At 43.0% G+C, this 230,686-nt stretch carries 192 protein-coding genes, 1 tRNA gene, 1 pseudogene and 1 riboswitch (1 of these 195 cut by a window edge); of the genes and pseudogenes, 106 read left to right on the top strand and 88 right to left on the bottom strand.

Going from position 1 to position 230,686, the window contains the following annotated elements:
* The 3 genes from ccmI to hemH all read left to right on the top strand — a co-directional run.
* Positions 1-934: the 3' portion of a c-type cytochrome biogenesis protein CcmI gene (gene ccmI, locus J7384_RS03995; protein ID WP_209111582.1), read on the top strand. It extends 335 nt beyond the left edge of the window; 934 of the gene's 1,269 nt are visible here — the last part of the coding sequence; the start codon falls outside the window, past its left edge; the stop codon is at positions 932-934.
* Positions 935-1,004: 70 nt separating this feature from the next.
* Positions 1,005-1,595 (top strand): glutathione peroxidase, encoded by a 591-nt coding sequence (locus tag J7384_RS03990; RefSeq protein ID WP_247741612.1) that lies wholly within the window; start codon positions 1,005-1,007, stop codon positions 1,593-1,595.
* A gap of 85 nt (positions 1,596-1,680) precedes the next feature.
* Positions 1,681-2,706, top strand: coding sequence for a ferrochelatase (hemH, locus tag J7384_RS03985; RefSeq protein WP_209111581.1), 1,026 nt, complete (start codon positions 1,681-1,683; stop codon positions 2,704-2,706).
* Positions 2,707-2,746: 40 nt separating this feature from the next.
* On the opposite strand, the gene J7384_RS03980 is transcribed toward hemH, so the two are convergent.
* Positions 2,747-3,919, bottom strand: coding sequence for a hypothetical protein (locus tag J7384_RS03980; RefSeq protein ID WP_209111580.1), 1,173 nt, complete (start codon positions 3,917-3,919; stop codon positions 2,747-2,749).
* Between the two features lie 195 nt (positions 3,920-4,114).
* On the opposite strand from J7384_RS03980, the gene J7384_RS03975 reads away from it, so the two are divergent.
* From J7384_RS03975 to J7384_RS03965, 3 genes are read left to right on the top strand one after another with little or no spacing between them, the layout of a single operon-like run.
* Positions 4,115-4,945, top strand: a complete 831-nt coding sequence (locus J7384_RS03975; RefSeq protein ID WP_209111579.1) for a hypothetical protein — start codon at positions 4,115-4,117, stop codon at positions 4,943-4,945.
* Positions 4,942-5,421, top strand: coding sequence for a pilin (locus J7384_RS03970; protein WP_209111578.1), 480 nt, complete (start codon positions 4,942-4,944; stop codon positions 5,419-5,421). The genes J7384_RS03975 and J7384_RS03970 overlap by 4 nt, the downstream gene beginning before the upstream one ends.
* A 59-nt stretch (positions 5,422-5,480) precedes the next feature.
* Positions 5,481-5,897, top strand: coding sequence for an acyl-CoA thioesterase (locus tag J7384_RS03965; protein ID WP_209111577.1), 417 nt, complete (start codon positions 5,481-5,483; stop codon positions 5,895-5,897).
* A gap of 3 nt (positions 5,898-5,900) precedes the next feature.
* Here J7384_RS03965 and J7384_RS03960 read toward each other — a convergent pair whose 3' ends face one another.
* The 8 genes from J7384_RS03960 to pepA form a co-directional block, all read right to left on the bottom strand.
* Positions 5,901-9,035, bottom strand: a complete 3,135-nt coding sequence (locus J7384_RS03960) for a CusA/CzcA family heavy metal efflux RND transporter (RefSeq protein ID WP_209111576.1) — start codon at positions 9,033-9,035, stop codon at positions 5,901-5,903.
* A complete protein-coding gene (locus J7384_RS03955) occupies positions 9,035-10,558 on the bottom strand; it encodes an efflux RND transporter periplasmic adaptor subunit (protein ID WP_209111575.1) in 1,524 nt (507 codons plus the stop codon). Before J7384_RS03955 ends, J7384_RS03960 begins: the two co-directional genes overlap by 1 nt.
* A gap of 80 nt (positions 10,559-10,638) precedes the next feature.
* Positions 10,639-11,073 carry a hypothetical protein gene (locus J7384_RS03950; RefSeq protein ID WP_209111574.1) on the bottom strand — a complete coding sequence of 145 codons (435 nt, stop codon included), beginning with the start codon at positions 11,071-11,073 and terminating at the stop codon, positions 10,639-10,641.
* 192 nt (positions 11,074-11,265) lie between these two features.
* On the bottom strand, positions 11,266-11,475 hold the full coding sequence (locus J7384_RS03945; RefSeq protein ID WP_209111573.1) for a cold-shock protein: 210 nt from the start codon (positions 11,473-11,475) through the stop codon (positions 11,266-11,268).
* Between the two features lie 444 nt (positions 11,476-11,919).
* Positions 11,920-12,363 (bottom strand): hypothetical protein, encoded by a 444-nt coding sequence (locus J7384_RS03940; RefSeq protein ID WP_209111572.1) that lies wholly within the window; start codon positions 12,361-12,363, stop codon positions 11,920-11,922.
* Positions 12,364-12,671: 308 nt separating this feature from the next.
* A complete protein-coding gene (locus tag J7384_RS03935) occupies positions 12,672-15,530 on the bottom strand; it encodes a valine--tRNA ligase (RefSeq protein ID WP_209111571.1) in 2,859 nt (952 codons plus the stop codon).
* Between the two features lie 16 nt (positions 15,531-15,546).
* On the bottom strand, positions 15,547-16,056 hold the full coding sequence (locus tag J7384_RS03930; protein ID WP_209111570.1) for a DNA polymerase III subunit chi: 510 nt from the start codon (positions 16,054-16,056) through the stop codon (positions 15,547-15,549).
* Positions 16,057-16,115: 59 nt separating this feature from the next.
* The gene (gene pepA / locus J7384_RS03925; protein ID WP_209111569.1) at positions 16,116-17,624 is read right to left on the bottom strand and encodes a leucyl aminopeptidase; all 1,509 of its coding nucleotides are present in this window, start codon (positions 17,622-17,624) and stop codon (positions 16,116-16,118) included.
* Between the two features lie 384 nt (positions 17,625-18,008).
* On the opposite strand from pepA, the gene lptF reads away from it, so the two are divergent.
* Both lptF and lptG read left to right on the top strand, forming a co-directional pair.
* Positions 18,009-19,142, top strand: a complete 1,134-nt coding sequence (lptF, locus tag J7384_RS03920; protein ID WP_209111568.1) for an LPS export ABC transporter permease LptF — start codon at positions 18,009-18,011, stop codon at positions 19,140-19,142.
* Positions 19,142-20,206 (top strand): LPS export ABC transporter permease LptG, encoded by a 1,065-nt coding sequence (gene lptG / locus J7384_RS03915; RefSeq protein WP_209111567.1) that lies wholly within the window; start codon positions 19,142-19,144, stop codon positions 20,204-20,206. The genes lptF and lptG overlap by 1 nt, the downstream gene beginning before the upstream one ends.
* A gap of 35 nt (positions 20,207-20,241) precedes the next feature.
* On the opposite strand, the gene J7384_RS03910 is transcribed toward lptG, so the two are convergent.
* On the bottom strand, positions 20,242-20,763 hold the full coding sequence (locus tag J7384_RS03910; RefSeq protein WP_209111566.1) for an RDD family protein: 522 nt from the start codon (positions 20,761-20,763) through the stop codon (positions 20,242-20,244).
* 195 nt (positions 20,764-20,958) lie between these two features.
* Here J7384_RS03910 and J7384_RS03905 point away from each other — a divergent pair.
* Positions 20,959-21,045: transfer RNA gene (locus J7384_RS03905), tRNA-Leu, on the top strand.
* Between the two features lie 313 nt (positions 21,046-21,358).
* Positions 21,359-21,946, top strand: a complete 588-nt coding sequence (locus tag J7384_RS03900; protein ID WP_209111565.1) for a hypothetical protein — start codon at positions 21,359-21,361, stop codon at positions 21,944-21,946.
* Between the two features lie 132 nt (positions 21,947-22,078).
* Here the strand turns inward: J7384_RS03900 and J7384_RS03895 are convergent, their stop codons facing one another.
* A complete protein-coding gene (locus J7384_RS03895; protein WP_209111564.1) occupies positions 22,079-22,999 on the bottom strand; it encodes an MBL fold metallo-hydrolase in 921 nt (306 codons plus the stop codon).
* Positions 23,000-23,074: 75 nt separating this feature from the next.
* On the bottom strand, positions 23,075-24,040 hold the full coding sequence (locus J7384_RS03890; protein ID WP_209111563.1) for a sensor domain-containing diguanylate cyclase: 966 nt from the start codon (positions 24,038-24,040) through the stop codon (positions 23,075-23,077).
* A 276-nt stretch (positions 24,041-24,316) separates the two neighbouring features.
* Between J7384_RS03890 and J7384_RS03885 the strand changes: the two genes are divergently transcribed.
* On the top strand, positions 24,317-26,617 hold the full coding sequence (locus J7384_RS03885; RefSeq protein ID WP_209111562.1) for an EAL domain-containing protein: 2,301 nt from the start codon (positions 24,317-24,319) through the stop codon (positions 26,615-26,617).
* Between the two features lie 27 nt (positions 26,618-26,644).
* On the opposite strand, the gene J7384_RS03880 is transcribed toward J7384_RS03885, so the two are convergent.
* Both J7384_RS03880 and pgi read right to left on the bottom strand, forming a co-directional pair.
* Complete coding sequence (locus J7384_RS03880; RefSeq protein WP_209111561.1) at positions 26,645-28,297, bottom strand: methyl-accepting chemotaxis protein; 1,653 nt, start codon at positions 28,295-28,297, stop codon at positions 26,645-26,647.
* Positions 28,298-28,544: 247 nt separating this feature from the next.
* Complete coding sequence (gene pgi, locus J7384_RS03875) at positions 28,545-30,176, bottom strand: glucose-6-phosphate isomerase (RefSeq protein WP_209111560.1); 1,632 nt, start codon at positions 30,174-30,176, stop codon at positions 28,545-28,547.
* A gap of 198 nt (positions 30,177-30,374) precedes the next feature.
* Between pgi and J7384_RS03870 the strand changes: the two genes are divergently transcribed.
* Complete coding sequence (locus tag J7384_RS03870) at positions 30,375-30,986, top strand: fumarylacetoacetate hydrolase family protein (RefSeq protein ID WP_209111559.1); 612 nt, start codon at positions 30,375-30,377, stop codon at positions 30,984-30,986.
* Between the two features lie 341 nt (positions 30,987-31,327).
* Here the strand turns inward: J7384_RS03870 and J7384_RS03860 are convergent, their stop codons facing one another.
* The gene (locus tag J7384_RS03860; protein WP_209111557.1) at positions 31,328-31,597 is read right to left on the bottom strand and encodes a DUF3718 domain-containing protein; all 270 of its coding nucleotides are present in this window, start codon (positions 31,595-31,597) and stop codon (positions 31,328-31,330) included.
* 413 nt (positions 31,598-32,010) lie between these two features.
* On the opposite strand from J7384_RS03860, the gene J7384_RS03855 reads away from it, so the two are divergent.
* The 10 genes from J7384_RS03855 (at position 32,011) to J7384_RS03810 (ending at position 42,650) form a co-directional block, all read left to right on the top strand.
* Positions 32,011-32,325: a YebG family protein gene (locus J7384_RS03855; protein WP_280636302.1), complete on the top strand. Its 315-nt coding sequence runs from the start codon at positions 32,011-32,013 to the stop codon at positions 32,323-32,325.
* Positions 32,326-32,328: 3 nt separating this feature from the next.
* A complete protein-coding gene (locus tag J7384_RS03850; RefSeq protein WP_209111555.1) occupies positions 32,329-33,030 on the top strand; it encodes a SprT family zinc-dependent metalloprotease in 702 nt (233 codons plus the stop codon).
* A gap of 555 nt (positions 33,031-33,585) precedes the next feature.
* Positions 33,586-36,042, top strand: coding sequence for a bifunctional aspartate kinase/homoserine dehydrogenase I (thrA, locus tag J7384_RS03845; RefSeq protein ID WP_209111554.1), 2,457 nt, complete (start codon positions 33,586-33,588; stop codon positions 36,040-36,042).
* The gene (thrB, locus tag J7384_RS03840) at positions 36,042-36,983 is read left to right on the top strand and encodes a homoserine kinase (RefSeq protein ID WP_209111553.1); all 942 of its coding nucleotides are present in this window, start codon (positions 36,042-36,044) and stop codon (positions 36,981-36,983) included. Before thrA ends, thrB begins: the two co-directional genes overlap by 1 nt.
* Positions 36,984-37,034: 51 nt before the next feature.
* Entirely contained in the window at positions 37,035-38,333 is a 1,299-nt protein-coding gene (gene thrC / locus J7384_RS03835) for a threonine synthase (protein ID WP_209111552.1), read from the top strand.
* Between the two features lie 90 nt (positions 38,334-38,423).
* Positions 38,424-39,092: a uracil-DNA glycosylase gene (gene ung / locus J7384_RS03830; protein ID WP_209111551.1), complete on the top strand. Its 669-nt coding sequence runs from the start codon at positions 38,424-38,426 to the stop codon at positions 39,090-39,092.
* Positions 39,093-39,211: 119 nt separating this feature from the next.
* Positions 39,212-40,159, top strand: coding sequence for a MipA/OmpV family protein (locus J7384_RS03825; RefSeq protein WP_209111550.1), 948 nt, complete (start codon positions 39,212-39,214; stop codon positions 40,157-40,159).
* Positions 40,160-40,231: 72 nt separating this feature from the next.
* Positions 40,232-40,636 (top strand): DUF3019 domain-containing protein, encoded by a 405-nt coding sequence (locus J7384_RS03820; RefSeq protein ID WP_209111549.1) that lies wholly within the window; start codon positions 40,232-40,234, stop codon positions 40,634-40,636.
* Entirely contained in the window at positions 40,636-41,349 is a 714-nt protein-coding gene (locus tag J7384_RS03815) for a winged helix-turn-helix domain-containing protein (RefSeq protein ID WP_209111548.1), read from the top strand. The genes J7384_RS03820 and J7384_RS03815 overlap by 1 nt, the downstream gene beginning before the upstream one ends.
* Before the next feature lie 17 nt (positions 41,350-41,366).
* Positions 41,367-42,650 carry an ATP-binding protein gene (locus J7384_RS03810; RefSeq protein WP_209111547.1) on the top strand — a complete coding sequence of 428 codons (1,284 nt, stop codon included), beginning with the start codon at positions 41,367-41,369 and terminating at the stop codon, positions 42,648-42,650.
* 31 nt (positions 42,651-42,681) lie between these two features.
* Here the strand turns inward: J7384_RS03810 and J7384_RS03805 are convergent, their stop codons facing one another.
* On the bottom strand, positions 42,682-43,266 hold the full coding sequence (locus J7384_RS03805) for a GNAT family N-acetyltransferase (RefSeq protein WP_209111546.1): 585 nt from the start codon (positions 43,264-43,266) through the stop codon (positions 42,682-42,684).
* A 157-nt stretch (positions 43,267-43,423) separates the two neighbouring features.
* On the opposite strand from J7384_RS03805, the gene J7384_RS03800 reads away from it, so the two are divergent.
* On the top strand, positions 43,424-44,107 hold the full coding sequence (locus J7384_RS03800) for an enoyl-CoA hydratase/isomerase family protein (protein ID WP_209111545.1): 684 nt from the start codon (positions 43,424-43,426) through the stop codon (positions 44,105-44,107).
* A gap of 59 nt (positions 44,108-44,166) precedes the next feature.
* Here the strand turns inward: J7384_RS03800 and J7384_RS03795 are convergent, their stop codons facing one another.
* Entirely contained in the window at positions 44,167-45,120 is a 954-nt protein-coding gene (locus J7384_RS03795) for a D-2-hydroxyacid dehydrogenase (RefSeq protein WP_209111544.1), read from the bottom strand.
* Positions 45,121-45,554: 434 nt separating this feature from the next.
* On the opposite strand from J7384_RS03795, the gene J7384_RS03790 reads away from it, so the two are divergent.
* The 16 genes from J7384_RS03790 (at position 45,555) to J7384_RS03715 (ending at position 69,522) form a co-directional block, all read left to right on the top strand.
* The gene (locus tag J7384_RS03790) at positions 45,555-47,798 is read left to right on the top strand and encodes a M3 family metallopeptidase (protein WP_209111543.1); all 2,244 of its coding nucleotides are present in this window, start codon (positions 45,555-45,557) and stop codon (positions 47,796-47,798) included.
* 283 nt (positions 47,799-48,081) lie between these two features.
* Positions 48,082-48,282 carry a Fe-S cluster assembly protein IscX gene (iscX, locus tag J7384_RS03785; RefSeq protein ID WP_209111542.1) on the top strand — a complete coding sequence of 67 codons (201 nt, stop codon included), beginning with the start codon at positions 48,082-48,084 and terminating at the stop codon, positions 48,280-48,282.
* A 128-nt stretch (positions 48,283-48,410) separates the two neighbouring features.
* Positions 48,411-50,099, top strand: a complete 1,689-nt coding sequence (locus tag J7384_RS03780) for an NAD-dependent malic enzyme (protein ID WP_209111541.1) — start codon at positions 48,411-48,413, stop codon at positions 50,097-50,099.
* Between the two features lie 586 nt (positions 50,100-50,685).
* Positions 50,686-51,117 carry a nucleoside-diphosphate kinase gene (gene ndk / locus J7384_RS03775; protein WP_209111540.1) on the top strand — a complete coding sequence of 144 codons (432 nt, stop codon included), beginning with the start codon at positions 50,686-50,688 and terminating at the stop codon, positions 51,115-51,117.
* 254 nt (positions 51,118-51,371) lie between these two features.
* Positions 51,372-52,520, top strand: coding sequence for a bifunctional tRNA (adenosine(37)-C2)-methyltransferase TrmG/ribosomal RNA large subunit methyltransferase RlmN (locus tag J7384_RS03770; protein ID WP_209111539.1), 1,149 nt, complete (start codon positions 51,372-51,374; stop codon positions 52,518-52,520).
* Positions 52,521-52,549: 29 nt separating this feature from the next.
* On the top strand, positions 52,550-53,935 hold the full coding sequence (pilW, locus tag J7384_RS03765) for a type IV pilus biogenesis/stability protein PilW (protein WP_209111538.1): 1,386 nt from the start codon (positions 52,550-52,552) through the stop codon (positions 53,933-53,935).
* On the top strand, positions 53,935-55,020 hold the full coding sequence (locus J7384_RS03760) for a RodZ domain-containing protein (protein WP_209111537.1): 1,086 nt from the start codon (positions 53,935-53,937) through the stop codon (positions 55,018-55,020). Before pilW ends, J7384_RS03760 begins: the two co-directional genes overlap by 1 nt.
* Before the next feature lie 37 nt (positions 55,021-55,057).
* Positions 55,058-56,176 carry a flavodoxin-dependent (E)-4-hydroxy-3-methylbut-2-enyl-diphosphate synthase gene (ispG, locus tag J7384_RS03755; RefSeq protein ID WP_209111536.1) on the top strand — a complete coding sequence of 373 codons (1,119 nt, stop codon included), beginning with the start codon at positions 55,058-55,060 and terminating at the stop codon, positions 56,174-56,176.
* 108 nt (positions 56,177-56,284) lie between these two features.
* Complete coding sequence (gene hisS / locus J7384_RS03750; protein WP_209111535.1) at positions 56,285-57,562, top strand: histidine--tRNA ligase; 1,278 nt, start codon at positions 56,285-56,287, stop codon at positions 57,560-57,562.
* Between the two features lie 76 nt (positions 57,563-57,638).
* Positions 57,639-58,277, top strand: a complete 639-nt coding sequence (locus J7384_RS03745; RefSeq protein ID WP_209111534.1) for a tetratricopeptide repeat protein — start codon at positions 57,639-57,641, stop codon at positions 58,275-58,277.
* Between the two features lie 72 nt (positions 58,278-58,349).
* A complete protein-coding gene (bamB, locus tag J7384_RS03740; RefSeq protein ID WP_209111533.1) occupies positions 58,350-59,573 on the top strand; it encodes an outer membrane protein assembly factor BamB in 1,224 nt (407 codons plus the stop codon).
* A 91-nt stretch (positions 59,574-59,664) separates the two neighbouring features.
* Positions 59,665-61,164, top strand: a complete 1,500-nt coding sequence (gene der, locus J7384_RS03735) for a ribosome biogenesis GTPase Der (protein ID WP_209111532.1) — start codon at positions 59,665-59,667, stop codon at positions 61,162-61,164.
* 103 nt (positions 61,165-61,267) lie between these two features.
* A complete protein-coding gene (locus J7384_RS03730; RefSeq protein ID WP_209111531.1) occupies positions 61,268-61,948 on the top strand; it encodes a PilZ domain-containing protein in 681 nt (226 codons plus the stop codon).
* A gap of 173 nt (positions 61,949-62,121) precedes the next feature.
* Positions 62,122-67,008, top strand: coding sequence for an RHS repeat-associated core domain-containing protein (locus tag J7384_RS03725; RefSeq protein ID WP_209111530.1), 4,887 nt, complete (start codon positions 62,122-62,124; stop codon positions 67,006-67,008).
* Positions 67,009-67,424: 416 nt separating this feature from the next.
* The gene (locus J7384_RS03720) at positions 67,425-68,399 is read left to right on the top strand and encodes a transposase (protein WP_209111529.1); all 975 of its coding nucleotides are present in this window, start codon (positions 67,425-67,427) and stop codon (positions 68,397-68,399) included.
* A gap of 199 nt (positions 68,400-68,598) precedes the next feature.
* Complete coding sequence (locus tag J7384_RS03715) at positions 68,599-69,522, top strand: DUF2167 domain-containing protein (protein ID WP_209111528.1); 924 nt, start codon at positions 68,599-68,601, stop codon at positions 69,520-69,522.
* Positions 69,523-69,573: 51 nt separating this feature from the next.
* Here the strand turns inward: J7384_RS03715 and J7384_RS03710 are convergent, their stop codons facing one another.
* A complete protein-coding gene (locus J7384_RS03710; protein ID WP_209111527.1) occupies positions 69,574-69,894 on the bottom strand; it encodes a DUF6482 family protein in 321 nt (106 codons plus the stop codon).
* A gap of 248 nt (positions 69,895-70,142) precedes the next feature.
* On the opposite strand from J7384_RS03710, the gene J7384_RS03705 reads away from it, so the two are divergent.
* From J7384_RS03705 to J7384_RS03680, 6 genes are read left to right on the top strand one after another with little or no spacing between them, the layout of a single operon-like run.
* The gene (locus J7384_RS03705) at positions 70,143-70,853 is read left to right on the top strand and encodes an RDD family protein (protein ID WP_209111526.1); all 711 of its coding nucleotides are present in this window, start codon (positions 70,143-70,145) and stop codon (positions 70,851-70,853) included.
* Entirely contained in the window at positions 70,850-71,794 is a 945-nt protein-coding gene (locus tag J7384_RS03700) for a stage II sporulation protein M (RefSeq protein WP_209111525.1), read from the top strand. Before J7384_RS03705 ends, J7384_RS03700 begins: the two co-directional genes overlap by 4 nt.
* Positions 71,784-73,301 (top strand): hypothetical protein, encoded by a 1,518-nt coding sequence (locus tag J7384_RS03695; RefSeq protein ID WP_209111524.1) that lies wholly within the window; start codon positions 71,784-71,786, stop codon positions 73,299-73,301. Before J7384_RS03700 ends, J7384_RS03695 begins: the two co-directional genes overlap by 11 nt.
* Positions 73,294-74,472, top strand: a complete 1,179-nt coding sequence (locus tag J7384_RS03690; protein ID WP_209111523.1) for a DUF4350 domain-containing protein — start codon at positions 73,294-73,296, stop codon at positions 74,470-74,472. Before J7384_RS03695 ends, J7384_RS03690 begins: the two co-directional genes overlap by 8 nt.
* Complete coding sequence (locus J7384_RS03685; protein WP_209111522.1) at positions 74,469-75,446, top strand: MoxR family ATPase; 978 nt, start codon at positions 74,469-74,471, stop codon at positions 75,444-75,446. The genes J7384_RS03690 and J7384_RS03685 overlap by 4 nt, the downstream gene beginning before the upstream one ends.
* Positions 75,443-76,774, top strand: a complete 1,332-nt coding sequence (locus J7384_RS03680) for a DUF58 domain-containing protein (RefSeq protein ID WP_209111521.1) — start codon at positions 75,443-75,445, stop codon at positions 76,772-76,774. The genes J7384_RS03685 and J7384_RS03680 overlap by 4 nt, the downstream gene beginning before the upstream one ends.
* Before the next feature lie 62 nt (positions 76,775-76,836).
* Here J7384_RS03680 and J7384_RS03675 read toward each other — a convergent pair whose 3' ends face one another.
* Together J7384_RS03675 and xseA are read right to left on the bottom strand one after the other, a co-directional pair.
* The gene (locus J7384_RS03675) at positions 76,837-77,367 is read right to left on the bottom strand and encodes a DUF4234 domain-containing protein (protein ID WP_209111520.1); all 531 of its coding nucleotides are present in this window, start codon (positions 77,365-77,367) and stop codon (positions 76,837-76,839) included.
* Positions 77,368-77,461: 94 nt separating this feature from the next.
* Entirely contained in the window at positions 77,462-78,787 is a 1,326-nt protein-coding gene (gene xseA / locus J7384_RS03670; protein ID WP_209111519.1) for an exodeoxyribonuclease VII large subunit, read from the bottom strand.
* Between the two features lie 154 nt (positions 78,788-78,941).
* Between xseA and guaB the strand changes: the two genes are divergently transcribed.
* The 4 genes from guaB to J7384_RS03650 all read left to right on the top strand — a co-directional run bounded on the left by guaB (position 78,942) and on the right by J7384_RS03650 (position 84,663).
* A complete protein-coding gene (gene guaB, locus J7384_RS03665; RefSeq protein WP_209111518.1) occupies positions 78,942-80,414 on the top strand; it encodes an IMP dehydrogenase in 1,473 nt (490 codons plus the stop codon).
* 206 nt (positions 80,415-80,620) lie between these two features.
* Positions 80,621-82,198 (top strand): glutamine-hydrolyzing GMP synthase, encoded by a 1,578-nt coding sequence (guaA, locus tag J7384_RS03660; protein WP_209111517.1) that lies wholly within the window; start codon positions 80,621-80,623, stop codon positions 82,196-82,198.
* A 340-nt stretch (positions 82,199-82,538) separates the two neighbouring features.
* Positions 82,539-83,246: a PEP-CTERM sorting domain-containing protein gene (locus J7384_RS03655; protein ID WP_209111516.1), complete on the top strand. Its 708-nt coding sequence runs from the start codon at positions 82,539-82,541 to the stop codon at positions 83,244-83,246.
* 520 nt (positions 83,247-83,766) lie between these two features.
* Positions 83,767-84,663: a LysR family transcriptional regulator gene (locus tag J7384_RS03650; RefSeq protein WP_209111515.1), complete on the top strand. Its 897-nt coding sequence runs from the start codon at positions 83,767-83,769 to the stop codon at positions 84,661-84,663.
* A 100-nt stretch (positions 84,664-84,763) separates the two neighbouring features.
* Here J7384_RS03650 and J7384_RS03645 read toward each other — a convergent pair whose 3' ends face one another.
* On the bottom strand, positions 84,764-85,993 hold the full coding sequence (locus tag J7384_RS03645) for an NADH:flavin oxidoreductase/NADH oxidase family protein (RefSeq protein ID WP_209111514.1): 1,230 nt from the start codon (positions 85,991-85,993) through the stop codon (positions 84,764-84,766).
* A 241-nt stretch (positions 85,994-86,234) separates the two neighbouring features.
* Here J7384_RS03645 and J7384_RS03640 point away from each other — a divergent pair, with 241 nt between their 5' ends.
* Both J7384_RS03640 and J7384_RS03635 read left to right on the top strand, forming a co-directional pair.
* Positions 86,235-86,696: a hypothetical protein gene (locus tag J7384_RS03640; protein WP_209111513.1), complete on the top strand. Its 462-nt coding sequence runs from the start codon at positions 86,235-86,237 to the stop codon at positions 86,694-86,696.
* Positions 86,697-86,722: 26 nt separating this feature from the next.
* Complete coding sequence (locus J7384_RS03635) at positions 86,723-87,112, top strand: tautomerase family protein (RefSeq protein ID WP_209111512.1); 390 nt, start codon at positions 86,723-86,725, stop codon at positions 87,110-87,112.
* A gap of 63 nt (positions 87,113-87,175) precedes the next feature.
* On the opposite strand, the gene J7384_RS03630 is transcribed toward J7384_RS03635, so the two are convergent.
* Positions 87,176-88,801: a GMC oxidoreductase gene (locus J7384_RS03630; RefSeq protein ID WP_209111511.1), complete on the bottom strand. Its 1,626-nt coding sequence runs from the start codon at positions 88,799-88,801 to the stop codon at positions 87,176-87,178.
* A 12-nt stretch (positions 88,802-88,813) separates the two neighbouring features.
* A complete protein-coding gene (locus J7384_RS03625) occupies positions 88,814-90,283 on the bottom strand; it encodes a coniferyl aldehyde dehydrogenase (RefSeq protein WP_247741609.1) in 1,470 nt (489 codons plus the stop codon).
* A 290-nt stretch (positions 90,284-90,573) separates the two neighbouring features.
* On the opposite strand from J7384_RS03625, the gene J7384_RS03620 reads away from it, so the two are divergent.
* Together J7384_RS03620 and J7384_RS03615 are read left to right on the top strand one after the other, a co-directional pair.
* On the top strand, positions 90,574-91,362 hold the full coding sequence (locus J7384_RS03620; protein ID WP_209111510.1) for an enoyl-CoA hydratase-related protein: 789 nt from the start codon (positions 90,574-90,576) through the stop codon (positions 91,360-91,362).
* A 138-nt stretch (positions 91,363-91,500) separates the two neighbouring features.
* Positions 91,501-94,107, top strand: a complete 2,607-nt coding sequence (locus J7384_RS03615) for a DUF748 domain-containing protein (RefSeq protein ID WP_209111509.1) — start codon at positions 91,501-91,503, stop codon at positions 94,105-94,107.
* Here the strand turns inward: J7384_RS03615 and J7384_RS03610 are convergent.
* Positions 94,104-94,280, bottom strand: a complete 177-nt coding sequence (locus J7384_RS03610) for a hypothetical protein (protein ID WP_209111508.1) — start codon at positions 94,278-94,280, stop codon at positions 94,104-94,106. The two genes, J7384_RS03615 and J7384_RS03610, sit on opposite strands and share 4 nt — an antisense overlap.
* 462 nt (positions 94,281-94,742) lie before the next feature.
* On the opposite strand from J7384_RS03610, the gene J7384_RS03605 reads away from it, so the two are divergent.
* Positions 94,743-95,300 (top strand): hypothetical protein, encoded by a 558-nt coding sequence (locus tag J7384_RS03605; RefSeq protein ID WP_209111507.1) that lies wholly within the window; start codon positions 94,743-94,745, stop codon positions 95,298-95,300.
* Here J7384_RS03605 and J7384_RS03600 read toward each other — a convergent pair.
* Entirely contained in the window at positions 95,297-96,973 is a 1,677-nt protein-coding gene (locus J7384_RS03600) for an MFS transporter permease (RefSeq protein ID WP_209111506.1), read from the bottom strand. The two genes, J7384_RS03605 and J7384_RS03600, sit on opposite strands and share 4 nt — an antisense overlap.
* 156 nt (positions 96,974-97,129) lie before the next feature.
* On the opposite strand from J7384_RS03600, the gene J7384_RS03595 reads away from it, so the two are divergent.
* Positions 97,130-97,555 (top strand): hypothetical protein, encoded by a 426-nt coding sequence (locus J7384_RS03595; protein ID WP_209111505.1) that lies wholly within the window; start codon positions 97,130-97,132, stop codon positions 97,553-97,555.
* A gap of 7 nt (positions 97,556-97,562) precedes the next feature.
* On the opposite strand, the gene J7384_RS03590 is transcribed toward J7384_RS03595, so the two are convergent.
* From J7384_RS03590 to J7384_RS03575, 4 genes are all read right to left on the bottom strand, one after another.
* Positions 97,563-97,892: a hypothetical protein gene (locus tag J7384_RS03590; protein WP_209111504.1), complete on the bottom strand. Its 330-nt coding sequence runs from the start codon at positions 97,890-97,892 to the stop codon at positions 97,563-97,565.
* A 361-nt stretch (positions 97,893-98,253) separates the two neighbouring features.
* Positions 98,254-98,850, bottom strand: coding sequence for a peptidylprolyl isomerase (locus J7384_RS03585; RefSeq protein ID WP_247741608.1), 597 nt, complete (start codon positions 98,848-98,850; stop codon positions 98,254-98,256).
* A gap of 25 nt (positions 98,851-98,875) precedes the next feature.
* Entirely contained in the window at positions 98,876-99,472 is a 597-nt protein-coding gene (locus J7384_RS03580) for a YajG family lipoprotein (RefSeq protein ID WP_209111503.1), read from the bottom strand.
* An 86-nt stretch (positions 99,473-99,558) separates the two neighbouring features.
* A complete protein-coding gene (locus tag J7384_RS03575; protein ID WP_209111502.1) occupies positions 99,559-100,788 on the bottom strand; it encodes a methyltransferase in 1,230 nt (409 codons plus the stop codon).
* 174 nt (positions 100,789-100,962) lie between these two features.
* Between J7384_RS03575 and J7384_RS03570 the strand changes: the two genes are divergently transcribed.
* Together J7384_RS03570 and J7384_RS03565 are read left to right on the top strand one after the other, a co-directional pair.
* Positions 100,963-101,565, top strand: coding sequence for an alpha-ketoglutarate-dependent dioxygenase AlkB (locus J7384_RS03570; protein ID WP_209111501.1), 603 nt, complete (start codon positions 100,963-100,965; stop codon positions 101,563-101,565).
* A 73-nt stretch (positions 101,566-101,638) separates the two neighbouring features.
* Entirely contained in the window at positions 101,639-102,958 is a 1,320-nt protein-coding gene (locus tag J7384_RS03565; RefSeq protein WP_209111500.1) for a hypothetical protein, read from the top strand.
* Here J7384_RS03565 and J7384_RS03560 read toward each other — a convergent pair.
* On the bottom strand, positions 102,952-103,914 hold the full coding sequence (locus J7384_RS03560) for a LysR family transcriptional regulator (RefSeq protein ID WP_209111499.1): 963 nt from the start codon (positions 103,912-103,914) through the stop codon (positions 102,952-102,954). The genes J7384_RS03565 and J7384_RS03560 overlap by 7 nt on opposite strands.
* Before the next feature lie 122 nt (positions 103,915-104,036).
* On the opposite strand from J7384_RS03560, the gene J7384_RS03555 reads away from it, so the two are divergent.
* The 3 genes from J7384_RS03555 (at position 104,037) to J7384_RS03545 (ending at position 106,467) form a co-directional block, all read left to right on the top strand.
* Positions 104,037-104,729, top strand: coding sequence for a type 1 glutamine amidotransferase domain-containing protein (locus tag J7384_RS03555; protein WP_209111498.1), 693 nt, complete (start codon positions 104,037-104,039; stop codon positions 104,727-104,729).
* Positions 104,730-104,815: 86 nt separating this feature from the next.
* A complete protein-coding gene (locus tag J7384_RS03550) occupies positions 104,816-105,973 on the top strand; it encodes an iron-containing alcohol dehydrogenase (RefSeq protein ID WP_209111497.1) in 1,158 nt (385 codons plus the stop codon).
* A gap of 161 nt (positions 105,974-106,134) precedes the next feature.
* Positions 106,135-106,467, top strand: a complete 333-nt coding sequence (locus J7384_RS03545) for a BolA/IbaG family iron-sulfur metabolism protein (protein ID WP_247741607.1) — start codon at positions 106,135-106,137, stop codon at positions 106,465-106,467.
* A 15-nt stretch (positions 106,468-106,482) separates the two neighbouring features.
* On the opposite strand, the gene J7384_RS03540 is transcribed toward J7384_RS03545, so the two are convergent.
* A complete protein-coding gene (locus tag J7384_RS03540; RefSeq protein ID WP_209111496.1) occupies positions 106,483-107,283 on the bottom strand; it encodes a sulfite exporter TauE/SafE family protein in 801 nt (266 codons plus the stop codon).
* 68 nt (positions 107,284-107,351) lie between these two features.
* Between J7384_RS03540 and J7384_RS03535 the strand changes: the two genes are divergently transcribed.
* The 5 genes from J7384_RS03535 to fabV all read left to right on the top strand — a co-directional run bounded on the left by J7384_RS03535 (position 107,352) and on the right by fabV (position 112,732).
* Positions 107,352-108,158, top strand: coding sequence for a helix-turn-helix transcriptional regulator (locus J7384_RS03535; protein ID WP_209111495.1), 807 nt, complete (start codon positions 107,352-107,354; stop codon positions 108,156-108,158).
* Between the two features lie 130 nt (positions 108,159-108,288).
* On the top strand, positions 108,289-108,867 hold the full coding sequence (locus J7384_RS03530) for a TRAP transporter small permease subunit (RefSeq protein ID WP_348523838.1): 579 nt from the start codon (positions 108,289-108,291) through the stop codon (positions 108,865-108,867).
* Positions 108,867-110,243, top strand: coding sequence for a TRAP transporter large permease subunit (locus J7384_RS03525; protein ID WP_209111494.1), 1,377 nt, complete (start codon positions 108,867-108,869; stop codon positions 110,241-110,243). The genes J7384_RS03530 and J7384_RS03525 overlap by 1 nt, the downstream gene beginning before the upstream one ends.
* A 47-nt stretch (positions 110,244-110,290) precedes the next feature.
* The gene (locus tag J7384_RS03520; protein ID WP_348523837.1) at positions 110,291-111,391 is read left to right on the top strand and encodes a TRAP transporter substrate-binding protein; all 1,101 of its coding nucleotides are present in this window, start codon (positions 110,291-110,293) and stop codon (positions 111,389-111,391) included.
* Positions 111,392-111,541: 150 nt separating this feature from the next.
* A complete protein-coding gene (fabV, locus tag J7384_RS03515; RefSeq protein ID WP_209111493.1) occupies positions 111,542-112,732 on the top strand; it encodes an enoyl-ACP reductase FabV in 1,191 nt (396 codons plus the stop codon).
* 81 nt (positions 112,733-112,813) lie between these two features.
* On the opposite strand, the gene J7384_RS03510 is transcribed toward fabV, so the two are convergent.
* From J7384_RS03510 to J7384_RS03500, 3 genes are all read right to left on the bottom strand, one after another.
* Positions 112,814-114,310 (bottom strand): CoA-acylating methylmalonate-semialdehyde dehydrogenase, encoded by a 1,497-nt coding sequence (locus J7384_RS03510; RefSeq protein ID WP_209111492.1) that lies wholly within the window; start codon positions 114,308-114,310, stop codon positions 112,814-112,816.
* 66 nt (positions 114,311-114,376) lie between these two features.
* Positions 114,377-115,537 carry an iron-containing alcohol dehydrogenase gene (locus J7384_RS03505; protein ID WP_209111491.1) on the bottom strand — a complete coding sequence of 387 codons (1,161 nt, stop codon included), beginning with the start codon at positions 115,535-115,537 and terminating at the stop codon, positions 114,377-114,379.
* Positions 115,538-115,629: 92 nt separating this feature from the next.
* Positions 115,630-117,270, bottom strand: coding sequence for a BCCT family transporter (locus J7384_RS03500; protein ID WP_209111490.1), 1,641 nt, complete (start codon positions 117,268-117,270; stop codon positions 115,630-115,632).
* Positions 117,271-117,605: 335 nt separating this feature from the next.
* Between J7384_RS03500 and gcvA the strand changes: the two genes are divergently transcribed.
* From gcvA to J7384_RS03485, 3 genes are all read left to right on the top strand, one after another.
* Positions 117,606-118,511 carry a transcriptional regulator GcvA gene (gene gcvA, locus J7384_RS03495; protein WP_209111489.1) on the top strand — a complete coding sequence of 302 codons (906 nt, stop codon included), beginning with the start codon at positions 117,606-117,608 and terminating at the stop codon, positions 118,509-118,511.
* Positions 118,512-118,866: 355 nt separating this feature from the next.
* On the top strand, positions 118,867-121,374 hold the full coding sequence (locus J7384_RS03490; protein ID WP_247741606.1) for a CoA transferase: 2,508 nt from the start codon (positions 118,867-118,869) through the stop codon (positions 121,372-121,374).
* A gap of 113 nt (positions 121,375-121,487) precedes the next feature.
* Complete coding sequence (locus J7384_RS03485; protein WP_209111487.1) at positions 121,488-122,792, top strand: hypothetical protein; 1,305 nt, start codon at positions 121,488-121,490, stop codon at positions 122,790-122,792.
* 207 nt (positions 122,793-122,999) lie between these two features.
* On the opposite strand, the gene J7384_RS03480 is transcribed toward J7384_RS03485, so the two are convergent.
* The 6 genes from J7384_RS03480 to J7384_RS03455 all read right to left on the bottom strand — a co-directional run bounded on the left by J7384_RS03480 (position 123,000) and on the right by J7384_RS03455 (position 127,623).
* Positions 123,000-123,791, bottom strand: coding sequence for an MBL fold metallo-hydrolase (locus J7384_RS03480; protein ID WP_209111486.1), 792 nt, complete (start codon positions 123,789-123,791; stop codon positions 123,000-123,002).
* Positions 123,792-123,979: 188 nt separating this feature from the next.
* Positions 123,980-124,762 carry a CsgG/HfaB family protein gene (locus J7384_RS03475; protein WP_209111485.1) on the bottom strand — a complete coding sequence of 261 codons (783 nt, stop codon included), beginning with the start codon at positions 124,760-124,762 and terminating at the stop codon, positions 123,980-123,982.
* A 3-nt stretch (positions 124,763-124,765) separates the two neighbouring features.
* Positions 124,766-125,218, bottom strand: coding sequence for a curli assembly protein CsgF (locus J7384_RS03470; RefSeq protein ID WP_209111484.1), 453 nt, complete (start codon positions 125,216-125,218; stop codon positions 124,766-124,768).
* A gap of 1 nt (position 125,219) precedes the next feature.
* Complete coding sequence (locus tag J7384_RS03465; RefSeq protein ID WP_209111483.1) at positions 125,220-125,600, bottom strand: CsgE family curli-type amyloid fiber assembly protein; 381 nt, start codon at positions 125,598-125,600, stop codon at positions 125,220-125,222.
* Positions 125,601-125,673: 73 nt separating this feature from the next.
* Positions 125,674-127,122 (bottom strand): hypothetical protein, encoded by a 1,449-nt coding sequence (locus J7384_RS03460; RefSeq protein ID WP_209111482.1) that lies wholly within the window; start codon positions 127,120-127,122, stop codon positions 125,674-125,676.
* A 21-nt stretch (positions 127,123-127,143) separates the two neighbouring features.
* Positions 127,144-127,623 carry a hypothetical protein gene (locus tag J7384_RS03455; protein ID WP_209111481.1) on the bottom strand — a complete coding sequence of 160 codons (480 nt, stop codon included), beginning with the start codon at positions 127,621-127,623 and terminating at the stop codon, positions 127,144-127,146.
* Positions 127,624-128,049: 426 nt separating this feature from the next.
* Here J7384_RS03455 and J7384_RS03450 point away from each other — a divergent pair, with 426 nt between their 5' ends.
* Positions 128,050-130,545 carry a S8 family serine peptidase gene (locus J7384_RS03450; protein WP_209111480.1) on the top strand — a complete coding sequence of 832 codons (2,496 nt, stop codon included), beginning with the start codon at positions 128,050-128,052 and terminating at the stop codon, positions 130,543-130,545.
* Positions 130,546-130,643: 98 nt separating this feature from the next.
* Here the strand turns inward: J7384_RS03450 and J7384_RS03445 are convergent, their stop codons facing one another.
* Positions 130,644-131,333, bottom strand: a complete 690-nt coding sequence (locus J7384_RS03445) for a response regulator transcription factor (protein WP_209111479.1) — start codon at positions 131,331-131,333, stop codon at positions 130,644-130,646.
* 707 nt (positions 131,334-132,040) lie between these two features.
* On the opposite strand from J7384_RS03445, the gene J7384_RS03440 reads away from it, so the two are divergent.
* The 10 genes from J7384_RS03440 (at position 132,041) to J7384_RS03395 (ending at position 141,584) form a co-directional block, all read left to right on the top strand.
* Positions 132,041-133,378 carry a Na(+)-translocating NADH-quinone reductase subunit A gene (locus J7384_RS03440; RefSeq protein ID WP_209111478.1) on the top strand — a complete coding sequence of 446 codons (1,338 nt, stop codon included), beginning with the start codon at positions 132,041-132,043 and terminating at the stop codon, positions 133,376-133,378.
* 2 nt (positions 133,379-133,380) lie between these two features.
* The gene (locus J7384_RS03435) at positions 133,381-134,592 is read left to right on the top strand and encodes an NADH:ubiquinone reductase (Na(+)-transporting) subunit B (protein ID WP_209111477.1); all 1,212 of its coding nucleotides are present in this window, start codon (positions 133,381-133,383) and stop codon (positions 134,590-134,592) included.
* Positions 134,582-135,361, top strand: coding sequence for a Na(+)-translocating NADH-quinone reductase subunit C (locus J7384_RS03430; protein WP_209111476.1), 780 nt, complete (start codon positions 134,582-134,584; stop codon positions 135,359-135,361). Before J7384_RS03435 ends, J7384_RS03430 begins: the two co-directional genes overlap by 11 nt.
* On the top strand, positions 135,361-135,984 hold the full coding sequence (locus tag J7384_RS03425) for an NADH:ubiquinone reductase (Na(+)-transporting) subunit D (protein WP_209111475.1): 624 nt from the start codon (positions 135,361-135,363) through the stop codon (positions 135,982-135,984). The genes J7384_RS03430 and J7384_RS03425 overlap by 1 nt, the downstream gene beginning before the upstream one ends.
* Entirely contained in the window at positions 135,984-136,607 is a 624-nt protein-coding gene (gene nqrE, locus J7384_RS03420) for an NADH:ubiquinone reductase (Na(+)-transporting) subunit E (RefSeq protein WP_209111474.1), read from the top strand. Before J7384_RS03425 ends, nqrE begins: the two co-directional genes overlap by 1 nt.
* Positions 136,608-136,678: 71 nt before the next feature.
* A complete protein-coding gene (nqrF, locus tag J7384_RS03415; protein ID WP_209111473.1) occupies positions 136,679-137,902 on the top strand; it encodes an NADH:ubiquinone reductase (Na(+)-transporting) subunit F in 1,224 nt (407 codons plus the stop codon).
* 244 nt (positions 137,903-138,146) lie between these two features.
* Positions 138,147-139,181 (top strand): FAD:protein FMN transferase, encoded by a 1,035-nt coding sequence (locus J7384_RS03410; RefSeq protein WP_209111472.1) that lies wholly within the window; start codon positions 138,147-138,149, stop codon positions 139,179-139,181.
* A gap of 36 nt (positions 139,182-139,217) precedes the next feature.
* On the top strand, positions 139,218-139,442 hold the full coding sequence (gene nqrM, locus J7384_RS03405; protein WP_209111471.1) for a (Na+)-NQR maturation NqrM: 225 nt from the start codon (positions 139,218-139,220) through the stop codon (positions 139,440-139,442).
* 180 nt (positions 139,443-139,622) lie between these two features.
* On the top strand, positions 139,623-140,687 hold the full coding sequence (dinB, locus tag J7384_RS03400; RefSeq protein WP_348523836.1) for a DNA polymerase IV: 1,065 nt from the start codon (positions 139,623-139,625) through the stop codon (positions 140,685-140,687).
* A gap of 36 nt (positions 140,688-140,723) precedes the next feature.
* The gene (locus tag J7384_RS03395; protein WP_209111470.1) at positions 140,724-141,584 is read left to right on the top strand and encodes an MBL fold metallo-hydrolase; all 861 of its coding nucleotides are present in this window, start codon (positions 140,724-140,726) and stop codon (positions 141,582-141,584) included.
* Between the two features lie 63 nt (positions 141,585-141,647).
* On the opposite strand, the gene msrA is transcribed toward J7384_RS03395, so the two are convergent.
* Entirely contained in the window at positions 141,648-142,187 is a 540-nt protein-coding gene (gene msrA, locus J7384_RS03390) for a peptide-methionine (S)-S-oxide reductase MsrA (protein WP_247741605.1), read from the bottom strand.
* 82 nt (positions 142,188-142,269) lie between these two features.
* A complete protein-coding gene (locus J7384_RS03385) occupies positions 142,270-143,394 on the bottom strand; it encodes a DUF3083 family protein (protein WP_209111469.1) in 1,125 nt (374 codons plus the stop codon).
* A 167-nt stretch (positions 143,395-143,561) separates the two neighbouring features.
* On the opposite strand from J7384_RS03385, the gene J7384_RS03380 reads away from it, so the two are divergent.
* On the top strand, positions 143,562-143,780 hold the full coding sequence (locus J7384_RS03380; RefSeq protein WP_209111468.1) for a DUF3820 family protein: 219 nt from the start codon (positions 143,562-143,564) through the stop codon (positions 143,778-143,780).
* Positions 143,781-143,792: 12 nt separating this feature from the next.
* On the opposite strand, the gene J7384_RS03375 is transcribed toward J7384_RS03380, so the two are convergent.
* Positions 143,793-144,167, bottom strand: a complete 375-nt coding sequence (locus J7384_RS03375) for a DUF413 domain-containing protein (RefSeq protein ID WP_209111467.1) — start codon at positions 144,165-144,167, stop codon at positions 143,793-143,795.
* A gap of 388 nt (positions 144,168-144,555) precedes the next feature.
* Between J7384_RS03375 and rmf the strand changes: the two genes are divergently transcribed.
* Positions 144,556-144,732: a ribosome modulation factor gene (gene rmf, locus J7384_RS03370; protein ID WP_209111466.1), complete on the top strand. Its 177-nt coding sequence runs from the start codon at positions 144,556-144,558 to the stop codon at positions 144,730-144,732.
* Between the two features lie 275 nt (positions 144,733-145,007).
* Here rmf and J7384_RS03365 read toward each other — a convergent pair whose 3' ends face one another.
* The 7 genes from J7384_RS03365 to moaA all read right to left on the bottom strand — a co-directional run bounded on the left by J7384_RS03365 (position 145,008) and on the right by moaA (position 149,425).
* Positions 145,008-145,769, bottom strand: a complete 762-nt coding sequence (locus J7384_RS03365) for a HesA/MoeB/ThiF family protein (RefSeq protein ID WP_209111465.1) — start codon at positions 145,767-145,769, stop codon at positions 145,008-145,010.
* A 40-nt stretch (positions 145,770-145,809) separates the two neighbouring features.
* Positions 145,810-146,259 (bottom strand): molybdopterin synthase catalytic subunit MoaE, encoded by a 450-nt coding sequence (gene moaE, locus J7384_RS03360; protein WP_209111464.1) that lies wholly within the window; start codon positions 146,257-146,259, stop codon positions 145,810-145,812.
* A 2-nt stretch (positions 146,260-146,261) separates the two neighbouring features.
* Positions 146,262-146,519 carry a molybdopterin converting factor subunit 1 gene (gene moaD, locus J7384_RS03355; protein ID WP_209111463.1) on the bottom strand — a complete coding sequence of 86 codons (258 nt, stop codon included), beginning with the start codon at positions 146,517-146,519 and terminating at the stop codon, positions 146,262-146,264.
* A 65-nt stretch (positions 146,520-146,584) separates the two neighbouring features.
* Complete coding sequence (gene moaC, locus J7384_RS03350) at positions 146,585-147,094, bottom strand: cyclic pyranopterin monophosphate synthase MoaC (RefSeq protein ID WP_209111462.1); 510 nt, start codon at positions 147,092-147,094, stop codon at positions 146,585-146,587.
* 34 nt (positions 147,095-147,128) lie between these two features.
* The gene (gene moaB, locus J7384_RS03345; RefSeq protein WP_209111461.1) at positions 147,129-147,677 is read right to left on the bottom strand and encodes a molybdenum cofactor biosynthesis protein B; all 549 of its coding nucleotides are present in this window, start codon (positions 147,675-147,677) and stop codon (positions 147,129-147,131) included.
* Between the two features lie 40 nt (positions 147,678-147,717).
* Positions 147,718-148,413 carry an NTP transferase domain-containing protein gene (locus tag J7384_RS03340; RefSeq protein ID WP_209111460.1) on the bottom strand — a complete coding sequence of 232 codons (696 nt, stop codon included), beginning with the start codon at positions 148,411-148,413 and terminating at the stop codon, positions 147,718-147,720.
* 40 nt (positions 148,414-148,453) lie between these two features.
* Positions 148,454-149,425 carry a GTP 3',8-cyclase MoaA gene (gene moaA / locus J7384_RS03335; protein WP_209111459.1) on the bottom strand — a complete coding sequence of 324 codons (972 nt, stop codon included), beginning with the start codon at positions 149,423-149,425 and terminating at the stop codon, positions 148,454-148,456.
* Positions 149,412-149,597: riboswitch (molybdenum cofactor riboswitch) on the bottom strand. It overlaps the preceding gene by 14 nt.
* A 154-nt stretch (positions 149,598-149,751) precedes the next feature.
* Here moaA and J7384_RS03330 point away from each other — a divergent pair.
* The 6 genes from J7384_RS03330 (at position 149,752) to J7384_RS03305 (ending at position 157,396) form a co-directional block, all read left to right on the top strand.
* Positions 149,752-151,653: a diguanylate cyclase gene (locus tag J7384_RS03330; protein WP_209111458.1), complete on the top strand. Its 1,902-nt coding sequence runs from the start codon at positions 149,752-149,754 to the stop codon at positions 151,651-151,653.
* A 69-nt stretch (positions 151,654-151,722) separates the two neighbouring features.
* Positions 151,723-152,850 (top strand): hypothetical protein, encoded by a 1,128-nt coding sequence (locus J7384_RS03325; RefSeq protein WP_209111457.1) that lies wholly within the window; start codon positions 151,723-151,725, stop codon positions 152,848-152,850.
* A 48-nt stretch (positions 152,851-152,898) separates the two neighbouring features.
* Positions 152,899-155,070 carry a 5-histidylcysteine sulfoxide synthase gene (gene ovoA / locus J7384_RS03320; RefSeq protein WP_209111456.1) on the top strand — a complete coding sequence of 724 codons (2,172 nt, stop codon included), beginning with the start codon at positions 152,899-152,901 and terminating at the stop codon, positions 155,068-155,070.
* Between the two features lie 34 nt (positions 155,071-155,104).
* Positions 155,105-156,367: a pyridoxal phosphate-dependent aminotransferase gene (locus tag J7384_RS03315; protein ID WP_209111455.1), complete on the top strand. Its 1,263-nt coding sequence runs from the start codon at positions 155,105-155,107 to the stop codon at positions 156,365-156,367.
* Positions 156,368-156,488: 121 nt separating this feature from the next.
* On the top strand, positions 156,489-156,911 hold the full coding sequence (locus tag J7384_RS03310; RefSeq protein WP_209111454.1) for an HIT domain-containing protein: 423 nt from the start codon (positions 156,489-156,491) through the stop codon (positions 156,909-156,911).
* Positions 156,911-157,396: a GNAT family N-acetyltransferase gene (locus J7384_RS03305; RefSeq protein WP_209111453.1), complete on the top strand. Its 486-nt coding sequence runs from the start codon at positions 156,911-156,913 to the stop codon at positions 157,394-157,396. Before J7384_RS03310 ends, J7384_RS03305 begins: the two co-directional genes overlap by 1 nt.
* A gap of 3 nt (positions 157,397-157,399) precedes the next feature.
* On the opposite strand, the gene J7384_RS03300 is transcribed toward J7384_RS03305, so the two are convergent.
* Genes J7384_RS03300 through J7384_RS03290 form a run of 3 tightly spaced genes read right to left on the bottom strand, consistent with a single transcriptional unit; the run spans position 157,400 to position 158,572 of the window.
* Positions 157,400-157,891 carry an HAD family hydrolase gene (locus tag J7384_RS03300; RefSeq protein WP_209111451.1) on the bottom strand — a complete coding sequence of 164 codons (492 nt, stop codon included), beginning with the start codon at positions 157,889-157,891 and terminating at the stop codon, positions 157,400-157,402.
* 5 nt (positions 157,892-157,896) lie between these two features.
* Positions 157,897-158,307: a hypothetical protein gene (locus J7384_RS03295; protein ID WP_209111449.1), complete on the bottom strand. Its 411-nt coding sequence runs from the start codon at positions 158,305-158,307 to the stop codon at positions 157,897-157,899.
* Positions 158,308-158,335: 28 nt separating this feature from the next.
* Entirely contained in the window at positions 158,336-158,572 is a 237-nt protein-coding gene (locus J7384_RS03290; RefSeq protein ID WP_209111448.1) for a hypothetical protein, read from the bottom strand.
* 260 nt (positions 158,573-158,832) lie between these two features.
* On the opposite strand from J7384_RS03290, the gene J7384_RS03285 reads away from it, so the two are divergent.
* From J7384_RS03285 to J7384_RS03275, 3 genes are all read left to right on the top strand, one after another.
* Positions 158,833-159,438 carry an ANTAR domain-containing protein gene (locus J7384_RS03285; RefSeq protein ID WP_209111446.1) on the top strand — a complete coding sequence of 202 codons (606 nt, stop codon included), beginning with the start codon at positions 158,833-158,835 and terminating at the stop codon, positions 159,436-159,438.
* Complete coding sequence (locus J7384_RS03280; protein ID WP_209111444.1) at positions 159,438-160,544, top strand: CmpA/NrtA family ABC transporter substrate-binding protein; 1,107 nt, start codon at positions 159,438-159,440, stop codon at positions 160,542-160,544. Before J7384_RS03285 ends, J7384_RS03280 begins: the two co-directional genes overlap by 1 nt.
* Positions 160,545-160,749: 205 nt before the next feature.
* Positions 160,750-163,446 (top strand): nitrate reductase, encoded by a 2,697-nt coding sequence (locus J7384_RS03275; protein ID WP_209111442.1) that lies wholly within the window; start codon positions 160,750-160,752, stop codon positions 163,444-163,446.
* 13 nt (positions 163,447-163,459) lie between these two features.
* Here J7384_RS03275 and J7384_RS03270 read toward each other — a convergent pair whose 3' ends face one another.
* The 5 genes from J7384_RS03270 to J7384_RS03250 form a co-directional block, all read right to left on the bottom strand.
* A complete protein-coding gene (locus tag J7384_RS03270) occupies positions 163,460-164,329 on the bottom strand; it encodes a hypothetical protein (RefSeq protein WP_209111440.1) in 870 nt (289 codons plus the stop codon).
* Between the two features lie 40 nt (positions 164,330-164,369).
* Positions 164,370-164,837 carry a CreA family protein gene (locus J7384_RS03265; RefSeq protein ID WP_209111438.1) on the bottom strand — a complete coding sequence of 156 codons (468 nt, stop codon included), beginning with the start codon at positions 164,835-164,837 and terminating at the stop codon, positions 164,370-164,372.
* Positions 164,838-164,867: 30 nt separating this feature from the next.
* Complete coding sequence (locus J7384_RS03260; RefSeq protein WP_209111436.1) at positions 164,868-165,914, bottom strand: prolyl oligopeptidase family serine peptidase; 1,047 nt, start codon at positions 165,912-165,914, stop codon at positions 164,868-164,870.
* Positions 165,915-165,957: 43 nt separating this feature from the next.
* Positions 165,958-166,356 (bottom strand): cupin domain-containing protein, encoded by a 399-nt coding sequence (locus tag J7384_RS03255; RefSeq protein ID WP_209111435.1) that lies wholly within the window; start codon positions 166,354-166,356, stop codon positions 165,958-165,960.
* A gap of 92 nt (positions 166,357-166,448) precedes the next feature.
* Complete coding sequence (locus tag J7384_RS03250) at positions 166,449-167,678, bottom strand: NADH:flavin oxidoreductase/NADH oxidase family protein (RefSeq protein ID WP_209111433.1); 1,230 nt, start codon at positions 167,676-167,678, stop codon at positions 166,449-166,451.
* Positions 167,679-167,834: 156 nt separating this feature from the next.
* Between J7384_RS03250 and J7384_RS03245 the strand changes: the two genes are divergently transcribed.
* On the top strand, positions 167,835-168,257 hold the full coding sequence (locus J7384_RS03245; RefSeq protein ID WP_209111431.1) for a MerR family transcriptional regulator: 423 nt from the start codon (positions 167,835-167,837) through the stop codon (positions 168,255-168,257).
* 114 nt (positions 168,258-168,371) lie between these two features.
* Here the strand turns inward: J7384_RS03245 and J7384_RS03240 are convergent, their stop codons facing one another.
* From J7384_RS03240 to J7384_RS03200, 9 genes are all read right to left on the bottom strand, one after another.
* Positions 168,372-169,568, bottom strand: coding sequence for an alginate export family protein (locus tag J7384_RS03240; RefSeq protein WP_209111429.1), 1,197 nt, complete (start codon positions 169,566-169,568; stop codon positions 168,372-168,374).
* A gap of 86 nt (positions 169,569-169,654) precedes the next feature.
* Positions 169,655-170,509: an ABC transporter ATP-binding protein gene (locus J7384_RS03235; RefSeq protein WP_209111422.1), complete on the bottom strand. Its 855-nt coding sequence runs from the start codon at positions 170,507-170,509 to the stop codon at positions 169,655-169,657.
* A 74-nt stretch (positions 170,510-170,583) separates the two neighbouring features.
* Positions 170,584-171,534, bottom strand: a complete 951-nt coding sequence (locus J7384_RS03230; protein ID WP_247741631.1) for an ABC transporter permease — start codon at positions 171,532-171,534, stop codon at positions 170,584-170,586.
* A gap of 129 nt (positions 171,535-171,663) precedes the next feature.
* The gene (locus J7384_RS03225) at positions 171,664-173,070 is read right to left on the bottom strand and encodes a CmpA/NrtA family ABC transporter substrate-binding protein (protein WP_209111419.1); all 1,407 of its coding nucleotides are present in this window, start codon (positions 173,068-173,070) and stop codon (positions 171,664-171,666) included.
* Between the two features lie 455 nt (positions 173,071-173,525).
* Positions 173,526-173,858 carry a nitrite reductase small subunit NirD gene (gene nirD, locus J7384_RS03220; protein WP_209111411.1) on the bottom strand — a complete coding sequence of 111 codons (333 nt, stop codon included), beginning with the start codon at positions 173,856-173,858 and terminating at the stop codon, positions 173,526-173,528.
* Between the two features lie 25 nt (positions 173,859-173,883).
* Positions 173,884-176,448 (bottom strand): nitrite reductase large subunit NirB, encoded by a 2,565-nt coding sequence (gene nirB, locus J7384_RS03215; RefSeq protein WP_209111409.1) that lies wholly within the window; start codon positions 176,446-176,448, stop codon positions 173,884-173,886.
* A gap of 431 nt (positions 176,449-176,879) precedes the next feature.
* Positions 176,880-177,329 (bottom strand): YaiI/YqxD family protein, encoded by a 450-nt coding sequence (locus tag J7384_RS03210; protein WP_209111407.1) that lies wholly within the window; start codon positions 177,327-177,329, stop codon positions 176,880-176,882.
* A 32-nt stretch (positions 177,330-177,361) separates the two neighbouring features.
* Positions 177,362-178,093 (bottom strand): GGDEF domain-containing protein, encoded by a 732-nt coding sequence (locus J7384_RS03205; RefSeq protein WP_209111400.1) that lies wholly within the window; start codon positions 178,091-178,093, stop codon positions 177,362-177,364.
* A gap of 5 nt (positions 178,094-178,098) precedes the next feature.
* Entirely contained in the window at positions 178,099-178,968 is an 870-nt protein-coding gene (locus J7384_RS03200; protein WP_247741604.1) for a DMT family transporter, read from the bottom strand.
* A gap of 480 nt (positions 178,969-179,448) precedes the next feature.
* Between J7384_RS03200 and J7384_RS03195 the strand changes: the two genes are divergently transcribed.
* Positions 179,449-181,995, top strand: a complete 2,547-nt coding sequence (locus J7384_RS03195; RefSeq protein ID WP_209111398.1) for a TonB-dependent receptor — start codon at positions 179,449-179,451, stop codon at positions 181,993-181,995.
* A 94-nt stretch (positions 181,996-182,089) separates the two neighbouring features.
* Here the strand turns inward: J7384_RS03195 and J7384_RS03190 are convergent, their stop codons facing one another.
* Positions 182,090-183,355 (bottom strand): multifunctional CCA addition/repair protein, encoded by a 1,266-nt coding sequence (locus J7384_RS03190; RefSeq protein WP_209111391.1) that lies wholly within the window; start codon positions 183,353-183,355, stop codon positions 182,090-182,092.
* 132 nt (positions 183,356-183,487) lie between these two features.
* Here J7384_RS03190 and J7384_RS03185 point away from each other — a divergent pair, with 132 nt between their 5' ends.
* Both J7384_RS03185 and J7384_RS03180 read left to right on the top strand, forming a co-directional pair.
* Positions 183,488-185,182 carry an AAA family ATPase gene (locus J7384_RS03185; protein ID WP_209111389.1) on the top strand — a complete coding sequence of 565 codons (1,695 nt, stop codon included), beginning with the start codon at positions 183,488-183,490 and terminating at the stop codon, positions 185,180-185,182.
* 99 nt (positions 185,183-185,281) lie between these two features.
* Positions 185,282-186,208, top strand: coding sequence for a general secretion pathway protein GspB (locus J7384_RS03180; protein WP_209111387.1), 927 nt, complete (start codon positions 185,282-185,284; stop codon positions 186,206-186,208).
* Here the strand turns inward: J7384_RS03180 and J7384_RS03175 are convergent.
* The 7 genes from J7384_RS03175 to J7384_RS03145 form a co-directional block, all read right to left on the bottom strand.
* Positions 186,205-187,416, bottom strand: a complete 1,212-nt coding sequence (locus J7384_RS03175) for an HD-GYP domain-containing protein (RefSeq protein ID WP_209111385.1) — start codon at positions 187,414-187,416, stop codon at positions 186,205-186,207. The genes J7384_RS03180 and J7384_RS03175 overlap by 4 nt on opposite strands.
* A 142-nt stretch (positions 187,417-187,558) precedes the next feature.
* Complete coding sequence (gene leuD / locus J7384_RS03170; protein ID WP_209111383.1) at positions 187,559-188,155, bottom strand: 3-isopropylmalate dehydratase small subunit; 597 nt, start codon at positions 188,153-188,155, stop codon at positions 187,559-187,561.
* Between the two features lie 14 nt (positions 188,156-188,169).
* The gene (gene leuC, locus J7384_RS03165; RefSeq protein WP_209111382.1) at positions 188,170-189,594 is read right to left on the bottom strand and encodes a 3-isopropylmalate dehydratase large subunit; all 1,425 of its coding nucleotides are present in this window, start codon (positions 189,592-189,594) and stop codon (positions 188,170-188,172) included.
* A 2-nt stretch (positions 189,595-189,596) separates the two neighbouring features.
* A complete protein-coding gene (leuB, locus tag J7384_RS03160; protein ID WP_209111380.1) occupies positions 189,597-190,688 on the bottom strand; it encodes a 3-isopropylmalate dehydrogenase in 1,092 nt (363 codons plus the stop codon).
* Positions 190,689-190,787: 99 nt separating this feature from the next.
* Complete coding sequence (leuA, locus tag J7384_RS03155) at positions 190,788-192,344, bottom strand: 2-isopropylmalate synthase (protein WP_209111378.1); 1,557 nt, start codon at positions 192,342-192,344, stop codon at positions 190,788-190,790.
* A 576-nt stretch (positions 192,345-192,920) separates the two neighbouring features.
* Positions 192,921-194,453 (bottom strand): capsule assembly Wzi family protein, encoded by a 1,533-nt coding sequence (locus J7384_RS03150; RefSeq protein WP_209111371.1) that lies wholly within the window; start codon positions 194,451-194,453, stop codon positions 192,921-192,923.
* Between the two features lie 116 nt (positions 194,454-194,569).
* Positions 194,570-195,190, bottom strand: coding sequence for a TIGR04211 family SH3 domain-containing protein (locus J7384_RS03145; protein WP_209111369.1), 621 nt, complete (start codon positions 195,188-195,190; stop codon positions 194,570-194,572).
* A 194-nt stretch (positions 195,191-195,384) separates the two neighbouring features.
* On the opposite strand from J7384_RS03145, the gene J7384_RS03140 reads away from it, so the two are divergent.
* Positions 195,385-196,908: a CYTH and CHAD domain-containing protein gene (locus J7384_RS03140; protein WP_209111367.1), complete on the top strand. Its 1,524-nt coding sequence runs from the start codon at positions 195,385-195,387 to the stop codon at positions 196,906-196,908.
* A gap of 57 nt (positions 196,909-196,965) precedes the next feature.
* On the top strand, positions 196,966-197,700 hold the full coding sequence (locus J7384_RS03135) for a DUF1461 domain-containing protein (RefSeq protein ID WP_209111365.1): 735 nt from the start codon (positions 196,966-196,968) through the stop codon (positions 197,698-197,700).
* A gap of 50 nt (positions 197,701-197,750) precedes the next feature.
* Here the strand turns inward: J7384_RS03135 and J7384_RS03130 are convergent, their stop codons facing one another.
* The 8 genes from J7384_RS03130 to J7384_RS03095 form a co-directional block, all read right to left on the bottom strand.
* Entirely contained in the window at positions 197,751-199,076 is a 1,326-nt protein-coding gene (locus J7384_RS03130) for an amidohydrolase (protein ID WP_209111363.1), read from the bottom strand.
* Positions 199,077-199,100: 24 nt separating this feature from the next.
* Positions 199,101-199,424 carry a hypothetical protein gene (locus J7384_RS03125; protein ID WP_209111361.1) on the bottom strand — a complete coding sequence of 108 codons (324 nt, stop codon included), beginning with the start codon at positions 199,422-199,424 and terminating at the stop codon, positions 199,101-199,103.
* A gap of 12 nt (positions 199,425-199,436) precedes the next feature.
* Positions 199,437-200,075 (bottom strand): hypothetical protein, encoded by a 639-nt coding sequence (locus tag J7384_RS03120; protein WP_209111354.1) that lies wholly within the window; start codon positions 200,073-200,075, stop codon positions 199,437-199,439.
* 128 nt (positions 200,076-200,203) lie between these two features.
* Positions 200,204-200,893 (bottom strand): PspA/IM30 family protein, encoded by a 690-nt coding sequence (locus J7384_RS03115; RefSeq protein ID WP_209111352.1) that lies wholly within the window; start codon positions 200,891-200,893, stop codon positions 200,204-200,206.
* Between the two features lie 26 nt (positions 200,894-200,919).
* Complete coding sequence (locus J7384_RS03110; protein ID WP_209111350.1) at positions 200,920-201,333, bottom strand: DUF2170 family protein; 414 nt, start codon at positions 201,331-201,333, stop codon at positions 200,920-200,922.
* A gap of 115 nt (positions 201,334-201,448) precedes the next feature.
* Positions 201,449-203,185 carry a polyamine aminopropyltransferase gene (locus J7384_RS03105; protein WP_209111348.1) on the bottom strand — a complete coding sequence of 579 codons (1,737 nt, stop codon included), beginning with the start codon at positions 203,183-203,185 and terminating at the stop codon, positions 201,449-201,451.
* A 91-nt stretch (positions 203,186-203,276) separates the two neighbouring features.
* Positions 203,277-204,179, bottom strand: a complete 903-nt coding sequence (locus J7384_RS03100; RefSeq protein ID WP_209111346.1) for a DUF350 domain-containing protein — start codon at positions 204,177-204,179, stop codon at positions 203,277-203,279.
* A 33-nt stretch (positions 204,180-204,212) separates the two neighbouring features.
* Positions 204,213-205,304 carry a hypothetical protein gene (locus tag J7384_RS03095; protein WP_209111344.1) on the bottom strand — a complete coding sequence of 364 codons (1,092 nt, stop codon included), beginning with the start codon at positions 205,302-205,304 and terminating at the stop codon, positions 204,213-204,215.
* A 237-nt stretch (positions 205,305-205,541) separates the two neighbouring features.
* Between J7384_RS03095 and glnE the strand changes: the two genes are divergently transcribed.
* Positions 205,542-208,391 (top strand): bifunctional [glutamate--ammonia ligase]-adenylyl-L-tyrosine phosphorylase/[glutamate--ammonia-ligase] adenylyltransferase, encoded by a 2,850-nt coding sequence (glnE, locus tag J7384_RS03090; protein ID WP_209111342.1) that lies wholly within the window; start codon positions 205,542-205,544, stop codon positions 208,389-208,391.
* A 40-nt stretch (positions 208,392-208,431) separates the two neighbouring features.
* Here the strand turns inward: glnE and J7384_RS03085 are convergent, their stop codons facing one another.
* A complete protein-coding gene (locus J7384_RS03085) occupies positions 208,432-209,082 on the bottom strand; it encodes a TcpQ domain-containing protein (RefSeq protein ID WP_209111340.1) in 651 nt (216 codons plus the stop codon).
* A gap of 197 nt (positions 209,083-209,279) precedes the next feature.
* Positions 209,280-210,221 carry an LpxL/LpxP family Kdo(2)-lipid IV(A) lauroyl/palmitoleoyl acyltransferase gene (lpxL, locus tag J7384_RS03080; protein WP_209111338.1) on the bottom strand — a complete coding sequence of 314 codons (942 nt, stop codon included), beginning with the start codon at positions 210,219-210,221 and terminating at the stop codon, positions 209,280-209,282.
* A gap of 66 nt (positions 210,222-210,287) precedes the next feature.
* Here lpxL and hldE point away from each other — a divergent pair, with 66 nt between their 5' ends.
* Both hldE and J7384_RS03070 read left to right on the top strand, forming a co-directional pair.
* Positions 210,288-211,715, top strand: a complete 1,428-nt coding sequence (hldE, locus tag J7384_RS03075; protein WP_209111336.1) for a bifunctional D-glycero-beta-D-manno-heptose-7-phosphate kinase/D-glycero-beta-D-manno-heptose 1-phosphate adenylyltransferase HldE — start codon at positions 210,288-210,290, stop codon at positions 211,713-211,715.
* A 150-nt stretch (positions 211,716-211,865) separates the two neighbouring features.
* A complete protein-coding gene (locus tag J7384_RS03070; protein WP_209111329.1) occupies positions 211,866-212,882 on the top strand; it encodes a LacI family DNA-binding transcriptional regulator in 1,017 nt (338 codons plus the stop codon).
* 26 nt (positions 212,883-212,908) lie between these two features.
* On the opposite strand, the gene J7384_RS03065 is transcribed toward J7384_RS03070, so the two are convergent.
* The gene (locus J7384_RS03065; protein WP_209111327.1) at positions 212,909-214,393 is read right to left on the bottom strand and encodes an MFS transporter; all 1,485 of its coding nucleotides are present in this window, start codon (positions 214,391-214,393) and stop codon (positions 212,909-212,911) included.
* A 130-nt stretch (positions 214,394-214,523) separates the two neighbouring features.
* The gene (locus tag J7384_RS03060) at positions 214,524-217,064 is read right to left on the bottom strand and encodes a TIM-barrel domain-containing protein (protein WP_209111325.1); all 2,541 of its coding nucleotides are present in this window, start codon (positions 217,062-217,064) and stop codon (positions 214,524-214,526) included.
* A gap of 223 nt (positions 217,065-217,287) precedes the next feature.
* On the opposite strand from J7384_RS03060, the gene J7384_RS03055 reads away from it, so the two are divergent.
* From J7384_RS03055 to J7384_RS03025, 7 genes and pseudogenes are all read left to right on the top strand, one after another.
* Positions 217,288-218,925, top strand: coding sequence for an alpha-glucosidase family protein (locus J7384_RS03055; RefSeq protein ID WP_209111323.1), 1,638 nt, complete (start codon positions 217,288-217,290; stop codon positions 218,923-218,925).
* A gap of 85 nt (positions 218,926-219,010) precedes the next feature.
* Positions 219,011-220,816 carry an alpha-amylase family glycosyl hydrolase gene (locus J7384_RS03050; RefSeq protein WP_209111321.1) on the top strand — a complete coding sequence of 602 codons (1,806 nt, stop codon included), beginning with the start codon at positions 219,011-219,013 and terminating at the stop codon, positions 220,814-220,816.
* A gap of 188 nt (positions 220,817-221,004) precedes the next feature.
* The gene (gene pulA, locus J7384_RS03045; protein ID WP_209111320.1) at positions 221,005-224,013 is read left to right on the top strand and encodes a pullulanase-type alpha-1,6-glucosidase; all 3,009 of its coding nucleotides are present in this window, start codon (positions 221,005-221,007) and stop codon (positions 224,011-224,013) included.
* A gap of 328 nt (positions 224,014-224,341) precedes the next feature.
* On the top strand, positions 224,342-227,158 hold the full coding sequence (locus J7384_RS03040) for a TonB-dependent receptor (RefSeq protein ID WP_209111313.1): 2,817 nt from the start codon (positions 224,342-224,344) through the stop codon (positions 227,156-227,158).
* A 117-nt stretch (positions 227,159-227,275) separates the two neighbouring features.
* The gene (locus J7384_RS03035) at positions 227,276-228,778 is read left to right on the top strand and encodes a tryptophan halogenase family protein (protein ID WP_209111311.1); all 1,503 of its coding nucleotides are present in this window, start codon (positions 227,276-227,278) and stop codon (positions 228,776-228,778) included.
* A gap of 4 nt (positions 228,779-228,782) precedes the next feature.
* The gene (locus J7384_RS03030; protein WP_209111309.1) at positions 228,783-230,288 is read left to right on the top strand and encodes a tryptophan halogenase family protein; all 1,506 of its coding nucleotides are present in this window, start codon (positions 228,783-228,785) and stop codon (positions 230,286-230,288) included.
* Positions 230,289-230,399: 111 nt separating this feature from the next.
* Positions 230,400-230,686, top strand: a pseudogene (locus J7384_RS03025) (IS3 family transposase); the annotation flags it as partial.

The following is a 230,686-nucleotide window of genomic DNA, read 5'->3' as shown; positions in this document are numbered from 1 at the left end:
GTTTAGCTTTGGTTTTTATTTGCAAACGGGTGCTTATGAAGTGTTATCTGAGCCGCAGGCGGCGCAGCCAAATGCAGAGCAAGTTGTCGCAGAACAAAAGGCGGTTCAAGAAGCGATGGCACAGATTCGCAAGCTTGAACAAATCTCAAGTCAAGCACCTGATAATGCTGACAATTGGTATCAGTTAGGTCAAGCCTATGTCGCCGTTGGTAACTTCTCTGGTGCCAATGCTGCTTTTGATCAAGTAATGCGCATTGAAGGGCCGCAAGCCGATTTATTCGGCGCTAAAGCACAAGCGACTTATTACCAAAGCAACCAACAAATTACCCCGCAAGTACAAGGCTTTATTGATCAAGCATTGGCGATTGACGCATTAGATCCTTCAACCAATATCTTGTTGGGTATGGATAGTTTTGCACAACAAGATTACCAAGCAGCGATTAATTATTGGCAACGTGTGATCAATGATGGTCGACCTAACGTCAACATTGCTGCGCTTAATGGCGCCGTTGAAGAAGCAAAAAGTAGATTATCACTAACCGGGCAAGTACCAAGCGATACCGTTAGCGCTGAAGGGGCAAGTCCGCAATTAACGCTTGAAGTAAGTGTTAGTGAAAGTTTACAAAAAAGCGTGATCCAAGGTAAGCCGAGAACCGTATTTGTTTACGCAATTCCGGCTGAAGGCCCGAGAATGCCTGTCGCTGCGGTCAAATTATCAACGTCAGATTTACCGGCTACTATCGTGTTAAACGATGCTCGAGCAATGAGTCCGCAAATGAAATTAAGTTTGGTTAAGTCGGTCAATATCTTCGCGGTGGTTTCTAAAGATGGCAGCGTAGGTATCAAGCCGGGTGACCTTAGAGGTCAGCTCAATAATATAGACGTGAACATTAAAGCGCCGCAAGCACTTGTTATAACCGATGAGATTAAGTAACTAAGCACATAGGCAACAACAATATTGATTATTTTTGTCGTTGTTTCAGTTAGCTAGTTTGGGGAATAAAATGAAAAAAATAGCGCTACTCGCCAGTATTTGTATGCCGCTTCTTGGCGCATCAGCTGTTAGCGTTGCCGACAGTCAGCAACACGCAGCCGGTATGGCAACAAAACAGGCAGAATGTCCTGCATTTTTGCAGCAAAACTACCGTAAATTGCACTCAGAGCAAACCATTGATTTATGCCAAGCGACTGCAGGTAAAACAGTACTTATTGTAAATACCGCGTCAAACTGTGGTTTTACACCGCAGTTTAAAAGCTTAGAAGCTGTACACAAAAAGTATCAAGATCAAGGTTTAGTGGTTATTGGCTTTCCGGCAGATAACTTCTTTCAAGAAGAAGACGAAGAAAAAGACACGGCAGAAGTTTGTTTTGTTAACTATGGTGTCACCTTTACCATGTTGCAAACAACCAGTGTTCGCGGTGATGACGCCAACCCAGTATTTAAGCACTTGGCTGACAAAACCACTGCACCTAAGTGGAACTTTTACAAATACTTAGTGAGTGATAACGGCAAAAAAATTCAGCATTTTAATAGCCGTGTAAAACCCGACGATAAAAAGTTTGTTGACGCGTTAGAGTCTGCACTAAAATCGTAAGCCATAGCTGCTGATACTTTATAAGCCCGAGTACAGTTGTGCTTGGGCTTAATTTTGTTAGTCATTTAAAACTTAAGGAAATTTAATGTCTCGTTTTCGTGGTCAAGACGACAGTATTCATCAAAAAACGCGCAACCAGGAGTCAGTGACCGGTGTTTTACTGACCAATTTGGGTACGCCTGATGCGCCAGATACACCGTCATTGCGTCGTTATTTACGCGAATTTTTATCTGACCCTCGTGTTGTCGAGATTCCTCGTTTAATTTGGCTAATGATTTTACACGGCATTATCTTGCGCGTGCGTCCGGCAAAGTCTGCCAAGCTCTACAAAAGTATTTGGACTGAGCAAGGTTCACCGTTATTAGTGATAACAGAGGAACAAAAAGAAAAAGTTGAGCGAGAGCTAAAAGCGCGTTATGGCGATCGCGTTGTCGTCGATATTGGTATGCGCTACGGCAATCCGAGTATTGGCGCAGCGTTAGAGCGCTTTCATCAGCAGGGGATCAAGAAAATTGTTGTTATGCCTTTGTATCCTCAGTACGCGGGGCCAACTACGGGCTCGAGCTTTGATGCCGTGGTAAAAACAGTGCAGAAGTGGCGTTGGATCCCAAGTATCGATTTTATTAGCAGCTACCACGACAACCAAGACTATATTCAAGCCCTAGCAAACTCAGTACAAGAGCACTTCGATGCACACGGTAAACCAGATAAATTGGTGTTGTCGTATCACGGCATGCCTAAGTTGTTTCTAGATAACGGTGATCCATATTACTGTTTTTGCCACAAAACTACTCGATTATTGGCTGAAAAATTAGGCCTTGCTGAAGACCAGTTTGTTATGACTTTTCAGTCTCGTTTTGGCAAAGCTGAATGGTTGAAGCCATACACAGATGCAACGCTAGAGCAGCTGGCTAAAGACGGCGTTAAAAATATTGCGATTATTAGCCCGGCTTTTAGCGCTGACTGTTTGGAAACTATTGAAGAGTTAGAAGAGGAAAACCGAGAAGTTTTTCTCGAAGCCGGTGGTGAAACCTATACCTATATTCCTTGTTTAAACGATCGCGACGATCACATTGCGATGATCGTCAACGAACTTGACCAACACTTGTAGCAGACAAGTTCGTTGCTGAGTTTGTTAGCAATCAATATCGTTAGTTAATTTGCCAGTTTTCAAATTCAGGGGACTGGCTAAACTCTAGATAAAACGCTTCGTTGCGGAAGTTCTCCTTGGTAAATTGATAGCCAAATAGATCTTTGAGACTACTTAGCGTTTCGATGACACTAGTGTAATCTTTCTGCATGTTCTGTACTGAAACCAACGTCCAGTATGCCGCTTCAAAGTCAGGCTCCAGTGTAATCGCGTGTAAGGTGGCTTGCTTCGCTTTTTGGTGCTGTCCTTGAGCAAAGTATACGCTGGCGTTGAGGTTAGTAAGGGCGGCATCTTCACCGTATTTGTCTGAAACAGTTTTGATTGAAACTAATGCCTTGTCGAACTCTTCATTGAAAAAGTGATGATCGATAAGCATGAACTGCGTCGAATCATTTGAGCCATAATATTTATCTAGCAAAGATAACTGTTTTCTGTACTCTTGGTCGCTGAATTGCTGTGTCAGTTGCAAACCTAGATCAATCATAGCTCTAGCGTGCTTTATTTCAGCTGGTAGCTCTTGTAGCTGCTGATAGGCTTTATCGAGCTTTCCTTGGTTCCTATTGGCAACAATTGCTTTGATTTTTGCTAACAGTGTTTTGTCAACCTCCTTAACATTCAATAAAGTTTTTAGTAGAGATTGCTCAGGCTTAATGATCAATTCAGTCATTGAGCTAACCTTTACACTGAGTTTACTGCCAGAAGAGAGCAGAAACATATCAACAATTTCGGGTTTTTTTTGTCTATTTTTACCCGTGATGAGCAGCATATATTCATGTCCGCCATCAGGAAAGTCGACTCTGACTAGTGGCTGAGTATTATCAAATGTTCTCAAGTATTTTGCTTGACCATTTCTGGGGTAAACCGTTGACATAATTTGGTTGACGAAATGAAGTTTACCGCTTTGGGTAAAACCTTTAACAAAATCTCTAATATCCTTAGGCTTATCAAAAATTTGCTTCGCAACTATCTCTGCAAACTTATTTAGAGCTAAGTGCTCTGCAATCGCCTCTGAATTTTGTTGATTAATTGCATTTGCTACTGTTTCACCGAGCTGCTGGTATTGATTCTGAGATTTGGCTGCTAGGCCAATTGAACTATAACTAGCCGTAATTAATAGAATGACAAGACTGATAACATAGTTAAGAGTTTGTTTCTTCCTTGCAATATGTTGCATGCTTATTACCCGAGGTTGGATTAATTAATGTTATAAAATGACGTTAACACTTTTAAATTAGTGAAACAAACATAACGACTAATATGGAATCGAGAGGTTTGCAAATAGCTTGTTATGTTTCGTTTTTTGCTAAGTTGCTTGTTAACGAGTTACTTTCTATATTGAAGTTTACATAATGATGAAATAGGAATTTCAATGAGTTGGGATGATTTCCACTTTAACTGCCGTGTACTTAGCTGCAAACTCTCCGATGGGATGCTGCTTTCGGAAGCTCAACAGTATTTAATCGATAATTATCAAGAATATCGACAGGTCAATCTTGTCGGTGAGCAACAAAAGTTACTAGAAAAGATATTGGCGGAAAATGACTCGGTTAAGGTACATCAACTTCTCGTTACTTACGGCAGTCTTAATTTTAGCCTACAGCATAGATTAAGTAGTAAGTTGATGAAAATAAAGAGGTACTTGTTATTTCTGTTTGCCGTTTTTATTTTGACAAGTACTATTTTTAAGGTTTACGTCTTACCTGTATTTGTTGATTTTTTTGCCAAGTTTGACTCTGATGTAGTCTACAACTTACAGGCGTTTGAACAAAGCTGGTTAATATCAACTGTGCTGTTAGTAACAGTAACTGTGTTACTTCTCTATTTTATTTTTTTGGCAAAAAGATTGGGTCAGCAGCTGACCTCGAATGCCTTGAGTAAAGTTGCTAAGTTAGCACTTTCAAAAAAAGTTATTAAAGAGCTCTGCACTATTCAAGATCTGATGAATGCACCAATACAGGCAAGCTTAGGTACGGAACACGCTAAAAGTGCCAAGTTTATTCAACAGTTGAGTAAAGATAAAATTGATGTTGGTTTTGAGCTACAAGCGTTGCTGGATAAACATAAAGAACGTTTATCAATGTTAATTAATAAGCGCATGGGGAGAATATTAGTGTTTCTGTCTTTAGTTGTTTTTTATGCTATTTACTTGTTTGTGAGTAGCTTGTATGCACCAATTTTTGCTATGGGAGCGGTAGTATGAAAAAAAGCAATGGATTTACCTTAATTGAACTGATGATTGTCGTCAGTATTATTGGCATCTTGGCGGCGGTCGCGTTGCCTGCCTATCAGCCTTATATTTTTAGGGCTCATATTGCTGAGCCACTGAGCTACGCTGGCAATATCAAGCAATCAATAACACAGTTTTATGCAGATAGTTTTTCATTTCCTCATGACAATAAACAGGCGCGGTTGCCCGAACCTGATAAGTTAATTTCAAATAAAATAGCCAGTGTTGAGGTGAAAAATGGCGCGTTTCATATTTTATTGGGCAATAAAGTGCCAGAGCCGCTTAAGGGGAAATATATAACGTTTAGGCCCGCTGTCGTTAAAGGTAGTCCTAGAAGCCCTATTACCTGGTTATGTGGCTATGCCAAACCTGTTGAAGGAATGAGTGCTGTTGGCGAAAATAAAACTGATGTTGACGAAGAATTTTTACCTGGTGAGTGTGTCTTTTAGAGGCTCGATCCATTATGGTTAACCTGTTCGAATAACAAATACAGTATTAGGTAACAATAATGACAGATCCATGTAAACCAGTAGGTAGTTTAACTACTCGTGTTTTAGCAATGAACAGTGATACCAACCCCGCTGGCGATATTTTTGGTGGTTGGGTGTTATCACAAATGGATATCGCCGCCGGTATTTGTGCCGGTAAACGAGCACAAAGCCGTGTTGTTACCGTAGCTCTTGATAGTATGAGCTTTATCCGTCCGGTGAAAGTTGGCGATATTTTAGGGGTTTATACTGAGGTGGTTGAGACCGGACGCACGTCAATGGTCATTAATGTTGAAGCCTGGGTGCGCAGAGACAGAATTGGCAATCGCGAGAAAGTGACGAAAGGAAAGTTTAAATTCGTCGCACTTGATGAAAACGGTAAGTCTAAGCCATTGCCTGATGAGTCAGAGTTACCGTCTTACGTTTTTGATGTTTAGTCGTTAGCTTTGACCATTGTTTTTAATTGAGAGATAAAACAAGCAGGGCAGAAGCAGTAGCGTTAATATTAACGCGCTGACCATGCCGCCAACCATCGGGGCGGCAATTCTGCTCATCACTTCTGAGCCGGTTCCATTGCTGTATAAAATCGGCAGTAAGCCAAGAATAATTGTTGCTACCGTCATCATAATTGGCCTTATTCGCTTAACTGCCCCAGCAATAATGGCGTGTTTGATTTGCGTTTGACTCGGTTGCTCACCTGCCTTGTTATATTGCTCGAACAAGGTTTTTTGGGCTTGTTTTAAATACACTAGCATGATCACGCCTAGCTCCACCGCAACACCGGCTAGTGCGATAAAGCCAACCGCAACGGCAATTGAAAATTGATAGTTATTAACAAACATTAACCAAATACCACCAGCTAAAGAGAGTGGGATAGTGGTTAAAATCAGTAATACATCCGTCAGCTCTCTAAAGCTTAAATAGAGTAATAGAACAATAATCATCAATGTTAGCGGGATAACATAAGTGAGTTTTTCCTCAACCCTTTGCTGATATTGATATTGGCCTGCCCAAGTTAAACTGTAACCTGTAGGCAGTTCAATTGTCTGTGCTATGAGCTGATTGGCCTGTGCAATGTATTGGCTGAGCTGAGTGCTGTCGACATCAATCAGTAAAGTTGTAGTTAAACGGGCATTTTCACTTTTGATCACTGCCGGACCATCGCTAATCTCGATACTGGCGATATCGCCTAATCGCACTATTTGTCCACGACTCGATGTGAAGAATAGCTCTGCAAGCGCCTCCGGAGATTGTCGATAGTCTTGATAAAAGCGCATATTAATTGGGTAGCGAGCGAGTCCTTCAGTGGTCTCGCTGATATTGGCGCCACCGACAGCAATACTGAGTAGATTTTGTACTTCACCGCTGTTAATGCCATAGCGAGCGAGTGCTTGATCGTTAAACGCTATATTGAGGTAACGGCCACCCACTGAACGCTCTGCATACACTGAACGGCTTAATTCAATATCCATCAGCAGACTTTCGAGTTGTTTAGCTAGGCGGTCGAGAGTCGTGAGGTCATCACCAGAAACCACTAAGCCTAGCGGTGTTTTGATACCTGTAGCGAGCATATCGATGCGGGTTTTTATTGGCATGACCCAAGCGTTAGTTAAACCCGGAAACTGCACCAGTTGCTCAAACTCTTTCATTAGGGCTGCTTTGGTGAGCCCTGATCGCCACTGAGACTTTGGTTTTAAGTGAATAAAACTTTCTATCATGGTCAAAGGAGCAGGGTCAGTCGCGGTATCTGCACGTCCTATTTTACCCAGAACCGTCTCGACCTCAGGGATAGTTTTAATTAGCTTATTGGTTTGTTGCAGTAGCTCCCTCGCCTTACCAATTGATACCCCGGCATAAGTACTAGGCATATACATGATATCGCCTTCATCGAGTGGTGGCATAAACTCGCTACTTATTTGCTTGGCCGGCCAAATACTGGTGGTAGCAATTAACAATATTGTCGCTACGGTAAGTTTAGGAAATGCCAATGCTGCTTTTAACAATGGCTGGTAGAGTGAGATGAGTAAGCGATTGAGTGGATTCTTGCTTTCATCACTAATTTCTCCTTTAATCAATAGCCCCATTAATACTGGAATGAGTGTGACCGCTAAGCCCGCACTTACCGCCATGGCGAAGGTTTTAGTATAGGCTAATGGGCTAAATAGCCGTCCCTCTTGTCCTTCAAGCATAAATACCGGGAGAAAACTGACGGTGATAATGAGCAAACTAAAAAACAGTGCTGGGCCTACTTCCACTGCTGCGCGCTCAACGAGTTGCCAATGGGGAAGACGCTCAGCCATCGGCTTTTTTTGATTTTCAGCTAAGTGTTTGTGGAGGTTTTCAATCATCACAATTGCGCCGTCAGTCATGGCGCCAATAGCGATGGCAATACCAGCAAGCGACATGATATTGGCGTTAATGTGATAAAAACGCATAATGGCAAATGCTAACAGTATTCCCAATGGTAAGCTGATAACTGCCACTACTGATGAGCGTAAATGCCAGAGAAATAGCGCGCAGACCAGGCTAACAACAATGAGCTCTTCAACCAGCTTGTCGGTTAAGTGGTTAATAGCGTTGTCGATAAGTTCGGCGCGATTGTATACGGTGACTAATTCAACCCCCTCGGGTAAACCCTGTTTGAGTTGGTCGAGTTTAGTTTCAACGGCTTTTATCACTCGCTTTGCATTTTCGCCATAACGCATGACAACAATGCCTGTGACGGTCTCACCTTGGCCGTTAAATTCTGTAATGCCCCGGCGCATTTGGTTACCCATAGTGACGGCAGCAATATCTTTAAGTTGGATTGGCGTTTGCTCAGCAGACCAGCCGACGGTGATATTCTCGATTTGCTCAATAGACTGCAAGTAATGATCGCTAGTAATAATGTACTCAGCTTCCGCCATTTCAACGACTGCCGCACCCATCGCTTGGTTACTTTGCTCGACTGCCATTTTGATTTGCTGAGGCGTCAGTTTGTGAGCTCTGAGTTCAAATGGATCTAACTCAATCTGATATTGTTTGATCATGCCGCCAGCACTGGCAATTTCGGCAACACCAGAGACTGCTTGTAGTTCGGGAGTTAAATACCAATCTTGTAGGCTAGTGAGTTCGGCTAGGTTATAGTTGCCAGAGTTATCTATTAAGCTATACAAATAAACCCAGCCAACGCCAGTAGCATCTGGCCCTAAACTCGGTCGCGCTTGGCTTGGCAGCTGTTCACTGACTTGATTTAAATACTCTAATACTCGGCTCCGTGCCCAGTACAAATCTGTGTCATCATCAAAGATGATGTAGATATACGAGTCGCCAAAATATGAAAAACCACGCACAGATTTTGCTTTTGGCACGGCTAACATAGCGTTGGCTAGTGGGTAAGTGACTTGCTGTTCAACAACATCGGCAGCTTGACCTGGATACGAGGTTTTAATAATCACCTGAACATCAGATAAATCGGGGATAGCATCAACCGGCGTTTGCTTGACCGCAAATATGCCAGCGCCTGCAAGCATCAGGCTAACCAGTATCACCAACACTCGATTGGCGATCGACCATTTTATTAGCGCATTAATCATCAGTGCTTGACCTCGTGTCTAACTTCAATGGCCAACTCTAGCGCTGAAATAACAAAGTTTCCGTCAATCTCACTGAATTGAAAGCGAATTGCTGTAGCTTGATCGAGTTTATCATTTTGAGAGAAAATTTTAGTGAGCTTTGTTTGATCAAGGTGCTTAGCGAGTTGAAAATCCATTGTCATTGCCGGTTGCTGCCACTGAGGTATTGCATCGTGCTGGACGACTAAGTGGTTCATCGCTGGCATCCAGTTAAGTACTTCTCCCGTGACCCAAACGATGGCGGCGTTTTTGTCGTCAATGCGCACGAGATCTTCGCCGATCTGGGATTGGCTATCAATTAAGAATTGTGCTGAGGTGACAACTTCTTCATCGCCGACTAGGCCTTGTAAAATCAATGCCTCATGGTCGCTATAACCACCAACCGTGACAATGCGAGAGCGATACTGACCATCGCCAACTTTGACCACCACTCTGTCCATAGTACCAGTTCTAATTACCGCCGATTTATCAATAACGAGTCGATCACTGTCAGTTGCTTGTGCAAAAGTAACCTTGGCGCGCATGTTAGGTTGGTAACTGTGATTTGGATTATCTATGCGGATGCGAACACGAGCGAATTTGCTGACAGCATCGAGTTTAGGGTAAATAAAATCAACTTGAGCATTAAACCTTGATTCACTAAGAGCATCATTTGGCGCGCTTTCAAGTTTAACAGTCACTGAATCGCCGATGCTGACTTTGTGCAATTGACTTTCAAATACTTCCGCGATTAACCAAATAGTATCTAACGAGGCGATAGACATCATTCTAGTTTCTGGCTTGATGAAAAAGCCGGGACGAATATTTAAGTTTTCAATATAGCCCGATAGTGGCGCGTAAAAGGTGATATCGGACAAAACTGCTTGTTGTTCACTGATTTGCTCAATTGCACTTTCTGGTACAGCTAACGCTCTTAACTTGGCTTTGGCAGCGAGGATTAAACGCGGATCGCGATCTTTTAACGCTAATACGAGCTCTTCTTGGGCATGAGCTATTTCTGGAGAATATAAGCGATAAAGTTTTTGTCCTTTGCGGATCGCTTCACCTTGTGCCTTGACGTAGAGGTGCTCAATCCAACCTGATACGCGATTGTGAATATGGGCGGTGCGCTCTTCATCGAGTGTAAAATAGGCGTAGCTAGTAAAGCTATTGTGCCAAGGCTTTACCATTACAGGCTTGGTTTTAACACTGATGTTATTAGTGACTTCGGGTGTTAGTAATACTGTGCCGGGTTGTTGGTTTTCGAGGTTAGCACTATCTTGATAAACGGGAACCAACTCCATCCCCATTGGCGATAAACCGGGTTGATCACGGCGAAAGTTTGAGTCCATCGGCGCAACCCAGTAAAGCGGCTTTTGCTCCGCTGAGTCTTCATTTAATTGAACTGCTTGTTCTTCAACGTGCGGCTGATTTATCGCATAACCAATAAAAAATGCTGATACCACTGCGATGGCAGTGATCAAAAATGATTGTTTTGAATACATAAAATACAACTTTATTTAAACGTCAGTAAGCTCTCGCCATGGGCAGAGCGTGTTAATTGCTTAATGTGAAAAAGGCGACGTTAGCTTATCGGTGGTCGATAATGAGGAGTAAGTATTTGGTTAGGTTGAATAAATGTAGTGTGAAATAGGACTTGTTGTTGGCTTTTAGTAAAACTAAAGCTTGTTGAAGCGATGGCACTGGTCGAACAAACCGCAGGGCAACACTGACAACTATCTAAGCAGTCTGCCATCAAGGCATTACTATTTTCTGTTTGTTGTCCGTTGGACATCATTTGATGGCAAGGTGGGAGTTCTGCGTCAGCCATTGAACCAGCAGTGATAGAACCAACAGCTATTGAATCAGTATTTAAGCCTGCCATTTCTGAAAGCGCATTCATTGGCTGCAGAGTGCTTTCTGTCATCATATTGCACGGCAATGCACTAGCGATTGCTTGCAGGGAGAAGCAAATCACAAAAGCTGCTAGGTATAACTGTTTGACAAAGGATGACATCATTAAAAATAACGCTTCGGTTATAAATAAAAAATACTGGTTTAATAGAACTAGTTTAGCGGGTTTTTATTGCATGTGACAATTTTGTCAATATACGCTCTTTCACATCCATGTGACCGTGAAATACCATACATCCTGTATATAAAAAAGCAGCCCGTAGGCTGCTTCTTAAAAACTTGTATCTTGCTTTAAAAATTAAAGCGCAGTTACGTTTTCAGCTTCTGGACCTTTTTGGCCTTGTTTTACGCTGAAAGATACTGCTTGGCCGTCACTTAATGTGCGGAAACCAGAACCTGTGATAGCGCTGAAGTGAACGAAAACGTCTGGGCCGTTTTCTTGCTCGATGAAACCAAAGCCTTTCGACTCATTAAAAAATTTAACTTTACCAGTTACTGTATCAGACATACTTGCATTTCCCGTAGTCAATAATTTTAAAATAGCGATCAAATTATTTCGATCATTTTCACGGAGTAAATGCCCTCTACCCAAAAGTACAGACAGAGGAAGGTATTCCAATAACACTAGCGCGTCAGGGTGAATCATAAATACAAACAGTAATCCGTATTGCTGATTTTAACCTTCATCCGAACGCAAAAACTCAACGCGATGACAGCGTATCACAATGTTTTGTAATAAGCTGCAAAAACTTGAATAAATTTTGTCTAATCAAGTTAATGGCAACTCTACCTGTGTTATGTGACTTTCTTGTGACAATTTGACTAAATAAATCAAATAATAAGAACAATTTACTGAACGATAAAAAAAGGAGCACTATTCAGTGCTCCTCTGTACTATTTACCAGCTATTGCCGGTGCAATTTAGTGCGAACTGTCACTCAATTACAACGCTTCAATTTCCGCTTTTTGTGCGATCATTTTTGCTAGTTGAAGCAATCTGTTGAAATATGAAAAAAGTAAAGAGCAAACCAAACATAATAGTGATTGTGGTAAGAATTTTACTGACTGTATAAGGTGTTAACTCAGTTAACTCTGACAATATTATATTTTGATAAAAAACTATTACAGCGATAGGCGCTTGGATAATAATCAAGTCGCTCCAAGCAAGTAGCTCGGGTTTCAGCTTTTGGCCAAACGCTATTAGTGCGGTATATAAAACTAATATAATAAGAGTATCGTGAGCGGTTAGTAATAGACTACTTTTCCAAGTTTTCAGACCGTCTAGTGAAACTAAATAGTTAATAATTGGTGATAAACTTGCGCTTACTGAAAAAATTGTATTTATCAGAAGCACTATAAGCAGACCCATAGTAATTTTGAAAATTACATTTTTCATGTTCAAATCCTTTCTTCTTATGCCAAGTCTATTTGTTGTAGCCACTTTGCTCAAGGTGGCGGTGGCAAGCGCTCAAATGAAAAATAAGTTGTTGCACGACTAGTTTTGTCATAAGAGCATAGCCTTATTGATACGAGCTGAGGTTTTACCTAGGCAGCAGAATTGTCTATTACAATTACTCCCACTAGATATTATTATTAGTATAGTTTTATCAGTAGGTCCTTTATTAAATTCTTACTTTTTCCCGTTCCCTAACCGTGTATTAACTATTTAGTTAGAGGAACGGGGTTATTACTACTTGTATTAGTTTATAACGCTTCAATTTCCGCTTTTTGTGCGATCATTTTCGCCAGCGTTGATTCAGCATCGGCAAGTTTTTCTTTTTCCTTGTTGATTACTGCTTCAGGCGCTTTGCTAACAAAGTTTTCATTACTGAGTTTGCCTTTGGTGCGAGCAACGTCTTTCTCAAGCTTTTCAATCGCTTTTGACAAGCGGGCAATCTCGGCGTCTTTGTCGATTAATCCGGCCATTGGAATTAGCACTGACATATCGCCAATAACGGCACTGGCAGAGGCTGGTACCGCATCACCTTCGCTTAATACACTAATGCTTTCAAGCTTGGCAAGGGCACTTAAGAATTGCTCGTTGTCTTGCAGACGACGTTGGTCATCGGCGTTAACTTGCTTGAGCAACACAGGTAATGGCTTGCTTGGCGCAATGTCCATTTCACCACGAATATTGCGAATAGCGACAACAAATTGTTTCACCCATTCTAAATCGTCAATAGCTTGTTGGTCGATTAAGCTTTCATCTACTTGCGGGAAGCTTTGCACCATAATGCTGTCACCATTTGCCTCAAAGCGAGTTAATGGCGCTACGCGTTGCCAAATCGTTTCAGTAATAAATGGCATAATTGGGTGCATTAAACGCAACAAGCCCTCTAGTACAGTCACTAGGGTGTAACGGGTACCGCGCTGCTCAGCTTCGCTGCCTTTGAATAATACTGGCTTGGTTAACTCTAAGTACCAGTCACAGAATTGGTTCCAGGTGAACTCGTACAGTGCTTGTGACGCTAAATCAAAGCGATAGCTAGCGAATGCTTGATGCACTGTTTGTACCGTTTGTTGGAATTTCGCTTGAATCCAACGATCGGCGAGCGATAGTTGTATCTCACTTGCTGCATCTTTCCCGCAATCGTGCTCTTCGGTATTCATCAAGACATAACGGCTGGCGTTCCATAGCTTGTTACAGAAGTTGCGGTAGCCGTCTAAGCGCTTCATATCCCAGTTAATATCACGGCCAGTTGAGGCCAGTGCTGATAGGGTAAAACGCAAGGCATCGGTGCCGTGAGCTTCAATACCTTCTGGAAATTCTTTTTTGGTGGCTTTGGCAATTTTTTCGGCAAGCTTAGGTTGCATCATGTTGCCGGTGCGCTTGGCGAGTAAGTCGTCTAAGCTAATGCCGTCAATCATATCTAGCGGATCGATAACATTACCTTTTGATTTCGACATTTTATCGCCGTTTTCGTCGCGAATCAGGCCAGTGACATAAACTTGTTTAAATGGTACTTGTGGTTTGCCGTTTTCGTCTTTGACAAAGTGCATGGTCATCATGATCATGCGGGCAACCCAGAAGAAGATAATGTCAAAGCCAGTCACTAAAACATCAGTCGAGTGGAACTGCTTCATTAGTTCTTCTTCGTTTGGCCAACCTAAGGTTGAGAATGTCCATAGGGCAGACGAGAACCAAGTATCTAGTACATCGTTGTCTTGGTTTAGCACAACATCATCAGCGAGCTGGTTTTGCTGGCGAACTTCTGCTTCGTTGCGGCCAACGTAAACTTTGCCGTTTTCGTCGTACCAAGCTGGAATGCGGTGACCCCACCAAAGCTGGCGAGAAATACACCAGTCTTGAACGTCGCGCATCCAAGCAAAGTACATGTTTTCGTATTGTTTCGGCACGAATTCAATATCGCCGTTTTCAACTGCTTCAATTGCTGGCTTGGCTAGTGGTGCTACTCGAACGTACCATTGGTCGGTCAATAATGGCTCGATAATCACGCCTGAACGATCGCCGTAAGGCGCTACTAAGTCGTGATCTTTAACTGCTTCAAGTAAACCTAGCTCATCAAATTTGGCAACAATAGCTTTGCGGGCAACAAAGCGGTCTTGGCCGGCAAACTCGGCGGGTAGGGCGGTGTCAAAGGCGTCGGAAGGTTCGCCGTTAACATCGTAAACTTCTGCTTGTGCCAATACTGCAGCATCTTGGTCAAAGATGTTGATCATGGCTAAGCCGCAGCGCTTGCCAACTTCGTTATCGTTAAAGTCGTGGGCAGGAGTAATTTTCACACAGCCTGTGCCTTTTTCCATGTCGGCGTGTTCATCGCCAACAATTGGAATTAAACGGTTAACTAGTGGCAATAGCACGTGTTGACCAATGAGATCTTTGTAACGCGGATCTTCTGGGTTTACCGCAACGCCGGTATCGCCCAGCATGGTTTCTGGGCGCGTAGTAGCAACCACTAAGTAATCTTTGCCTTCAGCAGTTTTGGCGCCATTGGCAAGCGGGTAGCGCAAGTGCCACATATGACCTTTTTTGTCTTTATTTTCGACTTCTAGGTCAGAGATCGCCGTGTGTAATTTTGGATCCCAGTTAACTAAGCGCTTACCTCGGTAAATTAAGTCGTCTTGGTACAAGCGAACAAACACTTCTTGAACTGCTTCACTTAAACCGTCGTCCATGGTAAAGCGCTCGCGAGTCCAATCAATCGAGTTACCCAAACGGCGCATTTGTTGACTGATATTACCGCCAGACTCTGCTTTCCACTGCCAGATTTTATCGATAAAGCCATCGCGGCCGTAATCGTGACGGGTTTTGTCTTCTTCCGCAGCAATTTTGCGCTCAACGACCATTTGTGTCGCAATACCCGCATGGTCAGTACCCGACTGCCAAAGCGTTTTTTTGCCCTGCATGCGTTGGTAGCGGATTAATGTATCCATAATAGTTTGCTGGAACGCGTGTCCCATGTGCAAGCTACCAGTGACATTCGGTGGTGGAATAGCAATACAGTAGCCATCGCCGTCACCAGTTGGGCTGAAATAACCTTGCTCTTCCCAACTTTGGTATAGAGCCTGTTCAATATTTTGCGGGTTAAAGGTTTTTTCCATTGGAATCTAACTTTTCTTAAACGGGTTGAGCGTGAGCTTTGATTTCGCTTGCCTGCTGAGTTTTGACGATAAAACCCAATTGTTTGTAGTGGCGAAAGCGGTCTCGCGCGAGTTGTTTCAAGGCTTCATCACTGGGGACGAAGTCGATGATCTTTTGATAATTGCCAGCAAAGTTAGGCACTTGGCTAGCTAAATTAATCAATACAGGGCGGCGACTGCGACTTGGACTATGACCAATTTCAACCGGCGCGCCGCCTTTTGGTCCCTCGCCAATAAGGTTGTGAGGAACAAAACTCTCGGGGTCGAATGACCACAAGAGTTCGTCAATAATGTGGCTGCTGTCTTGGTTATCGGTAAAAACAAATACTCGTTGCTTTTGTCGATAATAAAACGCAGCCTGTAAGCAAGCTTGTAAGTGGTAGTCTTGGCAGTTGAGCACTACATCGGGCTTAGTCAAAGGCTCAGACTGTTCAGGCATGATGTAAAACATTACCTGAGGCGTTGGTCTGGTTTGAGCTTGATACATCGCAATAACTACCGCACTTGCTGTTAAGAACTAATGCTTAGACAGTGGTTGAAGCAAGACTATTCGCCTTGCTCAACACCGCTTTTGTTCAGTAAAAACTGAGTCAGCATACTTACCGGGCGACCGGTTGAGCCTTTGTCTTTGCCGCCACTGCGCCATGCGGTGCCAGCAATATCAAGGTGAGCCCAATGATATTTTTTAGTAAAGCGCGACAAAAACGCCGCTGCGGTAATAGTACCAGCAGCACGGCCACCAAGGTTGGTGAAATCGGCAAATGGGCTCTCTAATTGCTCTTGGTATTCATCCCACAGTGGTAAGCGCCAAGCGCGATCGCCACTTTGATCTGATGCGTTCAATAGCTCGTGTGCTAACGGGTTGTGAGTACTTAAAAGGCCCGTGGCGTGTTTACCTAAGGCAACAACACAAGCACCTGTTAAGGTTGCAACATCAACCACAGCTTCTGGTTCAAAACGCTCAACATAAGTCAAGGCATCACAAAGTACTAAACGACCTTCAGCGTCAGTGTTTAACACTTCAACCGTTTGACCTGACATAGTGGTTAAAATGTCACCCGGACGATAAGCGTTACCACCAGGCATGTTTTCACAACCAGCCAGTACACCAATAACGTTGATTGGCAAATCGAGCTCGGCGAGTGAATGCATAGCACCTAAAACGCCAGCGGCACCGCCCATGTCGTATTTCATTTCATCCATGGCTTCGCCTGGCTTGATTGAAATACCGCCGCTGTCAAAAGTCAGACCTTTACCAACGAGCACGATAGGTGCGCTGTCGTCATCGCCACCTTGGTATTTGATGATACTCATCATAGATTCATTTTGAGAACCGCGGCCAACAGCTAAGTAAGAACCCATACCAAGCTCTTGCATTTGCGCTTCACCGATAATTTCAGTGCTTACTTTTTCGTAGTCGTTCTCAAGAATTTTTGCTTGCTCGGCTAAATAGGCTGGATTACAGATATTTGGCGGCATATTGGCAACATTTTTACAGGTGTTAATACCTTCTGATACTGCTAAACCGTGGGCGATAGCGCGCTCACCAATAGGTAACTCTTTGCGCGTTGGCACGTTGAAAACGATTTTGCGCAATGGGCGACGTGGCTCTTGCTTACGGGTTTTTAAGCTATCGAAGCTGTATAAGCAATCTTGGGTTGCTTCAACTGCTTGACGCACTTTCCAGTATGTATCGCGACCTTTGACGTGTAACTCTGATAAGAAACAAACGGCTTCCATCGAACCTGTTTCATTTAAGGTATTGATGGTTTTGCTAATAATTTGACGATATTGACGCTCGTCGAGCTCGCGCTCTTTGCCACAGCCTACTAACAAAACGCGTTCGCTTAAAATGTTAGGTACGTGGTGAAGTAGTAACATTTGGCCTGATTTGCCTTCTAAGTCGCCACGGCGCAATAAATTACTGATATAACCTTCGCTGATTTCATCTAATTGTTCAGCAATTGCTGATAAACGACGCGGCTCGAATACGCCGACAACAATACATGCGCTTCTTTGTTTTTCTGGGCTGCCACTCTTAACACTAAATTCCATGGGCTCTCCTATTGTTGAACTCTTGCTCGATTGATCTTCGGCAAGGTTTTCGCCTGTTGTTTTTAATCAGGTGTAACTGTTTACGCGTTTTTGTTTGCTCAATGTGTTAACCTATTTAACTAACTTTTTATTATCGTTAACTTTTTTGATATCAAGTTATTCGGCAATGAGTTAACAATAACGGTTTAAAAAGGCTTTATTGAGTCGTTACATCGATTAAAAGTGAGTAAAATCGCTTAAATTAACTGTTTTAAAAGTTAAGCTAAAGGCTATAATTATAGCCTTTCGTCTGCTGGATAAAAGTTTATTTACTTATAAAAATGACAAGTTTACTTAAAAATTGTCTATATGTCAGAAAAAAACTAAGTTTTTAGGGGCTTGTTAGTGATTATTTTTCGTTATTTATTGAAAGAAGTTGTTAAGACTCAATTAGCAGTTTTTTTCGTCTTGATGACTATTTTCATTAGCCAAAAGTTTGTTCGCGTGCTGGGTGATGCCTCAGAAGGCGGTATCCCTGGACAGTTGGTTATGGTGTTTATTGGGCTTAAAATCCCTGAACTTGCTGGCATGATGCTGCCATTGAGTTTGTTTCTTGGTATTTTATTGGCCTATGGTCGAATATACGCCGATAGTGAAATGACGGTGCTACACGCTTGTGGTGTTAGTGAGTGGTATGTGGTTCGAGTAACCTTGATTTTGAGCTTAGTCACGGCAATTGTTACCGGTGCCTTTTCACTCTATTTAGCGCCAATGGCGGCTGAATATGAATATCAAGTCAAAGAAAAGTTGGCGGCAGATTCAGGTTTGACAACCTTAGTTGCAGGGCGATTCCAGCGTACAGGCAATGATAAAGCGGTGGTTTTTGTTCACGACAAAAATCGTGAAGACAATACACTAGACAAAGTTTTTGTTGCTCAAATTCCCGGCGAGCAAGACAGTGAGCAAAGTATTATTAATGCCAGCTTGGTTTACGCCAGTAACGGTCAAATTCTCGAAGAAGACAGTGGCTCACAAAAGTTGGTTTTGCAAGACGGGACTCGTTACCAAAGCGATGCGAAAAACGAAGAGTTTAGAGCAGTCGCGTTTGATAAATACTATATCCAAATTCAAGATCAAAAAGTTGAACACGCGCGCCGCAAGTTAAGCGCCTTGCCTACGTCTCAACTGATGACTGAACAATCACCTGAAGCCAACGCTACTATTCACTGGCGAGTGGCATTCCCGTTAGCGTGTTTGATTCTTACCTTAGTAGCGGTGCCACTTTCTGTGGTGAACCCAAGACAGGGCAAGTTTGCTAAAATGTTACCGGCATTGTTACTATTTTTAGCTTATTTCTTATTGTTAACCGCGTTACGTTCAGGGCTTGAAGGTGGTTCTTTACCTCCGTTTATTGGTTTGTGGCCTGTACACCTAGTGGCCTTGTTACTCGGTATTAGTTTACTGATGCAAGAGCGCAAAAGCGGTCGTGCCATTAAGGCTAAATTACCGACTCTTAGCCGCAAGGGGAAAGCAGCCTAATGCGTATATTAGACCTTTATATTGGCCGAATTCTCGCCTCAACAACTTTTATTACCTTAGCGGTTTTTGTCAGCGTTAGCGGTATCATCAAATTTGTTGAACAAATGAAAGCGGTTGGTCGCGGCAATTACGATTTATCGCACGCAGCTTTGTTCGTTCTTTATTCAATTCCGCGTGATATTGAGATCTTTTTCCCGATGGCAGCACTAATTGGCGGCTTAATCGGCATGGGAATGATGGCGAGTAACAGTGAATTGGTGGTGATGCAAGCTGCCGGCTTATCACGCCTTAACATTATTAAATCGGTAATGAAAAGTGCGGCTTTACTGATTTTAGTGAGTATGGCTGTTGGTGAATGGCTTGCACCCGCAGGTGAAGCTGAGGCGCGTGAAATTCGCGCTCAGGCGATTTCTGGTGGTAGTTTAATTTCATCGAAAACGGGCATTTGGGCAAAAGATGGTGACTTCTTTGTTAATATTGGCGAAGTTGAAGATGTAGGTAGCCTGCAACGGGTACAAATTTATCGCTTTGACAGCCGTTTGAAACTATCGAGTTGGACATCCGCGGACAGCGCGAAATACATTGATGATGCTTGGCAGCTAAGCAATGTGGTAAATACTAAAATAACTGATAAGCAAATAACGAGAGAGCAGCTGAGTACTCAGCTTTGGCAATCGAGCCTAACACCAGATAAGCTTGGTGTAGTAACCGTGAAACCTGAGTCGTTATCGGTGCGAGGCTTGTTAGAATATCTAGATTACTTAGAGGCAAATCAGCAAGATCCAAGTCGCTACTTGCTAGCCTTTTGGCGCAAAGTAGTACAACCGGTAACGGTTGCTGTGATGCTGTTGGTGGCACTGTCGTTTATTTTTGGCCCGTTGCGCTCGGTGTCAATGGGCGCTCGTATCATGATGGGCGTAGTGACGGGTATCTTGTTTCACATTACCAATCAGGCGATGGGCTCGATGAGTTTAGTCTATCAAATGCCGCCAGTGTTGGGGGCAACCATGCCGAGTATAATCTTTGTTGCCGTGGCAATCTTTTATATCAGGCGCAAGGTTTAACTCAAGCTTCTTGTCTTATCAGCTCAAAGCGAGGGCTATAAACGCCCTCGATTTGCTTCCATAGAAAGTACCACTACCTCAGTATCAGTTAATCTATCTTGTAAACTGAGCTTGTGTTTACGATCAAAAATAACTGTTAAATTACCCAAGCCTAATAATGTTGGTAACAATCTCTTAGTTGCCGTTTTTTTAGTGATTAAGCTGCCATCTTGATTTTGTACTTTTAACCGCCATGCTCTCATTCCTAGCGTTTGCCCGCTGCGCGACCAAAAGTAAACAAAGAAAAAGCAAACCCAGACAATGTTCCACGTATAAATTAACAAGCTGTACAAAAATGACGCTTGCTGTAACTCAATTGCGTGTTGGTAGCCTTGATTGTCAATTAACCCTTGGTTGAAAAAAACACCAAAAATACCAAAACCAACGGCACCCATAACCATATAAACCGCAGCTGCTAACAGAAAGTCGTAGACCCAGGCGCCAAATCTGCGTCTGAAGCCCGCACGTGGAAACTGCTCTGAGGTTGGTTGATCTTGGTCTTGTGTCGCTTGATTCATCGTGGCTATTAACAAATAAATTTGTCATAGTTTATCAAATTGTCGCGTTTGTTTAAAAATAAAGTCTTGTCAAAAGCAATAATGATTAAATAACCGACAAACAGTCAATTAAGTGAAATAAACTGGTTGCTATGCGTTCGCGATTTCGTATAATGCCAACACTTCTTGTTAGAGACAACAAGTTGTCACTGTGTCGCCGGAGTGGTGGAATTGGTAGACACGACGGATTCAAAATCCGTTGCCTTTGCGGGCGTGACGGTTCAAGTCCGTCCTCCGGTACCATTCTATTTATCTTTGTTATGACGAAATAAATAGAAAATGAAAACCAGCTTTAACGCTGGTTTTTTTATATCTGAAATATACTCTCTATTGCTTATCTCTAAGTATTAATTCACGCTCTGTATGGTTGCCAACAACCATTAACTATTTGGTATCCCGCTGTAATGTGCTTTCTGCTGAACTGAGTTCTCTAACAACTACTGTAAGACAATGATTACACAGTAGCCTAAAAAAAGTACTGATTGATTTGACAGCATTATTTTTTTTTAGTAATGATTTAGTTCCAAATGCTAGAAAATAAGTTAAAGGAATTTTTATGAATACTAAGGTAACAATCAGCTTGGTTAGCTTTTTAGGGTTGTTGTTTTCAAATATTGCTCTTGGGCTGCAATCAAATGACAGTGATAAAGCAAAAAAAGAAAGTGTTGAGAGAATTACTGTATATGGTCAAAAAAGTCTATATCAATTAAAGAAAGATATTAATGCTAGAAGTAAGGACTTTTTTAAAGACTACAACAAATATAATGATAACAATCAGTTTGCGATGGTTTGTAAAAAAGAAAAACGCTCTGGCAGTAGCTTTAAAGCGACTACTTGTGAGCCTCGTTTTGTAAGAAATGGTCGCGCTAAGTTAACTACCGCTGGTATTTTTGGCAATGATCCTAATACTTTAAATGGTGTTGACTTAAATTCTGATGGTGGTGGTAGTAGAGGCAGCACCCCTCCGCTGGCAATGGCTCGAATTGCAATGATGAGTCGTAGTTCAGTGATAACCGCTTCTCAAAACAAGCGCTTTGAAAAGCATGTTGAAAAACTGCTTAAGGAAAACCCTGAACTTTTGGGGCAATATCGAGATATTCTGGAGTTACAAGCAGCTTATGCTCAGAAAAAGGCTAACAAATAAGATATAACTTCCACTTGTCGAAGAGTTTTGTATTGCAACGCTTACCTATTGATAAATTCAACAGTACCGATAGGCGATACATTACCTTCGACTTATTTTTCCCCCGACCAGTATTCAAAAATATTTCTTAAGCTAAAGACTGTTTAGCAAGTACTTTGACAAGTCATCAGCAAAGCTGACTTTACCTTGATAATGTTGGCGAATCTTTTCTAAGGTTTCTTGCTCTTTTCCTATCGTTCTATTCATTCGATGACTAATAACTAGGTGTTTGACCTTGGCTTGTTCGGCAATATCACCAATTTCTGATGGCAACATATGCAAATTAGCGGCAATGCCTTTAGCACTCTCTGGTACGGCATTATGAGCAACTAATATATCGGTATTGCGAGCGAGTTTACTCAGTGTTTTTCGATTGTTACTCATATCTCCTGAAAAGGTCACAGAGCAATTGTCAATATTAACACGCCATGCCATTGCCGGCAGAGGACCGTGGTGCACAGATACACCTGTGAGTTTTATGTCTGGTTTTATGGTGAAATACTGAAAATCTTTATGGCTAGTTTCTGCTTCAATCACTTCAACGTGATAACCGCGATTGGTCGCTTTAAAATAATTTGCTAGATAAGGATAAGCGCCTTGTTGACCAAAAAGGCTATTAACAAACTGACCGAGTGATGGCATAAATTTGTTGCCGGTTGAACCGAACAGTTTTAAGTTTTTCGATCTAGGGGTAAAAAAAGAGCCTTTAATATAGGCCGACAAGTCACTACTGTGATCAACGTGTAAATGACTGAGTAAAATAGCGTCGAGATCGGCAAAACTTGCTTTTGCCGCACCAAAGTTAACGCTACTACCAGCACCTGTATCGACGATCACACTGGCTTTGCCACGATACCAAATAAGATAACTAGCAGAACTTCGGTTGTCATTGAGTTCTGGACCACCGGAGCCTAACACTTGTAGTGATATTTCATCATGACATTGGCTTGCCATTGCGCTGATTGAGGCTGATAAACCAGCGATAATAGGTAGAGTTTTTAGTAGCGTTTTCATTGTTCTGTAATTGCATATAGAAAAAATAGAAGAGTTAAATAAGAGCGTTAACCCGCAGAGTTGCTTTCATTAACTTTATGAAAGTTTTTTTAATGCTTTTTGTTTGTACATGGCTTGATCAGCTCGTGAAATTAACTCAGGCAAAGCTTGTTCAGCTTTTGCTAATGCGCAGCCGATGCTAACCGTATTTGGTGGTAAGCCATTACCTAGGTTAGACTTTGCGTGTTGTTGGGCTATTTTGTCCGAAATTGTTTGTAAATCTGATGCTTGCTTCACTTGGACAATAGCAACAAACTCATCGCCACCGATACGGCCGACGATATCACTGTCTCTGAGGTTAGCCTTGATGCTATCTGCTATTGATTGCAGTACTTTGTCGCCAACATCATGACCAAATTCATCATTGAGCTGTTTGAAGTTATCAGCATCAATAAACAACAAACCAAGCGTTAAGTCGAGCCTCTTCGCCAGTGAAATACGCTGTTCAGCTAGCATCATAAAGGCGCGACGATTATGGATGTCAGTCAGTGGATCTAGCATGGCGATTTGTTGCATTTTGCTAAAGTTGTCGAGTATGGCTAAATCGTCTTCAACTAGACTTCTAAATTGTTCTACCAGTTCGACATAATTGTCATCGTAATTTGTTTTTTCAAAATCCATGACGCAGATCGTGCCAAAAGGCTCACCACTGGGCCAATAAATGGGCATCCCTAGATAGGAGTTAAAGCCATCTTTGGCGACTTCTGGGTTAGTTTGCCATTCGGCGAGTTCGGTTGCGCGTTTGACATATAGCGGTTGGCTCTCTTCAACCACCTTTTTACAAAAGATGTTAGTTGCGCTAGGAATAATAGTACCGGCAGGGTAAGGATTTTCTTGCTGTTGGTTAGCAATAATCACTTGGTAGCCTTGAGACGTATATTGAACGATGAAACTGGCTGGTGCGCTAAATAATTTCGCCATTAAATTAATGGTTTTCTGCCATTTACTTAATGGCACATTATCTTTTGGATGTTCAAGGATAAATTGGTCAGTTGCGAGCATATAGGTTTGGGCAAATGAACTTAACTAAACTAAGGATATGGCTTTGGCTTCACGAGTCAAGTTGTAACGGCAATTTTAGTAATAAGCTCTCGATATATAGTCAAAAACTGTAAAAATTGAGTGTTATATATTAATCAAAGGTAATAAAAGTTGCTTTGCACAAGTTTTATAGTAGAAGATAGCAATTGAATATAAAAAGCCTTTAACCATGTTTTAATAGAGCAATTAAAACTGATATCACTTTTTAGTTAACCCAAGTACAAGCAGTTTCACGGCATGATGAAATCTCCTAATAAAAGACAATTAAAACAAGTTATTCTTCAAGCTATTATCATTTTGAGCGCTTTAGTTGTATTACCTTTTATTATGGTGCGAATAGCAGCAGACGATTGGTTGATGGCGGGAATAGACTTTATTTTTGTCTCGGCGATGGTTTCGTTGTTTTTTTATGTCAGGAAAACCAACAAAATTGTTTTGCCTAGCTTTGTTATTGCTGGTTTTGCTATTTTCACTGTCGTCTCAAGTGTCATCATTAATGGTCTAGTACATATTTTTTGGGCTTATCCCGTTGTTATTGGTGTTTTTTATCTGTTCCGACACGGTATTGCTATTTTTATCAATCTCGCTTTTATGTCGGCGATCGCCGTTATAATCTCTAGTTACTTTGAATTGATCGACTATTTAGATGTTATAGCCTCGTTGATGGCGACAACCTTTATTGGTTTTATTTTTTCGAAAAATACCCAAGATGATCAAGAGCAGCTGATTAAAGGTGAGCGAATGCTGACTATCAGAAACTCTATTTTAGAGTCGATTACCAAAGCTGAAAGCTTAGAGCCTGTGCTCACTAAAATTGTTACCGCGATTGAGAAAGAATACACAGAAATGCTGGTCAGCATATTGTTGCTTGATGAGTCGGGAAAACACTTATTGGTTGGCGCTGGACACTCTTTACCTGATTTTTACAATCAAGCTATAAACGGCGTCGCTATTGGTGATGGTGTCGGCTCATGTGGTACGGCTGCGTATAGAGCTGAGCGCATAATCGTTGATGATATTAGTAGTCATCCTTATTGGCAAGACTATAAAGATTTAGCCGAGCAAGCTGAGCTGAGATCTTGTTGGTCAGAGCCAATTGTTAATGCTAAAGGGAATGTTTTGGGTACTTTTGCTATTTATCATCGAGAAGCTAAAGAGCCAAGCAATCAAGATTTTTTGCTGATTGAGCAGTTTGCCCATATCACCAGTATTGCAATAGAGCGAGATCGCAGTCGCCAGCTAATTTGGCAGCAGGCTAACTTCGATCCGCTAACTAAGTTGCCAAATCGAAATATGATGCAAATCCAGCTGAAAAAAGCATTACTCGTTGCTAAAAGAGAAGGCAGCAAGTTGGCGATTGTTTTCATTGATTTGGATAACTTTAAAGATATTAATGACTCTATTGGCCACGATGCCGGCGACGAGTTGTTAATTGAAGCTGGTGAGCGCATCAAGTCTTCTGTACGAGTAACCGATACAGTCGCTCGACTTGGCGGTGATGAGTTCATTTTACTACTGGAAAACATCAAAACTGACGCTTGTATCGAAAAAGTGACTGAGAAAGTTCGCGCTAATTTAGCAATGCCATACTCACTGAAAGGGCAAGCTGCTTATAGCTCTGCCAGCATCGGTGTGACTGTGTTTCCCGATGATGGGGAAGAACTTGAGCTATTGTTAAAAAATGCCGATCAAGCAATGTATGGTGCAAAACAGCAGGGGCGAAATACGGTTTATTACTTTACGGAGTCGATGCGAACTGAAGTGCTCAATAGAACTTCTATGGTGAAAGATCTCCGCAATGCATTGACCAATAATGAATTGTTTTATGTTTTTCAGCCGATAGTCGATTTAACCAATGGGCAAGTAACTAAGGCCGAAGTATTACTACGCTGGCGTCATCCAACACTTGGTTTAGTAAGCCCGATGCAGTTTATTCCTCTCGCGGAGGAGACTGGGCTGATTGTTGAGTTTAGCGACTGGTTATTTTTAGAAGTCGTGCCTCTGGTAAAACGTTGGCGAAAACAGTATCAGCCAGATTTTCAGCTAAGTATTAATACCTCACCGGTACAGTATAAGTCTAACTTTACCAATATCACTAAATGGCTAGATCAACTGAATATTTATCAGCTTGATCAACGGGCTCTCGCGTTTGAAATTACTGAAAATTTATTGATGGAATCTGACGATACGGTTTATCAAATGATTGCTGATATTCAGCAAGCTGGTGTTGATATTTCAATTGATGACTTTGGTACCGGGTATTCTTCATTTGGTTATTTGAAAAAATATCCCACTAAGTTTTTAAAGATAGACAAAAGTTTTGTTCAACGGATATCTGAAAGTGGCAAAGATTTGGCTTTGTGTGAAGCGATTGTTGTAATGGCTAAAAAGATGTCAATGTCGGTAATTGCAGAAGGGGTTGAAACACAGGCACAACAACAAATATTAACAGATATAGGTTGTGACTACGGCCAAGGCTACCACTTTGCTAAACCGATGCCACAGGATGAATTTGAGCAACTATTTAAGCAGAACTAGCTTTTAATACTAGCTCTGCTTAATTCACTATTTCAGTTTAAAGTGATTAACGTTGTCCTTTAATTGCTCAGATAGCTGATACAGAGCTGATGTTGCGGAGTTATTAGTATCAAGTGAACTAATGGAATTATCAGACATTTGAGCAATTTGTTCCATCGCATGGGCGATATCACCAATACTCTCTACTTGATCACTCGCCGCCCTTGCCACTTCTTGAATCTTAACCAGTGAATCGGTTGCTTGTTGTTCGATATTTTCAAGGAGTTCAGTGGTTTCGATGGTTAGAGCTCGACCGTTTTCAACTTGTGGCTGAGTTGTTTCCATGGCCGCCACCGAAGCTGCTGTTTCTGTTTGTACTTGGCTGATCATTTGCTCAATTTCGGCGGTTGCTTCGCCAGTGCGTTTGGCTAGCTGTCTCACTTCATCTGCGACAACAGCAAAGCCTCTGCCTGACTCCCCCGCTCGAGCAGCTTCTATCGCTGCGTTAAGCGCAAGTAAGTTAGTTTGCTCAGAGATACCACTAATCACGTTAGCAATACCGCCGATCTGCTTGGTTCGTTCTTCTAAACGACGAATTTGGTCAACGGTGCTGTTTACCGTTTGCGAAATTAACTCCATTTCTTTAGCACTGGCGTTTATTGCTTCGCGACCTTGTTTGGCAAAGGTTGCTGTCGAGCTAGAGTTTTCTTCCGTTAAACTAGCGGTTTGCGAGACTTGATCGATGTTGTCGCGCATTATTTCAAGTCTATTTGCGGTTTCACTGGTGAGTGACGCTTGGTTTTGAGCTGCTTGGTAAACCTGCTCTGAACCACCAGAAACATTGGCTGTTTGTTGGCTTAATTGTTCTGCCGCGTTAACAATGTTGGCGACAGTGACACCCAATGACGATTGCATCGAGTCAAGTGACGCCAACATACTATTTGGGCAATGAGTTTCTATGGTTGTTGTTAGATCGCCATTGCTGATTTTAGCCAGAACATTGGCGGCTTCATAGGGCTCGCCACCGAGCGATTGGCGCAAGCTTTTTGCAATTAGTATAACTATTAACACACTAATGACTATTGATACTGCGCTTAGCACCAGCATTAACTCCTGGAAGCCACCAGCTGCGCGACGAGCTTCAGGAGTCGCTTTTTGATTGGCGGCTTCTTGATAATCAATAAACTCGTTAATTGCTTTTAACCATTCAATAAAGTCAGGGCGGGCTTGGTTAAGCACTAAGTCATTAATAGTGTTCGTTTGCTGGCTTTGTTTAAGCTCAATGATTTGTTCAACCGTTGGCAGGGTTTTCGATTGGATGCGATCGATGTTATTGAGTATTTGGCGTTCCTGGCTGGTAAATTGTTCAGGTGCCTTATTCATCATCGCTTGCATCATATCTTCTGAATCGCGATAAAAGCGCTCAAGTTCCCTGATTTCAGTAATGAACTTGTTTACTTCAGTTGTGCTACGCGCGTTGGCAACGTCTCTAATTGCAATCGCTCTATCGTGAACACTGCCCCGGTAGTTAATCGCATAACGCTGTTTGACCGAATTGACATCGGTGATGTCAGCTAGGGTTTTATCAATAAAGTTAACTTTTTGAATACCCAGAATAGTTAGAATCACCATTAATAAAAGGATGACACCAAAACCTAAAGTGAGCCTACTTTTTATCGGTAAGTTAGTTAAAAAATTCAACGTCGACACCTCTTTTATTTTATTTGTGGTAGAGACACTCGTATCGGGTGATTACTTTCACCGAGTATTGTCTAATGCTCCTAGTGATAAGTGTGCAACTTGAATGTTGAAATGGCAACGATAATTGCGTTGCACAGAGAATATTTCTCGATAATGAGGAGATTGAGTGAGTAAAAATAGACTGCGTTGGCGGAATAATAGAGCGCTCATTTAGAAAAAAGCGCTCATTAACTTTGAGCTCTTGAGGCTATCGATTAGCTAAGTAGTAACTCATTAAACCCGTTGTTGAACTATCGTGATCGTCAGACAATTGGTTTTGATCAAGTTCTTGCTCTATACCTTTTGCCAGCACTTTGCCCAGCTCGACACCCCATTGGTCAAAAGAATTGATATTGAGGATAACCCCTTGCACAAAGATTTTGTGTTCGTATAACGCAATAAGTGCCCCTAGTGATTCGGGAGTTATTTGATTGAGGAGAATTGAGTTGGTCGGGCGGTTGCCGTCGTGAACTTTGTGTTGAGCTAGTTGCTCAATACGCTGATCTGACAATCCTTGACTTGCCAGTTGCTCTTCAACTTGTGACAAGCTAACGCCTTTCATTAATGCTTCTGTTTGAGCAAAGAAGTTCGACATTAAGGTGTTGTGGTGACCATCGACTTCGACAACTGGTTTAACTGAGCCGATAAAGTCTGCAGGTACAATAGTATTGCCCTGGTGTAGGTATTGGTAAAAGGCATGCTGGCCATTGATACCTACTTCGCCCCAAAGACCTGCGACGGTATTGTAGGTTAATTTTTTTCCATCTCGATCAACAGACTTGCCATTACTTTCCATTTCCGCTTGTTGCAAGTATGCGGGTAAGCGATGTAAACATTGATCATAAGGTAAAATAGCTTGCGAGGTTAGCTTTAAGAAGCTGCAATTCCAAACCGCAACTAGCGCCATTATAACTGGAGCATTTACCGCTAAAGGCGCTTGCAAAAAGTGCTCATCCATTGCTTTGGCGCCCGCCAATAATTGCTTAAACGCATCAAAGCCTAAGTAAAGCGAAATTGGTAAACCAATCGCAGACCAGAGTGAAAAGCGTCCGCCAACCCAGTCCCACATAGTGAACATATTGTCAGGGTCAATACCAAAGGCAGTTACCTTTTCGGTATTGGTAGATACTGCGACAAAATGCTTAGCAATAGCCTCTTTATCGTTCGCTGCATCAATCAACCAGTTGACAGCAGTTGTAGCGTTAGTCATGGTTTCTGATGTCGTAAACGTTTTACTCGCGATAATAAACAATGTCGTTTCTGGGTTTACTGAGGCGAGAACATCGGCGATTTGGACACCATCAACATTCGACACGTAGTGCATTTGTAGTTGCTGGTCGGCATAACTGTTCAACGCTTCGGTAACCATCAATGGCCCTAAGTTTGAACCACCAATGCCAATGCTAACAACATCGGTAATTTTTTCATTGGAATAACCTAACCACTGACCCGAACGAACCTGTTGAGTGAAACGCTCAATTTTGTCTAGGCTCTGCTGAACTTGGCTATTGATTTCGTCACTATTAGCATTAATCGGCGCAGATGCCCGCAGTGCAGTATGGAGAACTGCTCGATCTTCGGTGTTGTTAATATGATCGCCTGTGAACATTTTATCGCGCCACTCTTCAACCCGACATTCACTAGCTAATCCTGTTAATGCATTAAATATATCGCTGTTAATCAGGTTTTTTGAGTAATCAAATAATAGGTGAGGGGCTTGTACTGAATATTTATCGAAGCGAACTGGGTCTTCGGCAAACATAGTAGCCAAGTGTGGCAAGTTGCTTTTTGCGTATGTAATGAGTTTTTGCCAATTGTCGAGCGATGTTCTGTCGTCCATATTTCTACCTAAAATTATCTTTCTTTCCATATTCTATCGGGTTAATCATTTATATTGAAGATGTAAAAAATTTTCTTGTAAGAAAGTTACTTACATTTTGGGATTTTACAAATAATAAAAACGGTGAAATAGACACTATTCGTCTAGTTACTCAATATCTGTTAACCTAAATAGTTTGTAATCATGTGTGGACTAATAATGCACAATACGATTAATTTTCTCGGTCGACTTTACTATCCCAGTAAAGTGGTTTGTGTCGGCCGAAATTATGTAGAACATATTAAAGAATTAAACAATCAGGTGCCAGAGCAACCGGTTATTTTTATCAAGCCCAACTCATCAATAAGCGATGTTCTAAATAGTTTTCACCAAGAACCATTGCATTATGAAGGTGAGTTAGCTTTTTTGTATTTAGAAGGGAGGTTTGCCGCTGTTGCTTTTGGTCTAGACCTGACCAAGCGAGCGCTGCAAAGTGAGCTAAAATCAAAAGGACTGCCTTGGGAACGCGCGAAATCATTTAATGAGTCGGCACTTTTTAGTGATTTCGTGAGTTTTGACGATATATCTGCGCTGTCTCTATCACTCGATGTAAACGGTGAAACGCGTCAGCAAGGTGGCGTTGACTTGATGTTGTGCTGCCCGGAAGCATTGTTAACTGATATTTCTAGTTTTATTGATTTAGTTGATGGCGACATTGTCATGACAGGAACACCAGCTGGCGTTGGCGTCGTTGATGCGAGAACATATTATGTTGGTAAAGTACTAGAAAATGACAAAGTGTTGATCGAAAAGACATGGCTTTCTAATTGATTTCTTGTTTTTTTACTACATTTTTTTTCTATCTCGAAAAAGGTTACTTATAAATGAAGCGAGTAGTTTTATATACAATGTCGGCGTGCCCGCATTGTGATACTGCCAAGCGTTATTTGGATCAACGCAGAATCAAATATCGGTTAGTTAACGTTAAGACGCCCGCAGGCCAAAAAGAGTTTTACAAAACTGGCTTTCGTGCCGTTCCAATCGTTAAAGTTGGCGATCAATTTATAAATGGCTTTGATGTTAAAAAATTCAAACAGTTGTACAAATAATTAGTTTGAAAATGTGCAATCATACCTAGTGTTGTAAATTACACATTTTCTATATATTGACATTTACCCATCAAAATTAACGCTGTATTTGGGTGCTTTCGCGATATCTGTGATACTGGTAGCGCCGAGTTTGGAAGACAATTTCCCCGCTGTTTTATATGCACCGTGACTTTCTGCAAACTCTATTACGCTTTGGTTGTTACAAACCAAATTCAAGGCAATATTTTTGTGATTACTATTTATTCTACTTATTGAGTAGTTCAACCTTACTAATTTGTCGCTCTTGGCTGCTTTACAAATAGAGATTAAAGAACGCTCCATTTGCTCAGACATATTGGCACTGCTTGAAAAGCTTGTAGTTAACAATAATAGGCTAGTCGAAATAGATAACGCTGTTGTTGTTAGTTTTTTCATGATAACTCTCCCGAGTAAGTGTTTTTAGGTGACGACTCTATAGTGGCGCATTTTTTTCAAAAAGTTGTTTCTACAAGACCTCTGAATGTAAATGTTTCTCTGACAATTACATGTGTTTAATTGCTAAGTTAATGATTTTATTGGTAGTCTAGGTGGTTGGTAGGCTGGGTGCGACAAACTTTTTTACATTCCGTCGGAGTTTGTTTACATCGCGGTTAACTTTTTCTTTCGTTAGCACGCGCTGATACTCGTATATGAACACTTTATTCTTACATTTTTTTGTGATACTGTTTTTTTATACAGTTTTATTTAATGATTAGTTGAAGGTATTTATGGCCGTTGAAACTAGGTTCGTCGTAATGAGAAATGGGCAAGAGGTATCGACCTTTATGGACAAAAAATCTGCTGATGAATACGATAAAATGCTCGATATGGCAGATAACTTAACGGTATTGTTAAGCAATTCTCCGCTAGAGTTATCTGAAGCAGATATCGAAGAACTTTCGATTTTTCTAGCACAAGGGCGTGAAGATGTGTTGGTAGCTCTACAGGCAAAAAAACCGAAAGTAGACAAGTCATCAGCAACTAAGGTTGATGATGTTAAAGCGGCCTCTGGGCAAGTGAATAAAAAAGGAAAAGCCGCTTAATTGATGAGTATTGTTGAGTATAACCTTGCTTTTAGTAGGCGCAAAACTATTGCCTTGCAGGTAAAAGCTGGTCAAGTGTTTGTTCGAGCACCGTATGGTATCTCGCAAGCCTATATTGAAAAGTTGTTGCGAACTAAGCAAAGCTGGATTGAGGCAAAGCTTGAACAGAGCAAGCTCAAGCAATTGATAAATCCAGCCTTAGCTGAGCGCAAAAATATACTTATCTTCGGCCAATATTACCCGCTGAACATTCAATCTCAACGAGTCTCTGAACAAGTAAGGTTTGCTGATGGAAAATTGTCGGTTTATTTAACAAGTAACAAAAACCAACAAGACAAAACTGTTTTCAATGAGGAAGTCGAAGCACTAGTTAAAACCTGGTTACACGCTCAAACTAGTGAGTTGATAAAGCAAAAGCTCGCTCATTGGTGCCAAATAACGGAGTTGTTGCCCGCGAGTTACAAGGTCAGGTATTACAAATCGAAGTGGGGCAGTTGTAATAGCCGTAAAGCCCTAACCTTCAATAGCTTATTGGCAATGACGCCTGATTATGTTGTCGACTACATAGTTGTTCATGAACTCTGTCACTTAGTTCACCTCAATCACTCGAGTCAATTTTGGCAGCTAGTCGAGTGTTATATTCCGAATGTTAAATCAGCCAAAACTTGGCTTAAAGAGCACCAACAAGACCTTACTTTTCACTGACATTTTCTAAAAAGATACACTGGCATGAAACTTGTTTTATTTTTGACCATCTAACTTTATACACCTTAGGTGTCAATTTTATGTTCTTTGTTGTTACCCAATGAGTTTTAAGGGTATAAAGAAAGGAGGCAAACAATGAAACTAAGTGGTTACAGCGTTAAAATAGCACTTTTCTATCTGTTATCAGCGAGTTTATCTGGTATGTTACTCTACTGGTTGGTTATGCTAGGTAAGTGAATTTTTATTAATTGTGTTTTTTGCGGCAGTTGTGAATAACTGCTTGTATATACTACTATCTATGAGTTTATAACCTATAACTATAGTTGTAGGTCTAGTGCATAATATATAACAATAAACATCTCAATTTGTCTTGACACTCTCTCTGCCATCAGGCATTTTACTGCCATGCGTATATTTAATAGCCTCAACACCATTATTATTACAACTACCACCATTATTCGGTGGTGGTCATAGGCTAGCGCAACTAAATTTTTGCCAAAGCCCGTGACCTGAATAAGGTTACGGGCTTTTTTGTATCATCAAGAGGAAGAGAAAATGCGAGTACTTAAGTTTGGCGGTTCTTCATTAGCTAGCGCAGAACGTTTTATTGAAGTCGCTAATATTATTGAAACTAAAGTCTCAGCGTCGGCCGTTGCCGTAGTCGTTTCAGCACCACAAGGCGTTACCAATCACTTAGTGGCACTTGCTGAAAACATTACCGATACCGAAACCATGGAGCAAGGCTTAACTCACTTTAAGCAAGCAATTGATACCATTATTGATGATCTAGCCGCAGGCATTAGCGGATTTGAACGCTTACACGCTGATCAAGCGTTGGCAAATTGGGAACACGAATTAAGACGTTACCTCGAAGGTGCTATTTTACTAACCTATTGCCCCGATCATATTCGCGCCCGCATTATCAGTATTGGCGAACGTCTAAGTGTTGTTCTGTTAAGTTCGGTATTGGCGTCAAAATCTCACACGGTTAACGCTATTGAACCCGAAAAGTTTTTACGCACTAACGATGTCGCCTTAAATGCAGTTGCTGATTTAGTGCTTTGTAAGCAGCAATTTCAATCGGTTTACCCTGAACTCACTAAAATCTCGCTAATGCCAGGTTTTATCGGTGTCGACAGCCACGGCAAAGTGACTACGCTTGGTCGCAATGGTTCTGATTATTCTGCGGCGGTACTTGCTGTTTGTGCACAGGCTGAGTGTTGCGAAATTTGGACCGATGTTGACGGTGTCTTTAACGCCGATCCGCGTCTAATAAAAGACGCTAAACTGTTGGATTATTTGTCTTATCAAGAAGCGATGGAATTATCTTATTTTGGTGCCAAGGTATTGCATCCGAAAACCATTGGCCCAATCGCTCAGTATCACATTCCATGTTTAATCAAAAACACCGGTAACCCATCGGCACCGGGGACATTAATCGCTAACGAAAATGACGATAAGAAAGCGGTTAAGGCGATTTCTAATCTCGACGACTTAACGATGGTCAATGTCTCTGGCCCGGGGATGAAGGGCATGGTTGGTATGGCGAGTCGAGTTTTTGAAGCGATGAGCCGTTCCAGTATTTCACTGGTGATGATTAGCCAATCATCGAGTGAATACTGCATTAGTTTCTGTATTCATTCACAAGATGCAGAGCAGGCTGAACAAAGTTTAAAAACCGAGTTTGAACTTGAATTATTGAACGGTTTGCTAGAACCAATCGCCTTGCAGAGCGAGCTATCAATTGTCTCGCTTGTTGGTGATGGCATGCACCATCAACGCGGCGTTGCTGCTAAGCTGTTTAGCTCGTTAACTCAAGCGCGCGTTAACGTTGTAGCCATTGCTCAAGACTCTTCAGAGCGAAGTATCTCTGTAGTGATTGAAAAGCGCAAATGCACCGACGCACTTAAAGTGTGTCACCAAAACTTTTTCTCTCACAAGCCAACCATTGACGTATTTATGGTGGGTTGTGGTGTTGTCGGCAGTGAGCTTATTGCGCAAATTGGCCGCCAGCAACCGAGCTTAAAGCAGCAAAATATCGATTTGAAAGTATACGGCATTGCCAATAGTAAAGGGATGTCGCTTAATGCCGAAGGCATTGATTTAGACAACTATCAAGCTGTGCTTGGACAAAATGCGGTTGAGTTAACGGTTGAAAATGTTAAAGCGTTTGTGCGCGATAATCACTTGATCAACCCGGTACTAGTGGACTGTACCTCTAACGAAGCATTGGCGATGAGCTATGTTGACTACTTAGCGGCGGGCTTTCACGTGGTAACGCCAAATAAGAAAGCCAATACTGACTCGTGGCAATACTACCAAGCGCTGCGTGATACTGCACAAGAAACTCGCCGCCGCTTTTTATACGAGACCACAGTTGGTGCTGGCTTACCGGTTATCGACACCTTGCAGAGCTTAATCAAGGCCGGTGACCAATTACAGCGTTTTGAGGGGATTTTGTCGGGCTCATTATCGTACATTTTCGGCAAGTTAGATGAAGGTATGTCGTTGTCACAAGCTACTGCAATTGCCAAAGAAAATGGTTTTACCGAACCAGATCCACGCGATGATTTAAGCGGTATGGACGTTGCCCGTAAATTGCTAATCATGGCTCGTGAAGCGGGTATGCAATTAGAACTTAGTGATATTGAAGTTGAATCAGTATTGCCAAGTGACTTTGACGCTAGCGGTGATATCGAAAGTTTTATGGGTAATCTACCTAAGCTTGATCAAGTTTATCAATACAAAATTGCCCAAGCGCAAGAACAAGGCAAAGTGCTTCGTTATATTGGTAACATTGCTGACGGTAAGTGCAAAGTCAGCATTGAAGCGGTTTCACCACAGCACCCGCTATACAGTATTAAAGACGGCGAAAACGCCTTAGCGATTCACAGTCGTTACTATCAACCATTGCCTTTCGTATTAAGAGGCTATGGTGCGGGTGCCGCCGTAACCGCCGCTGGCGTTTTTGGTGACTTATTGAGAACTCTTGCCTGGGAGCAACAACACTAATGAGCGTTTCAGTTTTTGCCCCGGCGTCAATTGGCAATGTTAGTATTGGCTTTGACGTACTCGGAATGGCGGTTAAACCGGTTGATGGCACCTTGTTGGGTGATGTCGTTAGCGTAGCTGTAGCCGAGCAAGACGATTTAGCGGTAGTTGGCAATTTTGCTGACAAGTTACCAGCAAATCGCGAAGACAACATCGTATGGCATTGCTTAGCGCTGTTTAATCGTGAGCTAGCCAAAAAATCGCTACCTGTTCAAAGCGTTAAATTAACACTGGATAAAAAAATGCCAGTTGGCAGTGGTTTGGGGTCAAGCGCGTGCTCGGTGGTTGCCGCACTCGATGGTTTGAATAAGTTTTATCAGCAGCCTTTTTCGCAACCTGAATTGTTAAAAATGATGGGTGAGATGGAAGCGCAAATCAGCGGCAGCTTGCATTACGACAATGTCGCGCCGTGTTACTTGGGCGGCTTGCAGTTGATGTTGCCCGACCAAAATATGATTAGCCAAACTGTGCCGGGTTTTGCCGACTGCTACTATATTATGGCGTATCCCGGTATTAACGTATCAACCAAAGCTGCTCGCGAAGTCTTGCCTAACAGTTATAGCCGTGCAGAGCTTATTCAGTACGGTCAACGACTGGCGAGTTTTATCGATGCTTGTCATCGCGGTGATAAAGCGCAAGCGTTTTCCGCCTTCGATGATGTCGTGGCTGAACCTTACCGCAAAGATCTACTGCCGGGCTTTGAACAAGCGCGAGATTATTTGCTAGCGCAGGGCAGTTTAGCCGTTGGCATTTCGGGTTCAGGTCCAACCTTGTTTTGCGTATGCCAAGAACTTGCCAGAGCACAAGAGTTAGCCGAATGGTTACAAGAAAATTATTTACAAACCGAATTGGGTTTTGTGCATGTTTGTCAGCTTGATCAGCAAGGCTCTACTCTGGTATAGACTAGATGTTGAGCAGCTCAGTATCGACAAGCAGTATTTGAGGATTATCAGGTGAAATTTTACAATTTAAAAGAGAACAGCGAACAAGTGAGTTTCGCACAAGCAGTAAAACAAGGGCTTGGTCGCAACCAAGGGTTGTTTTTTCCAGAACAGTTACCCGTGTTTGACGACATTCCTGCTATGCTGGCGCTGCCACTGGTTGAACGCAGTGTCAAAGTGTTAAAAGCATTTGTTAGTGATGACTTAGATGAGCAACAACTAACCGAAATTGTTACCAATGCCTTTAATTTCCCGGCACAAACCCAACCCATCAATGAAAAAAATGCGGTTTTAGAATTGTTCCATGGGCCAACATTAGCCTTTAAAGATTTTGGCGCTCGTTTTATGGCGCAGTGTTTACAGGCGTTTAGTGGTGGTGAAAAAATCACTATTTTAACGGCAACCTCTGGTGATACCGGCGCAGCAGTTGCTCACGCGTTCCACGGGTTAGATAACATTGAAGTTGTCATTCTCTATCCAAAAGGCAAAATTGCACTCTTACAAGAGAAAATGTTTACAACCCTTGGTGGCAACATTAAAACCTTAGCGATAGACGGTAGCTTTGACGACTGTCAGGCCCTGGTTAAACAAGCATTTGACGATAAAGAACTGGCCAAAGCGATTGGTTTAAACTCAGCTAACTCAATTAATATCAGTCGTTTATTAGCACAAATTTGTTACTACTTTGAGGCACTTGCTCAGCTTTCTCGTCAAAAAGGCGCGGAGAATTTAGACAATGTGGTGTTCTCTGTACCAAGTGGTAATTTTGGTAACTTAACCGCTGGTTTATTAGCTAAAGCCATGGGCTTACCAATTAAGCGCTTTGTTGCTGCGACTAATGCCAACGATACCGTACCGCGCTATTTAGCTATGGGCGAGTGGTCACCAAATGAAACGGTAGCGACTATTTCTAATGCAATGGATGTTAGTAATCCAAACAACTGGCCGCGTGTTGAGCACTTGTTAAAGTCAGGTTTAGTTGAGCAAGGCTGTGTCTCATCAGCGTCTATCGACGAAGAGCAAACGCAATCAACGGTTATTCAGTTGAGCAAGTTAGGTTACATCAGTGAACCACATGCTGCAGTTGCTTTTAAAGCGCTTGAATACAGCTTAGCTGATGATGAATTTGGCGTATTTTTAGGTACTGCGCATCCGGCGAAATTTAAAGATGTGGTGGAAAGCATTTTAGGGCAACCCATTGGTTTGCCAAAAGAGCTAGCTGATTGTGCAGGTGAAACTATTTTATCGAGTGATATGTCGGCGGAGTTTGCCGAATTACGCGAGTTCTTGTTGACTAATACTGACCAGTAATGGTTAACATCTGAAAGTTAGGAACACTGTAAAAGCGGTGAAAAAACGGTTAGTATGCGCGCCATAGGCCACACTACTAACCGTTTTTTTATGTCCCTTCCACAACATTGGCAACGCTTTCTTAGCGAGCAGCAACAGCAAGCATATTACTCGTCACTTCAGGCTAAACTTGCTGAACGCGCACAGCTCGGCGCAATCATTTATCCACCATCAGAGCAGTTATTCAACGCCTTTCAGTATGTTGATATTGAACAAACCAAAGTGGTTATCCTCGGCCAAGATCCATATCACGGTGCTAACCAAGCCCATGGCCTTGCTTTTTCGGTTAATAAAGGGGTTAAAGTCCCACCGTCTTTAGTGAATATTTACAAAGAATTAGCACAGGATGTCGATGACTTTGTTGTGCCAGAACACGGTGATTTATCGGCTTGGGCACAGCAAGGGGTACTATTGCTTAATACAACGCTAACGGTAGAGCAAGCCAATGCCAATGCCCACGCAAAACTGGGTTGGCAACAATTTACCGACAATGCAATTAAAGCGGTTAGTGAGCGAAACTCGGGGTGTGTCTTTATCTTGTGGGGTAGCCATGCGCAAAAAAAGACAAAACTTATCGACGGCGACAAGCACTGTATTTTAGCAGGGCCTCATCCATCGCCTTTGTCAGCCTATCGCGGCTTTTTTGGCTGTCAGCATTTTTCTCGTGCAAATCAGTGGCTAGCTAATCAAGGTAAATCAGTGATTGATTGGCAAGTCTAGCAAATGTTCCAATTTGTTACTTCGACTAAACAATTATCGGCGGTAAGTTATCGCTTTGCTATACTGCTAACCCTAGTCATTCGCACATAAAAATAAGCAAAGTTTCCATTGAGGCATCATTGAACACCAACTCACCGTTAGCTCAAGTTTATCGATTATTTAGTAGTGCCTTGGCGGCATTGCTGTTGACTCTGTCCGCTAATTTATTCGCTAAGCCATCACCGAGCGATAATTCAAATATTGCCAACAACCAAGAAAAACTTGAAGTGGTTAGTGATGGCACTGGCAATGATTGTTTATCTGATGATTGTATTGAAAGTCATCGCTGGCACTTAGGTCTTGCTTTGGGTGTTGGTCACCGCACTAATCCACTCGTGTCGGCGCGCAACGTTCCCTTGTATGTGATTCCGTCGATAGCCTATTATGGCGAGCGCTTTTATTTTGATAACGGCGATCTTGGTTATACTTTGCAAGATAACGATCGCTTTGCAGTAAATTTTACCACCTTTTACAACAATGACCGCGGCTTTTTTTCTCGCTCTGATCCGAGCAATATTTTCGCCGTGAGTGCCGATAGCACATTTGCCACCAACCGAGATTTATCACCGGTTCCGGAGATTGAATACGAAAGCCGGCGCCTGAGTATTTTTGCTGGTGCTGAAGCTCTTTGGTTCAGCGATTACGGTACCTTTAGTTTTACTGCCGGTCACGATTTACTCGCCATTCACCACGGTAGCGAAGTACGCGCACAATGGTCACGCGCTTGGCAATATGGCAATTGGTCGGCAAACCTCGCGGCGGGCTTTGTATGGAAAAGTGCTGAGGTGATTAGTTACTACTACGGTTTGAGAGCGAGTGAAGCGATGCATTTTGACAACAGCAATTTTAACGCTAAAAGCGGTACCAATAAAAATGTCCGGCTGTCGCTGAGTTATCGAATTAATCAGCATTGGCGTTTACTGGCGATTGGTGGCTATAGCGATTTAGCTAATGAAATAGTTGCTAGCCCAATCGTTATTGAAAATCATAGTAAAACAGTGTTTGTTGGTGGCGCCTATCAGTTTTAGTTAATGTTTGTTTTGCTCTCTTATCTCGCCAACACTTTAAAATGCAGATTGTGTATCAGCATGGTTTTACTGATGCCTATTTTTAGCTGGCCGGCATTGGGGCAAAACCAACAGAGCGGTGCCAATAGCGAACTTATTGAGCCTGAGTTGACGGTGGCAGAATTTGCCGTAATGCCAAAGCTTTGCTTACAAAATGGCGAGCAAAAACTGTGTCAGTTATCGATCACCCTACACTGGAAAATAGCTAAATCAGCCGCCATTTGTATTCGCACTGATCACGACGACATTGCTCAGTGGTGTGGTCAAAGTAAAGAGCTTGGTCAACGTACTTTGACGGTTTCAACGGCTAAATCTATTGTTTTCAGTTTGTACCAACAAGCATCAGATGTTGCCTTGGCGCGAACTGAATTGACGCTTGCTCGGGTCAAGCAAATTAACAAACGACGACGTTTTCGTCATCCATGGAGCTTATTTTAATGCAAGAGCAAACCTTGAACTATCGAGTACTGTTGGTTGAAGACGATCTGCGTTTAGCCAAATTAATTGCCGACTACCTGAAGATATGCGGGATGCACGTTGAGGTTGAGCGCCGAGGTGACACCGTCGTTAAGCGCTTGTTGAGTTATCAGCCGGATATTATTTTGCTCGATATTATGCTACCGGGAATTGACGGTTTGTCATTGTGTAAAGTATTGCCAAACCATTTTAATGGCCCGATTTTGCTGATGAGCGCTTTGGGATCGAGCGAAGATCAAATTAAAGGCCTAGAGCTTGGTGCAGACGATTATATGGTGAAACCGGTTGATCCGGCTTTAGTGGTCGCGCGAATTAAAAACCTCCTGCGTCGAGCAAATAAGAAAGAGATTGTTCAAGCCAATACCTTAACCTTTGGTCAGCTCAGTATCGAGCCGAAGACCCAAACCATAAAACTGGCAGAGCAGGAAGTCGCGCTGACTAATCGCGAGTTTGAGCTACTGTGGTTATTGGCATCACAAGCGGGGCAGGTGTTGTCTCGTCAGTATATTTATCAATGCTTGATGAATATGGATTATGACGGCGTCGATCGCAAAGTTGATGTTCGCATTTTCCGCTTGCGCAAAAAGCTAGGTGACAATGTTAAAGCACCGTTTCGCCTAAAAACGGTTTGGGGGCAAGGCTATTTATTTGCTCCAGACGCTTGGTTTGGCTAACAAGTTGTCATAGTTAGATGAACACGCGTGTTAATGGCAGTAGCCGCTTATTTGTCAGCCTGTACGTACTCGTTAGTGCGAGTATTATCTTTGTCGGTTGGTTACTCGATAGCCTTTGGCAACACGGTGAAGAAGATGTTCGCGATCAGGAGCGCTTAATTAATAACGCCTTCGTTGGCGTTGTCGGCCAATTAGATAAACCAACACGACAGAAATATTTTGCTCAGCTAAGTACTGAGTTGGGTGTAGACTATCAGTTAGTTGCCCTTAACAGTATTGCCGTTGACCCGTCTTTGTTGTCGGCCGATAACTTAATTACTGCTGAAGTTAATCAGCAGCAATATAGTTTTTTGCGCATTGACGATCAAGTCTTACAAATCGGCCCTTATCCTAGCCCGGCGCAGCAGTGGTCCCGTTCTTGGTTCACGTTGGGCTTTTATCTCGCACTCGCGTTAGTCATTTTTGCTTGGGTGTGGCCACTGGCAAGAGATTTGCGCAAATTGAAAAACGCGACTCAAGCTTTGGGCGAGCAAAAATGGCAAACTAAAATTGAACTGTCTAAGCGCTCTGGCGTTGCCGATTTAGCCGCGACTTTTAATACTATGGCCAGCCATATTGGCGCATTGCTCGATAATCAAAAGCATTTGACCAATGCTGTTTCCCACGAGATCAGAACACCGCTTGCTCGGCTTAAATTTGCCCTTGCCATCCTCGAAGCTCAGTCGGTGCAGTTATTGCCATCAGTCGCAGAAAAAGTTACTGAACTCAGTGGTGAAATGGCTGGAGATATTGATGAAATTGAAGGTTTGATCAGCGAGATGCTGACTTATGCCAACGTTGAAGTCAAATCGGAGCAACACAGGTTTGAACCTTGCCATTTAAATAGCATTGCACAAGCAGTATTGAACAAGCTACCAAACAATAATAGCCTTAACATAGAGCTCAGAGTTGACACCAATACTGCTGTCTTTGCCGATATCAGATTAACCGAACGGGCAATTCAAAACATTGTTAGCAATGCTAGTCGTTATGCACAGAAACAAATAATCTTGGTTATTTCACAAAACGAGCAATCGGTGAACTTGAGTGTCACTGATGACGGTCGCGGTGTTGCGAGTGATGAGCGAGAGAAAATTTTCCAACCTTTTTATCGCGCAAATCAAGATAGTGGGGATGGTAAAGGCTATGGTTTAGGGCTGGCAATTGTCGCTCGCATTATGAAACTTCACCAAGGCAATATAGCGTTAGACAGCCAAGCGGGCAGCACCACTTTTACGCTGTCGTGGCCACTTACCAAGTAGTGAGTGGCCTTTGCCATCGGTAAACTAGCACTCACTCGGTGTCGAAGGTAATCATCATTTCTGCCGCAACGCAGTAACATTCAAAGCCGCAAATAATGCATTCATAGCCATTGTCACAATCTTGCTGCCATTTTCTTGGGTGATCTTTGATTAGCTTGCCACCGCATTTACTGAAGTATTTGATCGCGCTATTACCCGGACTTTGTCGCCACAAATGGCTTACACCTGCGGTTGCACCTTGTTGTTTCAATGCGGCTACCGAGAGTTTGAGCAGTTGGCTACCAACACCTAAACCGCGGTAGTTTTCATCAACGGTATTACACTTGAAATAAGCAACTTGTTCTGTCGCATGCGACCACAACTCTGGACTGCACCACTGATCGATGCGCCATTGCTCGGTGGCAAAGCAAAGTCGAAAACCCGCTAGGGTTGTCGACTCCAGACCTTGATCGTAAGCGACAAAGTGGCTGTTAATTCCTTTGGCAAATCCTTGTTGATACCAAGCTTGTAAACGCGCTTGATTGAGATAGCCTTGCCCGTGAACGCGATTAGCAAGCTCAATAACTGCGTCGAAGTCTTGTTGTTGAAGTGGGCGATAGCTGATGTTTTTTGTCATGGTGGTTTAATTCAATGGGTATACTAAAGTGATATGTTGAACGTTTTTAGTCGTCTCTTAAAGAGCTCTAATTAAAACGGTTGTTTAAATTAGTGGTTTAATTTCTTGATGATTATTGTTATTAATAGCTTTTTAATAATTAACAGTAGGCAATGGGATGAACAGTTTAACACTTGAACGTCAGGGCGATATTCATATTTTAAAACTTATTGAAAGTGAGCATGATAACACTTTTACTAGCGACGTGATGCGCGAGTTTTTGTCAGCCTTTGATCAAGTAGAGGCCTATGATGGCAATACTGCATTGGTGATTACCAGTGACCACGAGAAAACCTTTACGACAGGTATTCGCTTGCCGTGGTTGTTGTCTTTGTCTGCTGAGCAGCGCGCAGAGTTTTTAAATTTATTTGAACGTGTCTTGTACCGATTGTATTTGCTCAATGTCCCGACATTAGCAGCTATTAATGGTAACACATACGCCGGTGGCGCAATTCTAGCGTCGGCTTGTGATTTTAGGGTGATGCGCGCTGATCGCGGCCGTTTTTGCTTTCCAGAAATCAATGTCAAAGTGCCATTTACCCCAATGATGCATACTATTATCGAACAACTTACCGATAGCCAAACCCTGCGACAAATGGCGTTTTTAGGGAGCGCTTATACTGGCGAACAGTGCTTGGCTAAGGGGATTGTTGATGCGCTCCACAGCAAAGATGCATTGGCTGAGCAAGCATTAGCTTTCGCCGGTGAGCTTGCCCAAAAAGATCGCGCGACCTATCAGCAGATAAAACATGGTTTGCGTTCAGCCATGCTCAGTCACAAAGCCAGTATCTTTGCTGAGTAGCGGCGCTAAGACCTTCAAGCCAAGACCTTCGAGCTAGGACCTTCGAGCCAGTCCGCTGATTAATTGACCACATTAATCGGCTCTTTAGCTGCGAAAGCACTGATGTTTTCGGCGATTTTGTCAATCAACCGCTGTTGCGCCTGTTTGCTCGCCCAAGCAATATGAGCCGTGATTATTAGGTTGTCGAACTTATTGGCAATTAGCGGATGATCTGCTGGCGGTGGCTCGACATCTAGCACGTCAAGGATCGCCGCAGCAATGCGTTTTTCCCGTAAAGCGGCTAATAAGGCGTCGTTGTTAATCAAGCCCCCTCGCGCAGTATTGACTATGACTGCGCTTGGTTTAACTAGCGCCAGACTTTTTTCATTGATCAGACTTGTAGTGTCTGCTGTTTGTGGACAGTGCAAACTGATAATGTCGGCTTGGCTTAATGCCTGTTCAAAACTGACTCGACCGTTTCTTATTTTTGAAGCTCCACAGTGCTCACTGACCATTACGTTTAAGTCAAATGCTTTTGCGCGCTCTGCGACCGCTTGGCCCAAACTGCCATAGCCAATAATGGCGATGGTTTTGCCGGCAAGCTCTTCCATACCTTTGCCGTGTAAACAAAAACTGTGGTGTTGTTGCCATAAGTTATTGCGCACGTTCTGATTGTGGTCACTAATATGAGAAAAATGGTTGAGCAGTTGCGCAAAAACATATTGGCTCACCGATTGATTGGCGTAATTGGTGATGTTGGTAACACAAATGCCAAGCTCGGTTGCTGAAGCAAGGTCAACATTGTTGGTGCCGGTGGCGGCGATACAAATTAACTTTAACTCAGGCAATTGAGTCAGTAGTACTCGGTTTAAAACAACTTTATTGGTGATAATAATATTGGCATCACGGGAGTGCTCAATAATTTGCTCTGGGTTAGTCAGCGGGTAGCAGGTTAGCTTGCTCACCTGCTGTTCAATCATAGTAATATCAATCTCTGAACTAAAGGTTGCTTGGTCTAGAAAAACAGCTCGCATAGTCAAGGGTAGGGTTAGTAAATGATGGCCTATTTAATCAGGAGCAAGGCTTTAGGTCAAAGCGATGGAGAGAACGTCCAGATAAACTCAATAAAATTGCTGAACACCGCAGCTGGTTTACTGTTAACCGCAAATTTACAATTTGTTTGTGGTTTTATTACCTTTCTCTGTGTATCGTTAATGGGTTTCATAAAGACAGAATTTTTAATAATAATACTTAACCTCAGCTTCGGATAACTAATGTGCTTCTAGCGGCTATTTTTACTGCTCTCTGCGTTGAATTCACTTGCAATAGGCAAGCTATTGACTCGTAAATTCGCCTTGATATCAGTAAAAATTTCTCGTTAGAAGTAATAAGAATAGCTAACTTTTTGAATTTTATAGTTATACACTATTTTTTATCCAAACCTGAGGTTATTTAGTAGGGGTAATTTATGTTTAAACTCAATAAAGTGATTTCAGCGCTGTTGGTCTCAGGGCTTATTACTTGTGGCTTAACCGCTTGTTCAGATGAGCAACAGGCAGATGACTCAGACCAAGCGCAAACACAAACGGCAAAAGCAACACAAATGAATAGCAAAGCCAAAATCTTGGTCGATATTAACGACTTTATTCCTGCTGACGCCACTGACGCAACTAAATTGTTATTGGCGCAGTGGACAGGACCATATCAAGGTGTTCCGGCCTTTGATAAAGTCGAGTTATCCGGCCTAAAACCTGCACTTGAAGTCGCTATGGCAGTAAATCTTGCTGAAATCGACGCTATTGCTAACAACCCAGAGCCAGCAACATTTGACAATACGATTGTTGCCATGGAGCGCACCGGACAAGCACTCGATCGCATTTTTAGTTATTGGGGCATTTGGAGTAGTAACGCATCTTCGCCTGAGTTTAGAGCTATTCAAGGTGAAATGGCGCCAAAACTTTCAGCTTTCTTTTCTAAAATTAACCAAAACGAAGCCTTGTTTAAGCGTGTACAAAAAGTTTATCAGAATAAAGACAATGCTAATTTGAATGACGAGCAAAAACGCTTAGTTGATTTAACTTATAACGGCTTTGCGCGCAACGGCGCAACCCTGACCGGCGACGCTAAAAAGCGCTATGCTGATATCAATCAGCGCTTAGCTGAGCTGCACACCAAGTTTGGCAACAACGTTTTAGCCGATGAAGAAAACTACATTCACACTTTAACTAAAGATCAATTGTCGGGTTTACCTGAATCTGTGGTTAATGCTGCTGCTTCTGCCGCTGCAGAGCGCGATATGGAAGGTAAGTACGTCTTTACTAATACGCGTTCATCAATGGATCCGTTTTTAACTTATTCAACCAAGCGCGAGTTGCGCAAAAAAGTGTGGCAAACCTATTACAGTCGCGGTGACAATGGTGATGAGTTCGACAACAATAAAATTATCGCGGAAATCTTACAACTTCGTCATGAGCGCATCGGCCTATTGGGTTACAAAAACTATGCTTCTTGGCGCTTAGAAGATCGCATGGCGAAAAAGCCAGAGAATGCGATTAATCTTATGGAGTCGGTATGGCCGGCGGCCATCGCGCGAGTCGATGAAGAAGTTGCCGATATGTTAGCGCTGGCAAAAGAGCTCGACGGTATCGATAGTATTGAACCATGGGACTACCGCTACTACGCGGAAAAAGTGCGCAAGCAAAAGTACGACTTAGACTCAGATGAAGTGAAGCAATACTTACAGCTAGATAAACTTCGTGAAGCTATGTTTTACGTTGCAGGGCGTTTGTTTAATTTCAACTTCACGCCAATTGAAGATGGCTCAGTGGCGGTGTTCCACCCGGATGTTAACGTTTGGGAAGTGACCGACAAAACCTCAGGCCAGCATATTGGCTTGTGGTATTTAGACCCATTTGCCCGCAAAGGTAAGCGTTCTGGAGCATGGGCAACAAGCTATCGCAGTCATACTACGTTTGACGGTAAAACCAATGTGCTCTCGTCTAATAATTCTAACTTCATCAAAGGCCAAGAAGATCAGCCTACGCTTATTTCTTGGGATGATGCCGAGACTTACTTCCACGAGTTTGGACATGCCTTACACTCGTTGTCGTCTAATGTTACCTATCCAACCCTTAACGGCGGCGTTCGAGATTACACTGAATTTCAATCGCAGTTGTTAGAGCGCTGGTTAACGACTGACGAAGTCATCGACAACTATTTAGTTCACTACAAAACAGGCAAACCAATGCCAGCCGAGTTGGTGAAAAAGATCAAACAAGCAGCGACCTTTAACGAAGGCTTTAAAACGACTGAGTATTTAGCGTCCGCACTTATCGATATGAAGTTACACACTATCGATCCAGCAGGCATTGATGTTGATAAGTTTGAGCGTGAAGAATTGGCTAAGCTCAATATGCCAAGTCAAATTGTCATGCGCCACAGAACGCCGCATTTTGGCCATGTGTTTAGCGGCGAAGGTTATTCTGCAGCATACTATGGTTATATGTGGGCGGAGGTGCTTACCTCTGATGCTGCCGAAGCATTTGCTGAAGCACCAGGTGGTTTTTACGATAAAGACGTTGCGGCAAAACTTGTTGAGCACTTATTTAGCGTACGCAACGCCGTTGACCCAGCAGATGCTTATCGCGCTTTTAGAGGTCGAGATGCCAATGTTGACGCTTTGATGCGCGACCGAGGCTTTCCAGTAAAATAAAAAGTTAGTTTCAACTATTGTGATAGTGGAAACATAAAAAAATAAACGGGCACTTAGGTGCCCGTTTTTGATCCAATGATATAGGTTGATGGTATTATCATAGCCATAATTAACAAATGCTGGGCTATTTTATGTTTGAGCAATTTCGGCAATGGTGGCATACCGAGTGTCAGTTTTGTCGCCGGACACGGGCGTTGTTATTTTGGCTTATACTAATGTTACTCGCTGATTACCTTTGGTTTCAGCTGATTTTCTAATCCTTGATAGTATTTGGAGCGTTAATATGGGACTTAAGTGGATTGATTCGCAAGAAATTGCCTTGGATTTATTAGAACAGTATCCTGAAGTTGATCCAAAAGCGTTGCACTTTCCCGAGCTGATGCAGTGGGTATTGGCACTTGAACGTTTTGACGATGATCCTAAACACTGTGGTGAGCGAGTACTCGAAGCCATTCAGTTGGCATGGATGGATGAGTACGATTAATCAGCAAGCCATTAGCAAAAAATCGCTTCTTAACCTAAAGGTATAGCTTTATATCGTTTTACTAAGTACTTTTGTTGTCTAATTTTGTAGAATAAACTCGGTTTAATCTACATACTAAAATAATACCTATGACTAACAACAGACGTCCTCTTTATATTTCATACGCAGGCCCAACGCTTTTAGAAACTCCTTTGTTGAACAAAGGTAGTGCATTTAGTGCGCAAGAACGCGAAAGTTTTAATTTAACCGGATTAATTCCACCGCGTTTTGAAACTATTGAAGAGCAGGTTGAGCGTTGTTACAAGCAATTCAGTAGTTTTGACAGCGCGATAAATAAGCACATTTATTTGCGTGCGATTCAAGATAAAAACGAGACCTTGTTCCACAAGTTAGTACAAGAAAATCTCGATGAAATGCTGCCAATTATTTACACGCCAACGGTCGGTGATGCTTGTGAGCAATTTTCAGATATTTATCGCAGCAACCGCGGTTTATTCATTTCTTATGAAGAACGTCATCAAATAGATGATATCTTGCGAAATGCCACCAAGGGTAAGGTAAAAGTTATTGTTGTTACCGATGGTGAGCGCATTCTTGGTTTAGGTGACCAAGGTATTGGCGGCATGGGGATTCCGATTGGTAAGTTATCACTTTACACCGCTTGTGGTGGTATTAGCCCTGCTTACTGTTTGCCTGTGATGTTAGATGTTGGCACTAACAACGAAAAATTACTTAACGACCCAATGTATATGGGCGCTCGCCACAAGCGCATTGGCCAAGCTGAATACGACGAGTTTGTTGAGCTATTTATCAATGCCGTCAAACGCCGTTGGCCTCATGTTATGTTGCAGTTTGAAGATTTCGCGCAACCGAACGCAATGCCATTACTCGAGCGTTACCGCGATCGCATTTGCTGTTTCAACGATGATATTCAGGGTACTGCATCAGTTACTGTTGGTTCACTGTTAGCGGCTTGTCGCGCTAAAGGTGTTAAATTGGCGAGCCAAAAAGTCGTCTTTGTTGGCGCTGGTTCAGCAGGTTGTGGTATTGCCGAGCAAATCATTAGCCAAATGGTTCGTGAGGGAGCCGATGCTGAGCAAGCAAGATCGCAAGTGTTTATGGTTGATCGTTACGGCTTGTTAACCCAAGGCATGACTGGCTTACGTGATTTCCAAGCGAAACTTGTACAACGCACAGACGCTATTGCCGATTGGCAAGTGACTGGTGAATACGCGTCGTTGTTAGAAGTAGTAGAAAATGCTCAGCCTGATATTTTAATCGGTGTTTCAGGGCAACCTGGCTTGTTTACAGAAGCTGTGATTAAAGCAATGAAAGCAGGCAGTGAGTTACCAATTATCTTCCCATTGAGTAATCCTTCACGTCAGGTAGAAGCAAGACCTGAACAAGTGATTGAATGGACCAAAGGCAAGGCCATTGTTGCATCTGGTAGTCCGTTTGAGCCAGTTGAGTACGATGGCAACACTTATCCTATCGCTCAGTGTAACAACAGCTATATTTTCCCTGGTATTGGTTTGGGTGTGGTATCGGCAAATATTAATCGTGTTACCGACGATATGTTAATGGTTGCCAGTGAAACCCTCGCTGCTGCTTCGCCGTTAGCCAATGAGACCGGCAATGAATTGCTACCGCCGATTACCAGTATTGCTGACTTGAGCAAAGCGATTGCGTTTAATATTGCGAAAGTGGCGTTTCAACAAAACTTAGCACTTGAGATATCTGATGACCAGCTGCGCGATAAAATTGAGCGCAATTTCTGGCAAGCAGAGTATCGTCAGTACAAACGCGTGAGTAACTAACTCAAGTAGAGAATTACATGAAAACGGCTTATCTATTGGATAAGCCGTTTTTTTATGTTCAGGATGAACGGTATAACGCGGTGCCATGGATGGCAAAGAGCGTATATGTTCAGGATTATATGGATATATGAGGTAGAGCGAAGCAGGATGCCAGAGCCGAGGATGAACGGTCAGTTTTTCTGTTCCAGACAAAAACTAAGTACTGACATCCATGTCAGCAATAACGCGGTGCCATGGTCTCTATCGCCATCCATGGTTATCGAGATATTAGTGCATCCATGTACGTCAGATGGCAAAGAGCGTATATGTTCAGGAGTATACGAACTTACGAGCAGAGTTTTCCTGCCATATCTTCATATTTAGATGTCTTAGAACAGGTTAATATGAGGGATTTAGCAGTAACAGCAAGCAGATTTAACCACTGTATTCAGTGCCTTTCTCGACGTAACTGTGATAGTTTTATTGACCAGTTGGATAATGGTAGGTTTTTGTCTTGGTTTAGTCTATAATCGCGCCAAATTTTTCAGCGATCGTTTTGTACGCCAAAATGATCTCGACAATTATTTCAATTTATAAGGGCTTTATCATGGCTATCGAACGTACTTTTTCTATCGTAAAACCTGATGCAGTAGCAAAAAATGTTATTGGTCAAATCTACAACCGTTTTGAAACTGCTGGTTTAAAAATCATTGCTTCAAAAATGGTTCACTTATCAAAAGAGCAAGCAGAAGGTTTTTACGCTGAGCACAGCGAGCGTCCTTTCTTTGGTGCTTTAGTTGAGTTCATGACTTCTGGTCCTGTAATGGTTCAAGTGTTAGAAGGCGAAAACGCTGTTCTTAAAAACCGTGAAATCATGGGTGCTACTAACCCAGCTGAAGCGCTAGCGGGTACATTACGTGCTGATTACGCTAACTCAATTGACGAAAATGCTGTTCACGGTTCTGACGCTTTAGAATCAGCTGCTCGTGAAATTGCTTACTTCTTCTCAGACGAAGAGATTTGCCCACGCACTCGCTAATTCTACTTAAATCTTCGTGATTTAAATTCTGAGTTAGTTGGCGAGATTTTTTATCTCGCGGCAAGGCAAACAAAGGATTTTACTGCTAAGCGGTAAAATCCTTTTGTTTTATTGGTGGTTAGGCGATTAGTTATTTAAAGCTACGTATTACAGAGTAACTAATCGCCTAACGATTGTGACTTGTGCACAAAAAGTGTACAATTCGCGCCCTTTACTATTTTTCCGTTATCTTTGAGTTGTTGAGATCAAACTACATGACTGATGTAACCCCAAAAGTAAACCTACTGAATTTTGATCATAAAATGCTGCGTGAGTATTTTGCTGAAATTGGTGAAAAGCCGTTTCGCGCTGACCAATTAATGAAGTGGATGTATCACTTTGGTTATGACGACTTTGAAAAAATGACTAACTTCAACAAAGGTTTGCGAGAAAAATTAGCACGCCTTTGTGAAATTAAAGCGCCGGAAATTTCGCAAAAACAAGTGTCGAACGACGGTACTATTAAGTATGCGTTAAAGCTTGAGGGCGGCCAAGAAGTAGAGACCGTTTGGATCCCTGAAAACAATCGCGCAACCTTATGTGTGTCTTCGCAAGTTGGCTGTGCGCTAGAGTGTAGCTTCTGTTCTACAGCTCAGCAGGGTTTTAACCGCAACTTATCAATGGCTGAAATTATTGGCCAAGTGTGGCGCGTTGCTAACGATATTGGCGCGACTCGTATTGCCGGTACTCGACCTATCACCAATATCGTGATGATGGGCATGGGCGAGCCGTTGTTGAATATGAAAAACCTTATTCCGGCACTTGATACCATGCTTAATGACTTGGGCTATGGTTTGTCAAAACGCCGCGTTACTGTCAGTACTTCTGGTGTAGTACCGGCGCTTGATATGCTCAAAGAAAAAATTGATTGTGCCTTGGCAATTTCAGTTCATGCGCCAAACAACGCGCTGCGTGATGAATTAGTGCCAATCAATAAAAAGTATCCATTAGAAGAGTTCTTGGCGGCGGCAGGACGCTACGTTGACGGTTCAAAAGCCAATAAACAGGCAACCATCGAATACGTTATGCTTGATCACGTGAACGACAGTACCGAACAGGCGCATGAACTTGCTCATGCCTTAAAAGATCTGCCGAGCAAGATTAATTTGATCCCGTTTAACCCATACCCGGGTTCACCGTATAAGCGCTCGAGTAACTCGCGTATCGACCGTTTTGACAAAGTACTGCAAAGCTATGGCTTGACTGTGATTACTCGTCGTACTCGCGGCGACGATATTGACGCAGCCTGTGGCCAACTTGCTGGCGATGTTTTAGACCGCACTAAACGCACCGCTTTTATCGCTAAGCAAGCGGCAGAAAAAAAACAGATGCAAGATGACGAAATTTCGGTAAAAATGGTCTGATATCCAGATAGTTACCCTTGGCTGTTATCATGAAAAGTCGATTGAAGATTGGCGTTGCTGTAGCATTGACTACCACTGTGGTAAGTTTGAGCGGTTGTGTTACTCAAACTTACCAAAACAATAAAGAACCTGTTGTTGTTAACGACGCCACCCAAAATGAAATAGCCATGACTCGAATCTCGCTTGGTTTGGGCTATTTAAAGGTTGGTAACACCAAACAAGCTAAGATCAACTTAGAAAAAGCCAAACGTTTTGCCCCTAATTTAGTCGCTGTTTATACCTCATTTGCTCATTACTATGAAACGGTGGGTGAGCCAGAACAAGCAACTCAAGCATATAAAAAAGCACTATCGTTAGACTCTGACGATGCCGACACCCTCAATAACTACGGTGTCTTTTTGTGTCGCCAAGAAAAATACGACGAAGCAGAAAAGCAATTTCTCAAAGCGATTAGCATTCCAAGTTACATTTTGGTTGCTGACAGTTATGAAAATTTAGCCTTGTGTCAGGTTAAAGCGCGCAAGTTTGACAAAGCTGAACACTACTTAGATAAAGCCATTCAGCACAATCCGTCGAGTGCATCAGCCTTGTTGCAAATGACACAATTGCAATATGCCAAATCAGATTATGTTAAAGCACAAGGCTACTTTACCCGTTACGAGAAAGCGACGCGCCGTTTTACTCCCGATGCACTAGCCTTAGCCTACAAAATTTATCAAAAACAGTTTAAGCGACAAGTGGCAAAAAATTACGGTGCCATGTTGGTCAATATGTTTGCCAATAGTTATCCGGCCAAGCAATATTTGCTTAATGGCCTGCGAGAAATCGAAGCTGATAAATTGGCGCAAGATTATCAGGCGAGCCAGCAAGGCGAAGACAAGGTTAGCAAAAAACGCGTTGTCGTACTTTCACCTAAAATACAGGCACCGAAAAAACAAGCGCCAAAAACAAAGACAGTCAAGAATCAGAAGCTAACTAAGGTAACAACTAAGTCCGCTAACCCTATGGCTGACAAATCAGCTAGTGTTGCCAAGCCTGATACCAAATCAGAAAAAAGTAATGTAGCTATGCAGGTAGGCTCTAAGTTAAGTAAACCTGAAACAGCTAATTCGGCTGAGAAGGGCAATCAACAATCCTTGTTGAAACCTGCTGAAGTCGTTGCAAAAAATGACACTGATCAAGCTAACTCACCTGAAAATAAAAAAAATCGAACTGAAAGCCAAAATCAAGGTCAAAGCATGATGACCTTACCCGTTCACGTGGTAAGCAAGGGCGAAAGCTTATTTTCTATCTCAAAGAAATATAATATTCACATGAGTAGTCTTAAGCGCTGGAACAGTATTAGACGGTCAAATGTTATCAAAATAGGGCAAGTGATTTATTTGGCTGATCCGAAAAAAGCGGTAGTAAATTAATGGCTAAACAAAGCAGTTCTTTATCGGATGACAGCAAAGCTGACAAGGAGTTAGCCAAATCAAATAAAGGTTCGGAGCCGCCGCTAGAATTAACCGATGAAACTGAGATTATCGGGCCCGGTCAATTACTTAGCGATGCACGTGAAAAAATGGGTCTAACTGTTGAGCAAGTCGCTAAACAGCTCAACTTTCGCATCGCATTAGTGAAAGAAATCGAGCAAGATCATTACGACCGCGCTCTGCCTTCGACTTTTAACCGCGGTTACCTGCGCAACTACGCCAAACTGGTTGGCGTTAGTGAAAAAGATATTTTGTCGAGTTATGACATGCTTGGTGTTGCTGAAAAGCAGGGTGCAGAAATGCAGAGCTTTTCGAAAATTACCCGCAAACAAGCAGAGCATAGCCGCTTGAAGTGGTTCACTTACCTGATTTTTATTTTGTTGATTGCCTCAACTGTACTTTGGTTTTTTCAAGAAAATGGCGCCGCTAAGTTAAGTCAACTGTCTAGTTTTACTACCGATGAAGCTAATTTAGCTGACAATACGAGCATAGTTGAACAACAAGCTTCAGCTGCTCAAGCACCCACTCAAGTATCTGCTCAAGAGTCGATAGCGCCAATCGACGTAAGCCAAACTCAAGAGACTGTTGAACTGAGTAGTGCAACATCTGCTAATCTCACTGCTGATCAAGAAAGCCTCGAAGTTCAGCAGATAGCCTATGAGAATTCGCCGTTAAATCAATTATCGATACAGTCCCCGATTGGCTCAAATAAACCGTCTAAACAATTATCAGAGTCTCTGTCACAAACATTGAGTGATGGTAATCAGCAAGTCGGTCAAGTCGTTGATCTTGAATTTACTTTTGCCGGTGATTGTTGGGTCAATATTTATGACGCAAGCGGCGAGCGTTTAGCTTGGGGCATTAAAAAAGCGGATTATGTTATGACTGTTTCAGGTTTAGCACCGTTTAATGTTACCTTGGGTAAGCCTGAGCTGGTTGAAATTAAGTTTGCTGGTCAGGCGCAAGATATGTCACAATTTGGCCCCGGTAATATAGCTAAATTTACCTTACCTTTTAGCTCATAGAATTCATTAGTGTTAATCGAAAAAATTATTCAACATCATGTTTAAAGAATCTCCTATTGTTCGTCGCAAATCCCGTCAGATCATGGTCGGCAACGTACCTGTTGGCGGCGATGCCCCCATTAGCGTTCAGTCTATGACTAACACATTGACTACTGATGTTGATGCCACCGTTGCTCAAATTAAAGCTCTCGAAGCCGTTGGAGCCGACATTGTTCGCGTCAGTGTACCGACTATGGACGCTGCTGAAGCGTTTAAGCAAATTAAACAGCAAGTCGATGTACCACTAGTGACTGACATTCACTTTGATTATCGAATTGCACTGAAAGTTGCGGAATACGGTGCCGATTGTTTGCGTATTAACCCGGGAAACATCGGTAAAGAAGAGCGTATTCAAGCGGTGGTTGCATCTGCGCGCGATAACGGTATTCCTATTCGCATTGGTGTAAACGGTGGCTCGTTAGAAAAAGACTTACAAGAAAAGTATGGTGAGCCAACGCCTGAGGCCTTGTTAGAGTCGGCCATGCGCCATGTTGATATTCTCGATAGATTAAATTTTCACGACTTTAAAGTGAGTGTAAAAGCGTCTGATGTATTCTTGGCGGTTGGCGCCTATCGCTTGCTGGCGAAACAAATCGATAACCCACTTCACTTGGGCATTACTGAAGCTGGCGGTTTGCGCTCTGGCTCGGTTAAGTCGGCGATTGGTTTAGGCATGTTACTTTCCGAAGGTATTGGTGACACTTTGCGGGTGTCATTAGCTGCCAACCCAGTTGAAGAGATTAAAGTTGGCTTTGATATTTTAAAGTCACTTAAAATTCGCAGTAGAGGCATTAATTTTATTGCTTGCCCAAGTTGTTCAAGACAAGAGTTCGATGTTATTAATACCGTCAATGCACTTGAAGAGCGCTTAGAAGATATTATTACGCCAATGGACGTATCGATTATTGGCTGTATTGTTAATGGCCCAGGTGAAGCAGAAGTCTCTGATTTAGGTCTTACCGGTAGTAGTAAGAAAAGTGGCTTTTACCTCGACGGTGTTCGCCAACGCGAGCGCTTTGACAATAACGACTTAGTTAATCAATTAGAAGCAAAAATTAGAGCTAAGGCCAAAATAATGGACGAAGCTAACAAAATTGATGTTAAAGAAGTCGAATAAAGCCAATTAACATCTTAGTTGATTAAAAATCGATTAATTTTGCGTTTATTAATTCACGCCCTATAATGCGCGTTTGCAATTTTAAAAGTATTAGAGAGAGCTGTTTACGTGAGTAAAGCAATTCAAGCGGTTCGCGGCATGAATGATTGTTTGCCAAGCGAGACCAATATTTGGCAAATGGTTGAAGCGACGTTACGTCGTGTTGCCAGTAATTATGGTTTTTCTGAAATTAGAATGCCAATTGTTGAATCAACGGCTCTTTTTAAACGCTCTATCGGTGAAGTTACCGATATTGTTGAAAAAGAAATGTACACTTTTGACGATCGCAATGGCGACAGTTTAACCTTGCGACCAGAGGGGACCGCCAGTTGTGTTCGCGCCGGTAATCAACACGGTTTGCTATACAACCAAGAACAGCGCTTGTGGTACATGGGGCCGATGTTCCGCCACGAAAGACCGCAAAAAGGTCGTTATCGTCAGTTCCATCAATTTGGTATTGAAGCTTTTGGTATAGCGACACCAGATATTGATGCAGAAGTTATTATGCTCTCGGCAAGACTTTGGCGGGAACTTGGCATCAACGACGTGGTCACACTAGAGCTGAACACGCTAGGTTCTAATGAAGAACGCGCTGAGTACCGCGACGCGTTAGTCGCCTATCTCACCGAGCACGAAGAAAAACTCGACGAAGACAGTAAACGCAGAATGCACACTAACCCATTGCGCGTGTTAGATAGCAAGAATCCAGAGGTGCAAGCAGCTTTGGTTAATGCGCCAAAATTGTCTGAGTACCTAGGTGAAGAATCACGCGAGCATTTTGCTAGTTTATGTCAGCGTTTGGAAGCTGCAGGCATTGACTATGTCATTAATGAGCGTTTGGTACGCGGCTTAGATTACTATAATCGCACCGTATTCGAGTGGGTAACAACCAGTTTAGGTGCTCAAGGTACCGTATGTGCTGGTGGCCGTTACGATGGCCTTGTTGAACAGTTAGGTGGTAAAGGTACGTCAGGCTTCGGTTTTGCCTTGGGTATTGAGCGCTTAGTGTTGTTGCTAACCAGTTTGGAAAAAGTCAATAATGTTCGCCCACAAGTCGATGTTTATGTTGCCATGTTGGGTGACGGCGTTGATATCAAAGCCAATCAACTTGCCGAAATGTGGCGAGATGAGGTGCCTGAAGCGCGTATTCAGTGTCACTGTGGTGGCGGTAACTTCAAAAAACAAATGAAGCGGGCAGATAAATCTGCCGCGAGTATTGCGATTATTTTGGGCGAAGATGAAATTGCTCAGCAAGTCGCTACGGTTAAGTACTTACGCGAGCGCAAAGAGCAAATTAGCGTACCTTTTGACCAGGTACCGAGCTTACTCGAAGAATTGATTAATTAGCACTATTGATTAATAGCAGCGTAGTTAATAACACAAAATAAAAATTAATTAAGTATTGAAAAGTAAAGGGTTTATTGTGCCAGAGTTTCAAACGGAAGAACAACAAGTCGAAGCGATTAAGTCGTTTTGGCAAGAAAACGGCAATTCTATTATTGCCGGTTTAATTGTTGGTTTAGGTGGCTTTATTGGTTTTAACTATTATCAAGATAGTAAATTGGCCGATGAAACTAAAGTGACTGATGCCTATCAAACTATGGTAGATGCAGGTGCTAAAAATGCTGCCGATTTACCAGCTGCTGCTGACAAGTTTGTTGCCAATAATGCTGAAACAAGCCTCGCGGCTTTTGCTGAGTTTGCCTTGGCTAAAACTGCGGTTGAATCACAAGACTACGCTAAAGCTGAAAAACACTTGGCGGCAGCTGTTACTAAAGCGGCTGACCAAGGTATCAAAGGTATTGCAACAGTTCGTTTGGCGCGTGTTCAAATGCAACAAGAGAACTATCAAGAAGCATTAACCACGTTATCAGCTGAACTGCCAGCGTCGTTTAAAGCGACTGTTGAAGAAGCAAAAGGTGATGTTTACCTTAAACAGGGTAAAGCAGACTTAGCACGCAGTGCTTACCAAGCAGCAATTGACGCTGATGGTCTAGCATCAAGTCCAGCATTGCAAATGAAGTTAGATGATTTAGCGCAGGCAATTAATTTACCCAACTAGTGTTAAACCTTGTCGTCTAACATCTGAATTCGACGTTGCCGATACTATCGTTTTGTTACTACAGGAATAAATGTGAGTTTTTCTTATAAAAAGTTTGCCCTACTAGCCGTCGTTTGCTCAAGTTTGATTGCTTGTTCATCGACTGATGATGAAGATGAAAGCACACGCGTTGCTGAGCTCACTGATATTACTGAGCAGTTTGATCCCAAAGTTGTTTGGAGCGACAGTGTTGACGGTGTTGATAAATATTTTTCGCGCTTAAAGCCAGCAGTTGCCTATGGCAAAGTGTTTACCGCAAGCCGAGTTGGCGATGCGGTAGCCTTTGACCAAAACACAGGTAAAGAGCTGTGGAAAACCGACTTAAGTGATTTAAGCGATGAACGCAGTTTTTGGCAAGATCGTCAATCAGCGCTGCTTAATGGCGGACCAGTAACTGGTATCAACAAAGTTTTTTACGGCAGCGAAAACGGCGATGTTTATGCGCTTGACGCTGAAACTGGTTCAGTGAGCTGGACAGCTAAAATCAAAGGCGAAATTATTGCTGCGCCGGGCATCGGTGAAGGTGTGTTAGTGGTCAATAGTGCTTCAGGTGCAATGAAAGCGTTTGATGCAGCGGATGGCAAAGAATTATGGCAAACAGAGTTAGATGTACCACCGTTATCTCTGCGTGGCATTAGTGCACCGGTTGTAGCTTCTGGCGGTGTGTTAGTTGGCACAGCAAGTGGTGATTTAACTGTCTTTGTGCTTGATCGCGGCCAACAAGCGTGGACAGCTCCTGTTGGTGAAGCCTCTGGTTCAACTGAACTAGAACGCGTTATTGATGTTGATAGTAAACCATTGGTTTTTGGCGATAAAATTTACTCAATTTCTTCTCGCGGTAACTTAGTAGCTGTAGATTTGAGATCGGGGCGAGTGTTGTGGAGTCGTCAATACTCTTCATACCGTAGTTTGGCAATTAGCGGTAATGCGTTATTTTTAACTGATGTTAAAGGCCACATTTATGCAGTAGACCGCAACAATGGTTTAGAACGTTGGAGCCAATTGTTATTGACTAATCGCCAAGTAACGGGTCCTGCTGTGATTGGTGATTACCTTGCCGTTGGTGATTTTGAAGGTTATCTTCACTTTATTGACCAAGAAACTGGCGAATTTGTCGCTCGACATCGCGTTGGTGCATTTAATGCGCTTATAACTACAGTTGGTGAAAGTGCTATTTACACCAGTCCTGTGGTGGCAGGCAATGTTTTGTACGTACAATCACGCGATGGTGATATTGAAGCGATTACTATCCCGTAAGTCGCAGAATATACTAGAATTAAAACGGCTCTGATGCATAAGTGTCAGAGCCGTTGTTTGTTTTTTAAAGAATTGAATTTTTGAGGGTCTCATGCTTCCTGTTGTTGCTTTAGTGGGTCGTCCCAATGTTGGTAAATCAACATTATTTAACCGTTTAACACGTTCACGTGATGCGTTAGTAGCTGATTACCCGGGATTGACCCGAGATCGTCAATATGGCCAAGCGCAAGTTGAAGAGCATCCATTTATTGTTATTGATACTGGTGGTATTCATGGCGATGAAGAAGGCATTGATGCGTTAATGGCTGAACAATCACTGATGGCGATTGAAGAAGCGGATGCCGTTTTGTTCTTAGTTGACGCCAGAGCTGGTTTAACTTCTGCTGATCAAAGTATTGCTGACTACCTGCGCAAGCAAAACAAGCGTGTCTTTTTAGCGGCCAACAAAGTTGATGGTATTGATGCTGACTCAGCGGTAGGTGAATTTTATGCTTTATCGCTCGGTGAAACGGTTCATCAAATTGCTGCTGCTCACGGACGCGGCGTTACTCAGCTGCTGACACTGGCGCTACAACCTCATATTGCTGAATTGGAAGAGAAAAAATCAACACAGCAAGAGCAGTTCACTGAAGACTTTGACCCAGAGTCAGACGCTAATTTTGAAGAAGCTAATTATGAGCATGGAAGGGAACCTGAAATTGATGCGCCAGAGCACGATGATAAAATTAAATTAGCAATTATTGGTAAGCCCAATGTAGGTAAATCAACACTGACCAATCGCATTCTTGGTGAGGAACGCGTAGTTGTTTACGACATGCCAGGCACGACTCGCGACAGTGTTTACATTCCGATGGAGCGCAATGGCCGCGAGTATACCTTAATTGATACTGCTGGTATTCGACGTCGTAAAAACGTTTCTGACGTCGTTGAAAAATACTCTGTGATTAAAACCTTACGAGCGATTGAAGACGCTAACGTTTGTTTGTTAATTATCGATGCTCGTGAAGGAATTACTGATCAAGACTTGAGCTTGTTGGGTTTTATTTTGGAAGCAGGGCGCTCATTAGTGTTGGCTGTGAATAAGTGGGACGGTCTTGATGAAGATGTTAAAGATCGTATCAAGTCAGAACTTGACCGCCGTTTGGGCTTTATTGACTTTGCCCGTATTCACTTTATTTCGGCCTTACACGGTACGGGTGTTGGTCACTTATACGAGTCTGTTGAAGAAGCCTTTGTTTCGGCAACTAAGCGCATTTCAACCTCTATGGTCACTAAGATTTTAGATATGGCGGTGTTTGATCATCAGCCACCAATGCACAATGGCCGCCGCATCAAATTGAAGTATGCTCACGCTGGTGGTTATAACCCACCTATCGTGGTTATTCACGGCAACCAGGTGAAACAGCTACCTCCTTCTTACAAGCGCTACTTGATGAACTACTATCGCAAGTCACTGAAAATAATGGGTACGCCGATCAAGATTGAGTTTAGAGAAACTTCAAATCCATTTGCCGGTAAGAAAAAGCTTACTTATACCGAGCAAAAGAAACGCGCTCGCGCGACTCAGGGTTATAAAAAAACTGAAGATTAATAACAGGATATCGAATGGCAGCGGTAACTTGGCTTTTGTGCTTTATTTTGCGCGATAGCTAAGTTACATTGTTTTTCTAAACGTTAAAGGATGCCTTGCAGTTATGCCTAATCAGTTACAAATGCCGACCGCTGAACGCCTAAGTCGAAATTTAGGTTTGTTACAAGCTGGCGCAACAGTAACCTTAGATTTGGTCACTCCTGCCGGTAAAAAAGGTAAGTTCCGTACCTGTTTTATTGGTTATCTACCTAAAGACTACGTTTTAATTCAATCGCCCGAAGCAAGTAAACTTGGCAGCTTTGGCCAGTACATGCAGCCGGGAGCCAATGTTACCGTGCGCGGCTTAATTGAAGGCCACGAGGGTGCTATTGTCGCTTTCGTTAGCCAAATTAGGCAAACGCTACAAATCCCTTCTCGAATTCTGACCTTAGAATTCCCTAAAAACGTTACCCTACAAAGCTTGCGCTCTGCTGTACGCATAGACACTGATATCGCTATTAAAGTTGGCGCAGATAAAGAATATTGGAAAGCCAATATTGTTAATATCTCTAATTCGGGCTGTCAGGTCATCATTTATAATGGTGACCCACTATTGATGACCAATGGTCAAAAAATCAAGCTTGTTGTCGAAGACTTCCGCGGTCTGAGTAACCTCAACATGGAAGCAACAGTGTGTAACGCTAAAAAAGCGGGTAATAACGTCTCGCTTGGCCTCAAGTTTGAGGAAGGTAGCCAAGAGCAAGCGCAAAAACTGTTACAACAAACAATGTTTGAACAAAGTTAATTTAACTTCGCTATATACACCTATTTACCTTCAATCTTTTACATTTTTAATTGTACCTTTATCTCTTTGTCGTCTTAGTTATTTGTTTTGGTTATAAAGGGTTTGTTTTATCCTGATATTCTTGTTATTGAAATGTAACAAAAATGTATTCAAGGAAAGTTAAAGGATAAAAAATGAATATAAAAATGTTAAGTAAAGCAAAATCTTATTTGCTTGCTTCATTTCTAGCAACATATTCCATTAGTACGTTAGCAAATGAAGAAATAGAACCTATAGTTGATTGGGAACGGAAACAAAACGCGGAACAACGTTTGGAAGTGTTTGGCGATGATTTTTTGGGGGATGCAATTGACCCTCATACGGGGTCATTAGTTTTCAATCACACCGATATCAATTTACCAGGCAACTCTAGCTTGGCAGTGGCCTTATCTCGCAAGCGAACAACAGGATTTAGTTATAGAGACGGTGTTGACGCAGAGTTTGGCGATTGGACACTTTCTGTTCCGAGATTGTCGGTACTGTCTCTTGACAAAAAGCCTTGGAAGGGGGCTCGATGTAGCCAATCTACCGATAGTTTACTTGGGATTGTAAATGAAGGAAATGGCCTTGATAGAGCAGCAGTTATTCTTACTCCTAATGATTATACGAATGGTATCCAACTAGAAGCACCAGGGTATGGCAGTCAGCGTGTACTGGATAAAAGAAGTATTTCTATTTGGCCAACGGCCGCTAAAAAAATTACCCTGAGTAATTGGTACTTTACGTGTTCGTCTGCGTCGGATGGCGGAGAGGGCTTTATCGGTCATGCGCCCAATGGGCACGTTTATCGTTTTGACAAAGCTTATAGTTTAGATGCCCCCAAAATGGGGTTGATGGGCGCTAGTCCACGTAATCGAAAATACTATATCTTAGCGGCAACTCAAGTCAGTGATGTCAATGGCAATTGGGTAAAATATCACTACGATGGTCTGAATCGTTTAACAAGTATATCGGCAAATGATGGTCGAAATATAAGCATCAACTATTCGGGAACTTCTAAATTAATACGGTCGGCGAGCACTGCGCAAAAGACTTGGCGTTATTCATATCAAAACAACAGTTTCAGACCAACTGACTGGATGCCCGAGTACTTTCAACCATTAAGAGGCAGTGTATTATCTGCTGTCGAGCAGCCAGATGGCTATAAATGGTTGTTTGATCTTAGTTTAATGACAGGTACATCTGCTCCGTCTGGAAGAAGCTACTGCCCCAAAGCAAGACGAACAGTATCGCTTACTCATCCCTATGGCGCTACTGGTACATTTGTTTTAAAAGATACAGAGCATCGGCACGTATTCGAGCAACGGACTAGGCGAACTGAGTATTGTACAAATGCTGAACCCGAACCCGGCTCAGGTTTACCGCCGTTCGACAATGACGTTACAACGTCAACGATGGCCGTAATAGAGAAACGCGTTTCTGGCCCTGCCATGAAGACTGCTACTTGGACTTATCAATATGAAAGCGATCAAGGGCCGTCTAGAACGTCTGGTGCTGATAGAACCAATTGGACCAAGGTTAGTGCACCTGATGCCCATTTCACTTATTACCACAGTTGGGTTGGAGAGCCACTAGGAGGTAAGTTATTACGTAAAGAAACACGTGCCTCAGCGTCTAGCGCTGTAGTAAAGCTTGAGGAATATACCTACCTTAAAGAAGAGCGTGTTGGCGATATTAGTAGAATAGGAAATAACGCAGAAGCAACGCCGATTCATACAACAAAAGTTGTGACCAAACAAGACGGTGATACTTATACTCAGGAGTATGGCTTTAATACTAGCCATATATCGTCTGCATATTCGTATGCAAGTCCGATAATGACATCAATTAAATCCAACGTGTCGACGACAGCAAGAAAAACCGTGACTGTGTATGAGCACAATAAGTCAAAGTGGGTGTTGTCACTACCTAGAAAACTGACGGTTAACAGCAGAACTGTTCAAGAAAATGTTTATGATAGTTTAGGGCGTAAGACATCTGAAAAGCGCAATGGCGCACTATTTGCGACTTACGGTTATCATAGTGATGGTAGCTTCCATTGGGCAAAAGATGCCAATAATAGAGCATTTTATGCCTCCAACTATAAACGAGGAGTCCCTCAAAAAGTCACACGTGCTAATGGCACGAGTGTTTACCAATACGTTGATGACTTTGGACGTATTAGCAGCATTATCGATGCTAATGGCAATAAAGTAGACTATCACCGAGATAGCATGGGGCGCCTGCGCACGGTGGATTTACCTGACAGCTGGGCAAGTGTTACGCATAGCTACAACTTTGGTGGCACACCAACGCACACCATCACAAAAGCCAATGCACAAACAACGATTACTTATGACGCTATGTTTCGACCGGTATTGGTTGCGACAAAAGACTTGTTAACCAACAAAACAACGTATGTTAACTCCGACTACGATAGTGCTGGGCGTGAAACGTTTATGTCGTTTCCATCCACCAATGCATCGTCACAATCTGGTATTGCTAAAGAATACGACAGCTTAAGTCGCTTGAAGAAAAGTCGTGAAACGGTTTACCCATATGCCCAAAAGTTGACCAGTTATCACAGTCAGCATCGCCGCACTGAAACGGATGCGTTAGGCCATCAAACACACTATTATCACTATGGCTATGATGGTGCAGCCTATCAAGATGTAAAGGCTATTCACTCGCCACTAGGCCTAAAAACCCTTATCAACAAAAATGTTTGGGGTGAAATCATTTCGATTAACCAATCAGGAAACCAAGGCGGGTTTGTTTCAAATACCGGTGGTTCTGGCGGTGGCTCTTCTGGCGGTGGCTCTTCTGGCGGTGGCTCTTCTGGTGGTGGCTCTTCTGGTGGTGGCTCTTCTGGCGGTGGCTTGATTCCTAAAAATCCAGGGGATAAAATTATCAAGCCGCCTGGCATTGACCTTCCCGGCTTTGAAACCTTTGCCAGTGTAAGTCCTAGCAACTCGTCTAGTGATTCAACTTCTGGTGTAAGTTTTACACGTTATTATTACTACAATGGCCAACGCCGATTGTGTCGAATTAGTCAAGCTGATGTAGGAGATACACTTTATCAATACGATGCTTCGGGCTGGCTAACAGCTTATCAAAAAGGCGCTAACCAAGGTACAAATTGTTTAACGCCTAGTGGTAACGGCAAAGTAACGCTAATTCGCGATGACGTAGGGCGTATTACCAAGCGCGATTTTGCCCATAGCGCAACCCCTGATATCACCAAGACGTATGATCCAAATGGCAATGTGAAAACAGTCAATCGTGGCGGTGTAGATTGGACCTACAGTTACAATTCAATCAATTTACCTACATCAGAGACACTAGCGATTGATGGTCGCCAATACTCGTTAGGATATGGATATAATAGTGCCGGTCAAATGGCTTCTATGACCTACCCAACAGGTAAAACAATAACGTATAACCCTGATGGCCTTGGTCGACCTCGTCAAGCTAACTGGGGGGGGAATTACTATGCGAACAATATTCAATACCATGCCAATGGGCAGATTAGCCAGTTGTTATATGGTAATGGTCACACATTTCAGCAGTCATTAAATGCAAGGCAATTACCAGAACGGCTACTCACCACTAAAGGCGGTATTAAGGCGCTTGATTTAACTTATCGCTATGATAAACGCCAGTTAATTACTTCAGTAACTGATGGTGCTGTTAGCGGTAATAATCGCACTATGGGGTATGATGCGCTAGAGCGTTTAACAAGTGCCAGCGGCCCATGGGGCAGTGGACAATTTAGCTATGATAGTCTTGGGAATATACTGACTAAAAACATTGGCAGTAGACGAGTTTCTTTAAGTTATAGTAGCGATAATAGACTCATTCGTGCCAATGACACAGGTGGCTTAGGCGGAAATACCGGGGATAGAAGTTTTAGTTATGATAGCCGAGGTAATACTATTACCGCGGGTAACTTAAATTTTACCTACGATTATGCTGACCAACCTGTTTCTATGCATGGAGATGAATCAGGTAGTTATCGTTACGATGGCAATTTGAAGCGCGTTAGAGCGCAAGTTGCCGGTAAGACTATCTATAACGTTTATAACCTTGCCGGTCAGTTAGTTCATATTGACAATGTTAGCTCAGGCAAACGCACGGATTATGTGAGTGCTGGTAAGATGACAATTGCACGCGTCATCAATAATGCACCGACCTATGTCCATCATGATAATGTTGGCAGTCCTGTATCGGGTACCAACAGCTCTGGCTCAATTGCGTGGCGAGAACGTTATACTCCATTTGGTATCACGCTTGACAATTCATCGGCAAACAACGACCAAGCCGGTTACACTGGTCATATCAAAGACAGCGATACTGGCTTAGTGTATATGCAGGCACGATACTATGATCCAGTCATAGGTCGTTTTTATTCGAATGATCCGATTGGTTGGACACCGAAAAACCCAGTTATGTCGTTCAACCGTTACCTGTATGTCAACAACAATCCATACAAATACACTGATCCTGATGGTGAGTTTTTGTGGCATGCTGTTGGAGCTGCTGTCGCTGGTGGAATCAATGCACTTGCTCAGGGCTACAGTAAAGGGTTTGATAATATTGATTATAGTCAAGTAGCTGTAGCCGCTGTTGTTGGTGCGACGGGAGTTGGTTTAGCTGAATCTATAGCTGGAAGTGTCGCTCAAGCAGGGTTAGCTGGTGCGAGTGCCGTTGCCGCAAATGTTGCTGGTAATTCGGTTGCTGGGGCCGCATTAGGATTGGGTTCGACACTTACAAATGCTGCTGTAGACGGATTGCAAGGTGACACAGACGGTACATTTACTGGTGAGCAATTAGAAAAAAGTGTTAAGGACGGCGCTATATTTGGAGCAGCTGGTGCAGTGGCGGGTGAATTAATAACAAAAGGAGTAAAAGCTGCTTCTGGGGCATTTGGTAACTCTGGTACAGTGAACGGGTTAGGGAGAACTGTTGCGGAAGCTGGTGCAGATGTTTTAGGCAATGCTGCTGATGCGAAAAACGCTGCTCTAGAAAATAAGGATAAATAGTAATGAACTTTAAAAGCTTAGAAATATTCGTTTTTACAAAAATCTTTGTTTTATTAGTTCTGGTATGTTTTTCGAGTCTATGGTTACTAGACGCAGTTTTTTCAATTTACAATTGGAATTTGAGCTTCTTTGAAATGCTTTGGGTAACCATACAGTCTTGTTTTGTTATAACAATAATTTTTGTACCGATAGATTTGTTTTTATATGTAAAAAACAAAAAACGAAATAGGTAGTATTGATTTCAATCCAAAGCCTCGTCTTTGAAGTGACCCCCAATAGTTGGACATTCCAATTACTGGGGGTCTTTTTATGTCTACATACAGTAGTGGAAGTTAACAAAGACACCCATCGATATTTGATTAATTAATTACTCTTTACTATGGTTGAATAATCATCATCGCTGAGAGGTGGTTGTTATGGCTGTTGCAAGAAATCGTCAAGTTAGTTTGGTTGATACGCCATACTATCACTGTATTTCCCGTTGTGTACGTCGCGCATTTTTATGTGGTGAAGATCCAGTTACAGGGAAAAACTATGAGCATCGCCGTGGCTGGGTTGAAGATGAATTATTGGCATTGGCAAAAGTATTTGCCATTGATATTTGTGCTTATGCCGTGATGAGTAATCATGTCCATATTGTGTTATTTGTGAATCAACAGAATGCAGATAGCTGGCCATTAGACGAGGTGTTAAGCCGTTGGCATGAATTGTTTAAAGGCACCTTGTTAACCCAACAATATTTACGTGGCGATTTATTAAGTAAGCCATTAATGGAGATGGTTGAACAAACCGCTGCGCAATATCGTCAGCGCTTAATGGATATCAGTTGGTTTATGCGCATATTAAATGAGCATATAGCGCGAAAAGCTAATCAAGAAGATGACTGCACAGGACGTTTTTGGGAAGGACGTTTTAAGTCACAAGCCTTGCTAGATGAAAAAGCGTTAGCGGCATGTATGGCCTATGTTGACTTAAACCCGATTAGAGCGGGGATTGCGACATCACCAGAAAGCTCAAAGTACACCAGTATTCAACGACGAATCACCTTTGCACTCAAAGGAAAGCAGCCTAAAACGTTACAAGCATTTGTCGGTAATCCGAGACAGCAGATGCCTCAGGGTTTGCCTTTTGTACTCACGGACTATATTGAATTGGTTGAACTTACGGGGCGGTGTATACGTGAAGATAAAACAGGGTATATTCGAGAAAAGCTGCCGTCCTTGTTAGCACGATTACAGATAAGCAAAAAAAACTGGCTCAAGCTAACTCTAGATTTTAGTCGTTGTTTTCATGGTGCTGTGGGCGACTGTGACGCACTTTCTAACTACTGCGAAAATAAACATCTCAAGCGACGACCGAATTTGTCTCAATGCCAACAACTGCTCGCTTAAACAATCCTGAGCAGTGTAACTTTTAGTTAATTAATCTTTAACTAATTAAAAAAATAAAATAGATAGTTTTCAATAAGCTGGATTTGTGCTGTTTGTCAGTCTTCTAAAAATAGGATGCTTTAACTCCACTGTATTTTTTCATTTATGTTATTGATAATTGTGTTAGGCTTCTGCCAACATAAACCTAAAAGGAATTCGTATGAAGCATTATGCTCTGCTCATTGCTTTAGTATTACCAATAAGCGTCCAATCTATCGCCAACCAAAATCAAGAAACTCAAGATGCTTCAGTGTCACAGCAATCTCTTACTGAACAAGAAAAATATCAACAGTGGGCAACTGAATTGTGGCAATCTTTACAGCCTACGACAGGCGAAGTGAAGCTACCTGGTGCAGTAGCGACCTTAAATGTGCCAGATAATTTTTATTATTTATCGCCTGAGGACACCGATAAAGTGCTGGTTGAAATTTGGGGAAATCCTCCCGGGCAAAATACCCTTGGTATGCTATTTCCGTCAGGCATGACACCTTTTGACGCTGAATCATGGGGTGTGACTATTGAGTATGAGCAAGATGGTTATATTTCTGACAAAGATGCTGATGATATCAATTACAGTGAATTACTCACTCAAATGAAGCTAGATACCCAGCGTTCAAGTGAAGAGAGAGTTAAGCAGGGCTACCCTGCAATTGAGTTAGTTGGTTGGGCTGAGCAGCCTTATTACGACAAAGATAGTCACAAATTACACTGGGCTAAGGAAGTACGCTTTGAAGGGTATGAGCAAAATACTCTCAACTACAATATAAGAGTGTTAGGAAGACGAGGCGTGCTTGTACTCAACTTTATAGCCAACATGGAACAGAAACCATTGATAGACTCTAACCTCGAGAGCGTGCTTGCATTGGCTGAATTTGATGAAGGCTCTAGGTATTCAGACTTCGATCCTGATGTTGATAAAGTCGCAGCGTACGGGTTGGGGGCGTTAGTCGCTGGAAAAGTTCTGGCTAAAAGCGGATTTTTTGCTGCGGCCTTAATATTTCTTAAAAAGTTTGGCGTCTTTATTGTTATCGGTATTGCAGCACTAGCTAAAAAGCTATTTGTTAGAAAAGCTTCGGATAATTAATTTTATCTTCATGAGCGTACTTTGATGAGGTGCGCTTTTATCAGTATTTTCCTAGTGCAGGTTCTTTAATACTGAATAAGGGTTTTTAGCAAGAGGTACTTCTAGCCTGTTACTGTTATTTTTGATCGGCTGACCAACCATTTCGTCATAAGGACTTTCGTGTCTGAGAACAATTTCATTAATGTTCATCTTTTCGAAGTATTCACGCATTTTGGTCAGATTGCGGGTGATCAAGGTTTTTTGCTCTGATTGCCATACCACATGCTCTTGACCGTCGATAACAACAAGCGCTTGATAAAGGGCCTGCTCAAGTGAGTTGATGATCAATTTTTCAATTTTTGTTGATGCTAAGTTTTTGTAATAGATCTTCATTTTGCTTTCGTTTGTAAGTTCTCTTTAGTTTCTTAAAGATACGGTATGATCATGTCTTTAGATCAGGTAGCTACCAATACGACCGAACATCTGATCGCAAAACGAGAAGAGTTTTTCTCTTTGATATTAATAGCTAATTACTCTTTTGGGCGCAGTTACAATTGGAGGTAAGCCAACAGTTTAAGTTGCGATAAAAGACTTTAATAATTGAATAGCTGAGCTTTTTCCAGCATTATTGTAGGCCAATATTGGAAATCATTGCGCTTATGTATCAGCAAGGAATAGACAACAAACTCGCTCGTATTTTACCCGAAGGGGTCAGCATTAATATTGTCCCCGCAGGAATAGCTGTTAGAACGAGTGCTTATCTTATCGACTTTTTAATTAGGGCCGTTGTTCTGATTGTCAGTGGTATCTTACTCAGCTTTTTAGGAAAAGCGGGCGAGGGTATCTTTCTCGTTATCTACTTTGTCGTAACTTGGGGCTACTACATCTTTTTTGAGCTCAAGTACGGTCAAACACCGGGTAAAAAGCGCTACAACTTGAAGGTTGTTCAAGACAATGGCTTACCTATTCAACTCAGTCATGCGGTTTTGCGGAACTTGCTACGGTCTGCTGATGCTTTTCCTGTTGCCTATATTTTAGGTGTTCTTACTATGGTTTTTGGTAAACAGTTCAAACGCATTGGTGATTGGGGTGCTGGTACTATTGTTATATACCAGCAGCCGAGCACCATGGTTAAATTGCTTAATACTGACGTTGCGTTACCACCGCCAGTAGAGTTGTCGACAGAAGAGCAACAGGCCATTATTGCTTTTGCCGAGCGCAGTGAAGAGCTGTCAACAGCAAGACAAAACGAGTTGGCTAATTTACTTGTTGAGCCACTAGCTATTGAGGGTGAGGCAGCAAATGAGAGGCTTAAAAAAATCGCTCAACACTATGTAGGTCAAGAAATATGAAGCAATCTCTTTACGTTCAGAAAAACAGAGAACGATGGCAGACCTTTGAGCAATTGTGTCAACAGGCTGAGTTATTAGATACAAACTTTCCTAAACTGTACCGTCAACAATGCGCAGACTTGGCTTTGGCGCGCACACGTCAGTACTCACCTGCGTTGATTAACAAGTTAAATGAGCTTGTACGTGTAGGTCAGGAGAAACTTTATCAAGGCGAAACGGTCAGTATCCGCACTATTTGGCAAAGTTTTCGACAGGATTTTCCCAAAGCATTGTTTATATGTCGTTATTACATATGGGCAGCAATGCTGGCATTTTGGGGCTTGGGTCTTGTTGCCTATATTGTCGTGTTATTTGACCCGGACGCTATTTACTACTTTTTAGATCCAAGTAACGTGAAAGACATTGAGTACATGTATGATCCCAGCGGCAGTGTGCAAACTGACAAACGTATGGTTGATTCAGATGTCTTGATGTTTGGGGTTTACATATACAATAACATAGGTATCGCGTTTCAAATGTTTGGTGCCGGTGCTCTTTTTGGTGTTGGGGCGTTAATCCCCTTGTTGTTTAATAGCTTTTATTTTGGCGCGATCTCCGCTCATATTGTTAATATTGGCTTTTCTGAACCGTTTTTCTCTTTTGTTATTACCCATGGCTCATTTGAGCTAACGGCAATCATTATTGCTGGTGCAGCAGGTTGCAAGATAGGTTTTACGCTGTTGAATCCCGGGCAATACGCGCGTGCTTATGCAGTAAAAAAAGCCAGTAAAAAAGTGTTACCTTTAATTGTCGGAGCTTTTGTCATGCTGGTGATTGCTGCGGTGATAGAAGCCTTTTGGTCACCACTGGCGATACCCGCTCAGATAAAGTATGTTTCTGGCAGCCTGTGCTGGGCGTGGGTGATTTATAAGTTGTATCAGGGGACTCGATATGGAGCTTAATCAGCTAGCTTTTGTTGCTGAGAAACGAAGCCCTTGGCAGGTTTTTGACTTGTCGCAGCTAGTTACCCTCAAATATTTTGTGCCTATGGTAAAAATATACCTTGGTGTCATGTTACCGTTTGCTCTACTGGCTTATTTTGCGCTCCCGATAAGCTATTCTTCACTGCTGGTTTGGTGGCTTAAGCCTTTATATGAAAGACCCTTGTTAGACTTTTTAGCAAAAAAAAGCTTTTCGCTGAATTGTTCTACTACTGAGGCGCTAGCATCGCTGAAGTCACTGAGGATTATCGACGTTGTAAAGATGTTGACTTTGTATCGCCTCAGTCCTAATCGCGCGTTTTTGGCGCCAGTTGAACAACTGGAAAAACTTAAAGCAAAGGCAAGTAGTCAGCGTAAAAATTTGTTGTTAGGCCGCTTCCAACACAAACAAACTTGGTGGTTACTGCTTTGCGTTCACTTTGAGCTACTGTTAACCATCGCGATAGCAAGTATTATCATTGTGATGTTGCCCAAAGGGGTTGAAGTTGATACTCAGTTTTTGTGGCAAGGTCTCAACGACGGTACCTTTGATAGTCTTTACTTTTTCATTTACCTCATCGTTATTAGTTTAGTTGCGCCATTTTTTACTACCGGCGGTTTTTTGATGTATTTAAATTGCAGAATTGCACTTGAAGGTTGGGATATAGAGTTGAGCTTTAAACGAATGGTACAACGCCTTGCTGTATCAGGCGCGTGCATATTACTGTGCTTTGGCGCTATTCCAGATAAGGCCTATGCACTCGAAAGTAGTGCTCAAGCGTCGACAACTAAAACAGTAGAGCAACAAAAGCTTGAAAAAAATGAGTACCTTACTCAAGTAAAAAAACAGGTTGATGATATATACCGGGATCATGAATTAATTGACACTCAAGTTACTTGGCTACCTAAACCTAGTGATAAAAAACAAGATACTAATTGGTTAAAAGGCATTTTGGATTTTTTCTCAGTACTTGGTGCGGTTAGCCCCTTTATTGGTTACCTTTTTTGGGGATTATTACTTGCTGTTGTTGTGTGGTTAGTGTGGCGGTTATGGCTTTATTATCAAGCGTATTCTGGCGGTTTTGAGCGGGCAAAGCCTGTCAAATATCGAGACGATAAAGAGACAGAACAAATATTACCGAGCTTTTTGGCTGATATTACTGAGCAAGCATGGCCGGATGATTTACTTCTTGCCGCCGAACAAGCGCTTGGTGCCGCAAAGTACCGATTGGCGTTGGCATGCCTCTTAAGGCATGCGCTTTTATATGTAGAGCAGTTAGCGCCGAGAACTTTATCCTCGGCAATGACTGAGTATGAATGTCAACGCGCGTTAGCTAAGGTTGTTGAGCCTGAGCTCAATCGACATTTTCAGCAATTATTTGCTTTGTGGTTGAAACATGCATGGGGACATAAAAGTGTCAAAGAGCAAGATATCGCAGAGTTGATTAGCGAGTTTCGCATTACGACGGAGCAAGTGCAGCATGGATAAACAACGCTTTTTTTTCATTCTCCTAGCCTGTGCGGGATTGCTGTTATTCGCTTATGTCGCTTTTGGTGTTAAGTGGCAAAAAGTTGAGCAAGAAGTTGGTTTAACGCAAAAGGCAAGTAGGGAGCCTCTTTTGGCTAGTATCGAGCTGCTCAAAAAATACGACAAAACAATCGAGCGCTTGTCTAGTCAAGAACAAAAAGAACTGGTAATTGAAGATGTTAGAAACGGTTCAATTATGATCAGTGAAGCTACATTATTGGAACATCAACAACTGGCAGAAAAGCTCTTGCCATGGGTAGAGTCTGGCGGCCATTTGATTTATGTGTTGGCGAAGAATCGGCAGCAGTTGAATTTAGATGACAACGCGATTTTACAAGCGACTCAGGTTGAAGTATCGGATCAAGATTACTTTGGTTTTTCAACGTGGCTCAATGACGAGCCATCGACAAACTTAATACTAAAAAGTGAACAAAACGAACTAGAGCTCTATTTCTCGTATCACAGTGTTTTTAGCAGTTGCAGTGGCACTAGCTACTACGAGCAAGTAACTCGGTCAGATGAGCAAGTTGAAACAAAAGAGTCAACAGATCTCATTTTACTGTGTGAGCTAAGCTATGGTGATGGCTTTATTACGTTTTTGCCTAGTATTGAATTGATCAGTAACTATGGCTTACGTCATTTAGACCACGGTGCTTTTTTGTTATGGCTTATTGGTGCCAATAACGCGATTTATTACCTGCCTAGCCTAGAGTCACCGAATTGGTTGTCTCAATTTTGGCATTGGTCTTGGCAACTTGTGATTTTACTCGTTAGCACATTGGTGTTAGGCATGTGGTACGTCGCCGTTCGGTTAGGTCACGCCAAAATACCTTTTGTAGAGCAAAAAGCGCCGTTTCTCCAGCACGTTAACGCGTTGGGTAATTTCTTTTTTGCCCATCAGCATCACGACTATGCTAAACAAACATTAGTCAATGATATTGAACAGTGTATGGCAAAGCGCAACCCAAGGTTTATGCAGCTAACGCTAGAACAAAAAGTAGCCCTCATTAGCCAGTTTTCTGGCAAAGAACAGAACTCAATTATGCAGTTGTATACTCAGCCAATGCCTGAGGATGAAGAGCAAAGAGTTAAATATATTCAATTATTTAAGGCATTAAGGAAGTCTTTATGAACGACAACGTGACAACACTTGATACTGAGCAGGCTTTTGCTGCGGTTAACAAACTAAAACAGAATATTAGTCAGGTGTTGATTGGTCAGGATCTCGTGATTGAGAATGTCTTAACTGCGCTATTTGCAGGCGGACATATTTTACTAGAAGGTGTCCCCGGACTAGGTAAAACCTTACTGGTGAGAGCATTGGCGCAGAGCATTAATATCGACTTTGCTCGTGTTCAGTTTACACCTGATTTAATGCCTTCAGATGTGATTGGTCATAACTTGTATGACATGAAAACCGGACAATTTACCACTAAAAAAGGTCCAGCTTTTACCAATATATTACTCGCAGATGAAATTAACCGGGCACCGGCAAAAACGCAGTCTGCATTATTAGAGGTTATGCAAGAGCAGCAAATAACCATTGATGGTAATTCGGTAGCAATAGAGTCACCATTCATTGTGCTCGCAACGCAGAATCCACTTGATCAAGAGGGTACATACCCGTTGCCAGAAGCTGAGCTCGATCGATTTATGATGAAAATTGAATTTGGCTTTCCTGCATTCAACGATGAAGTTCAGTTGTTGAAATTAAATACAGGTGGTCAAACTAACGAACAAAACGTTGCAGAGCTTGAGCAAGTGATTGATGCCAGTACCATTGAGGCGATTAAGGCGTTAGCCAATAAAGTAGAAGTAGACGAATTACTTTACAAATATGCAGTAGATATTGTTACCGCGAGTCGACAGTGGCACGGGATCTTACATGGTGCAGGTATTAGGGGTAGCATTAATTTACTTAAGGCGGCGAAGGTCAATGCCTTAATGCACGGTCGAGACTATGTGATTCCAGATGATATTAAGTTAGTCGCACCCAATATTCTACGCCATCGCTTGGTCTTGTCAGCGGAGCTTGAACTTGAAGGTGTTGACCAAGAGCAAGTTATTGCGGACTTACTCAACAGTATCGAAGCGCCAAGAATATGAAGCGAACAGGAATCAAGCCAACGCGCGAACTCATTATCGTGATGGCCCTATTGGCATCTGTTGTCTTAGCAATTAAATTTATTTTTGGTGCTAATCAACAGGCCGATACTCTTGTCTCAGTGTTTGTTATAGGGCTACTTTGTTTAGTTGGTTTTGACGCTCGATCAGCTGTTAGGCCACCTAAAATATCGGCCGAACGTGTGTTACCCAATGTGTTTAGTTTTAATCACTGGCATCAGGTCGAATTAGTTTTCATTAATCAGGGCAGAGATAAGCTCCAATTTCAAATTGGTGAATGCCTACCCAATGAGTTTGATGCTCAAGGACTTAATCAGCAGTTCACCATCGATAGCAAGCAGCAACTCAAAATCAATTATAAGCTCAAAGCTCAAAAGCGAGGAGCATATCAAGTATACGGCACTGAATTAGCGGTGGTGTCAACGTGGTTGTGTTGGCAAGTTTATTGGCGTTTAGACAACCCTTCAGATATCAAAGTGTATCCAAGCTTCAATCGCTTAGCCAAAGGCGATAGTTTAAAGGGAACCAGTAATTTGGCGATCAACGGCTTAAAGCTATTAAAAAAACGTGGTGAAGGCATTGAATTTCACCAGTTAAGGGAATTTCGACAAGGGGATAGCATTCGCCAGATTGACTGGCAAGCAACAAGTAAACGACAAAAACTGATTTCAAAAGAATACCAAGAAGAACAAAATCAACACGTTATTGTCATGCTTGACGCCGGTCAGCGAATGAAAATAGATACCTCAGTAGGTAGCCATTTTGATGCAGCCTTGAGCGCTTTGTTAATGCTTAGCCACACAGTGTTAAAACAAGGCGATTGGTTTAGTGTACAGAGTTTCAATCAAACAGAGCGTTGGTTGCCAGCAGTAAAAGGTGCCCAAAATGTCTCTCAGATTATGAATCACTTCTACGATCTATATCCAGATGAAAGCGCAACCGATTACAGTAAAGCGGTTAACTTACTGCTAAAAAAGCGCAGTAAACGGGCGCTAGTGCTGTTAGTTACCACGCTAAGTGACTATGACATTGAAGAGTTATTACCTGCGTTAAAGCGGTTACAGCAAAACCACCTAGTAGCATTAGTGAATATAGAGCATCAAGGCTTAGCAGATGCTATTGACCAACCAATAAATAATTTAGCGTCAGCGCAACAATACGTAGGCAGCGTTGAGCTAAAAAATCACTTTCAGAAAAACCTTAAAAGAATTGCTAAGCAAGGGGTATTAACCATCGACTGCAAACCAGAGCAGTTATTGCCGTATCTCATCAATACTTATCTGAATGTTAAACACTCAGGTATGCTTTAATTCGTTTTCTCCAGTGATAAAAAAAGCGCTACAAGAGCGCTTTTTTGAACTTTCAAAAGTGACTATGCGGCAGTTACTTGCTCGTTTTGGTTTTCAGTTGAGCTAGTATTATCAATCGCTTGGTTAATTTTGTATTGGAAATATAGTGAACTGAAGAAAAAGGTTAAAATACCATTCACATTCACGTAATTTTCAGTAGTTGAATTGGCGTTAATTACGTCTCTCAGTACTGAGCGCCAAGAAAAAACAAACATGACATATACAACTAGATAAGCAATAGCGACTCCTCCTGATACTATTGACAGAGCAGTGTTGGTTCCATCTACGATTATGCTCAATATGGTATAAATAATGTATATGCCAAGGTAAGTGTATAGTAAGTTTGTACTTACTTTTTTCTCGGGGCTTGCTTGGTTTAATACTGCTGTGCGAGTGTATAACCAATAGACGAAATATATTCCCAACGTGATAATACACAAGAAAAATACTAGCCAACTTGATTTACGTTGAAATTGTAATACTGGGTTGTCGCCGTTGTTGTCATTGAGTTCTGCTTTTGGTGCTTCAAATGCTGAATCTAAATTTGTTGTCATTATGTATCCTTAGCGTTAATTGTTTTAGCCAATCCATAGTAATTACTTCAGTCAAATAAACAAAGCCTTATCTTTAATAAATTTGATATTTCTATCAATCCACCACTTGGGCATTAAACTCGCCATCGCTAACTTGTACCGTCAGCACATCACCTTTTTTGACTTGTTTGGTTGAACGAATGATTTTTTGCTCACTATTTTTGACTGCGCTGTAGCCTCTCGCAATTGTGGCTAGTGGGCTAACGGTATGCAGCTGTTGAGCGAGGTGGGAAAACTTATCGACGCTTTGCTGATAAAGGTGTTGCTGAGCTTGTTGCATGCGCCTGTGTAAATTGTTTATCCGTTCATTTTCACCATTCAAAATGTGCTCTGGCGAGTTGGCGAGCAAGCGCTGATGTAAAACAGCTGGCAGGTTTTCGCGCTTGGCGACATAAAGTTGCTGTGCCCGCAAAAGTCGTGCGCTGAGGTCATCACTGCGTTGTTGTTGCATTTGCAATTGTTGTTCAGGGTGCACTTGGCTCAATCGATGGCTAAGATGAGTAATGAATTGCTGTTGACGTACCAATTGCTGATTTTGTTGAGTGAATAAACGTTCGGTTAACGCAGCGAGTGTTTTTAATACACTGGATTGATCTTTTGAGACTAATTCTGCTGCCGCAGATGGCGTTGGCGCTCGCAAGTCGGCAACATAGTCGGCTAGGGTGGTATCGATTTCGTGGCCAACTGCGCTCACAATAGGCAGTTCACTGGCAAAAATAGCGCGGACAACGGCCTCTTCATTAAAGCACCATAGGTCTTCTAAGGAACCGCCGCCGCGACCAACAATGAGTGCCTGACATTCAGCGCGTTTATTGGCTATTTCAATAGCTTTACTAATTTCAGTTGCGGCTGTATTACCTTGTACTTGGGTCGGGTAAATAATGACTTTGATATTGGGATTGCGACGCTTGAGCACGGTTAAAATATCTTTTACCGCTGCGCCAGTGGGTGAGGTGACAACACCGAGCGTAGCAATGTGCTCTGGGATGATTTTTTTGTAACTTAAATCAAACAGGCCTTCGCGATTGAGCTGATTTTTTAATTGTTCAAATTGCTGTCTTAATAGCCCTTCACCAGCGTCATCCATCTGTTCAATGATCAGCTGAAAGTCACCTCTGGGCTCGTAAAGCGATACTTTTGCTTTTACTAAGACTTGTTGGCCATTTTTCGGCTTTATCCGCACTCGTCGGTTATTGCCTTTAAACATGGCGCAGCGAACTTGCGAGCGTGCATCTTTTAACGATAAATACCAGTGGCCAGAACTAGCGGCGACAAAATTCGATATTTCACCAGTTAACCATACCGTATTAAGCTCACTTTCGAGAATAAAACGTACTTTTTTAGTCAGTTCACTAACTTGTAATATGTGTTGTTGTGACATTTTTGTTAAGGATTTTGTCGCGTTGGGGCTAAAAGTGGGGAATTAGCCACTATTGTACATTTTTTAAAATTTTAAGTTTACCTAAATTTGAAAAGTGGTTAAAATACTGCCGCAATATTTCCTCTATCCATAACCCTGTTGGTGAGATGTTGCCATGCTAAGAATTGCCCAAGAAGCGTTAACTTTTGACGATGTTCTACTTGTACCTGCCCACTCTACGGTACTCCCTCATACTGCCGATTTAAAAACCCGCTTAACTCGTAAAATTGAACTCAATGTGCCTATGGTTTCTGCGTCTATGGACACAGTAACTGAAGCTCGTTTGGCTATTACGCTAGCGCAAGAAGGCGGCTTGGGGTTTATCCACAAAAACATGACTATTGAAGAGCAAGCGCGTAACGTTTCTCAAGTAAAAAAATATGAGAGCGGTATTGTTTCAGACCCGGTAACTGTATCAATTGATGCCACTATTGAAGATGTGATGAAGCTTGCTGATGAAGTTGGTTTTTCAGGTTTCCCTGTGGTTGATGTCGATAACAACCTTGCGGGTATTATTACTGGTCGTGACCTTCGTTTTGAAACTGATTTAACTAAATCTGTTGCGGAATTGATGACAGCAAAAGCTGACTTAGTGACAGTAAAAGAAGGCGCTCAGCGCGAGCAAATTCTTGAGTTAATGCATGAGCATCGCATTGAGAAAATCTTGATGGTTGACGATAACTTCAAGCTAAAAGGTTTAATCACGGTAAAAGACTACAAAAAAGCCGAGCGCAAGCCTAATGCTTGTAAAGATGAATTAGGTCGTCTACGCGTCGGTGCTGCCGTTGGTGTTGGTGCCGGTACAGATGAGCGTATTGATGCGTTAGTGGCAGCTGGCGTTGATGTCTTGTTAATTGATACCTCTCACGGTCACTCGCAAGGGGTTATCGACAGAGTAAAAGAAACCCGTGCTAAATACCCTGATCTACAAATCGTTGCGGGTAATGTGGCAACAGGTGCAGGCGCTAAAGCATTAGCTGATGCTGGTGTTGACGCTGTTAAAGTTGGTATTGGCCCAGGTTCTATTTGTACTACGCGTATTGTTACCGGTGTTGGTGTTCCTCAGTTAACCGCTATTTCAAACGCAGTTGAAGCGCTTCAAGGTACTGATATTCCTGTTATCGCTGATGGTGGTATTCGTTTTTCTGGTGATATTGCCAAGGCGTTAGTGGCTGGCGCTCACTGCGTTATGGTTGGCAGCATGCTTGCTGGTACCGAAGAATCACCAGGTGAAGTTGAGCTTTATCAAGGTCGTTATTACAAGTCATACCGCGGTATGGGCTCATTAGGCGCGATGAACCAAAAAGAAGGTTCAAGTGACCGTTACTTCCAAAAATCTGATGGCGAAGCCGATAAGTTAGTACCAGAAGGTATTGAAGGTCGAGTTGCCTATAAAGGTCCAGTAGCGGCAATTGTTCATCAACAAATGGGCGGTTTGCGTTCATCAATGGGCTTAACAGGCTCTGCGACTATCGAAGAAATGCGCACTAAGCCTGAGTTTATGAAGATTACCGCTGCCGGTATGGGCGAGTCGCATGTACACGACGTGACCATCACTAAAGAAGCCCCTAACTACAGAATGGGCTAGCTGGTAGGCTGACGTCTATTACGTCGATTTCTTTGTTGTCGGTGCTCACTTACATTCGTAAGCTCCGCGTCTCTGCCTCGAACTCGACGTAATATCCAGCCAGCTTGACGTTGTTAGAAAGCGACTAAATATAAATTCCAAACAGCTTGCTGGTTTGTTGTGCAAATGAGCAAGCTGTTATTTTTACACTTGTTATAGGGTTTGATATGACCAAAGATATCCACTCATCGCGCGTATTAATACTAGATTTCGGTTCTCAATACACTCAGCTTATTGCACGTCGTGTTCGTGAAATTGGCGTTTACTGTGAGTTGTGGGCATGGGATGTTACTGATGAACAAATCAAAGAATTTAATCCTACAGGGGTTATTTTAGCTGGTGGTCCTGAATCGGTAACTGAAGCGGGTTCACCTCGAGCACCTGAGTATGTATTTAACGCTGGCGTGCCAGTATTAGGTATTTGTTACGGTATGCAAACTATGGCTGAGCAGTTAGGTGGCTCAGTTCAAAGCTCGGAGCACAAAGAGTTTGGCTATGCTGGTGTAGAAGTGATCACAGAATCGGCACTGTTTAAGCATATCGAAGACAGCATTGGCGCCAATGGCAATGCGGTATTAGACGTTTGGATGAGCCACGGTGATAAAGTGGCGACCATTCCTACTGGTTTTGTTACTACTGCTCAAACGCCAAGCTGTGCTCATGCGGCAATGGCCAATGAAGACAAGCAATTCTATGGCGTTCAATTTCACCCAGAAGTGACTCATACCAAACAAGGCATGCGCATTTTAGAGCACTTCGTTGTTGATATTTGTCAGTGTGAAAAGCTATGGACACCGGCCTCGATTATTGACGATGCTATTGCTCGTATGAAAGAGCAAGTGGGTGATGACGAAGTTATTTTAGGCTTGTCTGGCGGTGTTGATTCATCGGTAGTGGCTATGCTGTTACACCGCGCAATTGGCGATAAGCTCACTTGTGTATTCGTTGATAACGGCTTGCTTCGCCTTAACGAAGGCCAACAAGTAATGGATATGTTTGGCGACCACTTTGGTTTAAACATTGTTCACGTTAATGCTGAAGATCGCTTTTTAGAACGCCTTGCTGGCGAAGCAGACCCAGAAGCTAAGCGCAAAATCATTGGCAATGTTTTCGTCGATGTCTTTGAAGAAGAGTCAAAGAAACTTGAGAATGCTAAGTGGTTAGCACAAGGCACTATTTATCCTGATGTTATTGAATCAGCCGCCTCTAAAACCGGTAAAGCACATGTGATTAAATCGCACCACAACGTTGGCGGCTTACCAGATTACATGCAACTTGGCCTTGTTGAACCACTTCGCGAATTATTTAAAGACGAAGTGCGTAAAATTGGCCTTGAACTTGGCTTGCCTTACGACATGCTTTACCGCCATCCATTCCCGGGCCCTGGCTTAGGCGTAAGGGTACTAGGCGAAGTGAAGAAAGAATATTGTGATTTACTGCGCCGCGCCGATGCCATTTTTATTGAAGAATTGCACAAGGCTGATTTATATCACAAAGTGAGCCAGGCCTTTACCGTATTCCTACCTGTGCGCTCAGTTGGCGTAATGGGGGATGGCCGTAAGTACGATTGGGTTGTTAGTTTGCGCGCAGTAGAAACCATCGACTTTATGACCGCTCATTGGGCACACTTGCCATACGATTTCTTAGGGTTAGTATCAAACCGCATTATTAACGAAATCGACGGCATTTCTCGTGTTGTTTACGATGTTTCGGGTAAACCACCAGCAACGATTGAGTGGGAATAATCACTCCACTATCTTGTTAAAACAGAGTAATGAAAAGCCAGTTAGTTAACTAACTGGCTTTTTTGTTCATGACGAAGTCTTTGAGTAGGTATGAGTTTGTTGCTATTTCTTTACTAGACGCCAATTTGGCATTTAAGAACAAGGTATGATCGACTTATTGAAGGATTCTTTACTATCCATATGTTGGATTTACGACGCTTTCAGACTGTCAGCATATTTTACGTGATATTTATTTTTTGCTATTAATGCTATATAAAACAGCACATTACTTTTTGGTTTGTTTTTTGCTAATTCTTTGATGATGTAATAAATATCACTACTATAAATAAAGGGAAAAGCGATGAAACTACTTAAAGGCATACTGGGAGCGGCTATGATGCTCTCTACCTACTCGGCTTCTGCGACATTAATTGACTTTAATGACCAAGCTCTTGATAGTTCGTTGATAGCATCAGCGACAAACTTTAGTTTTAATCAATCGTCTGCAAATGCCGGTGAGTTTGTTCTGGCTTTTGATGGCGCGACAGGGACTTTTGGTAATCAAACGACAGTGAATACAAGTAATACGTCTGGGGGACAACTTCGCCAGTTAACAACTGTCGGCTTTGATTTTTCTATGGGTGGCAGTTTTACTTTTGATTTATTGATTGGTGGTAGTGGTAGCACAGTATTTGGTACCTTTGAGAATGCAGACCCTAGTGGCTCTTTTACCACGGCTTCTGGCGCTTCGTTTAATGGCGAAGACATTGGTTTGTTTTTTTCGACTGATGGTGGTTCGACGTTTACATTGGCTCAAGTTTTTGACACCGAAGCCCCAGAAACTCTAGATACATTCGATACTACCTCGTTTGTATTGCCATTAGCAGCACAGACGTCGAATACTATTTTCCAAATCTTACAAGTACGCAACAGCGGTACTCCTTTTGATCGCTGGGCAATAGACAATATCTCAATTAACAATGTAACGTCTGTTCCAGAACCAACTTCTCTCGTTATTCTTGGCCTCGGGCTTGCTGGTTTAGTAGTCCGACGCAAAACAGTGGCGTAGACTTAATGATGAGCACGCGCTATGCCTTAGCGCGTGCTTTGATGTCTCAGAGTTATCAGTTACAGAACTCCATATCTTTTTTATTTTGTTTGAACAAGCCTGCATCAGCATGATGAAATATATCACCGTTCAACCTTTGTCGTAAGCAAGACCATTTAAAACCAACTAACACTTAGAGTGATGAGCGAAGATAGATAGCCATAGTGTTTATCTATAGAGACTGCTAGCTATACGTTTTTGGGTATTAGCAGTTTGTCTAACAGCTGAGCTTTACCACCGTTATTCGTTTTGTCGTCAAATGCCATCAATATATTGATGGTTCAATATGGCCAGTCAAACGCTCAAAAATAATTTCATTAACCGTTATAGTAGTTAACGACTAATGAATACTATAAACTGCATTGCTAGTTTAGGTAAATTATTGTCATTTATATAATTTTGCAAAATAATAACTAAAATGGCTTACATAGTAAGTCAGTAGGTTTTTCATAATAATTACAATGCCGCAGGGGGAAGTCAGATGATTGATGTTTCGGACATTCATATGATTCAGGTCATCACTGAGCTAGGCAGTATCAATAAGGCTGCGGAAGCGCTCAACTTGTCTCAGTCGACATTAAGTAAGAAAGTAAGCCGGTTAGAGCACAATATTAAGCTCGAATTGTTTAACCGCGATCACATCGGCATGGTGCCAACTGAAGCGGCCAAGTACTTATTGTCTGAAGCAACAGAATTAAGAGCACAACTCAGTGTGATTGAACGCCAGTTAGCGTTGCGAGCTAATCACGTCGGCGGTACAGTTAATGTCGGTGTCGGACCTATTATCGAGCAATTTATTTTGCCTAAGGTCTTATTGGACTTTGCCGAGCAGGATTACAAATTCAAAATATCTGCGATCGCAGTCTCCGCAGATAGCTTACTAGAGCAGCTCAATACCGGAGCAATAGATATCGCCGTTGGTCCATTTATTCAAGAAGAAGTACCACAAGATTTTGAAGTGAGATTAACGACAAGTGAAGACTTAGTTGTTGCTGTAAGGCCGTCTCATCCTTTGTCAGAGTTAAATCAAGCATCGTTAGAAGATGTGATCAACTATAAAGTTGTCACGCCTAATGTGCCCAAAAGTATGGGAAAACAGGTAATCGCTTTGTTACAAGGGCGTAATTTTGAACCCGATATCATTTGTGAAGACTATGGTATTGCTAAAAGTATCGTCATGAATTCTGACTATGCCACTGTTGGCCCTGAACCACTTTTTTGCCAGGAGTTTCGGCGGGGAGATTTAGTTAAAGTGAGTTTTACCAGAGAGGTAAAATGGCATTGCTGTTGTGTTGCCAAACCAGAAACATTAAAGGCGCCAATCGTTAAAGATGTTGTCGATATTTTTGCCCAGTACATGAACACCAATCCAGCATAAATAACGGATAAGTCATTGAGTTAATGAAAACTGAGCACCTTGGATATCGCAGCAAAGGGGAAGCTAAATCCAAGGGCCCAAAAAAATTGCCGTTATGCGCTTACGCTCTTACGCGCTTAACGGTTTGTCCTCTTTTCCAAAAATTGTAAAGTACATTAATGACTGAAAAAATGCCGCGTACTTTGGTTTTTGGTCGCTTGCCTTCACTGATACGTCTAATTTGATCGGAATACCAAGATATTTCCATAATCGCCATATCATCGATTTTCTTGATACCCGTTGAGATCGGCTTAACGCTAGAGCTATTACCTTTACTGCTAAACATCTTGTTTGGTAGCTCTGGATCAACAACTAGTGGTCGTGCTAAACCAATAATGTCGACAGCGCCCGAGTCAATTGCTTCTTCCATGGCTTTTTGGCTTCTAAAGCCACCTGTTACCATGATAGGTGCCTCAACATTTTGCTTAAGCTGTTCGGCAAACTCTAAAAAGTAAGCTTCGCGCTTCTTGGTACTTTCTTTTTGGTCACCTCGGCGGTTAACTGGGTTTTCCCAACTACCACCAGAAATTTCGATTAGGTCGATACCCAACTCGTCAAGCGCCTTACACACTTCCATTGATTCTTCTTGAGTAAAACCGCCTTTTTGGAAGTCAGAAGAGTTAAGCTTGATACCAACGCCAAATTCGTTACCTAGTTTTTCGCGAATAGTTTTGTAAATAGTGACAACAAAGCGCATTCTACTTTCTAGAGAGCCGCCCCATTGGTCTTCACGCTTATTGTGATTTGGCGATAAGAATTGACTGATTAAGTAACCGTGGGCACCGTGCAGCTGAACACCATCAAAACCAGCTTCTTGTAGAATAGACGCTGTGGTCGCAAAGCGCTCAATAATGTCTAAAATTTCACACTCAGTGAGTTCACGAGGTGGAATAAACATGTCACTCGCCAATGGTACTGCTGATGGTGCAAGTGGTTGTTCATTTAAGAATTTAGGTGATTGCTTACCAGGGTGGTTAAGTTGTGCCCAAATTTGTCCGCCTTGTGATTTGGCGGCATTGGCCCAAAGGCGTAACAATAACAAATCTCTTTTGTCCTCAACGGCAACTGCCAATGGTTCGTTGGCATGACGTTTGTCAACCATTACATTACCGGTGACCAATAAACCAGAACCACCTTCAGCCCATGCGCGATATAGCACTTCAAACTCTCGAACAACACGGCCTTCGCCGGTTGCAATTGTTTCGTTCATGGCTGACTTGCACACTCTGTTGATCAGAGTAGAGCCGCTGCGCAGTTTGATTGGTTGCGCTAAAGACGATGAATTAGACATGTTTCTTAACCTTTATGACATAGTTATTTGACTTATCTTAACGTTTGTCTACAAAGATGGGTTATGAAGAAATTGCGGTCGCGTTAGTGAGATTAGGAAATCGAACTTGCCTCAGGTAATCCCTGTGTTGAAGGCCTATTCAATATTTTCTTAGGGGGTAATCAATGTTTTCATTTTTTTAATTGTTTTTACTCAGCCTATGCTATTGAAAGGCGTTCAAACAATCGTGGAAACTAAAATAATGAAGAACATACGCGTGACCTGTTTCATTCAACAGGGAGCTTTTGGCGACAGTAAAATATTAAAACTAGAGTCTGTGTTGACCAGTGTTTATCAAGGACATTTTGGGCGAGACTTTAAGCTAACGTTTTGCTGGATTTCTATTCCTTACGAGCAGTCGTATATCGCTGGTGAGTTGTCAAACGCCTCGACCGTGCAGATGCCAGTTGAAGACGGTACTCCTGATCCACTCCGTCATGAATTCATGCGTGAAGTATGTGATAAGTGGCAAAAAATTACGCACTGTAGCAAAGATGAAATTATTTTAGTGTCTCCGAATATGGCCAAATTCAAGGCTTTCGACAATAAACTAATGAACCGATTTGCTAAATCATCTCGCCGTTCAACGAAGTTGAAAATGGTGGCTAGAATGCTGGCCGGTAAGCTTAAAAAAGGTTACCTCAATACTTCAGTCAATCTGTAAATAAAGCCGCTAGAGAGTAAAAAACTATGCCGTTATATACAATATCAACTCAAAGCTCGCTTCCCGTGCAACAGCGCGAGCAACTTGCCAAACTTATTATGGATGTCCACTGCGGTTTAACCGGTGCTCCTGAGACCTTCGTCAATGTTCTCTTTTCCACTAACGCACCGCTAAATAGAGGTATTGCGCTCAATATCCTTGGCACAGTGAGGAAGGGCAGAACGGCTACCATGAATGACGAGTTACAGTTATTGATGATGGACAAGGTATCTGAATTGCTCAGAATACCTCAGCTGCAAATGGAAATCTCGCTGTTTGAAATACCTGCTCGTTGGATCATGGAAGGTGGAGAAATACTACCTGAGCCAGGTGAAGAAGATGATTGCGAATGGCTTCAAAACGGTCATGGAGAGTAAAAGCGATAGTGCTTTGAACGATGTTTAATTAAAAAGCCCAACTTAATGTTGGGCTTTTGCTTCTTACTTCTCATTGTTTAACGAAGAGCTTTGCTTATCAGGAACATGGCTCATGGCCCATTCCGATATTGCGGTAATACTCAAAGATGGATTCACGCCCGGGTTTGCTGAAACAATAGAGCCGTCGCAAACGTACATATTTTGATAGCCATAAACTTGGCATTTATCGTTGATAACACCTTCGTTCTCACTTGCTCCCATAACAGCACCTCCCAAGATATGGGCCGTGGATGGCGTACCAAGCAGTGCCTCTGTAGTCGCAGTTGATGACTTACCTTCAACAATTTCTTCAACTTCTTTGGTGATAGACTCCGACTCTTTAATATAACGAGAAGGCGCTGGGCCTTTGCCCAATGAGCTAGTTAACCAGCCGCCAAAACCGCGTTTTAGTGAAAGGGTACTGTCTAAGTGCTGCATAAACAGCAAAATAATCGACTTCTTACTCCAGTCTTTGGCAAATAGCACCTTTAAGTTTTGTTTCGGCGAAGTGATCATAGTTTTCGCAAATGATGCGGCTCGGTGCAAAATGGTTTTACCCGACACATTCGGTGCGTGGATAAATTTAACTAAGGTCGATTGCGCATTGTAATTGATTGGTTCGAGATGGCTGTGGTCATCGGTATGAAGAACCGAACCAATGGCAACACCTTGCGCAAAATTAACGCCTTCTTTGAACGAAGTTACTGAACTTAAGGTTTCATTGTTAGTGCGAATGTCATCACCAACTCGGTCAGATAAACGTTTTAACGAACCGATGGCTTTGAGTTTTAACAGCAGTGGTACAGTTCCCAGTACACCTCCCGAAAAAATGACACCTTTAGCGCGTACTACCTGATTATTTTTGCGTAAACTGTAGGGTTTAGAGCTTTTAAATGAAATAAAATAGCCTTCGCTACCATCCTTGTTACCCGCTGGTTTTATATCGTGAACAAGCTGTTCTGCAACGATCTCGGTACCGAGTTTTTGGGCCAAGTACAGATAGTTTTTATCGAGCGTATTTTTGGCGTTGTAGCGACAGCCGGTAAAACAGCTGCCGCATTCGATACAGCCGCGCCGCTCTGGGCCTTCGCCGCCAAAATAAGGATCTTTAACGAACTTGCCGTGATCTTTTTCATCGGAGAAATAAATAGCGACTCGCGACGGGTGAAATTGGTCCTCTTTGCCCAGTTTTGTCGCCAAGTCCTTTATCACATTATCTGCTTCGGTAAAGTGAGGGTTGTCTTGAGCACCAAGCATGCGCAACGCTTCGGTGTAATGAGGTTTTAAGACATTTTGCCAGTTTTGTAACTTTGCCCAAGAGCCGGTTTTGAAAAAAGCATCTTTGGGTGTTGGTAATGTTGCACCATAAGTATGGGAACCGCCACCAACGCCAACACCTGAGTAAACGGTAATATGCCTGAGTACGGTAATTTTCATAATACCGCGCAAACCCAATAGTGGCATCCAAAGCCAGCGTCTGATATCCCACGCGCTATGAGCATAGGTATTGTCTTTATACCACTTGCCTTTTTCAATCACCAAAACCTTGTAACCCTTTTGGCTGAGGCGCAAAGCACTGACCGAGCCACCAAAGCCGCTGCCAACAATAACGTAGTCATAGTCGCTGGCTTGTGTAATATTCTTACTCATTGCTAACTCCTATTAACGCTTAAGGTATTTAAACTTAAGCCACAGCATGCTGGTTAACAGCTTGTGTATTGGGTTGTTCCAAGGAGGCGCAATGTATTTGATGGTGTCAAAATGACCTTTGCGAACCACTGTTTTGGCTTTACTGAAATTAACGAAACCTTCTTTGCCGTGATAGTGCCCCATGCCTGATGGCCCAATTCCGCCAAATGGTGCATCGTCTGCCATAACATGACTTAGGGTATTATTGATGCAAACACCGCCAGAATGGGTGCGAGTTAATAAATCTTTGGCACGTTGTTTATCCCAATCAAAGTAGTACAGGGCAAGTGGTCTTGGCCTATCGTTAACGTAATTAACCACATCTTCAATATCGTCGTAAGCTTTGATTGGTAAAATTGGCCCAAAGATTTCCTCCTGTTCCACTAACATGGTTTCGTCAGTGTTGAGGATAAGAGTCATTGGCATTTTTCGGGTACCATCAAAGCTTTCATCATTGGGGTTGATGGTAATTATTTCAGCGCCTTTTTCTCGCGCGTCTTCAATGTAGGATTTGAGTCTAGCAAGTTGGCGATCACTAATAATTGCCGTGTAATCGTCATTGGTTCTAAGGCTAGGGTAGGCTTTGCTGATCGCGTTCACAAAGCTGTGGGCAAACAAGTTAACTTTGTAGCGCGGGACAAAAATATAGTCAGGCGAAACACATATTTGCCCCGCATTCATCCCCTTGCCAAAGGCAATGCGTTCAGCTGCTTCTTCGATGGGAAATGAATCGTGAATAATCGTCGGTGATTTCCCGCCTAGTTCAAGTGTTACCGGTGTTAAGTTTTCGGCGGCAGCGCGCATCACGATTTTGCCGACTTGCGTTGCGCCAGTGAACACCAAATGGTCAAATGGCAGTTTGGTAAACTCGGTGCTAACGTCGACTTCGCCAGTGAATACTGCAACTTGGTCTTGCTTAAAGCAGGTTGCCAACATCTGCTTTACTAATTCTGCCGTGCGGGGCGCAAACTCAGACATTTTTATCATCGCGCGATTGCCAGCCGCTAGCGCTGATACCAGTGGCGACAAACCGAGAAATACAGGGAAATTCCACGGGACAACAATACCAATCACACCTAGTGGTTGATATTGCACTTCAATTTTAGCTGGCAGCAAGGTCAGCGGGGTTTTGCGTTTGCTGGGCTTCATCCAACGCTTAATACGTGCTTTGCTGTACTCAATAGCGTCTAATAGTGGAAAAACCTCCGCCAGCAAGGTTTCTGACTCTGCTCGATTGCTAAAGTCCATGCTAATCGCAGAAACAATATCGTCACTGTGTTTAATGATGGTCGCTTTTAATCGGTTTAGGTCATCAACACGTTGGCTGGCTGTTGGCATAGGTTGGCGTCGGTAAGCTGCTTTTTGCGCACCGAGCTGATCGGCTAAGTATTGATAAGAGTGCTCTGTTGTGATTTGCTCAATCGCATTCATGATTGTCCCCATTTGCTTTGTTTTTCCTAAGCCAGACAGTCTGCATTGCGAGTTATAGGTTAGAATTTATTATCGCTGAAACATCTTTTGCATCGTGCCATTTGCCTGTGTTAACAAGTTCACTGGCGGCTTTTGGGATTTATCTATTAAGAATATAGAAAAACAAGTAAACCGAGATAATTAAGAGTTTAACGTGGGGTTGCTAGTTTTTTGCATATCCCCATTAATAGATTCTTCAGTATGGTAACGTAGCCAGATAAACTACTCGTTATGAGCGCCAGTAAAGTAAACTGAGAAAGAATATGCCTTATCAATATCTACATTTTTCAATCAATGATCGTCTAGCGACCATTACTCTTAATCGACCGCAAGCAAGTAATAGCTTTCACATTGATTTTGCTAGGGAATTAGAGCAAGTCACTCGACTTTGTCAAACCAATCGAGAGATTGGCGCAGTGCTGATAAATGCCAACGGCAAAATGTTTAGTGGCGGTGGTGATCTGGAAAATATGGCCGATCACTTTGATAGCATCGATTTAATGCTCAAAGAACTTGCTGACTGTTTGCATACCGCATATGCCAATATTATGCGTTTAGAGGTCCCTGTTGTCGTTGCGGTTAATGGTCCTGCTGCGGGGATTGGTTTGAGTTTGGCCTTATTGGGTGACATTATTCTCGCGTCGGATAAAGCCAGCTTTGTACCCGCTTATGCAAAAGTAGGGTTAAGCCCTGACGGGGCATTAACGTACTTGTTGCCACGATTAATTGGCGTGCAACGGGCACAAGAAATGTTGCTGTGCAGCCGAGCATTGTCAGCTGAACAAGCTGAAAGTTGGGGGATGGTTAATCGCGTAGTACCTGCAGAGCAACTTGCTGAGCAGAGCGTAACACTGGCTACTCAGTTGGCTAATGGACCAACGAACTCTTTCGCTAGCATCAAAAAATTGCTGGCGTTAAGTGAAACCCAGTCACTGGAGTCGCAAATGCATTTTGAAGGTATCGAACTGTCAAAAAATTCAACGACAGCAGACGCAAAAGAGGGCATTTCGGCCTTTTTAAACAAAACTAAGCCTGTGTTTACTGGACGGTAACTAAGGTCAGTTATTGATATCAGTTGGCGAGCTAGATGGAATATGACAATTTGGGCAAAACTGTGGCTATCGTTCTAGACTTCACAAATTTAGCTGCGCTACACTAGGTGTTTGCTTTTGCCTCAATATTGTCGATTTATGTCTAGCCTGCGATTTTCTCCCTTACAGTTATTAAAAAAGCTACTTGTTGGCTTATTTAGTGTCATTTTTGTTGTTTTACTGACCGTTTGGCTCGCCAGTTATTACCTCATTCCATGGCAAATTAACGAGCAGCTTAAACCTTTTCAATTAGCGCTTTCTAAGCAAACCAGTATAGGTTTCAATCCTTTTGTTTTGCAGCTTAAGGTCGAGAATTTATCGGTACTCACACACCGACCAAAGCAGAGCCAAGAACAACATCAAGAGCAAACAGTTGCCGAGCTTAAACATGCAGAGATCGATGTCAGTTGGCAGGCGTTGTTAAAGCAACAAATCAACTTGGAAAGTTTACAGATTGAAGGTATTGAATTGTTGGTTCAACGCGAGCAAGAACGCATAGTGATTGCTGGGCTTGATTTGACTGAGTTGACTGAGTTGTCGTCAAACAGTGAAACCAACACGGCCGAACAACAAAACTCAGAACAAGGAAATCAACAATCAGGACTACAGGCATGGCAATTTGTTATGGCAAATGCCAACATCGCTAACGTTGTCATCAATATTGATGACTTAGGCCATCAACATCAATTTACGCTGGAACAGCTTGCTATTCGCGATGTTTTGGCGAGTTTGATTAGCCAGCAGGGGAAACTTGATTTAACCGCGAAACTCAACAGTTCAACTATTTCAATTGCCTTGTCAGCCGATGCTCAATCTAGCAGTGCTGAATCCAGCGATGTAAAAGCCAGTAATATTAGTGTTGAATCGACGCTGGATCTCAAGCAGTTTTCTCTAGCAGATTTTGCCTACTACATGGAGCAGGTACCAGAGCAACCAGTAAAGTCACTGGCAGGAAGTCTTGATATTCATGCCGTGCAAACATTGGTGTTAGGTGAACAAGGCTGGCAAGTTAATCAAGATAGTTTCTCGTTGGCATTAAAGCAATTAGCGACGAGGGCACTGGGTTATCAAATAGAACAAGAGTCACTATTGCTCACATTGAAAGATGGTGTTTACCAAGAACAAGACAGTGAAAATAGTGGTTTGTCAGTACAAGCGAACCTAGAACTCAATACTGAACAATTATCTGTTTATGTCGCAAGCAGTAATACTCAACGTGATAACGTTCGGAGTGAACCTGAGCCTAAGCCAGCAACACTAGCTGCACTCGACGCCTTAAAGATTAAAGACGGTAAGCTAAGTTATAACAGCTCAGCAACTTTAACAGAGTTAACATTAGCGCAAATTCAGTTGGAGAAAATTCTATTTTCTGAGCCTTCAGAGTCCTCAGAACAAGCAGGTAAAACACTATTCAAAGCTAACCAGTTAACCGTAGACAATGTCTCGCTACAAAATAGTCATTTAGCCATTGAAGAAATCGCGTTATCGACTTTTGACAGCCATATTTGGCTTGATAAAAACAAGCAGCTAGCCAATTTAGTGCTACCGACGCAAGCTGCTAGCGACAAAGAGCCGCATTTAGTAAAGGAGTTAGTTGAAGAGCAAAACAGTGAATCAGAGCAAACACCAGTTCAAACTCATACTGAAACAGAACCGCAACAACTATCAGAACAATCACAAATCACCTTTAGTTTAGCTAAGTTCTCGTTGTTGGAACCTAGCCAGCTTTATATTCAAGATCAAAGTGTCAATCCGGTATTTGAACATCAGCTCAGTATTTCTGAAATACAGCTAACCGATATTAATAGCCAAACACCAGAACAAGTCAGTCGCTATGCCGTTGCCTTTAACCTCGATCAGTTTTCAGGCGCGAGAATCGACGGCGATATTATGCCTTTCGCTGAGCAACTCAATTTGAATACAGTTGTTAAAATTAGTGAATTTTCTCTTCCTGATTTGTCGAGTTATATGCGTGATGCTTTGGGCTTTGATTTCCTAGCTGGCCAGCTCGATAGTGATATCGAAGTAAAAGTGGTCAATGATGAAATCGACGGTGAAGTAAAGATTGCTCTAAGAGGCTTTGAGCTATCGAGTGATAATGATGTCAGTGGTGAACACGTTAAAGAATCGAGCGCAATACCACTAAACGCTGCGCTTGGTATGCTTAAAGATAGCGATGGCAATTTACATCTCGATATTCCGTTATCTGGTAATGTTAACGATCCACAATTTGGCGTTAGTAGCTTTGTCACACTAATCGCGAAAAAAGCGGTAATGGCGCAAGCAGAGAACTACTTAATTAACACTTTTGTTCCTTATGCCAATGTCGTTACCGTCGCGCGCGTTGCTGGTAAATACTTGCTAAAAGTTAAAGTTGAAGACTTACTTTATCAGCCCGGACAAATCGACTTAGATCAAGCTCAACAAAGCTTTATTGATGAACTCGCTAAGCTGTTGCAAGACCGTGAAAAGCAGCGTGTGACCATGTGCTCAGTCGCTGTTGCAACAGATTTATCAGCTGAGCAAGAACAGCTACCTGAACCCGAACGAGTCAAGACATTACAAACGATTAGTGAGCAGCGCGCTCAACAATTAAAAGCGAGCTTGGTAGAGCAATATCAAATTGCCTCGTCGCGTTTGTTGTTGTGTGAGCCAAAAGTTGATTTGGCTGAGGGCGCGAAGCCAAGAGTTGAATTTAGTTTTTAAGGGTAGTCAGTGACAAAGATCATTAACACTAAAAATGAGATGATCACAGCATTAAAAATAAGGATGTGAACAAAACCTTTGGTGCCTTGTTTCAATGTGTAACCGCGCAAGGTTAAATAAGCCCACCAAATTAAGCAGGTTACAATCGGCATCAAAAAAAATAGTTTAATCATGTAATTACAAATACTGCCTTGAGAAAACTGAATTACTATTCATCATAGGATAAAACGCTCTGACCAGCAATAAGCACTCAGATGTAGAGTTATACCCAAACTACCTCAAGATACTTGTTCAGTTGGAATTAAAAGCAATTTAGGCAAGGCATTGATTACTCCGGACATCCTGTCCTTCGCTAAAGCCAGCCTTCGGCTGTTCAAAAATGTTCCAGACATTTTTGTGCAAAGAATGGTTATTCTCTTGTTAAAATCAATAACGCCGCATAAATCGTCTTTTAAACCAACCCTTCGGGCGCTTCACAGGAACTTGCTCTCATCGTTGCAGCTAATTGAAAGGGAGTGACCATTCCTGCTAGCTGCGCCTTGATATTAAGTCCCTGTGACAGCGCTGAATTATGCATCTTGAGGTAGCTTGGGTATATACTGTGGTAAATAATAAAAAGTTCAGTAGGGAATGAGATGAAATATTTCCATTTTTCAGCGACGTTGATTTTCGCGATTGGGTTGGTAGTAAGCACGAGTGTAAATGCAGCTGTTAAGCACGTTTCTGATGTCGGTTTTATTGTTGAAAACCGCATTCAAGTGCAAGCGAGCGAGCAACGAGTGTGGCGAGCCTTGGTTGATAAAGTTGATCTATGGTGGCCAAAAGATCACAGCTGGTGGTACGGCAAGTTTGTGATAGAGGCTAAAGCTGGAGGTTGTTTTTGTGAGTTGGCCGAAGGCGGAAAATCTGCTCAACACATGATGATTGCCTTTGTCGACCCTAACAAAACACTTCGCATGCTTGGCGGCTTGGGACCACTGCAGGGTATGGGCCTACACGGGGCTTTAGATTGGCAAATCTTAAGCCCGAAAAGCATGACTGAAACCGATAGTAGCGAAGTTGTATTAACCTACAAAGTCAGTGGTATGAATCCCGATGGCTATCAGAAACTGGCCCCTATAGTCGATAAAGTACAAAGCCTGCAACTCAATGGTTTGAAAGATTATCTCATTCAAAAAGATGTGCAGAACTAAGCTTTGTTCTGCTCGGCTTCTTGCTGGTTGATTAACGCGGTTAACGGTTTTCTGATACTGTACAAAAACAGCAAACTCGGAATAACCATCATTGCGGTTAAGACAAAAAACAGCGCCCAGTTGCCGTCTAACCAATCGACGACAATCCCTGAATACGAACCTAACATGACTCGGCCAAACGTCCCCAGTGAGGCCATCAGCGCGTATTGGCTTGCGGTAAAGGTTTTGTTGCAAAGCACTGATAGCAAGGCAACAAAGGCAACTGAGCCCCATGCTGAGGTGAACCCGTCAACAAAAACAGTGAAGGCAAACAAGGCTTTATTCGGGCCAACTAGGGCCATTGCTGAAAACAGTAGGTTACTGGCTGCCATCGCGATGCCGCCGATGAATAAGCCTTTTAAAATACCGTAGCGAATGGTAAATACGCTGCCGATGAGCGAAAAAACAATGGTAACGCCCCAGTTAATCATTTTTGAGTAGTAAGCAATATCAGCATTGGAAAAGCCTACTTCTCGGTAAAAGACAATCGACATACGTCCCAAATAAGCCTCGCCTAGCTTAAACAAAAAGATAAACAGCAAAATTGATAGCGCTAGGCGCGTGCCATTGCGTTCGAAGAACTCTTGAATTGGTGCAACTAGGGTGGTTAATAGCCAAGCCATTATTCTATCGGTATTGCTACTTGGGCTATTTGAATGAATCTTGTGTTCAGGTAGTTGGTTAATTTGTCTAGTTAAGCTAGCTAGCTGTCGAGCAAAAACACTTAACAAAGTAGTCACTAGTAAGCTTGTTGTCGCGAACTGTTGGTCAACAGCGATAATGCTTTCCGGCCAATAAGGGTAACCAAAATTGGCATAAACTATCGCGAACATAATCATCGGGAGAATAGCTAAAATCATCACCGGCTTTATGCCTAAATGAGGTAGCGCGTTGAGGTATTTATCCTCAACAATTTGGTGAGCTTGCTCGCGATCACTAACGGGTTCTTTAACTAGCAAGACCACTAGCATTAATAGCAACATCAAGCCTGCTAACACCCAATAAACTTGTGACCATTGCCAATTTGGACTGTCGACTAAAATAAACGGAATACTGCCAAGGCCGGCATAACCCGTCCACCAGCCTGACGTCGCCATCGCCGAGCCCGCTGCCATATAGTTGTTGTCACGCTTGTTAGCACCTTGATTGTTAGCATCTTGTTTATTCGAGTCAGATTCTGAACTACCTGCTGTCGCGAGCAAGTCGATGCGATAAGCGTCAATAGCGATATCTTGAGTCGCACCAGCAATCGCGATAATTAAACCAAACATCGCCATCACGCTGAGCTGGTTTTGTACATCTAATTGCGTTAGTTGCCAGCAAGCGAGAAGTAAAACGGTTTGGGTTAGTAAAATCCAACTGCGCCTGAGACCAAACTTGGCGGTTAATAAAGGAATTTTGACCCGGTCGACCAGTGGCGACCACAAAAAATTAATCGAATAAGCAACAAAAATAAGGCCAAACAGGCCTATGCTTGAGCGTGACAAGCCTTCATCTTTTAGCCAGCCGGTCATGGCCGAGCCTATCATCACCCAAGGAAAACCACTGGCGATGCCAAAACAGAAAATGCTGACTAAGCGCTTGTCTTGAAAATACTTTAAACTTTGCAGTAATGATTGAGGTGCAGCAGACATAGATTAGATTAATTCGATAAATAAGACGAAACGGAAAGTAAGGCAAGCCTATCAGAAAAAGCTTTAGGTGGGGGGAATTATTACCTAATATTACGAGTAATTATGGTATCGATAAAGGTATAGGGCCGTGTCATTGAAAAAATATGGCAACAAGCATTGGCCACTGAGCCTGACAATCTAGATTTAGTTTACGCGCAAAAAATTTTCTACCAACAAGATAGTAAGACAATACATGCAAGTTTTGCTCGTAGTGTTATTGAGCGCGCAGATGAGCTGCGTTTTATGCCCGATAACTTGTTTAATCATTACGGCCACTACTTTACTGATTATGTAGTTAGTTTTGATTATCCAGAATTTGATGGTGATATGGTTGCTGATTGTTTTCTCAACTTACTTAGTGAAAAGTTTTCGAATAACTCGGTTATAAGTGCTGGGCTGTTGCAAAAAGTTGAACAAGTACTGCACTTTTTTGCTGAAAACATCTCGTTTTTTCAGGGAGAGCGAGATATCTATGGAGATTTATCAGAGCGTTTGGAAGCTACTTTTTTGGCGTTAGAAAGTTATCAAAGTAAACGGCAATAAGGAATTGTTATGGCAGTGGTCGCCAACCAATACAGTCTATCGGATAACTGCCTTTGCCAATGAAAAAGTCGAGGCAGGTGGTGATTTCACTTTTGAAATAGAGATCGTTACCGAGCGATTGCGCACCGTGTAGACTAAATTCGTGCATTAAGTGCCAAAATACACGCTCTCTGGCACTACCTGGGGTTTCGTCAAAGACACTGAGTAAAGTCCACTCTTCCATGGTGTCTAAAATAAATTGGTCGAGCTCTGTGTAGTGAATGGTTCTGTCGATAACAGCATTAACATAAGCACTAATTTGGCTAATTTTTTCATTGATAAACTGCTCAATGACCATGACAAACCTTTACCTTGGAAACGAATAATTATTAGCACGCCCGCGGGAGAAAAGTCTGTGTGCACGGAGCGATTTATCAAAGCTCAGATAAGAATCACACAGTAGTGCTTGGCGTTACCTCTATTAGTTATTATTGATAATCATTTAAATGTCAAAGGCCAGCCAATAAATTTATTGATACTTTATGTATGACGATTGTTAATTATTTGTATTTCTGGTCAGGGCCTATATCTATTTTTATTAGTGGTTATGGTAATAGTAAGTACTAGCATATAAACCCGTGTGCCGGAGCTTAGCTAAGTAACTAGGGGATGTTTAAAGCAGAGTTGCTAGGCTCTGCTTGTAATTGATTTGAGAACACTTATTCTGCTGGTAGCAATGTTGCTTTGATTAAAACAAGTGGCTCAACTGGCACGTTTTCCCAACCTAATTCACTGTTGTAATCGGTTTCAACAGCACCCATTTTTTCTAGTACTTCTTGACCTTCAACCACTTCACCAAAGACCGCATAGCCCCAGCGCCTGCCAGGATCTAAGCTAGTGTTATCGCCAATGTTGAAAAAAAACTGTCGGTTGGCGGTATGAGGTCGGCTCTCACGGGCCATGGCGATAGTGCCAATCTCATTTTTCCACCCGTTGCCAGACTCATTAATAATATCGGGGTTGTTCTTTTTAACGGCGTAATCAGTATCGTAGCCACCACCTTGGACGACAAAATCGCTTTCTACTCGGTGGAAAATCGTATTGGCATACTCTCCTGTGACTACATAGGTCAGGAAGTTATCTACGGTAATTGGCGCCTTTACTCGGTCGAGTTCAACAACAATAACGCCAAGTGACGTCTCTAGTTTTACTTTCGGAAACAGGTTATCGGGATCAATAGCAATATTTTTTGCCGCTGCGAATAAGCTAAATGTGCTGGCTAAAATAAATAGCATGATATTGGTAAGTGATTTCATTGCTTTGTTACTCATCATTTAAATGTTATTGAGTGATAAATTGGTGTAATTCTTCATCGGCAATAATGTTGTTTATGACCCTTGCAAGGCTTTGGTTAAAGTCGCGTTCAAGCACTGCAATATCAGGTGTTAATGGCATTTCACTGGTACTGGTGGTGTTAAAGTTCTTGCTAAAACTCTTGTAACCATGGCCGTCAAGGTTAGGCACAATAGCTTGAACTTGTAAGGTGATCTCGCTTTTGGTTTTGTGCTTAACTAGGCTTTGTTCAACGTCAATTAATGCTTTTTGTAGCACTAATGTGATTTGTTTTTGGCTGTGTTGGTCAATGGTTAAAGCCTGTTGCTTAAAGCCTTGACTGGCTTTAGCAGCGATTTGTTTAGTCAACGAGTTGGCACTACTGATTAAGCGAGCCGCTTGGTCTTTTTTGCGAATTTGTACAATGTGCTGCTGTGGTCGTAAATCTTGCGCTTTGATATTTGCGCTGCTATTGGCATAGCTCAGTGGCGCTGGCGTAACATAATCAATAGCGACGATAATGTTGTTGGGTTTACTGGCACAACCGCTCAGTATGGTCATTAAGCTAATTAAGGCTATTGAGGTAATGTGTTTTATCGTCATCATTGTTCACTCTTAAAGGTGTTGTTAAAGCACTATTGTTTAAAGTTAGTGAGCTGTTTTTCGTTTTTTTGGTTTATCCATATTTGCGACTAATAAGATTTCTTTATCGCTGACAAAACGACAAACTTCTTATTGCTGGCAATGAGTTTAGCATTGCCAAAAATGCGCTTGAGTTTAATGTGATAACCGAGCTGTCGGTTACCAATGATTCTCAATTCTCCACCTTTTTTCAAGACTCTAAAACTATCGTTGAACATCTGCCAAGCAATGTGGTCAGTAGTTGCTTGCTGTTGATGAAATGGTGGATTACAGACGATAACGTCAGCGCTGTTACTGTCGCATTGGCTCAGGCAATCGTCGGCGTTAAATTGGCATTGCTCCAATTGTTCAGGCAAATTACGCTCGATGTTGGCTTTGGCAGAAGCGACTGCCATGAAAGATTCATCGAAGAAACTCACGCTAGCCTCAGGAAATTTCGCTAATATTGATAAACCAATAACGCCATTACCACAGCCTAAATCAACCACTTTTTTATTATCTAATTTCGCAGGCAAATGTTGACGCAAAAAGCGAGCGCCAATATCGAGCTGCTCGCGAGCAAACACATTAGCGAGATTACTAATTGTAAAGCTTGTGCCTTCTAGCGGCCAAGTCAGAGGTTCAGGCATTGCGGTTGAATTACTACTTTTGTTATCTAGCTGGCTAAACACCAAACGCGCTTTTTTTACTGCTAACGAGGTTTTGGTGGAGCCCAAGTACTGTTCAAATACTTTTAAGGTTGCGCTGTGAATGTCTTTGGCACGCGCTGCAGCAATAAATACTATTTCTGGCGGTAGTGTTTGTTTTATTTTGACTAGTTGCTCTATCAACAAGGCTTTGCTTTTGGGGATTTTATAGAGCACCAGCTGACAATCGCTAGGGATGTCATCTAAACTGGTGAGTTGAGTTAGGTTTTCAGTGCTGAGCTGGTTGTTGGCAAAATTGTGTAAGGTGCCTTGTTGGCTTAAGTAGGAATCGCTTACTTGGCTTATGTTAAGCTCTGTATCTACATCTGCTAAATGGTTGGCGAGGGCACCAAAATTGTCGTTCATCACCAAAACATGAGGTTTTTCCGTTAATAAATCTTGTTCCGTGACGTAATTGAGTAAGTATTCATCTGCTGCATCCCAAGCTTGTAAACTGCGATTGACTTGCTGCGGCGGAAAACGCTCAAGTAACAATATGCGTTTCGTGCTGTCAGGGCTATTGTCAGCCTCATGATCTGTGTTGTTACTTTGCTCAGGGCTGATAAAAAGAGGTTGCTGGGCAGATTCAGTCATAAAAATACAATTACAAAAATGGGAATAAAGAAGGCAGTATGAGATAAGGTCAGTATTGTGACAAACTTTGCAGACTAGGGCTAGTCACTTACGATAGAATCCAAACTCACTACAGCCATTTTTACGACCAATAATTTAGTCGAAAATGAGCTCAAAAAAAGACAATAGTTACTGATGAAAATAGCCGCCCAAGACGCCGAACTCGATTTTTATCCCGACTTTATTGATCGCAAGCTCAGGCAAGTACTGTTCGATCAGCTATATGCTAGCTTAGCGTGGCAACAAGACGAAATTGTCGTTTACGGCAAGTCCGTTGCCATTCCTCGGTTACAAGCTTGGTATGGCGATAATCAATTGGCCTATCAATATTCAGGCTTGACCATGATAGCGAAACCTTGGACATCAACACTGCTCACACTTAAGCAAGAAATTGAACAGCACACTGGCTATCGTTTTAATAGTATGCTCGCTAATTTGTATCGCGATGGCAGTGATACGGTGGGCTGGCATAGTGATGACGAACCTGAGCTTGGCAGCGAGCCAGTGATCGCTTCGTTGTCGGTGGGAGCAGAGCGCGAATTTCAGCTCAAGCGTAGATATAAAGACAAGCACAGTAAAGAAAAGCAGATTAATGAAAAAATTAGCATCAATTTAACCTCTGGCTCTTTGTTAGTCATGGCAGGATCAACACAAAAGTATTGGCAACACTGTATTCCACGCACCAAAAAGCCAAAAGCGGCACGAATTAATTTAACTTTTAGGTATGTTTGTTTTTAAAGTTAAGCTATTGTCATTGAATTTCATGGCAGTGTTTGTTGTTTGAATAGGCAAAAACAAAAAAGGAGGTTTAATGAAGAAGCTAATAAGTATCGGCATTCTAGGCTTTATACTTTTTTGTTTGGCAGCTTATTATTTTTTGGTTGATGATGAACTATCAGAACAAACCATTTATTGGCTTGAGCAAGATAGGGCTGCAAAAGATTTAACTAATAATGTGTTTATTCATCTTATGAGCTTAAATGAGAAAACAGCAGCGAATTATCAATTAAGCAAGCAAAACTACTTGGAAAAAGTAGCGTTGTCTAAAGTTAGGTTCTTGGACTTTGAAGAGATGACTCGCTTTCCTGCTCGGGTCGTAGAGCAAGATCTATTACCAGAAAACTTAAATTGTCTTCCCAGTGCTGATAACTGCCTTGAACAGCTTAAAAATCAACGAGAATACATAGCCGAACAGCTGAATAATAATATTACGTTAGTCAGAGAGTTTATTAACAATAGCACTCAATATGATTACCAACAGCCCGATGTTCATAGCTCTATTGGCGATTTTGAACATTTTCATACCGTAAACTACTTAGCTAGCCTTGCGATTTATTTTGATATTTTGGATGGCAATTTAGATAGAGCAGAACAGACACTTTTCAATTACTTATATTTGCTTAGACAAGTATCTGAATCTAGCTTAGATGTTGGAACTAGTGCTGTTTTTATTGTTGCCGTAGAACAGCTTATTCAACCCTTATTTGAGGAGTTAGTATCTTCGGGTCACACTTTCAAAAGCCAAAGTAATCATGCGCTTTATCAAATTCCAGTTAAAGAAATTACACTACAAAAAATAGCGGTATCAGAAATTGCCAAAATGCATAGAACTTTAACTGAGTACATTTACTCTGATGGTTATGTTGATCCGAATTTTTATAATAACCCTATTGCTTATATCGGTTTTAAACCTAATAAGACTCTCAATAGTATCTCCAGCTATTGGCAAACGGTGACTTTACCTGACTCAATTGCAAAGCGCGATTTTTTGGAAGCGAGATCTAATATTCAATCAATACCAATAATTGGCTCAGAAAATATCTGGAGCGCTGTGCTACGCAACCCTACCAATTTTGTTGGTGAGTTATTAGTATTGATATCAATACCTAGGTACATTGATATAGGTAAAAATATCGCGTCAGTTGATTTGAATTTGTTATTGTTTAAGTTATTAATTGCAAGTCAAAACAAACCTATAGGTGATTTACTGGCTGATGATAAATTTGTAGATCCTTATACTGGCAATCGACCTTATTTATTGGACTATAAGCTGTGTTATCCAGCTTGGCCTAATGATAGTGATGCAAGTTATGACGTCGAACCTGTTTGTATGAAGGCCATTTATCATTGAGCAGCAAGAATATGTTTCTGGCTGAGTTGATCAAAATAAGTTTTTAAAAAGTCGAGTAATAACCTGACTTTTTTCGACTGTACTCGACTCGGCGGAAAAACGCCGTAAACCGGAATATCATCCACTTCATAATCGGCAAAAATTTGTTCGAGCTGGCCTTGTTGGATCTTCGGCCAGGCATCGTAGAATGGAATACGCCCCAAACCGTGGCCACCCATGACAAACGCGGTACGAGCGGCGGCGTTATTCGTGCTAATTTCACCGGTTAATTTCACCTGATACTGACTGCTTGCTTTCTTTTGGGCCTTGCTTTTAGCGTTAGTGCTACTAGGAATCAAGTTCATGGTTAATGCGCGTTGATTTCTTTGGTAGAGCACCCATTTGTGTTGTTCCAATTCTTGAGGAGAGGACGGTCGTCCGTAGCGTTGGAAATAATCAGGTGCCGCGCAAATACAGGTGCTGAGCCTAGCGAGTTGAGTCGCTTTCAAGCTTGAGTCAGGCAGCGGCGCACCGCGAATGGCGAGGTCGAAACCTTGCTCAATAATGTTGACGACGTCATCGCTCAAACTGAGCTCTAGGCTAATTTTAGGATATTGATGCTTAAATTGATTGAGGGCAGGCACAATTAATTCAACACCAAGGTTAACTGGGCAGGTAATTTTAATTAAGCCAACTGGCTCGTTTTTTATATTTTCTAATTGTTGTTGAGCAAAGGTCGCTTGTTCAGTGACAATTTTACAGCGCTGGTAATAAGTCTTACCTGCTTCGGTGAGCGCCATAGTGCGAGTTGAACGATTGACGAGCTGAACCGCGAATTGCTGTTCGAGCTTTTTTATGTGGTAACTGACCACGGCGCGCGACAAGCCCAGTTTTTTGGCGGCACTGCTAAAGTTACCTTGTTCCACCACTTGAGCGAATACCACCATACTTTTTAACTGTTCAAACGAGATATCCATCGCTGCTCTATTATTGTCAAAATTATTGATACATTGTAGTTGAAATTATCTGCATTGTCGGTATTTATTTATCTCTCTATACTGTGCTCATTAAATATAGTCATGTAAATAAGGGTTTGATAATGAGCCAAGTAGATAAAAAGATTTTAGTGGTATTAACTTCTCACGCTGAGTTAGGCAACACAGGTGAAAAAACTGGTTTTTGGTTAGAAGAGTTTGCTGCGCCATATTATGTGTTTGTTGATGCGGGCGCTAACGTTACTTTGGCATCACCTGCCGGTGGTCAACCGCCATTAGATCCAAAAAGTGAGCTGGCTGATTTTCAAACCGAACACACTGAGCGTTTTAATAACGACGAGCAAGCACAGCAACAATTAGCTAATACGTTAAAATTAGCTGAAGTTAATGTTGACGAGTTCGACGCAGTGTTTTACCCAGGCGGTCACGGCCCATTGTGGGACTTAACCAATAATGCTGATTCTATTGCAGCAATTGAAGCAACACTGGCGGCTAACAAGCCTGTTGGCGTGGTTTGTCACTCAACTTCAGTATTGTTAAACGTTACTGATAGCGACGGACAAGCTCTTGTTAAAGGCAAAAAAGTCACCGGTTTTAGTAATACTGAAGAAGCTGCTGTTCAGTTAACTGACGTTGTTCCTTTCTTACTTGAAGACGAGTTAGTTAAACAAGGTGGCAATTACCAAAAAGTTGAAGATTGGCACCCACTTGCTCTACAAGATGGCTTGATTTTCTCTGGTCAGAACCCAGCGAGTTCAGCACCAGTGGCTGAAAAAATGTTGGCGTATTTGAGCTAACTTGTGTCTTGAAACACAGGGCTTAAATGGGCAGAGCTAAAGGTCACGGCTCTGCCCAATTGTTATTCTTAGTGGGGGAATCAATCATGTTAAATTTTACTTTTCACAATACAACACGTATTCATTTCGGTAGTGATCAAATTGCCAAAATTAAGGCAGAAATTCCAGCAGACGCCAAAGTATTAATGCTATACGGTGGCGGCTCAATTAAGAGCAACGGCGTTTATCAACAAGTAGCCGATGCTTTGAGTGATCACACTTGGTTTGAGTTTTCAGGTATTGAGCCAAATCCAAGCTATGATACTTTGATGAAATCACTTGAGCTGATCAAAGCTCACGATATTGATTACTTGCTCGCCGTTGGCGGTGGCTCAGTCGCCGATGGCACTAAGTTTGTTGCCGCAGCTGCCTGTTATCAAGGTGAAGAGCCTTGGGATATTTTAGCCAAAGGTGGAAAAGTCGAAAAAGCGTTACCACTTGGGGTTGTTTTAACATTGCCGGCAACTGGCTCTGAAATGAATGCAAATTCAGTCGTTACCCGTGGTAAAGATAAACTTCCGTTTAACAGTCCTAAAGTACGGCCAGCATTTGCTGTTTTAGATCCGAAAGTGACTTTGAGTTTGTCTGATCGTCAAATCAGTAATGGCGTGGTTGACGCGTTTGTTCACGTTATCGAGCAGTACCTCACTTACCCGGTAAATGCCAAAGTGCAAGACAGATTTGCTGAAGGTTTGTTACAAACCTTGGTTGAAGAAGGTCCTAAGCTGCTCAATAGCGAGACTAAAAACGACTTAGACACTCGCGCCAATGTCATGTGGTCAGCAACCATGGCGCTTAACGGCTTAATTGGCTCGGGCGTGCCACAAGACTGGGCGACTCATATGATAGGGCATGAACTCACTGGCAGTCACGGTATTGATCACGCGCGTACTTTATCTATCGTTTTACCTGCGGTAATGAAAATACAAAAAACGCAAAAGCGCGCTAAGTTATTGCAATACGCTGAGCGCGTTTGGCAAATTACCGATGGTGATGACGACAGCCGCATTGAACGTGCTATTGCCCATACCGAAAACTTCTTTAGCCAAATGCAAGTGCCTGTGCGCTTGTCAGAAGTTAACCTCGGCGAGAGCGATATCGATACATTAGTCGAAAAACTCACACAGCACGGTATGTTGAAGCTTGGTGAACACGGTGACATTACGCCAGAGGTCAGCCGCAAGATTTTACAAACTGCGTTATAAAACCCTGTTTAAATCATTTATAAAAAGGTGAGTAAGTTATTACTCACCTTTTTTTGTTGGTAAATATTAAACATAAATTGAGCACGAGGGCTGTTACTCAACTTGGGGAAACCAAAATAAAAGGGCATAATTGGCAATATAAATGATTAATGAGATTAACTATGACCATGCAAGCACCTATTCAGGCAAAAATTCAACAAAAACTTCTCGAGGCATTTTCACCACTAGTGCTTGATGTTATCAACGAGAGCCACCAACACAACGTGCCAGAGGGCAGTGAATCACACTTTAAAGTAGTAATCGTTTCTAACGACTTTGACGGCAAACGCTTAATCGGTCGCCATCGCATGGTCAATCAAGTGCTGGCAGACGAGCTTGCCAATCACATCCACGCGCTAGCTATCCATACCTACACTGAAGAACAATGGCACACTGAATACAAAGACAAGGTTCCTTTATCGCCAAAATGCTTAGGTGGTAGCAAGTTTAACTAACGCTTAAATTAGCATTTAAAGTAGTATCGAGAGCATTTTTAAGCTCAATATTATTAGTAGACAAGCGAATATAGTTTTTAATGCTTTTGTTGGCAAACGATGTGAAATACTTGCTCCCAACGGCGCAAATAAAAAACTTGCTAAAGAAACCAAAATGACCGCGGGTAAGTAAATAAAGCCAACTTGATGATCCATAGTTCCATTGGTTTCGATAGTATTTAGGGTGTAACCAATAGCACCAGCAACGGAAATAGGGAAGCCAATAGCAGCAGATGTTCCTATTGCGGTTTTTATGTCGACATTTCTATTTGTTAAATAGGGGACGATTAGCGACCCACCGCCAATTGACACTAATGCAGATAGCCCGCCGATACTAAATGCTGGATAGAACATATTAGTATTTTTTAGTGCTGTTGTTGGTATCGCATGACTTTTTCTACTGAGCATTTTTAGGGCTGTCCATGCCATAAATGCTGAAAACACTATTGCTAAGTATAAAGTGTTTAGATATGAGGCTATCTGGGCGGCAATAAAGCTACCCAGCACAACACCTACTGCCATACTTTTAACCGTTTGCCATTGAACAGTACCTTTTTTATTGTGCGCCAGTAGACTCGATAAAGAAGTTATAATGATACAAGCCATAGAAGTGCCAAGCGCAATATGCATGACATTGTTTGTGGTGACTCCCATTCTTAAAAATATAAAAGTCAGTATCGGAACTAGTATCCCGCCGCCGCCAATGCCCAGTAGGCCAGCGGTAAAGCCAACAAAACTGCCAAGCGCTAGAAAACTGATAAGCCAAGTAATATCCATGGTATGCCTTAAGTTATTTGTAAAAATAAAATGCTAACTTAGGATATTGTTGGTAAGTTATCGATAATATGAATAGATATATCGATAATGTGTCAAGATTTACTGAAATTCCTCCTTCTAAAGAAAGTAATCAGGCTGAGATTAAACCAATTACCGTGATAAACCGAGCTATTGGTATTGATTCAGTGGTCAAAAAACACAAGCATGATTGGGGGCAGTTTATTTACGCAAATAGTGGGGTTTTATCTGTTGTTACCGATTCTAGCCGATATATAGTCCCGCCAGAGCAAGGGGTATGGGTATTGCCAAACATTAACCATGAAGTTTCGGCGATAACTGATGTTGAATTGACTAGCTTTTATTTTGGCAACGAAGTGCAAGATAAATTGCCAAAACAGAGCTGTGTTTTAGCCGTAAATAACTTTCTAAAAACGCTTATTGTTGAAGCGAAACAAACCAAGCCCAATTACCATTGGTCAGACTCAGATGGCCTATTGCTTAGATTGATTGTGGAAAAGCTGAACCTTGCGCCGACAGTCGTTTTTCAGCTTCCTTACCCGAGAGATAAAAGGCTAATTACAATGCTAACTATGCTTCAACAACAACCTGCTAATCGAAATAGCTTAGTTGAATGGGGACAGATTGTCGGCGCTTCAAGCAGAACATTGTCACGGCTCTTCAAAGCAGAAACTGGCCTTGATTATTCGACATGGCGACAGAGATTATATGTACAACTCGCGATAAGTAAATTGGCTCAAGGACACTCTATCACGGCGATTGCTGCAGAATTAGGCTATGAATCACCATCGGCATTTATCTATATGTTCAAAGAAAATACCGGAGTAACGCCGAGTCACTATCGCGCCGAAAACTAAATAACATGGTCGTTAGTTAGTTTTCCAACAATTTCTGATTTATTCGAAGTCTATTTCTGGTTATTCTTATCTCAAAAGGGTATTTGGTACCCAAATAACATGATAATAACAATAATCAGGATCATCAGCAGTGGCCTCACAACAAGTTGTTTCCCCTACATTTTCCCATCCGTTAGTGATCATTGAACGGCTCATCGAATTGATTGGTCGCGGTATTGCGTGGTTAACCTTAGCCATGGTGCTATTGAGCTTTGCGATTGTGGTATTGCGCTATGGCTTCAACCTTGGTTGGGTTGCAATGCAAGAAAGCGTACTGTACCTGCACGGCGTAGTTTTTATGCTCGGCGCCGCATATACCTTACAAGCGGATGGCCACGTTCGAGTCGATATTTTTTATCAACGTTTTTCCGTTAAACAACAAGCTTTAGTCAACTTAATCGGCGGTTTGTTATTGTTGTTACCGGTTTGTTGTTTCATTTTTTACATCAGTTTTGACTATGTGATGGCGTCTTGGTCGATTATGGAAAAGTCGTCAGAAGCTGGTGGTTTACCTTTGGTCTATTTGAATAAGAGTTTGATTTTATTGATGTCGGCGAGTTTGTTTTTACAGGCGTTGGCACACATTAGCCGAGATCTTTGTTTATTGCGTGCCAAACCAAATAAAAGTAAAAGCACAAACACCGAAGTCACTGGCAAGGAGGCGAGCTAATGGAAATAGTTTCATTGTTAATGTTCGCCGCAGTATGTTTAGTTCTGCTAACTGGCTATCCCGTTGCTTTTGCCTTGGCGGGCACTGCATTGCTGTTTGCTGGCGGCGGTATTTTGTTTGGCGTTTTTGAACCTGCTTTTTTATCGGCATTGCCAAGCCGATTATACGGTGTTATCAATAATCAAACCTTGTTAGCTGTACCCTTGTTTGTCTTTATGGGAGCTATGCTAGAGCGCTCAAAAATAGCTGAGAACCTGCTGACTGCCATGTCGATATTGTTTAGTCGCTTCCCAGCAGGTTTAGCGATTTCAGTGACTTTAGTCGGCATGTTATTGGCAGCCAGTACCGGCATTGTTGGTGCAACTGTTGTCACTATGGGCTTGTTGTCGCTGCCAACCATGCTAAAACGCGGCTACAATCCCGCGTTTGCTTCGGGCATTATTTGCGCGACTGGTACCCTTGGCCAAATTATCCCACCGTCAATTGCTTTGGTGTTACTTGGTGATGTTTTATCAAGTGCTTATCAAAAAGCACAGCTAAAAATGGGCATTTTCTCGCCTGAAACTGTCTCGGTTGGCGATTTATTTGCGGGGGCGGTTATTCCCGGTTTAGTGTTAGTGGTTTTATACATCCTTTACGCGCTAACGGTCGCTTGGTTTAAACCAGCGCTGGTGCCAAAGCTTGCGCGCGACATTGGTGACCGTGAACAACTTTCTACAACTAAGTTACTGTCTGCTTTAATGCCACCGTTGCTATTAATTGTCGTGGTGCTTGGTTCTATTTTACTTGGCTTTGCCACGCCAACTGAAGCCGCTGGTGTTGGTGCCATGGGCTCGCTATTACTGGCGTTAGCCCAAAAGCAGCTCAGCAAAACCAATCTACAGGCAGTGATGCAAAGTACGGTTAAGATCACCTCAATGGTCTTTATGATTTTAATCGGTGCGAGTTTGTTTTCGTTGGTGTTTCGCGGTTACGGCGGTGAAGAGTTAGTCAGCGGCTTTTTTGACAATATGCCAGGTGGCGTGTTTGGCGCAACCTTGGTCGTGATGCTGGTGATATTCTTACTCGGTTTTATTCTCGATTTTATTGAAATTACTTTTGTCGTGGTGCCGATTGTTGCGCCAATATTACTGGCGATGGGTTTAGATCCGGTTTGGCTTGGTATTATGATTGCGATTAATTTACAAACGTCATTTTTAACGCCACCCTTTGGTTTTGCTCTGTTTTATTTACGTGGTGTTGCACCTAAATCATTGCCAACCTCAGCAATTTATCGCGGCGTAGTGCCTTTTATTGCGATCCAAGTTATCTTACTCATAGCTTTGGCACTGTGGCCACAAATGGCCACTTGGCTGCCAGATGTTATTTACGGTTAAAGAGAAAATAACTAAAAGAAAAAGAATCAAAACAACAGGAGAGTTTTGTGAACAAAACAACGATTTTTGCTCGACTTGCTTCAGTTTTATTAATGACTAGCGCCCTGTTTGCTTGTGGTGATAAGCAAGCTGACAACAGCCAAGCAGCTGCAACACCAGCTAAAACTTATCAATGGAAAATGGCGACTTCTTGGCCGAAGAATTTTCCGGGGCTTGGTATGGCACCAGAGAAATTTGCCAACTATGTCAACGAAATGAGTGGTGGCCGCTTAACGGTTAAAGTATACGGTGCGGGTGAGTTAGTGCCGGGTTTTGAAGTATTTGACGCCGTCTCACAAGGTACAGTACAAATGGGTCACAGCGGTTCTTATTACTGGAAGGGCAAAATACCGTCATCGCCGTTATTTGGCGCGATTCCCTTTGGCATGACCGCAACTGAACTCAACGCTTGGTTACATTACGGTGGTGGTTTAGCGCTGTGGCAGGAAATGTACAAGCCGTTTGGTATTATCCCGATGGCGGGTGGTAACTCTGGTGCTCAATTCGCTGGTTGGTTCAAAAAAGAAATCAACAGCATGGATGATTTGAAAGGCTTGAAAATGCGTATTCCGGGTCTCGCAGGTGAAGTGTTGAAACGCGCAGGAGCGGTACCAGTAACCTTAACCGGTGGTGAAATATTCCCTGCTTTGCAAAGCGGTGCAATAGACGCTACCGAGTGGGTTGGCCCATACAACGATTTAGCTTTTGGTTTTTACCAAGCGTCGGATTACTACTACTATTCGATTTGGCATGAACCGGGCACTGGGCTTGAGTTTTTAATTAATGAGCAAGCCTTTAATGAACTGCCAAAAGATTTACAAAAAATTGTCGAAGTTGCCGCTCGAGCGGTTAATGAGTCAACCTTAGATGAATACAACGCCCGTAATAACAATGCGCTAAAAGCGTTAGTTGAAAAGCACCAAGTTCAGCTACGAGCATTACCTGCGCCTGTACTGAGTGAGTTGAAAAAAATCACCGCCGAGGTAATGGCAGAGCAAGCGGCTGCGGACCCAGGCTTTGCTAAAGTATGGCAATCGTATAGTGAATTCCACGATTCAATTCGCGAATACCACGACTTAACCCTGAAACAATACTATCAAAACCGCTAATTGAGCGATTTTATTGAAAATTTATTGAAAAGTTGCGCTGCTCGTACCTCTTTGTGGTCAAACAAGAGTAAACTAAGCGCAATTTTTTTATCTTGATAACAAGTAGCGCAGCAAATTGTTGCTGCTACTTTCTAATGAAAAGGTTTTACTATGGTCATCAAACCAAAAATTCGTGGTTTTATTTGTACTAACGCACATCCAGCGGGTTGTGCTGCTCATGTTAACGAGCAAATTGCTTACGTTAAGTCACAGCCACAAGCGGACAGCAAGCCACAAAACGTGTTAGTGATTGGCGCATCAACTGGCTATGGTTTAGCGTCTCGCATTACTGCTGCCTTTGGCAACGGTGCAAAAACACTTGGCGTGTTTTTTGAAAAAGAACCTACTGAAAAGAAAACCGCAAGTGCTGGTTGGTACAACACCGCGGCCTTTCAGCAAGCAGCCGACGAAGCCGGTTTGTGGTCGAAAAACATTAATGGCGATGCCTTTTCTCACGAAATTAAAGCCAAAGCGATTGAGACTATTAAAGCTGAATTAGGCAAAGTTGATTTAGTGATTTACAGCTTGGCATCACCTCGTCGCACGGATCCTGATACCGGTGAAGTGTACTCGTCAACCTTAAAGCCAATTGGTGAAGGGGTTACGACTAAGAATCTAAATACGTCTAAGCGCATTATCGATTCAGTATCGGTTGAAGCAGCCAATGAAGCTGAAATTCAAGGTACTATTGATGTCATGGGCGGCGCTGACTGGGAGCTTTGGATCAAAGCACTGAGTGAAGCAGGTGTGTTAGCTGAAGGTTTCAAAACGACTGCCTACACCTACATTGGTAAAAAGTTAACATGGCCAATCTACGGTCACGCGACTATTGGCCGTGCCAAAGAAGATTTAGACCGTGCAGCGGCTGCTATTAAAGCATCAACTGAAGCACTTAGTGGTCAAGCTTACGTCACTTCACTAAACGCGGTAGTGACACAAGCCAGTTCTGCCATTCCAATTATGCCACTATACATTTCAGCAATGTTTAAAGTGATGAAAGCTGACGGTACTTACGAAGGTTGTATTGAGCAAATTCAAGCCTTGTTTCGTGAAAACCTCTACGGCGAAAGCCCTCGTTTAGACGATGGTGGTCGTTTATTCCAAAACTACAAAGAGCTTGAAGACAGTGTGCAAGATCGCGTACAAGCCATTTGGGATGGCGTTGAGACCGAAACCATTGATGAAATGACGGATTATGTTGGTTACCACCACGAGTTTTTAAAGCTGTTTGGTTTTGATGTTGATGGTGTTGATTACGACGCTGATCTTAGCCCGCTAGCTGAGATTAAACACTTGATCTAATTTTACTTAGTTGCGAATAAGAAAAAGCCGTTATTCAAGGTATTGAATAACGGCTTTTTTATTGTTTAGAGCTTAAGGTGATTATTTCATTGTTGGCATTGAGAACTGAGCACCTTCGCGGATACCCGCTGATGGCCAACGTTGAGTAATGGTTTTGCGCTTAGTATAAAAGCGCACAGCGTCAGGGCCGTATGCGTGCAAATCGCCAAATAGTGAACGTTTCCAACCGCCAAAGCTATGGTAAGCAACTGGCACTGGTAATGGTACGTTAATACCGACCATACCGACTTGGATGTGATCTGAGAAATAACGAGCTGCTTCACCGTCACGGGTGAAAATACAGGTGCCGTTACCATATTCATGGGCGTCGATCAAATCCATTGCTTCTTGCATGGTGTTGACTCGAACAACTTGTAATACTGGACCAAAAATCTCTTCTTTGTAGCTGGTCATTTCTGGCGTGACTTGATCAATTAAGGTGCCGCCAACGAAGAAACCATCAGGGTAGCCATCGACATTTGGCGTGCGACCATCAACAACAATATTCGCACCTTGGCTCTCGGCATGGCTGATATAGCCGACGACCTTGTCGCGATGTGCACCGGTGATGACTGGACCAAAATCGTTGCTGCTATCGGTGTAAGCACCAACTTTTAGGCCTTTCATCGCTTCCGACATTTTCGCTACGAGCGCGTCTGCAGCTTGGTCACCAACAGCAACGGCAACAGAAAGCGCCATACAACGCTCACCTGAAGAACCAAACGCCGCGCCAAGAAGTTGATTTACGGCGTTGTCCATGTCTGCATCTGGCATGACGATAGCGTGGTTTTTGGCACCACCTAGCGCCTGGCAGCGTTTGCCATTGGCATTGGCTGTTTGATAAATGTATTCAGCAATAGGCGTTGAACCAACAAAGCTCACTGCTTTAATACGCTCGTCGTTTAACAAGGTATCTACTGCAACTTTGTCGCCGTTAACAACATTCATAACACCATCTGGCAAACCTGCTTGCTTTAACAATTCAGCGATAAACATGGTTGAACTTGGATCGCGCTCAGACGGTTTTAAGACAAAACAGTTACCACAAGCGATAGCCATTGGGAACATCCACAGTGGTACCATCACAGGAAAGTTAAACGGTGTGATACCGGCAACAACGCCGAGCGGTTGGAATTCACTCCAAGAGTCGATGTTCGGGCCAACGTTTTTGCTGTGCTCGCCTTTTAATAGCTCAGGAATGCCACAGGCGTATTCAACGTTTTCAATACCGCGTTGTAATTCACCAGCGGCATCGTGAGAAATTTTACCGTGTTCTTCACCGATTAATTGGCAGATTTTTTCTGCGTTTTGCTCAAGTAATTCTTTGAACTTGAACATCACGCGTGCGCGCTTGATTGGCGGGGTATTGCGCCATGCTGGGTAAGCGGCTTCTGCTTTGGCAATGGCTTCTTCAACTGTGGCAACCGACGCTAGAGCAACTTCTTTTTCAGCTTGCCCTGTTGCTGGGTTGTATACCGCTTGCTTGCGCTCTGCGTCGTAGACCATTTCGCCGTTGATAAAATGACCAATTGTATTCATTGATGTACTCCAAAATTTAACGTTAATTTTATACTTTTAGCGCTGCCTCTTGGCGCGCTTAAATTCTTAATCCCACAGCGCTTGGTAGAGGGTGACTAGCTCGTCAGCACTGGGCACTTTAGGGTTGTTACCCGGAGAGCCCGAGGCGAGCGCTTGCTCTGCCATGGTTTGGCAAACCGAGAAAAATTCGTCTTTATCAATGCCAAACTGCTCTGGCGTTGGCACAGATAGTTCTTCATTGAGGGCTTTTAATTCAGCCAATAGTTTTTCGTTGGCTTGTTGGTCGTTGTCTTGATGAGAGGCGATGCCCATTGCCCGAGCACAGTCTGCATAGCGCTCTGGCGCTGCAGGAATTGAATACTCGGTAACACTTGGCAATAGCATGGCGTTAGACAAGCCATGTGGTACGTGGAAAAATGCGCCAATTGGTCGGCTCATACCGTGTACTAAGGCAACTGAAGCATTTGAAAATGCAACACCCGCAAGTGTTGAACCCAGCATCATCTGTTCGCGCGCTTGCTTGTCTTCACCGTTGTGATAAGCCTTGCGCAAGTTTGGCGCAATCAGCTTCATTGCCGCAATTGCTTGGGTATCACTGTAGGCATTGGCCTTTTTACTGACGTAAGCTTCCATCGCATGAGTGAGGGCGTCGATACCGGTATCAGCCGTTGTTCGGGCAGGCACACTGATAGTGAGCGTGTAGTCGACCAGTGCAGCAACGGGCATAAAGCCAACCCCGATACAAAGCATTTTTTCATCGCTAGTTTCGTCGGTAATAATGGTGACACGAGTTGCTTCAGAACCGGTACCCGCTGTAGTTGGAATCGCAATCACTGGCAGACCGAGCTCGTTAACAATGCGCGGAAAACGATAGTCTTTCATTTCGCCGCCAAACTTAGCCAGAATCGAAATTGCTTTCGCGCTATCGATAGGGCTACCGCCACCTAGGGCGATAATACAGTCGTAATCACCTGCTTTTGCCATTTCAACACCGGCTTGAATAGAGGCGACTGTTGGCTCAGGCACAGTATCGGAGAAAACATCAAAGGCGAGCTTTTGTTGTTCGAGCACTTTGGCAATGTTATCGACATAACCTAGCTTAACCATCATGTTGTCGGTGACGATTAAGGCACGTGAACAGCCCATACTGGTTAAGATGTTAGGCACTTCCAAACTTGCGTGTTCACCAACTTGCATAATACGTGGAAGAATGATCTGTGAAGACATCTGGTTTTCCTTATTCGAATGACAGCTATGCTCGCGTGTTCGAAGATAGCTGTTGGTAGTTGCGCACTAATGCGCTAATAAATGGTTTGAACTTAGCTAGCAGATTCAGCTGCCGCTTGTTTTTTGCTGCGCTTGTGCGCGTAGCTTTGACCGTACTCTGGCGGTAATGGAATATCGTCAGGCGTGCTCAAGTAAGGCAAGCCGTTATATGGCTCGTCTCGGAACGATTTGTATAAGCCCCAAGTTGTGATGGCTAATACAATTGAGTATGGCAATGCCGCGACAATTGATGCGGTTTGCAGCGCTTTGAGGCCACCTGCAATGAGCAGAACGCCGGCAACAGCACCAATTAACAATCCCCAGAAAATACGCAGTTTCGGTGGTGATTTTTGTTCGCCCATTGATACTAGCGTACAAATTACTAGGGTTGCCGAGTCAGCAGAGGTAATGAAGTAGGTAACTAGCATCACGGTACAGATAATGGCGCCGATAGTGGCAATTGTTGTGCCTAAGTCCATTAACTCCATAGTGACAAATAGTGCGGTAGTAATGTCTTTGTTAACCGCTTCGGTTACGCCACCAGAGCCAAATAACTCGATAAAGATAGCGGTGTTACCAAAGGCAGTAATCCAGAAGGTTGCCAGTAATGTTGGTGCGATTAATACACCTAAAATGAACTCTTTTACAGTACGGCCTTTTGAAATACGCGCGATAAACATGCCAACAAAAGGTGCCCAAGCAATCCACCAGCCCCAGTAAAATACTGTCCACCAGCCTTGCCATTGGCTCTTAGGATCTGGATCAACCCAAAAACCTAATTCAACAGCATTAGTCACGTAGTCACCTAAGTTCGTGGCAAAAGCTCCTAATAAGTAAGCTGTTGGTCCAAGCACGATAAAGAAAGTCAGCATTAATGCGGTAAGACGCATATTTAACTCACTGAGCTTTTTAACGCCTTTATCTAAACCACTTAGCGCAGATAGCGTTGCTAAAACCGAGATCACAGCAATGATCACAACTTGGTTCGTTGAGGAAATATCTACGCCAAACAGGTAATTGATACCGGCATTCATTTGTTGAGCACCGAGCCCGAGCGAGGTTGCAATACCAAACACAGTACCGAAAACTGCCAGTAGGTCTGCCATGTGGCCAATAGGGCCATAAATTTTCTCACCAAAAACAGGGTATAAACCAGAACGGATAGATAACGGTAATCCCTTTCGGTAAGAGAAATAAGCTAACGCCATACCGGTGATGGCAAATAATGCCCAACCGTGTAAGCCCCAGTGGAAGATACTCACGCGCATAGCAATTTGAGCGGCTTCAACGGTTTGCGCTTGTCCTTCGGCAATAAACGGATTGCTTTGGAAGTGATAAATCGGTTCAGCAATACTCCAGAACAAAATACCGATACCGATACCAGCACCAAACAGCATTGAAAACCATGAGAAAAAGCTATAGTCGGGTTTATCGTTATCGTGACCAAGCTTAATACGACCGAAACGGCTAAAGGCGGTATAAACCGAAAGCAGCAAAAAGAAGCTCATTAAAATGATGTAATACCAAGCTAGATCTGTCGCGATAAAACCTTTTGCGGTTTCGTAAACGCCGTTGGCATATTCAGGGTCAATAATCGTAAACAAGACAAAAGCGATGATAATGATCGCTGAGCCTACACTCATTACCGGGTTGGTATTGGCAAAAATACCTTTTTCTAATTTTTTACTGTTCATAGTATCGCTCCGTTGTTGAAACATGGGGGCACGACACTTGTTGTTAACTGGTTGTATTGGCAGGCGACTAGCCTTGTTGCCGTGTTATTTTTGTTATTCATTTTATTATGCTTCGCTCTAGTTAATGATGTTCACTGCAAGGTGAATATCTTCCCAATAGCGACTTTTACGACACGGCGTTATTCTGCTCAGCAGGTCATTTAAGCACAAACAATAAAATTTATGGCTTAGGCATAAAATAATTTATATCTGCGATTTGCTTAGTTGTGTAATACTAAAAAAAAGAGTCGAAGAACTCATATTTAACTATTAACTTATTGTTTATACGGTGTTTTATGAAGAAAAGGTTGCCGCCCTTAAATTGGATTAGGGCGTTTGAGGCGTCTGCCCGACATTTGAGCTTTACCCATGCAGCTCATGAACTAAATCTCACGCAAGCGGCTGTCAGCCAGCAGGTTAAAGGCTTAGAAAGCCAAGTTGGTTGCTTGTTATTTCGTCGTTTACCAAGGGGCTTGGAACTTACCGACGCAGGTGCCGCCTATTTACCCGCAGTACACGATTCCGTTGAGCGCTTGACGGTGGCAACTGAAGAGATTTTTGGTCACGGCCGCGCTAGTTTGTTGACGATTAAAGTCAATATGGTGTTTTTTACTAAGTGGCTTGCACCGCGTTTAAAAACCTTCAGAAAATTACATCCCACTATTAATTTGCGGTTAACCGGTAATATCTGGGTCAACGAAGTTGAGCGAGAAAATAAACTAGATTGCGATTTAGAAATTCGCTATGGCAAAGGCCAATGGCAAGGAATGCAAAGCGATCGATTAACGTGGGACGAATTGTTTCCGGTTTGCAGCCCTGAGTATCTGGCAGAGCACCCGATAACAGAGCAATCTTTTGATTTATCGCAGCACACTCTATTGCATGTTATGGGGTACGAAGAAGGTTGGGGCCATTGGTTAAGTAAAGCAGGCTATAAAGATATGAGATCAAATCAAGGTTTTCATATGGATACATTAGTCACGGCTTTAGAGTTAGCGGTATTAGGTCAAGGCATTGCTTTGGGACGCACCAGCTTGGTTCGGGATCTTATTGATTCAGGTAAACTAGTGACACCATTTGAGACCAAAGTTGCCACTGATGAGGCATTCCATCTGGTTTATCCTAACTCCCATGTCGAACATCGAGATGTCGAAACATTTCGCCAATGGTTGTTGAGCGAAGTATCCGCCACCGCTATCTAAAACTCTAGTCAAAAATAAAATGTTACTATCTCAAGCGCTTTGCTGTTTTTCAGTAAAGCGCTTTTTGTTTTTCCCATTTATTTAATCTTCCTATTTATCAGCCCTTTATTTTACTTGCTATAGCGAGTCATAAAAAAAATAGCATCAAAGATAACGTTTTTATTGCTGGTCAGTTTTTTTCGAGACTTTATGATGTTCTCGCTTAACAAATTTGAAAGACAATTACTCAGTTTTCAAATGAGCTAATTAATTAATAACGACTTTTACGACACACAACATTAATACTTTTCGCGGCGTTAGCGGCGACAAGTTAAAAGTCAGAACTAATTAAATAGAGTGAGAAAATACATTGAGTATGAAAGCAAATTTACCATTAATCGGTGTTCGAGTTATCGATTTTGGTCAGCAAATAGCTGGGCCTGCGGTCGCCATGATTTTGGCCGATCTCGGGGCAACTGTGATTCATATTGATCCTCCAACAGGGCCAACGTGGAAAAGTCCTGCCAATGCTATTTTGAATCGGAACAAAACCACCGTAAATATCGACCTAAAAACAGATCAAGGCTTGGCGCAAGCCCATACCTTGATTAAGCACGCCGATGTTGTTTTAGAAAATTTCCGCCCTGGTGTTATCAAACGCTTGGGGATTGATTTTGAACAGCTGCGTAAAGAACGCCCTGAGCTTATTACCATTTCACTGCCCGGATTTGCCAGCAATGATGAGCTGCGTAGTCAATGGAAAGCCACCGAAGCCATTATCGCCGCCAACTCTGGCGCATTTACCGACATGGGCTTTAACCGAGTATTAATGGGCTTAGATCCTAGCTTCTCGCCATTGTCATTGGGGTCTGCTTATGCAACCGCTATGGGCGCGAGCTCAGTAGTCGCGGCATTATTTGCGCGCGAGAATCTTGGTCTTGGCGATCACATTGAAGTACCTGGCGTTGCCGCACTGATGGAAGGCTTATCTTACAACTCTATCGTGATTGAAGACTTGCCTGAACGCTATTTAACCATGCGCGAGCACGAAATCAATTATCGCAAAGAAAACAACTTGCCGATGGATGTCAGCTACGAAGAGCTACAAGAGTACTTAGACCCGTTTTATCGCACCTATGAGTGTAAAGACGGTCGTTTTTTCTATGCGGTATGCCCCTCCCATCGCAATCACGCCAAGCGTTGCCTACAAGTGATGGGCTTATATGAAGAATTATTGGCCAAAGGTTTTCCGGAGGTGAATAATCTGCATTTACCGATTAGCGAATGGGATGGCGAAACCTCTATTGGTTTTTATCCGTTGCCGAAAAAGTGGGCCGATATCATTTCTGCAAAAATGAAAAAAGTGTTCTTGACCAAAACATCGTCAGAATGGGGTGTTATTTTTGGCGAAGGGCAAATTCCTGGCGCGCCACATCGCACTACTCAAGAGTGGGTAAACAGTCAGCACTGTGCTGATGCTGGTTTGATTGTTGAAGTTGACGATCCTGAATACGGCGTAATGAAGCAGCCGGGGCCAATTGTTTGGTTAGAAGAATCAGCAGAGCAAATGTTGACGCCTAGACCACGGGTTACAGTAAACTTTGAACTTGCTTTAGCCGAGCTATTAGACGTTGAAGAAACAGAACAAGTTACGCGACCTACGGGAAGTGAAATTATTCACAACAACGATCAACCCTGGCTTGAGGGAGTAAAAATCCTCGATTTAACCAATGTTATTGCAGGGCCTCATTCAGCGGCATTTTTAAGCCGATTTGGTGCTCAAGTCACTAAGCTTGATCCAGTAACACCTATGTATGATCCGCTTATTGGCACCTTGTTTAGCTTCCAAACCAATATCGGTAAAAAGAGTGCATTGGTTGATATTACCACAGAGCAGGGCAAGGCTATTTTTCACCAACTAGTTAAGTCGGTAGATTTAGTGTTAATCAATGCTCCGGAACGTCAGATGGTGCCATTGGGTTTAGATGAAGCGAGTTTACAAGTGCTTAATCCAGGGGTTCTATTCTGTCGCTTAGATTGTTTAGGCGGTCCAACTCGCGGTTCGAAAACTGATTACATTGGCTACGACGATATTATTCAAGCCAATAGCGGTATTATGAGTCGTTTTGGTGGCCCTCAAACACCGGAAGAGCATGCTCACCTTGGCACGCTTGACGTAAACTGTGGTTTTGCTGGTGGTTTAGGCATGGCGCTAAGCCTCTATCACAAAAAACGCACCGGTAAACACAGCAGGGCACGTACCTCGTTATCAGCAGCAGCTAACCTAGCGCAAATTAAATTTGCTTATGATTATGACGGCCGCGCGCCATTTGATGAACCTTCCGGTCGCGAAGCCTTAGGTAATCACGATTTATCTCACTTCTATGCTACTGAGCAAGGCAGCTTGTTTATTGACTCTAATGAACAAGAGTTAAGTTTATTAGAACAAGTACCAGGTCTTGCAGGAGTTAGCGTTGCAGAAGATAAAAAGGCGTTTTTAAGCCAAGCGTTTGCCAAAGACAGCGCCGATAACTGGGCATTGGCATTGCGAGAAAAAGGTATAGCTGCAGTTCGCTCAACTGGCATCGAAGAACTTCGCGAGCGTTACACTCGACCTGCAGACGGCAAAATGGGCATTGATTTAGGCAGTTATGCCTTTTCTTGCTACGCCGACCATCCAAGCGGTCATTCAGTGACTATTATTGATCACTACTCAATTAGGCCGTCGAGAGCGAAAATTATTGCGCAAACACCAACCGAGCGATTTGGACATTCGACTACTGAGATTATTGCAAGTCTCGGCTATAATGAACAACAAATTGCTACCATGCTTAATGACAACATTATCGGTACAGGCTGGGGTAAGGAATATCTACCGAGTTAGGCGTAACTTGTTACCCTGTGTTGTCATAAGCTGTAACATTGTTATATCGGGATGATTGCACAGGGTGTTGAATAATAATGACACTGAATAAATACAATAACAGGGGAAACAACATGAGACTTTCAACACTCACACTGGCATTAGTGGCGACGTTTTCAGCTGCCAGTTACGCTGAGCAAGCTGAGTTGTCAGAGCTAGAGCAATTAAAACAAGAGTTACAGGCAATTAAAGACAAATTGGCGAAAACTGAGGAGTTGATTGCCAGAAGTGAAGAAATACTGGCAAAAACTCAAGAAAAAGCAGCTAAAACTGAAGAAAAAGTGACTAAAAATGAAGAGGTTTTAGCTAAAAACGAGGCTGAAAAAGCTAACCAAGTAAAAGTTGGTGGTGCAGTTCGCTTTCAATACGGGGTAAAAGATTACGACGCTGACGACAGAGATCGTGTCGGTGACTTCGACTTTGACGTTTTTCGCTTAGACTTTAACGGCAATGCTGGCGATATTATTTTTTCAGCGCAATATCGCTGGTATCAGTACATGGATACTATTCACCACGCCTACCTTGGTTATCAGTTCAACGAACATTGGCAAGGACAAGTGGGTATTTCACAAGTGCCATTTGGCAACTTAACTTGGAACTCTAATAGCTTCTTTTTCAGTACGGCCTTCTACGTAGGTTTAGAAGACGATTACGATGCTGGTTTGAAGTTTATGGGACGCTACGATAATCATGATATTCAATTGGCATTCTATAAAACTGATGAATTGGGCGGTATTGACGGTTTTGTCAGTGATCGCACCAGTCGTTATTCTTACGATATTGTTGGTGCGCGTTCAGCAGGCGAGGGCACATTTGATGCGCCGGGTACAGCCTTAGCTGAAGATAGCACCATTAACGCGCGTTACTCGTATCACTTTGACCATGCTGAAGTTGGTGTTTCATTGATGTCTGGTGATATTGAGGGTACTGCCGGTTCTGCTGGTGACCGAAGCGCATATGCGTTTCACGTTAAAGGTCAACTCGATAACTTCGGCTTGTTGTTACAATATACTGATTACGAGTACGACTTAGACGATGGCACTGAGTTATTGACCGTTGGCGCATACAGCTTCTACGATACTATTCCAACAGGAGCAACGCTATACAACATGAGCTTGACCTATTCAATGGATGTTAACTGGGGACCAGTGAGCAACTTGAAGTTTTATAACGACTACAGCTTAATGACGGATAAATCAGGTGGTTTAACTGAAGATACTTTTATGAATGTACTAGGTGTTCAAGTGACTTCAGGCAACCTTTACACGCTGATCGATTTAGCCTCGGGTAAAAACCAGCCGTTTATTGGCGGTTCGTTAGCGGGTGAAGCCGATGATACCAATACTCGACTCAACATTAACTTTGGTTACTATTTCTAAGGTGAGCTAATCACCTTTATATTGGTGTAATAAAAACGCTAGTCAGTGGGCAACTGACTAGCGTTTTTTTGTGGTTAATTTTTATTGACTATGTTCTCGTTAAATGTGATTACAAAAAATAACTCATTAATATTCAATGGATTATTTATTTTAGTAGGGGACGTTGTTTGTACCTACCAAGGGTAAACGTATTACTTGAACAGCTTGTTACATGCCTTCTTCTTTTTCAATTAGTGTAATTGTTCTTTCTATAAATTTTTTGAAAGCTTTTTCAGGTACGAAAGGCGACTTTTTACTTACATTGAATTTTTCTAAAACATTCTTAACCTGTTGGTTTTTTCTAATGCTTTCAACATTCCAACCCTCTCGGTGAAGGTCTCGAATTATATTTACCCACTTGAAAGTATTTTCCCTAAATACATGAAGTGCTGGTTTATGCGCTGGAGAGCCATGACCGGGTATTATCAAACTCTGATCGTCCCCTAAATTTAAGATAGTATTTATTGCATTCTCAAAGCCTTCAATACCACCTGAATAAAATGTAGGGTGCCAGCTAGCATCGAAAACATCACCGACAAATATAATGTTACTTTTTTCATGGTAATAGACATAGTCTTCTGGTGAATGAGAGTTGACTTTGATACGGGTGATCCCATTTAAGTCAAATTTATCTTCAACAAGCGTAGCACCGTGTTTTATGAAATAGTCATTTCCACCTGTGTGATCAGAATGTTGGTGAGTATTCAAGATTAAAGTATTTGTAGTACCATAAATAGACCGAATTACTGTATCCAATTCAGCTAAGTGATTTTTGCCAGCCATAGGATCAATTAACACCACATCATCTTCTAACGATATTAGTCCAATATTTGTTCCGTAGCCTTTTCCACTCAGAATATGCACATTTTCGGAAATTCTTTCCAAATTAATATTGCTTGATAAGGCAGTAAAACTTGATATCAATAATAAAGCTGCGGTCAATATTTTTAAATTTGTCAAAACAAACCCTTCTATACGGTGTCAGCTATTTATTAGCATGTAACAGTATACTATGTAGACGTCTCAGTAATATCCGTCTACGAATATACCTTTAAATTATCATAAACCTCCGGTAATTCAATTTACTATGGCAACAAGTTGCGCCACCCTATACAGTAGCAACAATTAACAAGAGCGTGGCCTTTTTATTAACTGGTTTGCGGGCGCCAAACGCCTTTCTCAATGCCTTTTAAAATTAGATCAGCGACTGCTTTTTCTATGGTCTGGGTGACGCAAACATGCATAGGCTCATTAGTTGAATACCCCATTTCAGCCTCGGCTAAGCGTTTAAAACTGACGTAGCGAAACAGCCCAGCTCTAACTTCTTTACTCAGCACTTTTTTGCTCGTCGACACCGATACTAATACTTGACCTGTGCGGACATCAATCGCGCGCATATAAACCGCAATTTGGTCTTCTCGATAGAGTTCAGAGGCGTTAATGCCAAAGTATTCAGCGCCAAAACCACCAGTTTTTATATTCGAGTCATAGCTGATAATGCCGCCTTCTAAAATAATTTTGGCTGTGGTTAACGGAGGTAAATCTTTACTTTGATCACCAGCGTTGTTGGCTTGTAGTGCCGCTCTGGTTATTTTTCGCTCGGTTAAAATATTTTGTAAGCCCTCGCGCTCAACCGGCAAAAACCAATCAGACTCACTCAATGTTTGCACTAATATTGAGTTGGCACCTTGAGTAACCGCCGTTGAAAAAGAACTGACGTTAGCTTGAGGTTTGTACTGTCCTGTTTGATCGCGAAAAGAATATACTGAGACTGGAATCGCGCCTTTGGGCTTAGGCAATGCTTGTAATTCACTAAGTGTTGCTGATGGCGCGATGGTAATAGCAGAAGATTGCGCAGGTGGTATTAAATTTTGTACTTGTGCGCAAGCAGATAGCAATATGGTCATTAAAATAGTAATAATTGTTTTCATAGCTTAACCAAATCTCGGTACTTCGATAATGGTCACTTCGCCGGTATCGGTATTTGTAATTTGTACGGTGATGCTGTCACTTGAACTGGTAATAATTTGAATTTCGTAGCCTTCGCTAGTAAACGTCGCGTCTTGTCCAAATATACTGGGATCACAGCTTGGGTTAGTAGCAGGATCACAAGCATCGCCAAAGGCTAGGTCGGTGATTTCTCGTACCATGCGGTTGATTGACGCTCGCTCAAGGGAGTCCTGAAAACGCTCGCCGTAACTTTTTTCAGACACAGGCGCTCGGTGTTTGTTTTGCGCTTGTGCTTTGCTCAGTAAATAGCTGCCGTTGAGTGGGCTGCCGCCAAAACTCGGGTTTATTGGTGTGTAAACTAATTCTGTAGCGCTACTGATAAAAGTGGGTAAAAAGGCGAGTGAGAATACTGTGCATAGTGCGATTGTTTTTTTCATATTACCATCCGTTTGTTGCAATATCTGGACTACTGCTGTTGTGTTGGTTCTCAACCATAGCTTCAATCAAGGTAAACATTGCCTGTTCAACTCTTTCCATAATCGGCGTTTGGCGACGACCCATATAAGTGACGTAAATCACTTTGCCATTCATGATTAAATTGAGTTTAGTGCCAGAACGCGGAATCACTTGTTCGGTGATGTGAACATTTATCCCTTCTGAGTTGGGCAAGTCTTGCCAAAGCTGTGAAAACTTCAGGGCAAATTCGTGACCTTGACGACTAATCGTACTGTCGAGTAGCAAGCCACCGATCTCTAAATCGTCAGCGAGAGCGTTAAAAACGCAGAGGTATAGCAGTAGTGTTGTTATTATAGTTTTCATTGCGATAGTGAGAGTAAAAAGGGGGCTTATTGAAATCCGTTTATAAGCCCCAATGCTGCAACTCTGTGGTAGATTACTGTTGAACGATAGTGGCGGTGTTCCAGTTACCTACTTGAGTGATAGCAATACTGCCTGAGTCACTGATGACAGAACCCTCAACAATGTTGCCATTACCCGTTTGACTAATGCTTAAGTTAACGTTGGCACCGCCGATTAACATTGGCGCGCCAGCCGCACCGGTCACTAAGTTTTCGTCGCCGATTTGCGCGATATCAATTGTATGGTTGCTACCTTCAATCATAATGTCTAACGCATTTAAGTCGCCGTCTTGAACAATATCAACGGTATTGAAATTGCTGTCGAGAATGCTGCTGATACCAATAACAGCATCGTTAGCTTCACCAGATTGGTTGACGTTTATTTCACTGTTGTTTGTGGTTAATTGCGTGTCTTCGATTGATGCTTCGACAACCGTGACATTTTCGTCACCTGATTGAATAACATTAATGTCGTTTTGGAAGCCGTTGAAGTTAACTAAATGTGACTCGTTTAAGCTACCTGTTTGAACGACGCTAAAGTCATTTTCAGTACCGATAACACCTACGTATGAGCTGTTTTCGTCGCCTGCTTGAGTCACGTTAAACTCGTTACTGTCGCCGATAGCTTCAAATGTAGAGGTATTGCTATCGCCAATTTGCGTTAATGTGACTTCGTTGTCTGAACCGGTAAAAACACCTGATTCAGCGGTATTGCGGTTGCCGTCTTGGTCGATTTCGATATCGTTATTGTCACCAATAATCGCTGTCACAGTAATTCGGTTACGCTCACCTTCTTGCTCTACTGACAGCTCGTTATTATTACCCTCAATATCGGTAAAACGAGCAACACTGAAGTAACCGTCTTGTTCAACTTCGATAGTGTTGCTATCGCCAGTGACTTTCGTTAAATGAATTTCGTGCCATTCACCGGTTTGACTCGTTTCAACTGTGTTTCCATTACCTTCCATTTCTCGGTTGAAAGCAAAGTGGCCACCGTCGCCTTGGGTCATATTAATATCGTTATCGTCTCCGACAACTGTGTTAACGATGGCGTTGCCGATACCGAGGTAACCATCGCCTTCTTGGCTAATTTCAACATTGTTATTGTTGCCAGTTACTGAGCTGCGGGTGTCGTTGCCTTCCCCCGATTGGTTAACAACTTGGCTATTACCTTCACCGATACTTGTGATGATAGCGACATTTTCAGTACCGGTTTGATCAGCAGTGACATCGTTATTTTCGCCGGTTAATGTCACATTTAAGCCATTAACATCTCCGTCTTGGCTTAAACTTACTTCGTTGCCGATAATCGCATCGTCACCTGAAGTTTGAGATAACAAGATGACATTACCCGTTGCATCTGCCATAAAATCGCTTTGTACATGCTGGTTTGCATCTTTGATGTCGTCGTTGGCGTATGCTGTTTGTTGTGCGCTTAATGCTAGTACTATCGCACAGGCGATTGTTGTTTTATTCGTTTTCACTTTGTTCTCCAACGTAGATCATTAATATTGTGTGACATTAACGACCATATCATTTCCTATTTGATGAACTGTAAAACCTTGTTCACCGTCCTGTTTTATATTGGCGATATTGGCGTCACCAACTTGCACTACCTCTGCCCAATTGTCGTCACCGTGTTGAATGACTTCGATAGTATTACCATCGCCAAGTTGAGTGAGTATTGCTGAATTGTTGAAGCCATCTTGGCTAATGAATAGTTGGTTAGCCGAGTCTGCCTTTTGACTGAGCGTTGCTTTGTTATAAACACCGTATTGGCTAATGACTATTGATTGTCCTTCGCCGCCACTGGGGGTGGTAATCGTCGTTGTTAAACTCAAAGATAACTGAGAGTCTGTTAAGTCAGTGCCAGCAACTAAATCTTGTTGGCCATAAACACTGCTAGATAAAGCGAAACTCGCAACACTTAGTTGTGTAATAAGCGCGTTAAGTAATGATTTTTGAGTAAAGCTTTTATTTAGCAAGGTTATTGTCCTTAATGTTTAATTGTTAACACTTGGTTGCATTTACAACGTTAATTGTTAACGTAATTTAAACCTATCACCTAAAATTATTATTTTTTATTTTTTTATATTTATCAGTGTTTTACGTTTTTTTAGGTGGTGTTTTTAGGCCTGGCTGTATTTTTGTAGCACTAAAGTATTATTAAAAAGCGAAGCCCGACTGGTTTGCCGTTAATTATTTTCTATCACCAAAAAGTATTATTTAGTCGTTAAAAACTAAGCAAAAAGTCGTGTTTTTAGGCTTTTGCTAGTAATTTTGTTTTTTGTATGGTTAAAGTAAATGTGTTGCATAAATACAGTCGTTGAATAACTCGTGAAATTGAGAACCTGTTTTTGGACTAGAAGGTGACTTCTAGAAAACTAAACTCTTTTAAAATAGGTTTTAATATGAAACATAAATTATCGGCAATCGCGCTAGCTATAGCGCCCGCTATGGCAACTGCTTCAGTTGATATTTCTTCAGACACTAGGGTAAAAGCTGAAGAAAACTCAATCATGGTTATCTACAAAAAAGGCGTTTCTAAGTTCGAGCGTAGCAGCGTAAGAAGTATCGTTAGAGCGCAAGTTTCTGATTTCAACAAAGATGAAGTTGACGATAAGTACCAACACATTTTGAACGGACGTTTGGCCAACTTTAAACTCGATAAAATGTCGAGTAAGCAGGCGTTAGAAAAGTTAAAAAATCATCCAGCAGTGTTATACGCAGAACCAGATTACATTGTTAAAGCGGCAACAACACCAAACGATACGCGCTTTGATGAGTTGTGGGGATTGAATAATACCGGCCAAACCGGTGGTTCAGATGATGCCGATATTGATGCGGTTGAAGCTTGGGATATCAGTACTGGTAGTCGTGACGTTGTTGTTGGTGTAATTGATACGGGTGTCGATCACAGTCACTCTGATTTAAATGCCAATATGTGGGTTAACTCAGGAGAAATTGCCGGCGATGGTATCGATAATGACAACAATGGTTATATCGATGACATTTATGGTATCAACGCCATTACTGATAGCGGTGACCCTATGGATGACAACGGCCATGGTACCCATGTTGCCGGTACGATTGGCGCAGTTGGTGACAATAATGAAGGTGTTGTTGGCGTTAACCAGGAAGTGTCAATTGTTGGCTGTAAGTTTTTAGATGCTTCAGGTTCTGGCTCAACATCAGACGCATTAAAGTGTATTGATTACATGGTTGGTTTGCGCAACAACGGTGTTAACCTGCGCGTGCTGAATAACAGTTGGGGCGGTGGCGGTTTCAGCCAAGCCTTATCTGACGCTATTACTTCCTCAGAGCAAGCGGGTATTTTATTCGTTGCAGCTGCCGGTAATAGTGCTTCAGATAATGATGTCACACCTAGTTATCCTGCAAGTTATGAACACGATAGCGTTGTTGCTGTTGCAAGTACAACACACACCGATGCAATGTCTGGTTTTTCTCAGTACGGTGCCAATAGTGTTGATTTAGGTGCTCCTGGTTCGGCAATTTTATCGACTTGGCCGGGCGGTGGTTACAACTCTATTTCAGGGACTTCGATGGCAACTCCACATGTTGCCGGTGCTGCAGCACTTGCGTTAGCGGTTAACCCAAGCTTAACTACTGCCGAGCTAAAAGCGCTGTTGATGAATAGCGGTGACGATAATGCTGATTTAACTGGACGCACGGTTTCGGGTAAGCGCTTAAATGTTAACCAAGCACTTATAGATGCCGATCCAACCCCTGGCTTTAGATTCTCTGCAACTCCTCGTCAGGTTACACTAGTTGCAGGTGAAACAGCATCATATAGCTTTGATGTCGGTTCTATCGCTGACTGGAGTGGAGATATCTCGCTGACCGTAGCAGGTACTTTAGAGGGAGCAAGTTTATCATCAGCAACAGTCGAACCGGGTGATACTTTTACTCTATCAGTACCGACAACGGCTGAAACTGCTTGGGGCGAGTACAGCTTTACGGTAACAGGTACCAGTGGTGATTTAGTTAAAGAGCAAACGGTATCTCTGTATGTTAACCCTCAAGGTTTAACTGACTTTACTTATAGCAATAACACCAGCGTTGCCATTCCGGATAACGATGCTGAAGGTATTAGTTCAGTCATTAATGTTGCCGACGAGATTACTATTTTTGATACCGCAACATTTGTAGATATTAAGCATACATACATCGGTGATTTAACCGTTAGTTTGACATCACCAGCAGGAACTACTGCCGTGTTACATAGCAGAGCCGGTGGTGGTGCTGATGATATTAGCCAAACATTTAATTCATCGAGCTTTAACGGTGAAATTGCAACGGGCGGCTGGACCTTAACAGTGGTTGATTCAGCCAATGTTGATACCGGTACTTTGAACAGCTGGCAAATGACCTTTACTGGTCTTGGCGAAGTAGCTCCTGTCGCTCCTGTTGCTGACTTTAGTTTTGTGCCAGAAGGGTTATCAGTTAACTTCACTGATGGCAGTAGTGATAGTAATGGTGATATTGTTAGTTGGGCATGGGACTTCGGTGATGGTGCGGGCTCAGCTGAACAAAACCCTAGTCATACTTATGCTCAGTCAGGCAGCTACGACGTAACTTTAGTCGTGACTGACAGTGAAGGGCGCACCGATACTAAAGTGCTCAGTGTTGATGTTTCTGATGCAAACATCGAACTGTCAGTAGCAAGAGCTTACAAGTCTCGTTTAGGTCGATTGCGTGTTGATATTGAATGGCAAGGCACAAGCGCTGAAACAGTCGATATTTATCGCAACGGTGTCAAGATTGATACAGTAAACAATACTGGCATTTATCGCGATCGCGAACGACGTATTCAAGGCAGTGAATTTACCTATTCAGTGTGTGACGCGTCAACTGCATGTTCAAACGACGTAACGGTTAACTTCTAATAGAACACGCGCAACTGATATAACGTAAAAAGCCAAGCTGATGCTTGGCTTTTTTATTGATTTATATTTTTTAAAGAACTACGCGCTAGTAAACATCGCTAGCTAAGAGGCTGACTGAGTTTTTGTGACCAAGTTATGAGTTCAATTCTGTTGCGAGAATTGGTTTTCCTAAAAATACTGTAAATATGGGTTTTAACGGTATTGGGACTGATGTGAAGGTGAGCTGCGATCTCTTTGTTCTGTGCACCTGCCGATACCAGTTTTACAATCGTTTTTTCTCGTTTGGTTAACAAATCTGAATCAATTTCTATTTGATCTGTTTCGGTTGAAGTTTTTAGTGACTTAATACTTGATGACAGCAACTCAGACAGCGCAGCACTCATGGTAGATCGTTTAAACCATGACTCACCCTTAGATAAGCATTGAATACCTTTTAGAATGATGTCAGGGCGGTCTTGCTGATAAAAAATCCCTTTGATACCTGAGAATAATGGGTGTTTTTCATCGCCGCACTGTGAACTGCAGTTAAACAAAACGATGTTAGTGCCGTTAGCCAACTTGGCGATATCGGTTAACGAGTAGTGAGTACTACTTTGCGAGGCGTAGTCGACGAAAACAAATTGATATTGTCTAGAGCTCGCAGCTGATGGCAACTGACTTGCTATGGTTAAATTGAATTCACACGTTTTGAGTAGGTTTACAAACTTCTCAAGCGCTAAGTTACTGGCAATTGATGTGTTATGAGCTAAAACAAATGCTTTATTGCATGTAGAAGAGGTATCTATCATCCGTGATCTTATCCTAATTAATAGGCAAAACTGAGAGTTTTGCTGGCTTCCATTCTCAATAAGATAAATACATCACAAACTTTATCTTTTAGGTGATTGAATACGAGAGTTTGAAACAAAAATGTAACAATATTTTTACTGGTGGACTAGCGAAAGTCAATGATAAATATGGACAAATTTTTATATATTGAGAAAAGCTTAGGATAATTTGGTTTATTTGTGTCGGTGATTTAAATTTCCTATTGAGATCTATCTGAGTATGAGTGCGTAAGCGCTTATCTTATAGAATTTCGTTCTACCAAGTGTTGGTGGTTATTTGAGCTTTTCACACTTTTTGATCCTCATTAATAAAACCTTTTTTTTGCTAATGGCTTGTTGTTTGTTTTTTTATATTGTTGATTTTTAATGTTATTTTGTGGTTTTTTGTTGGCTGTTTGCGCTTTTTGCGTCAACAAAGTTTTCGTTAAAGATCGTCGATAAAATTTTTAGGTAGCAGATAGCATCTGACACCTTTTTCGTGCTAAAATTCGCGGCTGAATAATTTAACTAAATGGCGTTGGCTGTTTAAAACAGCTTATTTTTAAGCAGTTTTGCAGTGTTTCGCTGAAATACACTGAAATCGGTTTATCAAATTAGTGTTGGCTCTTACCTAATCACTGCCTTGATAAGTTGGTTTTATTACTCCCGTCAAAGTAGTGCAAGTGTTTATGATTACAATTAAAAAGGGGCTGGATGTACCGGTTAGTGGTGCTCCCCAGCAAGTAATCCAAGACGGCAATGCCGTTAAAACCGTTGCAACTCTCGGTGAAGAGTACGTAGGCATGCGTCCTACGATGTCTGTAAAAGTCGGTGACCGCGTTAAAAAAGGTCAGGTGCTTTTCTCAGATAAGAAGAACCCAGGTGTTCTTTTTACCGCTCAAGCTGCAGGTGTTGTGACTGAAATTAACCGTGGTGAAAAGCGTGTTTTGCAATCTGTTGTCATCGAAGTTGATGGCGACGAGCAAGAGACCTTTACTAGCTACAGCGCTGACCAATTAGCTTCTTTGGACCGTCAAGCAGTTGTCGATAACCTAGTTAAATCAGGTTTGTGGACAGCATTGCGCACCCGTCCTTACAGCAAAATTCCAGCGATTGATAGCACACCTGAAGCGATCTTCATTAGTGCAATGGACACCAATCCACTGTCTGCTAACCCTGAAGTTATTATTAACGAGCAAAGCGAAGCCTTTAAACAAGGTTTAACGGTACTTTCTCGTTTAACTGATGGTGAAGTATTCGTCAGTAAAGCACCTGGTGCCAACATTCCTGTTGAAGCTGGTGCAAAAGTGAATGAGTTTGCTGGTAAACATCCAGCTGGCCTAGTAGGTACTCATATTCACTTCTTAAAACCAGTTGGTGCTGAAAAATTTGTTTGGCATCTTGGTTATCAAGACGTTATCGCTTTCGGTCAGTTGTTCACTACTGGTGAGTTGAACAACACTCGCGTTGTTTCTCTTGCAGGTCCAGCAGCGAAAAATCCACGTTTAGTACGCACTACTTTAGGCGCGAACATTAGCGAATTAGCAGCAAATGAAGCGGCAGACGGCGAAACTCGTCTAGTGTCAGGTTCATTGCTACAAGGTCAAACAGCACAAGGCGTTCACGGCTACTTAGGTCGTTACCACGTTCAAGTTGTATTATTGAACGAAGGTCGTGAAAAAGAGTTTATCGGCTACATGTACCCAGGCCCGAATAAATTCTCTGTTACTCGTGCTTATATGTCGCATTTCTTCAAGGGCAAGTTGTTCAATATGACGACAACTACCAACGGTAGTGCTCGTGCCATGGTGCCAATTGGTAACTACGAGCGCGTGATGCCACTTGACGTATTACCGACATTATTGCTGCGCGACTTATGCGCTGGTGATACAGATGGTGCCCAACAATTAGGTGCCTTAGAGCTTGATGAAGAAGATTTAGCGTTGTGTACATTTGTTTGCCCAGGCAAAACAGATTACGGCGTACTACTTCGTGATTGCCTAACCACAATCGAGAAGGAAGGTTAGACATGGGCTTGAAAAAGTTTATTGAAGATATTGAGCCGCATTTTGAGAAAGGCGGCAAACACGAAAAGTGGTTTGCGCTTTATGAAGCCATTGCCACTGGTTTATTTACTCCGGGTTATGTCACCAAGGGTAAAACTCATATTCGCGACAGCATCGACTTAAAACGTATTATGATTACGGTTTGGTTGGCTGTATTCCCAGCAATGTTCTGGGGTATGTACAACATCGGTTTCCAAGCAACTGAAGCATTAGCAGCAGGTTCTACATTACCTGATACTTGGCAAGTTGCTTTGTTTAGCATGTTCGGTGGTGAGTTATCAGCAGATGCTGGTTGGTTCACTATGATGCTTTACGGTGCCTGTTTCTTCCTGCCTATTTATGCAACGACCTTTATTGTTGGTGGTTTCTGGGAAGTATTGTTTGCCGCTGTTCGCAAGCATGAAGTTAACGAAGGTTTCTTCGTCACTTCAATTCTTTTTGCTTTGATTTTGCCGGCTTCAATTCCATTGTGGCAAGTGGCTATCGGTATTACCTTTGGTGTTGTTATTGCCAAAGAAATCTTCGGTGGTACAGGTAAAAACTTCCTTAACCCAGCACTTGCAGGTCGTGCGTTCTTATTCTTCGCTTACCCGGCAGAGATCTCTGGTGATGCCGTTTGGGTAGCCGTTGATGGCTTCTCAGGTGCTACTCACTTAGCCGCTGGCGCTGCTGCGCTTCCTGGTACTATCGATTACAGCATGAACGCTGATTGGTGGAACGCATTCTGGGGCTTAATTCCTGGTTCAGTAGGTGAAGTGTCTACCGCGATGATTTTACTTGGTGGTGCTTACATTCTTTACAAGGGTATTGCCTCATGGCGCATCGTACTAAGTGTATTCTTAGGTATGGCGGTAACTGCAACGCTATTTAATGCTATTGGCAGTGACACTAACGCTATGTTTGCTATGCCTTGGTACTGGCACTTAGTCGTAGGTGGTTTTGCCTTCGGTATGATGTTTATGGCAACAGACCCAGTGACTATGTCATTTACCAACACGGGTAAATACTGGTTTGGTGCATTAGTTGGCGTAATGGTTGTCTTGGTTCGCGTTGTTAACCCTGCGTTCCCAGAAGGTATGATGCTAGCTATTTTATTCGCTAACTTATTCGCGCCATTGTTTGACTACTTTGTGGTTCAAGCAAACGTTAAACGGAGGATCGCACGTGTCAGCTAATAAAGAAACTTTTGGCAAAACAGTTGGTTTTGTTTTAGCCGTCTGTGTTGTTTGTGCCTTATTAGTATCATTTGCTGCGGTTCAACTTAAGCCGTTACAAACAGCAAACAAATTACTAGACAAACAAACTAAAATTTTAGAAGCAGCTAACTTGCTTAGCGCAACCGATGGTAGCGCTAAATCAATTGTAGCGACTTTTGAAAAATACGTTGAAGCTAAAATGGTTGACCTTGACTCTGGCGAGTTCATTGAAGGTAACCCTGATTTGTTTGACGAGCGTCGCAACTCTCGTGACTTAGCTAAGTCAGACAAGCCTCAAAATGACATCGCTGGTATCAACCGTCGTTCACACGATGCTGTTGTATACTTAGTTCGCAATGACAACAACCAAGTTGAAACTGTGGTATTACCGATTGTTGGTTCTGGTTTATGGGATTTAATGCACGGTTATGTTGGTTTAGAAGCTGACTTAAACACAGTGAAAAACGTTATTTACTCTGATCATAAAGAAACTCCGGGACTAGGTGCTGAAGTACTTAACCCTAAGTGGATTGCTCTATGGCCAGGTAAGAAAATTTACGACCAAGCAGGTGAAGTGAAAGCGCGCTTAGTTAAAGGTGGCGCTAAAGCGGGTGATATCCACGGTGTTGACGCATTATCAGGTGCGACATTAACCAGTAACGGTGTTACAAATACCTTGCAGTTTTGGTTTGGTGAAGAAGGCTACAAGCCTTTCATTGCTAAATTTCGCGCACAGGGGGTTAAATAATGGCTTCAGAAGCGAATAAGGTTTTAACGAAACCGATTGTTGACAACAACCCTATTGCTCTACAAGTATTGGGTATTTGTTCTGCACTAGCGGTAACAAGTTCAATGGCTAACGCATTAGTAATGACGTTAGCGGTTGTCTTCGTTACAGCTTTTTCTAACTTATTTATCTCGATTATCCGCAACCAGATTCCATCAAGTGTTCGTATTATCGTACAGATGGCAATTATTGCGTCATTAGTAATCGTGGTTGACCAAGTGTTAAAAGCGTTCTCTTACGCTCTGTCAAAAGAACTGGCGGTATTCGTTGGTTTGATTATTACCAACTGTATCGTTATGGGTCGTGCCGAAGCTTTTGCGATGAAAGAAAAGCCAGGTGTGAGCTTCTTAGACGGTATCGGTAATGGCTTGGGTTATGGCTTCATTCTTATGACTGTTGCTTTCTTCCGCGAGCTATTGGGTTTTGGTACGCTTTTCGGTGTAGAAATCTTACCACTTATTCAAAATGGTGGTTGGTATCAAGCAAATGGTCTACTTGTGTTGCCATTTAGCTCATTCTTCGTCATTGGTTTAATCATTTGGGCTATTCGCCAGTGGAAGCCTGAGCAGGTGGAGAAAGACTAATGGAACATTATTTATCACTTTTAGTTAAAACCATTTTTATCGAGAACATCGCGTTAAGCTTTTTCTTGGGTATGTGTACTTTCCTAGCGGTTTCTAAGAAAGTTAGCACGGCTATTGGTTTAGGTGTTGCGGTTGTAGTAGTACTTGGTATTGCGGTTCCTGCTAACCAAATCATTTATCAAGCAATCTTGGCTCCAGGTGCCTTAGATAGCGTAATGGGTGTGACTGACCCTGCTAAATCAATCGATTTAAGCTTCTTGTCTTTCATTACTTTCATTGGTGTTATCGCAGCACTTGTTCAGATTCTTGAAATGGTCTTAGACAAATATTTCCCACCTTTATACAACGCGTTAGGGATCTTCTTACCGTTAATCACCGTAAACTGTGCTATCTTCGGCGCGGTTTCATTCATGGTTGCGAAGAACTTAACCTTAGGTGAGTCTGTTGTTTACGGTATCGGTTCTGGTATCGGTTGGGCATTAGCGATTGTTTTACTTGCGGGTATCCGTGAGAAAATGAAGTACTCTGATGTACCAGATGGCCTTAAAGGTTTGGGTATTACGTTTATTACTGCGGGATTGATGGCGTTTGGCTTTCTTTCTTTCGGTGGTATTTCGTTATAATAAGATTAACGCAGAAAGCTAAGTCGAAAGATTTACTTAGCTTTCTCCATAGCAGTGCATAGGAAAAGTCGATGGAAATTATTCTCGGCGTATCAATGTTTACAGTTATCGTTGTTGCACTTGTTTTGGTAATTTTATTTGCCAAATCTAAGTTAGTTTCAACAGGTGATGTAACCATTTCAATTAATGGCGACCCAGAAAAAGCAGTAACAACAGCCGCTGGTGGTAAGCTTTTGGGCGTTTTAGCTGACCAAGGTATTTTCGTACCGTCAGCTTGTGGTGGCGGTGGTACTTGTGGCCAGTGTCGTGTTCACGTTCACGCCGGTGGTGGCGACATTTTGCCAACTGAGCAAGGCCACATTACTAAGCGTGAAGCAAAAGAAGGCTGTCGTTTGTCGTGTCAAGTTGCTGTTAAGCAAGACATGGACATCGAGCTTGAAGATGAAATCTTCGGTGTTCAGCAGTGGGAATGTGAAGTTATCTCTAACGATAACAAAGCAACCTTCATCAAGGAGCTTAAGTTAGGCATCCCTGATGGCGAGTCAGTCCCGTTCCGCGCTGGTGGTTACATTCAAATTGAAGCACCAGCTCACCACGTTAAGTACAAAGACTTCGATATTCCTGAAGAATATCGCGGTGATTGGGAGCGTTTTGGCTTCTTCGATATCGAATCGAAAGTTGATACTGACACCTTGCGTGCATACTCAATGGCCAACTACCCTGAAGAAGAAGGTATTATTATGCTTAACGTGCGTATCGCTACGCCGCCGCCTAATAACCTATCTTTACCTGCGGGTAAAATGTCATCATTTATCTGGAGCTTAAAAGCCGGTGATAAAGTGACAATTTCAGGTCCATTTGGTGAGTTCTTCGCGAAAGAGACTGATAACGAAATGGTCTTTATCGGTGGTGGTGCAGGTATGGCACCAATGCGTTCTCATATTTTCGACCAACTGAAGCGTCTTAAATCTAAGCGTAAGATCTCTTTCTGGTACGGTGCGCGCTCATTGCGTGAAATGTTCTATGAAGATGACTTCAACGGCTTAGCAGCTGAAAACGAAAACTTCGATTGGCATGTCGCCTTGTCTGATCCGCAACCAGAAGATAACTGGGAAGGCATGACAGGCTTTATTCACAACGTTCTATACGAAAACTACTTGCGCGATCACGAAGCGCCAGAAGATTGTGAATACTACATGTGTGGTCCACCTATGATGAATGCTGCTGTTATCGGTATGCTGAAAGACTTGGGTGTAGAAGACGAGAATATCCTATTGGATGACTTCGGCGGCTAATATTTGATATTAAGCTTGCCTCTTGGCTTTACTTCGTTGTCGGCTATGCTCATATATATTCATATTCTCCGCGTAGCCTTCTAGAATAAAAGCCAATATTCGGCGCTTAATTTTCAAATAATTAAAGTTTTTAAAGAGCGGCTTAGGTCGCTCTTTTTCTTTGGTTGATAAATTTAACAATAGATAGTTATAGCCTATTTTTTAGCGGTTTATTGTTAAATTTATTTTTGAGGATAAGTGACAGATGAAGCTTAACAACTCTCGTTTTTATACCCTGTGGATATTGGTTTTTGTTGCACTGCTCAGTGGTTGTTTTCCAAGTAATAACACGCCGCTGCAAGAAGTGTTATTGCAAGGGCGTACCATGGGGACTACCTATAATATTAAGGTTGTTGCCGATCCTGCTCGTGTTGATCAGCTCCAATTGCAACAAGCCATTGACAAGCGTTTGGTTCAAGTTAACCAAGAAATGTCGACCTATATTCCTGACTCAGAGCTTTCATTGCTCAATAAAGCTGATGGTGCTGAGGCGATTACTTTGTCTGAGGGCTTATCTGCTGTTATCGCTGAGTCGATACGGTTAGGAGAATATACCAATGGCTCATTAGATGTCACCGTTGGTCCATTGGTGAATTTATGGGGCTTTGGCCCTGATGCTCGACCAGAAAAGGTACCGAGTGAATTAGAATTGGTCAAGGTACGGTCTCATATTGGCATCGATAAAGTCAGCTTAAATGGTAACCAGTTTAGTAAAGCTGAACCTGAGGTCTATGTTGATTTATCAACGATTGCTAAAGGCTATGGCGTTGATGTCATTGCCGAGCTACTGGAAAGCTATGGCATTAATCGCTATCTCGTTGAAATTGGTGGTGAAATGCGTTTGAAAGGCTTTAAATCAACAGGTGAGCTTTGGCATGTTGCGGTTGAAAAGCCCGTTGGTGATGGCAGCCGGCAGGTACATCAGATTATTGTGCCACAAGATAATGCGGTAGCAACCTCAGGTGATTATCGAAATTATATTGAAGTCGATGGCAAACGCTATTCCCATATTATTGACCCAAATACTCAGCAGCCGATTGATCATAAGTTAGTGTCAGTAACTGTCATTCACCCTTCGGCGATGACCGCTGATGGTTTGTCGACGGCGATTATGGTGATGGGGCCGGAGCGCGGTTTGGCATTCGCGCAAGAACGCGATTTAGCAGCAATGTTAATTGTCAAAGAGGGCGATGGCTTTGTTGAGCTAAACACGGTAAAATTCGTCGGCTATTTGAAATAAATTAAATGTAAAACAGAGGCCTTGGGGGGCATCTAAATGATGACAATGTTTTTGATTACCTTAGCACTATTCCTAATTGTTTTTATTGCGATGGCAATTGGCTACATAGTTCAACAGAAATCTCTTGCCGGTAGTTGTGGTGGCTTAGGTACTTTGGGTATTGATAAAGCGTGTAACTGCGATAACCCTTGTGAAAAACGCCAAGAGCGCGATCGCAAAGCGGCAATGGCAAAAGGCGATATTGAAATAAAAAATATCTAGCCGAACTTAAAGCGTGGCCTCCTAAATCACGCGACTGCTAACAACACTATTTAAAAGCCAGTTAATTTACCATTAACTGGCTTTTTTGATGATAAATACAGCCTGAGGATTAAATATAACTCGCTTTTAGTTGGGTTATCTTTATACTGTTTAAACATACAGTTTTTTTAGTGATATACAGTGCGAAAAATTATTCATATCGATATGGATTGTTTTTATGCGGCAGTTGAGATGCGCGACAATCCAGAGTATCGCGATATCCCAATCGCAGTTGGTGGTGATAGCCCGCGCAGCGTTATGTGTACATGTAACTATATCGCCCGCCAATATGGTGTTCGGTCGGCGATGTCAGCAATCAAAGCGAAACAACTATGCCCTCAGTTATTGATCGTCACACCGAGAATGGCGGCGTATAAAGAAGTCTCAAGACAAATCCAAAGTATATTTCAACGTTTTACCCATTTAATCGAGCCGTTGTCACTCGATGAAGCCTATTTAGATGTTACCGAGAGTGACGCTTGCCATGGCAGTGCGACACTGATTGCTGAAGAAATTCGTCGGCAAATCTTCCAAGAAACGGGATTAACGGCATCAGCTGGTGTGGCGCCAAACAAGTTTATTGCCAAAATTGCTAGCGACGAAAATAAGCCAAATGGTTTGTGTGTCGTTAGCCCCGATCGAGTCGCTGATTTTGTCGAGAGCCTTTCGCTTAAGAAAATTCCCGGTATTGGTCCTAAAACATACAAAAAACTTGCGAGCCATGGCTTTGAAAATTGTGCCGATGTCAGAGCGAGTTCAGTCGACAAACTAGGGCCTATTGTCGGTAAGTTTGCCCAAAGTCTATATGACAAGAGCTTTGGCCGTGACGACCGCGCGTTGACGACTTCGCGTTGGCGCAAAAGTTTAGCCGTTGAAACTACGTTGGCGCGCGATATTAATACAATGGAGGCTTGCAGCGAGGTGGTTGAACAGTTATTACCTAAGTTAAACCAGCGCTTAATTCCGCATCTCGACAAGCGCATTGTAAAGCAGGGTATTAAGCTCAAGTTTGCCGACTTTAATCAGACCACGGTGGAACAACGTAGCAATATTGTTAATCATGCGTTATACAAAGATTTACTAGCGAGTGCAATAGAGCGAGCTAATGGGCGGTCTATCCGCTTGGTAGGCATAAGTTTAGGGTTTGCAGAACAGCAAGCTGAGGCCGAGAGTTGTGGTCAGCAGATGTCTTTACCCATGATATAACAGGAACAATACACAAGTGATCGGGGATACATAACAATGAAAAATATTAAGCAGTACTTGTTGTCAGTCATTGGCTTGTCATTGGTGGCGACAGCAGCTCAGGCACGTGATTTTAGCGATGTTGAAATTAAGGTTAAAAACGCCGCCGGGCAAGTTTATATGTTGGAAGGCGCTGGTGGCAATATTGGTGTGCTGGCAACTGAGCAAGGTTTGTTGTTGGTTGACGATCAGTTTTCACCGCTTGCAAAAAAAATTGAAACTGCGATGAAAGGCATTGCTGACCAACCGCTAAAATATGTTGTTAATACTCATTATCACGGTGATCACACAGGTGGTAATAAATATTTTGGTCATCACGCGCCTATCTTTGCTCATGAGAATGTCCGCAATCGCTTGCAAGCTAAAGATGGTCATGATCCCGTATCTTTGCCAGTAGTCACTTACAAAGACGGCGTTAATATTCACATGGCAAAAGAGCGAATTACGCTGACTCATTTACCTGCGGGTCATACCGATAGCGACACCTTTGTCTATTTTAATCAAGCGAATGTTCTCCACACCGGAGATTTGTTCTTTGAAAGTCGTTTTCCATACGTCGATCTCAATGGTGGCGGTTCAGTTAAAGGGTACTTAAATAACGTTCGTCATATGATTGCTAACACGCCAGATGACGTTGTTATTATTCCAGGTCACGGCAAGTTGACCGACAAAGCTAGTTTGAAAGCCTTTGCCGACATGATCGATTACAGCATTAACCGAGTCAGTAAAGCACTTGCAAATGGCAAATCTGAAGCAGACATTTTAGCCATGGGGATTGGCGAACAATACAAAGACCATTCGTGGAACTTTATTACTGAAGAGCGTTGGTTGAAAACGCTAGTTGCAGACTTGAAGTAGTAATTTGTTTAGGAAGTGCCATGAGTAAGCGGTCAAGAATTGACCGCTTGAATACTCAAATAACTAGACTTTTAGTTTATCGGCAAAGGTCTTTTTAAACTTTGCTAGTTTTGGTGAAACCACCATCTGACAGTATTGGTTCTCTGGGTTGTTGTTAAAGTACTCTTGGTGATAGTCTTCACCGCTATAAAAGGTACTTTGTGGGTTCACTTCAGTGACTACTGGATCTGGCCAGATTTTATCTTGTTCAATTTCGGCAATAATATTTTCAGCTTGCTGTTGTTGTTGCTCATTGTGATAAAAAATGGCTGAACGGTACTGACTACCAATATCGTTACCCTGGCGGTTTAATTGTGTCGGGTTGTGCAGTGAAAAAAAGATTTCTAATACTTCGCGATAGCTGATTTGTTCAGTGTCGAAACTTAGTTGAACAACTTCAGCGTGACCTGTACCACCGTTACAAACTTCTTTATAACTCGGATTTTCAGTGGTTCCGCCCATGTAACCTGAAATGGCTTTTTCAATACCTTGAACACTATTAAAAGCCGCTTCAATACACCAAAAACAGCCACCAGCCAATGTTGTCGTTTCTATTTGTGCCATTATTTACTCCAAACACTAAAACACTATTAAGCAAAGATAGCAAATAGACGTTTAGATGTCTATTTGTTTCTTGTTGTGTTGGTTAATCTGATAAACTGTAGGCAATGTGCTGGTGAAAGCGAACGATAATACTCTCGCCTTTTGGGTTGATTTCAAGTTCGGTTGCCAATAGTTTTAATGCACCTTCTACTTGCTTTATGAACGGGTAGTAATTTTGATTTTGTTGTTGAACATTGGTCAGAGGTAAGATTATTTGGATATCATCCACTAACGTTGTTGGCTCCCATCGACACGTTAGCCCGCCATTATTTGAGTATGGGTTATAGCCGAGTATTTGTAGTTCACCGTGTTCATATACAGTCTCTCGTTCGCAATACCTGACTAGTGGTACTAAGCCATTAGCTACCATGGCACCGTTGTTAATACTGTGGTGCTTAACTGCCATCGCGAAGGCATTGGCGATAAAACTATAAAGCCGGTTATAAGGTGTTTCGCTCATTTCGTCTACTTCTACGATATTGAGAAGATGATTTGTGATGGGGACTGTAGCAACCACATAAGTCATTTCAGACAGTTGACTCGGCAACTCTAACCCTGAGCTTCGGTAATTTGCCATAATACTTTGTAATGACTCTAGCTGCCGGTATTGTGTTCCTTTGTTTCTTGCAAATAGATCGTAGGTGAGACGCTGATGATCCCTCAACCTAATTGTCGACGGATCAATATCGACACAATCAGCGAACTCGTCTAGTACTTGTTTTACTTGCTGATGAAAGCTTGCGGAATTGGTGCGAAGCGCTTGGCCACTAGCCAAAAACAACAGAGTGATTTTTTTGGCTTTATAACTACCATCAAAAAAACTTTTTTGTAATTCGTGATAGCTGGGGTTGTAGTAAAAAAGAATTTGTTGGCAAGTTTGCCATTGATGCATTTCTTGGTTGTAGCGAACTCGAGCGAGCTTATCATTTGCAATAAATTGACTGTTGGCTAGTTCAAACTTTTTACAGCAGTTAAAAAACTGCTCAGCTAGACTGGTGTAGCACTCGTGGTAAGGTTGCTCAACATCCAGTGTTAAATGCTCTTGATATCTGTTTATTAACGCTGCTGAGAGGCTAAACTCGGCGATCAAATAGTGGTTTTGGCGAGTGTTTTCAGGCAATGAAAGCGTGTCGGTCGCGTCGAGTTTGCGATTGATTGACATGAGCATTCCCTTGTTCCTTTTAGGTGATGTTTTAATCGTGTTTGACAGTCAATAATTCGAGTATAGGTCGTTGAAATGACATATTTATTGCATCTATAAGTCACTTTTTTTGCGCACTAAAATGGCTGCTATTGTGTTAAAGTAGTGCTATCGATTTGCTGTTTAATAAAGTCATGATTTCAGATCAAGCATTCCTTCTTGAAGCAATTAATACCGAGATGCCGTTTGGCAAGTATGCAGGTAGAAAGTTATTACAATTGCCTGAACCCTATTTAGTGTGGTTTCACCAAAAAGGCTTTCCTGAAGGGAAATTGGGCCAACAGCTGGCGTTGATGTATGAAGTTAAATTGAACGGCTTAGAGCAGGTGCTAAAGCCGTTGTTGCAAGCTTAGTCATGAGATTTATTACTCGTTGACGTCTACCGTATCGCTTACATCGATATCATCAGTATTTGGTTCAACTTTGGTTCGGCCAAATAAGGTGTGAAACTGTTTGGGCGACAACACCTTGTTTTGGTATTTAAGCCATGTTTTCTCAATTGAGCTGGTTGCAGTTAATTTACCCTCACAAACGTCTTTAAAGCGCTGTTCCTCTTCATTTATTGGTACTCTGGTACCGTCTGCTATTGCCCGCAGTGCAACACCGTACTGTTCAAGAATCTTAACTTCGTTCAAGGTGTAGTCGCCAGATCGACTCATACCTCTAGGGTAGTTTTTATCGTCGTAAAAACGTCGGTTTGATTGAAAGCTATCTATTGAAATGTTTTTTGTGTTCATCATGTTTTAACTCAAAAAATTGACAAAGGATATTGGCGCTTTTTGACTTGTTTTCCAGCTATAAAGAATGTTTTTAACGCAAAAAGCTGAGGAATCGGTACAGCTTTTATAAACCTTTTTACACTAAACAAACCGTATTATGCACCTTTGCGTTATAAGCGATTTTAGCTAGTTGCCTGTTTTGGTTGTCAAAAAAACTTACACACCATTGACCGCTATTAATTGCTGAGTTGTGTTAAATAAAAATGACATTTTTATTAAAAATAAATGATTGAAAATTTGGTGAAAGTGTTCTTTAATGAAGTGTCGATGTTGTGTTTTTAACGTAATATCGGCCGCTTAAATCAAGATTTATTTGTAAACTTTTCAATGAATTATGGAGATTTAATTAATGAAGAGACAGAAAAGAGATCGTTTAGGTAGAGCGCATTCAAATGGTTATCAGGCTGGCGCAGCTGGCCGAAGCAAAGACAATTGTCCTTATCAAAACACCGATGCTCGTTCAGAGTGGCTAGGTGGCTGGAGAGAAGCCGTAACAGACCGCAGTCAAGGTCTGATTAGAACTTAACTTTCAAACATTTTATCACCTTATAAATATCTAAGTTCTCGCTATTTATAGCATTAATATTGGAGACCAAAGCCCTCGTTGAGGGCTTTTGCGTATATGGACATAGGTCAACATTTTTGCTCCCGGCAAATGCTAAGTACCGACATCCATGTTGGCAATACTGGGGGTTCATGGACGAAAAAGAGCAGCGGCGTATATGGACGTAACACACCTTTTTCTTTTCTTGAGCGGCACTAAACAGCGTATGCTGAATCTACCATATTTTGTTTATCGGCCTAGGCTTGGCAAGTAGGGCAATTAGCTTGCTTGGTTAAGTTGAACTGTTGCCATTGGTTTGACAGGCCATCAAACAAATTTAATTGCTGAACATTGACGGGTAAACCGACGATTAATTTAATCGCCTGCAATGCTTGCATGCCACCAATCATTGCCAATACTGGCCCAAGAATACCTATGGTTTGGCAATTTTCGACTGGCGCTGATTGAGCTTTTCCATCGACGTACTGAGGAAATAAACACTCGTAACAAGGAGCGTCTGCCTGCTCGGGGTTAACCACTAAACACTGACCGTCAAAGCCAGTAGCAGCGCCAATAACCAATGTTTTTTGGTGTTTAATGGCCATTTTGTTAACCAAGTAGCGAGTGGCCATATTGTCACTGCAATCTAAAACAATATCGACTTCTGGGAAGTAATAATCGCACAGCTCGTCATCTAACATTTCGTCAATTGCCTCAATGTCGATATGACTATTGTGCTGCCTGAGCTGCTCTGCTGCTGCTTCCGCCTTGTTTTCATTGATATCGCTTTCGGTAAACAGAATTTGTCGTGGCAAATTGCTGAGTTCAATATTATCACCATCAACCAAATAGAGTTTGCCAACCCCTGCGCTAGCTAAGTACAAGCTTGCTGGTGTGCCTAAACCACCTACACCAACGATCAGTACTTTGGCTTTGGCTAGGGCGAGTTGACCGCTTTCACCGATTTGTGACAACAGGGTTTGGCGGCTGTAACGCAACTTTTCGTCAGTAGTGAGCATAATCTTGATAGATCTCAGTTAGTTCAATGATTTGAGGGGCTCAATCGAGCCAGCTTTTTGCTTTATTTTGGTCTGAGGTTTTAGCATCAAGCCAAACAGCGCCATTAGTGGTTAATTCTTTTTTCCAAAATGGGGCTTTTACTTTCAAAAAGTCCATAATGAACTCTGCGGCGGCAAAAGCGTCTTGCCTATGACTACTAGTGACGGCGACAAAAACAATTTGCTCGCCAATAGCTAATTCGCCAATGCGATGAATGACTCGAGCTTGTGAGAACTGCCATCGGGTTTTGGCTTGCTCAATAATTTGTTCAAGCAGTTTTTCAGTCATGCCAGGGTAGTGCTCTAAGTATAATCCAGTCACCTCTTGCCCCAAGTTGTGGTTGCGCACGCGCCCCGTAAAGGTGACGACAGCGCCATCACTGACGTTATTGGCTTCTAATTTTGCCAATTCATCACTTACTGAAAAATCTTGCTGTTGAATGCTAATCATGATTAACCCCCAGTCACCGGCGGGAAAAAGGCGACTTCATCGCCGTATTTTAATGAGTGTTCTGGGTTATTAACTATCGTCTGGTTGACTGCGCACAAGATATTTGGTTTGTCTAAATGCGGCTGCCAAGCAGGGTTTTGGCCGATTAAATAGTGTTTAAGCTGGGCTACACTATCTATGCTGCTGGCTTGTTCTGTTGTCAACTCAAGTTCAGCAGTCGCTAATTGCTCTTTTAGGGCAGCAAAAAAAATTACTTTCATCGTTTTTACGTTCTTTTCATTACGCTTTTTTATTAGGCTCTTTTCATTACGACTGAGTTATTTGGTTAACTTCTCTGCCAGTCGCCCGTTTTACCACCGGTTTTGGTTAGCACTTTTATACCGTAAATTTCCATTTCTGGATCTACCGCTTTACACATGTCAAACAGGGTTAAACAGGCAACAGATACCGCTGTTAGGGCTTCCATTTCAACACCCGTTTGGCCACTGAGTTTGGCTAATGCAAGCACTTTTACTGAGCTTAGCTCTGGTAACAGTTCAAACTCAACACTAACCTTGGTAAGCATTAAGGGATGGCAAAGTGGAATTAAGTCACTACACTTTTTCGCCCCTTGAATGCCGGCAATTCTCGCGGTGGCAAAAACATCGCCTTTTTTGTGTTTACCTTGACTGATCAGGCTCAAGGTTTCTGCCGTCATTTTGACAAAGCCTTCTGCGCTTGCAACCCGCGTGGTAACAGCTTTATTGCTAACGTCGACCATATTAGCTTCGCCATGTTGATTGACATGGCTCAAACTGGGCGTATTAGATTCGTTTTGATCTACTAGTTTTGACATGGCTTAATTTTTTCTCTCTTTTTTTGCTCTCTGCTTATTTGGGCTCTCTGCTTTGGCAAATCAGATCTTTGCCGCCTTTGAGGTGCTGAACAAAATTACATGGTCGATGACTGGCGTCGAGTTGCTGTGCAATGACTTTGTCCCAAGCAGTTTTACAGGCATTGGTTGAACCCGGCATACAAAAGATAACTGTGCCATTAGCCATACCAGCGAGGGCGCGCGATTGAATGGTTGAGGTGCCAATTTCATCTAACGATACTTGACGAAATACTTCGCCAAAGCCTTCCACTGACTTATCAAACAATGGCGCCAGTGCTTCAGGGGTATTGTCTCTGGCGGTAAAACCAGTGCCACCAGTGGCTAATACCACTTGGACATCATCGCTGGCAATCCATTTTGAAACAATCGCTCGCAGCTGATACACGTCGTCCTTAACAATCGCTTTTTCAGCGAGCTTGTGGCCTGCTTGGCTAAGGCGTTCAACCAAGGTTTTGCCCGAACTGTCGGTTTCTTCGTTACGGGTGTCTGAAACGGTTAATACTGCGATGTTGAGTGGCATAAGGTGTTCGGCAATACTAGACATAATTGTGTAACCTATTAAAAAATTCTTGTTGAAAAAGGTGCTATTTACTCGCGCCGCCAGCAAGGCGTCTGGCGATTATTTGGCTTTGCTGCCATTGCGCCGGTGAATTGGTATTCAGCAGCTGCTGAGGATCTTTTAACTCGACGGCTTGGTGTGGAACATGGCTTAATAACTGTTTAATTGATAGACCCGATTTATTTGTGCTTTGCTTACTTTGGACGCAGTCATTTTTATTGTTTTTGGCACGGAGTAAACTCGGATATTGCTGTAAAAAAAAATGCTGACAATAGTGGTTATTTGGCAAGTATAGCGGCAAAAAATGATCGCTAAAAAAGCACGCCTGTTGGCTCATTTGTCCTACGTGTTTCAGCTTGGCTAAGGTACTTTGACCAATTAACGGCAAATCAACCGGCATAATTAAAAATGCTTGTGCCGTAGGGTAGCGATGATAGACCGACTTAATCCCTTCCAGTGGCCCTAAGGCTGGGGCTTGGTCGGCAACATCGTAGTTGTCACCACTGATGACGATATTTTTGATACCCACTTGATTGAGCATTTTTTTGCTAAACTCAAGCATGGTTTGCTGACTTGCGTGCACGAGCTTGGCTTTGTCTTGTCCCATTCTACTCGATTGGCCACCAGCGAGAACAATACCAATGCAATCGCTATTGACCTCATTCGCATCTGGCATTGCTGTTTTTTGTGATGGCTTTTGTTTGGGCACTGTGAACATCATGGCTTAATCACCAATTTTAGCCACATTTTTTGCAACATAGTTAGCCTCCGAGCATTGCCAATTGGGTCGTGGCGCCGGTTAAATTTTCGTGCAGATAATGGCTTTCAGCTTTTTGCCCTAACAGTGCGACCAATTGTTGTTTTAGTGGTTCGACATCGTCCGATTGCAAAAACGCTCTAATGTCTAGCCCTTGTTCAGCAAATAAGCATAAGTGCAACTTTCCTAGGCTACTAATTCTCAAACGATTACAGCTACTACAAAAGTCTTTGCTGTATGGCATGATCAAACCAACTTTACCAAGATAGTCTGGATGGTAAAACTCCTGCGCCGGGCCGGCTGACTTTTCTCTTATCATCGGGCGCCAGCCGCCTAGCATCAGCTCTGTTTTATAGTTACTTGCTGAAACGTGCTGGGCGTTAAAAAACGCTTTGTTGTCACCCGTTTCCATCAGTTCAATAAAGCGCAAGGTTACTGGCTTGTTCTTTAACCAAGTTAAAAATTGGTTGAGCTCTCCCGCATTGTGTTGGCGCATTAATACTGAGTTGACCTTAATGGTAACGTCAGAGGTTTCCAGCGCCTGGTCGATACCGCGCATGATCGTGTCGAGTTTGTTGTGCCCCGTAATCGATTGAAATTGTCTAGGATCAAGGCTGTCGATGCTAATATTGATGGCATCGATGCCAGCATCTAGCCAACTCGGCAAGTGCTCAGGCAATTTATAGCCATTAGTCGTGATTGCGACTTTTTTGATACCAGGTGTTTGTTTTGCGGCTGCGATAATGTCGGGCAGGTCTTTACGCAGTGAAGGTTCACCACCAGTAATGCGAATTTTTTCCGTACCCAGCTGCGCAAATGCTCTCATCAATCGAGATATCTCATCGGTTGAGAGAAAGTCTCGATTGTGCTGACACTGATAGCCATCAGGTAAGCAGTAGTTGCAGCGAAAATTGCAAACGTCAGTAATAGAAAGCCTCAGGTAGTAAAACCTGCGGCCAAAAGTGTCTGTTAACATATCACCTTTCCAAATGTCGGGAGGCTAACTCGTTTCCTCATTAACCCTGGCGATAGCAATTTTGAACGCGGATAAGAGCCTGTATTCAAAATCACTACCACGGCTAGACCGGCATATCGCGTGAATACTTCACTGACGACTTAGCATGAATAGCTCGGCGAAAATAATGCAGTGCTAATGTTGTGTATTCAGTCACTGCGTGCTGGTTTAGCATAGCAATAACAGCAGAATATAGCTATGGTTATCAGAGGTGGCATATATTCTGTTGCCAATGCAGTTAATTTTGTTATGGTGAATAACGTAGTTTTCAAAAAGTACTAGTTTGTATGCGGTTACTTTACTTATTTGGGTTAAAGAAAGGAGGGATTCCGGCATTTATGTTGGTGTTTTCGTTCGTCGCGCAAGCAGACCAACTCGATTTTCTCAAACACGCTGAGCAGCAAACTAATACTGCGCCATATTCCAGTTATCAAACCTTGTTATCGTTAGAGTCAGAGGCCGTCGACTCTGGCCCTGAAACTGAACTACGCTGGTTAAAAGAAAAAGCTTATGCCGAAAATTCACTGTACTTTTATCAAGAATTCGACACCACTGTTCGTCGAGCGTATCAGCTGATTGATGTTAATACTGAAGCCGAAATAGTTGCGAGCTTCATGTTATTTGCCGGTATTGCCGCTGTGCGAGACGCTGAATATGCCAAAGCCTTAGAGTTTTATCGAAAAGCACTAGCTGAATCACAAAAACACAGCTTGCATCGGATTTATTTGCACGCTAAACAGAATATTGCTTATGTTTTAAGTTTGACTCAGCTATATGAAACGTCTCTTAACGAGATTCAACAAGCCTATGTCGATGCTTTTGCACTAGATGACAAATTACTGGTTGCTGTAATCAATGAGACTTATGGTGCGATTTATGGTTATATGGCAGAGTATGAAAAGTCGATAGACTATTATCACAAAGCATTAGAAACCTATCGAGCGCTGAATTATCCTGCTTATATCGCTGAGGCAACCTATGGCTTAGCGTCCACCTATCGCTATTGGGGAAAATACCAAAAAGCGATTGAAGAGTTTCGCAACTATCAACAAATCTTGTCTTATACACCCAATGTCGAAGTGAGTTATTTTGCAGCCTATGGTTTGGGGATGACACTCGCTGAAGATAAACAGTGTCAAGCGGCACTACCTGTTATTAGTCAAGCTTTTACATTAAACGGCCCAAAAGATTACGACGCCGAGCTATACAAACGACGAGCTACTTGTTTTATTGCATTAAACCAACTCAAAGAGGCTGAAAAAGCTCTTGCTCAAGCCAGAGATATATTATTTGGGATAGAGGAATTAAACGGTACCTCTTGGCAGCTTGATATCGTTAAAATAGAAGCGGAACTTGCAAAGGCTAATGGCAATTTAGAACAAGCTTATGATTTGCTGCACAGTTATCAAGAGAAGAACGAGGCACTTTACAAAAAAAATGCCAGTGAACGATTAATCAGTGTTAGAGCGTCGCTGGAATACGAACGCCAAAAAACCGAGATATCGCTGTTGAAGCAACAAGCTAGAGTGCAAAGTTTGGAAGTTGTACGCAAACAGCAACAAAATCAACAACAGCGTTATTTAATTGTCTTTATTTTATTAATTGTGATCTACATCGCCACTTTATTGGTAACACAACGGCGCAATAATGCGAAAATGAAACAATTGACGATTATTGACCCCTTATCGCAAGTTTATAATCGTCGCTATATGTTTGAATATCTCAATAGCCTAGTTGATGGGAAAGAAGATAAATTGTCGTTTGCTTTAATGGTTTTTGATATTGATGATTTTAAAAAAATTAATGATAACTTTGGTCATCCCATTGGTGATCAAGTGATTAAGCAAGTTGCCAAACAAGCGAAGAAAACGTTGCGACAACAAGACGTTTTTGGTCGAATTGGCGGTGAGGAATTTATGGCAATCTTGCCGAGAATAGCAGCTGAGCAAGCCCATGATATAGCCGAGCGCTTGTTAACAGCGATTAGTCAGCACGGTGTACCATTAACTACCGGAGCTAAGTTGGAGCCGGTAAGTTCAGACCGTGTTGAAGTTACAGTGAGCATTGGTGTTGCCAATTATTCTAGCACTCTTGCCGATAGCCAAACGTTATATAGCTGTGCAGACAAGGCGCTTTATCAAGCTAAAAGGGCAGGCAAAGCACAAGTGGTAAGTTACCATGCAAGCTGATACTCGATACAATCTCCACTTTTAAACCTCACATTATAAATATTCATCAGCGCTTAAATAACACTCTCTATGCTTGAACTCTGGTCTAATACTATTTCTCAGCTTCAACGTTACATTGGCAACCTAGGCTATACACCGTTAGTGCATTTTGAACTCGAAGGGTGTTATCAAACCAAATCAGCTGACCTTAAACTCGATTATTCGAAAATCAATCGTCAACTCAAAGCACTGAATATTGATGGTGAACTGGTGAGTGAGTATTGGCAGCAGCAGTGGGAATACGTCTCTATTTTTGCTGGTCAAACACCTTTGAAAGAGGCACAAAACCTCGACTGTGCCATTCGTTATCTTCCAGAGTTACTGGCTCAGCAAGGAGTAGATAAAACCTTGATTAAGCCTGTAGTGTGGGCTGGCGATAAAGGTAAGTTAGCTTCTGGTAGTAAAAATATATTTACCAGCGACACCCGTGATGTTCACATTCCCAACGCCATTCAGCTAAATGTTAGCGTGCTTGATCAAGCGGGTAATAACCTCGTTGCCGATGCCAACTTTGGTGAGTGCTTACAACAGTGTTTTATCGACACCAGTTTGGCAAACTGCCTTTTGTATTTACCAGAGCAGGAAGCGTTTGAGCGGTTCGCATTGAAAACCCGATACGGTTTAGCCGATGAGCTTTGTTCTCCAAATGATATTTCTGGCGGTCACCAAGGCAGTGTCGCCTTGTATCGCGAGTTGGGCAAGCACAACCAAAAAATGGGTGAACAGGCCTTGCTGTACGATCATCAGCAAAATGTTTTAGTAGCTGAACATCACTGGCAAAAAACGGCGCGAGTGGAGCACAGACTAGGTGCCGCAAGTGAGGCCTATAACCCGTACCTCAATGTCATCTACGCGCTATTAAACTTAATTGATGCCCTGCACGTATACAGACAAAACGAAGGTCGACAAGACCCTGAAATAGATAACACAAAGAATTTAAATCAACAGCTTTTACCTAACTCCTTGTACGACGTCACTATATCGGGAGTCACCGAACTAGGAGCGATATCCTTGTTCGAGCAAAGCGATTGGTTTAGCGACAGTATTGATGCCATAGTGAAGCTTGATACACCTAGTCAGGTTGCCGGTAGTAGCTATGGGAAACAAATAAAACGAACCTTGTTGGCGCAGTATCAGGCTTCAATTATTGTTGCATGATAGCGCGAATGACAAAAATAATGACAAACAAATAGACTGACTATTCTTATGAACGATATCACGAAAAAACAGGCGAAAACGCCGTTACTCACCGGTGATTCAGTAGCCCAAAAGCGGGCAGAGCTAAAACAGTATTTTCATAACAGTTGGCAAACTTACGAAGCACTGTTTGCCCTTATTAACGACGACAGTGCGTTTTATCTGCGACCAGAACCTTTGCGCCATCCACTGATTTTTTATTATGGTCACACGGCGACGTTTTATATCAATAAGCTAATGCTGGGCAAATATATTTCAAGTCGCGTTAATGACAAGCTTGAAGCTATTTGCGCGGTGGGTGTTGATGAAATGAGCTGGGACGACCTAAACAGCGAGCATTACGATTGGCCAACAGTTGATGAAGTGCGCGAATATCGCAAGCAAGTCGCTGTTTTGGTTGATAACTTGATCGACACCATGGAGCTGAGCTTACCAATCACGCAAGATTCATTGGCTTGGGTGATTTTAATGGGCAGCGAACACGAGCGTATTCACCTTGAAACCTCGTCGGTGATTATGCGAATGCTACCGCTCAAGTACCTCGATCAACCGTCTGAGCAGCAAGAGTCAAATTGGCAAAGCTGTCCGTTTGTTGGTGAAGCCCCCATCAATGATTTAGTCGCGATTAGTGGTCAAACTATGGCATTGGGTAAGCCAGCAAGCGCACAAACTTATGGTTGGGACAACGAGTACGGTCAGTTAACAGTGCAAGTTGATGATTTTCAAGCAGCTAAGTATTTAGTATCAAACCAAGAGTTTCTCGCCTTTGTTGAAGACGGTGGTTATCAAGAAGCAAAATGGTGGACCGAAGAAGGCCAGCATTGGTTGGCGTTCAAGCAAGGTAAGTGTCGCGGTGATGAGCAGCAAGAGCCGTTACCGCGCTTTTGGTCAAAACGAGCTGATCAATACTTTCAACGAAATTTGTTGGCAGAAATTCCACTACCTCTGAATTGGCCTGCGGAGGTCAACTACCTTGAGGCGAAAGCGTTCTGTAACTGGAAAAGCGCTCAAACCGGCCAGTTTATTCGACTGCCGACTGAAGCCGAATGGTACTGCTTACGAGAGCAACAGCCGGCAGATTTTACTGATTGGCAAGAAGCGCCTGGTAACATCAACTTAGAGTTCTTCGCATCGTCATGTCCTGTCGACCGCTTTGCAACGAAAACTGAGCAAGGAGATGTCTTTGATGTTATCGGTAACGTTTGGCAGTGGACAGAATCTGCCATCGACGGTTTCGACGGTTTCAAAGTTCACCCCTTATATGATGACTTTTCAACGCCAACCTTTGACGGTAAACACAACCTAATCAAAGGTGGCTCTTGGATCTCTACCGGCAATGAAGCGATAAAACATTCGCGCTACGCGTTTCGCCGTCACTTTTTCCAACATGCTGGTTTTAGATATATCGCCTCGCAAAATGCCGATGTGCCAGTAACACCTGTCAATCAATTTGAAACTAACCCTGAGATAGCCGCGTTGCTAGAAAGCCACTACGGTGACAATTATTTGGGGGTTGATAACTTTGCCGTGCAAGTCTCTGAGAAAGTATTGAGTATTACCAAGCAACTTGGCATTGGCACCAGCAAACTGCTCGATTTAGGTTGTGGCACCGGCCGCAGCAGTTTTGAGTTGTCACCGTATTTTGACCATGTTGACGGCGTTGATTTTTCTGCCGGTATTATTCAACACCCAGTGCAGTTGCAACAAGCGGGTATTGTGCGCTACGCAATTGAAAATGAAGGTGAAATTGTCGACTTTAAAGAAGTCAGCCTGGCTGAGCTGAAGCTACCTGAGGGTAAGAACATCTTGTTTAGCCAAGGTGATACTAGCAACTTAAAGCAAATCTTCGCTGGTTATGATGTTGTCGTTGCGCAGCAAGTACTGGAGCAGAGTTATCACGGCAAGCGTTTCTTGCAGTCGGTACATGAGCGCCTCAACCAACAAGGCTTATTAATAGTGATATCAAATTACGATTTTAGTGCTATTGACGCTGATAAGCGACTTGGCGGTATTAAAGTTAATGGGGAAAATGTCACGGGCTTTGAGGGCGTTCGCCAGCAATTGAGTGAACACTTTGATTTAGTCGAAACCAGTCAATTGACCCGTGTACTGAAATTTGCTGATAGAAAATTCTCAGTAACCCAGCCAGAACTTTCAGTGTGGCGCAAAAAGCCTAACTAGGCCGACGGTAGTTGTTAACAGCAAGGATTCAATATTGAAATTAACGCTTCCAGCACACATTGGCTTTGGTCAGCGGCTAAATGATATTTTAGCCGCTGACCATGGTCAGCAATCTAAGTGTGGTTATCAGCCTAAGCGCAGATTTAACTTGAGCCAGTCAGGCGCTAAAACATTAAGCTATCAGCAGCTTATGGAGATGGCGAACTGTTCACAAAAGCAGCGCATTAATCAACTTGAACTCGGTTATGCATCAATTCAAGGGGATATTGCGTTAAGAACCGCTATTGCCCAATTCCACACCGAACTCAATAATTCGTATTATGATGCTGAAATAGATGTAGCAAACATCAATTCTCAAAGTGGTGATAATCAAATTAACCCTGATCAGGTCATCACCTTTGCTGGCGCTCAAGAAGGTCTGCAGGCGCTTTATCAGCATGTACTCACGCCAGAAGATGAAGTGATTACCTTAACGCCAAGTTATCCTTCGTTGGTGGCGATGGCAAGTCAACTCGGTGCAACAGTCAAAAGCTATCCACTGAGTTTCGGCAACGCTTGGCAGCTCGATTTAACTGAGTTTGCTAAACTGTTTTCGGCGCGTACCAAACTTGTGGTGATCAACAGCCCTCATAATCCAACTGGTGCTGCCTTGTCACAAGCTCAAGTCGCGCAGATTCTCGAACTCGCCGCTGCGCATAATAGTTACTTACTGATGGATGATGTCAGCCAAGCCAGTAATTATCGCGAGCAAGCGCTTGGTCATCAGATACTTAACTATGAAAAAGGTGTCGTTGTTTCGGTGATGTCAAAAAGCCTAGGTCTTGGTGGTTTGCGCATTGGCTGGTTAGTAACCAAAAACTCAGCGCTCCATCAAGGGTTACTGGCACAAAAGTGCTACAGTTCAATTTGCACTTCAATAGTTGATGAACAATTAGCGCTAGTCGCCTTGAGCAACTGGCAGCAGCTAGTACGTCAGAATAATCAAATCATTGCAGACAATATTGCCGCATTTCAGCAGTTGGTTAATGAGTTTCCAGGTTTGCTTAGTTGGCATCAGCCACAAGCGGGCATCATGACGTTAGTTAAAGTCGCTGATCACATTGTCGAACCCTTCGAAGATGGGCAAAGCAGCGCGATGGAAAACTGGGCAATTGACTGTGCGCTAAAGTCGGGGGTTACTGTATTGCCCAGTGGGTTATTTGGCCTATCAGGATATTATTTCAGGCTGGGCTTAGGGCAAACTGATTTTAATGATGCATTAGTACCATTTCGAGATCATTTATCAACTTTCGATTGATTAATTGTGCTAGTGAATGGCGCTAAAGGTTAAAAGTAGCTGACAAATGCCCTAATAATGATTAGATTCTAAGCCTCTACTTCTCAAGTGCTTTATTGAGCGAATTAATAGGAATATGTCGATGACTAGCGTTTACGATCAAGATAACGTTTTTGCCAAAATTTTACGTGATGAACTACCAAGTATTAAAATTTATGAAGATGAGCACAGCTTAGCCTTTATGGACGTAATGCCTCAGCGCGATGGTCACGTCCTCGTGATTCCAAAAGAACCAGCGATGACAATTTACGACCTTTCAGAGCAAGCGGCACTCGCGTGTATGAAAACAGTACAAAAAGTTGGTACTGCAGTGCAAAAGGCAATGGCAGTCAATGGCAGTAGTGTTTTTCAGTTTAATGGCAAAGAAGGTGGCCAAACGGTACCACATTTCCATTTTCATATTTTACCGGGCTCACTGTCGGGCTTGCGACAGCATGCCGCTGAGTTTGCCGACCAACAACATTTAGCCGAAATTGCTGAAAAAATTATTAGCTGCTTAGATTAATGAATATTCGATTAGCAACTGATGATGATTGGTCAGCAATTTGGCCTATTTTTCGCGATATTGCTCGCTTGGGGGAAACGTATGCGTATCCGAGAGATATTGAACAAGAGCAAGCAAAGAAGCTGTGGTTGGTAATGCCTAGGCAAACCTATGTAGTTGAATGTGAGGGCGAGGTCGTTGCCAGTTATTACATTAAAACCAACCAAGCTGGCCCTGGTAGTCATGTTTGTAATTGTGGCTATATGGTCTCTGAAAGTGCTAGAGGTAAAGGTTTGGCAACACTTATGTGTCAGCATTCACAAGATATAGCGCTTGAGTTGGGCTATCAAGCTATGCAATTTAATTTCGTCGCCAGCTCTAACACTGGTGCGGTCAAGTTATGGCAAAAATTAGGTTTTAATACCGTTGGGCAGTTACCAAAGGCATTTAATCACCCCAATTTAGGCTATGTTGATGCACTAGTAATGTATAAGTGGTTGCTGTAAGCGCTAAGTAGTATCAGTTAGTAGTGCTTTTAGTGATGGAATCGTTTTGATACGGTTGTTTTTTTCACTTATTTTAGTGGCGCTATCGCCTTGTAACCAAGTAGCGTTGAGTCCAGCGGCGATAGCGGGCGCGATATCTTTATCATAGCTATCGCCAATCATGGTAACCGTCTTGGCTAATTCAGCGGGTATTTTTAGTTTCGTTAGTATCGCTTGATAAAAAGCCGGACTTGATTTGTTTAGTCCGAGATTTGCGTGACAAAAATAACCGCTGATAAACTGGCTTAACCCGACGCGAGCAAAAGCTTGCTCTATTTCTTGTGCAGAAGAATCGGCAGCGTTAGTGGCGATGTAAATAGCGTGTTGTTGGCTCAGCTTTTCCAGCACTTGATATGCGCCATCAACCGTTTTCACTTGTCGCCAATTACACATTTTTCCTTGCTGCCCCGGTAAATCCTGCATTAGGGTATCTCCCCAATCAAATAAATAGATCATTCGGATTAATACCCTTGTTCCAGTTGTCTCTGATTATCTAACCAATTGCTATCTATCGTTAGTTTTTGAGTTATTTTGTCTGTAGAAGTTAATAGCCGCCAGAAAGGTGTGATCTCAGAGACTGACTGTTCGCCTTGCTCTAGTTCGTCGATAGCTGCCTGTGCCGCAATGCGAATAAATATTGCCGTTGAAACAGGACAACTTGCATCACACAGGTGATCAGCGGCCATTTTATTACGCAGCTCGACAATGGTGGTACTCTCGCCGTAGGGAATTTGTTTTATGTAGTGATTTACTAGTTGCGGTGTCGCAACGAAGAGTTTTTGTCCCTTTTTTACACCAGCGAAATCTTTATCTAAAACGACTTGTTTTGTCTTCTTATTAGTATGGAGTTGCTGTTTCGCTGATTTCGCCATTATTTTTGCTCACTATTGTTGTGAAGGTTTAGTCGCCGCCACCGCCATCACTGCTACTACCACTGTCATTACTATTATCAATATGGGTAAACCAAGCTGTTGAACCATTTTTTCCGTGTTTAACTTTAGCTACGCACGAAAGTAATATCACAATGCCAACTGCAATCGCTAACCAACCAATAAAATTTGCGCTAGTTTGTTGATAAAGCTCTTGGTAACCATAGGCAATTGCAATAACTGCGGCTAGTAATTTGACGACTATCATAGCTGTTGTCCCTAATCATGGTTAAACAATTAACAATACTAGCCTAGCCAATTTGCACAGCTTTGGCGAGCCTGATAAGTGAAATCCCTATTTTGGTGCATTAATACCAGTTTAAGTGTTGATGTTTATTTTAAAAAATAAGCTTAGTTTAATTTTTTCAATTAGTTATGTGTTTTTGTTGCCACGTTGTCGGTTGGTATAAAAGTTGTTTTGTTATTGGTTATCAATAATTGAATGGTGAAGTTGTTTAGGTATTCGCTTTGACCAAAAAACAAGAACAGTTAACCGTGTTGGTGATTGACGATGATATGGCACGCGCCCAGTCTTTTCAGTCAGCGTTGGCAGATACACCGTATCAGGTAATTCACTTGGCTCACACCAGTATGTCGCTACTCAAAGAGGTAGAGCGTCATCAGCCTGATATTATTTTAATTGATATCGAGTCACCCAATCGCGACACCATTGAGAGTTTGGCGACAATTTCGGCATACAACCCCAAGCCCGTAGTGATGTTTTCTGACAATCAAATGCCGGATATGGTCAATGACTCAATTAAGGCTGGTGTAAGCGCTTACATTACAAGTGACACCAGACCAGATAAAGCCAAGTTTATTCTCGATGTCGCGGTCGCGCGATTCAATGAGTTTCAAAAATTGCGCGATGAACTCGACCAAGCCAAGCGCAAACTGGCCTCTCGCAAGTGGGTCGACCAAGCCAAGGCTATTCTGATTGAGCAGCAGGGCATGAGTGAGCAACAAGCCTATAACGCGATTAGAAAAATGGCGATGAACAATGGCCAAAAAATGGAAGACGTTGCCAAAAATATGGTTGATATGATGCAGTTAATGGCCGGAGGTAAGCAGTAATGACCAGTAATACAGCCAAGGCGTTAGAAAAAACGCAGTTAACTTTGGGCATTATTGCATTGACCGATAGCGCACCGCTAGTTATCGCCAAGCATTTAGGATTATTCCAACACTGGGGGTTAACGGTTGATTTAGCACTGCAACACTCATGGTCAACCTTACGCGATAAACTACAAGCAGGTTTGCTTGATGGCGCTCAAATGTTAGCGCCAATACCACTGGCTAGCTGTACTGGGGCGAATAGTGGTAATGCGTTAATTACCGCGTTTAACTTGAGTATGAACGGCAACGGCATCACGCTCTCAAAAGCGCTTTATCGAGAAGTGTGCCAAGTTAGTGATGAATTTGAACAACAAACGCCGAAACTGCCGTTAACCGCGAGCTATTTAAAGTTAGCGATTGCTAAGCGCAAACAACAGGGCTTGGCAAAGTTAACCTTTGCCGTTGTCCATCCGTATTCTTGTCATTTTTACCAACTTAGAGATTGGTTAAAAAGCGCCGATATCGATATTGATAGCGACATTGACGTCATGGTGATTGCACCTGTCGATATGAACGCTGCCCTTGAAAGTGGCGATATCGACGGTTTTTGTGTTGGCAACCCGTGGAATGCTAAAGCGGTTCGAGCGGATATCGGTGTTACTGTGATCACGTCATGCGATATATGGTCGCAAGCGCCTGAAAAAGTGCTCGCTGTTTCCGAGCGCTGGCAGCAGCAAAACCCAAACACTTTTTTGGCCTTGCTGGCGGCAGTTCAGCAAGCTTGCCAGTGGTTGGCTGAGCCGATTAACCGCTTTGAAGCGGCGGTTATCTTGAGTTCATCTGAGTATTTAAACGAAGAGTTAAGCGTGGTCGCTCCATCCTTACTCGACAGTTGTTTAACTGAACGTGGCGAACCGCCGAGAAAAGTCGTCGCTTACAATCGCTTTATCAGCCAAGAAGCGAATAAGCCAACCTTAACTCAGGGCTATCAATTGTTAGAAAAAATGGCGACAGCGGGGCAATTAAATGGTGAGTTAAGTCAAAGTCAGCAACACCAAATTGTCAAACAAGTGTATCGTCCTGATTTGTATATCGCGATGCAAAGGTTATTGGCAGTAAGTTAAACAAACTAACCGCGATCGAGCTGCAAAGACGCAGTTAGCTGGTTAATCGGAAAAACGAAAAATTTAAAATGTTAATTGCAAAGGCGCAGTGCGAGGTTTCGCATGCGCCTTTTTGCTTTTAGGGCCAATCATATTAGGTGATGTCATTGTGGTAGTAACATCATCACTAGTGGTTAGGCTCAAAGGTTTACGTGAGGAGAACGAGATGTCAGAGGTTAATTTAGTACAAACTAGCTGCCCATATTGTGGTGTCGGTTGTGGCCTCGATGTCACTAAAGCGGGCAATATGCCAGTGAGCTTACAAGGCAGTAGCGACCATCCGGCAAACTATGGGCGCTTGTGCATTAAAGGCACTAATTTGCTCGAAACCATCGACCGCGAAGGCCGTTTGCTGGCGCCAGAAGTCAATGGCCAAACCGTTACTTGGCCACAGGCGACCGATTATGTTGCCGAACAATTTAACAAAATTATTGCCGAACACGGGCCTGACGCCGTCGCCTTTTACGTGTCGGGGCAGATTCTGACCGAAGACTATTATGTCGCCAATAAACTGATCAAAGGCTTTATTGGCAGTGCCAATATCGACACTAATTCTAGGCTGTGTATGTCGTCTGCTGTTGCCGGTTACAAACGCGCTTTTGGTTCTGATACCGTCCCTTGTAATTATCAAGATTTAGAGTGTTGCGACTTATTAGTGTTAATTGGCTCTAATGCTGCATGGACCCACCCTGTGCTGTTTCAACGTATTGAACGAGCGAAAAAAATTAACCCAGAGCTTAAAATTGTTGTCGTAGATCCACGTCGCACCGCTAGTTGTGAGATTGCCGATTTACACCTGCCATTGAAAGCTGATACCGATGTCGCGCTGTTTAATGGTTTACTCAATTATTTAATCGAGCACGGCGCAATAGACCAAGACTATATTGATGATCATTGTCAAAACTGGTCTGAAACTAAAGCAAATGTCAGTCGCTGCTCACTGGCGGCAACTGCCGAGTACTGTGACCTTGATCTAGGTTTGCTTGAACAGTTTTATCATTTGTTTACCCATACGAATAAAACAATTAGTTTTTATTCGATGGGGGTCAATCAATCCGAGCAGGGCACCGATAAGTGTAACGCGATTATCAACTGTCATTTGGCGACTGGCCGTATCGGTAAACCGGGCGCCGCACCATTTTCAATTACCGGCCAACCGAATGCAATGGGCGGTCGTGAAGTTGGCGGCTTAGCCAATATGTTAGCCGCTCACATGGACATTGATAACGCTGAACACAAGGCTTGGCTGCAAACCTTTTGGCAGTCGCCAACCATGGCGCAACAAGCCGGTACTAAGGCGATCGATATGTTTGATCAAATTGCCGAAGGCAAAATAAAAGCGGTTTGGATCATGGCCACTAACCCTATGGTCAGCGTGCCCAATCGCGCTAAAGTGTCGGAAGCACTGAGCAACTGCCCATTAGTAGTAGTATCTGATTGCATGGCCAGTACCGATACTATGGCTTACGCCAATGTTAAGCTGCCCGCGACAACTTGGGGCGAAAAAAATGGCACAGTCACCAACGCCGAGCGCCGTATTTCACGCCAACGCGGCTTAATGCAAGCGCCGGGACAAGCCCGTAACGACTGGCAAATCATCAGCGAAGTCGGCCAAAAAATGGGTTTTAGCCAAGCCTTTGACTATCGCGATGTCAGTGAGATATTTAAGGAGCACGCTGAGCTTTCCGCATATAACAACGGCGTTAATGGTTACCCTGTGCGAGATTTTGATATTTCAGGGCTTGCGGAGTTAAGCCAAAAGCAGTACGACAATTTACGACCGATTCAATGGCCGGTAAATAGCCAATATCCCGAAGGCTGTAGTCGTTTGTTTAGCGACGGAAAATTCTATACACCATCGGGCAAAGCCAATTTTGTTTCAGTATCAGCTAAACAGCGCAGCTCAATCACTTGTCGAGAATTTCCCTATGTTTTAAATAGCGGACGACTGCGAGACCATTGGCACACCATGAGCCGCACTGGTAAATCGCCGACTTTGGCCAAACACACTAAGGAGCCGTTTGTTGATATTCATCCATTAGATGCCAAGTCGCTCAGTTTAGAAACAGGTGATTTCGTCGAGTTGAGCGCTGCACATGGTGAGTTATTACTGCCAGTAAAACTGACTGAGGCTCAGCGACGCGGGGAATTATTTGCACCGCTGCATTGGAATCAGCAAACCGCGTCTGCTGCTCATATCAGTGCTTGTTACGGTTCATGGCACGATCCCGTTTCGGGTCAACCGGCGTTAAAATCTGGCGCAGTCCAGCTCAAACCAATTACTGATATTAACCGTTATTTTTACGGTGTTAGCCGTAGTCCACTCGATTTATCCACCGATTATTGGGTGAAAAGCCGATTGGCAGAAGGTTATGAATACTTTGCCGCGCAGCAAGGCCAAACGGCGCAACAGTTAGATACGTTGGCGTGGTCGAAAGCGCTGAACGCTGAAGATGAGAGTTTTCAATGGTTTAGTTTCGCCACTAGTTTTACTGGCGTTACTTGTCTGGTTGCCTTAAAAGAGCAAAGATTAATGTATGCGGGCTTTAGCAGCCGCCAGCGATTATCACTCAACAGTGATTGGCTGAATGATTTACTGGCGCTAGATGCACTGACCGCAGAGCAACTGCAGCAGATCTTTAATCGTGAAATTGCCAGTGAGTACCTCAATGGCCGGACGATTTGCTCGTGTTTTAAAGTGGGTGAAAAGCAGATTATCAATGCTATTACCGAGCACGGTGACAAGAGCGTTGAGCAGTTAGGCCAGCGTTTAAAATGCGGCACTAACTGCGGCTCGTGTAAATCAGAACTGTCGAGTTTAATCAGCCAGTATCAGATACCGATTAAGCAAGTGACTAATTAGTTATACTTTGTGCTTAGTGCAGTGACGAAATCGTATATTGCTTTAACTCTAAGGCGATATTTGGTTTTTTTGACACGAGTGTTGCTACTATCTCCGATAGTATTTTGTCGTGATCATTTACACAGCTATAGACAGCAGGAAGAACATTTTGATATTTGGTTAATAAAACTAAATAAGGAAACAGTTTTTTGAGCCAATGTTCAACAATATGTGATGAACCACCTTCTAGAGCATAGTGCTTGATCAAAAATTGCAGTTCTTCTACTTTACCTGAGATTCTGAAAAGCGCTTGTTCTGATTCCTCCGTTGGAGCTACTATAGTCACTGCTTTCACGTACCTGTAGTTACGTGATTTTATATCTCTAACTACTGATTCTAGTCTTGTGTGTGTCACTACTTCATTCGTCTCGACGGTAACGCGTATATTCGCTTGAAAAGTAGTTAATGTTTCTAAATCTGAAGCTGTAATAGAGAATATATTTTCTATTGCTGTACGTTCAAGTTGTTGCTGTTGAATAGTCGCTTGTTTTTCAAGTGATATTGCGCTTAGCTCGGTAGCTTTACGGCTTTGCTCCAATTCTTTTTGAGTCATCTTTAATGTATTGTTTGTCGCAGAAAGCTCTTTTCTCTGGATGTCTATACTCCAAAATAGCATCGCTATAACAATAAATTGTAAAAGTGGGTTCATTATGCCACCGACGAAATCACCAAATGAACCAAATTGTTCAAGAGTGCCTAAGCTATGAATAGGTAGAGGTACACCAAATTTTATAACGTAAACAGTTAAGGCAAGCCCTATTAAAAAGCCGACAGTTAGTAATACTCCCCAAACTAACTTATTAAATTGAAACCATTGGTGCTTGTTTTCTATATCTTTATCCATTTTCTATTTTGTTACTCCATATGTTTTAAATCGTGATGAGCTAGTTAGTTTTTGGCGCAGCTTGATAAGCGCTAGTACCCCATAGCGGCACGGTTGATAAACTGTGCTTAAAACTACCCGACGTCTCCTTGGTGGAATACGACAAATACATCAAGGTTTGGCTGTCGGCATCAAAAATACGGCGAATTTTCATATTTTTAAAGAAGATACTTTTCGACTTCTTAAATACCACTTCGCCAGAGTCGCTTTTGTCTATTTGGGCAATCATCGCGGCGGTTATCTCACCTGTTTGGCGACAAGCGATCGAGCTATCGCTTGGGTCTGAAAATGACAAATCGGCTTCAACGGAGGCAACATGACAAGTCACGCCGGTGACAATTGGGTCAACCATGGCATTGAGCTTGATGTCATTGGTGGTAAAAACACCTAGTGAAACATCGCCCACTTCATCGTCAGAACAGGCAGTTAACGCCAATGCCATTAAACCAACAGACAGTAATTTTTTCATTGTAATCTCCGCGCTAGTGATCGAGGTGAGTTATAAGTATTGGTTAAACCAGTTTACAAGCTCTTGTTGTACTTGTGACTTATTTTTTGTCAAATAGTGATTATCGTCGGGGTAGCGAATAAATTTATAAGGGTGCTGGGCGGCTTCTAATGCTGACACTAAACGCTCAGACTCGACAATATTGACTCTTTTGTCTTGATCGCCATGCATAATAAGAATCGGCAACTCAGCGGGTAACTGGTCGAGCCATTGAATAACCGAGCGCTTGTTCAGTTCCGGTATTTTGTTGGCCTCATAGTCGGGTATACGCTTGCGGTAGACCATTTCCATTTGTGGTCGAGTTTTTAGCCGTGCCAACAGATCTGAGACGCCAGCAATTGTCGCTAGTGCTTTGACTTGGCTTGCTTGTTTGGTGCCTTTTAATGCTAAGTAGCTTTGCATCACTCCGCGGCTGGCGCCAAACATCCCGATTCGATTTTGGTCGGCGTGTTCAATGGTTGGAATAATGTCAAACAAGGCCAAAATATCGTTGACATCATCGCCGCCAAACTGGTCTTGTACTTTTGATTTTTGCATGAAAGTGCCGCGATATTGGCTACCGATAATGATGTAGCCCTTATCTGCCAGCGGGAACAGTTTGTTGAACATAGTACTGAATTTAACCGCGCCAAAGTTGCCATTGCCGCCGCGATTGAAAATGATCACCGGAAGCTTAGTATTGCTGTTGTTTTGGTACTGCTTGGGGCTAATTAAAAAGCCTTTAACTGGGTGCCCATCGACGCTATAGATAAAATTACTGCATTGGATGTTTTTGCGATAACGTTGGAAGTCTTCAATCGTGTTACTTTGCTTAAACCGAGCCATCACTTTATCGACTTTATTTTTATCTTTGAGCTTTTTGAGATTCTTTTGCTCGATAAAGTTGAGCCAGCTTTGGTATTCGCTAAAAAAACCGCCAAAGCAATTTACTGAGCGCAGTATTTTACCTTGTTCTAGCGACTTAAAAGGTTCGGCGTTGCCCATTACGCTGTTTAGCGTAAGTGTAGAGATAAACAGTAGCTTGAATATGGTGCGCATATTAATCCTTTAATTGACGATATTACCCTTGGTTAGAAAATCATTATATCCAGTCTTGATCTTCGGTGGCAACGGTGATCTCGCTATCAAGATCACCAGTGTGAGCGGTTGATTTAGGCTCAAACATTAACACGTGCGCTTCGCTGTCTGCCTGCGGTTTGTGCTCAATACCTTTAGGCACGATTAAGCACTCACCTTGTTTTAGAGTAACTGCTTTTTCAATAAGCTGGCCACTAGTTGGGCAGGGCTCTTTGAGGGCGATAGTGATTTCGCCAGCGACCACTTGAAAGTATTCGTCTTCAAACTCGTGACTGTGCCAAATCATTTCACCTTTGAATTTGGCTAATTTAACGTATTGGCCGTTGAGCTCACCAATTATTTTCGGCTGCCAATAGCCGTCAATTAGCGCAAATTTTTCTTTTAAACGAATGGCTTGGCTCATCAATAGCTCATTATTTCAGTGTCTTTGCCAATCACTATGACACAAACCTTGATGAGGTCATAGTGACGGCAAATAATTTTTTAGTAGGACAATTAGAGTTTTAGCTGGTTGCGGTAGCGTTTAGTCAACTTAGTTTGGCGGACTTGATCAATCAACATCGTTAAATAGGGATTAAGCGCAGGTTTAGCACTTTTACCTGCGCCAAGTCGGCGCAACTGACGTTTAACTATTGCCATAATCGCTAAGCCGCGGAAGGTTTTGTGTTGCCAGTCTATTTCAGGGACTGGGCCAACAAACTCAGGACGCTGTTGCCAAACATTGACTAAGTTTGGAGTGAATGACAAGGCACCGCCAATGCCAACCATATCAATGCCGCTGTCAATAACCTTATTGGCGACAGGCAAGCGACGAATACCGCCGGTGGTCATAATCGGCACCGGTGAGTTTTTGGCAATTTGTGCTGAAAAATCGAGGAAGTAGGCTTCTCTTGATAAAGTACTATCGTCGGCAGTGCGGCCTTGCAGTGCTGGTGACTCATAACTACCACCAGAAAGCTCAACCATATCGAGTTGGTATTTCGCTAACATGTTGACTACTTGAGCGGCGTCTTTGGCATCAAAACCGCCGCGTTGAAAGTCAGCTGAGTTCAGTTTGACCGCTAAATCGAACTGTTGACCACATTTTTCCCGAATTTTTTCGACGATGGTGAGCAGCAAGCGCGCGCGATTTTCCAATGAGCCACCCCATTTATCGGTGCGCTTATTGGTTAACGGCGACAGAAACTGCGACAGTAAATAACCGTGGGCCGCGTGTACTTCTACGCCGTCAAAGCCCGCTTGTTGCGCTAGCGTCGCGGTCGTGACAAAGCGCTCGATAACATCGTCAATTTCTGCTTCAGACATGGCTTTGGGCTGGCCAAACATACCGGAAAGTTTACCCATGTTCATATTCACGGCTGACGGCGCCAATACCTTGCCACCCATATTTTTATAAACTTGGCGGCCGGGATGATTAATCTGCATCCAAACCTTAGTATCATTGGCCTGAGCGGTTTTCGCCCACTGTTTGAATAGGGTTAAGTCGGTATCGCGCTCAAGGGCAATACCGCCGGGACCTGTCATGGCAAAACGGTCCACCATGACGTTACCGGTAATCAACAAACCAACACCGCCATCGGCCCACTGCTTGTATAAATTAAACAGTGCTTGATTAGGTAGACGCTCGGCACTGCCCATATTTTCTTCCATCGCAGCTTTGGCAACGCGATTTTTTATTTGATTACCATTGGGCAAGGTAAAAGGGCTAAAGACATTGTTGGTCATGTTCACTCCGGTGATTACATTATCAGTAGACAGTCGTTAAATGTCACCGTAACATTAAAGTCAACTTTAAGGTCAAGCGGTTTACTCTCACTTTGTTGAAACAAGAATTACTGAGACAACTGTTAGCCAAAAAAGATGAAAGTAAGGTGAAGTAAGATGAAAATTGGTCAACTATCAGCACTCAGTGGTGTGCCCAATGCCACTATTCGATTTTACGAGCAAAAAGGTATCTTGCCGCCTTCACGCCGATTGGCCAGTGGCTATCGCGACTATAATCAAGATGCGCTGAAATCGCTGCAAATCATTAAATTCGCCCAAGGCTTGGGTTTTTCTCTCGATGAAATTGTCTGGCTTCAATCGTCAGAAACCAAGCTAGATCATCACGCCGCTTTAAATGCCTTAGCTAAAAAGTCGCAAGACATTGATGAAATGATTGTCAGCCTTCAGGAAAAAAAACGCAGTATTGAATTATTGACCGAGCAGCTTGAACAGCGTTGGTCGAAAGGTGAATGCTTACCTGATGAAGAGCTGGTCAAGATTGTTGATAGCAGTAAGAGCGCTGTCGCGAAAATTCAGTAAAAATGTGGTAATAAATCGTTGGAGTTACCGCTAGTTTCGGTAACTCCAAACTGCTTTAAGCTCATACTAGAACTTATGTTAGAGCTTATATTAGAACTTATATTAGAACTTTTGTTAGAACTTAGCGTTTAACCACAGCCATAACTTGTCGGTATCCACTCTTCCACCTGATGTGTCACCAGCGGAGTAAGTGGCATACTTAGCACCAAAAGTGAAAGTTTTGTTGATGGGACGAACGTAAAGCAAGTTAATTTCATCACCTAAGTCATCAACGGCCAGCGAGCTATCATCGGCAGAAAAGTCGTGATAGGTCGCAACCCATTTACCGCCAAATGCTTTACCGCTAACTGTCGCGTAAATGTCAACCAAGCCCTCATCTGGTGTCGCTAAGAATAGATCGGCAAAACCGTTAAACTTGTGCAAGGTTGCCAGTGGTGTTGAAAAGCCGTACTGACCGTTGTCTGAGCCGAGTAGCTCATAACCTAAAGTAAAGTTAACTTTGTTATAGCTGGTGCCTAACTCTGCGTTAAGGTAGTCGGCTGAAAATGAATTGGCGCCGGCATCGGCATCTTGAGTGGCATATTCAAGTTTGTATTTTACGCCACTGGCTTTGCCGTTGTAGCTAAAACCATAAGTATCGAGGCTGTTATCGGTATTGTTGTCGACTTCTAGCAAGTAGGCGTAACCGACTAGTTTTCCGGTTTTAGTCTTGTAGCTGGCATTGAGCAAGTGGTCTTTTGAATCGAGATCTTTTTCTTCCCCGAAAATGCGATTGCGCTTATCAACATAGGCATAAGTGAAGGTCGCATCGTCTTTTTTGTAGTTTAGACTGGCGGCATCAAAGGTTTGGCGATCTTGACGCCAGCCAACGTGACCGACGAAGCGATGACCGTCGAAAGTAATGACTTGGCGGCCGAGCTTAGCGGTAAAAGCGCCACTTTTATATTGCAGATAGCCTTGGTCAAGCTCAGTGGTTTCTGGATCGGCAATCACTGAACGGAGGCCGGCGTTCTTGCCATTAGTGTCGTTAAAATCATCTACGCCAAGCACAGTACGAGAGTCTTCAAATTCAATTACGGTTGAGAAGTTGTGATAGCTGCCACTTTGATAAGTCAGTCGGCTTCTCAAGGTTAAGCCATTGGCATCTCGTAGGGCATTGTCTTGGTCAACCGTTTCATAACGCAGGTTAAAGTTACCTTTTACAGTCCCTTCACTGAATGCTTCAGCAAGTGTTCCGGCTGCGAGTAATGCCGGGCTTGCTGTTATTGCGATTACACTTGCAATGGTTAATGCTATTTTCTTAAGTTTCATGTTTTCCCTTAATTGTTATAGCGCTCGGTTATCGCTGTTATTATTATTGGCGTGCGATAGCGAGATACTTATGGCTTTAGACTTTGTTAAGCCTGTTTTAGGGTCTCTTTATTGTTTTTTTCTGCTGATTCGCTCTTGCTAGAGCTGGCCATTACTTCAACTTTGCGTTGCTTCTCGTATAAGAAACTCAGCACAGACGAGCGGTACTGGTTGTATTGGGCATCTTGCGCCAAACTGACTCGGTTGCGCGGACGCTCCAAATCTATTTCTAAAATTTCACCGATAGTAGCGGCGGGGCCATTGGTCATCATCACGATGCGATCAGAGAGCAATACTGCTTCATCGACATCATGGGTGATCATAATTACGGTGTTGTTGAGTTCCGCTTGGATTTCCATCAATGAGTCTTGCATGTGGGCGCGGGTTAGAGCATCCAAGGCACCAAAAGGTTCGTCCATTAGCAATACTTCTGGCTGCATTGCTAAGGCACGGGCGATACCAACCCGCTGTTTCATTCCGCCTGAGATCTCATCTGGGCGCTTGTGCATGGCGTGGTCCATGTGGACAAGCTTTAAGTTGTGCTCAATCCAGTCGTGACGCTCGGTTTTGGTCATTTTGTTTTTAAACACTTGCTGAACTGCAAGTTCAACGTTTTGGTAAGCGGTTAACCAAGGCAGTAACGAGTGATTTTGAAACACCACGGCACGCTCTGGTCCCGGTTCGCGGACTTCTTTACCGTTCAGTAAGACGCCGCCGGTGGTGGCTTGATATAGGCCGGCAACAATATTGAGAACGGTTGATTTACCGCACCCCGAATGACCAATGAGTGAAATAAACTCGCCTTTGGCAATTTGTAAGTCGACATTTTTCAGGGCGGTAAAGTCGCCTTTAGGAGTTGGAAAAACCATGTCGATTTTGCTGATATCTAGTAATGTGCTCATTGTCTTGCCCTAAATTCTGTTTTGTATTGTCTTTGCTCTGTCTGGTTTGCTTGTGACGCTTTATTGAGTATCGGTTAAGCACTGACGCTTGATTTGTCCCAAGAGACCATTTTTTGCAGTTGCAACATGGTGCGATCGAGCAAGAAGCCGATAAAACCAATCACGATAACCGCAGCCATAATGCGAGCTAGTGACTCTGAACTACCATTTTGAAATTCATCCCAAACGAACTTACCTAAGCCTGGATTTTGCGCCAGCATTTCTGCGGCAATCAATACCATCCAAGCAACGCCAAGCGATAGGCGCATACCAGTAAAAATCATAGGTACTGACGCGGGTAAAACGATTTTCTTAACATGAGTGAGTGGTGATAAACGCAATACTTTTGAAACATTGACTAAGTCTTTATCTAGTGAAGCAACGCCAAGCGAGGTATTAATGACCATTGGCCACAAGCTACACAAACTGACGGTAATCATTGAGTTGATAAACGATTTAGAGACCAATGGGTCGTCTGAAACATATAGGGCACTGACCACCATAGTGACGAGCGGCAACCACGCCAGTGGCGATACCGGTTTAAAGATTTGGACAATCGGATTAACACTGGCCTGCACGTTTTTGTTTAAGCCCATCAAAATACCCAATGGAATCGCGATAATCGCCGCCAACAAGAAACCACTCATCACTGTCACTAAGCTAGTGATGATTTGATCGAAAAAGGTTTCTTTACCGGTGTAAGCGCGAATTTTTGGTTGGTAGCTTGGATCTTTCGCGACTCGGGCGGCGTTGCGCTTTTCTTGCCTTTGATAAAAAGCGACTTCTTTTTCACCTTCGGTAATGTGGTCTTGGTATAGGCTTTCAAATTGTTCGGCAACCGCGACTGGGCCGGGAAATTTACCGAGAGAAGTATCGATACTTTGTGCGGTAATCGACCACAAAAATAAAAATAACGCAATACCGATGGCTGGGTACACTAAGTTAGTGCCAAAGCGATTTAACGTTGTACTAAGCCACTTTAGCATGGTTTGTCCGGCGGTGTTCTTGTTCAGTGTTGCTGTGTTGGCTGTCATGATAAACCTCGATTGACATTAACGATTGAGTCTTGTGAGAGGTAAGCCAATGACTTACCTCTCTTTTGGGGTAAGCGGAGCTTAGATCTTGTCGCCTTGCTTTAACCCGATGCTGAATTTATTGATGTATTCGTTTGGCTTTTTGCCGTTGTAAACAATGTTGTCAATAAAGTGAGTTTGCGGAGCGCGGAAACCATCTTCCGTTTTAAAGTCAGGAAATTCGTCGACTTTCATGATTTTTTCATCGATTAACGATTGTGCCGCGGCCTGATAAATGTCTGGGCGGTATACTTTTTTCGCTAAATCGTAGTACCAGCTATCCGGCTTGTCTTCAGAAATTTGGCCCCAGCGACGCATTTGGGTTAAGTACCAAATCGCATCTGAGTAGTATGGGTAAGTCGCGTTGTAACGGAAGAAAACGTTGAAGTCTGGTACTTCGCGTTTGTCGCCTTTTTCGTACTCAAAAGTCCCCGTCATACTGTTGGCAATCACTTTATAATCCGCGCCAACATAGTTCGATTGCGATAAAATTTTCACCGCTTCTGGACGGTTGGCATTGTTGTTTTCATCTAACCATTTGGCGGCGCGAATTAAGGCGCGAGTTAAGCGAATAGTCGTGTTTGGGTATTTTTTAGCAAATTCTGCTGAAATGCCGAATACTTTTTCCGGGTTGTCTTTCCAAATTTCGTAATCGGTGACTACTGGCACGCCAATGCCTTTAAATACCGCTTGTTGGTTCCAAGGTTCACCAACACAGTAACCGTAAATAGTACCCGCCTCTAAGGTTGCTGGCATTTGCGGTGGCGGCGTTACTGATAACAAGGCATCTGCGTCTAATTGACCAGAAGTGTCACCTTTGTGCGGCGCGTAGTAGCCGGGGTGAATACCGCCCGCCGCTAACCAGTAGCGCAACTCGTAGTTATGGGTAGAAACGGGGAATACCATGCCCATGTTAAACGGCTTACCTTCGGCTTTGTATTTTTCAACTACAGGCTTTAAGGCGTCGGCTTTAATGGGGTGTACTGGCTTGCCGTCAGCTTGCTTTGGAATATTGGCCTTCATTTGTTGCCAGATTTCGTTAGAAACCGTGATGCCATTACCGTTTAAGTCCATTGAAAACGGCGTGATAATATCGGCTTTAGTTCCGTAGCCCATAGTGGCGGCAATGGGTTGACCGGCAAGCATATGAGCGCCATCTAAACGGCCGTCGATAACGCCGTCGAGTAGTACTTTCCAATTTGCTTGTGCTTCGATGGTGACGTAAAGACCTTCTTCTTCGAAATAGCCTTTTTCATAGGCAATGGCGATTGGTGCCATATCGGTAAGTTTAATAAAACCAAACTTGAGCTCTTCTTTTTCTGGGTAGCCAAGCTCTGCGTAAGTGCTAGGTGATATTGCTGCGCCAATCAGTAGAGCACTGGTGGCAATGGCACTTGAGAGCTTTTTAACTAACCTGTTGGAGGCGGACTTAATTAATAGTTGACTCATAGGTGTTCCTCATAGTTTTATAATTTTGTTTTAACGCGGCAGCAACAAGACAAAAAAAAGCCACAACTAACTCGGAGTAATTAGTTGTGGCTTCTTTGCCAATTAGCACCAACATTGGTGCTTAATAACAAGTTGTTGTCAGCGTTACTTACCATCACTAACACTTGTTAGCTGGCGAATAGAGTTGTAACACATACACAAATATTCTTTTCTTACTAGACATTGCAGCTATGGTGCCAACAATTAAAATTATTTATAAAACAATTGTTTATTTGTTTTTGATACTGTTTTGTAGAGCTTATACTCAGCTTTGTGCACTATTGTGAAACTTAGCTGCACATTGGCAGGGCAGTACTTATGGGGGAATTGGTGGATTGCTTACTGTTAAATCGTAAAAAAGTAAAAAGCTCGGTGGGTTAGACCGAGCTTTAGTTAGTGGTTACATTAGTTGGTAATTAAACCTTTAATTGCACCTTGTCTTGATGAGCGCGCACTTGATATTGCTGAATTGTTGTTTCTGGATCATCCAGACAGGCACCAGTACTGAGGCTAAAGCGCTGTTTATACAAGGGCGAAGCAATGTAAATAGTGTCTTGCTCACTGCCGATTAAGCCTCTCGATAAAACGTTGGCTTTGCCAAATGGATCGTAGTTAGAGAGCGCGTAAAGTTCACCCCTTACTTTAAAAATGGCCACTTGTTCACCATTGTGTAATGCACAAACGCCAGTGCCATCTACTAAAGTATCTACTGAGCAGATAGTTTCCCAATTGTCGAGTGTATCGGTCATGTTATTGTCTCCTGTGCGCTAGTGCTTAGTTGGTAACCGCTAAAGTTGCAATTTCTTCGCCTTTAGCTGCTTTTTGGCGTTCGGTATCGGTGGCTATACGGGCGCGATTTTGGCCGCGTTCACTGACGTAAGCTAAGTTGTCATCGGTGGCGTCTGAGTTGATAAAGTGGCTGAAGCGCTTTAATCGCTCAGGATTGTTTAAGGTCGCTTTCCACTCACACTCATAAGTGTCGATAACTTTTTCCATATCGGCTTCTAGCTCGTCGCAGATATTTAGCTTGTCATCAATAATCACTGATTTTAAGTAGTCTAGGCCGCCTTCTAGGTTGTTCATCCAAGTGGCGGTACGAGTGAGACGCTCGGCGGTGCGGCAGTAGAACATAATAATGCGGTCGATATATTTGATCAGGGTTTGATCGTCTAAATCGATGGCGAATAAATCGGCGTGTCTTGGCTTCATGCCGCCGTTACCGCAAACGTAAAGGTTCCAGCCTTTGTCGGTGGCGATAATGCCAAAGTCTTTACTTTGCGCTTCGGCACATTCGCGGGTACAACCCGAAACTCCCATTTTGACTTTGTGTGGTGCGCGCAGACCTTTGTAGCGCATCTCTAAATTAATCGCCATTGACACTGAGTCGAGCATACCGTAACGACACCAAGTGCTACCGACACAAGACTTTACTGTTCGAAGTGATTTACCGTAGGCGTGACCTGTTTCAAAGCCAGCATCGGTCAGTTCTTGCCAAATCATCGGGAGTTCGTGCAGTTGTGCGCCGAAAAAGTCGATGCGTTGGCCACCAGTGATCTTAGTGTAAAGGTCGTATTTTTTGCCGACTTGACCCAGGGTGATTAAACCTTCTGGCGTGATTTCACCGCCGGCAATGCGCGGCACTACTGAGTAAGTACCGTCTTTTTGCATATTGCCCAAGAAGATGTCGTTGGTGTCTTGCAGTGCGATGTGATCATCGCTGAGCACGTATTCGTTCCAGTAGGTGGCGAGAATTGAGCCAACCGCTGGTTTACAAATAATACAACCGTGACCACTGCCGTATTTCGCTAATAATTCATCGAAAGTTTTGATTTTTTTGGCGCGGATAATATCGAACAGCTCTTGGCGCGAATACTCGAAGTGTTGACAGAGGTTGTTGTTCACTTCCATGCCCATGTTTTCAAGCTCGGCTTTTAACACCTGTTCAACCATAGCACTACAGCCGCCACAGCCAGTACCTGCTTTAGTGCAGCTTTTCAGTTCGCCAAGTTCAGTGGCACCGTCGTGAATGGCGGCAATTAAATCGCCTTTCGTGACATCGTGACACGAACACACTTGCGCCGAATCTGGTAGGGCGTTAATTCCGAGCGCGCCGCCTTCTTGGCCGTCAATCGCCGGTAGAATTAGCGATTGTGGCTGCTCAGGTAAGTCCATGCCTTCGAGCATCATCGGCAGTAAGGTGCCGTAGTTGTCGGTATCGCCGACTAATACTGCACCCAGTAGTTTGTCTTGCTCGGCAGACACGACTAACTTTTTGTAAATCCCTTGGGCGTCGTCGATATAGCTATAGGTGAGTGCGCCCTCGGTTTGGGCGTGAGCATCGCCAATACTGGCCACGTCAACACCCATTAATTTGAGCTTGGTGCTCATATCGGCACCAGTAAAACTGCTGTCGCCACCGGTTAAATGGTCAACCGCGACTTTCGCCATGTTGTAACCCGGCGCCACTAAACCAAAAATACGGCCTTGCCAAAGGGCACATTCGCCAATGGCATAAATATTGTCATCTGAGGTTAAGCAGTGGTCGTCGATAACGATACCGCCGCGTTCACCAATGGCCAGTTCAAAATCACGAGCGAGCTGATCTTGCGGTCTGATCCCGGCAGAATAAACGATCATATCGGTTTCTAAATGGCTGCCATCGGCAAAGTTCATGCGATAGCGACAGTGTTCACCTGCGCTAATGCTTTGGGTGGCTTTTTCGGTGTGAACGTGAACCCCTAAGTCTTCAATTTTCTTGCGCAGTAGTTGGCCGCCAGTATCATCTAATTGTACCGCCATCAGGCGCGGAGCAAATTCAACAACGTGTGAGTCTAAGTTTAAGCTGTGTAAGGCTTTAGCACATTCTAGGCCGAGTAAACCACCACCAATAACAACGCCGGTTTTGCTTTGCTCAGCAGAGGCGGTAATGGCTTCTAAGTCTTCAATGGTGCGATAAACCAAGCAATGCTCGCCATCACCACCTTCAATCGGCGGCACAAATGGGAATGAACCGGTGGCGAGTACTAGTTTGTCGTAGCTTTCAACGCGACCGCTTTCGGTGGTCACGGTTTGCTCGGCTTTGTCGATGGCGACGACTTTGTCGCTGACTATGTATTGAACGCCGTTTGCATCGTAGTAATCTGATGATGTCAGCATTAAATCGTCAACGGTTTTACCGTCGAAATAGCCTGACAACTGGACTCGATCGTAGGCAAGTCGAGGCTCTTCAGAAAAAGTAATAATTTGGTAGTTTTGATATTGCGGATGATTGATCAGAGTTTCAATGTACTTGTGACCAACCATACCGTTGCCAACGACAATAATTTTTTCGGGTGTCATGATAGCCTCTCCAGTGTCTTACTTGACCTTGAGCTTGTCACTTAGGCCTGTGTCGATAACACAGGTTAAATGTCTACCGTGATTTCACCGTTGAAATCACAAATCTGGACGATCACCCTCGTTGGTGTGGTTTCAGTTATTTCATCGTTACTTGTTATTGAGTACTAAAGGTTGTTTGGTACTAAACGCTTGAATAACTGGCAAGCTAGAATGTTTATTGTGAATTAATTTTTCTGATACGCAGCAATTAAAATGCCATCGTCTTAGCGATAAATATTTATGATAAAAATTAATGCTTTAGCTTTTTTATAGACTTGATAACAAGTTAAAAATTACGACTTATGCACTAATTTGGGGAAGAGAATGAACAAATTAGCCCAATAACTGTCAAGCGCAAATGTATTTTTTATCACGTAACGCAAAGCGCTTCTTTAAACGCGCGCTTGTGCTAGCAATCGGTCTAGTTGATTGGCAAAGGCTTGGCGCTCTCGTTGGCTTAATGGCGCAGGCCCTCCTGTTTGAACACCGCTGGCGCGCATAGTATCCATAAAATCGCGAATATTAAGGCGTGACTTGATATTTTCTTTACTGAGCTTTTCGCCGCGAGTATTAATCACATGGCAGCCCAAGGTAATAACTTCGTCAGCTAGCGGGATATCATTAGTTACCACTAAATCGCCTTTATTGACTGAACTGGCAATGTGATCATCAGCAACATCAAAGCCAGAACTGACCACTATGCTACGAATGACTTTTGATGGCGGTACTTTTAAATAATGGTTGGCGACTAAAGTCGTCTCGGTCGCGGTTCTATCAGCGGCACGAAAAATAATTTCTTTGATGGCTACTGGACAAGCGTCAGCATCGACCCAAATTTTCATTTTTTACCTTTTCTATTTGTTGGTTTTAGTTGTTACACAATAACGAGTTTGTCTTTACCTGTGCGTTTGGCTTGATAGAGCGCTTGATCGGCACGCTTGATAAGTTCTTCTAATGACTGAGTACTTGTTGAATTTGTGTGAGTAACACCGACACTGACAGTATAACTGAGCTCAAGGTTATTACACTGCACTGAGCTTTGTCTAATTGCTGTAAGTAGTTCCTCGATCACCGCAGTGGCATCTGCTAAGTCGAGGTCGGGTATACAGATGATAAATTCTTCACCACCAAGACGCCCAGATAAGTCATTGCCTGTTGTTTTAGTTATTATCAGCTTACCGAGTGAAGCGATTACTTGGTCCCCAGCACTATGGCCGTAGTTGTCGTTAATTAATTTAAAGTTATCAATATCTAGGTAAGCAAAGGTTATAGCTCTTTGCTGCTTTTGGTAACGATTAAGCAAGGTACTCGCTCTTTTGATAAAAACAGTGCGAGAGAGCAACTGAGTCAGTTGGTCGTAGGTCGCAAGCTGGCGCATATCGTGTTCTAAACGGGCAACTTTCAACATTAAGCCGATTACATGCCAAGACATCAATGGTGCAATGACTAATGGAGCAACAATCGAAATTATCAAGCCAATCGGACTAATTTTGCCTAAGCCAATCGTTAAAATAGTCAAGGTAATGGCGACAGAGCACACGATTGAAATTAGCGTGATTAATAGCGTTAATCTCAGTCGGCCAATTTTAAGAAGATATTGACTCATCGTGGTTATTTCTTGTTGGTCATAACAATAAAGAGACCTGCAAGCGTTAGCATTGAGGCAATAACTAATTGGTTTGTAATGGCTTCACCGATTAGCACGACACCTGCTAAGGCCGTGATAATCGGCACTGTTAATTGCAATACTCCCGATTGTACCGCCGAATAGTTGGGCAGGACCGCATACCAAAGTGCATAGCCAATTCCTGAAGTGACTGAACCCGATAAAATCGCGTAAATAATACCTGAAGTCGACAGCTGCCAAGATGGCAGTAATAGAACTAATGCTAATAACACTATAGGAATTGAGAGAACAAAGTTATTGCGAGTTACTAGCAGTGGTTTTGTGCTATTTGCGCCAAGAAAAGTGTATACGCCCCAAGCGATACCTGACAGTGCCATCAATAAGCTAGCGACTATGGGAGGTTGTTGCGCGCCTGGCAGTAATAGATACGTGATGCCCGCTAGCGCCAGCAATAAGCCAACCACTTGTTTAATAACGAGAGATTGGCCTTTGAATAAGGCCATGGCAATGAGAGTAATTTGCACCGAAAAAAACAGAATTAATGCGCCAGTTGCTGCAGTCAGCGATATGTACGCGTAAGAAAAGCCCAGTGCATATATAAATAGCGCTATTGCTGGGTACCAAGATGATAATTTATTAGCGGATAGTATTGGTGCTGATTTTGGTGATTGAAATTGACATAACAGCCACAGCAAGACTGCGCCAGAGATCAGCCTAATCGCGGTGAAGCTGAATGGGTCAATATCTGGTGTCGATAATGCCATGCGACAGAGTACTGAATTTCCGGCAAAAGCCACTAGCGCTAACGCAGTTAGCAGCCAACGAGAACTAGTGGAGTGCAATGAATTTGTCAAAACCTATTTGCTTCCGATAAGGAACGATTGCCATAGTGTATATCAAGCCGTTGATGCTGTCTTAATCTTCACCATGCCATTTATGATTTGTTAATTTGTAAACGGTTATGTCATAGAATAAAAAAACATTTACACTTTTTTTGTTTGATAATTATGCAGCATTTGTTGAGTTTTATACGAATTGTTTCGCAGCTGAAAATTAATTGTAAAAACAATGAATACAGAATAAATAAGGGCTTTAGCTGCTTTTTTGTCCGCAATTTAAAAAGAAGAACTTCGTAGTGTAAGCACGCCTGTTCAAAAAAAGAACGGATAATTGCCGAATTATATTCAGAAATAAACTTGTAATGAGAGTTTTGCTGTTTTATAACTAAATTATTGGCTTATTTGAGTAATCACTCAAAAAGACCGATAAATAAAATAATAAAACAAAAAATAATAAATAACTCCGAAGTAATAAATACTGGGAAGGAAAATAACATGTCTATTAAATTTCGCGCTGGTACGCTAGCGTTTGCCGTTGCTGCTGCCTTGGGTACAACCACTACCTATGCACAGCAACAACCTGCTGCCGACGAACAAGAAGTAGAAAAAATCTCAATTGTTGGTACCCGTGCTGCACCGCGCTCTGTTGCAGATTCTGCAGTGCCTGTTGATATTATTGACGGTGCTGAAATTGCTAACCAAGGTCCTTCGGACATGGTATCAATTTTACAAAACGTGGTACCGTCGTTTAACGTAAACGACCAACCAATTAACGATGCTTCAACACTAGTCCGCCCAGCTAACTTACGTGGTCTGGCATCAGACCACACCTTAGTGTTAGTTAATGGTAAGCGCCGTCACCGCAGTGCGGTTATTACGTTCTTAGGTGGTGGTTTATCTGACGGTGCTCAAGGCCCTGACATTTCTGTCATTCCAGCCTCAGCGATTAAGCAGGTTGATGTTCTGCGTGACGGTGCTGCTGCTCAGTATGGTTCAGATGCGATTGCTGGTGTTATGAACTTCACGTTAAAGAATGACTCTGAAGGCGGTTTTATCGAAGCTCGATACGGTGAGTTTTACGAAGGTGATGGCGACAGTGTAGTGATCGCTGGTAATCTCGGTTTACCACTAACTGAAAATGGTTTTATTAATACCTCGTTTGAATGGAAACAGTCAGATCCAACAAGTCGTAGTGTTCAGCGTGACGATGCTGCTGCATTAATTGCTGCGGGCAATACTAACGTAGCAGATCCTGCCCAAGTTTGGGGGTCACCAGAAATTAAGAGTGACTTCAAAATTTTTGTCAACGCTGGCCTAGATTTAGGTAACGGCGCTGAAGCTTACTTATTTGGTAATGTTGCTAAGCGTGAAGTTGAAGGTGGTTTCTATTTCCGTAATCCACATAACCGCGGTGGTGTTAATGATGGTGGTACTGATGCTAATGGTAACCAATTATTATTAGTAGGTGATCTAACGCCAGATATGAGCGGTAACTGCCCAACAGATATTCAGGTTGGTGCCAATGTATTAACTAACCCTCGTTATATTAACGAAGTACAAAACAACCCTAACTGTTTTGCTTTTAACGAAATTTTGCCAGGCGGTTTCACTCCGCGCTTTGGTGGTGAAGTATTAGATACTTCACTTGTCTTTGGTACCAAAGGTGAGTTTAGCAATGAAGTATTTTATGACTTCAGCTTGTCGCACGGTCGTAACGAAGTTGATTTTGCTATCAGTAACACCATTAACCCGTCACTTGGTCCAAACACGCCGCGCAGCTTTAGCCCGGGTAAGTATATTCAACAAGAAGATATGTTAAATATCGACTTGTCGAAACAAGTTGAAGTTGGCTTAGATGAGCCAATTAATGTTGCCGGTGGTTTAGAATATCGCAATGAGTCATATGAAGCCGTTGCTGGTGATCCCGCATCGTTTGAGATTGGCCCACTAGCTTCTCAAGGTTTTGGTATTGGCTCTAACGGTTTCCCTGGTTTATCAGCACGTAGTGCAGGCAAAAACAGCCGTAACTCTTACGCGGCCTACATTGATGTTGAAGCTTATTTAACTGAAGACTTCTTGCTAACTGGTGCTATCCGTTATGAAGATTTCTCAGACTTTGGTAATACTACTAAAGGTAAGGTTTCATTCCGCTGGGAATTTGCTGAAGACTTCGCACTCCGTGGTGCGGTAGCAACCGGTTTTAAAGCTCCTACTATTGGTCAAAACAACGTTCGTAACGTGACCACTGCCTTTGGTACAGATGGTCGCTTGATTGACCGTGCAACTTTACCACCGACTGATCCTATTGCTCAGCAAAAAGGTGCTACAGCTCTAACACCGGAAGAATCTGAAAGTTACAGCTTAGGTTTTGTCGGTCGTTTAGACAATGGTTTATTCTTTACTGTTGACTACTTCAATATCGAACTAACTGATCGTATCGCGACTGCATCTGGTCAGGTTTTAACACCTCAAGATATTCAAACATTATTGGCAAATGGTGTTAGTGATGCTTCGAGCTTCCAAGAAGTTAGCTTCTTTACTAACGATTTTGACACCACTACTCAAGGTGTTGATATCGTAGCTAACTACGACATGGAAATGTTCGGCGGTGAAACTAAGTTTGCCTTTGCTTACAACTGGACGCAAACAGAAGTTGATAGTTTCTCTGACAACATCTCAGAGTTCCGTGTTCGCATGTTAGAAGATAACTTACCAGCTGTTCGTTATAGTTTAACTGCGAATCACTTAAATGGTGACTGGCGCTTCTTAACGCGCTTGCGCTATGCCGGTGCTATCTTTGAAGATCACTTAGACTCTGGTTTACCGTTGGATGTTGGCTCTGAGTTTGTCTTTGATGCCGAAGTTGCTTACCAGTTTACTGATAACTTTAACTTGGTAGTAGGTGCACAAAACTTGTTTGACAACGATCCAGATATTGCCGAAGCATATGATACTGAAGTTGCTGGCTCGCGTTTCCCAACGACGTCGCCAATTGGTATCAATGGTGGTTTCTACTATGTTAGAGGTATTTACAGCTTCTAATAGTTGTTAATTACTAAACCATAAAAGAAGCCGAGCATCGCTCGGCTTCTTTGTCTTTGGGCGATTGATAAATGCTCAAGCCAACATTTAACGATTACACTTGCTCAAGTGTTTGCTGCCATTTTGCCTTAGTTTGGCTGATCACCGCTAAGCGAGCAGACTCCATTGCTTGTTTTATTTCTTCGCCTTTTAAACCTTGTTCAACAAAGCTTTTGGCAACAACAGCACGAGCTTTGGTGCCACATTCAAGCAAGTAATTGGCTTGGCGATATTCAGCTTGTTCAAAATGGGTTCGGCCACGGGCATCGGCGGTGCAACACAAAACAAAGTCTGTTAGCAGTTCAGGCTTTCGCCAAATATCAAGGGCATTAAATACCTTTAAAATAGTCTGAGGCCTAAGTTCAAATGCCTTGTGGCAATGCAAATGATACTGACAGACTTTTAATGCCAAGGTTTTAAAATGGTTTGGTACTTTGAAGCGTTTACAGCTTTTTTCGACCAGAGGCAGGCCAGTACTTTCATGGCCTCGATGGCTCGGCCATTGTTCGGTTGGCGTAATACCTTTGCCCAGGTCATGACACAGTGCAGCAAAACGTACTTCTATTTTATTGGATAACTTAACCGATTGTTGCAATACCATCATAGTGTGGACACCCGAACAAATTTCAGGGTGCCACTTGGCTGGATTAGGCACGCCCCAAAGTGCATCTAGCTCAGGCCACAGTACTTTCAATGCGCCACAGGCGCGCAAAACTTCAAAGAATACTTCTGGGTGGGCTTCAGTTAGGCTACGCTCTAGTTCTGAAAAAACGCGTTCGGCGCTGAGGTCACTAAGTTCTCCTGAGCTCGCTAACTGTTTCATTAAGGTCATGGTTTCATCGGCAACGCGAAAGCCATAACTGTGATAGCGGGCGGCGAATCGAGCAACTCGCAGCACCCTTAACGGATCTTCGATAAAAGCTGGTGAAACATGGCGCAGTAGCCGTTTTTCCAGGTCTTGCTGACCTTGGTAAGGGTCAATTAATTCACCCGATGTTGATAAGGCCATCGCGTTAATGGTTAAGTCTCTGCGCAACAAATCTTGCTCGATAGTGACATCCGGCTCGGCGTAACAAGTAAAGCCTGTATAACCATGTCCTTGTTTGCGTTCAGTGCGGGCGAGGGCATACTCTTCTTTGGTTTGTGGATGAAGAAATACCGGGAAATCTTTACCCACTTGCAAGAAGCCCAGTGATAACATTTGCGCTTGGCTAGCACCGACAACTAAATAGTCGCGGTCTTTAACGGGACGTTCGAGCAGTTGGTCGCGAACGGCGCCACCGACTAAATAAACATTAAGTGAATCTGTAGGCTGAGTCATGGTTAACGGGTTTGGAAGTTTGTCGCTATATTAACATGGATTTGTTGGAAAATTGTTAAGCACTTTGACATCAATGAAATAACAAGGTAGTTTTTCAAACGCTTATCGAATTTCACCCAATAAGAATCACTTATGTACACGGATTATTTTGGCTTATCTGACAGCCCTTTTTCTATTGCCCCCAATCCTCAGTTTTTATTTATGAGTGATCGCCATCGTGAAGCCTTGGCCCACTTAACCTATGGCTTAGGTGAAACCGGCGGCTTTGTTTTGTTAACTGGCGAAGTCGGTACTGGCAAAACCACGGTTAGCCGTTGCCTACTTGAGCAGTTACCGGAAAATACCCAAGCGGCATTTATTTTAAACCCGACCTTGTCTGCACAAGAATTGTTGGCCACTATTTGCGATGAACTGAAAATTCGCTATCGCAAAACTGGCGCGACCTTAAAAACACTGACTGATAAAATTCAAGAAAAGCTGCTGAAGAACCATGCCGCTGAACTTAACACCGTACTGATTATCGATGAAGCGCAACACCTCAAGGCGGAAGTGTTAGAACAGTTGAGGTTACTGACTAACCTCGAAACCAATACCAAGAAATTACTGCAAGTGATTTTAATCGGTCAGCCGGAATTACAGCAATTGTTGCAGCGTCGTGACTTGCGACAATTAGCCCAGCGCATTACCGCTCGTTATCATTTACTACCACTGAATAAACAAGAAGTTGAGCACTATATTCGCCACCGATTGTCGGTGGTTAACTGCCAACAGGCCTTGTTTACTCCGTCGGCAATTCGCACTATTCATAAGCACTCAAAAGGCATTCCAAGACTGATTAACTTAATTTGTGATCGCGCTTTGTTAGGGGCGTATGGCGCGAATAAGTCACAAGTTGATAAAAAGTTAGTGCTCGGTGCTTGCCAAGAAGCACTGGGAGTTGAATACCAACCTAAACCTTGGTGGCAACATAAGCTTGCCTTGGTGGCCGGAGGCGTGAGCTTAGTAACTGTGCTTGGTGCATTTGGTTATGGTCTGGGTTATTGGTTGTATGCCGATCAACAAAGTGCTCGGCCAAGTGCGGGTCTGAGTGAAAATGGCAACGCTCAATTGTCCGAGCAGCAAGCACATAAAAGCGCACTGCAACCACAAAATTGGCAAATAATCGCCAATCAGCATCAAGACTTGGGGCTAGCGGTAGAACAACTGTTTCAGTCGTGGCGCGTAGTGTTAGATGAAACCATCACTGAGCCATGCCAGCTAGCCCAATATTATGATTTAGCGTGTTATTGGCACAAGGGCAATTTAAACAGCTTGGCTCAGCTTAACTACCCCGCGGTACTTAAGCTTTATGACCAACAAGGGCGAGCGTTTTATGGAAATTATCAAGGGCAGGTCAGTATCAGCAGGTCAGCTAATAGCAAACAAGTTAGTGCAGCTCAAAACATTCACACTTTAGAACAGGCCGATGTTAATTTTGGTCAAGTGGGTTATCAACTCGATTACGCTTGGTTTAATCGCTATTGGCGCGGTGCTGCCTTAGTGTTTTGGCCAGCACCAAAAAACAATGCCGGTGAATTTGTTGAGCAAATCGATCAAGGCAGTGAGCTTGCGCTTATTCAATGGTTAGAGCAAAAATTGAGTGAACAGCAACAGCGACCCGCGCGTCAAATTAGCGAATTTGACCCGCGTTTAGTCAATCAATTACAACAGTATCAGCGCGAGCATGGTTTGGTATTGGCAGATTACGCCGATACCGCAACTTTGCTATCATTGGCTAATACAGTTGAACAAGGTTTTCCTGTATTTTTGAAACAAGCTTTAAAGTAAGCGCAGCAATAGAATAGAAGCTTATAGTGGCAATAAACTAAACTATCAATCAGGCAAAGGTTTAGTGAAGGTCGTGTTTAAGCAAAACAACAGAATTTTATGTCTTATATTTTAGATGCTCTGAACAAGGGCGATAGTAACCGAAAACCAAGTGATAATGTTCAGCGAAATAACCACGGTCAGCGTGATAACGTCGATGAACAGGCAAGTATTGTTCAGCCAACCATAGCGATTCAATCGAGTAGTAACTATACGTTGCTATGGGGGCTATTGTTAACTGCCGCGATATTTTTAGCGTTAGTGGCCGGTTACTGGGTTGGTACTAAGCAGTCAGTGGGTCGTGATACTAGTATGAGTGTTGCCGAACAGGCATCAAGTACAACCACTAAATTGGCCAATCAGCCAGACAGTAGCCCTGTTAATGGACAAAGTCAGAACCAAACGAGTGTTCAGCAGAGCTATGTTGCTAATAGTGATGCAATTAACAATAGCAAAGTGAAACTCGCGGCTGAGGATTATTTTGAGCGTCCACCGCGGAAAGTTGTATCTTCAGAGCAAACTAAAAGCGCTGAAGCCCCAGCTGTTAAAGAACAAGCACCTTTGATTCTGGGCGATCCAAGGCCATACCAACAAGCACAAGCAAATAAGGTAAATGACGAGTTTAAAGTGAAAGCCGAGGAGGGCGTTTCAGCTGATTTACTGGCCCGTTTTCAAAGTGCTATTGACGAAACCGCTGTTGTTAGTTCTGAGCCAGAAAGCGACCAAACTCAAGAGCCTAAGGTAGTCACTACCAAAATTCACGACTTACCGGTTGTCACCCAAAACGCGTTGCCGAGCATGGATTTTGAAATGCATATTTTTTCCAGTGAGGGTAGTAGCTGGGTCAAGCTCAATGGCAAGGAGCTTAATGCAGGTGAGTGGTATAACAATGATTTACAACTGGTTGATATACTGCCACAAACCGTGGTTATGTCTTATCAAGGCCAGCATTTCTCAATGCCGGCACTGTCTAGCTGGCAGAATTAACCTTGGAAAAAGGCGAGTTTAAAGAAGCCCAATAAGTTGAGATCAAACTCTTCAGGCTTAATACAGCATTCGATTTGGTCTTGGTATTTAGCCACTGATAAATCGAGCTCTTCGATGGCAATAGTTTGGTTGAGTCGAGTGTTGTAAAACACTTTAACAATTGGGTTTAGTGGCTTGCTCTTATTGAGTTTACTAATTAAACCCAATTTACCACTGGTCAGTTTAACCAAGGTTCCGACTGGGTAGACCCCCAAACATTGAATAAACTGCTCAACTAGCTCTTGGTCATAACCGTTATTAGCTTCGGCTCTGAGAATTTTAAACGCCTGAATTGGGTACATGCCTTGTTTGTAGACGCGATCTGCGGTCATGGCGTCATAACTATCGACAATCGCGATCATGCGTGCGTATTTGTCTAAGTCTTCAGCACCGAGCTGGTTTGGATAACCTCGACCATCAAGGCGCTCGTGGTGGTGTTGAACTATTTCTAACGCTAATGGTGGAATTCCCGGCTGCTGACGAACAATTTCAACACCGTAATTGACGTGGCGTTTCATTTCTTCGTATTCAGCATCGGTAAATTTGCCTGGCTTGTGTAAAATGTGATCAGGGACTTTTATTTTGCCCAGATCATGTAAAAACGCGCCAAGGGCTAGTTGCTCGATAATATCTTTACCTAAACGCAAGTGTTTGGCAAAAATACTCATTAAGATCGCAACATTAAGCGAGTGCTCAATCAAGTATTCATCTTTGATGCGCAGTCGAGACAAGCACGAGAGCGCATCGCGGTTGCGAAATACCGAATCAACGATAGCATTGGTGGTTTGATTAACTTCTTCGATATTGAGCTGCTTATCTTGGCCTATATCGTGAATTAGCTTCATCTGTAAGCTTTTGGCATCGTCAAAGAGTGCACGTGCCTTGTGAATTTCTGAGCCGAACGAATGACTGTCTTGATAGATATCTGGCTCTGGCGCTTTTGGTTTTTGCTCCTGCTCAGGTTTTTCAGCAGCCTCGTTAACCTTGGTTTTACTCGGGTCAATTTCGACTTCTTTTATCCCTGATTTGATCAATTTGTCGACGGTTGCTTGCTTGAGTATGTAACCTTCAGATTTAACTTTAACGTCTTTCTTAGGGTTGACCACTGAAACGACGTACATACCCAGCTGTAAGTCCGATAGAGCAATTCTTTGAAGTTTGTTTTCCATAATGACCGATCTGACAAAAGTAGTGCAAAAAAGGATTATCGCCAAAAAGCACGTGGCAATAAAAAAGCGCTAATATTTGGTGAATATTAGCGCCATTATACTTAAACACGCAAAATTTGCATATTTTTAACGGTATTAGCGATTATTGCCAAGCCGGTAGTTTTCGTTCAAAAGCTTCAATTAATTCAAGTTTATTGAGTGTCCAACCGACGCTGTCGATGCCTTGCTCTAAACAGTATTTGTGAAACTCGTCCAAACTAAAAGTAAAGCTGTGCTCGGCAACGGTGACGGTTTGCTCGCTTAAGTTAACCGTCATTTGTTGTTCAGCATTGTTGGTGAGTTGAAATAATTGCTCAATTTCTGCTTCGCTCAGTTTTACTGGCACGATGCCGATGTTAATACAGTTAGCATAAAAAATGTCGGCAAAGCTCGGCGCAACAATCACTTTAAAACCGTATTCTTGCAGCGCCCACGGCGCGTGTTCACGGCTTGAGCCGCAGCCAAAGTTTTCGCGGGCAAGCAAAATACTGGCACCTTGGTAGCGATCGGCGTTTAAAATAAACTCAGGGTTATTTTCCAAGCCGTGCTCGTCGAGGTAACGCCAATCGTGAAACAAGTGCTGGCCAAAACCAACTCGTTCGGTTTTTTGTAAAAACTGCTTTGGAATAATTTGGTCAGTATCAACGTTGGCAACGTCTAACGGTACCACTAAGCCTTGGTGGGTAGTAAACTTTTCCATACTTAATTCCTCGATTAGGCGTCTAATGCACTGGTAGATAGTGCTGTAGTTGATAGGTCAACGAAGTGACCGGCGATTGCCGCTGCCGCGGCCATTTCTGGGCTGACTAGGTGAGTGCGACTACCGCGCCCTTGACGACCTTCAAAGTTTCGGTTGCTGGTTGACGCACAGCGGTCACCTTCAGCTAAGCGGTCATCGTTCATACCTAAACACATAGAACAACCCGGTAAACGCCACTCAAAACCGGCATCAATAAAAATTTGTGCTAAGCCTTCACGCTCTGCTTGTTCACGAACGCGATACGAGCCAGGAACGACAATCGCATCGACACTTGATGAGACTTTGTGACCTTTAACAATCGCCGCCGCTGCCCGCAAATCTTCAATACGAGAGTTGGTACACGAGCCGATAAAAACCTTGTTAACCGGAATGTCGGTAATTTTGGTGCCCGCTGTTAAGCCCATATAAGCCAATGCTTTCGAACACGACTCTTGTTCAACCGGATCGCTAAAGTCTTGTGGTGATGGCACAATGCCATCAACTTCAATCACTTGGCCCGGTGTAGTACCCCAAGTGACTTGTGCTTTAATGTCTTCGCCTTTTAAGGTTAATACTGCGTCAAACTCGGCACCGTCGTCAGTTTTTAAGCTTTGCCAATCAGCAACCGCCGCTTGCCAATTGTCACCACTTGGTGCGTATTCACGACCTTCAATGTAATCGAAAGTGGTTTGATCTGGCGCGATTAAGCCGGCTTTAGCACCAAATTCGATACTCATGTTACAAATGGTCATGCGCTGTTCCATGGTTAAGGCACTAATCGCTTGGCCACAGTATTCAACAACATAACCCGTTGCACCGGCGCTGCCGGTTTTACCAATAATCGCCAAGATAATATCTTTAGCGCTGATGCCCGGAGCGACTTGACCAGTCACTTCAATTTTCATGGTTTTGGCTTTGGTTTGACGCAGTGTTTGGGTAGCAAAAACATGCTCAACTTCTGAGGTGCCAATACCAAAGGCTAAGGCACCAAAGGCGCCGTGGGTTGCGGTGTGTGAGTCACCACAAACAATCACTTGGCCCGGTAAGGTCAAGCCAAGTTCTGGCCCCATAACGTGGACAATACCTTGGTTTTTATGGCCCATACCAAATAATTTAATGCCAAAGTCGTTACAGTTTTTTTCTAACGTGCGCAGCTGATTGGCCGCGCCATCACCAGCGGCATCGATCGCTACTGAGCGGGTAGAAATATTGTGATCCATTGTCGCAATGGTGCGCTCTGGTCGACGCACTGGGCGATTGTGAAACTTTAAGTTGGCAAAGGCTTGTGGTGAAGTCACTTCGTGAATTAAATGACGGTCCACATAAATTAATGGCGTTTCGCCTGCCTTCTCTTCAATTAAGTGACGTTGCCACAACTTTTCATAAAGGGTCGTTGCCATGATTATGCTTCCTCAATTAATTGACAAATATAGTCGCCAACTTGTGCAGTACTTTTCGCCTGGTCGGCTTGTTCTGCGCCTAATAGATCGCGTGTTAAGTAGTTGTCGTCTAGGGTTTTTGCAATTGCTTGCTCAATTGCGCTAGCCGCTTGATCTTGATTTAAGCTATAACGCAATAATAGCGCAGCTGATAAAATTTGAGCAATTGGGTTGGCAATACCTTGGCCTGCGATATCTGGTGCTGAGCCACCTGCTGGTTCATACATACCAAAGCCGCTTTCGTTTAAACTTGCCGATGGCAACAAGCCCATTGAGCCAGTGATCATGGCACAGATGTCAGACAAGATGTCACCAAATAAGTTAGAGCACAGCATGACGTCGAACTGACCTGGATTACGAACTAACTGCATGGCGGCATTGTCAACGTACATATGTTCTAGAGCCACGTCTGGGTATTGTTTAGCAATGTCGTTAACCACTTCACGCCACAATACCGACGTTGCTAAGACATTGGCTTTGTCAATCGAAGTAACCTTGTTGTTGCGCTTTTGTGCTGCTTGGAAAGCAAGGTGGGTGATACGGCTGATTTCGGCCTTGCTGTAGATCATGGTATCGAATCCGGCTTCATCTTCGGTACCTTGATTCTTGCGACCTTTAGGTTCGCCAAAATAGATGCCGCCGGTTAACTCGCGCATCACCAAAATATCAAAGCCGGCGTCTGAAATATCGCTGCGCAGTGGTGAAAGTGATGACATTGCCGCTTGTAGTTGAGCTGGGCGCATATTACAAAATAAGCCGAAGTGGCCGCGTAAGCCAAGTAGTGATGCTCGCTCAGGCTGCTCGACAGGCGGTAAGTTTTCCCATTTGGGGCCGCCGACTGAGCCAAATAAAATCGCGTCAGCACTTTCACAACCTTCAATGGTACTTTGCGGTAGCGCGGTGCCGTGATTGTCGATGGCACAGCCGCCGACATCGTAATGGGCAAACGACAGTGGAAAATCAAATTTTTTGGCGACTGTGGTTAACACTTTTTCCGCTTCGGCCATCACTTCTGGACCAATGCCGTCACCGGCTAATACTGCTATTGTTGACATGTTTCTTACTCTTCTCTAGAGGATTCTGGGTCTTATTTGGGTATTGTTTTCGGTATTGTTTCTATTATCTGTGCTGTGCCTATTCTGACAAATTAGCTGCTATACCTGTGGCGTTTTTTGTCGTTGCTCTCTTAATTCGGCAACCCGCTTTGAGCGCTCAATGGCGTTTAACGCTGAAATTAACGCTTGGCCAGAGGCTTCGATAATATCAGTAGCAATACCAACACCGTGGTAGTTGCGCTCTTGCCAAGTGATAATTAAATCAGCTTGTGATAAACCATCTTCACCCTTACCTTTGTTGGCAATTTTAAAGTCGGTAACATCGAATTGGTCTGCAACACCTTGCTTGATCGCTTGGTATAAGGCGTCGACAGGGCCGTTACCGGTTGCCGAATAAGCTTGGCTATCACCACCTGCCACTAACTTAACACCTGCCGTGGCAAAGTTACCATTGGCGGCTTGCACGCTCATCGACTCAATTTGATAGTGGTCTTGCATTTCTTGTTGCTGAATATTGAAGACTAAGGCTTCTAAATCTTCGTCAAACACTTGGCCTTTTTTATCCGCTAGTTTTAAAAAGTCTTGATACAAGGTGTTTAAGTCAAAATCAGTGTCTTGGTAGCCCAAGCTTTCCATTCGGTGTTTGATGACGTGACGGCCACTGCGCGAGGTAAGGTTTAACTTAGTTTTGCTGATGCCGACGCTTTCTGGGGTCATAATCTCATATGTGTTGCTCGCTTTTAGCATACCGTCTTGGTGAATGCCCGACGAGTGACTAAAGGCATTGCTACCAACAATGGCTTTGTTGGGCTGTACTGGCATGTTACACAAATGGCTGACTAATTTTGACGTACGGGCAATTTCTTGATGTTGAATGTTGGTGGTGACATTTAATAAGTCGGCGCGAGTTTTCATGATCATCGCGACTTCTTCTAATGAACAGTTACCCGCGCGTTCACCAATACCGTTGATGGTACATTCTATTTGTCTGGCACCTGCTTGCACCGCGGCAATTGAGTTGGCGACTGCTAAACCTAAGTCGTTGTGACAGTGAACCGAAATAATCGCTTGGTCGATATTCGGGACGCGATTAAATAACTGGTTAATGATACCGCCAAACTCGTGAGGCAAGGTATAACCAACAGTATCTGGAATATTGATGGTGCTAGCGCCAGCTTTAATTGCTTGCTCTACCATCCGGCACAAGTTGTCGATTGGCGTTCTGCCTGCGTCTTCACAAGAAAACTCAACATCATCGGTGAATTTACGCGCGTATTTAACCGCGTGAATTGCCATTGCTTCCACGTCGGAGAAGTCTTTGCGCAGCTTTTGTTGGACGTGGACATCAGAGGTAGAAATAAAGGTGTGAATGCGAAATTGGTCGGCAACACTCAAAGCATCAGCACAAGCTTTGATGTCTGCTTCAACAGCGCGAGATAAACCGCAAACAACAGAATTTTTTACTGTTTTGGCAATTTCCTGTACTGAGTGAAAATCGCCGGGCGAAGATACTGGAAAACCAGCCTCTATAATATCGACTCCCAAGCGTTCAATGGCTTGTGCAATTTGCAGTTTTTCATGAACCGATAAGCTTGCGGTTAGCGCTTGTTCGCCATCGCGTAATGTCGTATCAAAAATAATTACTTTATCGTCCATTGTTTGTTCCTCTGCGTACTATCGGCTAGTTGCTCAAAGCTATTGTTATTTCGCGCTTACAGGTATAAAAAAACCCGCGTAGTTAGCGCGGGTTTCGGGATTATCTTTTAATTAATTAAGCAGACATATCCACACCGCGCCAGTTGCTAGCGAGGAGGATAATGAGTAATGACTTAATTAATGTAATCACGGTATTCTTTTCTATCTCGTTGAGCACATCTTGCTCAGTTTATTTTATCTTGTCCTAGCGTGAATAAAGTCGCTAGTAAATCGTTGGCGAGCTCAGTTTAATTGTTCACCAAATTCAATGACGTATTAATAGCGTATTTTCGAAAACTATGTCAACAAAAAATGACGAATGTGGGTGTTATTTGCTAAGGTTTTTTTTGCCTTAATATAGCAAAAAGTTATACAGCAAGACTTTTTTGTGTTACCGCGCTAGTTTGAGAGTATGAATGGGAGGAGTAAAGTGCGCTTTTGTTGAACTGTTATATTGTCAAGCAAGGCTAGCCAACGGTGGCCGAAAAACAACCGCTGGCTTGTCACTGTTAGCGCGACTATTAGGGCTAGTCCTAATTATAGGTGATAGCTAAATTCAAATGCTAAGTTGGCTTCACTTCTATCGTCTTGGTCGATAAAGTCCGATTGGCTGTAGCTGGCACTGACCTTATAGCTATAACGCTTATAGTGTCTGTGGTAGTTACCTGAGACCATTAAGACGTCTTCTGCCACTTCGGTAAGGGAGTTACCGCGTGGATCATTGGGAAATAAATCAGAGTTGTCTTTGTTGAGCTCTAAATACCTTAATTTAATATCCCAAGCTTGGTTGCTGTAGTTTTGTGAACTTAGGCCAAAGACGATGGTTTTGGCATCGTTGTCGTACAAACTGTTGATATTACGCCCTTTAAAACGCAAGCCTGTTTGGTAAGTGCCGTGTTCGTAAATACAGTCAAATACGCTCAAATTCTCGCCACAAGCGCGCAGAGTATCGATACCCTCAAGATAGATTTTTACTGGTTGCTCAAAAAGTTCTACTTGCGCTTCAAAACCAACTTGTTTAATAACGTCGGCAATTAAGCTGCTAGAGCCGCCATCTTCACCTATGTATTGGCCGTAAATTGCTAATGGAGTACTGAATAAATTAAAGCTGTAGCGTACATCATAACCGGCCATTTGGTTACCGGAGCGAGTTAACTGGCTATCATCACATTCGTTGCCAACAACACAGCTGTTATCGGCAACGATGATATCAAAGAAATTGGATAAGCCTTGAGGTTGACCTTCACCACCCCATTGTGCCAAACGAACAATACCTATTTCAAGATTATCAACAGGGATAAAATTGAATCGAAAGCCCCACAATAAGGCATTGGGAACGGTGCGATCTGATTCCATTCGGCCCATAAAGCTGGTTACAGTCCAAGGAATTTCGTAACCGTCGGTAAAGGGAATTTCAAACGGATCAGAGGTATTGCGGGTTATTGCCAGTGTTGGTATTGGCCGAGCGTTGTTAGTTAAGCTTAAGTTGCTGTCCCAACCGGGTCCCCACCATCTGTCTTGAGTGCCAAGCGCGATATTCCAGTTGCCAATTTTTCCTGCAATGTAGCTATCATCAAATCGAAACTCGTCGCCGTCATCGTCACTTGAGGTCACTGAAGGACTCAGTTTATAGGCAAAGTTAGTAAAAACATTACTGATCGAGTACTCAAGGTTGTTTTTGTTGCGAAAGGTGTCGCCAAAGCTGGTGAAGCGATTGTCATGGCTGGCGACATTAGCGGTGATCTTACTTTGTTTGCGCTTCGCTTTGTTAAACTCAGCTTTAACGTGGAAATAGGCGTCGGTGTCATGACCTTTGAGCTGACCTGGGTCAACCATGTTGACGGCTTTAATGACATCGTTCCACATTAACGGATAAGTATTGAGTGGAATCTTGATATGGCCTGCGTCAGCTAATTGCCGTAAACTGATTCTCAAACTTAAGTCGTCGGTGTTTATATAGGGTTCGGCTTGCGCTTTAGCCATGCTTAAAGCTAACAGCCCACTGGTTAACAAGCTTGTTGATAGTAGCGCTTTACCAACGCTTGAACTAAACATTTTTTTTAATTGCATTTTATCTACAACAATAGAATCGCGAGCAACATGCAGTCCTTGCTAAATCGTTTAACTGGTCGATGTTGTACTCGTTTGATGAATGATAAGGTAACAGCAAGCGATTATATTTTATCTTAATGCCAGCTGTCAGCTTTTCTTCGTTTTGAACCGCCCAAATGAGGCAGAATAATGCCTAATACCAATCCAATACCCAAAACAATGGCGCCGTTGAAAAACCATTGTTTTTTCGCTTCAGCGTCTTGATTGTCTACTTGACTGCGAACTTCTGCGAGTTGCTGTTCAAGGGTTTTGATTGAATTCTTTAATTGCTGGTTGTCCTGAGTTAGCTCGGCACTTACTTGTTTACTGGTCGCTAACTCAGCATTTAATCGTTGTTCAACGTCACTTTGGTCAGCGATTTTGCTGTTCAGTTCAGCAATAATAGTACGCAAACTTGGCTCAGTTGATAAGTGTTTACTTTCAATCCAACCTGTGCGCTGTTTATTGTCAATGATTTGGCTAAAACCATTTTTTTGTTGCCCGGTAATTTGGATCTCGGAACCTGAGCTAACACTGCCTATAATGCGGTAGTTATTACCTGCGCCAGCGTGTAGGTAAATGAATAAATCATCACTGATATAACCGGTGTCATATTGTTGCACAGTTGCTGTGTCAGCCTCTTGAGCACTGATTGGTGTTGACCAAAGCGAGACAGCAAGCAAAGTGCTGGTAATAATGGCAAAAGTTGTTTTCATAAATCGACGAATGTTATACAAATGAGCGTGTTACAAATACTAGGGCTTTGACTATTCAAGCGCAAGCGGCATTTTTGATTAATCTTTAGCGAACCCGCTAATATTTGTCTTTTTTGTCGCAAAAGGGATAGATATTGACGAATAACGGTCTTAAACTGTATCGATAATAGAAAAATTAGGTTTTGCAGATAATTATGGACACAGAGATAGAGTTAAAGTATCTCGTTTTAGATGACAATATTGCCGAAAAAATCTCTCAGCTGATCACGGATTTGAACCTTGATGTTGAGCAATCAAGCCAAGCAACGAAAGTACTCACCAATCATTATTTCGATACACCAGATTTAAGCTTGCGCAAACAAGACATTGGCTTGCGTATTCGATCTAACGGAACAGCCTTGGAGCAAACCATCAAAACTGCCGGTAAAGTAGTTGGCGGTTTGCACCAGCGACCAGAATACAATGTTGCCATTGACCAACACTTTCCCAATTTAAGCTTATTTCCCAGTCATATCTGGTCTTCTGAACATATTGTAGAAGATTTGCAAACCGATTTAATCAGTTTATTTAGCACAGACTTTACCCGGCAAGTTTGGTTAATCACGCTCGCCAACGGCGCCAAAATTGAGTTGGTCTACGACAATGGTTCAGTGTCAAGTCAGGCAAGTGGCGAGCTTAAAAGTGAAGCAATTGCCGAAATAGAACTCGAGTTAGTCACTGGTGAGGTTGAAGACTTGCTCACGTTTGCTCATCAGTTGCTGTCGCGGGTCAAAGTAAGACCTGGAATTCACAGTAAAGCGGCTCGCGGCTATCGGCTTGCTCAAGGGCAAGTATTTAGCTATCAAGTAACGCCTTTGCCGTTAGTTGAACTCAACAGCCGTGGCAATTTAGTTGAAAGTTTTGCCGCGGGTCTAGATTTTTCTTTGCAAAACCTGCAACAGTTAGTCGATGTTTATATAGCTCAACCGTCATTGACCTACCTCGATAAAATTAGTGAAATTTTAGCCTTGTTGCGCCATGGTTTTTGGCTCTTTGACGAATATTTATCTGAGCAAGCGAAAGAAGTTCGCGACGAACTCAGCTATTTTGTTAAGTCGCTAACTTGGGTTGATAATGCGATGTTTTTAAAAGCATTAACTAAAGCGTCGGGCAACTACCGCAAGAAGATAGAATACAGCCAACAGCTTATTGAACAGCTCGATTTAGAAAAGCGTCGCTTTCCCGAACCTGAGCAAGTCTTAGAACTTTTTTACTCAGAGCGTTTTAATCAATTGCAATTGTCGTTGTTAGCGCTACTAGTGCAGCAAGACGCTTTGTTGTCAGATCGCACTAAACCAGAACTGCAAGAATTCGCCAGCCAAGCATTGCAATCGAGTCTAGATAACTTATTGTCTCAAACCGATCTCAATGCCCCAATGAATAGTGAAGCTTATTTGGTTCAGCGTAAACACTTGGTACGCTCTTTGTTAACCGGTTGTTGGTTTGGCAGTTTATTTGATAAAGAGGCGCGCTTAACTTTCAGAAATCCATGGCTTGATATCGAACAAGGGATCAGTGAATTGCAGACGCTTTGGATATTACAGCAGCAGCTCAATAGTATTAGTGATAAGCCAGCTAAATTGGCCAATTGGCTCTCTGATAAGGTCGATGGTTTGTTGTTGGCGCTCAATAGCTCTTTGAATATTGCCACGAAAGTGACGCCTTATTGGCGACTGTAATTCAATTTTTTCATCGACGTTACTTTTATCTTGTTGAGATATTCCCAGAGGACTACATTGACTAAAGTCTCACTTAATTTTGCCGCCTTTGCTAAATTAGTTTTGTTAGCAATTGTTAGTTTGTACTTGGCTTGGCAGGTTAATGCACAAGTCAATTATGGTTACCGTTGGCTTTATCACAGCTTTAATATTGAGCAACACATAAGCGAATACGGGCCACAAAACCGATTTCGACTTGGCTTTGGGCAAACGACACCTGAGCAGCATCAAAGCTTGTTTAACCAAATTGTCGATAGTGTTCACAACCACGGCCAAGGGCTGACTGAGATCGTTTATTACGCCCAAGGACTGCCACCTCAAACTCTGCTGACTAGGCTTGAAATCATTCATTTACAAGACGTCGCGAATTTAATCGATAAACTCAATAACGCGATCGTTCTTGTACTTTTACTTTTGGCAATGGCGTTGGTTTATTTGCTCTTACAGGCGCAAAAGGGCAACTGCGCTAGTGTTAAAGGGGTTTTCTTGAGCTTTGCTGTTACTTGCATAAGTTTGACTGCAGCGGTGTTTATTATTGGACCGCGAGTTGTTTTTTATCAGGCACATGCCTGGATTTTCCCACCTGAAAACCCTTGGTTTTTTTACTATCAAGATTCTTTAATGAGTACCTTGATGAAAGCGCCTTATTTGTTTGGCGGTATCGCGATTCAGATTGTCGTCGTTGCTTTGTTGATTGGTGTGATATTGAACAAGATCATTAATATGACATTACTCAACTCGAGCAAGAGTTAAAAGCTCAAGAGTAGAGTGAACTCTTGAGCTTTTAGATGTTTGCTATGGCGTTAATTGCTAGCAGCTAGCAAGTCCATGGCAAGAGATGTCATACCGGTAACCCCTGTTTTGATGGTTGTGCCAGCGTCGGGAGCAAATTTTGACGAATGCAGCGCTGGTAAGCTTTGACCCGTTTGTTGCGCTTGTTGGTATTGCTCAGGGTTAACGGCACCTAACCACAGTAAAGCACTTGGTATTTTACTTGTAGTGCGGCCGTAGCGGGCAAAATCCTCACCAGCCATCACAGGCGGTACCGCAATGACATTGGTTTCGCCAAGCGTTGCCGTCAATGTATTTACTAGCCCTTGAGTATATTCAGGTTGGTTGTAAACAGACGGTGTGTACTCGTCTTTAATGGTCATCTTAGGGAGTAAATCATCAGGCATACCGGCAGTTTTAGCAACGCCCTGACTGATTTCTTCAATGCGTTTTAGGATAAAATTGCGCGATTGATCTGAATAAGTACGCACGGTTAACTGCAACTTGACTTCGTTGCCTATGATGTTGTGCTTGGTTCCGCCATGAATCGAGCCGACAGTAATAACCGCAGATTCTAGCGGTGATATTTCTCGGCTGATAATGGTCTGCAAACGAGTGACAATTTCTGCTGCAATCACGACCGGATCTTTGGTTTTATGAGGGTAAGCGCCGTGCCCGCCTTTGCCAAAAACGCTAATGTCGACCGAATCAACATTCGCCATCGCGTAGCCTTTAACATAACCAATTTGCCCTGCGGGTAGCTCGGCGGAAACGTGCATCGTTAAGTTGTAATCGGGCTCAGCAAAGCGCTCAAATATTCCCGCTTGCAGCATCGCATTAGCGCCGTAGCCAATTTCTTCGGCAGGCTGAAAGACCAGCATTAGGGTACCACGCCATTGTTGTTGGTTAAGTGCCATTTGCTCAGCGGTACCTAATACCACGGTCATATGCATATCGTGGCCACAGGCGTGCATTACCGGTACTTCTTTATTGGTTATCGGCGATATTGCGCTAACTTTACTGGCATAGTGTAAACCTGTTTCTTCCTCAACCGGCAAGGCGTCCATATCAGCGCGCAGCATTACCGTTGGCCCTTGGCCATTTTTAAGTATGGCAACTAGTCCTGTTTCAGCGATGTTCTCGGTAACCTCGAAACCCAGTGCCTTGAGCTTTTTGGCTACAAACGCTGCTGTTTTGGTTTCGCGTCGAGATAATTCCGGCGTTTGATGCAGGTGCTGATAGGTTGAGATCAGCGCAGGTAACTGTTGGTCAATATTTATTGTGGAACCTTGGTTGGCGTGGCTAATGGAACTCAAGCTTGCCATCGCCAATGACAGAAGTAGTGGCCGTATTTTCATTTTTTATTATCCAAAAGTGTCAGGTTATGCCTTATCGATGGCGTGAGAAATCAATTCAGCCATCAGTTTTTTCTTAATTTCTAATTGTTGATCCGGCTGTAAATGGTATTTTTCTGCCAAGACAACGTAATCATCTGCGCTTAAACTAACGGTTAAGCGGGGCCTTTTCGGGCGCTTGTTGGTCGGCAGACCTAAAATACTGCGGATTTGATCCGATGGGCTAAGTCCTGCTTCAAGCGCCTCTTTGCGAATCGACAATTGAATTTTTTCATCAATATCAAACGCGACTTGGGTCGCTTTTGCCGCTTTTACTGACGACTGCCATTTTTCAGGAATTTTTCTAGTCATTGACGCCTCCGATTAACTGCCAGGGAAAAAGTCGACAACATCTGTTAGTGGTCTAAACAAGGTTAAAAAGACATCGGTGTCGCCATCTGACCACACTTCGATATCAATACCTTTGTCTTGATCTTGGTCGAACAAAGCATAAAGTTCAAATTGTTCACCAGCGTCTTTGCCTTGATAAACCGATATATTTTCACTGCGTGAGTCTTTGCGGTGAAAGTAACCAATTTGCGCATAGGTTTGCTGGCGATAGTAATCGCTAGTCCACTGCTTGGTCAGCGCAGAATCTGCTTGCTTGTCTAGCTCTGTTGGTTCCTCACTGTCAAACACTTGGGCAAACTGTTCTAAGTCAAAGAGTTGTTCGACATCTTCGTGTTCAATTTTAAGGGCGAATTTGAGGTAGGTTTTATCGTCGACATCTAACGATAAATAGAGTTCGCTGTCGTCTTGTCCGGTTAGTACCCATTCGAGTTGGGTATTGTGCTCGTACTCGTAGCTGTTAATTGCAGTTACTTGAAATTGCTTGCCCCGCAAGCGCTCAGGCAAGCCAAAGCTATCGTTTAACACGATAATGTCGTTGACTAATAAATCGTGCACCTTAGTCAATTGACGAACGGTTTCCTGTTTACCAAATAAGTTTTTGAGAAAGCCCATGACTATCCTCCATGTTTTTGCTCAGTTCAAAATGCAAAAAACTCGACATACAAAAACACAAGTATGCCGAGTGGTTGGTTGGGACTAACACTTGGTTTTAGTGCCAAAGGTTAGTTAGCAATTGCAAATTATTTTTGCTTGGCTTTAATGCGATCAAGTACTGAGTTAGCACTGCTGTCACTGCCGCCGATGCCAGCTGCTTTTAGCTGAGCTTCTAATGAGTTATCTGAGTTTTCAGACTCAAGTACTTCAGCCGCTTTCAGCTGGTCGTCAAACTTCTGCTGTTTCGCTTTAATGCGCTCTAAAGAGTCCTTCGCATTGAGCAATTTAGAATTGCTTGACGAGAAGTTGTCAGTAATCGCTGAAGTTGCTTTTTGCACACTCTCTGTGGTTTTCACCATAGATAGCTGACGTTTGTATTCAGTTACTTGGCGTTCAGACTTTTTCACTAACTCTTTTAAGCGGTTGGCATTGCCTTCAAAGCTGTCTAACGCTTGTTGTTGAGTAACTAACTCACTTTCTAGCGCGGCAATTTTTTCGGCAACAGCAAGCGCAAGTGCTTCGTCTTCTTTCTCTAATGCTTGAACCGCGTAACCTTCGTGTTCAGCAATTTCGCGTTTAATGCGGTCAACTTCGCGTTGAGCGGCCATTTGCTGTGCCATTACGCCAGTTAAATCGCGCTTGGCTTTGGTTAAGTGATTTTCGGCATCGCGAATTTCTTGTTCAAAAATACGGGTTGAGTTGGCATCGACAATTGCTTCACCAACTTCACTGGCACCACCGCGAACGGCTGTCATGATTTTCTTAAAAAGGCTCATAATAATTCTCCTGAGTTTGATGAAGACTAAACTAAGTAGTCGCCCATATCGTCGATAACTTCAATCGCGTTGTTGTTCAATACTGCGAGTTCGTGTTCGATATCGTCGAACGCTGAGTTAATCGATAGCGCGCCAAAAATGACATACTTGTCACCAATTTTTGAGAACGACGACAACGGCATTGGAATATTCATCTCTAACATGCTGGCATGCATTTCGTTGATGCAATCTGGTTTTACTTCTTCTTGTCCCCACAAGTAGGTGATACAAAGAATTTGATCATCAGTAACTGAAACAAAGATAGGTAGCTCTTCGCGACCAATGATACTAATTTGCAAAACGTCAACTTCACCAGTGATCGGTTGACAGTCAAATACTAGCCCTGTTTCTGAGTTGTCCGCTAAGCCGTTTAGGTGGTTGGCTATTTTATGAATATTCATATCGTTCCTCATTTAAAATGACATATTATGTCGTTCCTGTTAGCTAATTTAACATCGAGACATAATATGTCAATAGTTAATTAGTATTAATTTTAAAAAATTTTGTTATTGTTTTTTATTGTTGCAAGCTCGCTTGCTCTAATCCTTGTTGATTGCGCCAAGCATTTTGGTGTAATTGGTAGACAACGTGACTACCTAAATAATTCACTGGAATGGCCTCGCGGTTTTGATAAAAGTCTTTTGGAAACTCAAAAGCGTTTTTGATCATTGGCAAGGTTAGCCAGTTTTGTGCGACCGGTAGCGCTGATAGCTGTGCCAAGCGAGCGGACGGTGCTAACCCTTGCTTTGCGGCTATGGTCCAGCCCCATTGACCAAAGCTTGGTACATTGTCGTGATACTGTTCAACGTGAGCAAAATCAGCCGCTTTAACCGTATTAGCAATTGCAATAAAGGCCTTTTTAGCGTGATATGGGCTAGTCGATTGAATTGCCATTAAGCCATCGGCTGAGAGCAATTGTTTAAGACGCGCATAAAAGTTCACTGAGTAGAGTTTGTTGAGATCCGGGTGGCTCGGATCGGGCAAGTCAACAATGATCGTATCGAAGTAACGATGTTTCGCGAGTAACTGGTCAATCGCTAAAAAGGCATCGGCAGCAATGACTTCAACCCTAGGATCATTAAAGCTGCTTTGTGTTAAAGCATTTATCTTGGTTGCTAAGCGACTAGGTAAATACTGAGCGGGCTGGCTAAAGGTATCGAGCAGCTTTTGGTCTAAGTCGATTAAAGTGACGTTTTCCGTTGGCCACCTCAAGACATCGCGCAAGCCCAGGCCATCACCACCGCCGATGATCAAGACTTTTTCTTGTCGAGCCGAACCGGCCAGAGCAGGGGTAACCAAATAACTGTGGTAAATGTGTTCATCGGCAGAGGAGAATTGCAGACGACCATTGAGGTAAAAGTTAAGCACAGTGCGTTGGCTATTCCCCATGTTGCGTTCAGTAAAGGTGAGCTGTTGGTATCGGGTTTTATCTGTGTAGACAACCTTGTCTAAATAGAGCAAGTTACTCATTTGATTGAGCCAGTTGTTGCCGTAGTTAAATACTAAACCAATCAATAAACTAAAGACTAGGTGCAGTGCTAATAACGTTTTTCGCCATTTCAACATCGACCAATAGCGCGTCAAAAAAATACAGCCGGCAATTAAATTGAGGCTAGCGGTAAGTGCTGAGGCTTCACTGATGTCTATTGCCAGTAAAAACGTGACCCAAATGGCTGCACCAATACCTGCTCCAATATAGTCAGCGCCATACATAGTGCCCAAATTGTGCTCTAGGTGTTTTTGATGAACAATTTCGCGAATTCGAGCAATTAATGGAATTTCCATGCCGATAAAAAAGCCGAGAATAAAACCAAAAAAGTAGGGACTTTTTAGTGCGATGTAGCTCAGGCTTTTGATCATGCCGCCGCGGGGGAGGGCATCAGGTGGTAGCGCGAAGGTATCGGCAATCAGTTGTGGCAACAGTTGGGTGACGGCGATTAAACCGCCAATCATTAAAATGGCACTAGTGCCAAGCAACGCGATAATTAATTCTAGCCAGATAAAACCGTTAAAAGGACACTTGATACTGCGAGCAGCAAAGGCACCGAGCCCCATCGCGACAATCATTAAACCGATCATGGTGTAGATGGTACTTTCCATCACGCCGAGCACTCGGCCGGCGTAGTGGGACAGCAAGTACTCATATATCAGGCCGCAACCAGCCAATACCGCCATTGTCAGTATCAGCAAAGTGTCATCGAGTAGGACTTTGTTATTTCGTTGTTCAGTGAAGCGTTTTAATGAGGTTAGCACAGCGTTATCGTGTATCAGGTGATGTAGAAAATGTGCTGACGACGAGCTTAAGCCAGCACATTGATTCGGGCTTTGATTAAGCCGCTATTTACTAAGCCATTAGGGCGGTCATAATCAGTGCGATACTGATACTGATCGCCATTTCAATACTGGCAACGCCAATGTTGTCTTGCTGGTCGACTTCTTCAATTAAGTTAATGCCGAGTAATACAATGCGCTTGGCGATTGTTGTCAGTATTGCCACTAATAGCGTCATGAATAAGCCAAAAACCAACCAAGCAACTAGGTTTTCTAACAGTGTTTCAGGGCTGTATACAAAGAAATAACTGGCCGCTGTGACCGCTAGCGCAGTACTAATGACTTGGCCGGCATAGCGAATCGCTAGGGCAACTTGTCCTTGTTCAAATGCGTGTTGCAAGCTATCGCCTTGATTGTTGCGCGAGTAATTGCGCTCTTTTAAACGGGTGACCAAGACTAACATGGCTTGTGAAACAACAAAGCCTGCGGCAATTGCGATAAAGGTGTTGAGGGTTAAACCGTGCGCCCAAATTAATACTGCACGAATAATGATTGCGGTTGCAATCGCGCCAGCGGCATCAACAATACCAACAGTAAGGTTTTGCTGCTTGATAAGTTCAGTCTTGTTTAAATGATGTAAAGCGACTTTGTCGTGAATAAAGCGGCCAATTTTGATCAACAGCAAACCGAATAGGCCGTAACTGAGCATACCGATGGCTTCCATCGCATAAGTGTTGGCGGTTTCGCCATAAATAGCCCCCGTTAACACGATACCCAATGCCGCGATGCTGCCAGCTAGGCTGATACCAAAGGCAAAGTTGTCCTGCTTCGACAGTTCGTCGGTGGTATTGACCTGAGCTGACAGGCCAGAAATAAAGCGCATAGCGCCCAATAGCACGACGGCGATAATCAAATCTATGGTTAAAAAGATGACGAGATCTTGGTTAAAAGCGCTGATGTTGAAAAAGTTATTCATTAATTTATTCTCCTAGATAAATTAGCCACAGCGCTATTTGCCACGGCGAAAGCTACGCGATGTTGAGTTACTGCTATTTCTGAAGCTAGCGCTTTTACTGTACTTGCTCTTACTTGCATTGTTGGTAGCTCTGAATTTGTTGGCACTGGTTTGTGCGCTTTTACTGGTACTTGATAAGCTTGAAGCACCGGTGCGATTTCTACTGTAAGCACTGGTAAAGCTTTTCCCTTGGCGTTGAAAGCTCTTTTTAGTGCGAGTTTCTATTTGGCTTTGTTTGCGCAATTGGGTCGGCGAACTATAGCGCGTGCGACCATAGTCGTGATAATAGCTGTAGTTGCGATAGCGACCCCAGTCTGAATAGTAATAGCGGCGCTTGCGATGGCCAAAGCTTGCGTCGAGCACATTGTCGAGTAGGGCGTACATGCCGTACCACTCCCAAAAAGACAAGCCATTGCTGCCGGTTTGCCACTGGCCGTATGCTGGATTACCGATCAATTGTTCACCAACACCAAAGTCTTGAGCATTGTTGGCGCGCTGGCTCTGATTTTTGCTCAAGGAGTTAACTCTTGGCAATTGGCCGTCAGACATATCAGCCAATACGTTAAGTGGATCGCTTAGTGCGTCGGAGTATGAAACGGGATCCGCCGCCTGATAAATGTTGATTAGCTCATCGAAGCGAGCTTGCGAGCTAGCGAACATATTTTTCTGGTTTTTTGCGGTATTAATTCGGTCGACAAGTGCCAAGTACATCGGCCCTTGGCAGGTAGCATCGCGCTTAAATTGATCGATTAAATCGACAAATTCTGGTTTTTGGCTCTTGAGTTTGTCGGCGTATTGAAAAATGAGATTGGCGTTGCGCACCTGTTTATTTTCAAGTGCCTGACAAAGTTTATCAACGCGCTGTTCGGTGACGGGAAGCTGTTGTTCAATTTGTTCGACAACAGGGTCGCCACAAGCTGATAAGCCGACGATAATCGCTGTTGCTGACAGTAATTTAGTCAGCTTAGCTGCGCGCTTGCGCAATTTTTTTGTGCTAGTAGTCATCCGATTGCGATTAACTATAAGGCGATAAATCGCTTTGTAATCAACTGCATGACTACTAGAGTTAAGGTTAAAGTTTTGCATTCCTGCGCTCATATCCTCAAAATAGGGAAGCTTATTATTTATCTAATTGACATAATATGTCTAGTTTATTCTGTTGCACTGTCTTTCAAAAGTGTTTCAAAATAATTTTTTGTACCAATCAAAAAATTGATTCAAAGCATATCGCTAGGGTACTAATGATAATAAGCTGATAACCTCGTTACGACAAATCCAATTCGACGTTAATAAAAGAATTGCACAATAACTAAGAGAAAATCTATGTCTGACAGTCAATTAGTGCCAAATTTTAGTAGTAAACAGTGGCGTAAGTTAATTGAACAAGCGCCATTGTTTAATGAACTTGCCGAGCAAGAGCGTAAATTACTACAACAGGCAATTGGCTTGAGTGATTTTGTTTACAACACTTGTTTGCGCACACCTCAACTCGTTTTTGATCTATTTGATGGCAAAGGGGTCTATTGTAAAACAATACCAGTTTATGCGGATTTACTCTCGGCGCTTGTCGTAAATTGCCAAAGTGAAGCCGATTTACACAAAAAGTTAAGACAGTTTCGCATGATAGAAATGGTTCGGATCGCGGTTGGCGATATGGTCTTGCAATTACCGCTAGCTGAATCGTTGCAACGCTTGTCGATGTTAGCTGAGGCGCTGATTTTGTCAGCTCGAGATTGGCTGGTTGAGTTTCATCAAGCGAGTTGGGGCCTACCTTATAGTTATCAAGGCAAACAACAAGCGCTATTGGTTTTCGCCATGGGTAAGCTCGGTGGCCAAGAACTTAACTTCTCATCCGATATCGATCTTATTTTTACCTATCCAGAAACCGGGTGTACTAAAGGTGGCCGCAGAGAGTTAGACAACCAAGAATATTTTACCCGTCTCGGGCAAAAACTGATTGCGGCACTGCATCAACAAACGGCTGACGGCTTTGTATACCGGGTTGATATGCGCTTGCGGCCATTTGGCGACAGTGGCCCATTGGTCTTGAGCTTTAATGCCCTTGAAGACTATTACCAAGAGCAAGGCCGAGATTGGGAGCGCTACGCGATGTTAAAAGCGCGTTTACTCGGTAGCAGTGAGTTTCACAGTCAGCTTGAAACTATGCTTAAACCTTTTGTTTTTAGGCGTTACATTGATTTTAGTGTGATTGATAGCTTGCGCCGGATGAAAAGTATGATTGCGCAAGAAGTCAGACGTAAGCAATTGAGCAATAACATTAAACTGGGTGCAGGTGGTATTCGCGAAATTGAGTTTATTGTTCAAGTTTTCCAATTGATTCGCGGCGGTCGACAACCCCAGTTACAAGAACGTCATGTTTTATCGGTGTTACCGCAGTTAGAACTAGCGGGTGAGTTAAGCGCTGATAGTGCCAAGGTACTTGAACAAGCCTATTGTTTTTTGCGCCGAGTTGAAAATATTATTCAGGCGTTTAACGATCAACAAACTCAAACACTGCCCGACACTGAATTAGATTGCGCTCGATTGTTAACTATTTTAGCACTAGAAGACTGGCCTACTTTTCTCGCTGAACTTGCTAACCACACGCGTGCTGTTCATACTGTCTTTGAATCTGTGATTGGCATTGAGAGCCCAAATCATCAAGCTGAGAGTGAACTGTGGCAAGCACTTTGGCACAGCCAATGGTCTGAGCCTGAAGCGGTAGAGTGGCTTAGTGAGCAAGCGCCGTTTTGGCAAGGAGCAGATATTTGGCGTGATTTACAAAGCTTTCAAACCAATATTACAAAACGCTCAATAGGTCAGCGGGGGCGCGAAGTGCTCGATAAATTAGTGCCTCTATTACTGTGGCATTTACATCATCAACAAGCACCAGAGAAAACCTTAACTAGTGTTTTAGTCGTTTTTGAACGGGTGGTAACTCGCACAGCCTACTTAGAACTGTTGTTCGAAAACGAAGGGGCCCTCAGTCATTTAATTAAGCTTTGTCAGGCCAGTCATTGGTTAGCGCAGCTTATTGCCAAATATCCGATTTTATTAGATGAGTTAATTGATCCTAAGTTATTGCACAACCCACCTACACTCGATCAGTACTACCAAGATTTACGAGTATTAATGTTGCGCATCCCAGAAGACGATCAAGAAGCGCAAATGGATGTCTTACGTCAGTTTAAACAAGCGCAGCAATTGCGAATTGCTGCCGCTGACATTGCTGGCGTGTTGCCGGTGATGAAAGTTAGCGATCATTTAACTGCCTTAGCTGAGGCGGCTTTGACGGAAGTGATTCAACTAGCCTGGCAGCAAATCACCGCCCGCTTTGGTATACCGACTAGCTTGGTCGGTAGAGATGACAAAGGCTTCGCGGTTTTGGGTTACGGTAAAATGGGCGGCATCGAACTGGGCTACCACTCAGATCTCGATTTAGTTTTCGTTCACGATGTTGATCTCAATGATCTCACCAACGGCAGCAAGGAAGTTCCAGCGAGCCAGTTTTATGTCAAACTAGCACAGCGCATTATGCACATTTTCAATACCAAGATGGCTACTGGTCAGTTATATGAGCTCGATATGCGCTTGCGACCATCAGGTAATTCTGGTTTGTTGACTATTCATATTGACAGTTTTGCCGACTATCAAAACAGTGAAGCTTGGACCTGGGAGCATCAGGCACTGGTGCGGGCAAGAACCGTATTCGGCCACAAGGATATTCGACAAAAATTCGCTGACATTCGTGAGTGTGTATTGACTAAAACTCGTTCTAGCGATGAGTTGAAACAGCAAGTTGCTGAGATGCGAGACAAAATGCGTACTCACCTTGATAAGTCTAATCAAAACACCGTTGATTTAAAGCAAGGAGCAGGCGGACTTGTTGATATTGAATTTTTAGTTCAGTATCTCGTCTTGCGGCACGCTGCTCAGCACCCGGAGATTATTGAATATTCTGATAATATTCGAGTATTGTCGCAATTGGTCCAAACACAAGTCTTAACCGAGCGGCAAGGTCAATTACTTGCTGACGGTTATCGTTATTTGCGCGATTTGGGACATCGCTTGGCACTAGCCGAAGCTGATAACAGTGTTGATCACTACAATAATGAGCAAGCGGCTAGCTACATGGTAAAAATCTCTGAGATTTACCAGCAAATAATTGGTTAGGCATTTGATTAGGTAATAGCGCCAATTGCTAGCGTATTAACTAAAAACCACTTTTCGAGGTCAGCAGTTGGCACTCTCTGTTGAGGTAATCATTCATTTGTTCTTCAACCAGAACAATGGCTCGGTGCTGGTGACAAAAATAGGTTTTAACGCCATTATCTGTGTGGCCATTAATCGCCATGCCGACTTGGAAAGCGGTACGGGTAATATCTTCATTAATGCGAAATGCGTGTTTGACAATCAAATCGCGATTTAACCACCAAATAACATCTAAGCCTTCTTGGTGCGCATATTCAGATAACTTTTGGTAGAGGGTATGGCCCTCGCGAAAGGGCCTCGATTCCTTGTCACTACGCCAGTTTTTCGGTAGTGCTCTAGTCACCATTTTTCGATCTTCGAGCAGCTTTTCTAAGTTGCCCTTAGGACTGGGTAAATAAACGACATTACGACGAATACGGGGTTGGTCACCTTTTTCGAAATCACCGTGAATACTGGCGTAAAAATTTGATAAGCCTTCGGCGGCAGCGTTAATGCTTTCAGTTTTCTTGATTGGTGATTTTGCTTGGGGCACGCCGGCAGCACTTGTGTCTGATGCAGCCGATATCGTTGTTGATTCTGGCTTCTCAGATGGCGATACCTGAGTTTCCGTTGTTTGTTCTGTTTCAGCGTTACCAAAGTCTGCTAACACCATTAGTGTGTCTTTGTAACTAAACAGAACAAGTATTACTAGGATAAGTACAAGTCCGAAAATTGATTTTTTTAGCCAAAAATTCATAACTGCAAACTGCCAAAAGAGTTTTATAAATAACCAAGTTAATTAGTATGGTTTATAAACTAATTGACTCACTATTGCCAGTTGCTATTAAAAAACAGTGTATTTAATTGTGTTTAATAGAGTGAAGGATCGTTCTCGTTTGGACGTGTTTTAAAGCGACGGTGTAACCACATATACTGCTCAGGCTTTCGAGCAATGGCTTTTTCAAGTTCCTGATTGATTCTGATTAAATCCGCGCGATCATCTTTGTTTTCACTAGGAAAGTTTTCTAATGCCGGCATAATCTCAATGGTGTAGCCGCTGTCATCATCGTTACGCGATTGCATTGCTAATAGCGTTGAAACATTTTTTTTACGGGCGAAAATCAATGTGCCAGTTGTCGTCGCCGTTTCTTTTACACCAAAAAATGGTACAAACAGGCTGCGACTGCGGCCGTAATCTTGGTCTGGCAAGTAGATACAGGTTTCTTTGTCGTGCAGCGCTTTTAATAACCCCTTAATATCGCGTTTACCCAACATATACTTGTTGGAACGACCGCGACCACGACATTGAAAATACTCCATTAGTTTATTGTTGTGGGCGCGATAAAAAACCACTGTTGGGTGGCTACCGCCAATACCGCGACAATTAAACTCAACGCTTAAGTGGTGATAGGCAAGCAGTAAAACACCATTGCCAGCTTGTTTGGCGCGTTCTATGTGCTCTAAGCCTTTTACCGTGACTTTGCGCTTAACGCGCCATTCTGGCCACCACCAACCCATACCTGTTTCGAGTAGGGCAACTCCGGTATTTTCAAAGTTTTTTACTAACGTTTCTTGTCGTTGTTGGGCTGACATTTCTGGAAAGCACAGCTCAATATTGCGCTCGGCAACACGTTTACGACTAGTGCCTGTACGCGCCAGTAATCGGCCAATGGCTCGACCAAGGCCGAGTTGCCATTTATAAGGCAACCAAGAAATACTGTAGAGCACGATGACTCCTAACCAAGTAAGCCAATATTTAGGGAGGAAGAATGATAATTCGAAATTTGGCTCTAATACTTTGTTGCTGCTCAAGATAGTTGCTCACAGACGCGTTTAAAATGATACAATTGCGCCATTATAGCTTTTCTGGAAGACAGGATGAAAGTAGATATTCCCGCTTTTAGTCAATCAAAGGTACTAGTGGTTGGCGACATTATGTTAGATCGTTATTGGCAGGGGCCAACCCAACGGATTTCTCCAGAGGCCCCTGTGCCGGTCGTAAAAATCGATCACAGTGAAGATCGTCCCGGTGGAGCCGCTAACGTAGCGCTCAATATTGCATCTCTTGGCGGGCAAGTGACACTCGCAGGTGTTACCGGTCAAGATGAGGCAGCTAGCACTCTGGCGACTCATTTAGAAGCGATGGCAATTAATTGTAGTTTTGTTGAAGCGGCTGGGGTGCCAACTATTACTAAGTTGCGAGTAATGAGCCGTAATCAACAGTTGCTGCGTTTAGACTTTGAACAGTCATTGGCTAGTGTTGACAAACAGCCGCTTGAGCAAGTAACCGAAGCGCTTGTTCAAGAGCACGATTTAATTTTATTGTCTGACTACAATAAAGGTACCTTGTCTGACGTTGAGAAGCTTATTGCCATTGCCAATAAGTACGGCGTACCTATACTAGTTGACCCTAAAGGTAGCGATTTTAGTCGCTATCGCGGCGCAACTTTACTGACGCCAAATATGAGTGAGTTTGAAGCGATTGTCGGTACTTGTCACAGTGAAGCGGAAATTGTTGCCAAAGGCCAAAAACTGCTAGAAGAACTCGATTTATCTGCATTGTTGGTGACTCGCAGTGAACAAGGTATGACATTGTTGCGTAAAGACCAAGAAGAGTTCCACTTACCAACCAAAGCAAAAGAAGTCTACGATGTTACTGGTGCTGGCGATACTGTGATTGCAACCTTGGCGCTAGCGATAGCTGCGCAAGCTGATTATCCGCAGGCCAGCGCACTTGCTAATACAGCCGCCGGTATTGTTGTGGGCAAAATAGGCACGTCGACGGTTAGCGAAGCTGAGTTAATTAACGAACTTGCCAGCGGTCAAGAGAGTGGTATGGGCGTGATCAGTGAAGAACAACTTGCTATTGCCCTTGAGCTAGCCAAAGCGCGCGGTGAGAACATTGTGATGACTAATGGCTGCTTCGATATCTTACATGCCGGTCATGTTTCGTATTTGGAAAGTGCGCGCAAATTAGGTGACCGCTTAATTGTAGCGGTAAATGATGACGCTTCTGTTACTCGGTTGAAAGGCGTTGGTCGTCCGGTTAATCCACTTGAACGTCGAATGGCAGTATTGGCTGGCTTGGCTGCGGTCGATTGGGTGGTCAGCTTTAGTGAAGATACACCGCAGCGTTTAATTGCAGGCTTGTTGCCAAATACTTTGGTTAAAGGCGGTGATTATAAGGTTGAAGATATAGCTGGTGGCAGCGAAGTTATCGCCGCCGGTGGTCAAGTGAAAGTGTTAAATTTTGAAGAAGGTGTTTCAACCACTGAGATCATTAACACGATTCGCTTGGAAGATTAGGCGCGTTATCACTGTCTACTAAACAGCATTGCCTAGCGTCACTAACTGTAGTAAAAAGGTTGTTGAATTAATAAGTTAACTCAACTCAATTCAGCAACCTTGCGTTTAGTGCAAATTTGTTTAAACGAGATTTATCGGCTTAAAAATGTAATGAAAGATAAAGCGACTTCTATTGATATTGCCTACAAGGCTGGGGTTTCTCAGTCTACGGTTTCTCGTGCACTGCGCAATAGCCCTTTGGTTAACGAAGAAACCCGCAAAAAAGTGCAAGCAATCGCCAAAGAACTAAATTACAAGGTTGATAAAAACGCCAGTAACTTGAGGACGCAGCAAAGTGACACGATTGCTTTGCTATTGTTTGAAGATCCTACTGATGACGATTCGGCGATCAATCCGTTTTTCCTCTCTATGCTTGGCAGTATAACACGCGCCTGTGCTCATCGAGGCTATGATTTACTGGTCTCATTTCAACAGGCGAGTAATGATTGGCACGCCGATTTTGAAGATAGTAACAAAGCTGATGGCTTGATTTTACTGGGTTATGGCGACTATGTTGATTTTGAAGAAAAGCTAATCAAATTAACCGAGCAAGGCACCCATTTTGTTCGCTGGGGCGCTGAAGCGGATCAATTACCCGTAGCAGCGGTTGGCAGTGATAATTTTACTGGTGGTAAATTAGTCACGGAATACGTCTTGCAACAAGGGCGAAAGCAATTGGCATTTTTGGGCACTGCCTCGTCCCATGCCCCCGAGTTCTATGAACGTTATAAAGGACATTGCCAAGCAATTGTTGAACAAGGTGGTACGGTTAATCCCGAGCTACAATTCAATGCGCTTTACACTGAAGAAGCCGGTTATCAAGCTGCTTGTCGTTTGCTTGATAGTGGGCAGCCATTCGATGCGATTTGCGCCGCTTGCGATTTAATCGCTATTGGTGGTATGAGAGCAATTAAAGAGCGCGGTTTGCGCATTCCTGAAGATATCGCCATTGTCGGCTTTGATGATATCGCGATTGCGAACTTTACGTCGCCACCGTTAACTACAGTTAAGCAAGATACCAAGTTAGCGGGTGAAATTTTGGTGGATAGTCTCCTAGCGGCAATTCACGGTGAGCCGATTAAAACAACACTGATTGAGCCAGCCCTAATTTTAAGGCAGTCTTGTTAACCGGCTGACAAATACGATAGCAAGGCCTATTCAGTGACAAGTTGTTCGTTGCTCTTTGCGACTTGTTGCGCTTGATCCTCAACAAAGTAAACACTAAGTGCAGCCAATAACATCGAGCCACCAGCCATCATAATGATGTAAATTGCTTGGTTGTTGAATACTGAGGTCAATATCCAGCCAGCAAAAATACCTGAAACGATTTGTGGTGCTGCAATAGTAAAATTGAAGATCCCCATATAAACGCCTGTTTGTTTAGTTGGCAGGCTGCCGGCTAGAATTGCATATGGCATAGCTAGAATAGCTGCCCAAGCAATACCAACACCAATCATAGACAACAGCAGGGTTACCGCAGCTTGCGGTACTTCAATTTGGGTAATTGCTAGGTTGACCAGAGTTGGTGTTGGGTCTTGCATCAAGCTAATACTGATATAACCAACGCCACCGGCAATCAGGGCAATAGCATAAGTCAACTTACGACCTATTTTGTTGGCGATTTTCGCCATAAACAGTGATGCAATCGCTGCAAAGAGCGAGTATGCGGCGAACATGATGCCGACCCAGTCGCCAGCACTGCCTTTAGCTCTAGCGATATGTTCAGGAACCTGCTCTACGGTATCCAAAAACGCTGGATCAAACCATTTCGCGTCAATTTGCCAAATGTGTTGGCTAATTGCTGGCATGGTATACACCCACATAATAAACAGGGCAAACCAAGAAAAGAATTGAACTACGGCAAGTCGTTTCATGGTTGTCGGCATAGACTTCATTAACTGCCAAAAGCCAGCTAGTCTTTGCGTGACAGCTTGTTTAGGCTGTTCAGTATCGAGTTCAGCTAGACCGTAGTGGCCAGGTGCGTATTCCTTCGTTTTAATGACTGTCCACAGAACAGAGCCCAGCATGACACTAGCGCCAATATAAAATGCCCAAATAACCGAAGGGGCGACTTTACCGTTGTCGGCAACATTGTCCAGACCAATAACGTTAGTCAGTAAAAATGGCAAAATTGAGCCAAATACAGCACCAATGTTAATCAAGAACGATTGAATAGAGTAACCAATATTGCGCTGCTCAGATGGCACCATATCTGACACTAATGCGCGAAATGGCTGGAAAGCGAGATTAAAAGCGGCATCCATTAACGCCAGCATCATGGCACCAAAAAACAGTGGTGTCATCACAGTCGCAACAGTTGCTGAATTTGGCATCAGCAACATGCCAGTGGCTGCAGCGAAACCGCCAGCTAAAATGTATGGATTGCGGCGGCCTAATTTATTCCATGTGCGATCAGATGCCGAGCCGACCAAGGGTTGAATAATCAACCCCATGATTGGCGCAACTAACCAAAACAAAGACAAAGAGTGTAAATCAGCACCCAAGTCAGACAAAATTCGGCTGGCATTGGCATTTTGCAGAGCAAAACCAAATTGAACCCCCAAGAAGCCGAAGCTTACGTTCCAGATTTGCCAAAAGCTCAATCGAGGTTTTGCCATTGTATTATTTGTAGTGGTCATTTTATTCGACTCTAGTTGTTATCTTGTTATCTCGACTTACCCGATTTTAATCAATAGTGTATTTCAGGTACTAGGTAGCACTATACAAAGGATATTATAGAGCGACTACGATTTGCATACGTATTCAAGGTTATCTCACCACTAAACGGGTTGCTTGGTGTTGCCAGTTAACCGGCACAGTTAACAAACAAGAAGCTTGTTGCCATTGGTATTGACTGACCTTTTGGTTGTTAAATAATACTTCTTTGGGTTTATCACACCAATTGTGAATCTTAAGGTTAAGGGCTCTTTCTTTTGGCATTTGTGGGTAACTGCCACCATCGCGTTTAAGCGATATCTCAAGCGCGGCGTTTTTGTGTTTGGCGTTAAACGTTAATAATTCAAAATTGTTTTTGCTAATTGCGTCTAGACTGACGCCATCATCTTCATACATTTGCCCGCTTGACTGGCTAACCTCAGCATCGGCGTAATAGTGCAAATCAAGTCGATTGCGTTGGTAGTTGTCGGTGGTTTGAATCGTCTCGATACGCGGTACAAAAGCACCCGCTTTGACAAATACCGGTAGGGTTTCAATATTAACCGCTAGCTCATGAGTACGGCCGCCAAGGTATTTTTTATCGTCGAAGAAGTTGAACCAAATACCGCTGGGCAAATTGACCTTAACGCTCGTATTGTTATTCGCTAACTCGCCGTTAGCGGCAATGTCAGCCATTGGCTCTGTAATCGGTTGAACGAAAAAGCTGTCACCCCAAAGGTAACTTGTGCTGTTGTCAAAAGCACTATTACTTGCATTGTTATCAAGGTCGTTGTCAAAAAACAGTGGCCGCATTAACGGTGTGCCTTGCGTCGCGTTTTGATAGGCCATAGTGTAGTGATATGGCAATAGTTGGTAGCGCAACTCAATAAACTTTTTGACGATATCTCGAGTTTGCTGATTGTGAAAAACTACCTCCGACGGGATGTGCTCTTGGCCATGAGGACGATAAATTGGTTGAAAAACACCGTACTGAAGCCAGCGGATATAGAGCTCTGGGTCAAACTTGTCGCCACCGCCGAAGCCGCCAAGATCTGAATGAGTGTAGGCCAAACCGAATAACCCCATTTGCAAACTCAGTTCAACTTGCGGCTTAAAACCACCCCAGCTGCGGTTGACATCGCCTGTCCACGGCAAAATCCCGTAGCGCTGTGAACCAGCAAAGCCCGAACGCATCAGAATAAATGGGCGAGTATTGGCTGCAAATGCTTGTTGTTGCTCAAACACCAATTGCGCCCAACGGTGGCCGTAGACGTTGTGAATACTGTCTGCGCCAACAATAGTAGTGTTATCTAAGCGATGTAGCGCATCACGTGGGTGTACTTCCGGTTCACCTAAATCGCCCCACCAACCCCGAACACCTTGTTGATAGAGGTCGTGATAAACCTTGGCAAACCAATCTCGGCCGTTCGAATTAAAAACGTCAATTAAACCAGTATTACCAAAATAGAAATCAAAGGTTTTTGGCTCGCCATTACTATTAGTTGCGAGTGCGTTACTGTCGATGGCATCTTGCCATTTTTTAGAGGTCGATAGCACGAATGGCTCTGTAATCATGACAGTTTTTACCCCTTGTTGATCGAGTTTGTTGATCATTTTTTCCGGGGTAGGAAAGGCCGCTTTATCCCAGTCGAGATTACCCATGTGGCCTTTGATATCTTTGCCAAACCAATATAGGTCAAGAATAATGGCATCAAGTGGAATCTCTTGCTGTTTAAATAAATCGGCTGTTTGCAATACCTCTGCCTGATCGTGATAGCCAAACCTCGATGCAAAATTGCCCAAAGTCCATCGCGCGGGCATAGGTTGTGTACCCGTTAGCTCAACATAGTGAGAAGTTAATTCCGCATACGTTTCGGCGCCAATAATAATATATGCGTTGCGACCGGCAACTGCTTCAAACTGTAAGTTACTCGGAGTAGTGTAACCAATATCGAGCCAACCTTTTGCACTATTGTCGAACAATATCATGTACTTATTACTTGAAAGTACCGCAGGTAAACTGTAGTTCATCTGCTTAGAATACGTTTCGTAGCCATAATGAGCACGGTTGTAAAGTGGCATTCTATGACCGCGTCGATCCATCCCCAATACGCGTTCACCACCACCGAGTATTTTTTCATTGTCAGAAAGTTTAAAACGGACGCCGTGAACCGCTCTGCTCAACTCAGGAGTGATTGAATTCGCCTGAAAAAAGTCTTTTTGTTCGGTAAGCAGACGCCCTTGATAGAAATATTTAACTGACAACGGTTGTTTCGTGATTTCAACGCTAAGTTGGTTGTTGCGCAGAATGAGTTGATTGTCATGACTAGATAACTTAACCGCTTGTTGTGTCAAGCCGGGTTTGAGTGAAAAAGAGGGTAAATCAGCGGCGGGTACATTTTCGGTATGAGCGTTAAACACCACTTCAAAACTGTCTTGGCTAAACGCATTGAAATTCAGCTTGCCCAAGCTTGTCGTTACCGTTAGCGTATTGTTGTCAAAGCGATGACTTTGGTATTGCTGCGGTGTTGATTGAGTTTCAACGAGTGTCGGTTTTACCTGTGTTTGGCTGCTGCTTGCAACAAGAGGGAGCAGTGATAATAAGACCGCAGTAAATGCGCTATATACTTGTTGTTGTAATGTTTTTTTTGACAAAGCAGGCTCCGGCTTTTCTTTTTAGATGGCTTGGATGATAGCGATTTTATGAAAAGGGAGGAATCTTGAATACGTATGCAAGCTCTGTTATGCCCAAAACTTATTGCGTATGCTTATTCGAAATTAAGTTTCTATAAGTTGGTAGTTTGACTAGGTTCGCCTTGCGTTATTTTTGAGCGAAATAGACTTATTATCAATATTACAGCAGTGTTTGAGGTTTCCAATGTCAGAACCAATGTGGTGGCGCGGCGCGGTTATTTATCAGGTATATCCACGCAGTTTTTACGATGCTAACCAAGATGGAGTCGGTGATATTCAAGGTATCATTGCCAAGCTCGACTATATCGCGAGTTTAGGTATTGATGCGATTTGGGTGTCGCCCTTTTTTAAATCGCCAATGAAAGATTTTGGTTATGATATCAGTGACTATCGCGATATTGACCCACTTTTTGGCAACCTCGCCGATTTTGATGAATTGGTGGCTAAGGCGCATCAAAAGGGCATTAAAATTATGATTGACCAAGTGTTGAGTCATACGTCTGATCAACATGCTTGGTTCCTTGAAAGTCGCGAAGACAAAACGAACGACAAGGCCGATTGGTATGTTTGGGCTGATGCTAAAGAAGATGGTACTCCGCCAAACAACTGGTTATCAATTTTTGGTGGTGTCGCTTGGCAGTGGGAGCCGCGTCGTCAGCAATATTATTTACATAACTTTTTGTCGAGCCAACCGGACTTGAATTTCCATAACCCTGAGGTGCGTCAAGCGGTATTAGACAATGTTGAGTTTTGGCTCAAACGCGGCGTCGATGGCTTTAGACTTGATGCCATCAACTTTTGTTTCCACGATGCTCAATTGCGCGATAACCCAAGTAAACCAAAAGAGTTGAGACAAAGTATTGGTTTTGACGAGAAAAATCCATACGCCTACCAATACCATTATTTTAATAATACTCAAGATGAAAACTTGGGCTTTATTGAAGATATTCGCAGCTTGTTAAACCAATATCCAGGTACAGTGGCACTGGGTGAAATATCATCTGAAGATTCACTTAAAACCATGTCTGAATACACGCAAGGCAATGGCCGTTTGCACATGGGCTATAGTTTCGACTTACTGACCGAAGACTTTACTGCGGGTTATATTCGACAGGTGGCTACCTCGTTGGAAGAGCGAGTTTCAGATGGCTGGCCTTGTTGGTCGGTCTCTAATCACGATGTTCAACGTGTGATTACGCGTTGGGGGAAAAGCCAAAACGCTGAGCACACCCCTGATTTAGCAAAAATGCTATTCGCGTTAATTTCATCAATGCGCGGCAGTGTCTGTACCTATCAGGGAGAAGAACTCGGTCTAACCGAAGCCGATATTGCCTATGAAGACTTACAAGACCCTTATGGCATTACTTTTTGGCCACAGTTTAAAGGTCGCGATGGTTGTCGTACGCCGCACCCTTGGCAACGGGACGCTGTTAATGCCGGCTTTAGTTCGGTAAAACCTTGGTTACCCGTACCAGCAGAGCATCACGGCAAATCGGTTGAAAGCCAAGAGCACAACAAAGACTCTGTACTCAATAGCTTTAGGCATTTTACACGCTGGCGCAAAGAATTTCCTGCCTTGATGTACGGTGATATCGAGTTTGTTGACAGCCAAGAACCTGTATTGGCCTTTGTCCGCACTTATCAAGAGCAGCGCTTGTTGGTTTGCTTTAACTTGAGCGCAAGCAAGCAAAGTTTACAGTTGCCCACTGAGCTGACAGCTGATGCAACTGCGTTGACCAATCACGGTTTAATCTCGGCAACCTTGACGGGTGAGTCGCTGACCTTGCCTGCTTTTGCTTGTTTCTTCGCAACAGTAAAGTAGCACGACCTAATGCAGCCAGTCTTGAGTGTGTTCAAGACTGGTGTCACTAATCCTAGACAATAACAATGATAATCAAGGTTTCTTTATGACTAATTTAGCCACTAAGTTTGTTACTGGCCTTTCACCTATCGTGCTTGCGATGGCACTGAGTGCATGTGGCACCGATAAAGAGCAAGTAGCAGAATCTGCTAGTAGCCCTATTATGACTCAAGCTGCTACTGCTGTTAAAGGTAAAGCAAGTGAACTTGCGCCTTATCAAGAACGCGATTTTAAAGATGAAGTTTTTTACTTCGTGCTGCCAGATAGGTTTTACAACGCTGACAAAAGTAATGACTTAGGAGCTAAGGCGGATGATAGCAAACGAGCCTTGTCTCGTGGTGGCTTAGATGTTACCCACAAAGGCATGTTTCACGGAGGCGATTTAGCTGGCCTGACAGAAAAATTGCCTTACTTAGATAACATGGGTGTGACTGCCATTTGGTTAACCCCGGTACTGCGCAACAAAGCAATGCAAGCGGGCACTTCTGGTTATCACGGTTACTGGATTTTGGATTTTACTGAAATTGATCCGCATTTGGGCAGTAACACTGAACTCAAACAATTTATCGACCAAGCACACCAGCGCAATATTAAAGTGTTTTTCGATATTATCACTAACCATACTGCAGACGTTATTAAGTACAAAGAATGTCATGGTGATGATGGTTTAGGTTGGTTGGTTGAGGGGAACAGCTGTCCGTTTAAACCGAAAGCTAACCTCGAAAATGACTCATACACGGCGCTAATTCCTGCCGGTGAAGAAGCGGTTAAGTACCCTAATTGGTTAAACGATATTAAGTATTACCACAACCAAGGGGATTCTTTTTGGCAAGGTGAAAGCTCTGTGCGCGGCGACTTTTCTGGTTTAGACGATGTCGATACCAATAACGCCGAAGTTGTTGACGGTATGATTGATATCTATAAGGATATCATTAGCGAGTTTAAACCCGATGGTTTTCGCATTGATACGGTTAAGCACGTTAACATGGAGTTTTGGCAAGCCTTTTCGCCAGCGTTAATGTCGCATGCTCAAGCACAAGGTATCAGTAACTTTGTGATGTTTGGTGAAGCCTATAGCTTTGAGCCTGAATTTTTAAGCCAGTTTATGAAGCAAGGGCAGTTGCCAGCAGTACTTGATTTTGCACTACAAGGTGCGATTGAAAAAGCACTTGTCGATCAAAAGGGAACTGACGTGCTAGCTGAGCTTTTTGCTCAAGACAGCTTTTATCAAACTGATCGCGGCTTTGACGCGAATTACTTGGTGAATTTCACAGGTAATCACGACATGGGCCGAATTGCGGGTAAGTTAAAGCAAAGCGAACACGGATACGACGAGCAAGCTATGATCGATCGAACCTTGCTTGCCCATGCACTGATTTACTTTAGCCGAGGTGTTCCTGTTATCTATTACGGTGATGAGCAGGGTTTTGTTGGCGATGGGGGTGACCAAGACTCTCGTCAAAATATGATGCCGTCAATGGTTGCGACGTATAATGATGACGATTTACTGGCGACAGATAAAACGACCGCAGACGATAACTTTGACGTTAACCACAGTTTCTATCAAATCTTTAGTGAATTTGCTGCGCTGTATCAGGCTCAGCCTGCGTTGCGCCACGGTCAACAAACAACGCTATATTCGCAGCCAACACCGGGTTTATTCGTTATTAAACGAGATGTTCAAGTTGAAGACGGCAAGCCGCAGTCTTTGATTGTTGCCTTTAACACCAGTGAGCAAGCTCAGCCGCTAGAAAAAATCGCAGCGCTTGCCAATGCCAAACTGATTTATCAGTCTAAAGGTAACGAGGCGGGGCAATTAGCTGGATTGAGTTTTGCTATTTATAAACCATAGCTAATTAGCGTTACAAAAATATCTATTGGTGACACGAGCGGGCATCAGCCAGCTCGTGTCACCGTATAATCTTACCGCCTTTTGTTGCTTCTTGTTATTCAAACGAGCTAAGTGCGACAAACTCGACAATTCTATACCTCGACTCGTGATGAGCTTTAGCAGAAAGGCAACTAATAATGGAGCTGATCATGGCTAATTATTTTGTCGATAAAGTGTTAAGTTATCAAATGCGTCGATTGAGTTTTACTTTATTGCTGCCATTGGCAGGACTTTCTGCCTGTACGATGCAAGAGGAAACATCGACCGAGCATTTGACGACGGTATCGCTACAATCGCAACTGCTTTCAGCAACTGTTGTGCGACAAGTCAATCAACTGGTAAAAACAGGTGAGCTAGACCACGGCGCCCACTGGTTGACGGTTAACCACTTAGCTTTAGCTAATGCCAAGCCTGATAAAAGCTACTTGCTAGTTAGTGATGATGGTGAAAAACTCGAGGCAATGTCACTATCAAGGCAGAGTCTTTCTCGGGAACTTATCAATAAGTATCGACATCTAGCCAACTTTACTGGCTTCTTTTTAGATATCAGTCAACAAGATGCTAAACAGCTACTAAAAAATCGCTTGTTTGTGGTTGAAGCTGAACAAGACTTATCAAGGCTTGAGTTGTCTGGACTTTCAAACGTGCAAGTTGGTGAAGTGCTCGATGTTCTTTATACCGCGGGTAAAGACGATGCTAATGAAGTGAGTGACTTCGGTGCCTCTATATCTTCAAAAGGGACGAGTTTTAAGCTATGGGCACCAACGGCACAGGCGGTCGAACTCTTACTGTATAACCCCGAAGAAGTTGTTACATCGAATAATGGTGAATTCAACAGCGAGATAAAACCAGAAAAAATTATCGCGCTGACCGAAAATGTAAAAACAGGCGTTTGGCAGACACAAATCACCAGCAACTTGTTTGGTCGTTACTATCAGTACCGCATATCGCTTTATCACCCAGAAACACAGCGGGTTGAAACGTTAGTAACAACAGACCCATATTCTTTGAGTCTGTCGGCTAATAGCGAGTTTTCCCAAGTAGTCGATTTGGCTACTAAACGCACTCAGCCAGCCAATTGGCAAGATCATGTGGTACCAGAAATTGCTCATGTTGAAGACCATATTCTTTACGAAATGCACGTGCGAGATTTCAGCGCTAGTGATCAAAAATTATCATCGCCAAAACACCGCGGAAAATTCAAAGCCTTTACTGAGCAAAGCTCTTCTGGCATTGAGCATTTAAAACGGCTTAAACGGGCTGGCTTAACGACTGTACACTTATTACCTGTTTACGACTTTGCCACGGTAACTGAAAACCCCAAGCAAGTGATTAGTTATCGAGATAGCGTAAAACAAGTCTGTGAAAAGCTCGCTAAGCAGTCAGTTGATATTGAATTTTGTCGAGATTTAAGCTCCATCGATGTCAATAAAACCTTGATGCAAGTGCTGTCGAGTTACTCGCCATCAAGTGAACAAGCCCAAGCTTTGGTCAGTGATTTACGCCGTTATGACGACTATAACTGGGGCTATGATCCATATCATTACAATGTTCCTGAAGGCAGCTATGCCACAGATGCCAATGGCATTACTCGTATTGTTGAATTTCGCGAAATGGTTCAAAGCCTCCATCAACTCGGCTTTCGCGTGGTGATGGATGTTGTTTATAACCACACCTACCAATACGGTTTAGCGAGCAAGTCGGTATTAGATAAAATTGTACCGGGTTATTACCATCGACTACATCCGGTAACCGGTATTGTTGAACAGTCTACTTGTTTCACTTGTGGTAACACGGCAACGGAGCGAGTGATGATGGCAAAGTTGATGACAGATTCGCTAGTGATATGGGCGCGTGATTATAAAATTGACGGCTTTCGCTTTGATTTAATGGGACACCAGCCTAAATCGACTATGTTAATGGCGAGAGAAGCAGTACGTGCCGTTGATCACGACACTTATTTTTACGGTGAAGGCTGGAATTTTGGCGAAGTCGCTAACCATCAGCGCTTCGAACAAGCGAGCCAATTGGCGCTCGGGGGCAGTGAAATTGGCACTTTTAGCGATCGCTTGCGCGATGCTGTGCGCGGTGGTGGTAACAATACTCGCGATAGCCAAGGTTTGGCGAATGGCTTGTTATTATTGCCTAATGAACAGCAAGATATCGCCAACAATCAGGAAAAACTGCAGCAAGAGTATCAACTCAGGTTGAATCAATTGAGAGTTGGCTTGGCGGGCAATTTGGCTAATTTTGATTTACAGAGCGCGAATAACAGGTCAATTAACAGTAGCGCGACTAACTCAATTAGCACCACGAATCAGCAAGGGCTAGTTCAACCATTACTTGGTAAAGATATCCCCTATGGCGATCAGCCCACAGGTTATGCGTTAGATCCCGCGGATACGATAAATTACGTCTCTAAACACGATAATCAAACTTTATGGGATAACAATCAATACCGCTTGCCGTTTGCCACTTCGCTGTCTGATCGCGTGCGTTTGCATATGCAGAGTTTATCTTATGTGATCTTGGGTCAGGGCATTCCATTTATTCACATGGGCTCGGAGTTAATTCGTTCTAAGTCATTTTTACGCGACAGCTATGATTATGGTGACTGGTTTAATCGCGTCGATTTTTCTAACCAGCACAATTACTACGATATTGGTTTGCCACCTGCAGATAAAGATCGAGATAACTGGCCGTTGATCAATCGCGTTAAAGCGGGTCATCAGGGCCGTGATCAAGTCTCGCGTACAGAAATTAATTTGTCGGTTAACCACTTTATTGAATTACTGGCAATTCGCTCAAGCAGCAGATTGTTTCGATTAACCACGGAACAGCAAATTAAAGACAAATTAACGTTTTTGAATACCGCTAGACTTGGTTCAGGCGATGACAGCCCGCCTAAATTAGGGCTAGTAGTAATGAAGCTTGATGATAGTCAAGGTCTGCCCGTTGACGAAAACGTTGACAGTATTATTGTCATCTTCAATCTCTCTGATACAAAGCAAGTGTTTAACTACCAAGATGCAAAACACTATCAGTTACACCCGGTTCATCAGCAAAGCATTGATTTACGCTCACGGGCGGCAAAATCAATGGAACAAGGCTTTGAAGTGCCCGGTTATACGACATCAGTGTTTATTCGCTACCATTAGCGTTAGCGAACGTATACTTTGTTAAAGCCAAAATGCGTTTGAATGGTTGTAGATCTTAAAAGTCATCGCTTTCGAGTGGTGACTTTTGTCTTTTTATGAGCGCTAATCCTACTATTGATAAAGTTTCTAATTTAGTTGCTATCAGCGCTTAATTAGCTTGCATACGTATGCAAATTGCGGTGACAGGTTTTTGAATACGTATGCAAAGTATTGAGCTAAAAGTGAGCTTGGCGGTAGGATCGAAGACGATAAATCAAAAATAACAAAACTATAAGTGCAACGGCTCTTCAACAGAGTTAGCACAATACGACATAAAGAGTGGGAAATAATGAAGAATTTTAAGCCAAGTTTAATCAGTGCGGCGTTAATTTCTAGTGGTTTTGCCTTTGGCATGAGTCCGGCAATGGCACAAGAACAAAACGCGGAAGAACTCGATGTTGAAGTGATTCAGGTCACAGGTATTCGCGGTAGTTTGCAACGAGCTCAAGCGATCAAAATGAGCAGCAATTCAATTGTTGAAGCCATTTCTGCGGAAGATATTGGTAAGCTACCTGACACTAGTGTTGCTGAATCTTTATCGCGTTTACCAGGCCTTGCTGGTGAACGTCGCAATGGTCGTACAAGTGGTATCGCGGTTCGAGGTTTCAATGAAAACTATATCGGCACCACCTTAAATGGTCGCGAACTCTTGGGTACTGGTGACAACCGCGGCGTAGAATTCGACTTATATCCTACCGAAATTATTTCTAATATTGTTGTATCAAAAACACCTGAAGCGGGTATGACTACGCAAGGTATCGGTGGTGTTGTTGATTTACAAACTATCAATCCACTTGGCAAAGATCGCGTTTTGGCATTTAACGCTGACTTCGAAAAGAACGCTGAAAGTTCACGCAACCCAGATTTTGACAACGATGGCCACCGTTTATCGTTTAACTATGTTGACACGTTTGCCGATGATACGTTAGGCGTAGCTTTAGTTATCGCCTCTTTGGAAAGCCCTCGTCAAGAAGAACAGTTTAGAGCTTGGAACTACGCTGACGTTACTGATTCAAATGGCGATTCTGCCGTTATCCTCAACGGTCATGATTCATTTGCACGCTCTGCTTTACTCGAGCGCGATTCTATTAGCGCAGTTGTACAATGGGCGCCAAATGATGACTTAATGGTTCAATTTGATGGCCTGTACATTGACTTCCAAGAGAATGATGTTAGACGTGGTCTTGAAGAAGGTTTAGGTTTCTTGAACCCCGTATTTGGTGCGGCTGACAACGGTTTAATCACTAGTGCTAGCAATGACGGCTTCCATCCAGTTATTCGCAACGATGCACAAAGCCAAGATTCTGATTTAAAAACGTTTGGTTTAAATGTTGAATACTCAATTAACGACGATTGGTCGGTTGAGTTAGATTACTCAACAGGTGAAGTAAACAAAGATATTACTGATGTTGAAAGCTATTCTGGTGTAGGTCGCTCAGGTATTGATGGTCGCCCAGTGAGCCCTAGGCAGTGGCAACAAAGCTCAAATGGTGTCTTTTTCACGCCTGTAGCTGGTGCGCCTAACTTAGCCGATAGTTCAGTGATTACCCTAGCAGGTCCACAAGCATGGGGCGGTGGCTTGAACGCTCTGAATGCGCAAGAAGGTTTAACCGTAGGCAACTTTGGCCCAGCCAATGCTCAAGACGGTTTTGTTAACCGACCAATCTTTGAAGAAGAATTAGACACTACTCGCTTACAAATTAATGGTGTTGTTGAGTGGGGCATTATTAGTGGTTTTGAAGCGGGTGTTATTTATTCGGATCGCTCTAAGTCAAAACAAAATACCGGTGCATTTTTAACTGCATCTAACTTTTTCACTGGCGCTGCAGATAGCACAGTTGACCAAGTTGGCAGTTTAGGTACTGTTAGTTTAGACTTTATCGGTTTACCTGGTGTTGTTGCCTACGATAGCTTGGCGCTGTTAAATAACGGCTTTTACCGTCAAATAGATGCCGCACTAGTAGAAAACGGTCGATTAGGTGATAGCTACACTATTGAAGAAGAGTTACTTACGACCTATGTAAGACTTGATATTGATACTGAAATAGGTGACGTATTTGTTCGCGGTAACATTGGTCTACAGTTTGTAGATACAGATCAAAGTGCTACCGGTTTTAGTACTACATCAAATGCTCAAGGCTTTACCGCTTCTACGCCGGTAACTGGCGGCGCTGATTACAGCGATGTATTGCCAACCTTAAACTTGAGCTTTGAACTTTCAGAAACACAGTTTATTCGTACCAGTTTAGCTACGGTACAAAGTCGTCCTCGTTTAGATGACTTGCGACCTAACCGTCAAGTTACCTTCCAATTCAACGATGCTGTAATTGTTGAAACTGACCCTGCGCTTGGTCCATGGGCAGCAAGCGGTGGTAATCCGACGTTACGTCCGCTAGAAGCAGACCAGTTTGACTTGTCTTATGAAAACTACTTTACCGACGATGGCTACTTTGCTGTTAGCTTTTTCTATAAAGACTTGACCAATTGGCACCGTGAAGGCGCGACCACAGCAGACTTCAGTGCCGATTTTATTGAAGGCTTCCACCAAACTTCAGATGGTCAACGACCTGGCACACTTTTGGGCTCTTCATCATCTCGTGAGGATGGCTTAACCGGCTTTGTCCGCGGTTATGAATTACAAACGAGTTTGCCATTGCGCGTTTTACACGATAGTTTAGAGGGCTTTGGCCTCGTAGCTAGTGCAACATTTTTAGACGGTGAGCTTGATGTTGAAGAAGGTCGTGACAACCGAGTACCTGGCTTGTCTGAAGAAATCTACAGCTTGACTGCGTACTATGAATACAAAGGTTTTGAGTTCAGAGTGTCGGGTACCAAGCGCGATGATTTCTTAACTGAAGAGCGCGGTTTGAGTCTAGCACTACAAAATGCGACCGGTGAAAGTATCGAACAGTGGGACGCACAACTCGGTTATAACTTTGACGAATCAGGAATCGAGTCGTTAAAAGGTTTACGAGTAACCTTAAAAGCACAAAACATTACTAACGAGCCGTCAATTAACACCGATGGCAGCGGTGACTCGCGACGCATTATTCGCCATCAATCATTTGGTGCAAACTACCTGTTAGGCTTCAACTATACTTTCTAGTCGTTGCCGTTAGGTACATTTACTTAGATGTTAAGCCCTGTTAGTTTCTAGCTGCAGGGCTTTGTTGTTTTAGCTCCTTTTTAAATATATGCGAGTATGAAAAATATGGAGGCACCCGTGACGACGAGCGCAACGCCAATAAAAAAAGTTGTTATATTGGGAGGCGGTACAGCTGGCTGGATGTCGGCGGCACTATTGAAAAAGCTTCTCGGCAATACTATTGATATTGAACTAATTGAGTCCGACGCCATTGGTACTATTGGCGTTGGTGAAGCGACAATTCCACCTATTCAATTATTGAATAAAGTACTAGGGATTAACGAAGAGGCGTTTTTAGCTGAAACCAAAGCGACGATTAAATTAGCGATTAAGTTTGAGAACTGGCGTGTGCCCGGTGAAAGCTATTATCACACCTTTGGCTCGGCTGGGCAGCCGATGGCATTTGGCCAGTTTCACCACTACCTGCAACGCGCTCAACAAGCGTTTGATGTAACCAAAACTATTTGGGATTACGACCTCAATTACTTGTGTGCTGAACAAGGTAAATTTGCTCAAATTAATACCCAAAACCCAGTGGTAGAATTGCCTTATGCTTATCATTTCGATGCCGGATTATACGCCAAATTTTTGCGAAAATTGAGCGAACAAATGGCCGTTAAACGCACAGAGGGTACAGTTGAACAAGTGCATCAAGACAGCACCAATGGCTTTGTTAAAAGCCTTGTCTTGAAAAGTGGTGAGCAAATCGATGGTGACTTGTTTATAGACTGCTCCGGCTTTCGAGGCCTGTTGACACAACAAACGCTAAATACTGGCTTTGACGACTGGAGCCATTGGTTACCTTGTGATCGAGCCATTGCTGTACCGTCAAAGCGTCACGAAAAAACTGTACCTTATACTCGTTCAATAGCACATAGTGCAGGTTGGCAATGGCGTATTCCATTACAACACCGCAACGGCAATGGTTTGGTTTACAGTAGCCATCACTACAGTGATCAACAAGCAACAGACATTTTGCTGTCTAACTTAGATAGTGAAGCTATTGGTGAGCCCAACTACATAAAATTTACGACGGGTCGCAGAAGAAAACAATGGCATCGCAATGTTGTTGCTGTTGGCTTGTCTAGCGGCTTTCTCGAACCACTAGAGTCAACCAGTATTCATCTGATTCAGTCGGCAATTGTCAGATTAGTACATCTGTTTCCACATCACGGGATTGAGTCGTCTTTAGTGGATGAATACAACAAACAGTCCAAGACTGAGTTTGAACAAATTCGCGACTTTTTGATTCTTCATTATCACGTTAATGAACGAACCGACAGCCAGTTTTGGCGGGATATGAGATATATGAATATCCCTGACAGTCTGCAACACAAGATTGAATTGTTTAAATCTGACGGTCGTATATTTAGAGAACAAAATGACTTATTTGCCGAAAGCTCTTGGTTACAAGTGATGATTGGACAAGGAATACAGCCAAAAGATTACCACCCAATTGCCAATGCTTTATCCGCTGAAGAGCTCAGACAAATGCTGGTAAGGCTTGAGCAAATTAAGCATGAACCACTCGGTAAACTACCCAGTCATGATCGATTTCTCGCAAAGTACACTCGAGGGTAGAGATATGTCTGAACCATTTAAAATAGCAATTCTCGGTGGTGGTACTGCGGGTTGGATGGCGGCAAACTTATTTGCTCACAAGTGGCGACATCGAAGTGTTGAAATAAATCTGGTTGAATCTCCTGATATCGGTATTATCGGTGTCGGTGAAGGTTCAACGCCGACCTTAAAACGCTTTTTCGATACTTTAGGTATTGCAGAGTCTGACTGGATGCCTGCCTGTGATGCTACTTATAAGGTCAGTATTCGATTTCGCGATTGGAGTCCGGCATCAGGCATTGAAAGCTATAGTCACCCGTTTATTTCACAGGTTGATAAATTTACTGAGCGTGCGTTTGCGGTTAACTGTCGCACGCGTCGATTGGGACTAGATACCCACACTCGACCAGAAGACTTCTTGTTAAACGGCGTGTTAGCCAATCAAAACAAAGGACCGGTTGCGCCAGAAAACTTTCCATTTAGCCAAGGCTATGGTTATCACTTCAACTCCCATTTACTGGGCCAGTTTTTGGCTGACTATGCTATCGGTAAAGGGGTTAAACATACTCAAGCAAAAATTAGTTCGGTCGATACTGCTCGTGACGGGTCAGTGGCTGCTTTATTGACGGAGCAAGGCGAGCGTATCGAGGCTGATTTTTTTGTTGATTGTACCGGATTCGCTTCCGTGTTGATGCAAAAAACACTTGGTGTTGAATTTACACCTTTTAAGGATAACTTATTTAATAATGCCGCAGTTGTACTACCAACCCAAATTACAGAAGATATACCGGTTGAAACTGTTTCAACGGCGCTCTCGAATGGTTGGTGTTGGCAAATTCCACTGACATCTCGTTTTGGCAACGGCTATGTATACAGTTCTGACTTTATTGAACCGGAGCAGGCAGAGCATGAGTTAAGAGCGCACCTTGGCTTACTGGCGTCGCCAGAGTCTGCGCGACATTTAAAAATGCGGGTGGGCCAGCTCACCAAGCACTGGCATAAAAACTGTCTAGCACTTGGGCTTGCACAGGGTTTTATTGAGCCACTTGAGGCGACTGCATTGCACTTAGTTCAAATTAGTATTGAGCTCTTTATCAGTCAATTCGAGCGAGGCAACTTTAGCCATCAATATCAGGATGAATTTAACCAGAAAATTTGCGAGCGCTTTGAGCGAGTCCGTGACTACATAGTGGCACACTACAAACTCAATACTAGAAATGACAGTGATTACTGGCGTGCCAATAGAGACAACAATTACCTTTCTGAGTCCTTGTTAAAATTACTTGATACTTGGTATCGACGCGAAGATTTAACAGCTGAAATAGAACGGCAACAGATATCGACTCATTTTGATAGTACTTCGTGGCACTGTTTGCTAGCGGGTTATGGCGCATTTCCTCCATTGGCACCAAACCAACCGGGGCAAGGTGACTTGTATCGAGATCAGAAAGTTGCAAGGTTTTTAAATGGTTGTAGTCTCAATTTTGCCAGTCATGGCGATAATTTAGCGATGTTGAGAAAAGCCGAGTAAGCTATCTGGCAAACCGATAAAAAAAAGCCTGTATATTTACAGGCTTTTATTTTGTCTATGACCCGTCCTAAATAAGGTTGACACTTTTCAATCAATGAATTGGAGAGCATCATGAAATCAACCACTAAACGAACTCAAAAGGATTACTCACTCGCTTTTAAATTGGCGGTCGTCGACCAAGTTGAAAAAGGCGAGATGACTTACAAACAGGCTCAAGATAAATACGGTATTCAAGGTTGCTCTACGGTATTAGTTTGGCTTCGCAAGCATAGTCGACTAGATTGGAGTAAGGGAACACCTAACTATGTCATCAGGACAAGCCACATGTCCAAACCTAAACAACTGACACCAGAGCAAAAGATTAAAGCCCTTGAGCAGGAGCTTGCTGATACCAAACT

This window comes from Endozoicomonas sp. G2_1 (assembly GCF_017744155.1).
Classification (GTDB): Bacteria; Pseudomonadota; Gammaproteobacteria; order Enterobacterales; family Alteromonadaceae; genus JAGHQT01.
The sequence above is the reverse complement of the archived record's forward strand: the minus strand, read 5'-3'. Positions and strand labels throughout refer to the sequence as shown.

Excerpts from the sequence above, each read along its gene's own strand:
- guaB (WP_209111518.1), top strand. The coding sequence starts at position 78,942 with ATGCTAAGAATTGCCCAAGAAGCGTTAACTTTTGACGATGTTCTACTT.
- J7384_RS03175 (WP_209111385.1), bottom strand. The coding sequence starts at position 187,416 with ATGGAAAACAAACTTCAAAGAATTGCTCTATCGGACTTACAGCTGGGT.
- J7384_RS03125 (WP_209111361.1), bottom strand. The coding sequence starts at position 199,424 with ATGACTAGAAAAATTCCTGAAAAATGGCAGTCGTCAGTAAAAGCGGCA.
- J7384_RS03970 (WP_209111578.1), top strand. The coding sequence starts at position 4,942 with ATGAAAAAAAGCAATGGATTTACCTTAATTGAACTGATGATTGTCGTC.
- J7384_RS03085 (WP_209111340.1), bottom strand. The coding sequence starts at position 209,082 with ATGGTGTTAGCAGACTTTGGTAACGCTGAAACAGAACAAACAACGGAA.
- moaA (WP_209111459.1), bottom strand. The coding sequence starts at position 149,425 with ATGTTAACAGACACTTTTGGCCGCAGGTTTTACTACCTGAGGCTTTCT.
- J7384_RS03255 (WP_209111435.1), bottom strand. The coding sequence starts at position 166,356 with ATGAGCCAAGCCATTCGTTTAAAAGAAAAATTTGCGCTAATTGACGGC.
- ung (WP_209111551.1), top strand. The coding sequence starts at position 38,424 with ATGTCCCTTCCACAACATTGGCAACGCTTTCTTAGCGAGCAGCAACAG.
- J7384_RS03810 (WP_209111547.1), top strand. The coding sequence starts at position 41,367 with ATGAACACGCGTGTTAATGGCAGTAGCCGCTTATTTGTCAGCCTGTAC.
- J7384_RS03425 (WP_209111475.1), top strand. The coding sequence starts at position 135,361 with ATGGCTTCAGAAGCGAATAAGGTTTTAACGAAACCGATTGTTGACAAC.
- J7384_RS03685 (WP_209111522.1), top strand. The coding sequence starts at position 74,469 with ATGAACGACAACGTGACAACACTTGATACTGAGCAGGCTTTTGCTGCG.
- J7384_RS03600 (WP_209111506.1), bottom strand. The coding sequence starts at position 96,973 with ATGTCTGCTGCACCTCAATCATTACTGCAAAGTTTAAAGTATTTTCAA.
- rmf (WP_209111466.1), top strand. The coding sequence starts at position 144,556 with ATGAAGAGACAGAAAAGAGATCGTTTAGGTAGAGCGCATTCAAATGGT.
- J7384_RS03445 (WP_209111479.1), bottom strand. The coding sequence starts at position 131,333 with ATGATAGATACCTCTTCTACATGCAATAAAGCATTTGTTTTAGCTCAT.
- J7384_RS03225 (WP_209111419.1), bottom strand. The coding sequence starts at position 173,070 with ATGAGTCAACTATTAATTAAGTCCGCCTCCAACAGGTTAGTTAAAAAG.
- J7384_RS03525 (WP_209111494.1), top strand. The coding sequence starts at position 108,867 with ATGGAAATAGTTTCATTGTTAATGTTCGCCGCAGTATGTTTAGTTCTG.
- nqrM (WP_209111471.1), top strand. The coding sequence starts at position 139,218 with ATGATGACAATGTTTTTGATTACCTTAGCACTATTCCTAATTGTTTTT.
- J7384_RS03910 (WP_209111566.1), bottom strand. The coding sequence starts at position 20,763 with ATGAATCAAGCGACACAAGACCAAGATCAACCAACCTCAGAGCAGTTT.
- J7384_RS03780 (WP_209111541.1), top strand. The coding sequence starts at position 48,411 with ATGACTAACAACAGACGTCCTCTTTATATTTCATACGCAGGCCCAACG.
- thrB (WP_209111553.1), top strand. The coding sequence starts at position 36,042 with ATGAGCGTTTCAGTTTTTGCCCCGGCGTCAATTGGCAATGTTAGTATT.
- J7384_RS03325 (WP_209111457.1), top strand. The coding sequence starts at position 151,723 with ATGCTTGAACTCTGGTCTAATACTATTTCTCAGCTTCAACGTTACATT.
- J7384_RS03250 (WP_209111433.1), bottom strand. The coding sequence starts at position 167,678 with ATGACCAACAATGTCTTTAGCCCTTTTACCTTGCCCAATGGTAATCAA.
- J7384_RS03050 (WP_209111321.1), top strand. The coding sequence starts at position 219,011 with ATGACTAATTTAGCCACTAAGTTTGTTACTGGCCTTTCACCTATCGTG.
- J7384_RS03675 (WP_209111520.1), bottom strand. The coding sequence starts at position 77,367 with ATGACAACAAATTTAGATTCAGCATTTGAAGCACCAAAAGCAGAACTC.
- J7384_RS03095 (WP_209111344.1), bottom strand. The coding sequence starts at position 205,304 with ATGCAAAACTTTAACCTTAACTCTAGTAGTCATGCAGTTGATTACAAA.
- J7384_RS03895 (WP_209111564.1), bottom strand. The coding sequence starts at position 22,999 with ATGAAAACGCTACTAAAAACTCTACCTATTATCGCTGGTTTATCAGCC.
- J7384_RS03860 (WP_209111557.1), bottom strand. The coding sequence starts at position 31,597 with ATGTCTGAGCAAATGGAGCGTTCTTTAATCTCTATTTGTAAAGCAGCC.
- gcvA (WP_209111489.1), top strand. The coding sequence starts at position 117,606 with ATGAAGAAAAGGTTGCCGCCCTTAAATTGGATTAGGGCGTTTGAGGCG.
- J7384_RS03655 (WP_209111516.1), top strand. The coding sequence starts at position 82,539 with ATGAAACTACTTAAAGGCATACTGGGAGCGGCTATGATGCTCTCTACC.
- J7384_RS03850 (WP_209111555.1), top strand. The coding sequence starts at position 32,329 with ATGAGTATTGTTGAGTATAACCTTGCTTTTAGTAGGCGCAAAACTATT.
- J7384_RS03115 (WP_209111352.1), bottom strand. The coding sequence starts at position 200,893 with ATGAGCCTTTTTAAGAAAATCATGACAGCCGTTCGCGGTGGTGCCAGT.
- J7384_RS03295 (WP_209111449.1), bottom strand. The coding sequence starts at position 158,307 with ATGGCGAAATCAGCGAAACAGCAACTCCATACTAATAAGAAGACAAAA.
- J7384_RS03805 (WP_209111546.1), bottom strand. The coding sequence starts at position 43,266 with ATGACAAAAAACATCAGCTATCGCCCACTTCAACAACAAGACTTCGAC.
- J7384_RS03110 (WP_209111350.1), bottom strand. The coding sequence starts at position 201,333 with ATGAATATTCATAAAATAGCCAACCACCTAAACGGCTTAGCGGACAAC.
- pgi (WP_209111560.1), bottom strand. The coding sequence starts at position 30,176 with ATGGACGACAGAACATCGCTCGACAATTGGCAAAAACTCATTACATAC.
- iscX (WP_209111542.1), top strand. The coding sequence starts at position 48,082 with ATGGGACTTAAGTGGATTGATTCGCAAGAAATTGCCTTGGATTTATTA.
- J7384_RS03945 (WP_209111573.1), bottom strand. The coding sequence starts at position 11,475 with ATGTCTGATACAGTAACTGGTAAAGTTAAATTTTTTAATGAGTCGAAA.
- J7384_RS03695 (WP_209111524.1), top strand. The coding sequence starts at position 71,784 with ATGGAGCTTAATCAGCTAGCTTTTGTTGCTGAGAAACGAAGCCCTTGG.
- J7384_RS03965 (WP_209111577.1), top strand. The coding sequence starts at position 5,481 with ATGACAGATCCATGTAAACCAGTAGGTAGTTTAACTACTCGTGTTTTA.
- J7384_RS03635 (WP_209111512.1), top strand. The coding sequence starts at position 86,723 with ATGCCGTTATATACAATATCAACTCAAAGCTCGCTTCCCGTGCAACAG.
- J7384_RS03930 (WP_209111570.1), bottom strand. The coding sequence starts at position 16,056 with ATGTATCAAGCTCAAACCAGACCAACGCCTCAGGTAATGTTTTACATC.
- guaA (WP_209111517.1), top strand. The coding sequence starts at position 80,621 with ATGACCAAAGATATCCACTCATCGCGCGTATTAATACTAGATTTCGGT.
- J7384_RS03610 (WP_209111508.1), bottom strand. The coding sequence starts at position 94,280 with ATGATTAAACTATTTTTTTTGATGCCGATTGTAACCTGCTTAATTTGG.
- J7384_RS03375 (WP_209111467.1), bottom strand. The coding sequence starts at position 144,167 with ATGATGAACACAAAAAACATTTCAATAGATAGCTTTCAATCAAACCGA.
- J7384_RS03040 (WP_209111313.1), top strand. The coding sequence starts at position 224,342 with ATGAAGAATTTTAAGCCAAGTTTAATCAGTGCGGCGTTAATTTCTAGT.
- J7384_RS03385 (WP_209111469.1), bottom strand. The coding sequence starts at position 143,394 with ATGCTCATGTCAATCAATCGCAAACTCGACGCGACCGACACGCTTTCA.
- J7384_RS03030 (WP_209111309.1), top strand. The coding sequence starts at position 228,783 with ATGTCTGAACCATTTAAAATAGCAATTCTCGGTGGTGGTACTGCGGGT.
- J7384_RS03440 (WP_209111478.1), top strand. The coding sequence starts at position 132,041 with ATGATTACAATTAAAAAGGGGCTGGATGTACCGGTTAGTGGTGCTCCC.
- nirB (WP_209111409.1), bottom strand. The coding sequence starts at position 176,448 with ATGACACCCGAAAAAATTATTGTCGTTGGCAACGGTATGGTTGGTCAC.
- J7384_RS03680 (WP_209111521.1), top strand. The coding sequence starts at position 75,443 with ATGAAGCGAACAGGAATCAAGCCAACGCGCGAACTCATTATCGTGATG.
- fabV (WP_209111493.1), top strand. The coding sequence starts at position 111,542 with ATGGTCATCAAACCAAAAATTCGTGGTTTTATTTGTACTAACGCACAT.
- J7384_RS03205 (WP_209111400.1), bottom strand. The coding sequence starts at position 178,093 with ATGAGTCAATATCTTCTTAAAATTGGCCGACTGAGATTAACGCTATTA.
- J7384_RS03150 (WP_209111371.1), bottom strand. The coding sequence starts at position 194,453 with ATGCAATTAAAAAAAATGTTTAGTTCAAGCGTTGGTAAAGCGCTACTA.
- der (WP_209111532.1), top strand. The coding sequence starts at position 59,665 with ATGCTTCCTGTTGTTGCTTTAGTGGGTCGTCCCAATGTTGGTAAATCA.
- J7384_RS03760 (WP_209111537.1), top strand. The coding sequence starts at position 53,935 with ATGGCTAAACAAAGCAGTTCTTTATCGGATGACAGCAAAGCTGACAAG.
- ovoA (WP_209111456.1), top strand. The coding sequence starts at position 152,899 with ATGAACGATATCACGAAAAAACAGGCGAAAACGCCGTTACTCACCGGT.
- J7384_RS03870 (WP_209111559.1), top strand. The coding sequence starts at position 30,375 with ATGCACAATACGATTAATTTTCTCGGTCGACTTTACTATCCCAGTAAA.
- J7384_RS03260 (WP_209111436.1), bottom strand. The coding sequence starts at position 165,914 with ATGCGCACCATATTCAAGCTACTGTTTATCTCTACACTTACGCTAAAC.
- pulA (WP_209111320.1), top strand. The coding sequence starts at position 221,005 with ATGGCTAATTATTTTGTCGATAAAGTGTTAAGTTATCAAATGCGTCGA.
- J7384_RS03620 (WP_209111510.1), top strand. The coding sequence starts at position 90,574 with ATGCCTTATCAATATCTACATTTTTCAATCAATGATCGTCTAGCGACC.
- pilW (WP_209111538.1), top strand. The coding sequence starts at position 52,550 with ATGAAAAGTCGATTGAAGATTGGCGTTGCTGTAGCATTGACTACCACT.
- J7384_RS03730 (WP_209111531.1), top strand. The coding sequence starts at position 61,268 with ATGCCTAATCAGTTACAAATGCCGACCGCTGAACGCCTAAGTCGAAAT.
- J7384_RS03645 (WP_209111514.1), bottom strand. The coding sequence starts at position 85,993 with ATGTCTAATTCATCGTCTTTAGCGCAACCAATCAAACTGCGCAGCGGC.
- ispG (WP_209111536.1), top strand. The coding sequence starts at position 55,058 with ATGTTTAAAGAATCTCCTATTGTTCGTCGCAAATCCCGTCAGATCATG.
- J7384_RS03340 (WP_209111460.1), bottom strand. The coding sequence starts at position 148,413 with ATGATGTTCACAGTGCCCAAACAAAAGCCATCACAAAAAACAGCAATG.
- J7384_RS03855 (WP_280636302.1), top strand. The coding sequence starts at position 32,011 with ATGGCCGTTGAAACTAGGTTCGTCGTAATGAGAAATGGGCAAGAGGTA.
- J7384_RS03625 (WP_247741609.1), bottom strand. The coding sequence starts at position 90,283 with ATGGGGACAATCATGAATGCGATTGAGCAAATCACAACAGAGCACTCT.
- J7384_RS03270 (WP_209111440.1), bottom strand. The coding sequence starts at position 164,329 with ATGGATAAAGATATAGAAAACAAGCACCAATGGTTTCAATTTAATAAG.
- moaC (WP_209111462.1), bottom strand. The coding sequence starts at position 147,094 with ATGTCAAAACTAGTAGATCAAAACGAATCTAATACGCCCAGTTTGAGC.
- J7384_RS03575 (WP_209111502.1), bottom strand. The coding sequence starts at position 100,788 with ATGACTGAATCTGCCCAGCAACCTCTTTTTATCAGCCCTGAGCAAAGT.
- J7384_RS03435 (WP_209111477.1), top strand. The coding sequence starts at position 133,381 with ATGGGCTTGAAAAAGTTTATTGAAGATATTGAGCCGCATTTTGAGAAA.
- J7384_RS03510 (WP_209111492.1), bottom strand. The coding sequence starts at position 114,310 with ATGAATACAATTGGTCATTTTATCAACGGCGAAATGGTCTACGACGCA.
- J7384_RS03710 (WP_209111527.1), bottom strand. The coding sequence starts at position 69,894 with ATGAAGATCTATTACAAAAACTTAGCATCAACAAAAATTGAAAAATTG.
- J7384_RS03550 (WP_209111497.1), top strand. The coding sequence starts at position 104,816 with ATGTTAAATTTTACTTTTCACAATACAACACGTATTCATTTCGGTAGT.
- lptG (WP_209111567.1), top strand. The coding sequence starts at position 19,142 with ATGCGTATATTAGACCTTTATATTGGCCGAATTCTCGCCTCAACAACT.
- J7384_RS03700 (WP_209111525.1), top strand. The coding sequence starts at position 70,850 with ATGAAGCAATCTCTTTACGTTCAGAAAAACAGAGAACGATGGCAGACC.
- J7384_RS03465 (WP_209111483.1), bottom strand. The coding sequence starts at position 125,600 with ATGAAAACTATAATAACAACACTACTGCTATACCTCTGCGTTTTTAAC.
- J7384_RS03590 (WP_209111504.1), bottom strand. The coding sequence starts at position 97,892 with ATGGTCATTGAGCAGTTTATCAATGAAAAAATTAGCCAAATTAGTGCT.
- J7384_RS03790 (WP_209111543.1), top strand. The coding sequence starts at position 45,555 with ATGTTTAAACTCAATAAAGTGATTTCAGCGCTGTTGGTCTCAGGGCTT.
- nqrE (WP_209111474.1), top strand. The coding sequence starts at position 135,984 with ATGGAACATTATTTATCACTTTTAGTTAAAACCATTTTTATCGAGAAC.
- J7384_RS03120 (WP_209111354.1), bottom strand. The coding sequence starts at position 200,075 with ATGGGCTTTCTCAAAAACTTATTTGGTAAACAGGAAACCGTTCGTCAA.
- J7384_RS03490 (WP_247741606.1), top strand. The coding sequence starts at position 118,867 with ATGAAAGCAAATTTACCATTAATCGGTGTTCGAGTTATCGATTTTGGT.
- pepA (WP_209111569.1), bottom strand. The coding sequence starts at position 17,624 with ATGGAATTTAGTGTTAAGAGTGGCAGCCCAGAAAAACAAAGAAGCGCA.
- J7384_RS03365 (WP_209111465.1), bottom strand. The coding sequence starts at position 145,769 with ATGCTCACTACTGACGAAAAGTTGCGTTACAGCCGCCAAACCCTGTTG.
- J7384_RS03265 (WP_209111438.1), bottom strand. The coding sequence starts at position 164,837 with ATGAAAAAATTACTGTCTGTTGGTTTAATGGCATTGGCGTTAACTGCC.
- J7384_RS03280 (WP_209111444.1), top strand. The coding sequence starts at position 159,438 with ATGACCAGTAATACAGCCAAGGCGTTAGAAAAAACGCAGTTAACTTTG.
- J7384_RS03560 (WP_209111499.1), bottom strand. The coding sequence starts at position 103,914 with ATGGATATCTCGTTTGAACAGTTAAAAAGTATGGTGGTATTCGCTCAA.
- J7384_RS03055 (WP_209111323.1), top strand. The coding sequence starts at position 217,288 with ATGTCAGAACCAATGTGGTGGCGCGGCGCGGTTATTTATCAGGTATAT.
- moaE (WP_209111464.1), bottom strand. The coding sequence starts at position 146,259 with ATGATTAGCATTCAACAGCAAGATTTTTCAGTAAGTGATGAATTGGCA.
- J7384_RS03100 (WP_209111346.1), bottom strand. The coding sequence starts at position 204,179 with ATGAATAACTTTTTCAACATCAGCGCTTTTAACCAAGATCTCGTCATC.
- msrA (WP_247741605.1), bottom strand. The coding sequence starts at position 142,187 with ATGGCACAAATAGAAACGACAACATTGGCTGGTGGCTGTTTTTGGTGT.
- J7384_RS03140 (WP_209111367.1), top strand. The coding sequence starts at position 195,385 with ATGGACACAGAGATAGAGTTAAAGTATCTCGTTTTAGATGACAATATT.
- J7384_RS03715 (WP_209111528.1), top strand. The coding sequence starts at position 68,599 with ATGAAGCATTATGCTCTGCTCATTGCTTTAGTATTACCAATAAGCGTC.
- J7384_RS03890 (WP_209111563.1), bottom strand. The coding sequence starts at position 24,040 with ATGCTCGCAACTGACCAATTTATCCTTGAACATCCAAAAGATAATGTG.
- leuA (WP_209111378.1), bottom strand. The coding sequence starts at position 192,344 with ATGGACGATAAAGTAATTATTTTTGATACGACATTACGCGATGGCGAA.
- J7384_RS03820 (WP_209111549.1), top strand. The coding sequence starts at position 40,232 with ATGCCTATTTTTAGCTGGCCGGCATTGGGGCAAAACCAACAGAGCGGT.
- J7384_RS03450 (WP_209111480.1), top strand. The coding sequence starts at position 128,050 with ATGAAACATAAATTATCGGCAATCGCGCTAGCTATAGCGCCCGCTATG.
- J7384_RS03630 (WP_209111511.1), bottom strand. The coding sequence starts at position 88,801 with ATGAGTAAGAATATTACACAAGCCAGCGACTATGACTACGTTATTGTT.
- J7384_RS03955 (WP_209111575.1), bottom strand. The coding sequence starts at position 10,558 with ATGTATTCAAAACAATCATTTTTGATCACTGCCATCGCAGTGGTATCA.
- thrA (WP_209111554.1), top strand. The coding sequence starts at position 33,586 with ATGCGAGTACTTAAGTTTGGCGGTTCTTCATTAGCTAGCGCAGAACGT.
- J7384_RS03500 (WP_209111490.1), bottom strand. The coding sequence starts at position 117,270 with ATGAACAGTAAAAAATTAGAAAAAGGTATTTTTGCCAATACCAACCCG.
- J7384_RS03230 (WP_247741631.1), bottom strand. The coding sequence starts at position 171,534 with ATGCTAAAGTGGCTTAGTACAACGTTAAATCGCTTTGGCACTAACTTA.
- J7384_RS03410 (WP_209111472.1), top strand. The coding sequence starts at position 138,147 with ATGAAGCTTAACAACTCTCGTTTTTATACCCTGTGGATATTGGTTTTT.
- J7384_RS03900 (WP_209111565.1), top strand. The coding sequence starts at position 21,359 with ATGAATACTAAGGTAACAATCAGCTTGGTTAGCTTTTTAGGGTTGTTG.
- moaB (WP_209111461.1), bottom strand. The coding sequence starts at position 147,677 with ATGTCTAGTATTGCCGAACACCTTATGCCACTCAACATCGCAGTATTA.
- J7384_RS03990 (WP_247741612.1), top strand. The coding sequence starts at position 1,005 with ATGAAAAAAATAGCGCTACTCGCCAGTATTTGTATGCCGCTTCTTGGC.
- J7384_RS03300 (WP_209111451.1), bottom strand. The coding sequence starts at position 157,891 with ATGATCTATTTATTTGATTGGGGAGATACCCTAATGCAGGATTTACCG.
- J7384_RS03605 (WP_209111507.1), top strand. The coding sequence starts at position 94,743 with ATGAAATATTTCCATTTTTCAGCGACGTTGATTTTCGCGATTGGGTTG.
- J7384_RS03380 (WP_209111468.1), top strand. The coding sequence starts at position 143,562 with ATGATTTCAGATCAAGCATTCCTTCTTGAAGCAATTAATACCGAGATG.
- J7384_RS03065 (WP_209111327.1), bottom strand. The coding sequence starts at position 214,393 with ATGACCACTACAAATAATACAATGGCAAAACCTCGATTGAGCTTTTGG.
- ndk (WP_209111540.1), top strand. The coding sequence starts at position 50,686 with ATGGCTATCGAACGTACTTTTTCTATCGTAAAACCTGATGCAGTAGCA.
- J7384_RS03210 (WP_209111407.1), bottom strand. The coding sequence starts at position 177,329 with ATGAAAATTTGGGTCGATGCTGACGCTTGTCCAGTAGCCATCAAAGAA.
- J7384_RS03770 (WP_209111539.1), top strand. The coding sequence starts at position 51,372 with ATGACTGATGTAACCCCAAAAGTAAACCTACTGAATTTTGATCATAAA.
- J7384_RS03330 (WP_209111458.1), top strand. The coding sequence starts at position 149,752 with ATGCGGTTACTTTACTTATTTGGGTTAAAGAAAGGAGGGATTCCGGCA.
- J7384_RS03980 (WP_209111580.1), bottom strand. The coding sequence starts at position 3,919 with ATGCAACATATTGCAAGGAAGAAACAAACTCTTAACTATGTTATCAGT.
- J7384_RS03565 (WP_209111500.1), top strand. The coding sequence starts at position 101,639 with ATGAAGAAGCTAATAAGTATCGGCATTCTAGGCTTTATACTTTTTTGT.
- J7384_RS03650 (WP_209111515.1), top strand. The coding sequence starts at position 83,767 with ATGATTGATGTTTCGGACATTCATATGATTCAGGTCATCACTGAGCTA.
- J7384_RS03960 (WP_209111576.1), bottom strand. The coding sequence starts at position 9,035 with ATGATTAATGCGCTAATAAAATGGTCGATCGCCAATCGAGTGTTGGTG.
- J7384_RS03580 (WP_209111503.1), bottom strand. The coding sequence starts at position 99,472 with ATGATGACGATAAAACACATTACCTCAATAGCCTTAATTAGCTTAATG.
- J7384_RS03275 (WP_209111442.1), top strand. The coding sequence starts at position 160,750 with ATGTCAGAGGTTAATTTAGTACAAACTAGCTGCCCATATTGTGGTGTC.
- J7384_RS03940 (WP_209111572.1), bottom strand. The coding sequence starts at position 12,363 with ATGAAAAATGTAATTTTCAAAATTACTATGGGTCTGCTTATAGTGCTT.
- J7384_RS03475 (WP_209111485.1), bottom strand. The coding sequence starts at position 124,762 with ATGAAAACAATTATTACTATTTTAATGACCATATTGCTATCTGCTTGC.
- J7384_RS03185 (WP_209111389.1), top strand. The coding sequence starts at position 183,488 with ATGTACACGGATTATTTTGGCTTATCTGACAGCCCTTTTTCTATTGCC.
- J7384_RS03540 (WP_209111496.1), bottom strand. The coding sequence starts at position 107,283 with ATGGATATTACTTGGCTTATCAGTTTTCTAGCGCTTGGCAGTTTTGTT.
- J7384_RS03795 (WP_209111544.1), bottom strand. The coding sequence starts at position 45,120 with ATGCGAGCTGTTTTTCTAGACCAAGCAACCTTTAGTTCAGAGATTGAT.
- J7384_RS03720 (WP_209111529.1), top strand. The coding sequence starts at position 67,425 with ATGGCTGTTGCAAGAAATCGTCAAGTTAGTTTGGTTGATACGCCATAC.
- J7384_RS03800 (WP_209111545.1), top strand. The coding sequence starts at position 43,424 with ATGAACAGTTTAACACTTGAACGTCAGGGCGATATTCATATTTTAAAA.
- J7384_RS03145 (WP_209111369.1), bottom strand. The coding sequence starts at position 195,190 with ATGAAAACAACTTTTGCCATTATTACCAGCACTTTGCTTGCTGTCTCG.
- J7384_RS03555 (WP_209111498.1), top strand. The coding sequence starts at position 104,037 with ATGAGCCAAGTAGATAAAAAGATTTTAGTGGTATTAACTTCTCACGCT.
- J7384_RS03395 (WP_209111470.1), top strand. The coding sequence starts at position 140,724 with ATGAAAAATATTAAGCAGTACTTGTTGTCAGTCATTGGCTTGTCATTG.
- J7384_RS03245 (WP_209111431.1), top strand. The coding sequence starts at position 167,835 with ATGAAAATTGGTCAACTATCAGCACTCAGTGGTGTGCCCAATGCCACT.
- J7384_RS03975 (WP_209111579.1), top strand. The coding sequence starts at position 4,115 with ATGAGTTGGGATGATTTCCACTTTAACTGCCGTGTACTTAGCTGCAAA.
- J7384_RS03570 (WP_209111501.1), top strand. The coding sequence starts at position 100,963 with ATGAAAATAGCCGCCCAAGACGCCGAACTCGATTTTTATCCCGACTTT.
- glnE (WP_209111342.1), top strand. The coding sequence starts at position 205,542 with ATGTCTGACAGTCAATTAGTGCCAAATTTTAGTAGTAAACAGTGGCGT.
- moaD (WP_209111463.1), bottom strand. The coding sequence starts at position 146,519 with ATGAAAGTAATTTTTTTTGCTGCCCTAAAAGAGCAATTAGCGACTGCT.
- J7384_RS03070 (WP_209111329.1), top strand. The coding sequence starts at position 211,866 with ATGAAAGATAAAGCGACTTCTATTGATATTGCCTACAAGGCTGGGGTT.
- J7384_RS03815 (WP_209111548.1), top strand. The coding sequence starts at position 40,636 with ATGCAAGAGCAAACCTTGAACTATCGAGTACTGTTGGTTGAAGACGAT.
- J7384_RS03485 (WP_209111487.1), top strand. The coding sequence starts at position 121,488 with ATGAGACTTTCAACACTCACACTGGCATTAGTGGCGACGTTTTCAGCT.
- J7384_RS03615 (WP_209111509.1), top strand. The coding sequence starts at position 91,501 with ATGTCTAGCCTGCGATTTTCTCCCTTACAGTTATTAAAAAAGCTACTT.
- J7384_RS03950 (WP_209111574.1), bottom strand. The coding sequence starts at position 11,073 with ATGATGTCATCCTTTGTCAAACAGTTATACCTAGCAGCTTTTGTGATT.
- J7384_RS03305 (WP_209111453.1), top strand. The coding sequence starts at position 156,911 with ATGAATATTCGATTAGCAACTGATGATGATTGGTCAGCAATTTGGCCT.
- J7384_RS03130 (WP_209111363.1), bottom strand. The coding sequence starts at position 199,076 with ATGAAAATACGGCCACTACTTCTGTCATTGGCGATGGCAAGCTTGAGT.
- J7384_RS03640 (WP_209111513.1), top strand. The coding sequence starts at position 86,235 with ATGAAGAACATACGCGTGACCTGTTTCATTCAACAGGGAGCTTTTGGC.
- J7384_RS03470 (WP_209111484.1), bottom strand. The coding sequence starts at position 125,218 with ATGAAAAAAACAATCGCACTATGCACAGTATTCTCACTCGCCTTTTTA.
- J7384_RS03195 (WP_209111398.1), top strand. The coding sequence starts at position 179,449 with ATGTCTATTAAATTTCGCGCTGGTACGCTAGCGTTTGCCGTTGCTGCT.
- xseA (WP_209111519.1), bottom strand. The coding sequence starts at position 78,787 with ATGTCACAACAACACATATTACAAGTTAGTGAACTGACTAAAAAAGTA.
- J7384_RS03535 (WP_209111495.1), top strand. The coding sequence starts at position 107,352 with ATGAATAGATATATCGATAATGTGTCAAGATTTACTGAAATTCCTCCT.
- J7384_RS03290 (WP_209111448.1), bottom strand. The coding sequence starts at position 158,572 with ATGATAGTCGTCAAATTACTAGCCGCAGTTATTGCAATTGCCTATGGT.
- hldE (WP_209111336.1), top strand. The coding sequence starts at position 210,288 with ATGAAAGTAGATATTCCCGCTTTTAGTCAATCAAAGGTACTAGTGGTT.
- nirD (WP_209111411.1), bottom strand. The coding sequence starts at position 173,858 with ATGACCGATACACTCGACAATTGGGAAACTATCTGCTCAGTAGATACT.
- leuB (WP_209111380.1), bottom strand. The coding sequence starts at position 190,688 with ATGTCAACAATAGCAGTATTAGCCGGTGACGGCATTGGTCCAGAAGTG.
- J7384_RS03725 (WP_209111530.1), top strand. The coding sequence starts at position 62,122 with ATGAATATAAAAATGTTAAGTAAAGCAAAATCTTATTTGCTTGCTTCA.
- J7384_RS03310 (WP_209111454.1), top strand. The coding sequence starts at position 156,489 with ATGACTAGCGTTTACGATCAAGATAACGTTTTTGCCAAAATTTTACGT.
- hemH (WP_209111581.1), top strand. The coding sequence starts at position 1,681 with ATGTCTCGTTTTCGTGGTCAAGACGACAGTATTCATCAAAAAACGCGC.
- leuD (WP_209111383.1), bottom strand. The coding sequence starts at position 188,155 with ATGGAAAAGTTTACTACCCACCAAGGCTTAGTGGTACCGTTAGACGTT.
- J7384_RS03545 (WP_247741607.1), top strand. The coding sequence starts at position 106,135 with ATGACCATGCAAGCACCTATTCAGGCAAAAATTCAACAAAAACTTCTC.
- nqrF (WP_209111473.1), top strand. The coding sequence starts at position 136,679 with ATGGAAATTATTCTCGGCGTATCAATGTTTACAGTTATCGTTGTTGCA.
- J7384_RS03240 (WP_209111429.1), bottom strand. The coding sequence starts at position 169,568 with ATGAAACTTAAGAAAATAGCATTAACCATTGCAAGTGTAATCGCAATA.
- J7384_RS03585 (WP_247741608.1), bottom strand. The coding sequence starts at position 98,850 with ATGAAATCACTTACCAATATCATGCTATTTATTTTAGCCAGCACATTT.
- J7384_RS03180 (WP_209111387.1), top strand. The coding sequence starts at position 185,282 with ATGTCTTATATTTTAGATGCTCTGAACAAGGGCGATAGTAACCGAAAA.
- J7384_RS03505 (WP_209111491.1), bottom strand. The coding sequence starts at position 115,537 with ATGTCTTCACAGATCATTCTTCCACGTATTATGCAAGTTGGTGAACAC.
- leuC (WP_209111382.1), bottom strand. The coding sequence starts at position 189,594 with ATGGCAACGACCCTTTATGAAAAGTTGTGGCAACGTCACTTAATTGAA.
- J7384_RS03935 (WP_209111571.1), bottom strand. The coding sequence starts at position 15,530 with ATGGAAAAAACCTTTAACCCGCAAAATATTGAACAGGCTCTATACCAA.
- J7384_RS03885 (WP_209111562.1), top strand. The coding sequence starts at position 24,317 with ATGATGAAATCTCCTAATAAAAGACAATTAAAACAAGTTATTCTTCAA.
- J7384_RS03190 (WP_209111391.1), bottom strand. The coding sequence starts at position 183,355 with ATGACTCAGCCTACAGATTCACTTAATGTTTATTTAGTCGGTGGCGCC.
- J7384_RS03235 (WP_209111422.1), bottom strand. The coding sequence starts at position 170,509 with ATGAGCACATTACTAGATATCAGCAAAATCGACATGGTTTTTCCAACT.
- J7384_RS03690 (WP_209111523.1), top strand. The coding sequence starts at position 73,294 with ATGGATAAACAACGCTTTTTTTTCATTCTCCTAGCCTGTGCGGGATTG.